At 66.4% G+C, this 230,686-nt stretch carries 186 protein-coding genes, 1 tRNA gene, 5 pseudogenes and 1 riboswitch (2 of these 193 cut by a window edge); of the genes and pseudogenes, 83 read left to right on the forward strand and 109 right to left on the reverse strand.

What is annotated here, in order from left to right:
* Nucleotides 1-921, reverse strand: partial view of a helix-turn-helix domain-containing protein gene (locus HWY45_RS02265; RefSeq protein WP_059566213.1) — the 5' portion only. It extends 27 nt beyond the left edge of the window; 921 of the gene's 948 nt are visible here — the first part of the coding sequence; the start codon lies at nt 919-921; the stop codon falls past the left edge of the window.
* Nucleotides 922-1,661: 740 nt separating this feature from the next.
* Here HWY45_RS02265 and HWY45_RS02270 point away from each other — a divergent pair.
* Both HWY45_RS02270 and HWY45_RS02275 read left to right on the forward strand, forming a co-directional pair.
* The gene (locus HWY45_RS02270; protein ID WP_059884392.1) at nt 1,662-2,618 is read left to right on the forward strand and encodes a LysR family transcriptional regulator; all 957 of its coding nucleotides are present in this window, start codon (nt 1,662-1,664) and stop codon (nt 2,616-2,618) included.
* A 64-nt stretch (nt 2,619-2,682) separates the two neighbouring features.
* Entirely contained in the window at nt 2,683-3,084 is a 402-nt protein-coding gene (locus tag HWY45_RS02275; protein ID WP_059810558.1) for an OsmC family protein, read from the forward strand.
* A gap of 58 nt (nt 3,085-3,142) precedes the next feature.
* On the opposite strand, the gene HWY45_RS02280 is transcribed toward HWY45_RS02275, so the two are convergent.
* Entirely contained in the window at nt 3,143-4,024 is an 882-nt protein-coding gene (locus HWY45_RS02280) for a Dyp-type peroxidase (RefSeq protein ID WP_059566216.1), read from the reverse strand.
* A 511-nt stretch (nt 4,025-4,535) separates the two neighbouring features.
* Between HWY45_RS02280 and HWY45_RS02285 the strand changes: the two genes are divergently transcribed.
* Nucleotides 4,536-6,398 (forward strand): ABC transporter ATP-binding protein, encoded by a 1,863-nt coding sequence (locus HWY45_RS02285; RefSeq protein ID WP_059884393.1) that lies wholly within the window; start codon nt 4,536-4,538, stop codon nt 6,396-6,398.
* Between the two features lie 42 nt (nt 6,399-6,440).
* On the opposite strand, the gene HWY45_RS02290 is transcribed toward HWY45_RS02285, so the two are convergent.
* The 11 genes from HWY45_RS02290 to HWY45_RS02340 form a co-directional block, all read right to left on the reverse strand.
* The gene (locus HWY45_RS02290; protein ID WP_059884394.1) at nt 6,441-7,679 is read right to left on the reverse strand and encodes a voltage-gated chloride channel family protein; all 1,239 of its coding nucleotides are present in this window, start codon (nt 7,677-7,679) and stop codon (nt 6,441-6,443) included.
* Nucleotides 7,680-7,764: 85 nt separating this feature from the next.
* A riboswitch (Fluoride riboswitch) is annotated at nt 7,765-7,869 on the reverse strand.
* Between the two features lie 42 nt (nt 7,870-7,911).
* Entirely contained in the window at nt 7,912-8,928 is a 1,017-nt protein-coding gene (cheB, locus tag HWY45_RS02295) for a chemotaxis response regulator protein-glutamate methylesterase (RefSeq protein ID WP_059810561.1), read from the reverse strand.
* Entirely contained in the window at nt 8,925-11,219 is a 2,295-nt protein-coding gene (locus HWY45_RS02300) for a hybrid sensor histidine kinase/response regulator (RefSeq protein ID WP_059884395.1), read from the reverse strand. The genes cheB and HWY45_RS02300 overlap by 4 nt, the downstream gene beginning before the upstream one ends.
* A complete protein-coding gene (locus tag HWY45_RS02305) occupies nt 11,216-11,914 on the reverse strand; it encodes a chemotaxis protein CheW (RefSeq protein ID WP_059884396.1) in 699 nt (232 codons plus the stop codon). The genes HWY45_RS02300 and HWY45_RS02305 overlap by 4 nt, the downstream gene beginning before the upstream one ends.
* The gene (locus tag HWY45_RS02310) at nt 11,911-13,335 is read right to left on the reverse strand and encodes a CheR family methyltransferase (protein ID WP_059884397.1); all 1,425 of its coding nucleotides are present in this window, start codon (nt 13,333-13,335) and stop codon (nt 11,911-11,913) included. The genes HWY45_RS02305 and HWY45_RS02310 overlap by 4 nt, the downstream gene beginning before the upstream one ends.
* On the reverse strand, nt 13,332-13,847 hold the full coding sequence (locus HWY45_RS02315) for a chemotaxis protein CheW (protein ID WP_059810565.1): 516 nt from the start codon (nt 13,845-13,847) through the stop codon (nt 13,332-13,334). Before HWY45_RS02315 ends, HWY45_RS02310 begins: the two co-directional genes overlap by 4 nt.
* A complete protein-coding gene (locus tag HWY45_RS02320) occupies nt 13,844-15,520 on the reverse strand; it encodes a methyl-accepting chemotaxis protein (protein WP_059810566.1) in 1,677 nt (558 codons plus the stop codon). The genes HWY45_RS02315 and HWY45_RS02320 overlap by 4 nt, the downstream gene beginning before the upstream one ends.
* Nucleotides 15,521-15,658: 138 nt before the next feature.
* Complete coding sequence (locus HWY45_RS02325; RefSeq protein WP_059884398.1) at nt 15,659-16,759, reverse strand: hybrid sensor histidine kinase/response regulator; 1,101 nt, start codon at nt 16,757-16,759, stop codon at nt 15,659-15,661.
* 394 nt (nt 16,760-17,153) lie between these two features.
* The gene (locus HWY45_RS02330; protein ID WP_059565181.1) at nt 17,154-18,737 is read right to left on the reverse strand and encodes a Na+/H+ antiporter; all 1,584 of its coding nucleotides are present in this window, start codon (nt 18,735-18,737) and stop codon (nt 17,154-17,156) included.
* 248 nt (nt 18,738-18,985) lie between these two features.
* On the reverse strand, nt 18,986-20,419 hold the full coding sequence (locus tag HWY45_RS02335) for an aldehyde dehydrogenase family protein (protein ID WP_059884399.1): 1,434 nt from the start codon (nt 20,417-20,419) through the stop codon (nt 18,986-18,988).
* Nucleotides 20,420-20,467: 48 nt separating this feature from the next.
* Nucleotides 20,468-22,108: an acetolactate synthase large subunit gene (locus HWY45_RS02340; protein WP_059565179.1), complete on the reverse strand. Its 1,641-nt coding sequence runs from the start codon at nt 22,106-22,108 to the stop codon at nt 20,468-20,470.
* Nucleotides 22,109-22,459: 351 nt separating this feature from the next.
* Here HWY45_RS02340 and HWY45_RS02345 point away from each other — a divergent pair, with 351 nt between their 5' ends.
* Nucleotides 22,460-22,798 (forward strand): type II toxin-antitoxin system RelE/ParE family toxin, encoded by a 339-nt coding sequence (locus HWY45_RS02345; protein WP_059884400.1) that lies wholly within the window; start codon nt 22,460-22,462, stop codon nt 22,796-22,798.
* A gap of 3 nt (nt 22,799-22,801) precedes the next feature.
* Nucleotides 22,802-23,101 carry an addiction module antidote protein gene (locus HWY45_RS02350; protein WP_059565177.1) on the forward strand — a complete coding sequence of 100 codons (300 nt, stop codon included), beginning with the start codon at nt 22,802-22,804 and terminating at the stop codon, nt 23,099-23,101.
* A 46-nt stretch (nt 23,102-23,147) separates the two neighbouring features.
* Here HWY45_RS02350 and HWY45_RS02355 read toward each other — a convergent pair whose 3' ends face one another.
* The 5 genes from HWY45_RS02355 to andAc all read right to left on the reverse strand — a co-directional run bounded on the left by HWY45_RS02355 (nt 23,148) and on the right by andAc (nt 27,833).
* Nucleotides 23,148-24,434, reverse strand: coding sequence for a DUF445 domain-containing protein (locus tag HWY45_RS02355; RefSeq protein ID WP_059884401.1), 1,287 nt, complete (start codon nt 24,432-24,434; stop codon nt 23,148-23,150).
* 82 nt (nt 24,435-24,516) lie between these two features.
* Complete coding sequence (gene andAa / locus HWY45_RS02360) at nt 24,517-25,737, reverse strand: anthranilate 1,2-dioxygenase system ferredoxin--NAD(+) reductase (RefSeq protein WP_059884402.1); 1,221 nt, start codon at nt 25,735-25,737, stop codon at nt 24,517-24,519.
* Nucleotides 25,727-26,053 carry an anthranilate 1,2-dioxygenase ferredoxin subunit AndAb gene (andAb, locus tag HWY45_RS02365; RefSeq protein WP_048022186.1) on the reverse strand — a complete coding sequence of 109 codons (327 nt, stop codon included), beginning with the start codon at nt 26,051-26,053 and terminating at the stop codon, nt 25,727-25,729. Before andAb ends, andAa begins: the two co-directional genes overlap by 11 nt.
* 17 nt (nt 26,054-26,070) lie before the next feature.
* Entirely contained in the window at nt 26,071-26,547 is a 477-nt protein-coding gene (gene andAd / locus HWY45_RS02370) for an anthranilate 1,2-dioxygenase small subunit AndAd (RefSeq protein ID WP_059810572.1), read from the reverse strand.
* A gap of 14 nt (nt 26,548-26,561) precedes the next feature.
* On the reverse strand, nt 26,562-27,833 hold the full coding sequence (andAc, locus tag HWY45_RS02375) for an anthranilate 1,2-dioxygenase large subunit AndAc (RefSeq protein ID WP_059565173.1): 1,272 nt from the start codon (nt 27,831-27,833) through the stop codon (nt 26,562-26,564).
* A gap of 213 nt (nt 27,834-28,046) precedes the next feature.
* Between andAc and andR the strand changes: the two genes are divergently transcribed.
* The gene (andR, locus tag HWY45_RS02380; protein WP_059810607.1) at nt 28,047-29,006 is read left to right on the forward strand and encodes an anthranilate 1,2-dioxygenase regulatory protein AndR; all 960 of its coding nucleotides are present in this window, start codon (nt 28,047-28,049) and stop codon (nt 29,004-29,006) included.
* 128 nt (nt 29,007-29,134) lie between these two features.
* Here the strand turns inward: andR and HWY45_RS02385 are convergent, their stop codons facing one another.
* Complete coding sequence (locus HWY45_RS02385) at nt 29,135-30,025, reverse strand: LysR family transcriptional regulator (protein ID WP_059810573.1); 891 nt, start codon at nt 30,023-30,025, stop codon at nt 29,135-29,137.
* Nucleotides 30,026-30,116: 91 nt separating this feature from the next.
* Here HWY45_RS02385 and HWY45_RS02390 point away from each other — a divergent pair, with 91 nt between their 5' ends.
* The 3 genes from HWY45_RS02390 to catC are packed head-to-tail and all read left to right on the forward strand — an operon-like array spanning nt 30,117 to nt 32,516.
* Nucleotides 30,117-31,250 carry a muconate/chloromuconate family cycloisomerase gene (locus tag HWY45_RS02390; protein WP_059565171.1) on the forward strand — a complete coding sequence of 378 codons (1,134 nt, stop codon included), beginning with the start codon at nt 30,117-30,119 and terminating at the stop codon, nt 31,248-31,250.
* A 32-nt stretch (nt 31,251-31,282) separates the two neighbouring features.
* Nucleotides 31,283-32,185, forward strand: coding sequence for a catechol 1,2-dioxygenase (catA, locus tag HWY45_RS02395; protein ID WP_059565170.1), 903 nt, complete (start codon nt 31,283-31,285; stop codon nt 32,183-32,185).
* A gap of 40 nt (nt 32,186-32,225) precedes the next feature.
* The gene (gene catC / locus HWY45_RS02400; RefSeq protein ID WP_059565169.1) at nt 32,226-32,516 is read left to right on the forward strand and encodes a muconolactone Delta-isomerase; all 291 of its coding nucleotides are present in this window, start codon (nt 32,226-32,228) and stop codon (nt 32,514-32,516) included.
* 66 nt (nt 32,517-32,582) lie between these two features.
* Here catC and tssJ read toward each other — a convergent pair whose 3' ends face one another.
* The 14 genes from tssJ to tssB form a co-directional block, all read right to left on the reverse strand.
* Nucleotides 32,583-33,116: a type VI secretion system lipoprotein TssJ gene (gene tssJ / locus HWY45_RS02405; protein WP_059884403.1), complete on the reverse strand. Its 534-nt coding sequence runs from the start codon at nt 33,114-33,116 to the stop codon at nt 32,583-32,585.
* Between the two features lie 14 nt (nt 33,117-33,130).
* Nucleotides 33,131-34,258, reverse strand: a complete 1,128-nt coding sequence (tssG, locus tag HWY45_RS02410) for a type VI secretion system baseplate subunit TssG (protein ID WP_059884404.1) — start codon at nt 34,256-34,258, stop codon at nt 33,131-33,133.
* Entirely contained in the window at nt 34,222-36,036 is a 1,815-nt protein-coding gene (gene tssF, locus HWY45_RS02415) for a type VI secretion system baseplate subunit TssF (RefSeq protein ID WP_059884405.1), read from the reverse strand. Before tssF ends, tssG begins: the two co-directional genes overlap by 37 nt.
* 9 nt (nt 36,037-36,045) lie before the next feature.
* On the reverse strand, nt 36,046-37,629 hold the full coding sequence (gene tssA, locus HWY45_RS02420; protein ID WP_059884406.1) for a type VI secretion system protein TssA: 1,584 nt from the start codon (nt 37,627-37,629) through the stop codon (nt 36,046-36,048).
* A gap of 8 nt (nt 37,630-37,637) precedes the next feature.
* Nucleotides 37,638-41,375: an ImcF-related family protein gene (locus HWY45_RS02425; RefSeq protein ID WP_059884407.1), complete on the reverse strand. Its 3,738-nt coding sequence runs from the start codon at nt 41,373-41,375 to the stop codon at nt 37,638-37,640.
* Entirely contained in the window at nt 41,372-42,610 is a 1,239-nt protein-coding gene (locus HWY45_RS02430) for a hypothetical protein (protein ID WP_059884408.1), read from the reverse strand. Before HWY45_RS02430 ends, HWY45_RS02425 begins: the two co-directional genes overlap by 4 nt.
* A gap of 3 nt (nt 42,611-42,613) precedes the next feature.
* A complete protein-coding gene (locus HWY45_RS02435) occupies nt 42,614-42,871 on the reverse strand; it encodes a PAAR domain-containing protein (RefSeq protein WP_059884409.1) in 258 nt (85 codons plus the stop codon).
* Between the two features lie 958 nt (nt 42,872-43,829).
* Entirely contained in the window at nt 43,830-44,312 is a 483-nt protein-coding gene (locus tag HWY45_RS02440; protein WP_150998584.1) for a hypothetical protein, read from the reverse strand.
* Nucleotides 44,313-44,655: 343 nt separating this feature from the next.
* Nucleotides 44,656-45,303 (reverse strand): hypothetical protein, encoded by a 648-nt coding sequence (locus HWY45_RS02445; RefSeq protein WP_150998587.1) that lies wholly within the window; start codon nt 45,301-45,303, stop codon nt 44,656-44,658.
* Between the two features lie 631 nt (nt 45,304-45,934).
* Complete coding sequence (locus tag HWY45_RS02450; protein WP_150998590.1) at nt 45,935-46,573, reverse strand: hypothetical protein; 639 nt, start codon at nt 46,571-46,573, stop codon at nt 45,935-45,937.
* Nucleotides 46,557-49,229: a glycoside hydrolase family 19 protein gene (locus HWY45_RS02455; RefSeq protein WP_230946913.1), complete on the reverse strand. Its 2,673-nt coding sequence runs from the start codon at nt 49,227-49,229 to the stop codon at nt 46,557-46,559. The genes HWY45_RS02450 and HWY45_RS02455 overlap by 17 nt, the downstream gene beginning before the upstream one ends.
* 9 nt (nt 49,230-49,238) lie before the next feature.
* Nucleotides 49,239-51,578 carry a type VI secretion system Vgr family protein gene (locus HWY45_RS02460; RefSeq protein ID WP_059884410.1) on the reverse strand — a complete coding sequence of 780 codons (2,340 nt, stop codon included), beginning with the start codon at nt 51,576-51,578 and terminating at the stop codon, nt 49,239-49,241.
* An 81-nt stretch (nt 51,579-51,659) separates the two neighbouring features.
* Nucleotides 51,660-53,210 (reverse strand): type VI secretion system contractile sheath large subunit, encoded by a 1,551-nt coding sequence (gene tssC, locus HWY45_RS02465; protein WP_059884411.1) that lies wholly within the window; start codon nt 53,208-53,210, stop codon nt 51,660-51,662.
* Nucleotides 53,211-53,283: 73 nt separating this feature from the next.
* Complete coding sequence (gene tssB / locus HWY45_RS02470; protein WP_059563262.1) at nt 53,284-53,796, reverse strand: type VI secretion system contractile sheath small subunit; 513 nt, start codon at nt 53,794-53,796, stop codon at nt 53,284-53,286.
* Nucleotides 53,797-54,382: 586 nt separating this feature from the next.
* On the opposite strand from tssB, the gene tssK reads away from it, so the two are divergent.
* The 6 genes from tssK to tssE all read left to right on the forward strand — a co-directional run bounded on the left by tssK (nt 54,383) and on the right by tssE (nt 62,153).
* Nucleotides 54,383-55,735: a type VI secretion system baseplate subunit TssK gene (gene tssK, locus HWY45_RS02475; RefSeq protein WP_059884412.1), complete on the forward strand. Its 1,353-nt coding sequence runs from the start codon at nt 54,383-54,385 to the stop codon at nt 55,733-55,735.
* The gene (locus HWY45_RS02480; RefSeq protein ID WP_059884413.1) at nt 55,732-56,487 is read left to right on the forward strand and encodes a DotU family type IV/VI secretion system protein; all 756 of its coding nucleotides are present in this window, start codon (nt 55,732-55,734) and stop codon (nt 56,485-56,487) included. The genes tssK and HWY45_RS02480 overlap by 4 nt, the downstream gene beginning before the upstream one ends.
* An 8-nt stretch (nt 56,488-56,495) precedes the next feature.
* The gene (locus HWY45_RS02485) at nt 56,496-58,262 is read left to right on the forward strand and encodes an OmpA family protein (RefSeq protein WP_059884414.1); all 1,767 of its coding nucleotides are present in this window, start codon (nt 56,496-56,498) and stop codon (nt 58,260-58,262) included.
* Nucleotides 58,263-58,352: 90 nt separating this feature from the next.
* On the forward strand, nt 58,353-58,838 hold the full coding sequence (locus tag HWY45_RS02490) for an Hcp family type VI secretion system effector (RefSeq protein WP_006479553.1): 486 nt from the start codon (nt 58,353-58,355) through the stop codon (nt 58,836-58,838).
* 140 nt (nt 58,839-58,978) lie between these two features.
* Nucleotides 58,979-61,702 (forward strand): type VI secretion system ATPase TssH, encoded by a 2,724-nt coding sequence (tssH, locus tag HWY45_RS02495; protein ID WP_059884415.1) that lies wholly within the window; start codon nt 58,979-58,981, stop codon nt 61,700-61,702.
* Between the two features lie 25 nt (nt 61,703-61,727).
* Nucleotides 61,728-62,153 carry a type VI secretion system baseplate subunit TssE gene (gene tssE, locus HWY45_RS02500; protein ID WP_059884416.1) on the forward strand — a complete coding sequence of 142 codons (426 nt, stop codon included), beginning with the start codon at nt 61,728-61,730 and terminating at the stop codon, nt 62,151-62,153.
* A gap of 10 nt (nt 62,154-62,163) precedes the next feature.
* Here tssE and HWY45_RS02505 read toward each other — a convergent pair whose 3' ends face one another.
* On the reverse strand, nt 62,164-62,949 hold the full coding sequence (locus HWY45_RS02505; RefSeq protein WP_059884417.1) for an NAD(P)H-dependent oxidoreductase: 786 nt from the start codon (nt 62,947-62,949) through the stop codon (nt 62,164-62,166).
* Nucleotides 62,950-63,036: 87 nt separating this feature from the next.
* Between HWY45_RS02505 and HWY45_RS02510 the strand changes: the two genes are divergently transcribed.
* Together HWY45_RS02510 and HWY45_RS02515 are read left to right on the forward strand one after the other, a co-directional pair.
* Nucleotides 63,037-63,930 (forward strand): LysR family transcriptional regulator, encoded by an 894-nt coding sequence (locus tag HWY45_RS02510; protein WP_059810595.1) that lies wholly within the window; start codon nt 63,037-63,039, stop codon nt 63,928-63,930.
* 165 nt (nt 63,931-64,095) lie between these two features.
* Nucleotides 64,096-64,500, forward strand: a complete 405-nt coding sequence (locus tag HWY45_RS02515) for a DUF2471 family protein (RefSeq protein WP_059563270.1) — start codon at nt 64,096-64,098, stop codon at nt 64,498-64,500.
* Nucleotides 64,501-64,549: 49 nt separating this feature from the next.
* Here HWY45_RS02515 and HWY45_RS02520 read toward each other — a convergent pair whose 3' ends face one another.
* Nucleotides 64,550-66,583: an NADPH-dependent 2,4-dienoyl-CoA reductase gene (locus HWY45_RS02520; RefSeq protein WP_059884418.1), complete on the reverse strand. Its 2,034-nt coding sequence runs from the start codon at nt 66,581-66,583 to the stop codon at nt 64,550-64,552.
* A gap of 77 nt (nt 66,584-66,660) precedes the next feature.
* Here HWY45_RS02520 and HWY45_RS02525 point away from each other — a divergent pair, with 77 nt between their 5' ends.
* Nucleotides 66,661-67,731, forward strand: a complete 1,071-nt coding sequence (locus HWY45_RS02525; RefSeq protein ID WP_059884419.1) for an AraC family transcriptional regulator — start codon at nt 66,661-66,663, stop codon at nt 67,729-67,731.
* A 33-nt stretch (nt 67,732-67,764) separates the two neighbouring features.
* Here HWY45_RS02525 and HWY45_RS02530 read toward each other — a convergent pair whose 3' ends face one another.
* Nucleotides 67,765-68,193, reverse strand: coding sequence for a MarR family winged helix-turn-helix transcriptional regulator (locus HWY45_RS02530; protein ID WP_059884420.1), 429 nt, complete (start codon nt 68,191-68,193; stop codon nt 67,765-67,767).
* A 140-nt stretch (nt 68,194-68,333) separates the two neighbouring features.
* On the opposite strand from HWY45_RS02530, the gene HWY45_RS02535 reads away from it, so the two are divergent.
* From HWY45_RS02535 to HWY45_RS02555, 5 genes are all read left to right on the forward strand, one after another.
* Nucleotides 68,334-69,254, forward strand: a complete 921-nt coding sequence (locus HWY45_RS02535; protein WP_059563274.1) for a LysR family transcriptional regulator — start codon at nt 68,334-68,336, stop codon at nt 69,252-69,254.
* 86 nt (nt 69,255-69,340) lie between these two features.
* A complete protein-coding gene (locus tag HWY45_RS02540; protein ID WP_059884421.1) occupies nt 69,341-69,772 on the forward strand; it encodes a MarR family winged helix-turn-helix transcriptional regulator in 432 nt (143 codons plus the stop codon).
* Nucleotides 69,773-69,836: 64 nt separating this feature from the next.
* On the forward strand, nt 69,837-70,928 hold the full coding sequence (locus tag HWY45_RS02545) for an HlyD family secretion protein (RefSeq protein ID WP_059884422.1): 1,092 nt from the start codon (nt 69,837-69,839) through the stop codon (nt 70,926-70,928).
* A 19-nt stretch (nt 70,929-70,947) separates the two neighbouring features.
* The gene (locus HWY45_RS02550) at nt 70,948-72,522 is read left to right on the forward strand and encodes a DHA2 family efflux MFS transporter permease subunit (protein ID WP_059563277.1); all 1,575 of its coding nucleotides are present in this window, start codon (nt 70,948-70,950) and stop codon (nt 72,520-72,522) included.
* Between the two features lie 10 nt (nt 72,523-72,532).
* Nucleotides 72,533-73,969, forward strand: a complete 1,437-nt coding sequence (locus tag HWY45_RS02555; RefSeq protein WP_059884520.1) for an efflux transporter outer membrane subunit — start codon at nt 72,533-72,535, stop codon at nt 73,967-73,969.
* A gap of 858 nt (nt 73,970-74,827) precedes the next feature.
* Here HWY45_RS02555 and HWY45_RS02560 read toward each other — a convergent pair.
* Entirely contained in the window at nt 74,828-76,075 is a 1,248-nt protein-coding gene (locus HWY45_RS02560; protein WP_059563278.1) for a dicarboxylate/amino acid:cation symporter, read from the reverse strand.
* The gene (locus HWY45_RS02565; RefSeq protein ID WP_059563279.1) at nt 76,068-76,721 is read right to left on the reverse strand and encodes a GntR family transcriptional regulator; all 654 of its coding nucleotides are present in this window, start codon (nt 76,719-76,721) and stop codon (nt 76,068-76,070) included. Before HWY45_RS02565 ends, HWY45_RS02560 begins: the two co-directional genes overlap by 8 nt.
* Before the next feature lie 225 nt (nt 76,722-76,946).
* Between HWY45_RS02565 and HWY45_RS02570 the strand changes: the two genes are divergently transcribed.
* Nucleotides 76,947-77,336, forward strand: a complete 390-nt coding sequence (locus HWY45_RS02570; protein WP_081063026.1) for a GNAT family N-acetyltransferase — start codon at nt 76,947-76,949, stop codon at nt 77,334-77,336.
* 18 nt (nt 77,337-77,354) lie between these two features.
* Here the strand turns inward: HWY45_RS02570 and yfcF are convergent, their stop codons facing one another.
* The 4 genes from yfcF to HWY45_RS02590 form a co-directional block, all read right to left on the reverse strand.
* Nucleotides 77,355-77,987 carry a glutathione transferase gene (yfcF, locus tag HWY45_RS02575; protein WP_081069881.1) on the reverse strand — a complete coding sequence of 211 codons (633 nt, stop codon included), beginning with the start codon at nt 77,985-77,987 and terminating at the stop codon, nt 77,355-77,357.
* Between the two features lie 81 nt (nt 77,988-78,068).
* Nucleotides 78,069-78,500: a TIGR02594 family protein gene (locus tag HWY45_RS02580; RefSeq protein WP_081063024.1), complete on the reverse strand. Its 432-nt coding sequence runs from the start codon at nt 78,498-78,500 to the stop codon at nt 78,069-78,071.
* A 397-nt stretch (nt 78,501-78,897) separates the two neighbouring features.
* Nucleotides 78,898-79,119: a SymE family type I addiction module toxin gene (locus tag HWY45_RS02585; protein WP_063895660.1), complete on the reverse strand. Its 222-nt coding sequence runs from the start codon at nt 79,117-79,119 to the stop codon at nt 78,898-78,900.
* 875 nt (nt 79,120-79,994) lie between these two features.
* Complete coding sequence (locus tag HWY45_RS02590) at nt 79,995-80,918, reverse strand: recombination-associated protein RdgC (protein WP_059884424.1); 924 nt, start codon at nt 80,916-80,918, stop codon at nt 79,995-79,997.
* A gap of 202 nt (nt 80,919-81,120) precedes the next feature.
* Here HWY45_RS02590 and HWY45_RS02595 point away from each other — a divergent pair, with 202 nt between their 5' ends.
* Nucleotides 81,121-81,657: an ATP-binding protein gene (locus HWY45_RS02595; protein ID WP_155631922.1), complete on the forward strand. Its 537-nt coding sequence runs from the start codon at nt 81,121-81,123 to the stop codon at nt 81,655-81,657.
* 47 nt (nt 81,658-81,704) lie between these two features.
* Here the strand turns inward: HWY45_RS02595 and HWY45_RS02600 are convergent, their stop codons facing one another.
* Entirely contained in the window at nt 81,705-82,091 is a 387-nt protein-coding gene (locus tag HWY45_RS02600) for a hypothetical protein (protein ID WP_081069882.1), read from the reverse strand.
* A 225-nt stretch (nt 82,092-82,316) separates the two neighbouring features.
* A complete protein-coding gene (locus HWY45_RS02605) occupies nt 82,317-82,565 on the reverse strand; it encodes a hypothetical protein (RefSeq protein WP_059563283.1) in 249 nt (82 codons plus the stop codon).
* A 275-nt stretch (nt 82,566-82,840) separates the two neighbouring features.
* On the opposite strand from HWY45_RS02605, the gene fusA reads away from it, so the two are divergent.
* Nucleotides 82,841-84,889 (forward strand): elongation factor G, encoded by a 2,049-nt coding sequence (gene fusA, locus HWY45_RS02610; protein ID WP_059884425.1) that lies wholly within the window; start codon nt 82,841-82,843, stop codon nt 84,887-84,889.
* Nucleotides 84,890-84,951: 62 nt separating this feature from the next.
* Here fusA and HWY45_RS02615 read toward each other — a convergent pair whose 3' ends face one another.
* The 3 genes from HWY45_RS02615 to HWY45_RS02625 all read right to left on the reverse strand — a co-directional run bounded on the left by HWY45_RS02615 (nt 84,952) and on the right by HWY45_RS02625 (nt 91,617).
* Nucleotides 84,952-86,838: an SAM-dependent methyltransferase gene (locus tag HWY45_RS02615; protein WP_059884426.1), complete on the reverse strand. Its 1,887-nt coding sequence runs from the start codon at nt 86,836-86,838 to the stop codon at nt 84,952-84,954.
* A gap of 86 nt (nt 86,839-86,924) precedes the next feature.
* Nucleotides 86,925-90,383: an adenylate/guanylate cyclase domain-containing protein gene (locus HWY45_RS02620; protein ID WP_059884427.1), complete on the reverse strand. Its 3,459-nt coding sequence runs from the start codon at nt 90,381-90,383 to the stop codon at nt 86,925-86,927.
* An 85-nt stretch (nt 90,384-90,468) separates the two neighbouring features.
* Entirely contained in the window at nt 90,469-91,617 is a 1,149-nt protein-coding gene (locus tag HWY45_RS02625; protein ID WP_059884428.1) for a branched-chain amino acid ABC transporter substrate-binding protein, read from the reverse strand.
* Nucleotides 91,618-92,012: 395 nt separating this feature from the next.
* On the opposite strand from HWY45_RS02625, the gene HWY45_RS02630 reads away from it, so the two are divergent.
* The 3 genes and pseudogenes from HWY45_RS02630 (at nt 92,013) to HWY45_RS02640 (ending at nt 93,380) form a co-directional block, all read left to right on the forward strand.
* Nucleotides 92,013-92,789 (forward strand): crotonase/enoyl-CoA hydratase family protein, encoded by a 777-nt coding sequence (locus HWY45_RS02630; RefSeq protein WP_059884429.1) that lies wholly within the window; start codon nt 92,013-92,015, stop codon nt 92,787-92,789.
* 80 nt (nt 92,790-92,869) lie between these two features.
* A pseudogene (locus HWY45_RS02635) lies at nt 92,870-93,125 on the forward strand (lyase); the annotation flags it as partial.
* A gap of 72 nt (nt 93,126-93,197) precedes the next feature.
* Nucleotides 93,198-93,380 (forward strand): glycine zipper 2TM domain-containing protein, encoded by a 183-nt coding sequence (locus tag HWY45_RS02640; RefSeq protein WP_059563289.1) that lies wholly within the window; start codon nt 93,198-93,200, stop codon nt 93,378-93,380.
* A 13-nt stretch (nt 93,381-93,393) separates the two neighbouring features.
* On the opposite strand, the gene HWY45_RS02645 is transcribed toward HWY45_RS02640, so the two are convergent.
* Nucleotides 93,394-93,735 carry a hypothetical protein gene (locus HWY45_RS02645; RefSeq protein ID WP_059884431.1) on the reverse strand — a complete coding sequence of 114 codons (342 nt, stop codon included), beginning with the start codon at nt 93,733-93,735 and terminating at the stop codon, nt 93,394-93,396.
* Between the two features lie 3 nt (nt 93,736-93,738).
* A complete protein-coding gene (locus HWY45_RS02650; protein WP_081069887.1) occupies nt 93,739-94,518 on the reverse strand; it encodes an alpha/beta hydrolase in 780 nt (259 codons plus the stop codon).
* A 170-nt stretch (nt 94,519-94,688) separates the two neighbouring features.
* Between HWY45_RS02650 and HWY45_RS02655 the strand changes: the two genes are divergently transcribed.
* Nucleotides 94,689-95,057 carry a DUF2784 domain-containing protein gene (locus tag HWY45_RS02655; RefSeq protein WP_059884524.1) on the forward strand — a complete coding sequence of 123 codons (369 nt, stop codon included), beginning with the start codon at nt 94,689-94,691 and terminating at the stop codon, nt 95,055-95,057.
* 125 nt (nt 95,058-95,182) lie between these two features.
* On the opposite strand, the gene HWY45_RS02660 is transcribed toward HWY45_RS02655, so the two are convergent.
* On the reverse strand, nt 95,183-96,028 hold the full coding sequence (locus HWY45_RS02660; protein WP_059563291.1) for a GNAT family N-acetyltransferase: 846 nt from the start codon (nt 96,026-96,028) through the stop codon (nt 95,183-95,185).
* Nucleotides 96,029-96,643: 615 nt separating this feature from the next.
* Between HWY45_RS02660 and HWY45_RS02665 the strand changes: the two genes are divergently transcribed.
* The 4 genes from HWY45_RS02665 to HWY45_RS02675 all read left to right on the forward strand — a co-directional run bounded on the left by HWY45_RS02665 (nt 96,644) and on the right by HWY45_RS02675 (nt 98,517).
* Nucleotides 96,644-96,847, forward strand: a complete 204-nt coding sequence (locus HWY45_RS02665; protein ID WP_059563292.1) for a cold-shock protein — start codon at nt 96,644-96,646, stop codon at nt 96,845-96,847.
* A 281-nt stretch (nt 96,848-97,128) separates the two neighbouring features.
* A complete protein-coding gene (locus HWY45_RS02670) occupies nt 97,129-97,353 on the forward strand; it encodes a hypothetical protein (RefSeq protein WP_059563293.1) in 225 nt (74 codons plus the stop codon).
* Between the two features lie 463 nt (nt 97,354-97,816).
* A complete protein-coding gene (locus HWY45_RS37110) occupies nt 97,817-97,945 on the forward strand; it encodes a hypothetical protein (RefSeq protein WP_260429518.1) in 129 nt (42 codons plus the stop codon).
* Entirely contained in the window at nt 97,942-98,517 is a 576-nt protein-coding gene (locus HWY45_RS02675) for a class I SAM-dependent methyltransferase (protein WP_059884432.1), read from the forward strand. The genes HWY45_RS37110 and HWY45_RS02675 overlap by 4 nt, the downstream gene beginning before the upstream one ends.
* A 17-nt stretch (nt 98,518-98,534) precedes the next feature.
* On the opposite strand, the gene HWY45_RS02680 is transcribed toward HWY45_RS02675, so the two are convergent.
* The 5 genes from HWY45_RS02680 to HWY45_RS02700 form a co-directional block, all read right to left on the reverse strand.
* A complete protein-coding gene (locus HWY45_RS02680) occupies nt 98,535-99,260 on the reverse strand; it encodes an Nmad2 family putative nucleotide modification protein (protein WP_150998596.1) in 726 nt (241 codons plus the stop codon).
* Complete coding sequence (locus HWY45_RS02685; RefSeq protein ID WP_059884434.1) at nt 99,257-100,141, reverse strand: Nmad3 family putative nucleotide modification protein; 885 nt, start codon at nt 100,139-100,141, stop codon at nt 99,257-99,259. Before HWY45_RS02685 ends, HWY45_RS02680 begins: the two co-directional genes overlap by 4 nt.
* A gap of 31 nt (nt 100,142-100,172) precedes the next feature.
* A complete protein-coding gene (locus tag HWY45_RS02690; RefSeq protein WP_059563296.1) occupies nt 100,173-100,847 on the reverse strand; it encodes an OmpA/MotB family protein in 675 nt (224 codons plus the stop codon).
* Between the two features lie 31 nt (nt 100,848-100,878).
* On the reverse strand, nt 100,879-101,643 hold the full coding sequence (locus HWY45_RS02695) for a flagellar motor protein (RefSeq protein WP_059802732.1): 765 nt from the start codon (nt 101,641-101,643) through the stop codon (nt 100,879-100,881).
* A gap of 71 nt (nt 101,644-101,714) precedes the next feature.
* Entirely contained in the window at nt 101,715-102,956 is a 1,242-nt protein-coding gene (locus tag HWY45_RS02700) for a Crp/Fnr family transcriptional regulator (RefSeq protein ID WP_059884435.1), read from the reverse strand.
* A gap of 675 nt (nt 102,957-103,631) precedes the next feature.
* Between HWY45_RS02700 and HWY45_RS02705 the strand changes: the two genes are divergently transcribed.
* Nucleotides 103,632-106,442 (forward strand): patatin-like phospholipase family protein, encoded by a 2,811-nt coding sequence (locus HWY45_RS02705; RefSeq protein WP_081069883.1) that lies wholly within the window; start codon nt 103,632-103,634, stop codon nt 106,440-106,442.
* A gap of 70 nt (nt 106,443-106,512) precedes the next feature.
* Here HWY45_RS02705 and HWY45_RS02710 read toward each other — a convergent pair whose 3' ends face one another.
* The 4 genes from HWY45_RS02710 to HWY45_RS02725 form a co-directional block, all read right to left on the reverse strand.
* A complete protein-coding gene (locus HWY45_RS02710) occupies nt 106,513-106,941 on the reverse strand; it encodes a lytic transglycosylase domain-containing protein (RefSeq protein ID WP_414143358.1) in 429 nt (142 codons plus the stop codon).
* An 89-nt stretch (nt 106,942-107,030) separates the two neighbouring features.
* Nucleotides 107,031-107,417, reverse strand: a complete 387-nt coding sequence (locus HWY45_RS02715; protein ID WP_059802748.1) for a hypothetical protein — start codon at nt 107,415-107,417, stop codon at nt 107,031-107,033.
* A 14-nt stretch (nt 107,418-107,431) separates the two neighbouring features.
* Nucleotides 107,432-107,809 (reverse strand): hypothetical protein, encoded by a 378-nt coding sequence (locus tag HWY45_RS02720; protein ID WP_059563298.1) that lies wholly within the window; start codon nt 107,807-107,809, stop codon nt 107,432-107,434.
* Nucleotides 107,810-108,044: 235 nt separating this feature from the next.
* Nucleotides 108,045-108,704, reverse strand: coding sequence for a glutathione S-transferase family protein (locus HWY45_RS02725; protein ID WP_059563299.1), 660 nt, complete (start codon nt 108,702-108,704; stop codon nt 108,045-108,047).
* 274 nt (nt 108,705-108,978) lie between these two features.
* On the opposite strand from HWY45_RS02725, the gene HWY45_RS02730 reads away from it, so the two are divergent.
* Nucleotides 108,979-110,325: a polyhydroxyalkanoate depolymerase gene (locus HWY45_RS02730; protein ID WP_059884437.1), complete on the forward strand. Its 1,347-nt coding sequence runs from the start codon at nt 108,979-108,981 to the stop codon at nt 110,323-110,325.
* Nucleotides 110,326-110,698: 373 nt separating this feature from the next.
* Here HWY45_RS02730 and HWY45_RS02735 read toward each other — a convergent pair whose 3' ends face one another.
* The 15 genes from HWY45_RS02735 to HWY45_RS36695 all read right to left on the reverse strand — a co-directional run bounded on the left by HWY45_RS02735 (nt 110,699) and on the right by HWY45_RS36695 (nt 128,226).
* Nucleotides 110,699-111,052 carry a copper-binding protein gene (locus tag HWY45_RS02735; RefSeq protein WP_059884438.1) on the reverse strand — a complete coding sequence of 118 codons (354 nt, stop codon included), beginning with the start codon at nt 111,050-111,052 and terminating at the stop codon, nt 110,699-110,701.
* On the reverse strand, nt 111,049-114,255 hold the full coding sequence (locus tag HWY45_RS02740) for an efflux RND transporter permease subunit (protein ID WP_059884439.1): 3,207 nt from the start codon (nt 114,253-114,255) through the stop codon (nt 111,049-111,051). Before HWY45_RS02740 ends, HWY45_RS02735 begins: the two co-directional genes overlap by 4 nt.
* Complete coding sequence (locus HWY45_RS02745) at nt 114,252-115,775, reverse strand: efflux RND transporter periplasmic adaptor subunit (protein WP_059884527.1); 1,524 nt, start codon at nt 115,773-115,775, stop codon at nt 114,252-114,254. The genes HWY45_RS02740 and HWY45_RS02745 overlap by 4 nt, the downstream gene beginning before the upstream one ends.
* An 11-nt stretch (nt 115,776-115,786) precedes the next feature.
* Nucleotides 115,787-117,079 (reverse strand): TolC family protein, encoded by a 1,293-nt coding sequence (locus tag HWY45_RS02750; protein ID WP_059884440.1) that lies wholly within the window; start codon nt 117,077-117,079, stop codon nt 115,787-115,789.
* Between the two features lie 92 nt (nt 117,080-117,171).
* Nucleotides 117,172-117,546 (reverse strand): hypothetical protein, encoded by a 375-nt coding sequence (locus tag HWY45_RS02755; protein WP_059884441.1) that lies wholly within the window; start codon nt 117,544-117,546, stop codon nt 117,172-117,174.
* Between the two features lie 57 nt (nt 117,547-117,603).
* Nucleotides 117,604-118,371: an ABC transporter ATP-binding protein gene (locus tag HWY45_RS02760; protein WP_059884442.1), complete on the reverse strand. Its 768-nt coding sequence runs from the start codon at nt 118,369-118,371 to the stop codon at nt 117,604-117,606.
* Between the two features lie 39 nt (nt 118,372-118,410).
* Nucleotides 118,411-119,124 (reverse strand): ABC transporter permease, encoded by a 714-nt coding sequence (locus HWY45_RS02765; protein ID WP_059563303.1) that lies wholly within the window; start codon nt 119,122-119,124, stop codon nt 118,411-118,413.
* Nucleotides 119,121-119,810: an ABC transporter permease gene (locus tag HWY45_RS02770; protein WP_059884443.1), complete on the reverse strand. Its 690-nt coding sequence runs from the start codon at nt 119,808-119,810 to the stop codon at nt 119,121-119,123. The genes HWY45_RS02765 and HWY45_RS02770 overlap by 4 nt, the downstream gene beginning before the upstream one ends.
* A 67-nt stretch (nt 119,811-119,877) precedes the next feature.
* Nucleotides 119,878-120,651, reverse strand: coding sequence for an ABC transporter substrate-binding protein (locus tag HWY45_RS02775; protein WP_059884444.1), 774 nt, complete (start codon nt 120,649-120,651; stop codon nt 119,878-119,880).
* 310 nt (nt 120,652-120,961) lie between these two features.
* The gene (locus tag HWY45_RS02780; RefSeq protein ID WP_059884445.1) at nt 120,962-121,696 is read right to left on the reverse strand and encodes a response regulator; all 735 of its coding nucleotides are present in this window, start codon (nt 121,694-121,696) and stop codon (nt 120,962-120,964) included.
* Nucleotides 121,693-123,357, reverse strand: a complete 1,665-nt coding sequence (locus HWY45_RS02785; RefSeq protein WP_230946912.1) for a DUF4118 domain-containing protein — start codon at nt 123,355-123,357, stop codon at nt 121,693-121,695. The genes HWY45_RS02780 and HWY45_RS02785 overlap by 4 nt, the downstream gene beginning before the upstream one ends.
* Before the next feature lie 94 nt (nt 123,358-123,451).
* Entirely contained in the window at nt 123,452-125,476 is a 2,025-nt protein-coding gene (kdpB, locus tag HWY45_RS02790) for a potassium-transporting ATPase subunit KdpB (RefSeq protein ID WP_059884529.1), read from the reverse strand.
* Between the two features lie 82 nt (nt 125,477-125,558).
* Nucleotides 125,559-126,257 (reverse strand): potassium-transporting ATPase subunit KdpC, encoded by a 699-nt coding sequence (gene kdpC / locus HWY45_RS02795; protein WP_081063202.1) that lies wholly within the window; start codon nt 126,255-126,257, stop codon nt 125,559-125,561.
* A 10-nt stretch (nt 126,258-126,267) separates the two neighbouring features.
* A complete protein-coding gene (kdpA, locus tag HWY45_RS02800) occupies nt 126,268-127,971 on the reverse strand; it encodes a potassium-transporting ATPase subunit KdpA (RefSeq protein WP_059884447.1) in 1,704 nt (567 codons plus the stop codon).
* A 12-nt stretch (nt 127,972-127,983) separates the two neighbouring features.
* Nucleotides 127,984-128,226 carry a hypothetical protein gene (locus HWY45_RS36695; protein ID WP_230942371.1) on the reverse strand — a complete coding sequence of 81 codons (243 nt, stop codon included), beginning with the start codon at nt 128,224-128,226 and terminating at the stop codon, nt 127,984-127,986.
* Nucleotides 128,227-128,501: 275 nt separating this feature from the next.
* Here HWY45_RS36695 and HWY45_RS02810 point away from each other — a divergent pair.
* Nucleotides 128,502-129,626 (forward strand): annotated as a pseudogene (locus HWY45_RS02810) (porin).
* A gap of 169 nt (nt 129,627-129,795) precedes the next feature.
* Nucleotides 129,796-130,491: a histidine utilization repressor gene (hutC, locus tag HWY45_RS02815; RefSeq protein ID WP_059807408.1), complete on the forward strand. Its 696-nt coding sequence runs from the start codon at nt 129,796-129,798 to the stop codon at nt 130,489-130,491.
* Here the strand turns inward: hutC and HWY45_RS02820 are convergent.
* Nucleotides 130,475-131,722, reverse strand: a complete 1,248-nt coding sequence (locus HWY45_RS02820; protein ID WP_059807405.1) for a glycosyltransferase — start codon at nt 131,720-131,722, stop codon at nt 130,475-130,477. The genes hutC and HWY45_RS02820 overlap by 17 nt on opposite strands.
* Before the next feature lie 95 nt (nt 131,723-131,817).
* Between HWY45_RS02820 and HWY45_RS02825 the strand changes: the two genes are divergently transcribed.
* Both HWY45_RS02825 and HWY45_RS02830 read left to right on the forward strand, forming a co-directional pair.
* Entirely contained in the window at nt 131,818-132,462 is a 645-nt protein-coding gene (locus HWY45_RS02825; protein WP_059884448.1) for a TetR/AcrR family transcriptional regulator, read from the forward strand.
* Between the two features lie 185 nt (nt 132,463-132,647).
* Nucleotides 132,648-132,995, forward strand: coding sequence for a hypothetical protein (locus HWY45_RS02830; RefSeq protein ID WP_059563313.1), 348 nt, complete (start codon nt 132,648-132,650; stop codon nt 132,993-132,995).
* A 59-nt stretch (nt 132,996-133,054) separates the two neighbouring features.
* Here HWY45_RS02830 and HWY45_RS02835 read toward each other — a convergent pair whose 3' ends face one another.
* From HWY45_RS02835 to HWY45_RS02845, 3 genes are all read right to left on the reverse strand, one after another.
* Complete coding sequence (locus HWY45_RS02835; protein ID WP_059884449.1) at nt 133,055-134,023, reverse strand: WD40/YVTN/BNR-like repeat-containing protein; 969 nt, start codon at nt 134,021-134,023, stop codon at nt 133,055-133,057.
* The gene (locus tag HWY45_RS02840) at nt 134,020-134,820 is read right to left on the reverse strand and encodes an alpha/beta fold hydrolase (protein ID WP_059884450.1); all 801 of its coding nucleotides are present in this window, start codon (nt 134,818-134,820) and stop codon (nt 134,020-134,022) included. The genes HWY45_RS02835 and HWY45_RS02840 overlap by 4 nt, the downstream gene beginning before the upstream one ends.
* A gap of 161 nt (nt 134,821-134,981) precedes the next feature.
* Nucleotides 134,982-135,899, reverse strand: coding sequence for a LysR family transcriptional regulator (locus HWY45_RS02845; protein ID WP_059563316.1), 918 nt, complete (start codon nt 135,897-135,899; stop codon nt 134,982-134,984).
* Between the two features lie 200 nt (nt 135,900-136,099).
* On the opposite strand from HWY45_RS02845, the gene catA (HWY45_RS02850) reads away from it, so the two are divergent.
* The 5 genes from catA (HWY45_RS02850) (at nt 136,100) to HWY45_RS02870 (ending at nt 140,804) form a co-directional block, all read left to right on the forward strand.
* The gene (catA, locus tag HWY45_RS02850) at nt 136,100-137,020 is read left to right on the forward strand and encodes a catechol 1,2-dioxygenase (RefSeq protein ID WP_059884451.1); all 921 of its coding nucleotides are present in this window, start codon (nt 136,100-136,102) and stop codon (nt 137,018-137,020) included.
* Between the two features lie 107 nt (nt 137,021-137,127).
* Nucleotides 137,128-138,495, forward strand: a complete 1,368-nt coding sequence (gene benA / locus HWY45_RS02855; protein ID WP_059884452.1) for a benzoate 1,2-dioxygenase large subunit — start codon at nt 137,128-137,130, stop codon at nt 138,493-138,495.
* A complete protein-coding gene (benB, locus tag HWY45_RS02860; RefSeq protein WP_059563319.1) occupies nt 138,492-138,983 on the forward strand; it encodes a benzoate 1,2-dioxygenase small subunit in 492 nt (163 codons plus the stop codon). Before benA ends, benB begins: the two co-directional genes overlap by 4 nt.
* Nucleotides 138,984-138,996: 13 nt before the next feature.
* The gene (gene benC, locus HWY45_RS02865) at nt 138,997-140,016 is read left to right on the forward strand and encodes a benzoate 1,2-dioxygenase electron transfer component BenC (RefSeq protein WP_059884453.1); all 1,020 of its coding nucleotides are present in this window, start codon (nt 138,997-138,999) and stop codon (nt 140,014-140,016) included.
* The gene (locus HWY45_RS02870; protein ID WP_059807385.1) at nt 140,013-140,804 is read left to right on the forward strand and encodes a 1,6-dihydroxycyclohexa-2,4-diene-1-carboxylate dehydrogenase; all 792 of its coding nucleotides are present in this window, start codon (nt 140,013-140,015) and stop codon (nt 140,802-140,804) included. The genes benC and HWY45_RS02870 overlap by 4 nt, the downstream gene beginning before the upstream one ends.
* Before the next feature lie 33 nt (nt 140,805-140,837).
* Here the strand turns inward: HWY45_RS02870 and HWY45_RS02875 are convergent, their stop codons facing one another.
* From HWY45_RS02875 to HWY45_RS02885, 3 genes are all read right to left on the reverse strand, one after another.
* The gene (locus HWY45_RS02875) at nt 140,838-141,314 is read right to left on the reverse strand and encodes a DUF2846 domain-containing protein (protein ID WP_059563322.1); all 477 of its coding nucleotides are present in this window, start codon (nt 141,312-141,314) and stop codon (nt 140,838-140,840) included.
* Entirely contained in the window at nt 141,311-141,712 is a 402-nt protein-coding gene (locus HWY45_RS02880; protein WP_230946911.1) for a hypothetical protein, read from the reverse strand. The genes HWY45_RS02875 and HWY45_RS02880 overlap by 4 nt, the downstream gene beginning before the upstream one ends.
* A 98-nt stretch (nt 141,713-141,810) precedes the next feature.
* On the reverse strand, nt 141,811-142,056 hold the full coding sequence (locus HWY45_RS02885; RefSeq protein ID WP_059563372.1) for a DUF3717 domain-containing protein: 246 nt from the start codon (nt 142,054-142,056) through the stop codon (nt 141,811-141,813).
* Nucleotides 142,057-142,386: 330 nt separating this feature from the next.
* Here HWY45_RS02885 and HWY45_RS02890 point away from each other — a divergent pair, with 330 nt between their 5' ends.
* Nucleotides 142,387-142,680 carry a hypothetical protein gene (locus tag HWY45_RS02890; protein ID WP_059807381.1) on the forward strand — a complete coding sequence of 98 codons (294 nt, stop codon included), beginning with the start codon at nt 142,387-142,389 and terminating at the stop codon, nt 142,678-142,680.
* 89 nt (nt 142,681-142,769) lie between these two features.
* Here the strand turns inward: HWY45_RS02890 and HWY45_RS02895 are convergent, their stop codons facing one another.
* Nucleotides 142,770-144,314 (reverse strand): amino acid permease, encoded by a 1,545-nt coding sequence (locus HWY45_RS02895; protein WP_059884454.1) that lies wholly within the window; start codon nt 144,312-144,314, stop codon nt 142,770-142,772.
* A gap of 542 nt (nt 144,315-144,856) precedes the next feature.
* Between HWY45_RS02895 and HWY45_RS02900 the strand changes: the two genes are divergently transcribed.
* The 3 genes from HWY45_RS02900 to argG all read left to right on the forward strand — a co-directional run bounded on the left by HWY45_RS02900 (nt 144,857) and on the right by argG (nt 149,208).
* Nucleotides 144,857-146,392 (forward strand): sensor domain-containing diguanylate cyclase, encoded by a 1,536-nt coding sequence (locus tag HWY45_RS02900; protein ID WP_059807378.1) that lies wholly within the window; start codon nt 144,857-144,859, stop codon nt 146,390-146,392.
* A 129-nt stretch (nt 146,393-146,521) separates the two neighbouring features.
* A complete protein-coding gene (locus tag HWY45_RS02905) occupies nt 146,522-147,592 on the forward strand; it encodes an FUSC family protein (protein ID WP_059563326.1) in 1,071 nt (356 codons plus the stop codon).
* Nucleotides 147,593-147,873: 281 nt separating this feature from the next.
* The gene (gene argG / locus HWY45_RS02910; RefSeq protein WP_059884455.1) at nt 147,874-149,208 is read left to right on the forward strand and encodes an argininosuccinate synthase; all 1,335 of its coding nucleotides are present in this window, start codon (nt 147,874-147,876) and stop codon (nt 149,206-149,208) included.
* A gap of 120 nt (nt 149,209-149,328) precedes the next feature.
* Here argG and HWY45_RS02915 read toward each other — a convergent pair whose 3' ends face one another.
* The 6 genes from HWY45_RS02915 to HWY45_RS02945 form a co-directional block, all read right to left on the reverse strand.
* Complete coding sequence (locus HWY45_RS02915; protein WP_230946910.1) at nt 149,329-150,240, reverse strand: hypothetical protein; 912 nt, start codon at nt 150,238-150,240, stop codon at nt 149,329-149,331.
* Between the two features lie 838 nt (nt 150,241-151,078).
* Nucleotides 151,079-151,426, reverse strand: coding sequence for a hypothetical protein (locus tag HWY45_RS02925; RefSeq protein ID WP_059884457.1), 348 nt, complete (start codon nt 151,424-151,426; stop codon nt 151,079-151,081).
* Nucleotides 151,423-166,599: a two-partner secretion domain-containing protein gene (locus tag HWY45_RS02930; RefSeq protein WP_230946909.1), complete on the reverse strand. Its 15,177-nt coding sequence runs from the start codon at nt 166,597-166,599 to the stop codon at nt 151,423-151,425. Before HWY45_RS02930 ends, HWY45_RS02925 begins: the two co-directional genes overlap by 4 nt.
* A gap of 138 nt (nt 166,600-166,737) precedes the next feature.
* Nucleotides 166,738-167,670: a peptidylprolyl isomerase gene (locus tag HWY45_RS02935; RefSeq protein WP_059884535.1), complete on the reverse strand. Its 933-nt coding sequence runs from the start codon at nt 167,668-167,670 to the stop codon at nt 166,738-166,740.
* 11 nt (nt 167,671-167,681) lie between these two features.
* Nucleotides 167,682-169,466 (reverse strand): ShlB/FhaC/HecB family hemolysin secretion/activation protein, encoded by a 1,785-nt coding sequence (locus tag HWY45_RS02940; protein WP_059884537.1) that lies wholly within the window; start codon nt 169,464-169,466, stop codon nt 167,682-167,684.
* Between the two features lie 8 nt (nt 169,467-169,474).
* Entirely contained in the window at nt 169,475-171,631 is a 2,157-nt protein-coding gene (locus HWY45_RS02945) for a filamentous hemagglutinin N-terminal domain-containing protein (RefSeq protein WP_059884458.1), read from the reverse strand.
* A gap of 214 nt (nt 171,632-171,845) precedes the next feature.
* Between HWY45_RS02945 and HWY45_RS02950 the strand changes: the two genes are divergently transcribed.
* The 4 genes from HWY45_RS02950 (at nt 171,846) to rpsU (ending at nt 173,396) form a co-directional block, all read left to right on the forward strand.
* Nucleotides 171,846-172,352, forward strand: a complete 507-nt coding sequence (locus HWY45_RS02950) for a nucleoside/nucleotide kinase family protein (RefSeq protein ID WP_059884459.1) — start codon at nt 171,846-171,848, stop codon at nt 172,350-172,352.
* A gap of 273 nt (nt 172,353-172,625) precedes the next feature.
* Nucleotides 172,626-172,901, forward strand: coding sequence for a hypothetical protein (locus tag HWY45_RS02955; RefSeq protein WP_059563375.1), 276 nt, complete (start codon nt 172,626-172,628; stop codon nt 172,899-172,901).
* A 49-nt stretch (nt 172,902-172,950) separates the two neighbouring features.
* A complete protein-coding gene (locus HWY45_RS02960) occupies nt 172,951-173,187 on the forward strand; it encodes a hypothetical protein (RefSeq protein ID WP_059563333.1) in 237 nt (78 codons plus the stop codon).
* Nucleotides 173,184-173,396, forward strand: coding sequence for a 30S ribosomal protein S21 (gene rpsU, locus HWY45_RS02965; protein ID WP_059563334.1), 213 nt, complete (start codon nt 173,184-173,186; stop codon nt 173,394-173,396). Before HWY45_RS02960 ends, rpsU begins: the two co-directional genes overlap by 4 nt.
* A 68-nt stretch (nt 173,397-173,464) precedes the next feature.
* Here the strand turns inward: rpsU and HWY45_RS02970 are convergent, their stop codons facing one another.
* Entirely contained in the window at nt 173,465-174,775 is a 1,311-nt protein-coding gene (locus tag HWY45_RS02970) for an MFS transporter (protein ID WP_059807353.1), read from the reverse strand.
* Nucleotides 174,776-174,901: 126 nt separating this feature from the next.
* A complete protein-coding gene (locus tag HWY45_RS02975; RefSeq protein WP_059884460.1) occupies nt 174,902-175,984 on the reverse strand; it encodes a tartrate dehydrogenase in 1,083 nt (360 codons plus the stop codon).
* Nucleotides 175,985-176,093: 109 nt separating this feature from the next.
* On the opposite strand from HWY45_RS02975, the gene HWY45_RS02980 reads away from it, so the two are divergent.
* The 4 genes from HWY45_RS02980 (at nt 176,094) to HWY45_RS02995 (ending at nt 179,890) form a co-directional block, all read left to right on the forward strand.
* On the forward strand, nt 176,094-177,014 hold the full coding sequence (locus tag HWY45_RS02980) for a LysR substrate-binding domain-containing protein (RefSeq protein WP_059563337.1): 921 nt from the start codon (nt 176,094-176,096) through the stop codon (nt 177,012-177,014).
* Nucleotides 177,015-177,097: 83 nt separating this feature from the next.
* The gene (locus tag HWY45_RS02985; RefSeq protein ID WP_059884461.1) at nt 177,098-177,724 is read left to right on the forward strand and encodes a LysE family translocator; all 627 of its coding nucleotides are present in this window, start codon (nt 177,098-177,100) and stop codon (nt 177,722-177,724) included.
* Entirely contained in the window at nt 177,721-178,470 is a 750-nt protein-coding gene (locus HWY45_RS02990) for a class I SAM-dependent methyltransferase (protein ID WP_059884462.1), read from the forward strand. Before HWY45_RS02985 ends, HWY45_RS02990 begins: the two co-directional genes overlap by 4 nt.
* A gap of 196 nt (nt 178,471-178,666) precedes the next feature.
* Entirely contained in the window at nt 178,667-179,890 is a 1,224-nt protein-coding gene (locus HWY45_RS02995) for an IscS subfamily cysteine desulfurase (protein WP_059884463.1), read from the forward strand.
* A gap of 74 nt (nt 179,891-179,964) precedes the next feature.
* Here HWY45_RS02995 and HWY45_RS37280 read toward each other — a convergent pair.
* Nucleotides 179,965-180,084 (reverse strand): annotated as a pseudogene (locus HWY45_RS37280) (MarR family transcriptional regulator); the annotation flags it as partial.
* Nucleotides 180,085-180,093: 9 nt separating this feature from the next.
* Between HWY45_RS37280 and HWY45_RS03000 the strand changes: the two are divergent.
* A complete protein-coding gene (locus tag HWY45_RS03000) occupies nt 180,094-180,684 on the forward strand; it encodes a nuclear transport factor 2 family protein (protein ID WP_150998599.1) in 591 nt (196 codons plus the stop codon).
* A gap of 13 nt (nt 180,685-180,697) precedes the next feature.
* Here HWY45_RS03000 and rtcR read toward each other — a convergent pair whose 3' ends face one another.
* Nucleotides 180,698-182,308, reverse strand: coding sequence for an RNA repair transcriptional activator RtcR (gene rtcR / locus HWY45_RS03005; RefSeq protein WP_059884464.1), 1,611 nt, complete (start codon nt 182,306-182,308; stop codon nt 180,698-180,700).
* 342 nt (nt 182,309-182,650) lie between these two features.
* On the opposite strand from rtcR, the gene HWY45_RS03010 reads away from it, so the two are divergent.
* The 4 genes and pseudogenes from HWY45_RS03010 to HWY45_RS03025 all read left to right on the forward strand — a co-directional run bounded on the left by HWY45_RS03010 (nt 182,651) and on the right by HWY45_RS03025 (nt 186,725).
* Nucleotides 182,651-182,723 (forward strand) — tRNA-OTHER (locus HWY45_RS03010).
* A gap of 867 nt (nt 182,724-183,590) precedes the next feature.
* Nucleotides 183,591-184,577: pseudogene (locus HWY45_RS03015) on the forward strand (slipin family protein); the annotation flags it as partial.
* A gap of 57 nt (nt 184,578-184,634) precedes the next feature.
* Nucleotides 184,635-185,858 (forward strand): RtcB family protein, encoded by a 1,224-nt coding sequence (locus HWY45_RS03020; RefSeq protein WP_059884543.1) that lies wholly within the window; start codon nt 184,635-184,637, stop codon nt 185,856-185,858.
* 51 nt (nt 185,859-185,909) lie between these two features.
* Nucleotides 185,910-186,725, forward strand: coding sequence for a nucleotidyltransferase domain-containing protein (locus tag HWY45_RS03025; RefSeq protein WP_059884465.1), 816 nt, complete (start codon nt 185,910-185,912; stop codon nt 186,723-186,725).
* Nucleotides 186,726-187,000: 275 nt separating this feature from the next.
* Here HWY45_RS03025 and HWY45_RS36700 read toward each other — a convergent pair.
* Both HWY45_RS36700 and HWY45_RS03030 read right to left on the reverse strand, forming a co-directional pair.
* Nucleotides 187,001-187,093, reverse strand: a pseudogene (locus HWY45_RS36700) (ATP-dependent protease); the annotation flags it as partial.
* 26 nt (nt 187,094-187,119) lie between these two features.
* Nucleotides 187,120-188,151: an AraC family transcriptional regulator gene (locus tag HWY45_RS03030; RefSeq protein WP_059884466.1), complete on the reverse strand. Its 1,032-nt coding sequence runs from the start codon at nt 188,149-188,151 to the stop codon at nt 187,120-187,122.
* A 179-nt stretch (nt 188,152-188,330) separates the two neighbouring features.
* Between HWY45_RS03030 and fabF the strand changes: the two genes are divergently transcribed.
* Nucleotides 188,331-189,599 (forward strand): beta-ketoacyl-ACP synthase II, encoded by a 1,269-nt coding sequence (fabF, locus tag HWY45_RS03035; protein ID WP_059884467.1) that lies wholly within the window; start codon nt 188,331-188,333, stop codon nt 189,597-189,599.
* Between the two features lie 472 nt (nt 189,600-190,071).
* Nucleotides 190,072-191,574, forward strand: coding sequence for an XAC2610-related protein (locus tag HWY45_RS03040; protein ID WP_230946908.1), 1,503 nt, complete (start codon nt 190,072-190,074; stop codon nt 191,572-191,574).
* A 27-nt stretch (nt 191,575-191,601) separates the two neighbouring features.
* Here the strand turns inward: HWY45_RS03040 and HWY45_RS03045 are convergent, their stop codons facing one another.
* Entirely contained in the window at nt 191,602-192,270 is a 669-nt protein-coding gene (locus HWY45_RS03045; protein ID WP_059884469.1) for an O-methyltransferase, read from the reverse strand.
* 156 nt (nt 192,271-192,426) lie between these two features.
* Between HWY45_RS03045 and HWY45_RS03050 the strand changes: the two genes are divergently transcribed.
* Nucleotides 192,427-193,719, forward strand: coding sequence for an O-acetylhomoserine aminocarboxypropyltransferase/cysteine synthase family protein (locus HWY45_RS03050; protein WP_059884470.1), 1,293 nt, complete (start codon nt 192,427-192,429; stop codon nt 193,717-193,719).
* Nucleotides 193,720-193,770: 51 nt separating this feature from the next.
* On the opposite strand, the gene HWY45_RS03055 is transcribed toward HWY45_RS03050, so the two are convergent.
* From HWY45_RS03055 to HWY45_RS03080, 6 genes are all read right to left on the reverse strand, one after another.
* Nucleotides 193,771-194,973 carry a phosphotransferase enzyme family protein gene (locus tag HWY45_RS03055; RefSeq protein WP_059884545.1) on the reverse strand — a complete coding sequence of 401 codons (1,203 nt, stop codon included), beginning with the start codon at nt 194,971-194,973 and terminating at the stop codon, nt 193,771-193,773.
* A 24-nt stretch (nt 194,974-194,997) separates the two neighbouring features.
* Nucleotides 194,998-195,633 carry a nicotinamide riboside transporter PnuC gene (gene pnuC, locus HWY45_RS03060; RefSeq protein ID WP_059563350.1) on the reverse strand — a complete coding sequence of 212 codons (636 nt, stop codon included), beginning with the start codon at nt 195,631-195,633 and terminating at the stop codon, nt 194,998-195,000.
* A gap of 33 nt (nt 195,634-195,666) precedes the next feature.
* Nucleotides 195,667-197,901 carry a TonB-dependent siderophore receptor gene (locus tag HWY45_RS03065; protein ID WP_059884471.1) on the reverse strand — a complete coding sequence of 745 codons (2,235 nt, stop codon included), beginning with the start codon at nt 197,899-197,901 and terminating at the stop codon, nt 195,667-195,669.
* A 423-nt stretch (nt 197,902-198,324) separates the two neighbouring features.
* Nucleotides 198,325-198,528 (reverse strand): DUF2970 domain-containing protein, encoded by a 204-nt coding sequence (locus HWY45_RS03070; protein WP_059563352.1) that lies wholly within the window; start codon nt 198,526-198,528, stop codon nt 198,325-198,327.
* A 182-nt stretch (nt 198,529-198,710) separates the two neighbouring features.
* Nucleotides 198,711-200,771: a pyridoxamine 5'-phosphate oxidase family protein gene (locus HWY45_RS03075; protein ID WP_059884472.1), complete on the reverse strand. Its 2,061-nt coding sequence runs from the start codon at nt 200,769-200,771 to the stop codon at nt 198,711-198,713.
* Between the two features lie 33 nt (nt 200,772-200,804).
* A complete protein-coding gene (locus HWY45_RS03080; RefSeq protein ID WP_059884473.1) occupies nt 200,805-201,449 on the reverse strand; it encodes a glutathione S-transferase family protein in 645 nt (214 codons plus the stop codon).
* Nucleotides 201,450-201,574: 125 nt separating this feature from the next.
* Here HWY45_RS03080 and HWY45_RS03085 point away from each other — a divergent pair, with 125 nt between their 5' ends.
* The 12 genes from HWY45_RS03085 to HWY45_RS03140 all read left to right on the forward strand — a co-directional run bounded on the left by HWY45_RS03085 (nt 201,575) and on the right by HWY45_RS03140 (nt 214,183).
* Complete coding sequence (locus tag HWY45_RS03085) at nt 201,575-202,525, forward strand: LysR family transcriptional regulator (protein WP_059884474.1); 951 nt, start codon at nt 201,575-201,577, stop codon at nt 202,523-202,525.
* 348 nt (nt 202,526-202,873) lie between these two features.
* A complete protein-coding gene (locus tag HWY45_RS03090; RefSeq protein WP_081069885.1) occupies nt 202,874-204,568 on the forward strand; it encodes a 5-guanidino-2-oxopentanoate decarboxylase in 1,695 nt (564 codons plus the stop codon).
* Entirely contained in the window at nt 204,544-206,037 is a 1,494-nt protein-coding gene (locus HWY45_RS03095) for an aldehyde dehydrogenase family protein (RefSeq protein ID WP_330996086.1), read from the forward strand. The genes HWY45_RS03090 and HWY45_RS03095 overlap by 25 nt, the downstream gene beginning before the upstream one ends.
* Nucleotides 206,038-206,199: 162 nt before the next feature.
* Entirely contained in the window at nt 206,200-207,297 is a 1,098-nt protein-coding gene (locus HWY45_RS03100) for an ABC transporter substrate-binding protein (protein ID WP_059884476.1), read from the forward strand.
* 4 nt (nt 207,298-207,301) lie between these two features.
* A complete protein-coding gene (locus HWY45_RS03105; protein WP_059884477.1) occupies nt 207,302-208,222 on the forward strand; it encodes an ABC transporter permease in 921 nt (306 codons plus the stop codon).
* On the forward strand, nt 208,219-209,061 hold the full coding sequence (locus HWY45_RS03110) for an ABC transporter permease (protein WP_059884478.1): 843 nt from the start codon (nt 208,219-208,221) through the stop codon (nt 209,059-209,061). Before HWY45_RS03105 ends, HWY45_RS03110 begins: the two co-directional genes overlap by 4 nt.
* A gap of 39 nt (nt 209,062-209,100) precedes the next feature.
* Nucleotides 209,101-210,171: an ABC transporter ATP-binding protein gene (locus tag HWY45_RS03115; RefSeq protein WP_059884479.1), complete on the forward strand. Its 1,071-nt coding sequence runs from the start codon at nt 209,101-209,103 to the stop codon at nt 210,169-210,171.
* A 40-nt stretch (nt 210,172-210,211) separates the two neighbouring features.
* Nucleotides 210,212-211,036, forward strand: coding sequence for a transporter substrate-binding domain-containing protein (locus HWY45_RS03120; RefSeq protein ID WP_059563361.1), 825 nt, complete (start codon nt 210,212-210,214; stop codon nt 211,034-211,036).
* A 43-nt stretch (nt 211,037-211,079) separates the two neighbouring features.
* Entirely contained in the window at nt 211,080-211,844 is a 765-nt protein-coding gene (locus HWY45_RS03125; RefSeq protein ID WP_059884480.1) for an amino acid ABC transporter permease, read from the forward strand.
* Nucleotides 211,841-212,497 (forward strand): amino acid ABC transporter permease, encoded by a 657-nt coding sequence (locus tag HWY45_RS03130; RefSeq protein ID WP_059884481.1) that lies wholly within the window; start codon nt 211,841-211,843, stop codon nt 212,495-212,497. The genes HWY45_RS03125 and HWY45_RS03130 overlap by 4 nt, the downstream gene beginning before the upstream one ends.
* 40 nt (nt 212,498-212,537) lie before the next feature.
* Nucleotides 212,538-213,263: an amino acid ABC transporter ATP-binding protein gene (locus tag HWY45_RS03135; RefSeq protein WP_059963574.1), complete on the forward strand. Its 726-nt coding sequence runs from the start codon at nt 212,538-212,540 to the stop codon at nt 213,261-213,263.
* Nucleotides 213,264-213,286: 23 nt separating this feature from the next.
* Nucleotides 213,287-214,183, forward strand: coding sequence for a LysR substrate-binding domain-containing protein (locus HWY45_RS03140; RefSeq protein ID WP_059886461.1), 897 nt, complete (start codon nt 213,287-213,289; stop codon nt 214,181-214,183).
* A 13-nt stretch (nt 214,184-214,196) separates the two neighbouring features.
* Here HWY45_RS03140 and HWY45_RS03145 read toward each other — a convergent pair whose 3' ends face one another.
* Nucleotides 214,197-214,853 (reverse strand): TetR/AcrR family transcriptional regulator, encoded by a 657-nt coding sequence (locus HWY45_RS03145; RefSeq protein ID WP_059803636.1) that lies wholly within the window; start codon nt 214,851-214,853, stop codon nt 214,197-214,199.
* Between the two features lie 89 nt (nt 214,854-214,942).
* On the opposite strand from HWY45_RS03145, the gene HWY45_RS03150 reads away from it, so the two are divergent.
* Genes HWY45_RS03150 through HWY45_RS03160 form a run of 3 tightly spaced genes read left to right on the forward strand, consistent with a single transcriptional unit; the run spans nt 214,943 to nt 218,431 of the window.
* Entirely contained in the window at nt 214,943-215,839 is an 897-nt protein-coding gene (locus HWY45_RS03150) for an SDR family NAD(P)-dependent oxidoreductase (RefSeq protein WP_059803635.1), read from the forward strand.
* Complete coding sequence (locus tag HWY45_RS03155; RefSeq protein ID WP_059886439.1) at nt 215,836-217,437, forward strand: flavin-containing monooxygenase; 1,602 nt, start codon at nt 215,836-215,838, stop codon at nt 217,435-217,437. Before HWY45_RS03150 ends, HWY45_RS03155 begins: the two co-directional genes overlap by 4 nt.
* Nucleotides 217,438-217,444: 7 nt before the next feature.
* Complete coding sequence (locus HWY45_RS03160; protein WP_059886437.1) at nt 217,445-218,431, forward strand: alpha/beta fold hydrolase; 987 nt, start codon at nt 217,445-217,447, stop codon at nt 218,429-218,431.
* A 42-nt stretch (nt 218,432-218,473) separates the two neighbouring features.
* Here the strand turns inward: HWY45_RS03160 and HWY45_RS03165 are convergent, their stop codons facing one another.
* A complete protein-coding gene (locus tag HWY45_RS03165; RefSeq protein ID WP_059886436.1) occupies nt 218,474-218,872 on the reverse strand; it encodes a carboxymuconolactone decarboxylase family protein in 399 nt (132 codons plus the stop codon).
* Nucleotides 218,873-219,251: 379 nt separating this feature from the next.
* Complete coding sequence (locus HWY45_RS36705) at nt 219,252-219,932, reverse strand: hypothetical protein (RefSeq protein WP_244110938.1); 681 nt, start codon at nt 219,930-219,932, stop codon at nt 219,252-219,254.
* On the opposite strand from HWY45_RS36705, the gene HWY45_RS03170 reads away from it, so the two are divergent.
* From HWY45_RS03170 to HWY45_RS03180, 3 genes are all read left to right on the forward strand, one after another.
* Entirely contained in the window at nt 219,814-221,211 is a 1,398-nt protein-coding gene (locus HWY45_RS03170) for a collagen-like triple helix repeat-containing protein (protein WP_060328721.1), read from the forward strand. The two genes, HWY45_RS36705 and HWY45_RS03170, sit on opposite strands and share 119 nt — an antisense overlap.
* A 103-nt stretch (nt 221,212-221,314) precedes the next feature.
* Entirely contained in the window at nt 221,315-222,598 is a 1,284-nt protein-coding gene (locus HWY45_RS03175) for an isoprenylcysteine carboxylmethyltransferase family protein (RefSeq protein WP_059886435.1), read from the forward strand.
* 466 nt (nt 222,599-223,064) lie between these two features.
* A complete protein-coding gene (locus HWY45_RS03180) occupies nt 223,065-223,718 on the forward strand; it encodes a hypothetical protein (RefSeq protein ID WP_059886433.1) in 654 nt (217 codons plus the stop codon).
* 641 nt (nt 223,719-224,359) lie between these two features.
* Here the strand turns inward: HWY45_RS03180 and HWY45_RS03185 are convergent.
* From HWY45_RS03185 to HWY45_RS03205, 5 genes are all read right to left on the reverse strand, one after another.
* Nucleotides 224,360-224,956, reverse strand: a complete 597-nt coding sequence (locus HWY45_RS03185) for a hypothetical protein (RefSeq protein ID WP_150999340.1) — start codon at nt 224,954-224,956, stop codon at nt 224,360-224,362.
* Nucleotides 224,953-229,152, reverse strand: a complete 4,200-nt coding sequence (locus HWY45_RS03190) for an RHS repeat-associated core domain-containing protein (RefSeq protein ID WP_230946907.1) — start codon at nt 229,150-229,152, stop codon at nt 224,953-224,955. Before HWY45_RS03190 ends, HWY45_RS03185 begins: the two co-directional genes overlap by 4 nt.
* A 15-nt stretch (nt 229,153-229,167) precedes the next feature.
* A complete protein-coding gene (locus HWY45_RS03195; protein ID WP_059886432.1) occupies nt 229,168-229,674 on the reverse strand; it encodes a DUF1795 domain-containing protein in 507 nt (168 codons plus the stop codon).
* Between the two features lie 86 nt (nt 229,675-229,760).
* Entirely contained in the window at nt 229,761-230,207 is a 447-nt protein-coding gene (locus HWY45_RS03200) for a hypothetical protein (RefSeq protein ID WP_059886457.1), read from the reverse strand.
* 88 nt (nt 230,208-230,295) lie between these two features.
* On the reverse strand, nt 230,296-230,686 hold the 3' portion of the coding sequence (locus HWY45_RS03205) for a type VI secretion system Vgr family protein (protein WP_059886430.1). It continues 2,435 nt past the right edge of the window; 391 of the gene's 2,826 nt are visible here — the last part of the coding sequence; its start codon lies off the right edge, out of view; the stop codon is at nt 230,296-230,298.

Raw genomic sequence — 230,686 nt, forward strand, 5'->3', positions numbered from 1 at the left:
CATCTGCGGCGCACACGCCAGTTCGACGCCGACTTTCGAAATCCGGTTGCGCTCGCGCGCGCGGAATTCGGTGGGCGACATCGCCAGGCGCTGGCGAAACAGTTTCGCCAGGCGCTCGCCGCTGCCCAGGCCGATGCGGCGTGCCACCTTGTCGGCCGGCAGGCTGGTATGGACGAGCATGTGACATGCGCGCTCGAGGCGCACGTGCAGGACGAATTCGGTCGGCGTCACGCCCACCTCCTTCTTGAAGCGCCGCAGGAAATTGCGTTCGCTCATCGCCACCGCCTGCGCGGCGCTCGCGATCGAGATCCGGCTGGTGCTCTGCGCGCGCAGTTGCTGCATCGACGTGCGGATCGACGGGGTGGCGCTCAGCTCCCGGATCGCCCACATCGACTGGACGAAGCGCTCGTCGATCGGCCGCGCCACCAGGCGCGCGATGTCGTCCGCGGCGACCTCGCCGAGATCGTGCCGGAACATCTCGTGGGCCGCGGCCAGCACGTCGACGGTCTCGTTCGGCGAGCCGGCGTCCCTCGCCGCCGACACGAGGCTCGCGACGACCGGGCCCGATGCCGCGTCATCGCGCGCGGCCGACCATTTCGACGCCGCGATCGCGGTGAACTTCATCCCGTCGGCCACCCATCGGGCGCGCGCATGCACATCACGCAGCCGCCGCAGCAGCGTTTCGTTCCATGCAACGAGCGCGTGCTCGCCGTGCAGATGGAAGAACGCATAGCCGCGCTGGCCGTGCTCGTCGTCCAGCGCATCGGTCGCGATCTGCACGCCCGATGACGACTGGAGCAGCCCGCCGTTCGCCGATACGAATCGCAGCTGATAGGGCCCGCAGACGGTCTGCAGGCGATTGGCGAGATTGAACGCCTCGACCAGACGCGTGGCCTCGGCTAACGAAAATCCCGCACTCAAAAAGATGACAACTACGCGTTGATCATTTGCACCCACTTGCCAAGCCCCCAACTTTCTCTCTGCCTGCTTCTCTCTCAAACGCGCTTTTTAATTTTCAAGACTTGCGCGCGACAGTACTTTTCTAAAGCGTTCGCATCATATCTTCTGGGCTACGATTTTTGACAGTACTGTCTGAGCGCGACAGGGTTATGGCGGATTAGAACAAGCCCGCCGATTGCCCCGATTTCCCTATTGGCATCGGGATCGGCGATAAAATCCTCTATTTGACCGCCGATTAATATCCATCTAAACGAATGCGCGTCGCTCACCTGATCAAAGCGGTCCGGACGACCGTTCGATTTAACGATATCAACATTTCTTAAATCAATTTCAGTGGAATGCTTCTGTCGATTTAAAGCGACACATCCCTAGAAAATCTGACAGGGTGAGCAATCGCAAACGTTGTCGTGCCGAAAATGCCGGATATTTGCCCGCACGCCTGCGGATTGTCGGAACGCGACAGGGCCGCGGCATATCTCGCGGGTCAACGCGCCCGATATACTCGCTGCGCGCGATCGCCCGCGCCGGGATCGCATACGGATGTCACGGCAATGTGGCCTGTGCTTCGACTCCCGCCTCGTGATGTCGAAGCCATTCCGCCGACCGGCCACCGGTCGGTTTTTTTTGCTTCATCGCCACGCGCCGGGCCGCGATGCGCATCATTTAGAATCGTCGCCCACGCCCCCTCACTGCCGCGCCCCGTGCCCGCCGATCACCGCCTCGATCTCAACCTGTTCCGCGTCCTCGACGCCATCTACGTGCATGGCGGCATCAGCGCCGCCGCCCGCGCGCTGCACCTCACGCAACCCGCGGTCACGCATGCGCTCAACCGGCTGCGCGCCCATTTCGACGATCCGCTGTTCATCCGCCAGGGCAACCGCGTCGTGCCGACCGAGCGCACCCGTTCGGTGATCGCGGACGTGCAGCGCCACCTGAACGGCCTGCAGGGCGCGGCGCGCGCGCAGGCGGCGTTCGACCCGGCGACGCTCGACCTGAGCGTCACCATCGGCTGCCGCGACGTGCTCGAATCGATTGCACTGCCGGCGCTCGTCGCCGCGCTCGCGCACGAGGCGCCGGGCCTGCGGCTCGTCAGCCGGCGCGTGCCGATCCAGGAAATCGTCCGCGGGCTCGAATCGGGCGCGCTCGATCTCGTGATCGAGCGGCGCGTGCAGGCGGGCCCGCGCATCGCGAGCGAATACCTGCTCGACGAATCGCTGGTCGTCGCGATGCGGCGCCATCATCCGCTCGCGAGCCAGCCGCTGCGGCGCCACGACTATTTCGCGGCGCGGCACGTCGCGGTGTCGTCGCTCGGCGAGCCCCAGTCGCTCGACGCGCTGCTCGGCAACGACGGCCGCTTCCGCCAGATCCAGCTCGTCTGCCAGCATTACTTCGCCGCGTGCCAGGTTGCGGCAGCGGGCGACCTGCTGCTCACGCTGCCGCGCTCGTACGCGCTGCGGATGACGGGCCTGGTGCCGCTCGCGATCCGGCCGCTGCCGCTGCGGCTGAAGCCGTTTCCGATCCTCGCGTACTGGCACGAATCGCGCGCGACGGACCACGCGCACCGCTGGTTCCGCGAACGCCTGACCGCGCTCGTGCGCGGCTGTGTGCCGGATGCGGCGGATGCGGCGGATGCGCAAGACGGCACGCCGGCTGCCTGAACGGGTATGCTGGCGGCTCCGGCCGCCGCGCGGCCGTGCCTTTTCCCGCTACCGGAGCTCCGCCATGCCGCTGATTCACGCCACCGCCATCCTCGAAGCCGATGCGCCCGACTATGTCGTCAACCTGCAGGCGGGCGCGCATGCACTGACCGGCGACGAAGCGGAGCGCGAAGGCGGCGGGAACCGCGGGCCGGCGCCGTACGCGTTCGTGCTGGCCGGGCTCGCGCAATGCACGGCGGCGACGCTGCGCATGTACATGCAGCGCAAGGCGTGGCCGGCCGCGCGGATCGACGTGCGCACCGAGCTGCACGCCGACCGCGACGGGCTGCAGTACGTGCGCCGCGTCGTGACGGTCGACGGCCCGCTCGACGACGCGCAGCGGCAGCGTCTCGCCGAAATCAGCGAAAAGACGCCGGTCACGCTGTTCATCAAGCGCGGCACGCGCATCGAGACGACGCTGCGCTGATAAAAAAAGCGGGCCGCGCATCGCGCACGGCCCGCCCGTCACCCTTGCCGCGCGGCGCTTACAGGCCGAGCGCGGACAAATCCAGCTTGCCGCCCTTCATCGGCGGGCACCAGAAATACGCGCCCGTCAACGGCCGCGTGAAGCGGAACAGGCCGTCGACGATCCCGTCGTCGGCGCCGCTCATCCGGCGCATCTGCACGTCGAACGCGCGGAACGAATGGCCGAACGCGACGAAGTACAGGCCCGCGCGACGCGCATCCGACCACGGCGCCGAACGGCGCAGCATGAACGCTTCCGGCTCGAAGCTCTCCTGCGCGGTGCGCTTCACGTGCGCGAATTCCGGCGCGTCGTCGAGTTCCTCGTTGTCCGACTTGCGGCGCCCGACGATGTTGTCCATGTCGTCCGACGGGATGCTTTCCATCCGGTCGAAGTCGTGCAGCCATTGCTGGACCGCGACGAAGCTCGCGCCGTCGAGCCCCGCGCCCTGCCCCGACACGATCGCCGCCGCCACCGCGTCGTCGCCGGTCGGGTTCTCGGTGCCGTCCTCGTAGCCGGACAGGTCGCGATCGTTCGAATAGCGGAACGCGTCGACCGCGTCCTGCAGCGCGAACGCGGGCGCGAGCAGCCGCTCGATCGCCCGCGCGCGCAGCGTGATCTCGCCGCGATCGTCGGAGCGCAGCCAGACCCACACGTCGGCCGGCGTCGCCGGCAGCGTCCGGTCCTGCACCGCGAAGGCCGGGAACGTGGTCAGGCCGGCGATCGGGCGCCCGAGGTGCGCCGCGAGCGAATGGCCGAAGCCGACGACGGCGTCGCGCCCGTCGACGGCCTCGCGCAGCGCGGCGAGCGCCGCCGCGACGTTGGCTTGGTTGGAAATCGTGAAAGTGAGGTATCGGGCCGCCGCATCGATCGGAGCCAGAATGCCTTGCTGAACGTCGCTCATCGTTTCCCCAGGAATGTGTCGTGAATCTGCGTTTGGCCGCTTGGGCCGGCGCGCCGGGCCGCCGTCGGGCCGCCGCATCGGGCGCGCAGCCATGCAGTTTAATCGATGCGCGCGCACCCGCCGGGCGGCGCGGCGCACGCCGGATCGCTTCGAAGATTGAAACCGGGGCCGCGCCGCTGATTTAAAACGTCTCGGCGCGGCAACGCGATTCATCAGAACATTGCAGCCGATTGAATTCTGCTGATAGAATCCATTTACGTCTTTTTGACGCCTTTTCAATCATTCACTTCAGGGAGGTGCTGATGTTCCGAATGCAGTCCGCCTTCCCGAACGTGGTCCCACGGCACAGCTGATCCAGCCTGCCGTCCGCGCCGGCGCCTGACGGCCCGCGCACGTTCCCGACAGCCCGCTTGTTTCGCCCCGCGTCGCGCACGCGGCGGCCGGCTGTTGCGTTTTCGATGTTTTCCCTGACCCGGAAAGTCCCGTCGCGCGATGCGCCGGGCAACGACCCATGACCAGAAAAACCACCCAACAGGGCGACCATGCGTTCCAGGCCGTCTTCGGCTTCACCCTCCACTACTGGCGGCGGCAGCCGGCGCGCGTCGCCGCCGTCGCGGCGTTCTCGCTGCTCGCCGCGCTCGCGGACGTGCTCACGCCGCTGTTCGCCGGCCGCCTCGTCGACGCGCTCGCGCTCGGCGTCACCAACCGGGCGGCCGCGTGGCACGCGGCGCTGTCGGCGTTCGGCGTGCTCGCCGCGCTCGGCATCGGCGCGACGCTGCTGCGCCAGGGCGTCTACGTGAACATCATCGCGCTCACGCTGAAGATGATGGGCGAGATCGCGACCGCGTCGTTCCAGCGCGTGCAGCGCTTCTCGACCGACTGGCACGCGAACAACTTCGCCGGCTCGACGGTGCGCAAGATCACGCGCGGGATCTGGGCACTCGACCTGCTGAACGACACGCTGCTGATCGCGCTGCTGCCGTCGCTGACGATCCTGGTCGGCGCGACCGTGCTGCTCGGCTCGCACTGGCCGTTGATGGGGCTCGTCGTCGGCCTCGGCTCGCTGCTGTACATCGCGGTGACGGTCGCGATGTCGCTCGGCTTCGTCGCGCCCGCCGCGCGCCTCGGCAACCTGTGGGATACGCGCATGGGCGGCTCGCTCGCGGATGCGGTGAGCTGCAACGCGGTCGTCAAGGCGTTCGGCGCGGAAGTGCGCGAGGAGGCGCGGCTGTCGCGCGTGATCGGCAAGTGGCAGAAGCGCACCCGGCGCTCGTGGCTGCGCGGCACCTTCAACGGCGGCCTGCAGGGCGCGATGCTCGTCGCGATCCAGGCGGCGATGATCGGCGTCGCGCTGAAGCTGTGGGCGAGCGGCGAAGCGAGCGTCGGCGACATCGCGTTCGCGCTGACGATGTTCTTCATGCTGCAGGGCTACCTGCGCGACGTCGGCTTTCACATCCGCAACCTGCAGCGCTCGGTGAACGACATGGAAGAACTCGTCGCGCTCGAGCGCCATCCGCTCGGCATCGACGACAAGCCGGACGCGCAGCCGATCCGCATCACGCAAGGCGAGATCCGCTTCGAGCACGTGATGTTCCGCTACGGCAACCATCCGGTCGCGCTGTACGACGACTTCTCGATGCGCATCGCGCCCGGCGAACGGGTGGGCCTGGTCGGCCACTCGGGCTCCGGCAAGACGACGTTCATCAAGCTGATCCAGCGCCTGTACGACGTCTCGGGCGGCCGCATCACGATCGACGGCCAGGACATCGCGCAGGCGCGCCAGGATTCGCTGCGCGGCCAGATCGCGATCGTCCAGCAGGAGCCGGTGCTGTTCCACCGCACGCTCGCGGAGAACATCGCGTATGCGCGCCCGGGCGCGAGCCGCGCCGACATCGAGCGCGCCGCGCGGCTGGCGAGCGCGCACGACTTCATCGCGGCGCTGCCGGACGGCTATGACACGCTGGTCGGCGAGCGCGGGATCAAGCTGTCGGGCGGCGAGCGCCAGCGTGTCGCGATCGCGCGCGCGTTCCTCGCGGATGCGCCGATCCTGATCCTCGACGAAGCGACGTCGAGCCTCGACAGCGAAAGCGAGGTGCTGATCCAGCAGGCGATGGAACGGCTGATGGAAGGCCGCACGACGCTCGTCGTCGCGCACCGGCTGTCGACCGTGCGCGCGCTCGACCGGCTGCTGGTGCTCGATCGCGGCAAGGTGATCGAGGAAGGCAGCCACGACGCGCTGATCCGGATCGACGGCGGCGTGTACCGGCGCCTGTTCGAGCGGCAGGCGCTGGAGCTCGCGAAGGGGCTCGCGGACGGCCCGTGCCGCGACACGCTCGACGGCGCGAAGCCGCTCGGGCAGCCCGCCGAGGCCTGACGGCCGGCCCGCGCGCGGCGCCGGGGCGGCGGGCACGGCCCGTCAGTCCCCGGCCCGCTGCGGGGCCTTTTCGACCGCGACGCGCTGCGCGCGATAAATTCCCGCGTGCCCCGAAAACAGATACGCAACCACGCACGCGACCATCGCATACACGCCGATATCCGCGCCGAACAGCTCGATCGCCATGATCGTCGACGCGATCGGCGTGTTGGCCGCGCCTGCGAACACCGCGACGAAGCCGAGCCCCGCGAGCACCGGCACCGGCAACGCGAGCACCTGGCCCAGCGCATTGCCGAGCGTCGCGCCGATATAGAACAGCGGCGTCACTTCCCCGCCCTTGAAGCCCGACGCGAGCGTGACGACGGTGAACGCGAACTTGCCCGCGAAATCGTACAGCGGCAGCGGGCCGCGAAACGCCGCCTCGATCGTCGGGATGCCGAGGCCGAGATACTGCGGCACGTTCAGCACGGTGGCAGCCACCGCGACGAGCACGCCGCCCAGCACCGGCTGCAGCGGCGCATAGCGCACGACGCGCCGGAACCACGCGGTCAGCGCGTGCGTCGCCTGCGCGAACAGCCGCCCCACCACGCCGAACGCGATGCCCGCGACGACCGTCGCCGCCAGCCCCGTCGCCGACACGGCAGGCACGAACGGAATCGCATAGGCCGTGTGATGCACGCCCCACGCGCGGCACACGACGTCCGCGACGATCGCCGACGCGACGCAGGCGAGCAGCGCGTCGTAGCGCACGCGCCCGATCGCGAGCACCTCGAGCCCGAACACCGCGCCGGCGAGCGGCGTGCCGAACACCGACGCGAAGCCGGCCGCGATCCCGCCCATCAGCAGCACGCGCCGGTGCTCGCGGTCCAGCCGGAACGCATGCGTGACGCGATCGGCGAGCGCGCCGCCCATCTGCACGGCCGTGCCCTCGCGCCCGGCCGAGCCGCCGAACAGGTGCGTGACGACGGTCGCGACGAGCACGAGCGGCGCCATCCGCTTCGGCACGAGCGCCTTCGGGTCGTGGATCTCGTCGATCAGCAGGTTGTTGCCGCGTGCGACCGACTGGCCGAAGCGATGGTAGATCCAGCCGGTCGCGAAACCGGCGGCCGGCAGCCCCCACAGCAGCCACGGATGCGCGACGCGGGTGCCGGTGGCCCAATCGAGCGCGATCAGGAACAGCGCGGACGCCGATCCGGCCAGCGCGCCGAGCAGCGCCGAGAGCGCGAGCCAGCGGCACACGTAGCGCACGGTCGCGAGGAAGTCGGCAGAAGTGTTGAACATCGGGTGATTTCCAGGTTCGACGGAACATCAAACCCGGGCGGCAGGAGGATACCGCGTGGACGGCCTGCGACCTCCTGAAACCCAGGAACACGCAGGCATCATCAGCCGGTCGACCGGCGGTTGAGGGCTTGTGCCGGCTCGTTGCGAGCGGGCCCGGGCCCCGGGGAGGCATGCCATCTCCGAAGCGCGCATTCTACGCGACGGCCGGCGCCGCGCGCAACGTGCCGCGCGCTCAGCGCCGCGGCGGGCACGTCACGCGCGCGACCAGCTGCGGCGCGATCTGCTCGAGCGGCAGGATCGCGCTCGCCGCGCCGATCGCGGCGGCCGCCTTCGGCATCCCGTAGACGGCGCTCGTCGCCGCGTCCTGCGCGATCGTGTAGCAGCCCTTCGCGCGCATCGCCTTCAGGCCGAGCGCGCCGTCGCGCCCCATGCCCGTCAGCAGCACGCCGATCGCGTCGCCCTGCCAGCCGTCGACGACGCTGTTGAAGAACACGTCGACCGACGGCCGGTAGGGCGTGTCGGCCGGATGCCGCGTATAGGCGAGCACGCCGCGCGGCGTCAGGATCAGGTGATCGTTGGTCGCCGCGAGCAGCACCTCGCCGCGGCGCGGCACGGCGCCCGGCCGCGCGACGCACACCGGCAACCGCGTATGGCCGTCGAGCCATTTCGCCATGCCGAGCGCGAACGCCTGGTCGACGTGCTGGACGATCACGATCGCCGCCGGGAAATCCGCCGGCAGCGCGCGCAGCAGCGCGGTGAGCGCGGTCGGCCCACCCGCCGACGCGCCGATCGCCACCAGCGCCGGCTGGCCGCGCACCGGCGCCGGCTTGGGCGGCGCGAAGGCCGGCGGGCGGCTTTCGAGCAGCCGGCCGATCTGGTCGATCTTCGCGAGCAGCGGCTGCGCCGCGTCGCCGCCCAGGCCGAGCGCCAGCGTCGGCGTATCGACCGCGTCGAGCGCGCCCGCGCCCATCGCCTCGTAGACCGACGACGTGCTCGCGCTGACGGACGCGGTCACGACCAGGATCGCGCACGGCGCGCGCGCCATGATGCGGCGCGTCGCGGCCACGCCGTCGAGCTTCGGCATCACCAGGTCCATCAGCACGATGTCGGGCGGCTGCGCGACGCAGAAATCCACGGCCTCGTCGCCGTCGGTGGCGACCCACAGCACGCGATGATCGGGCCGCAGCGCGAGCACGCGGCGCAGCGCCTCGACCGCGAGCGGCATATCGTTGACGATGCCGATGTTCATCCGCGGGCGTCCCCGATCAGGTCGCGCACCGCATCGAGCAGCGCCTCGTCGTGGAAGCTGCCCTTCGCGAGGTAATAGTCGGCGCCGGCATCGAGCCCGCGGCGGCGATCCTCGTCGCGGTCCTTGTACGACACGATCATCACCGGCACGCGCTTGAGCTGCGGATCGCTCTTGATCAGCGTGACGAGCTCGATGCCGTCCATGCGCGGCATGTCGACGTCGGTGACCACGAGGTCGAACGCTTCGCTGCGCACCGCGTTCCAGCCGTCCATCCCGTCCACCGCGATCGTCACGTCGTAGCCGCGCTTTTCCAGCAGCTTGCGTTCGAGCTCGCGCACCGTCAGCGAATCGTCGACCACCAGCACGCGCCGGCGGCGCTCCGCGAGCGCATGCTGCGGGTCGCGCACCAGGTTCGCGAGCTGCCCGCCGCGCACGAGCTTGTCGACCGAGCGGATCATGTCCTCGACGTCGACGATCAGCACCGGGTCGCCGTTCTCCAGCAGCGCGCCCGCCGCGATGTTCTGGATCTTGTGCAGCCGGCCGTCGAGCGGCTGCACCACGAGCATCCGCTCGCCGAGGAAGCGGTCGACCGCGACGCCGTACAGCTCCGGCTCGCCGCCGACCACGATCACCGCGGCGTGCGCACGCGACACGTCGGGCTCGCCCGCGTCGAGCAGCTGATGCGCAGCGACGAGCCCGACGCGCCGGCCGTCGAACGGGAAATGCGGCTGCCCTTCGAGCACGTCGATCTCGGCGCGGTCGAGCTCGAGCGTGCGGCGCACGTGCGCGAGCGGGAACGCGTACGGCTCGCCGCCGACCTCGACCAGCAGGCTGCGGATCACCGACAGCGTGAGCGGCAGCTGCAGCACGAAGCGCATGCCCGCGCCCGGCTCGTTGAAGATCCGCACCGCGCCGCGCACGCCGCGCACCATCTCCTGCACCGCATCGAGGCCGACGCCCCGGCCCGACACGTCGGTCACCGCGTCGCGCATCGAGAAGCCGGGCAGCAGCAGGAATTCGAGCAGCTCCTGGTCGGACAGCCGCGCGGCCGTCTCGTCGTCGGTCAGGCGCTGGCGCACCACCGTCGCGCGCAGCGCATCGAAGTCGGCGCCCGGCCCGTCGTCGCTGACGCTGACGAGCAGCGACCCGGCGCTGTGGCGCGCCTCGAGCGTCACGCTCGCGGCGGCCGGCTTGCCGCGCGCGCGCCGCACGTCGGGCGGCTCGACGCCGTGGTCGATCGCGTTGCGCAGCAGATGGCCGAGCGGCGCGTCGAGCAGGTCGAGGATGTCGCGGTCGACCTGGGTCGCCTCGCCGACGATCGAGAACCGCACCTGCTTGCCGAGCGAGCGCGCGAGATCGCGGACGACGCGCGGGTAGGCGCGCGTCGCGTCGCCGAACGGCCGCATCCGGCACTGCAGCGCCTCGTCGTACAGCTGCCCGGCGAGATGCGTGCTGCGCCGCTCGAAGCGGTCGAGCTCGTCCATCCGTTCCGCGAACGCGCGCTGCAGGTCGTTGAGCATGTGCCGCACTTCGTTCAGCGACGCGAGCGCGCCCGTGTCGAGCGTGTCGGTGAAGCGCTCGACCAGCCCGTCGAGCGAACGCGCGGCGTCGCGCTGCGCGCGCTTCACGCGCAGCATCGATTCGGCGAACGGCTTGAGCCAGCGCGATTCGACCAGCGATTCGCCGGACAGGCTCAGCAGGCGGTCCAGGCTGTCCGCGCGCACCCGGCGCATCGCGCCCGCGCCGCGCGCGGGCTGCGCCGGCTCGGCAGCGGCAGCGGCAGCGGCAGCGGCGCCCGGCGCGAGCATCGCGTCATCCGCTTGCGCCACGTCGCGCGCAGACGGCTCGGGATCGGCCGGCGCAGGCGCCAACGTTTGCGCCACCGCCTGCACCGCGCCCGGATCGCCCGCGCCTGCCAGCGCCGCGACGAACGCATCGATCTCGGCCGGCGACACCGGCTGCGCGTGCGGATCGGCGACCCGCACGAGCAGATCGACGCCGGCCAGCAGCGCATCGACGTGCGCGGCCGTCAGCGCCGCCGTGCCGCGCTGCACGGCGACGAAACATTCCTCCATCCACCCGGCGATGTCGACGCCTTGCGGCACGCCGACGATGCGCGCCGCGCCCTTCAGCGAGTGCGCGGCGCGCATGCAGGCCTCGAGCGCCGCGGCGTCGGGGGCGCCGGATTCGAGCGCGAGCAGCCGCTCGGACAGCGCGTGGGTCTGCGTGCGCGTCTCCTCGCGATACAGTTCGAGCAGCGACAGGCGGCTCAGGTCATCGTCCACGCTCATCGCATGCTCCGCGTCACGGCATCGAACAGGCGGTCGTCGTCGAGCAGGCCGATCGACTTGCCGCGCCACGCCAGCACGCCGCGCGACAGGCCGGCGCTCGCGCGCCCGACCGTCGCGGGCACCGGCACCCACTCCGACGCGCCGAAGCGCAGCACGCCCTCAACTTCGTCGACCGGGAACACGACCGGCTCGCCCTGATGCGCGGCGACCAGCAACCGCGTGAAGCCGCCGCCCGCGCCATCGCCCGCCGTGCCGATGCCGAGCAGCGCGCCGAGCGAGATCGCAATGCGCAGCGTGCCGCGGATATTGACGACGCCGCGCACGGCCGGATGGCGACGGTGCGGCAGCGAATGGATCGGGCGCGTATCGGCGATCTCGTGCAGCACGCCGATCGGCAGCGCGAGCCATTCGTCGCCGACGCGGAACGCGAGCGCCGCCTGCCGCGTGTCGACGCAGGCCTCGCCGCGCGCATGCGCCGCGTCGCGCGCGCCCATGCGGCGCGCGGCGTCGGCCAGCTCGGCGCCGTCGAGCGGCCGCTCGAGCAGCTTCGCCGCGTGACGCGCGTAGACCGGGCAATTCAGGCAGCGCTGATAGTCGTTCAGCCGCTCGCAAGTCCGGTCGCCCCGCGTGCCGATCCGGTTCCAGCAATCGTCGACATCGATCGTCAGGTCGGTGGGGTCTGCGACGTCGCTCATCTTGTCCTCGTGTCATGCAGGCGTGTGTGCTGCGCGACGCCCGCGTCGAATTCTCCCGCCGTGCGCCGCGCGCGCTCGAGCAGCCATTGCGCGCGGGCGCCGTCGCCGCCCGCGTCGAGCAGCGTCGCGAGATGCGTCAGCGCCTCGTGGTGCGTCGGCCGCAGGTACAGCGCCTTGCGGTAGAAGTCGCTCGCTTCCGCGGTTCGCCCCCGCGCATCGGCGATCAGCCCGTGCAGGCAGTACGCGTCCGCATGCGGCCCGGCCTGCGCGATGAATCGTTCGAGCGCGCGCTCGGCTTCGTCGAACGCGCCCGCGTTCGCGAGCGCCTGCGCGTGTTCGAGCGTCGGCGCGGCGGCGCCGGAGGCGTCCGGGCCGGCCTCCGCCATGCCCGCTTCCGCATGGCGCGACGGCGCGGCGGCGGGCGCGATCGGCCGCGCGGTGTCGGCGAACCACGCGGGCGTCGCCCGCGGCGCCGCGACGCGCGCGGCAGCATACCGGTCGGACCGCCAGCGCGGCACCGACGGCGCCGGCGGCACGGCCGGCAGCGCCGCCGCGAGCCCGTCGGCCAGCCGTTCGGCGGCGCTTGCGCGCTGGAATGCGAACGCGAGCGGAATCCGCGCGGAACGCAGCCCGTGCCGCATCGCGACGCCGGTCTCCGCCGGGCCGACGAACAGCATCCCGTCGTCCGCCAGGCTGCGTTCCAGCGAGCGGATCACGCGATCCTGCGCGTCGCGGTCGAAGTAGATCAGCACGTTGCGGCAGAACACGAAGTCGTAGCGCGCGCCCGGGTCGCCAAGCGGCTCGATCAGGTTCGCGCGCCGGAACTGCACGCACGCGCGCACGCGATCGTCGAGCAGCCAGCCGTCCGCCGCCTGCGTGAAATGCCGCGAGCGAAACCCCGTCGCGGCGCCCCGGAACGCGTTGCGCCCGTAGCGGCCGAGCCGCGCATGGTCGAGCGCCTTGTCGCTCAGGTCGATCGCGTCGATCGTGAAATGCGCGGGATCGAGCCCCGCGTCGAGCAGCGCCATCGCCGCCGAGAACGGCTCCTCGCCGCTCGAGCACGGCGCGCTCAGCACCCGCACGACGTGCGCGGGCCGCGCGGCGCGCCGCTCGACCGCGAGCCGCGCCAGCGTCGCGAACGCCTCGCGGTCGCGGAAGAACCAGGTTTCCGGCACGACGAACAGCTCGATCAGCGCGCGCCGTTCGTCGGCGCTCGCGTTCAGGTGCTGCCAGTACGCGTCGAGCGCGTCCGCGGACACCGGCGCGCGGGCGACCGGCGCCATCCGTTCGCCCTGCGCCGCCCGCACCGCGTGAATGCGTTCGGTCAGCGCGCGCATCAGGAAATCGTTGCCGAGCGAAGCGGGATCGATGCCGGTTTCGCGCAGCAGCCACGTACGAAAACGCCACTCGGGATGACTCATGCCGGCGCTCCCTCGTGGGCGGACGGTTCGTCGAACAGATGCAGCCCCGCGACCGCGTCGATCATGTCGCGCACCGACACCTGCTGCACGATGCCGTCCGGCGTGTTGGCGACCGGGCCGAGCCAGCGCGTGCGCGGCGTCGCGACGCCGGTCGCGCGAAACGCGGCGCGGTCGATCCGCATCGTCTGCGTCGCGCGCTCGACGATCAGCCCGAACACGCGCTCGCGTGCGGCCGCGTCGTCCGGGCGATGCCGGACCATCACGAGCCGCGTCGAGCGCAGCGCGTGCGCGGGCCGGCCGAGCGCGAGCATCGGCACGTCGATCACCGGCACCGGCACGCCGTCGCGCATCAGCAGCCCGGCGACCCACGGCGGCGCGCCGGGCACCGCCTTCGCGGCCGCGAGCGGCAGCACCGCATCGATCGTGGCCGCGTCGAGCGCATAGCGTTCGCCGTCCAGCTCGAACAGCAGGAACAGCGCGTGCGCGCCGTGCTGGGCGTCCGCGCGAATCACGCGTCGACCTTGAAGCGCGACACGCTGGTGCGCAGCTGGTTCGCGACGAGCGTCAGGTCGTCGATCGCCTGCGACGACTGGCGCAGCGATTCGGCCGTCTGCTGCGCGGCCTCAGACAATTGCGACAGCGCCTGCGTGATCTGTTCCGCGCCGGTCGCCTGCGTCTGCATCCCTTCGTTGACCATCTGGAAGCGCGGCGCGAGCGTCTGCACCTCGGCGATGATCTGCGACAGCTGGCCGCCCACCTGCTGCACGTCGCGCATCCCGCGGCGCACTTCCTCCGAGAACTTGTCCATGCCCATCACGCCGGCCGACACGGCCGACTGGATCTCCTTCACCGTCTGCTCGATGTCGTAGGTCGCCACGGCGGTCTGGTCGGCGAGCCGGCGGATCTCGGTCGCGACCACCGCGAAGCCGCGGCCGTATTCACCGGCCTTCTCGGCCTCGATCGCCGCGTTCAGCGACAGCAGGTTGGTCTGGTCGGCCACCTTGGTGATCGTCGCGACGACCTGGTTGATGTTGAGCGCCTTTTCGTTGAGGATCGCGAGCTTCGCGTTCACCGAGCCGGCCGCGTCCATCACGCTGCGCATCGTCTCGCCCATCCGCGTGAGCCCGCTCTGGCTCACGCCGGCGAGCGTCGCCGACTGCTCGGCCACGCCCGCCACCTCGTTCATCGTGCGCAGCAGGTCGCGCGACGTCGCGAAGATCTCGCGGGACGTCGCGCCGATTTCGGTGGTCGTCGCCGCCGTTTCGTTCGCGGTGGCCTGCTGCTCGCGCGACGTTGCCGCGATCTCGGCGACCGACGTCGTCACCTGCAGCGACGACTGCTGCGCGCGCGCGACGAGCTCGGTCAGCTCGTCGGCCATCCGGTTGAAGCCTGTCTCGAGCGTGCCGAATTCGTCGCGCCGGTTCAGCGCGAGGCGCTGCGTCAGGTTGCCGGTGCGCATCACGTCGTGCACGTCGACGAGCCGTGCCATCGGCACCGTGATCGCGCGGAACAGCGCATAGCCGAGCCCGAGCGCGGCCAGCAGCACGATGGTCAGCGCAACCGCCACCACGATCTCGGTGCCCTGCACGGATTCGCGGATCAGCTTCGCGGACTGGTCCGCGAACGCGCGGTTCTCCTGCACCAGCGAGTTCGCGTTGCGCACCACCTCCGTCCACAGCGGCCGCACGTTCGCATACGCGGCGACCGCTTCGGCGTGCGACCCGTGGCTCTTCTGCACGGCGTCGTTGAGCAGCGGCAGATAGCGGTCGTACGCGGCGCGGAACGTCGTGAAGCGCGCGCGGTCGTCTTCGCGGAACGTCGAGTTCTGGTAGTCGACCGACAGCTTGTCGATGTCCTTCACCACGTCGGCGATCCGCGCGAGCTCGCGGCGTGCCGCTTCCGGGTCCGTCTCGACGAAGGTCGCCTGCTGCAGCAGCATGAACGATTCGTTGACCGACGCGCGCAGCGACGACGCGAGATACACGCCCGGCAGCGAGTCGCGCTCGATGCTGACGGCCTCGGCGTCGATCGCGCGCAGGCGTTCGTACGACAGCCCGGCCGTCAGCAGCATCAGCACGAACAGCACGCCGAAGCTGAGCAGGATGCGGTTGCCGAGCGTCAGCCGGGCGGCGCCGATCGTCGGATGCAAGCTTTCATTGGTCGCGCGGGGCGTCACGGTGGCCATGTTCGTTATGGACTTTCAGAGTCTGCGTTGAAAAAAGGTTCGCGCCGGCCGGCGCCCGCGGGTGGCGGTGCGACGGGGACGCATGGGATACCGGCGTTGCCGCCGGGTGCCGCCCGCCCTGCCGGGCGATGCGCGGCGTCAGCGTTCGGGCTGGGCGGGCTGGGCCGGCAGCCGCAGCGCGACCATGAAGCCGCGTTCGGTATCGCGCATCAGGATCTGGCCGCGATGCCGCGCCGCCGTCGCGCGCACGAACGCCAGCCCGAGGCCGAAGCCGCCGCGCGCCGCGCCGTGCGCGGGCTCGAGCCGGACGAACGATTCCGTCGCCGTCGCGCGCTGCGTCTGCGCGATTCCGCCGCCGGCGTCCTCGACGCCGATCAGCCACGCGCCGTCCTCGCCCGCCAGCGTGCAGTGCACGTCGGCGCCGGCCGGGCCGTACTTCAGCGCGTTGTCGATCAGGTTGGCGACCGCGCGCGTCAGCATCATCCGGTCGCCCATCGTCACGCACTCGGCCGCCGGCACCTGCGCGACCACCCGGCTGCCGAACCCGGCCGCTTTTTCCCACAGCTGGTCGACCGCGTCGAGCACGATCTCGTTGAGGCTCACGACCTCGTGCGCGCGGCGCTCCGACTGCGCGCGGGTCAGGTGGATGAAGCCGTCGGCGAGCGCGAGCGCGCGCCGCGCGTGGCCCGCGATCCGCGCCATGATCGGCGGCATGTCGCCGTGCTCGGCGCGGTAGACGTCCAGCAGCGCGAGGATCGACGTCTGCGGCGAACGCATGTCGTGCGACAGGAAATCGAGCGCTTCGTCGCGCTGGCGGGACATCAGGTAGGAATTCGAATGGTAGCGAATGCGCGCCGTCAGCTCCATCGCATCGGGCAGCTTGACGAGATAGTCGTTCGCGCCGGCGACGAACGCCTCGCGCTTGACGACCGGCTCCTCCTTCGCGGACAGCACGATGATCGGCACGCGCGCGGTGGCCGCGTCCGCGCGCCACGCGCGCACGAGATCGAGGCCGTCGATGTCCGGCATCACGAGATCCTGGAGGATCACCGTCGGCTTCACGTCGCGCGCGACGACCATCGCCTGCTGCGCGTCGGTGCAAACATGCAGATCGATGTCATGTTCGCTGCGCAGCGCGCGGCGGATCACTTCGCCGACGAACGCCTGATCGTCGACGAGCAGGACCGATAAGCCGGATTCAAAACAGTCCGGCGTATTTTCATCGATCGATTCTTTCATAAACACTGTTTCAAAAGCGGAGTCTCCACTCGATTATTTCGCGAGAGTTGTTTATCCGATTTAAACGCTATCTCATATTTACAGAAGATCGATCCCCCTGTAATCGCCGAACCGGCTTGCCGGCGCTGCCGCACGGGGTTTCGGAAATCGACTTTTCCCATTGACGCGCGTGCGCATTGAGCGGCTTCTCTCAATAAAGATAGGCAGCCGATTCTAAATGAAATTGGAGAAAAGCATCCATCTCTGCCCCATTTAGTTTTGCCAAATAAGCAAATTGATCCGGGGTGCGATAAATCCGATCATTGCCGGGGCGCGAAAGCGCGCATGCCGGTGCAACATGCGCGCGAATGTTTGCATGCGCTGCAAACAGCGGGGCGAGGCGCCCGGACGCCGCTCATCCGCGCGCGTGGTGCGCGGACACTTCCTGCAGGTCGAGATCGCGTTCGAGCGCATGCAGCATCTCGTCGTGGATGCAGCCCGAACGATGCAGGCGCAACAGCTCCGCGCGGCCGGCCGCGATCGCGGCCAGCACGACGTCGTAGTGCGCGGCGCGCGCGCTGTCCGGAAACGCGGGCTCGTCCTGCAGGCGCGCGGTCAGCTCCGCGCGGTACGTGTACTGCTCGAGCAGGCGCGGATGGATCACGACGCCGTTCTCGTCGCGCACGAGCGGCTGGATCGCCGCGAGCTGCGCCGCCTCGACGCGCGCCCACGCCTGCGGCTCGCTCAGATGATGCGCGGCGTGCCCGTGCTGCTGCGGCAGGCGCAGCAGCCGGATCAGCGGGCCGATCGTCGTGCCCTGCAGCAGCACGGTGACGAGAATCACCGCGAATGCGGCCACCAGGATCAGGTCGCGGCCCGGCATCGTGTCGGGCAGCGACAGCGCGACCGCGAGCGTGACGACGCCGCGCATCCCGGCCCAGCTCATCACCGTCGCGGCCTTCCAGTCCGGCCGGCACGCGCTGCGCGTGAACCAGCGGGTCGGCCATTTCAGCACCTCGACCGCGTAGATCCACAGGAAGCGCGACACGACCACCGCGGCCAGCACCGCGAGCACGGCCGGCATCATCGTGCCGAGCACCTGCTCGAAGCCGCCGAGCCGGTGCACCACGCCGCGCAGCGAGAGCCCGATCAGCACGAACACGAGCGCCTCGAGCAGGAACACGATCACCTGCCAGAACGCGGTGGCGCGCGTGCGCACCGCCGCCGAGAACACTTCGTGCTGGTGCCAGCCGAAGATCATCCCGGCCGTCACCGTCGCGATCACGCCCGACACCTCCAGCATTTCGCCGGCGATGTACGCGATCCACCCGGCGAGCACCGCGACGGTCACCACGAGGTAGTCGTCGTCGAGCTTCTTCAGGAACCACACGACGAGCCGGCCGACGATGAAACCGACCACGACGCCGCCGAGCCCGAGCTCCGCGAAACGCAGCACCGCGTGCTGAAGGCTGAACGCGCCGGTCAGCGCGGCGGCCACCGCGAAGCGGAACAGCACGAGGCCCGCCGCGTCGTTCAGCAGGCTTTCGCCTTCGAGCAGCACCATCAGCCGGCGCGGCAGCGCGACGCGTTCGAGCACGGCCTTCGCCGCGACCGCGTCGGGCGGCGACACGATCGCGCCGAGCGTGAAGCACGCGGCCCACGGCAGCGACGGCACGGCCCAGTGCACGGCCAGCCCGACCGCGAGCGTCGTGAACACCACCGCGCCGATCGCGAGCAGCAGGATGCCGCCGACGTTGCGCTTGAACTCCTCCCACACGGAGAAATACGCGCCGTCCATCAGCAGCGGCGGCAGGAACACCACCAGCACCAGGTCGGGGTCGAGGTTGATCGGCGGCAGGCCGGGAATGAACGCGATGCCGACGCCGCCGACCAGCAGCGCGGCGGCGGGCGGCAGCCGCAACCGCTTCGCGATGCATTCGAGCGCGACGATCGCGAGGAAAGACAGCAGGACCAGCTTGAATGCCGATACGGGAGACATGAACCGACCTCGTGAAGAATGAATCCGCGGGCGTCCCGGAGTCGTACCCCGGTCGGCCGTTTGGCGCGATTACATCACGATGCCGCGCCCGCAGTCGAGGGCGTTCGGCACGCCGGCGCGCGGCGGACGCGCGCTGCCCGTTGCCGCACATGCATCCTCCGCGCGGCCCCTGCCGACGTGAAAACGGCACGCGGGCCGGCCCGATCGCCCGCCCGCGTGCCGTCGCGGCACGGCCGCGCTGCCGCGCGCTACCTGCGCCGCACGATCATCAGGCGCAGCTCGGTCATGTCCTCGATCGCATAGCGGATGCCCTCGCGGCCGAGGCCCGAATCCTTCACGCCGCCGTACGGCATGTTGTCGACGCGGAACGACGGCACGTCGTTGATCACGACGCCGCCGACCTCGAGCTCGTCCCACGCGCGCTGCGCATGCGCGAGCGAATCGGTGAACACGCCGGCCTGCAGGCCGAAATCGCTGTCGTTCACGCGTGCAAGTGCATCGTCGAAGCGGTCGAACTTCTCCAGGATCGCCACCGGGCCGAACGCCTCCTTGCGGTACAGGTCCTGCTCATGGCCGACGTTTTCCAGCAGCGTCGCCTCGAACATCGCGCCGTCGACCTTGCCGCCCGCGACGATCTTCGCGCCGGCCGCCACGGCCGCGTCCATCCAGCCCGCGAGCCGGCGCGATTCGGATTCGGAGATCATCGGGCCGACGAACGTCGCCGGATCCTTCGGGTCGCCCATCTTCAGCGAGCCGGTCTTCGCGATCAGCTTCTCGCGCAGCGCGTCGTACAGATCGGCGTGCACGAGGATCCGCTGCACGCCGATGCAGCTCTGCCCCGACTGGTAATACGCGCCGAACGCGAGCCGCTCGACCACGTAGTCGAGCCGCTCGCGCTGGTCCGCATCGACGATCGCGGCCGCGTTGCCGCCGAGCTCCAGCACGACCTTCTTCTTGCCGGCCTTCTCCTTCAGCGCCCAGCCGACCGCCGGCGAGCCCGTGAACGACAGCAGCTTGAAGCGCTCGTCCGTCGTGAACAGGTCCGCGCCGTCGCGATGCGCGGGCAGCACCGAGAACGCGCCCTTCGGCAGGTCGGTTTCGGCGAGCACCTCGCCGATGATCAGCGCGCCGATCGGCGTGCGGCTCGCGGGCTTCAGCACGAACGGGCAGCCGGCCGCGAGCGCCGGCGCGACCTTGTGCGCGGCGAGGTTCAGCGGGAAATTGAACGGCGAGATGAACGAGCACGGGCCGATCGGCACGCGCTTCGTGTAGCCCGTGTAGCCCTGCGCGCGCGCGGAGATCTCGAGGTTGATCACTTCGCCGTCGATGCGCACCGATTCCTCGGACGCGACGCGGAACGTGTCGATCAGCCGCGTCACCTCGCCCTTCGAATCGTTGATCGGCTTGCCGGCCTCGATGCACAGCGCCTCTGCCAGCTCGTCGAAGCGCTCGCGAAACCGTGCGACGCAGTGGTCGAGCACCGCCTGGCGCCTGAAGGCGGGCAGCTCGCGCATCGGCTTGGCGGCCTCCACCGCCGCGGCGATCGCCGCGTCGATCGCCTTCGCATCGGCCAGCGCGACGCGCGTCGCGACCGCGCCGCTGTACTTGTCGGTCACTTCGAGATCGGTGTTCGCGTAGACGGCTTCGTTGGCCAGGTAGTACGGATAGGTGTCCTTCAGCATGGAGCGTCTCCTTCCGGAAAACGGTGAAAACGGGGAATAGCGGCGAAGTCAGAGCTGCGCCGACAGGCGCTTGATCTCGCGGTTCAGCACGCGCTCGTTGTCGGAGTAGTCGATCGGCACGTCGATCACGTGCACGCCCGGCGCCGCGAAGCACTCGCGCAACAGCGGCTCGAGATCGTCGGCCGACTCGACCCGGTGGCCGTGCGCGCCGTAGCTCTGCGCATACGACACGAAATCCGGGTTCTGCAGCGTCATCGCGAAATCGGGGAAATTCATGTTCTCCTGCTTCCAGCGGATCATCCCGAACGCGTCGTCGCGCAGGATCATCACGACGATGTCGAGCTTCAGCCGCACCGCCGTCTCGAGCTCCTGCGAGTTCATCATGAAGCCGCCGTCGCCGCACACGGCGATCACCTTGCGCTGCGGATGCACGATCTTCGTCGCGATCGCCGACGGCAGCCCCGCGCCCATCGACGCGAGCGCGTTGTCGAGCAGCAGCGAGTTCGGCTCGTGTGCGCGCCAGTAACGTGCGAACCAGATCTTGTACATCCCGTTGTCGAGACAGACGATCCCGTCGGCCGGCAGCGCGCGGTACAGGTCGTTGACGATGCGCACCGGATACATCGGGAAGCGCGGGTCGCTCTGCCCCTTCTGCAGGTGCGCGTCGAAATGCTCCTTGATCATCGTGAAGCGCGCGAAATCCCAGTGCGGCTGCGGCGCGAGCGCCTCCTTCATCTGCCATACCGCGTTCGCGATGTCGCCCACCACCTCGATCTGCGGGAAATAGACGGGGTCGACCTGCGCGCCGAGGAAGTTCACGTGGATCACGGTCTTGTCGTCCGCGCGCATGAAGAACGGCGGCTTCTCGATCACGTCGTGGCCGACGTTGATGATGCAGTCCGCATGCTCGATCGCGCGGTGCACGAAGTCGCCGTCGGACAGCGTCGCATTGCCGAGCCACAGCGGGTGCGTTTCGTCGATCACGCCCTTGCCCATCTGCGTCGTGAAGAACGGGATGCCCGTCTTGTCGACGAATTCGAGCAGCATCTTGCAGGTGGTCTTGCGATTGCCGCCCGCGCCGATCATCAAGAGCGGATGGCGCGCGGCCTGGATCGCGTCGACCGCGTGCGCGACCGCCTTCTCCTCGGCCACGGGCCGCCGGCTGTAGCTGCGCGGAATCGGCTTGCCGTCGCCCTCCTCGTGCGCGATGTCCTCCGGCAGCTCGAGGTGCGCGGCGCCCGGGCGCTCTTCTTCCGCGCGCCGGAACGCCTCGCGCACGGCCGACGGGATGTTGCCGATCGACACGATCTGCCGCGTGAATTTCGTGAGCGGCTGCATCATGTCGACGACGTCGACGATCTGGAAGTGGCCCTGCTTGCTGGACTTGATCGGCTTCTGCCCGGTGATCATCAGCATCGGCATCCCGCCGAGCTGCGCATACGCGGCCGCCGTCACGAAGTTGGTCGCGCCCGGGCCGAGCGTCGCCAGGCAGACGCCCGTGCGGCCCGTCAGGCGCCCGTAGGTGGCGGCCATGAAACCGGCCGCCTGCTCGTGCCGGGTCAGCACGAGCTTGATCCGCGACCGCCGCAGCGATTCGAGCAGATCGAGGTTTTCCTCGCCGGGAATGCCGAACACATACTCGACGCCTTCGGCTTCCAGCGCCTTCACGAACAGATCCGATGCTTTCATGGGGGACTCTCGGTTAATGCCGCCTGCCCGGCCTACGGGCGCGCGGCGTTCAGGACGCGCGCCGGCCTACGGCGCGCGGACGCTTTACCTATCAGACTCTGACCACACTGCACATGCCCGCCGCGCGATGCGCGGCGGTGCCTCCGGAGCCCGGAGGACGAACGGATCCGCCGGCGCGCAACGCGTGCGCGCGGGCGGCAAAGACGTTTTTGATTGTAGACGGATTCGGGAAATGCCGACTTCGGTCGGCGGTGGCCTCGAAGGGGTCGACCGAATGGCCATTTGACCGAGGAATGGAGCAGGCGGCCTTATCGTGGAGGTACCGGAAACAGCATCCGAAATATGTGAACCATGGTTGACACACCTCAATCGATACCCTACTGTGCCCCTACGTTCAGCATCCGGACCACCGACGTCTTCGACGCGTGGTTTGCCGGCCTGTCGGACCGTATCGCGAAACGCCGCATCCAGGCGCGCATCGACCGCCTCGCGACGGGCAATCCGGGCGACTGGAAATCCGCCGGCTCGCCGGTCGTCGAAATGCGTGTCGACCATGGCCCCGGCTATCGCATCGATTACGTCCGGCGGGGAACGATATGGGTGATCCTGCTGTGCGGCGGCGACAAGTCGACGCAACAGGCGGACATACGCGCCGCGCACGCGATGCTCGCGCATCTCGCTATGGAGTGATCGATGGACAAGATCAAGACCCGGCCATGGGATTCGGCCGAACACCTGAAGACCGAAGACGACATGGCCGAATACTTCGACGCCTGTCTGCAGGAGGCCGGCGACGATCCGGCCTTCATCGCGCACGCGCTCGGCGTGATCGCGCGTGCGCGCGGCATGTCGCAGGTCGCGCGCGACGCGGGCCTGTCGCGCGAAGGCCTGTACAAGGCACTGTCGCATGACGGTAACCCGAGCTTCGGCACGATCCTGAAGGTGATCAAGGCGCTCGGCCTGCAACTGCACGGCGCGAAAGCGCAAGCCTGATTCCGGCGCGCGCGACGTCGCGCCTCTTCTCGGCGGTCCGGCCGCCTCAATGCAGCCAGCCCCCCGCCAGGCGCGGCGCGAGCGACACGAGATACAACCCGAGCCCGATCAGCCCGCCGACCAGCGTGCCGTTGATGCGGATGTACTGCAGATCCTTGCCGATGTTGAGTTCGATCTGCCGCGACATCTCGCGCGCGTCCCAGTTGCGCACCGTGTCGCGGATGTGACGCATCAGGAAATCCGCGAAGTCCGGCGCCATCTCGTGCACGGCCTTCTCCACATGCTCGTTCAGCGACGCGCGCAGCGCGGGGCTTTCCGAAAGCCGCGCGCCGAGCCAGCCGCCGAGCGTCGCGGCCTGCCGGTGCAGCGCCGAATCGGCGCGCGCGAGATCGGCCTTCAGCCACGCGCGCAGTTGATCCCACAAATCGCGCAGATACGCATTGAACGCGTCGCCGTCGCGGATGTAGCGCCGGATTTCCTCGCCCTTCTCGATGAATGCGGGGTCGTGCTTCAGGCGTTCGGTCAGCGCCGCGACCGTGCGGTCGAACCGCTGCCGCAGCTCGTGTTCGGGGTCGGCCGCCACGCCTTCGAGCACGCGGCTCACCGCGCTCGCGAGCAGCTGCGCGCCGTGCTCGCCGAGCCACTGGGTCGGCAGCAGCTTCTCGACCTTCGGATACTGCGTCTTCAGCCATTCGACGATGAAGCCCGCGATCACCTCGCGGTTCTCCTCCTTGCCGAGCACGTCGACCACCTGCGCGATCGCGTCGTCGAGCAGCGCCTGGTGGCGGCCGTCCTTGGTCAGCGTGTCGAGAATCGCGCCGGCCGATTGCGACAGGTCGATACGGTCGATCATCGCGCGGAACGCATCGTGGACGAACGACTGGATCCGCGCGTCGTCGGTCATGTCGAGCGCGAAGCCGATCAGCTTCGTCGCGTAGCCGCCGAGCGCCTCGGTGTTCGCGGGCTCGCCGAGCCACGCGCCGAGCTTGCTTGCCGGATCGTGCTGGCGGATCTGCGCGGCGAGCGCGTCGGGGCCGAGGAATTTCTCGCGGACGAACACCGCGAGGTTGTCGGCGATCTTGTCCTTGTTCTGCGGGATGATCTCGGTGTGGCGCGACACGAACGGGATCGGCACGCGGCGGAACAGCGCGACCACCGCGAACCAGTCGGCGAGCGCGCCGACCATCGCGGCCTCGGCCACCGCCTTGATCCCGTCGACCCACACGCCGCGCGGCAGGAAGATCGTCGTCACGAATACCGCGACGGCAACGAGCAGCAGCGACAGCGCGCGGCGCTTGCTGCGGTTCAGTTCAAGGGCTTTGTCTGGCGTCATGGGCAACCGGCGAATCGGCGATGCCGCTAATATCCCCGATTTCGCCGCGCCCGACAAACGCGCGGACATGCCGCGCGCCGCTTCAGAGCAACGTTTTCAGGTTCACCGACGGATCGGCGAGCCGTTGCGGATCGGGCACGGCCCCCGCCGCGATCATCCGGCGGCACGCGCCGATGTCGCGCCCCGCGTTCACCGCGGCCGCCGCGACGAGCCTGCCGTCTTCGCCGAGCCCGAATACCGTGAACGCCCCGTTCGAAGGCTCGCCGCGCACGACCGTGGCTCGCTCGCCGCCGAACAGCCCGAGCATCTGCAGGTTGCAGTCGTATTGATCCGACCACAGCCACGGCAGCTCGGCGTACGTCTCGTCCGCGCCGAGCGCGTTGGCCGCCGCGACGGCCGGCTGGTTCTCCGCGACCTGCCACGACTCGATCCGCACGTGGCGGCCGAGCAGCGGATTGAAGTGCATCGTCACCTCGCCCGCCGCGAAGATCGCCGAATCGTTTGTGCGGCAGCCTGAATCGACACGCACGCCGTTGTCGACCTCCAGCCCCGCGGCCTGCGCAAGCTCGACGTTCGGCACGACGCCGATCCCGACCACCACGACGTCGGCCGCCACGTCGCCGCGATCGGTCTCGATCACCGCGCCGCCGCACGCGCCGCGCCGGATCGCGCGCGGCAGCGTCGACAGTTGAAACGCGACGCCGCGCCCGTCGTGCATCCGTTGCGCAAACGCGCCGACCACTTCAGGCAATGCGCGCTGCAACAGGCCCGCGGCCGGATCGATCACCGTCACCGAACAGCCGAGCTGACGCGCGGCCGCCGCGACTTCCAGACCGATGAACCCGCCGCCGAGCACCGCGACATGCTTGCCCGGCGCCAGCGCCGCGCGCAGCGCGCGTGCATCGGCAACCGTGCGCACGTAATGCAGCGCCACGCCCGCGTCGACCGGCCCGCCGAACGTGCGGACCCGCGAACCGGTCGCGAGCACGAGCCGCCGATACGGCAGCGTCGCGCCGTCGTCGAGCCGCACGCGGTGCGCATCGCGCTCGATCGCGTCGACCCGCGTGCCGAGCCGCAGGTCGATGCGCTGCGCGTCGTACCACGCGGCATCGCGCACGAACGCGCGCTGCGCGCCGTCGTCGTGCAGCAGCGCGTCCTTCGACAGCGCGGGCCGGTCGTACGGCAGCTCGCGTTCCGCGCCGATCATCACGATGCGCGCGTCGGCGTCGCGCGCGCGCAGCGCCTCGGCGGCCCGCCGCGCCGCGTGCCCGGCGCCGACGATCACGATGGGATCAGCCGACATTGACTTCCACCTGCCCGTCGACGATGCGGATCGGATAGGTCCGCACCGGTTCCGTGATCGGCGCGCATTTCGGCGCGCCGGTGCGGATGTCGATCAGCCCCTGGTGCAGCGGGCATTCGACGCAGCCGTCCTCCACGTAGCCTTCGGACAGCCGCGCATGGCCGTGCGTGCAGAGGTCGTGCATCGCGAACAATTCGTCGCCGATGCGGAACACCGCGACCGGTTTCTGGCCCGCGACGCGCGCCGCCGGTTCGTCTTCGGAGAATTCGTCAAATGCGCCGAGCGGATGCCACTCGGCCAGCGTTGCTTCGGTCATGTCGATTCCTTGCTTCGTCAGATCGGGGTGGCGAGCAGCGTCTGCACGCGCGACGTGTCGTAGATCACGCGCTTCGTCTTGTAGCGCAGCCCGTCGGGCGTGCGCACCACCGTGTCGTAGTACTTGCCGGCCTGGTAGACGTTCGATTCGCCGTTGCTGCGCGTCTGCACGACCACGTAGTTGCTCTCGGTGTCGATCTCGCCGTCGCGCTCCGCGACGATCGTCAGGCCCGACGTCATGTGCCGGTACGTGTGCTCCTCGAAGATGTTCGCGTGCCGCAGCGACACCACGCGGTCGCGCAGCATCCGCTGGTTCGTGCAATGAACGATCCCGACCGGCAGCCCGAGGTCGGCGTTCTCCTTCGGCACGATCTCGTACGTGCAATCCTCGGTGAACATCTCCGGCCACTGTTCGAGCCGATCGTTGTCGAGGTGGCCGATGTAACGGTTCTGCAACATGGTCACCTCGAACCACGTCTTCATGTCTTCCATCATGTCTCGCTCCCGATTCAATAGCCCATCAGCTTCTGGTAGCCGACCCAGAACTTGCGGATCAGGCTTTCGGTGATCACCGTGTCCTGCTGGTCCGGATTGCCGCGCGACATCTCGATCACCGACGTCGCGTCGCCGTCGCGCACCGTGCCGCGCTGCACGAGCTCGGTCGCCTCGGTGTCCTCCATCGAGATGTAGCCGGCCGGCCCGACGAGGTTCGCCTGCTTGATGCGCAGCGCGCGCAACTCCGGCGTGTCGTCCGCATAGCCGAAGAAATGGAAGATCAGCTCGAAGTTGTCTGGCCCCTTCGGCAGGATCTGCCGCGCGACCAGCGTGTTGTGGATCTGCTGGATCACGAGCTGCGGGAAGATCGGCTGGATGTGGTTCGTGCAGTCCTCGTCGTATTCGGACACGAGGTCGAGGATCGATTCGTCTTCCAGATGGAAGCCCTCGTCGAACGAGCGGATGTTCTGCTGCTTGTACGCGGCCGACGTGTCGTCGTTCGTCTTCGTCACCGTGATGATGCTGTGCAGGCCGTGGTTCGCATCCGGAATCGAGCGCGCCTTCATGCCGACGCGGAAGATGTTGAAGGTCGTATGGAACAGGTGCAGCATGCTCGCGTGATACGGATCCTTCACGTTCTCCAGGTACAGCTTCCAGTTCGACTTCGAATACTGGCGCGTGCAGCCGAGATACTCCACCGGCTTGTGGAAGACCCGGTCGATCCACGGGCGCATCTGCTCGCCGAGATACTCGGGCAGCGGCGCGACTGCGTCGCTGAAGGTCGCGAACACGAGGCCGCGATAGCTGTCGACGCGCAGCTTGCGCAGCCCGTGCTGCTTCGGATCGAAATCCGCGGGCATCCCGGTCATCCCCTTCTGGCCGCGCCGGAACGGCACGCCGAGCAGGTTGCCGGTGTTGTCGAAGCTCCACTGGTGATACACGCAGGTGTGCGAGCTCGCGTTGCCGCGCGACTTGCGGCACACCTGCGCGCCGCGGTGCGCACAGCGATTCACCCACGCGGCGAGCGTGCCGTCGTCGGCGCGCGTGACGACCACGGGCGTATCGCCGACGAACGTGCTCTTGAAGTCGCCCGGGTTCGGGATCTCCGCCTCCAGCGCGACGAAATTCCACGTCGGGCCGCGATAGATGCGTTCCTGCTCGCGCTCGTAGACGGCGCGCGAGCTGAACACCTTGTACGGCACGCGCGAGCCGTCGTCGTGCGGAAACTTCACGTCGGACGCGTCGTCGCGCGCCGCAAACAGGACGGGTGATTCGGTCTGCTCCATGTCGGACTCCTTGTCGATCCGGTTTCGTTGATCTGATGGAGTCCATTTTTGAAACGCTAATATTCGGCGTCTATCCGGAAACTGCGATTGCGGCGGCGCAATATCCACTTCCGGCAGCTTTCTGCGCTAGGATGGCGACACTCGTCGCGCCTCTGCGCCATCTCGGCCCCTTCGTCCGACCCGTGCACGCGCCCACAAGCGAGACTCATGCCCATGTCCCCAACGTCGTTCGAGCCGCTCGCGCTGCGCGCCCACCGGCTGTTCGAATCCCGCGATCTCGACGAGACGCGCGAGCGGATTTCGCGCGTCATGCAGCCGCACGCGCTGCTGCCGAGCGGCCGCGTGCACGGCGCGTCGCACATGGATTTCGTGCGCCTCGGCGGGCTCGGGATCGGCACCATCGCGTTCGGCGACGCGATGCGCGTGCAGGTCGACGCGGTCGACGGCTACTACCTGCTGATGTTCTGCCTGTCCGGGCAGGCCGAGGTCCGCGCGATGGGCCGGCAGGTCGGCGTCGACGGCCAGACCGGCGTGCTGTGCGCGCCCGGCGAACCGTTCGACGCGCTGCTGTCGGCCGATTGCGAGCAGTTCGTGCTGCGCATCGACGCGGCCACCGTCAACACGCTCACCGGCGATCCGCGCGCAACGCTCGACCCGGTGCTGCGCGTGAGCGACGCGGCACTCGCCGCGTGGCGCCAACAGCTGATGCTGGTCGCGCGCTCGACGGAACTGCTCGATCGCGCGAACGCGAACCCGCGCGTCGCGTCGCAACTCGAACATCTGCTGGTCGACCTGCTGATCGAAGGCCATCCGCCGTCGGCCGTGCCCGTGGCGCGCCACGACCCCGCGCCGGGCTTCGTGCGGCGCGCGCAGGAATTCGTCGCCGCGCACTACGCGCAGCCGCTGCAGCTCGCCGACATCGTGCAGGCGGCCGGCGTGCCGGAGCGCACGCTGCGCGACGCGTTCCTGCATTTCCGCGGGATGAGCCCCATGCAGTACCTGCGCCACACGCGGCTCGAACACGCGCGCGAGTTGCTGTACGGCGCGGGCAGCGCCCGGCGCATCGCGGACATCGCGCTCGATTGCGGGTTTACGCATCTGGGCCGCTTCGCGATTGCGTATCGGGAGAAATTCGGCGAATCGCCTTCGGAGACGCTCGACGGCAAGCGATGAGATCGTGCGGGGCGCCGCATACCGCGCGCCCTGCCGATCACGTCGCGCTGGCCCCGCCTCATTCGTGCGGGCACGCGAGGCTTGACCGTTAGTTGCACCTTATCGCGCTACGTATCGGCCGGCCGCGCTTACGCCGGCGGCGCGAACATTGCGCGGGCGATCTCGCAGAATGCCGCCGTCGCGGGGCTTTCGTCGTGCAGGCGGCGGCTCATGATGATCGGCGACGTCGCGGCCGGCTCCGGCAGGCGGCGATACACGACGCCCTTCACCCGCACGCCCTCGACGCTTTCCGGCACCAGCGACACGCCGACCTTCGCGGCCACCAGCCCGAGCGCCGTCTGCAGCTCGCGCACCTCGTGCACGGCGGCCGGCGCGAGCCCGCCGTCGCGCAGCGCGGACAGCTGCTGATCCGCGAAGCTCGGCCGCGGCGTGCTCGGATAGACGATCAACGTCTCGTGCGCGACGTCGGCAAGCGCGAGCGGGCGGGCCGGATCGGCCAGCGGATGCCCGACCGGCAGCGCGGCGATCAGCTTCTCCTCGACGAGCGCCTCGCGCACGAGCTGGTCGTCGTCGAAGCGCAGGCGGCCGAACCCGACGTCGATCCGCCCCCCTTTCAGCGCGCCGAGCTGCTCGAGCGTGAACATTTCGATCAGCGACAGCTCGACGTCCGGCTGCGCCTCGCGGAACGCGCGGATCACGTCCGGCAGCGCGCCGTACAGCGTCGACGGCACGAAACCGATCACGATCCGCGCCGACATCTGCGCGAGCCGCCGCGTCAGCGGCCCCAGTTCGTCGGCTTGGTCGACGAGGCGCTTCGCCTGCGCGTAGAACACGCGGCCGGCCTCGGTCAGCTTCAGCGGCCGGGCGCCGCGCTCGAACAGCGGCATGCCGATTTCGTCCTCGATCGCCTGCAGCTGGCGGCTGAGCGGCGGCTGCGTCATGTGCAGGCGCTCGGCCGCCCGCGTGATGTTCATTTCCTCGGCAACGGCCATGAAATACCGAAGCTGGCGCAATTCCATTGCATACCTCGAAAGTATGGAAGTAGTCGGAAAGAGTGTTGGACGCGTCCGGGCGGATGTTCCTAACATGTGCACCAACAGGAGGAATCGCATGATAGCAACTGCCGCCACCATCGAGCGCGTCGAGACGCTGCTCGTCGACGTGCCGACGATCCGCCCGCACAAGCTGTCGGTCGCCACGATGAATTGCCAGACCCTTGTGCTGGTTCGGGTTCGATGCTCGGACGGTATCGAAGGCGTCGGCGAAGGAACGACCATCGGCGGCCTCGCGTACGGCGAGGAGAGCCCGGAGAGCATCAAGGTCAACATCGACACCTATTTCGCGCCGCTGCTGCAAGGCATGGACGCCACCCGCCCGGGCGCCGCGATGGCACGCGTGCGCAAGCTGTTCCAGGGCAACCGCTTCGCGAAGTGCGCGCTCGAGACCGCGCTGTTCGACGCGCAGGCGCGCCGCCTCGGCGTGCCGCTGTCCGAGCTGTTCGGCGGCCGCGCGACCGACGCTGTGGACGTCTTGTGGACGCTCGCGAGCGGCGACACGCAGCGCGACATCGCGGAAGCCGAGGCGATGCTAGACGCGCGCCGCCATCGCGCGTTCAAGCTGAAGATCGGCTCGAACGCGGTGGCCGACGACGTCGCGCACGTCGTCGCGATCAAGCGCGCGCTCGGCGAGCGCGGCGACGTGCGGGTCGACGTGAACCAGGCGTGGAGCGAGAGCGAGGCGATCTGGGCCGGCCCGCGCCTCGCGGAAGCGGGCGTGAGCCTCGTCGAGCAGCCGATCGCCGCGACGAACCGCGCGGGCCTGAAGCGCCTCACGCAGCTCGCGCAGATTCCGATCATGGCTGACGAGGCGCTGCACGGCCCGGTCGACGCGTTTGCGCTCGCACAGGACCGCGCGGCCGACGTGTTCGCGGTGAAGATCGCGCAGTCGGGCGGCCTGCAGGGCGCGGCGAGCGTCGCGGCGATCGCGGCGGCGGCCGGCGTCGACCTGTACGGCGGCACGATGCTCGAAGGCGCGGCCGGCACGATGGCGTCCGCGCAGCTGTTCAGCACGTTCGGTTCGCTGAAATGGGGCACCGAGCTGTTCGGCCCGCTGCTGCTGACGGAGGAAATCCTCGTCGAGCCGCTGCGTTACCAGGATTTCAAGCTGCATCTGCCGGCCACGCCCGGCCTCGGCATTACCTTCGACTGGGCCCGCATCGAACGGATGCGACGCGACGCCCGCTGATCCCCACACGACACCCGATACAGGAGACACGCATGAACAAGGACGCCATCGACGCGCTGCTGAAGACCTTCGACGATGCCGCGGAGAAGCCCGGCAACCCGCGCGTGCGCGCGATCGTCAACCGGATCGTGAAGGACCTGTGCTACACGATCGAGGATTTCGACGTGCAGCCGAGCGAATTCTGGACCGCGCTGAACTACCTGAACGAAGCCGGCAAGGAGTTCGGCCTGATCGCCGCGGGCCTCGGCCTCGAGCGCTTCCTCGACGTGCGGATGGACGAGGCCGAAGCGAAGGCCGGCATCCACGGCGGCACGCCGCGCACGATCGAAGGGCCGCTGTACGTGGCGGGTGCGCCGGAATCGGTCGGCCATGCGCGCCTCGACGACGGCACCGATCCGGGCCAGACGCTCATCATGCGAGGCCAGGTGCTGGGCGACGACGGCGCACCGCTCGCGAACGCGCTCGTCGAAGTGTGGCACGCGAACCATCTCGGCAACTATTCGTACTTCGATCAATCGCAGCCGGCGTTCAACCTGCGCCGCTCGATCCGCACCGACGCCGAAGGCCGCTACAGCTTCCGCAGCGTGCTGCCGGTCGGCTACAGCGTGCCGCCGGGCAGCAAGACCGAGCAGTTGCTCGACCAGCTCGGCCGTCACGGCCATCGTCCCGCGCACATTCACTTCTTCGTTTCCGCGGACGGTTATCGTAAGCTGACGACGCAGATCAACATCGAAGGCGATCCGCATATCTGGGACGACTTCGCATTCGCGACGCGTGAAGGGCTGATTCCGAAGATCAAGCAGGCCGAGGGCGCGGAAGGCAAGCCGTATGGCGTCGACGGGCAGTTCGCGCTGATCGATTTCGATTTCACGCTGGTCAAGGATCGCGCGAACGTTCCGGAAAGCGAAGTCGACCGCGCACGTGCGCAGGCCTGAACGGCTTCATACGACGAACCGATCACGCAAGGAGCAAGTGATGCTGTTTCATGTGGAAATGACTGTTCATCTGCCGACGGACATGGATCCGGTCAAGGCGGCAACGCTGAAGGCGGAAGAGAAGGCAATGTGCCAGCGCCTGATGAACGACGGTGTCTGGCGGCATCTGTGGCGGATCGCGGGGCAGTATGCGAACGTCAGCATCTTCGATGTCGAGAGCGTGCAGCAACTGCATGATCTGGTGAGCCAGTTGCCGCTGTTTCCGTATATGACGCTGGAAGTGCGGGCGCTGTGCCGGCATCCGTCGTCGGTGCGGGAGGATGATCGGTAAGTGAGCGGAACGTCAGCAGCGGCCGTCCAGCAGCCGCACTTTGTAGCCGGAGGCTGCGGCGCCCGCTCAACGGGCGCCCTTCAATCCCGGCACATCGCCGCTCGACAGCACCTCGTTCTCGACCAATTCCAGCCGAAGCGGTTTGTCTGCATCCAGCCTTTTCTTTTCAATCACACGCTTCCACACGTCATCACGCGTGGGGCTGCGATAGAACGCAACGATCGCGACATATTTCGTCTCCGGTTGCATCGGCTGGGCCAGGCTCGCCGAAGCGCCTGGGTTCACGACCGTCGAGATATCCGCCAGCAGATCCTGCGCAAGCACGGTTCTGTCGTTTTTGAGCAGATCGTCATACGACGTCCCGTCGAACATCTTGCGATCCTTCAGTTGATAGACGCGTACGGCAACGGAAGTCGCCCGCCCTGCGTCGTCCGGATTCAATGCGGCGCGAGCCGCAAGATCGACGTTCAGCACCTTCACCTGCTTGAAGAACACGGCGCGATAAGCGCTCGCCGTCGTATCCGAAACGGATTGCCACGCGCCGCAGGCAGACAGCAGCATGACGGCTGAGATGGATGAAACAGCGAAACGGATAGTCATGTGTGTTCCCCTGGTCAGGCATGTTGAGTCAGATGTGGATTCGGTACGGATACAGGAAATGCCCGATAGATCCCAAGCGCAATATTGATCAGACGCTCTTCATCGGCGGGCAACACGGTGGTCCAGCCGAGGCGTGGCGCCGAGCCGTCATGCGTCGGGCCGATTACTGGCAATGGCGCATGTCGCGAAGACACCTCCATCCGCAGATGCACGTCGGCCTTGACACCTACATAGAGCTGCATGAAGGCCATCAGCTCGCGATGCAGCAATGCACCCGGCAACAGGCCCCGGGCCTGTTGCGCATCTGCGGGCTGCAGCGTCACGCGAACCGCCCGGCTCCGGTATGTCATCCGTTTGCCCAGCACGTAGCCGCCGCCTAGCCCCTTGCGCTCGCCATCCTCCTTCGCCGCCACGATGCTGGCGACTGACTCGAGCGGTCGTTGCCGCCCCGTCGACGTCACGACCGGCCAGAACTCGTCGACCCGAACGCCGACGCGCGGAACAGCCAGCGCCACCACGCCTGCCAACCCTTCCGGCGTACGGGTCCGCTGGATCAATAGCCCAAGCAGCGCCAGCATCCGCGAATCAGGCAGACCGGCCCGCATCGGCTTGTCGCCCCAACCGAACCCGGCCAGAGACAGCAGGCAGCGCGAGTGCGCATCGGTACCGCCTGACCGGAAGCTCTCGGGGTAGCGGTACTTCTTCCACACGCGGTACAGCAGTGTGACGAACCGATGATTGAATTGATCGAGAAACGCTTCGACGGCCTCGTGCCCTTCCTCGCGCTGCACGATCTCGTCGATCATGTGCGACGGCATCGCCGCGTCGACACCGTACAGCCCCATGAAGGTCGTGCGCACGGTCGGCCGAGCATCGGGCCATTCGTCGTCGAATTCGACCGACGCAACCTCGCTTGCCGGAAAGCCCAGGCGCGGCCGCGGCCGGAAGCGCACTGGTTCGCGCTCGACGGTGTTCTGCGTGCCGAACACCGGCCGATCGGACACGCGAACCTCGAGCAGCCGGCATAGCTGCATGAAGTTCATGCGCGGCGCACGCGCCAGCAGCGACGCCACCAGCGGATCGAGATGCGACAGTTCGAGCGGCCTCACAGCGGATCCCGCTGCGCCTTGCTGCGCGGCCATTCGATCCGTGCCTGCGTCGGCAGAATGACGACCGCGAACTTCGTGAACAGGTTGATTTCGGCGTACAGCGCGAAAAAGCGATGCAGCAGTTCGCCGAACAGCATCACGTCGCCCTCGCCCGCGAACGCATGACTGTCGAGCGTGACCTCGATCAGCACGCCCCGCTCGACCGAGCCGCCCGACACTTCTTCGATCAGTGCCTGCGATACCCGAAGCAATCCGGCGAGACGCCGACGGTTCAGCTCATCATTCGTCCAGTCATAGAGCGCCAACGCGCCACGCAGCACTTCCGCGTTCATCATCGACAGGAAATTCGGCGCCAGGTGCGACAACACACGCCACTGGAAACGGTCTTCCGTCGGCGGATACAGCGGCAGTGTCGGCGAGACGAGATTGCGCACGCCGGCGACGTTCTGCGTGCTGACCGCAATTTCATCGAGACTCGCCTCGCGCAATCCCTTGCGCGGCAACATCCCGTTGGTGCCCGTCACGCGCAGCGACAGGCTTTCCTCTGGCAGCGTATCCATGGATTCCCACGCGTGACCACCGAGGACCACCCACGTTTCGTGCAGTCCGGACACGCCCGGCCGCACGCGCGTATGGAAATAGCGCTCCGGCGCTTCGTGCCGCAACATGCCGCCGCGATGCCGGAACGCCGCGAACGGCACGTATTCATACCGCTCGGCCGTGTCGTGGTCGAACGTTGCGATCGCGTCGACAGAGTAGGTTTCGACATGCTCGCCCTGATGACCGGCCGGCACCACGCGATACTCGGTTTCGTGATGATCGATCTCGATCGGTTCGGCATCCAGTTCGAACAGGTTGATCACGGGGCTGCAGAACAGCCGCACGTTCTCCGCACTGAAACGTTGATCGGATGGCCAGGCCTGCTTCAGCACGATCTCCAGTTCGAAGCGGGTCGAGCTTTCTGGCAATTTCGTGATGTCCAGACCGCACAGGTCGACGAACAGGAATTTCTCGCGGAACGTGAAGTACTCGAGCAGCAGCTGATAACCCGAGAATGCGGCATCGGCCTTCGGCCACAACCGCTCTTCGGTCGAGAAGCCGGCCGGTTCGATCGCGACGCCGGCAAGCGGCACCGCTTCACCATCGCGGACTTCCGGAATGCGCCAGTGGATCGCGTCGACCTGCCGCGTGAGCGCGAGGTGCATGGCGAACGCAGTCGGCAGATCCGCGCTCAGGTGCACGCGCAGCCGCGACAGGTCCGTTTCCTTGCGAAGTGCCGATCCTTCAAGCGCGAAACCGAGCCGGATGACCGAGCGGCCGTCGTGGCGCACGGTCGGCCCGGCATGGGTGATCACGATCGGTTGCAATGCGACGGCTTGCGTGGTTCGGTACTGGCACTGGATCGCCCGCGGCGTCGTGCCTTCGGCGCTCGTCGGAGATGGCACGTTGATCGGCGTCGAACGTATGGGCACACCGGCCGGCACTATTTCGGTCTTCTGCAGTTTTTCCGCGGGCGGAATCAGCTCGACGATCGACAGCGACGGAATCATTCGAAGATAGTGCGGCCACAAAAGGCTCACGAGGCCCTCTGTGAGCTCCGGCAGTTCGTCGTCGAGCTTCTGCCGGAGTCGGCCAGTCAGGAACGCAAAACCTTCGAATAGCCGCTCCACGTAGGGATCGCGATCGCCGACGCGGTCGAGATTGAGCAAGCGCGCCCGGTCGGGGTGTGCTTTCGCGAATTCCTTGCCGGACTCGCGCAAATAGCGCATTTCCGCTTCGTAGTAGCGCAGGATGGGATCGTTGTGTTCCATGGGATACCGTTACGAAAGAGTCAGCGCGCGTGCCGGATCGAGCACGGTCATTTCCGCCTGCAATTCACCGATGCGGCGTGCAAGCGCCGGTTTGTCGGCGTCCTTTCGGTTGATCGTTGCTTTCAACGCCCGGACAAGCTGGTGCTTGACCTCGAACACCAGCGCCGGCTCCCAGCGCATCAGCGGCAGCGATCGGGATGCCCCATCGAGCTCGGCAAGCAGCGCGAGCGCCGTATCCGGACGGTCGGCATGGTCGGCGAGGCGCGCCATCACGAGCCGTTGCAGATAGAGATGACGATCGGTCCTCATGCCCGGCAGCACTTCAAGCCACCCGAAAGCAGCCTCGATGCCATCGCGCGCAGCCAGCTCGCGCGCCTGCGCCTCGATTTCCGGCCAATCGCAGGCTGCATCGCCTTCGCCGCCGGCCGATACCGGCAGAGGCGCAACGGCCTCGCCGGCTTCCAGGTCTCGCACGACAGCATGCCGCGCGATCCATTCGAGCGTTGTATCGTCGGCGAACGGCGTGCCGTCATTGAATGCCAGCCGCTCGATACCCGGCAACCGTTCGAGGAACAGCGCGAAATCCGCGCGCAGCAGCTCGCGCCATGTGTTGTACGGCGCGCCGACGTGGTCGAGCGCGATGTGCTGGAAGTACTGCAGGTCGAACCAGAGGTGATTCACGCCCTCCATGAATGCGCCTTCGACGCGTTCGAGCAGTTCATGCCACTGCTTCTGCAGCACGAGTCGCTTCATCTGCTGGCGCAGCTCGCTACGCGGCGGCACCAGACGCGTACGGGACGCGACATCCGCCGGCGGAACCTCGTGCAGCGTGTCCCAGCGGATGCTGCGCACGAGTCGAACCGAGGGCAGATAGCCGTTCTCCTGATCGCGTAACCACACCGCCATCCTGCGCGCCTGATCGAGCAGGTCGCGTGTGGACGCGATTGTGCTCGACGAAACGTGGTGCGGTGTTGCAGTAGACGACGTCAGCGGCTCGGAAGCCGTGTTGCGTGAGGATTCGTCGTTGTGCTCGAACCGTGAGACGAGTGGCTGCAGGTTCGGGCGCGCAGCTTCAGGCCAGGCTGCCGTGCCGGCCGACAGCACATCAAGCGCGGCGAGCGCCCGCTCGAGATCGGCCGGCGCGAATGCCCCGCGGCTGTCGAGCAGATCGAGCATGCGCGCCGTCGCCAGCATCTCGATCGCGCCCTTCTTCGCTTCAGCACGCACGGGCAGTACGGCCTCGCCGAATCGGTCGACGAGCGCGGCCGCCAGTTCGAGTGCATCCGCGAAGCCGGCCGGACCATCCTGCCGCAGCCGGGCGAATGCAAAGTAGCCGGCCAGTCGCAGATCCTTTCCGGTTTCCTTCATCAGTTGCTCGCAGGATCGGACGATCAGTCCGTCATCGATGCCGGAGAGCTTTTGCGTTTCATCCCGCAGCTCGAAGAACGCGTCCTCGTAGCCGGGGTCGCGACCGACGCCGGAGTCGCCCGCGAGTGGTTGCAGCCACGCATCCCACGCGTCGAACCGTGGTTGTCCGAGCGAATCATCGCGATTCCCGCCAACGAGCGTTTTAACGAAATTTGCAAGCGTCATGGGAAGCCTCAATAGACGAATACGTCGCCAGACAACCGCAACGCGTGTCCGAACGGCGTGGACAAGGGCTCTGCCGACGCAGATATTGTCGTCATCGCTGAAGTTGCTCTTGGCTGCGCCTTCATGAATGACGGAGCATCCGCAGCAATACCGCGCACGGTTGGTTGATCGGTTGTCTTTGCCGCGGCAGCCGACCGCACGTTGTCCGATACCGCCAGTCCGTCAGGAAGGCCCGACGGCAACGGCACCGCTGCATGTTGTGCCGACGCGATCGCCGATGGCGGCAGCGGCGGCGGATTGATCGCCGATACCTTGGGACCACCGTTTGCCGCAGCCGTCACGAACACCTGCGCAGGCAGCGCAAAGTTGCGCAACTGGAGCACGTCGAGAGGGCCGCCCCCCGCTTCGCTGCGCAGTTGGACCTTGAGTGGAATCCCCTGACTCGTGTCCGGCGTCCAGGTCAGCAGATAGCGGGCGTTATCCTGCTGCGACACCTTCGCGCGCTCCAGCAGCCGGATCAGTCCGAACCGGCCCTGCGAATCGAGCGCGGTACGCAGGCCACCTTGCTCCGTCCGCCACTCGATATGCGACAAGTTTTCGAGCGACTGGCCCGGCCACTCGAACGGCACCCACGCCTGCTTCTGGTTGAAATAGTGCAGTTCGCGTCCGGACAGCACGAATTTCATGTCGGTGACGCCCGGTGTCTGCACGGCCTGCAACTCGTAACGCACGCGCGCGTCGCCGGCCGGGAACAGCACGGTCGAGATGCGCGTAAGCTTGTTCAGTCCATTCAGGAAGGCCGGATCGATCGTCAGCGCGCCTTGGTTGGCGCCCTGCGCGACGACCCATCGATCGCCTTGCCGTTCGATGACGCCGGCGAGCTGGGTCGTCACGAATTGCGTGATCACGCCATTGTCAGGCTGCATGAAGCGCGCCATTTCGGGCAGCGATGCGTCGTTGTCGGAGTCAGCAAACGGATACCGGCCGGCGAACGTCCTGTTCCAGTCGGCCGCGATCGCGGTGCGCCAGATTTCGTTCAGGCTCGATGCGGCCGGTCGCACGACAACCTGCCAAGCTTGATCGAACGGCGCGCGGAACAACTCGCCGAAGCCCGACCATTGCTCGCCGAGGCTCGCGGCCAGGCGGCTCGCATAGTCACGGCTGTCGGCGATATCGGACGTCTTGCCCTGCAGCACCGACTGTGCGGCCAGTCGCGCCATCGCATCCGGATCGGCATTGGAGACGATCTGCGACGCCTTGAGACGCATGGCTGTGACCCGCTCGAGGTAGCGTGCGAGACTCAGGTCGCCTGTCGCGGCGAACTGCGCAGCGGCCTTGCCGGTGGCAGGCATGCTGGAAGCCACGTCGCTGCCGATCAAGCGCAGGATTGGGCCGAAGGCGGCCGCCAGCGGCACAAGCTGCCGCTGAGCCTGCTTCGACGGATCCTTCTCGTCGGCGCCGACGAGCTGTTGCGCCTTGCTGATCAGGGTGTCCGACAAAGACTGCGCGGTGGTGCCCGTTCCGGCCTGGTAAGCGATCACGTTCATCAGCGCGACAAGCGGAGAGCGTTGAGAGTCGCCCAGCAGCGTCAACTGATCGGCCGTGGCCGATAGCGTGGGCGCCTGTTGCCAGCGCAAGCTATTGAGGAACTGCGCCCAGGCTCGCGCGTAATCGTCGAAGTAGCGTTGACGAAGTTCAGCCTTTAGCGTCGACGGCGCCTGATTGCCGGTTTTCGCATCTGACAGCACCCAGTCGGCGGCCACGCTGTGCTGTCCGCTCGCTTCATCGATCGCCTTCGAGATCCGTTCGTCCCATGCTGCGCGCGTGAAAACACCCGGAACGGTCACCGTCGTTGTGAACAGGCCTCGGCTGGTCGTATCGCCCAGCAGGGTGGCGAGCGACACGGGCGGATACTTCGGCGTCGCTTCGTCGAGGATTTGCTGGTAAACCGCGTCGGTCGAGTTCTGGATGCCGCGCACACCGATGACCGTCTGGCGCGTTGATGCAACGAGTCCGAGATCCGGGGTAATTGCGGGCAACTTACCTTGGGCCAGATGGTTTGCGAAGAATGCGATCGTGTGCTGGCGAAGGTCGTCCCAAGCGCCTGACGACAAAGGTGAGTTGGTCGAACGCGCAGGCGTGGCCGTCGCCGCGAACTGCGGCATCAGGAAGGCGGCCACGGCGCGCTCGGGCTTCGCGAGCATCATGTAGGCCTTGAGCGTGTCGTAGGCGGCCTGTACCTGCGCGTTGCCGCCACTGGCGATTTCGGCGTCCGACAGCGACGCGAGCTGATGCAGGCGTTGTTCGAGCTTTTCGCGGATTGGCGTAATGAGGATGCGTTTCGCGGCTATGGCATAGCCAGGCCATAGCGCGTCGAGCAGAGCGTCATCGCGGTTCAGGCCGAAACGTGACGCCCACGGTGCGCCGTCGCGCCGGTGGATTTCCAGCGTGTCGATCTGCCGGTCGAGGCCGTCGAGCGCTTGCATCGCTTGCGTGCGGTCCTGCACGGCGAATAGTGTTGCGACCGTGTCAGCCGCGCTTTCGATCGTTCCGCGGTTCACGAATCCAGACAGCATCGTGCCGGCCATCCAGCAGCCGATCAGGGCGGTGGTTGCCCATGCGGCCGTGGTCGACAGTGAAAAGCCAATGCGGCGCCCGTGAACCTTGCGGCTGTGCTCGGCGACGGTTTGCCAGATCGTGCGGTGTTGAGGGGCGAGAGGCGTATCGTCGTCGCTCGTCTCGCCGGACGAAGGCGGCGCCAATTCCCGCTCCTTGAACAAAGGGGCGAACAGGAGACCGTGGACCGCGTGTTTCCAGATGCGGGACTGGGTGGTTTGCAGCACGAGATCCGAAAGCGCGCCGCGGAGATTCGCAATATGCTGCGACAGTTCGGCGGGATAGCGGTCACGAGCATTGTTGACGAGGCGTACGACGCCCGCGTCGGCGAGGTTGCCAGAGAGCGCTTGCAGCGACTTGTCGATGTCGTCTGCGTTCACCTGCACGTTCGACCAGGTGAAACCGGTGGCTTCGTCCGCACCCGAGGATTCGCCGCCGAAATCCGTCACATTGAGCAGATAGGCAGGCGCAGCCCAACGCAGCGCGCGCGCGTGACGGGCGAGCCTTTCCGCGAGACCGTCGGAATCAAACGATGGTTTGCCCGAACTACGATTGCGCGTCACTGCTACGATCGCGTCGATCGGGCGGCGGCGGCGCAGACGCCGGATCTGATCGAGCCATTCCGTATCGAGTGTGCTGCTCGTTTGCTTCGCATGCAGGAGAACCGCGTCGCCGGTAATCGCGTAGCCGGCGTCGGCGAGGCCGGGCGCCAGACGTTTGACGAGCGGTTCGTCGCTGGCGATCAGCACCCATCGCTCGCGATAGCGCCAGCGCCAGCCATGGCGATCACGCAGGACGTTGCGCAGCGCCGTGGCGTGATCAACCTGTCCCGCCGGTTCATCCAGATTGGACGCGGCGCGCTTGCCGGCATCGTAACTGGCAAACCAACGGGAAGCTCTCAGCGAGGCAATCCAAAGCAGCACGAGCTCGAAGTGCTTCACCAGCAAGAGCACTACCAGCAAGGCCGAAAACAGGGAAAGCTCGATGATGATCCGGGTGTCGCGAGACCACTCGTAACGAGGCCCCTCCACCCATACCGCGATACCGAGTGCAAGGAAGACGATGACGGCCGCGACGCCAATGAAGAGGCCGGCCGGTCTAGTCTTGTTGTCGTTCTTGTTGTCGTTCATGTCTGTTTTCTGCACACGAGGGCGATCAGTTCGTTACCTTCGCCACACAGGACTATTTGCGGGTCGCCCGTTGCCCGGGCACTTTCTGCGGCAAGGGCCACAGCCAACCACGGCCCAGTGCCCGAACAGTCGCCCACTGACGTTTCGAGCGCGATCCATCGCGTCTCGTCAGGAAATGAAGCAACTTGCCGAACTGTGCTCACGCTGTCACTGGTCAAGCCATGCGCCCACACCGTGCGCAGACGGTCGCACGAGGATTGTCCCCAACGAGCGGCAAGCTCGATCGTCCGGGCAGCAGCATCGAGCGTGCCTTTGGCAGGACGATGCAGCCGTAGCCCACCGGGCATGGCCGGTGATGTAAGGCGCGGGCTCCCAACGAGCAGGGCGACACCCGCCTCTGCAACGCCATCAGACAGGACGGCGCTGATTGCATCCCGAAGCTCAACGGCGACTAGCAGGTGGACCGTATCGACGTCTCGATTGTCGAGCCACGCGTCCGTTCGAAAGAGCGGAATCGTGTGCTCACCCGGCACGACGTTCGCCTTCAACACCGGCACTCGTTGAGCAAGCACGTCCCGTAGCCGGGTCTCGACAGCCTCGGATTTCAGCCTCGACCGATGATGAAGCTCGACCTGAAGCGTCGTTCGCGGCGGAAGAGTATTGAGCTGCGGCAGGAGACGGTCGATCAAGCGTTCGAGCAGCCACGTATACACGGCATGATGGCGGGCATGTTCGGCGAGTTCGTTACCCGGATGAAAGCGCATCTCGGGGATGTCGAGCCAACGCGCATTGACTTCGCTATCCGCGACTGCGCCGCTCGGCCGCAGTCTGGCCAGTTCGGTTCCTTTCAGTATTCCTTCGAGCGAGTTTTCCGAATCATTCGCAGCGAAGCACCAGGCATGGCCCAAAATCGCCAGCGGTCTGCTCGCCATTGCATGACACGCCTGCTCTGCCTCGTCGCTGACGCAGTTAGTCGCAATCGCCTGATTACGACGCGCATAGCCATAACCGAGCCAGGAGCACAGCAGAAGTGTCCATGCCATGAACGGGTAACCTGCGACGCAGAGCCAGAACCACAGGGCGTTCGTCGGGTGCCCCGTTGGCCAGAGCATGATCGTCAGACCTGCCCCCGCGCCCGTTACGAGTACCAGCAGGACCGTCCAGACGATCATCGACACCTGAGGCGGTGGCGGCACCTCCACCCGAGGCGGCACGCGATTGAAATCGACAGGCATCGCTTACCGAACCTGTGCTCCGCTGGACGAGGCAATGAGGACCGCCCCACACCGTGTGTGATCGCCGTCGCAAGAGAGCGGCGTGGTGCCATCCTTCATCCTGTCGCTGCCTTCGACGATCTCGTTGTCGCCGTGGATCGGACACGAGACCTTGTCGCCGACGCGTGCGGCCCGGCGACCCTTTGCCTTGATGCGATCCGAGCCGGTCAGGATCTTGCCGCCGTGGCTTGTTGCGTCGCCTTCATATGCGAGATTTTTCATTGCTTGTCTACGTTAAAGGGGTTTGTTGCATCAAGTTTCTACCAAGCGTCTTGAATGCACCTTCGTCGTCACTTGAACGTAAAAAGGTTTAGTTAAAGAGCCGACGCCAAATACTTGAACAATTAATCAGGAAAATCACCAAGATCTATTTCTTCCAAAGGCAGGCTCTAGCAACTGACGATTTCTCTGGAATTTCATATAGATATGCCTTCTTTGAAATCACGGCATGCCCCCCCAGACACCCGACTCAACCGGCGCTACGTGGATAGATGTGCCACTCTAGTCGCTAGTCAGGATCTTCTTCAGCTTGGCGGCATTTTCGGTGTCTCCATCCCTCTGTAATTTGACAAGTATTTTCGAATAAGCACTTCTGTTACCTGCACTTGGTGGATCGCACGCAAGCAGATTGTCAAATGTGGCACCTTCCGCCAGATATAATAGGATTGGTGGATGTGAAGTTTGGTATCCGATTTTTGCGTTTCGATGAATAAGCGGCATAGATGTCGGCTGCATTAGGTGGATTATCGAAAATCGGCTCAATGTTGTCGGACCACTGGTGAGGCGGGCGCCACTCTCCACCACATACTGCATCTTGCGCCACATGCACAACGCAACCGTCCTTCATACGTACGAAGGCACACAGATACTCGGAATGCACCGACACACCGCTGGAATCAGTGAGATCTCCTTCTGCAGAAAAATTCACGATCGAGTACTGTTTGTCCGGAGACAGACTGTTCGTGCCGGTGCCGTAAAATCTCAATCCGCCATCGAAAGGGGGAAACATCGTGCCATCTGGCCGCTTAAAGCGAAGCGATCGATAGTTGTTGTGTCCGCGATTGGTATACTCTAAAACGCTTGATTCCCCCGACACACTTATCTGGGCCTGAACGCAGGCAGACAGTACTGCCAGGAGAAAAAATATGGATCTATGAATCATTTTCAGCCCTACAACATCTTAGCGCGCATCAATTGATCGATACTTTTCCCTAGCAATTTCTTGATAGGCTCTTTCGCGTATCGACGCATTGTTATTGCACGAAATATTGGAGATCTTTTTTTCCCCTCTGTACACTACAATGCCAGCGGAAAACGTTGACCCCTCGTCAGATCTAATCGTCTTATCATACAAATAATACGTGTAGCCCAACCGAGAAAATCCTATATGGGCCTCCCCACCGCCCGCATATGGGATATTGGAAAAATAGAATACCTTCTTTATTCTTTTGCTATCAGAAATCTGCAAACCTATCTTTCCGCCATTCCCATTGCGATAGGTCAAAGTCCCACTTTCCGTCGATTGACAAAGTGACGCGATGGTTTTTTCGAGTTCGCAATTGAAGATTACCACCTCTTTTTCAGTGCACATTCCTTCGGCGTGCGCTGCCACCATCGGTGCAAGGCTAAGAATTGCAACTGCGACTGCTCGATAAACATTCATAACTACTCCGCCAAAATACCCAAGAGAGGCGCGACTTTACTATAGCGACCACGTCGATCGTCATACTCATTTTGACCGCCGCTTACAATCTGTGCTACATCAGAAACACGCCCCTTCCGAATGACAAATCACCAGGAAAAGATCGACCTCTTGCAAATGCAGATGTGGACACTAGCGCCGCCAATATAAGCGCGAACCAAAATAGCGATTTGACCTTCACCCTCCAAATCTCCACATCAAGGCAATCTTTTAAGCTACGTCGAATCGTTGGCAGTTAGAAGAGCACTCCACTCTTTACGATCAGCGATCGGATACCCTCTGATAATGTCGTACACAAAAAATACTAATTCATCCTCCTTACTTTCTCCTCAACATCAAGCGCACTGCACATCAACCACATCTCTATGGGCTTTGCGCCTCCGGAGTAATTAATTTTGCACCATCCAGCCGTAACCTCTCCAACCATCGCCCGATCCCCTTCGATCAAGTATTTTCTCGTCCTTCCTCTAATACTAGATTCATCAAATAGATAAGTTTTTGACCTCACCCTGACAGAAATACTGTTAAAACTATTCATCAACAAAGCAAAAGGGGAATCTATCGCCTGCCGAACATCCTTTCTCGACTGGTAAGGGTATTTCCAAACTATCTTCCGCCCATTCGATAACCACCCGTAACCGACCCCAAACCAATCGGTAGAACGCCCGTCCTGACGCAAGATATTTCCAATGGGTTCAAAAACAGAAACCGAGTAAAATTTACCTGACGAATTTGGCTCAACGAGAGAATTTCTCACCTCGAACGAATGGATTACAAAGACTTTTTCGTGGCGATCGCGGCCAACCATCAATGAAAAGGCATCCATGATTTCACCCGGCGTATCATCATAAAGCAGCCCTCGCCCTTCCGCTTTCACCGGAACACTTCCATCCGCAACATAATACAAAGAAATTCCATCAAGACCGATCGGCACTCCGGTCTTATCATCCAATATCGATTCCCGAATGAAGCAAACCGTTCCACTCTTTGTATTCAATGGCGGATGACTTTGCCCACCTTGAAGATCAGCACACGTACTCTTCGCACATACGGAGCCACTTATAGAGATGATCACTACAAGAAACCAACTCTTAATCACCACCCCAATCACAACCAACACTCATTCATTTGAATTTTCAAAACCAATGGTCGACAATCAAAATTTCTTCATCAAGAACCCGATCCGGGATTCACCCCCGAGCTTACTCGATACCATCTCATCGCAACACTTTCTATAAAACAAGGCACCCCAATCCTTAAAGTCATTACTCCAATATGCATCAACAAGATTTTGAACTGCTCTTGAATGCAAACTCCCCGGCACAGCGCCACCTTCATAATATCCAGTTACAATTTACCCACTACCATTAGCAGCAGCAGTGTCAGAAAAACCAATCAATACAGCGATAGATCAAATCGCCACAATATATAAAAAAACTCACGATGTTTTATATTTTGAAATTGATCAGCATCTTCCACCCATTTTCCACAAACGGCCTGACCGACTTCTTGGCAGGAAGGCCATACCAGCCCTGACCCCCGGGGTTTCCATTTTTTTATTTCCTCCAACTCCATGTGAGACCCTATGGCTCGGAATGCCAATTACGAATCGCATCCAACAGATATTTCAGACGCCTCTTCTCTTGGATCGACACTTCATGCACGGCGTGGTCGACATCATCATTCTTGAATGGTCCATCATTAGTTTCGACAATTAATTTATCGAAACGAAGAGTTAAATATACCGGAGCGTAACAGTATGCACCCTCATCCATTGGCCTCTTATCAAGCAAAACGAAGTCACTTTCCTTCATTCTCTTAATCTCCACAGACTCACAAAGAGTACGCAACTGAAATTTATCTTTAATTTCAATATTCGGCCCCACCGCGAGGGCACCTTTTTTAAAAAATCGACCAAAGTACAATTTTCCAAAAAAGCCAGTTTTCGCATCAATCACCCATACCACGCTGTCTTCCGATGTATCTCCACTTCTACACTGAATCAGATACCGCTCCCCGCCCTTGCTCCACAGCGCTGAAAAATCAGATGAATTGCACAGCCCTCGCCACCGAGACCATGGTGCGCCTAAATTGACTACACACTCGTTCTGACTATCACAATTGCCCGACAAATTCGCTGAACCACCCATGTATTTTGCGAGCGCGAAATGCGACCATGTCGCAACTAATGCGAAGAATAGCCATTTATATGCCGCATACATAGGCTGACGCATCCTTTGAGATCAGGTGGAAATTTGAATTTGCACGACTGCTCGTGCGACCGTATGCAGAATACGTATATGTATTCTGCTGAAGAATGCCGATGCGCCGGCTAAAGCAATCAGCAACCCAAGCCCGGGCAGCTGTCTTGGCTCGCTCTTCGACGGCAATCTTTATCAATGCTCCCTGTGAATCCGGGTGATCTTCAGAAACTCTCTTCTGGATCTGCTGCGCCGCTTTCTTAAGGCTACCCTGTTGTACAGCGAGGTCGAAGAAAGCGCAGTATGTAGCCAATTCGACCTTGGCTATCAGGTCAGGAGAGATTGTGCGAAGGAACTGTACACATTGCATCACTCCCGAATGATAGCCTCTGGTCGCTTCGTCAATCTGTATTTGCTGAAAGGTCTGAACCTCACCCAATTTTTTGAATGGCCTTTTCCATGATGGGTTGTGGGCTTGCTGATTAAGCGCCCAATCAACTAGCGTCTGTTGATCCCCTCCAGAAATCGCATATTCCAATACCCTATAATTCGAACTTTCGTCGAAAGCCTCTTGAAATGTGGTCAGATCTGCGCTTCTCATGCGTTCAAGCAAAGGGCCAAGCGTACCTTGCCCCGCAGCCCATTGAATTACTCCAAAGGACATTCCCTGTCCATCCCCGTTGTCTGCGACTGCCCCGAAGTCCATAGCGGTGGCTCCTTCGAAACCGGACGTAATGGTTAAGGCCAACTCCTTCGCCTTCTGAAGCGGAATACACAAAATTTGTAAAAAATTTGATACCACGCCGATAGGATCGAAATGAAAAACCTCCGGCCCCGGAAAACCCGGCACACCAGCCTTCACCTCATCCCACCACGCCAGCATCTCGATCCGCTTCCGCTCTTCCCCATGCTGCGGGTTTGGCTCCGTTTTCTTTTCCAGTTCGACGATCAATTGATTCCATTTCGACGGATTCGCCCACTCGCTCTCGTGCTTCACAATCAGGCGTGAGGCAGCCTGCATGAGCCAGGGATAGCCTCCTCGCTCAGTCTGCGACAACGTGCATAATTCAACAGCCGCCTGCGCGCCATCACCTGTCGTGAACAGGGCGTCATACACTTTGAGCATCAACGGGCTGAGATTCGAACGCGCAGCAAGGTCAGCAATATCAGCGCCCCTCGCATAATCCCCCCACTTCTGGGTTGTCGCAAAGATCGTATGTGCCGGATCATGGTCATCCGCCAGGCACTCGAAGTCGATCCACTTCTGCGCGAATTCTCGCGTCACCCGCCCCCCAGCGAAGTTGAAATCGCACACCCAGCCGTCGATCAGTTGACCTTGTGCATTCACGCCGTCGACGTGCCACCAGCTCACCGGGTATCCCGGATCGGGATTGGGGCGCGGCTCGGGAATCCGCCGATTCGGGTCACGCGCCAGTTCGGCGAGCGAATACACCTGAACGGCGTCCGTCTTTCTCGACTGTGGGTCAGTACCCGGAACGAACTCATTATTCTGGGTGCGTTGATACAGCACCGTGCCCGGCGCGACCCGCAGGATCGTCGACTCGGATGGCAGGCCCAGTGCCGCCCAGTCCTCCTTGTGCGGACCGTGTTGACCGACCCATTCGCGCCCCTGCTCGATAAACGACTCGATGCCGTCGTCGCAAAACACCTCGATATGCGCCATCCGGGTTCCGGACGTGCGTTGGTCCAGCGAGTCATAGCGGCCGAGGTGGCCGATCAAGTCGCCGGACTTGATCGGGATACCGCCTCCATCTCCTTGCGAGTTGCTCGGGAAGAGCGTCTGGTCCGTCGTTACGATTACCCCGTCGAACATCGAGTCCGGGAAGACCTCCTCGACCATCGGCCCGCCGTTTTCTTGCCCCAGATAAACCCAACGGCCGACGTCGGAGGACGGATCTACGTATCCGCCGGTTACAGGCGGGTACATCGAAGCGCCGAGCAGGTCCGTAACCTCGCCCCATTCCCGTCCGCGTACTTTTTTCCTCTTGCCGATTCGGATGCTCGCACCCTGCGGCAGGATGCCGATGGGCGCACCATTGGGAGTCTTGCGGACCCTCAGCCCCTGCTGCGACGGATCGGGGATCTGCCCGTTGCGACCCGGTGAGGGCTTATCCTGCGCATGCTGCGTTACGCGCCATTCCCGAGACCAGTACGACGGCTTCTTCCGCTGCGGGAAGTTCGCGTAGTCCTCCCAGGACATCAGGTGCATGTATAGGCTGTAGAAGGTCAGCTTCGTGCCTCGCGGGAACTCCATCGTGTGCCGCACCAGCGCGAAGCCCGTGCTATACGGCGCCTGAATCGGTGATCCGCCATCGGTCGCAGCGATCTCGCTAATCGGGTATGTCTTGTTGGCGCGAAACGCAATCACCACGCCGTCGGCGATGCAGCGCAGTCCAGCTTCGAGATCCAGCGACTGCCCCGCGCCGGCTTCCGTGACATGGATTCCGCCGTGCCACATTCCCTTTCGGCTGACGAGATATGAGCCCGAAGGCTCGCGTTTGGCCAGCAACCGGTAAATCTCGTGCTCGTCGGTGAACTGCGCGGAGGCCTCGGACTGGCCCTGCCTCTTTCGAAGGAACGGAAACGCGAAAGGCAGTGGCTTCAGCTTGGCCAGGGCCGGCGCAGGCGCTTGCCGCGAAGAAGGTTGGCTTGTCATGGTTGAGCTCTATTCAGAGAATCCGAAGGTCACTGCGCCCTTCACGTCGTCGAGCGGCGCCTTGGACCATGTCGGGAATTTGAAGCTGCCGCCGTCCGGATCGTCGACTTTCAGATTGCCCTTGAACTCGATTTCTCCGGCGGGACTGCCGAGAACGATCTTGCCGCCCGAGAGCTTGATGTAGGCGCCGGCCCCGTCGCCGATCGTGACGCCTTTGCGGCCCGTGATAATTACTTCGCTATCGGAAGAACTGACTGTCATGTTCTGCATTGACATCAGTTCCATCACGTCGGATTGCGCCTGGACTTGAACCTTACCCTTCGCGGCGAATATCCGGATCCCAAGTCGCGCCGCAAAAAACGAAATCGCGTCGCCGGCCGCGACCGCGATGCGCTTCATGACACCGATGTCGAGTCCATCGCCAGCCGTAATGAACATCTGTCTGCGGGCGGCAAACTGCATCTGCTGGCCACTCGCGAACCCGACGCCATCGGGCGCAGTCGCGACGATAACGGGCTTCTGGAGCCGCTTGAGCTTTTGCTGGATCAGCGCCCGCTGTTGATCGATGTCAGCCTGAAGCGCGTTCGCAGCCTTCGCCGAGTCATTGAGTGCATGCAGGATTTGTTCAGCCTGCTCGAGCGTCATGTCGGCATCCTGCATGGCGAGTTGCTGGCCCGCGGCACCTGGTTGTCCTTCGGCGGTGACCAGTACCCCCTTTGCTCCCCGAACAGCCGCCGGCCCGTCTGTGCGCAATTCCGCGCCGTGCCCGCGCTCCTTGCGATCGCCGTCGACCATGTGCCCGAGATTGAGCTCGCTGACTTGATGCGGCGTAGTCAGGTGAATATGCTCGACACCCTCCTTGTCTTCCATCCGCATTTCGTTCTGCCCAGCAGTGCGGATGAGATTGCGAGTGTGATTGAGGTTGTTGACGAGATCGGGATGCGAGCTGTCGTGCATGGCCCCGATGATCACCGGTCGATTCGGATCACCCCCCGTATGGATAAGCGCTACCTCCGCGCCGTCGATCAGCGGGAAGTGGTGACCGTAGTTGTCGCCGCTATACGGTTTCGCGAACCGCACCGGCCTGCTGGTGCCGCCGGGACTCCACTCGTCCAGGTCGAACGGCAGCTTGATCACATACCAGCCCTGTTCGGTCAGATACGCATACTTGTAATCGCCGGGCGACGTGATCCGCGCCGGCAAAATGCCATCGATCGCCGGACGCCGAATCGACGCCATCTGCGTGCGCCACACGCGATCGGATGGAATCCCCTCGAACGAAACCCAATATGAATCGCTACGCCCGCCCTTCGACTCCACCGACGTAATGAAAATCCCATGCTTCGCGTCGGCCGGCTTCGGCTCGACCCGCATCACCTCCCCGGCTTCGAGCCAGAACGGGTTGCCGGTGCCTTTGTACGTTATCTGGCTCGCCAAATGCGCCTCATGCCTCAAACGTGCAACACGCCCGCCCTCTTCCGGCGTCTCGTAATGCTCACCCCATCGGTAATCGACAGCGTTGGTCGTCTTGTCGTCGCGGGCAGCGTTTTCCTCGACCAGTAGCGAAACACCTGCCTGCCGATGGTTATAGTCATGCAGCCGCACCGACTCCGGCACACGCTGCGTTTCCCGCCGAAGTGTCTTGATCGCATCCGCCCCAACACTCTCGAGCCCCGAATCACGGCGATGCGGAACCGCGCGCTGCTTGCGCGCATAGGCATCCAGATCATCACCGAACACGACCACCGCGCGATCCTTCTTCTGCTCCCAGCGAAACCAGATCCCCTCTTCCGCGCAAATGCGCCGGATGAACGCAAACGTCGTCTCGTGATACTGCGTCACGTACTCGCGCCGCTTGTACTCCCCGCGCAACTGAAACACGAAGTCGACGCCCGCGCGGTAGCCGAAGTGCCTCAGCGTATCGGTAACGATCTCCTCAACTGACTGCTTCTGAAACAACCGGCTGGTCACACCGCGATCGAGATCCACCAGCGTCGGCTCCAGCACAACCCGATAGCGCGTCTCGTCAGCCGACGTTTCGAACTCGTCGAACTTCGTGATGATTCCGTGAACCGTATACGCGGGCGGCTTCTTGCTGAACTGCGCCGCGTTCGCCCCGAACATCTTCCTCAGATAGTCCATGTTCGGATCAATCGGATCGGCGATGAATTTAGCCGGCCGCCCAAGCACCTGATCCATCGGAATGCCGGCCACCGGGCTTGTGAATTCGATCTCGTACCTGTACAGCTGGCTGACCTGATCGAGCCCGGTAAAACTCAGGATCGAGAACGGCGCCGGGTGGGGCGCCAGTTTCAATTCATAAGCCTGCGACGGCAATATCATCGACATGAAATCCTCTCTGGTGCGCGAGCGCAATGTACCGCCGGGGCGACCATCGTCGCCCCGGCGGCTCATGCGGGAAACCGCAAATCAGCTCTTCGCCTTCGGCATCTGCGAAACGAGCGACAGCCCGATATCCATCCCTTCCACCTGGAAGTGCGGCACGATGAACAGCTTGATGCGGAAGAAGCCCGGGTTGTCCTCGATGTCCTCGACGGTCACCTTGGCCTCGCGCAGCGGATGCGACGCCTGCAACTCGTCGCCCGGATCCTTCATCTCGGTCACGAGCCCCTTGATCCAGTTGTTCAGCTCGAGCTCGAGCAGACGACGGTCCTTGGTCGTGCCGATGTTTTCCCGCTGAATCAGCTTCAGGTAGTGCGCGATGCGCGACAGCAGGAAGATGTACGGCAGGCGCGCGTTGATGCGGCTGTTCGCAGTCGCTTCCTTGGTCTCGTACAGCGCAGGCTTCTGCGACGAGTTCGCCGAGAAGAAGCATGCGAAGTCGTGGTTCTTGTAGAACGACAGCGGGATGAAGCCCAGATTCGCGAACTCGAACTCGCGCGTTTCCGGGATCAGGACTTCGGTCGGGATCTTCGGCTGATAGCCGGTGCCGAGGTCATACAGGTGAACCGGCAGGTCCTCGACCTTGCCGCCCGCCTGCGGCCCGCGAATCTGCACGCACCAGCCGTTGCTCACGAAGCTGCGCACCATGTTCGCCGCGAATGCGAACGACGCATTCATCCACAAGTACTTGTCGTGATCGGGGCCCTTGACGGCTTCCTCGTAGTTGAACGCCCGCACCGGCGCCGTGTCCTTGCCGTAAGGCAGGCGGCCGAGCACGCGCGGCATCGTCAGGCCCACGTAACGCGCATCGTCGGTATCGCGGAAGCTCTTCCACTTGATGTACTCGGCGCGATCGAAGTAATTGCCGATGTCCTGAATCGCGGCGACCTCTTCCATCGACTGCTTGCCGAAGAACGCCGGGCCCACCGAGCCGATGAACGGCATGTGTGCGGCAGCGGCGACCTTCGAGACATTGCGCAGCAGCGCCACATCCATCGGCGAGTTGTTGAATTCAAAATCGCTGATCATCGCGCTGATCGGCTGACCGCCCGGCGTGTCGTACTCCTCGATGTACGTCAGGCGGTACAACCCGCTCTGGATCAGCTCCGGCGTGTCCTCGAAGTCGCGCTGCAGCGCATCCTTCGACACATCCAGCACCTCGATCTTCGCGTTCTTGCGGAAATCGGTGCGGCTTACCAGCATCTTCAGGCCGCGCCAACGCGCTTCGAGCGTTTGGAACTCCGGCGTGTGCATCACGGCGTCGAGCTGGCGGCCGATCTGCCGGTCGATCTGGCCGATATGGAAGTCGAGCAACGACTTGTCGAGCCGGTCGACCGGCTGGCTTGCGCCGGCGACGAGCTCGAGGAATGCGCCCATCCCGCGCGCGATCCGCTCGTCGGCGGAAACCTCCGACAGCATGTCGTTGTCGCGGAACGCCTCGAGCGGACGCGCCTCGCTGACGGGCTTCAGGTTGATCTTGCTGCACAGCGATGCATACACGCTGTCGATGTCCCCGTGCGGGGGGTCGAGCACGACGGTCTCGGTCGCGCCGGTCTGTTGCGTTTCAGTGGATTTCATCTCGTGTCCTGTCTGCGATCGAATCGCAACCTGTTTTCGGAATGCGGTGAAGGCGCGCTTGGCCCGGCTCCGCTCACGCATGCCCTTCCGGCTGAGTCGCCGCGGTGGCGATCTGCGACAACTCGCCGCGCAGCTTGTCGGACAGTCGCTTGTCCTTCAGCACCTTCTCGAACTCGCGGCGGAACGTGCCGTTGTCGAGCAGGTTCGATTTCAGGTCGCGCAGCAGGTTGCGCATCGCCAGCAGCGCCTGCAGCTCGGGAATCTGGCGGGCGACCTGCTCCGGCTCGAAGTCCTTGATCGAGCGGAACGACAGGTTGACGGGCAACTCGGAGCCGTCCGCCGCCAGTGTGTTGTCCGCTGCGATCTTCAGGCCCGGCGCATAGTCGGCAAGTACCGCGTCGAAGTTGTTCTTGTCGATATTGACCTTCTTCCGCTCGGCCAGCGGCGCTTGTTCGCGGCCGGCGCTGAAGTCGCCTGCGACGAGCAGCTTCAGGGGCAGCTCGACTTTCTTCTGCGCACCGCCGGTGTGCAGGTCCAACGTGATCGAAACCCGGCTCTTCGGGATCTCGCGCTGAAAGCTATCCAATTCGTTCTCCTTATCTACGGATGCTGCTTGAAGATGCCGCAATGCGCATCTACGGTCATGGACGCACTTTCGTCCGCTCAGCCCGTGTCAACCCCGGCACCGACATTTGCGAACGACTGAATCGGAAATTCGAAATCTTCATTCCAGATTCACGGGGCAGAAAAATACCACGCCGAATCCTGAACGGTAAACCACAAAGCACAAGAAACCAATTCCATTCGAACACAACCCGCAAAAATTCCACAAATATAAGACAAATCCTATTTAACTATTTTCACAATACCCAACCTTTTTCCAAAAATTCATCCCACACGTCAATCAACGGATCGAAGAAAGCACGCAATCCGTTGATACACAAAGACATTTCCACCACAATTCGCAGCCGCACAATCTTGAAAAGGCCGATATTTTTGAGAAAACCATTGCCAACAACCCAGCATCGAATATCTCAAAATCCCCACTCCCATTTATCCCAAAATAATCCCCCTCGAATTAACCACAATTCATCAATCTCGGTGTATACGAAACACGAAATCGGCGTATAGAATCAGCGCCTCATAATTTCCAAATTTCAATAGACCACACCATGCGGATCGAAAAACCGCTCTGGCATGAAGGGCTGATCCTGACGCAGCAGCATTTCCAGCAACAGGAACGCTGGGCCTCGTTCGCGTTGCGCCAGTTCGCGAATTCCGTCGTTTCGTCGCCGTGGGGAACGCTTGGCGTCGATATCGACGAAGAGGCGCTCGCGTCCGCGCGCCTGAAACTGACCCGGCTCCAATTGCGCCTGCCGGACGGCACGCCGATCGACACGACTGTCGCAGACGCGTTGCCGAACGCGCGCGATCTGACTCGGGGAATCCCGCTCGACGCGCAAAGCATCGAGGTGCTCGCGGCGCTGGCTCTGCCAGACGCGAATGGCGGCAACTGCCGCTTCGACGAGATCACGCTTGCCCGGCCAAAGCGCACGTATCGCGAATTCGTCAAGGTGGTCGATCTCAATGGCACCGGTGAGACCGAAATCGCGGCGGAACGTCATGCCGTGCGGCTGCTCTTCGATTTCGAGCCGCATGACGACGATACGGTGTGCGCGATAGCGCGACTCACGCGCGCGACGAACGGTCAGTTCCAGATCGATCGCAGCTTCGTGCCGCCCTGCCTGACATTGTCCGGACATGCGCTTCACGTCGAGCGAATCAATCGTCTCGCCGATATCCTGGGTGCCAGGAGCGCCGCGCTCGGTGCGCGCCGCAGCGAGCGAATCGAACAGGTGGCCGAGTACGGCGTCGCGGATGTCCAGCTTTTCTGGCTTCTGCATTGCATTCACAACGCGTGGCCGCAGCTCCGCTACCTCGCGTCGCATCCGAGTCAGCCGACCGACCGCCTGTACGAGGTGCTGGCTCAACTCGCGGGTGCGCTGATGACGTTCTCGACAAACGCCCAGCTCACCGACATTCCACCCTATGACCACGCACGCGCCGACGACGTGTTCGCCCGGCTCGAATCGCTGATTCGTGGCCTGCTCGATGCCATCATTCCGTCGCGTGTCGTCTCGATCGGACTGACGCACACGAGCCCGACGACATGGTCGGGCCAGTTTCTCGACGCGCGCCTCGCCGAGGGCACGTCGGACTGGTATCTGTCCGTCAATGCCGCGCTGCCCGCATTCGAGCTCGTCGAGCAGTTTCCGCGCCTGTGCAAGATCGGCGCACCCGACGACGTCGAGCACATCGTCAATTCCGCGGTTGCGGGCATTCCGCTCAAGGCCGTTCAGCGTGTGCCGGGCGCTATCCCCGTGCGGCTCGACAACCACTATTTCGCGCTCGATCCGGCCGATGCCGCGCTCGCGAGAATGCTCGTCGCACGTGCCTGCCAGATCTACCTGCCCGCGTCGATCCCCGACGCGTCGATCGAACTCTATGCGGTGCTGCGCTCATGACACCCTTCTTTTCCAAGCGTCGTGAAGCGGCACTGCTCGATCAAGAACCGGGCGCCGGCCGCGCAACGGGCACGTCGATTCGCGCGGAGTTGCGCGACACGGCCCTGCTCGTCACGCAACTGTCAAACGCCGGTCAAGTCGAGAATATCGGCGAAACGCGCCAGCGCTGCATCCAGCTCGTCGCGCAATTCTCTACACGGCTGGATGCGCTGGGCATCGCCCCGGACGTGCGCGACGATGCCGTGATCGCCCAGTGCGGCCTGATCGACGAGACGGTCTTGCGGTACCTGCCCCCCGCCGATCGCGCGCAGTGGGAACCGAGACCGCTGCAGGTCGAACGGTACGGCATTCACGACGCGGGCGACCGCGTATACGAGCGGATCGAATACCGGATGCGCGAACCCGCACCGAATGTCGAGCTGCTGGAATGCTACGCGGCCATCCTCGGCATCGGATTTCGCGGGCGCTATGCATCGCCGTCAGGCGTATCGTCAGCGTCGCATGACGGTGAAGCGAAACGCCAGGCATTGATTGCGGCGCTCGCCACGCTGATCGATCGGCTGCGGCCCGCTACGCCTCGGCCTTTCATGACCGATCGATCCACTACGCGATTGAGCGACCGGTTGAAGCGCCTCTCGCCATGGGCAATCGCGGGCCTCGCATGCGGAGCCGCCGCACTCGTATGGCTCGTCTGGCAGCAGATCCTCGATGCGCAACTGGCGCATCTCGTTCAGCAAGCAAAACGGCTGTGAGTTCCGATATGCATTCCCTGTCCGGCTCAGCGCGACCGGAGTCGAAGGCAGCGCGTGCGACGCTGTCGGGCCTTGGCTATCCGCTGCGCGCCGTTCTGGCGCTGGCCGCCGCGCTTGCATTGGCTGTCACATGGGCGATCCTGCCCGTCGAGCGCGGCACGGCGTGGGGTTTGACTGCCGTCATCGTTGCCGCCGCATTGCTGGTTGGTTGGCGGCACACGCGCAGGCTGGCGCTCATACACGAGCAGCATGCGCATGTGCTCGCCCAGCTTGGCGCCGCAACGGTCGACCTCCCGGTCGGCCTCAGGACCACGATGCCGGTCGCACTGGTCGTCGGCGACGGCCTGGCGGAACTCTTCGATCGTGAGGAGACCATCACACGCTTCGTGCATGTCGGCGACGGCGCCATCTGGTTGCGGGTGGATCGCCCGCAAGACCTGCCGCGCCTCGCCGTCGCGATCCGCCAATGGCGCGATGAGCATCCGCCCGATTGCGTCGTGCTGTCGGTCGCTCCGGCGGCGCATGCGAACGACGACGCCTTGGCACAAGCGCTGCGCGTCATCCGTCAGGCGGCGGCCGACGCGTCGAAGGCGCTGGGGACGAGTTTGCCCGGCTACATCGCGATCTATCAACGGCTGACCGACGAGCCGGCGACGAACTACACATCGATCGGCATTACGACGGCTCAGTGGTACGGCACGTCAGCCGCGTCCCCCATCGTCGACGCGGGCCGTTTCGACGCCGCAATCGAGGCCGCCGATGCAGAAGTGGTCCACGCCGGTGGCGACCGCGCGACGGCCGTGCGTGCGGCCGGTCTAGCCGCAATCGTCGGCTGGACACGGCGCAACGTGTTCGACGTGCTTGCCGACCGGCGGCAACCGGCGTCGGCATGGCGCCTGTGCGGCGCGGGCTGGATCGACTGCGGCCCCGCAACCGGCCCCGGCAAGCCTTGGGAGCGCGATATCCGGGCGCGCGTCGCCATCGTGCCGCGCCCCCTTCCCGGTTCGACGGCGCCATGGCCGCTGCCCCAATCGCTGATCGAAGGTGCACCGCGTCGTGTCCGGATGTCTCCCCGGATCGCCGCCCTCGGGCACACGCTTGCGCTCGTCGCGTGCGCAACGGCTGCCGCCACGTGGGGCGCGGCGAAGAACAATGAAGCACTGATGGCCCGCATCGGCGAACACCTCGTCCGTTACGACACGATTCCCGCGGCTCACGACGCAGCGAAGCGCGATGCGCTGCGCGCACTGGTCTCGGATCGCGATCAACTGGACCGCTACGCGCGTACCGGCGTGCCGCTCCGGCTGTCCTTCGGCATGTATCACGGCCAGCACCTGCTTTCACCGCTCAACGGAGTGATCGCATCCTATGAGCCGCCTGCACCGCCACCGGCCGTCGTCACGCTGGACAGCATGTCGCTGTTCGACAGCGGCAACGCGGCGCTGAAGCCAGGCTCGACGCGGGCCATGGTCGGCGCACTCGAACTGATCAAGGCGCATCCGGGCAAACGGATTCTCGTCGCCGGGCATACCGACGTCGTCGGCAAGCCTGATCGCAACCTGACACTCTCGATCGATCGCGCGGCCGCCGTGCGCGACTGGCTCGTCGACGCATCCGGCATCCCGCCGACCCAGTTCGCGATCCAGGGCTACGGCGATACGCGCCCCGTCGCAGACAACGCAACACCCGATGGCCGCGCAAGGAACCGCCGCGTGGAAATCACGCTGGTGCCCGACGCATCGGCGGAAACGCGTTCGGAAGATCTTGCGAGGTAACAGCGTAGTTTGGTCCCGGGGCGACAGCCTCGGGTTTGGCAATACCGGAATGCGGTTCCGGCGATTCGTAGTACGAAGAAGGAGAAAAAAATGGCAATTCCGGCCTATATGTGGCTCAAGGACGACGGCGGCGCGGACATCAAGGGTTCGGTGACCGTTCAGGATCGTGAAGGCAGCGTGGAGCTCGTCGCTTTCGATCACGGCGTCCACATCCCGACGGACGGCAACACGGGCAAACTGACCGGCACGCGCGTCCACAAGCCGATTACGCTGACGAAGGAGACGGACGCATCGACGCCGTACCTGTACAAGGCGGTGACGAGCGGCCAGACGCTCAAGTCGGTCGAAATCAAGTGGTACAAGATCGACGACGCCGGCAAGGAAAAAGAGTACTTCAACACGAAGCTCGACAACGTGAAGATCGTGGCCGTGAAGCCGAAGATGCTCGACATCAAGAACCCCGACTACGAGAAGCACAACCATCTCGAGGACGTCGAACTGCGCTACGAGACGATCACGTGGTCGTACAAGGACGGCAACATCATCCACAAGGACACGTGGAACGAGCGTTCCTGATGCCCTGACCGGCAGGCGGAATCCGGTCGCCTTCGCGCGGCCGGCTTCCGCTTCGCCGGCCGACACGCGCGGCTCGGCCCTGCGCTTCAACCACGCGCCGCCGGACGCCCGCATTTCCCCTTCTTTTTTCCGCTACTGTCATGACGCTGCGCGACGACCGAACGCCGTCCCTCCGGGACGCCACTCACCTCCTTCGCCGACTCAATGCGCATTGCACGCGTGCGCTCGAAGCCGCCGCGAGCCTCTGCCAGACTCGGCTTGCGGACGAAATCGCGGTCGAGCACTGGGTGCTGAAGCTGATCGAGGCCGACGACGGCGACATTCCCGCGCTCTTGCGTCACTATGAGCTGGATATCGACGGCGTGTGGGATGCACTGATGCAGGTGATCGACCGCATGCCGCGCACGCTGCGCGGCATGCCGGCGCTGTCGCGGCAACTGGCCACCGTCATCGAGGACGCGTGGGCATACGCATCGTCCGACGATCCGGACGGCATGATCCGCTCCGGCCATCTGCTGCAGGCCATCGTCGATGCGCCTCATGTGTTGCGCACGCAGCGCGCCTGGCCGCTGCTGTCGGTCTCGAGCGCACAGATCCGGCGCGTGCTGCCGCGGCTGGGCCGGCGGTCGTGCGAAAACGAGACCGAGGACATCGCGCCGGAGCAGAGCAGCGAATCGGCTACTAATTCGGCTGACTCCGCACCGGCGCCCGGCGCCGCCGTTACGTCGCCGGCAACGCGCGTCTCTGCCAGCACTGCCGACGGAGAAGCACTCGCGCGTTTCGCGCTCGACCTGACGGACAAGGGCCGGCGGGGCGAGATCGATCCCGTCTTTGGCCGCGACCGGGAAATCCGGCAGATGGTCGACGTCCTGGCGCGCCGCCGCAAGAACAATCCGATCCTCGTCGGCGAGCCGGGTGTCGGCAAGACGGCGCTCGTCGAGGGGCTGGCGTTGCGCGTGATCGAAGGCAGTGTCCCGGCAACGATTCGCGACACACGCATCCTGACGCTGGATCTCGGCTTGTTGCAGGCCGGCGCGGGCGTCAAGGGCGAGTTCGAGCAACGGCTCAAGAACGTGATCGACGAGGTGCGCGCATCCGCGACGCCGATCCTGCTGTTCATCGACGAGGCACATACGCTGATCGGCGCAGGCAACGCGGCCGGCGGCGCCGACGCGGCAAACCTCCTCAAGCCGGCGCTCGCGCGGGGCGAACTGCGTACGATCGCGGCGACGACCTGGGCCGAGTACAAGGAATATTTCGAACGGGACGCCGCCCTCGAACGGCGCTTCCAGCTGATCAAGGTCGACGAGCCGGACGACGATACGGCGTGCCTGATGTTGCGCGGGCTCGCGAGCCGCTATGCGCGGTATCACGACGTGCACATCCGCGACGAAGCGATCATCGCGGCCGTCAGGCTGTCGCGCCGCTACATTCCCGCCCGGCAATTGCCCGACAAGGCCGTCGACCTGATCGATACGGCTGCGGCGCGCGTGCGGATGGCGGTCGACGTGCCACCGCCGGAACTGCAACAGGTCCGCGCGACGCTGGCGGCGCTCGAACTGGAACGTGCCGCACTCGATGCGGACATCCGCGCCGGGATCGCCGATGTCACCGAACGGCGTGCCTCGATCGATGCCGAGCACGATCACGCGTGCAGCAACCATGATGCCCTGCTCGGTCAGTACCTGCGCGAACGCGAGTTGATCGGCGCGTTGCGCGACATCCGCCGTGCAGATGACACTGCTGCGACCGACCTGGCATCGATTTCCGCGACCCTGGACGCACTATCGTCGATTCAAGGCAAAGCGCCGATGATCTTCCCCGACGTTGACGCACAGGCTATCGCGCACGTCGTCGCCGAATGGACCGGCGTGCCGGTCGGCAACCTCGTCGAAGACGAACTGAGAAGGCTGCTCGCGCTCGAAGCGGCACTGGCGGCGCGGGTGGTCGCGCAGGACGACGCGATCGCCGCGCTGGCGGAGAGCCTGCGCACGGCGAAAGCCGGCCTGAAAAGCGAACACGCGCCGCTCGGCGTGTTTCTGCTTGCCGGCCCGTCCGGGGTCGGCAAGACCGAAACCGCGCTCGCGCTGGCCGACCTGCTGTTCGGCGGCGAAGCCGCGCTGACGACGATCAACATGTCCGAGTACCAGGAAGCCCATACCGTCTCGCAACTCAAGGGCTCGCCGCCTGGTTACGTCGGCTACGGTCAGGGGGGCATCCTGACTGAAGCCGTACGTCAGCGCCCGTACAGCGTGATCCTGCTCGACGAAGTCGAAAAGGCGCATCGCGACGTGCTCGACCTGTTCTATCAGGTGTTCGATCGCGGCATGATGCGTGACGGCGAAGGGCGAGAAATCGATTTCCGCAACTGCGTGATCGTGATGACGTCCAACCTCGGCAGCGCGCAGATCGACGACGCGACTGCGGACGATCCCGCGATCATGCAAGCTGCACTGCGTGAAGCCATTCATCCGCAACTGGTTGAGCATTTCCAGCCCGCGCTGCTCGCGCGCTTCCAGACGCTGGTTTATCGGCCGCTCGATGCGGTGGCGCTTGCATCGATTGTCCGTATCAAGCTTGCCAAGGTTGCCGAGCGCCTGCATCGGCAACACGCCGTAACGCTGAACTGTGCGGACGACCTGATCGATTCGATCGCGCAGCACTGCGTTTCTCGCGATTCGGGTGCGCGCAGCGTCGATGCGTTCCTGAATCAGCGCGTGCTGCCCGTTGTTTCCCGCGAATTGCTGGTGCGGATGGCGACAGGCGCCACACCATCCATCATTGCACTGTCGACCGGAACGGAGGGCGCGTTGACGATCGACTTCGTCGACCGCGAAGCATCATCGGTCGACCAAGCAAATTGATCGACGCAGGAGCGACAACGAAACAATGACCGCCGGCCCCTCCCTCTACGACATGCTGCTCGGCCAGATCGGCGGCGAGCCGATCGACGCCCACGACGACAGGACGCTCGAATGCCTGAGCATTCAACAGAACGTGCGGCGCATCCTGAATACGCGCGCAGGCGCGCTCAAGCATCTGCCCGACTATGGTCTGCCCGACCTCACCAACATCTACAAGGCACTCCCGGCGTCGGCGCACGTCCTCAAGCAGCAGATGGAAGCGACGCTCCTGAAATACGAGCCCCGCATCCGGTCGATCGACGTCGAGATCACCGACAACCACGACCCGGGAATACTGGTCAGCTTCGAAATGACCTGCCACCTGAAAAACGCGGGCCTCGTCCGGTTCGGCACGTACTTCGAGCCGCCCGGACGCCTGCGAGTCGAACGGCGCATCCGCAGCCGTCATTGATCGGGCCTCGTCAGCCCGCCTCCACCACATGCGCCGCGAACCCTGCCTGTTCCGGCGCAATCTCCGCCTTCAACGTCAACGCCGGAATCTCGTAATCGCCCGCATTCTGCCGCCGGAACGGAATCGGCTGCGTCTCCCACAGGCTATCGAGACGCTCGCCGAGCGCATCGCGCGTTTCCTCGAAGCGCGCGTCGCTCATCTTCCCCGCCCGGTAGATCACGAACGGCGGCAGCACATCGAAGCCCGGATAAAACAGCACCCCATGCTGGATCGGAAACAACACGGCGTCGATCGCCCCGTTGATACCGCGCGGGCTGTAGTGCGATTCCCACCCGCCCGTCGTGACGAGCACCATCGCGCGCTTGCCCGCGAGCGTGCCTTCGCCGTACCGGTCGCCCCAGTGCGTATCCGAGTGTTCGCCCACGCCATACGCAAAGCCATACGCATACACACGCTCGACCCAGCCCTTCATGATCGCCGGCATCGTGAACCACCACAGCGGAAACTGCAGGATCACCGCGTCGGCCCACTGCAGCTTCGCCTGTTCACGCGCGATGTCGTCGCGCTGCGTGCCCTGCTCGAACGCGCGCTTCGAATCGAGCGACGGATCGAAACGCGCACCCGGCTGATGGTCGGTCACATCGTTCGCATCCAGCGCCGCCTTCCAGTTCATCGCATACAAGTCCGTCACCTGCACGGCATGGCCGGCCGCCTCGAGGCGCTGCACGGCGAAATCCCGCAGCGCGCCGTTCAGCGATCGCGGTTCGGGATGGGCATAGACGATAAGAACATTCATGACAGGGCACTCCGTTACGTGAATGCAAGCAGGATGCCGCGCCCGAAGGTATATTGGAAATGAATTTCTGATATTCCAGGTATAGCCATGAATAATCTCAGACGACTGGACCTGAACCTGCTCGTCACGCTCGACGTGCTGCTGTCCGAGCACAACGTCACGCGCGCCGCCGAGAAGCTGAACATGTCGCAGCCGTCCGTCAGCGTGCAGTTGCAGAAGCTGCGGGACGTGTTCGGCGATCCGCTGCTGCTGCCCGGGCCGCGCGGCATGCGGCCGACCGCGCGCGCCGAGGCGCTGCGCGAGCCGCTGCGGGAAGCGCTCGAAGCGGTCGAGCGCGCGGTGCTGCCGGCGACGCCGTTCGATCCGGGCACCGCCACCCATTCGTGGCGCCTCGCCGCGACCGACTATGCCGAGTCGACGATCGTGCTGCCGACCTTGAACACGCTGCGCGCCACGGCGCCCGGCACGCGGCTCGCGGTGGTCGAACTCGCGCCGCCGCGCATCGTGAAGCAGGCCGAGCTCGGCGAGATCGATCTCGCGTTCCACACGACCGACTGTTCGCCGGACGGCATGCGCCGCCGCGCGCTGTTCACGGAGCGCTACGTGCTCGTCGGCCGAGCCGGCCATCCGAAGCTGAAACGGCGCCCGACGCTCGCGCAGTTCTGCGCGCTGGAATACGTGATCGTGTCGCCGGAAGGCGGCGGATTCTTTGCGGTGACGGACGACGCGCTCGCGAAACTCGGGCTCACGCGGCGGGTCGCGCTCTCCGTCCCGCACTTCCTGTTCGCGATCTCGGCCGTCGCGCACACCGATCTCGTCGCGATGCTGCCCGAGCGCCTCGTGCGCGACGCGCCCGCGCTGCGAATCGTCGAAGCACCGGTCGAGGTGCCCGGCTACGAGATGTCGATGCTCTGGCACGAACGCTCGCATCGCGACCCGGCGCACCGCTGGTTGCGCGACACGATCGCCGCGTCGGTGTGAGCGGCGCGCGGCCGGCCGCCGCGACGCACATAAAAATTTCCGCTCGGCACGCATCCGGGGCTTGAAAGCGCTCGAATCACTGTATATATTTACAGTGCTTTTGTGCAATTTGACCCGATTTCCGTCACCCGATGACGGACGGATTTTTGTGAGGCGACCACGACCATGTTCCAGTCATCCGCATTCGATCCCGAGCAGCCTGGTTTCAACCCCGTCCATTTCGAGCGCGCCGCGCAGCGGGCGGTCGTCGACCTGCAGCGCGTCGTCGGCGGGCCGGCGCAACGCGCGCTCGGCCTGCGCCGGCGCACGCACCCGGCCGCGGTGCGCACGCTGAGCTGGCAGGCGCTGCTCGACGTCGAGGAACTGGCGTTCTCGAATGCCGGATTCCTGAACCGGAACGACCCGACGGTGATCGATGCATTCATCCGGCTGCGCGACAGCCGCCTGCTGGCGGCGGATGTCGACGAGCCGGTCGACTGGCGGCGCGACGACGACGACCTGCCGGCCGTGTATCTGATCGTGCGGGCGATGCTGGAAGCGGAAGCGGCGGAGCAGGCCGAAGCCGCGTGAGCGGCGCCGGGGGCGGTGGCGTCGCCATGCCTGCGTCACGCGGCTCGCGTCACAGCCGCGCCGCGAGTCGCGCCCCCTGGTCGATCGCGCGCTTCGCGTCGAGTTCGGCCGCGAGCTCCGCGCCGCCGATCAGGTGCACCGTCCGCCCCGCCGCCTGCAGCGGCTCGACCAGCGCGCGCTGCGGCTCCTGGCCGGCGCACAGCACGATCGTGTCGACCTCGATCAGCGCCGGATCGGCACGCTTCTCGCCGTATGACACGTGCAGCCCGCGCGCGTCGATCCGCTCGTAGTTCACGCCGCCGATCATCGTCACCTGCTTCATCTTCAGCGTCGCGCGGTGAATCCAGCCGGTGGTCTTGCCAAGCCCCTTGCCGAGCGGCGCGGCCTTGCGCTGCAGCAGCGTCACCTCGCGGGCCGGCGGCGTCGCCTGCGCGCGCGTCACGCCGCCGCGCGTCGCGGCCGGGTCGGTCACGCCCCATTCGGCTTTCCATTCGTCGAGATCGAGCGCAGGCGACACGCCGTCCTGCACCAGGAACTCCGCGACGTCGAAGCCGATCCCGCCCGCGCCGATCACCGCAACCCGCTTGCCCACCGGCCGGTTGCCGGCCAGCACGTCGATGTAGCTGAGCACGTTCGGCCCGTCCTGCCCCGGAATCTTCGGGTCGCGCGGCGACACGCCGGTCGCGAGCACGATCTCGTCGTAGCCGCCCGCGATCAGGTCGCTCGCGTCGACGCGCCGGTTCAGGTGCAGCGACACGCCCGTCAATTCGATCTGGCGGCGGAAATACCGCAGCGCTTCGTGGAATTCCTCCTTGCCCGGAATCCGCTTCGCCATGTTGAACTGCCCGCCGATGTCCGCCGCCGCGTCGAACAGGTCGACCCGATGGCCGCGCTGCGCGAGCACCGTCGAGCACGCGAGCCCGGCCGGCCCCGCGCCGACCACCGCGATGCGTTTCGCCTTCGGCGCGGCCACGTACTTCAGCTCGGTTTCGTGGCACGCACGCGGGTTCAACAGGCACGACGCGATCCGGTTCTTGAACGCATGGTCGAGACATGCCTGGTTGCAGCCGATGCAGGTATTGATCTCGTCCGCGCGGCCCTGCGCGGCCTTGATCACGAACTCGGCATCGGCCAGCAGCGGGCGCGCCATCGACACCATGTCGGCGCAGCCGTCCGCGAGGATCTGCTCGGCCACCTCCGGCCGATTGATCCGGTTGGTCGTCACGAGCGGAATGCCGACCTCGCCCTTCATCTTCTTCGTCACCCACGCGAACGCGCCGCGCGGCACCGATGTCGCGATCGTCGGCACGCGCGCCTCGTGCCAGCCGATCCCGGTGTTGATGATGGTCGCGCCCGCGCGCTCGACGGCCTTCGCAAGCTGCACGACCTCGTTCCAGTCGCTGCCGTCCGGGATCAGGTCGAGCATCGACAGCCGGTAGATCAGGATGAAGTCGCGGCCCACCGCCTCGCGCGTGCGCTCGATGATCTCGATCGGCAGGCGGATGCGGTTCTCGTACGCGCCGCCCCATTGGTCGGTGCGCTTGTTGGTGTGCAGCGAGATGAACTGGTTGATCAGGTAGCCCTCGGAACCCATGATCTCGACGCCGTCGTAGCCCGCGTCGCGCGCGAGCTGCGCGCAGCGGACGAACGCGCGGATCTGCCGCTCGACGCCGCGTGCGCTCAGCTCATGCGGCGTGAACGGCGAGATCGGCGACTTGATCTTCGACGGCGCGACCGCGAACGGGTGATAGCCGTAGCGGCCCGTATGCAGGATCTGCAGCGCGATCTTGCCTTCCTCGGCGTGCACGGCGTCGGTGATCACGCGGTGCCGGCGCGCGGCCGCCGACGTCATCAGCGTGCCGCCGAACGGCTTGGTCCAGCCGGCCACGTTCGGCGCGAAGCCACCCGTCACCATCAGGCCGACGCCGCCGCGCGCGCGTTCGGCGAAATAGTCGGCGAGCCGCGGCAGCGTCTTGCGGCTGTCCTCGAGGCCCGTGTGCATCGAGCCCATCAGCACGCGGTTCTTCAGCGTCGTGAAACCGAGGTCGAGCGGGGCAAGCAGGTGGGGAAACGGGGTCGTCATGATGGCGTGGCCGGAAAAGCGGTGAGCGTCATCGTAGGGCGCACGCCACGTTGAACGTGAGGGGGCAAACAGCCATAATGCTTGTCATTTCCGGCCAAAAACACATGACTTCCCCACTCGCCAAGGACCGCCTCGGGCTGCGCCGGCCGACGATTCCGGTCGCCTATCCGCGCCTGCTGCTGCAGGTGCTCGGCGCACGCGTCGTCGACCTCGCCGCGGTGCGCGCGGGCACCGGCCTGCGCGACGCGGTGCTGGCCGAGCCGGACGCGCGCGTCGCGCCGTCGCAATGGGGGCGGCTCGTACTCAATGCGATCGAGATCGGCGGCGACGAAGGCATCGGCCTCGCGTTCGGGCTCCAGCTCAAGCCGACCATGCACGGCTTTCTGGGTTACGCGACGCTGACCGCGCGGGACATCCGCGAATCGCTGCAGGTGACGATCCGCTACTTCCGGATGCGTAACCGTCAATATCGTCTGACCTATGCCGAGGACGAAAACGGCGCGACGCTCGAACTGCACGGCGTGCAGGCGAGCCCCGTGCTGCAGCATCACGTGATGTTCGAATTCGTGCTGACCGGGCTCGCGCAGAACATCGCGCAGTTGTCGGGGCGCGCCGCGCCGGACATCGCGCTGCGGTTCGCGTGGCCGGAGCCCGCCTACTTCGCCGGCTACCGCGCGCAGTTGCCGCCCGTGCGCTTCGGCTGCGCGGCCAACGCGCTGTGGATCGCGCGCGACGTGCTCGACTGGCCGCTGCCGCTCGCCGACGAAGTCGCGCACCGGCAGGCGCTCGTGCAGGTCGAGCGCGAATATGCGCAGGTCAGGCAGGAGGAAGGCGATCTAGTCGAACGGGTGCGGGCGGAACTCGCGCGCGCGGCGGGCGGCTATCCGGGGCCGGAGATGCTCGCGCAGCAGTTGCTCGTGTCGACGCGCACACTGAGGCGGCGGCTCGAGGAAGCCGGCGCCAGCTACCGGCAGCTGCTGGACGAAGCGCGTTACCGGGATGCAAAGCAGCTGCTCGCGGCGTCGGATCTCGACCTGAAGACGATCGCCGAGCGCCTGCAGTTCACCGATCCGGCAAACTTCACGCGCGCGTTCCGGCGCTGGGCCGGACAGACGCCGAGCGCGTATCGCGAGGCGGCCGCCGCGTAGCGGAATCGGTAAGCGCCGGCCTGCCCCGCCGCGCTACCGCTTCCCCGTCATGCTGAACAGCTCGTCGCGCAGCGCCTTCGCGCGCCCTTCGCCGAATTGCGCCTCGAACTCGTCCTGCGCGGCCTTCCATGCGCGCTTCGCGTGGCCGAACGTGCGCACGCCCTGCTTCGTCAGGTTCAGCACATGCGCGCGCGCGTCCTGCTCGGAGACACCCGCTGCGACGAGCCCGTCGCGCTGCAGCGGCTTCAGCCCGCGCAGCAGCGTCGTGCGGTCCATCACCAGCATGTCGGCGAGCTCGCTCATCAGCACGTCGGGCTTGAGCGACAGGATCGCCAGGATCGAGAACTGCGCCGACGTGAGGCCGACCGGGCCCAGATGTCGCTCGTAGATTTGCGTGACGTAGCGCGTCGCCTGACGCAGCGCGAGGCAGTTGCACGCACCGGCAATTTGAATGTCGTCCATGCTCGGCAATTTATAAGTGCATATGCATAAAGTCAAAGTATACTCCGCCGTATCGGCCGGCGGCGGCCGGGCTGAGCCGCAAGAATCCGGGGCCGGACCACGGCGACGCGGCCCCGCGTTCGAACCCGAGGACACGCAACATGGACTACATCGACAAGCTGCGGATTTTCCGGTCGGTGGTGGAACAGCGCAGCTTCACCCGCGCCGCCGACATCCACGGTCTCGCGCGGCCCGTCGTGTCACGCGCGGTCGCCGAGCTGGAAGCGCGCTTCGGCAGCCGCCTGCTGCACCGGACCACGCGGCAGGTGTCGCTGACCGAGACGGCCGAGCGCATCTACGAGCGCTGCGCGGCCGTGCTCGACGAACTCGACGCGCTGGAAGCGGAAGCCGCCACGCACACGCGCGAGCCGGACGGCCTGCTGCGGCTCGTCGCGCACACGACCGCCACGCTGAACCGCCTCGTGCCGCTGATCGCCGGCTTCAAGGCCGCGTATCCGAAGGTGCGCCTCGACGTCACGCTGACCGAGCGCCCCGTCGACCTGGTCGGTGAAGGCTACGACATCGGCATCGTCGTGCCCTACATGCTGACAAGCGAGACGACCGTCGTGCGGCTGATCGAACGGATTCCGGTCGTGATCGTCGCAACGCCGGAATATCTCGTCACCCACCCGCGCCCGACCACGCCGGCCGACCTCGCCGATCACCTGTTCGTGTCGTTGTCGCCGTCGCTGCGGCGCACGGCGCTGGTGTTCCGCGTCGACGGCGATACGCTGAGCGTGCCGTACCGGTTCGACGTGTCGTCCAACAGCCCTGTGTTCAACCGCGAGATGGTGCTGCGCCACTTCGGCATCGGCGCGGTGCCGCGCGGGATCGTCGAGAAGGAGCTCGCGTCGGGCGCGCTCGTGCAGTTGCTCGCGGACGCCGATCTCGTCGACGCATTCGTCGACATCAAGCTCGCCTATGCGAACCGCGCACTGTTGCCGGCGAAGGTGAAGGCGTTCATCGACTACACGGCGGCCTACGGCAAGACGCCGGAGCCCGTCGCGCAAACGGCCGGCTGACAGCCGACCGATTGGTACAGCCACAACACCAATCTGATCCCGCCCCGCACATCGATTCACGCCGCCGCACTCACTAACATGTGCACATGCACAAGTACACGCTCACCGATGACGACTGTTTCGCGGTCCGGCAGGCCGCCCGCCGGATCTCGCAATTCTACGAGCGTTACCTGTCGCACGCGGGCGTCACCGCATCGCAGTACAGCATCCTCGCGCTGCTGCGCGAGCGCCCGGGCCTGACGATGGCGGCGCTGTCGGCCGTGCTGGTGATCGAGCGCACCGCGCTGCTGCGCGCGCTCAAGCCGCTCGTCGGCGCGGCGCTCGTCGCGAGCTACCGCGAAGGCGAGCGGCGGCGGCAGACGTTCGCGCTGACCGGCGCAGGCGAAGCGAAGATCGCGCAGGCGCACGCGCACTGGCTCGAAGCGCAGGAGGCGTTCGAACGGCGCTTCGGGCCCGCGCAGGCGGCCCTGCTCAGAGACGAACTGTTCCGGATCACGCACAACATCCCGGAACGCTGACCCCATCCCCCGATCGGCGCGCCACGTCGGTCGTTTCAAACAGTGCATATACATAGGTGATTCGATGGATACGACGCAGACTCCTGTTACCCGCGACGCGGCACCTGCCGACACTGTCGCGCAGCAACGCCGGCGCGTGCCGTGGATGAAGGTCGCGGTGCTGGCCGTGATCGCGGTGGTCGTGTCGGCGGCGCTCTACTGGACTTTCGTGCTGCGCTTCGAGCAAAGCACCGACGATGCGTACGTGGGCGGCAACGTCACGGTGCTCGCGCCGAAGGTCAACGGCTTCGTCGACCAGATCCTCGTGACCGACAACCAGCGCGTGAAGGCCGGCGACGTGCTGGTGCAGCTCGATGCGCGCGACTACGACGCGAAGCTCGCGCAGGCGACGGCCGACGTCGACGGCGCGCGCGCCGCGGTGACCGAGCTCGAAGCGAAGCAGCAGCTGCAGCACGCGGTGATCGGCCAGCAGACCGCGGAAAAAAGCGCGTCGGCGGCGGAGCTGACCCGCGCCGCGTCCGACAAGTCGCGCTACCGCGAACTCGTGAAATCCGACGCGGTGTCGAACCAGATCGTCGAACGCGCGGATGCCGACTATTCGAAGGCGAGCGCCGCGGTCGATCGCAGCGACGCCGCGCTGCTCGCCGCGAAACGTCAGCTCGACGTGCTCGGCGCGCAGCTCGCCGATGCCCGCGCGCGCGTCAACACCGCGCTCGCCGCGCAGCGGGTGGCGGCGCTCAACGTCGAATACACGACGATCCGCTCGCCGGTCGACGGCTACGTCGGCAACCGCACCGGCCGGGTCGGGATGCTCGCGAGCGTCGGCGTGCCGCTGCTCACGATCGTCCCCGCGTCGGGCCTGTGGATCGACGCGAACTTCAAGGAAGACCAGCTCAAGCACATGCGCGCGGGCGACCGCGTCGACGTGCAGCTCGACGCGTCGAGCGTGCGCCTGCACGGCAGCGTCGACAGCGTCGCGCCCGCGACCGGCGCGACCTTCAGCGTGCTGCCGCCGGAGAACGCGACCGGCAACTTCACGAAGATCGTGCAGCGCGTGCCGGTGCGCGTGCATCTCGACCCGCAGCCGGGCAGCGAGAACGTGCTGCGCCCGGGCCTGTCCGCGGTCGTGACCGTGCACACCGATCACGCGAACTGAGCCTCACGCGGAGCCCATCATGACCACAGGTTTTATCGGCGACCCGGCGTCGCAACCGATCAAGCAGCGCGTGATCGCGTTCGCGCTGATGTGCGTCGGCTTCTTCATGGCGACGCTCGACATCCAGATCGTCGCGTCTTCGCTGCGCGACATCGGCGGCGGCTTGTCTGCCAGCCAGGACGAACTGTCGTGGGTGCAGACGGCCTACCTGATCCCCGAGATCCTCGTGATCCCGATGTCGGGCTGGCTGTCGAAGGTGCTGTCGACGCGCTGGCTGTTCGTCGCGTCCGCGGTCGGCTTCACGATCACCAGCATGCTGTGCGGCCTCGCGTGGGACATCAACTCGATGATCCTGTTTCGCGGGCTGCAGGGCGCGCTCGGTGCGGCGATGATCCCCACCGTGTTCACCACCGCGTTCGTGCTGTTTCCCGGCAAGCAGCGGCTCATCGCGTCGACCACGATCGGCGCGCTCGCGTCGCTCGCGCCGACGATCGGGCCGGTGATCGGCGGCTGGATCACCGACCAGTGGTCGTGGCACTGGCTGTTCTACCTGAACCTCGTGCCCGGCATCGCCGTCGCCGCGCTGGTGCCGCGCTACGTGCACATCGACGTGCCCGACCTGAGCCTGCTCAAGCGCGGCGACTACGTCGGCATCGGGCTGATGTCCGGTTTCCTCGGCTGCCTCGAATACGTGCTCGAGGAAGGCCCGCGCAAGAACTGGTTCGGCGATCACGCGATCGTGTTCTGCACGTGGATCTCCGCGATCTGCGGCTTCCTGTTCATCGTGCACGCGCTGACCGCGAAGGATCCGATCGTCGACCTGCGCGCGCTCGCCGTGCGCAACTTCGGGATCGGCAGCCTGCTGTCGTTCGTGACCGGCATCGGCAGCTTCGTGACGGTGTTCCTGACGCCGCTGTTTCTCGCGCAGGTGCGCGGCTTCAATGCACTGCAGATCGGCATCGCGCTGCTGTCGATGGGTGTGGTCCAGTTGCTCGCGCTCGGCGCGTATGCGTTCGCGGCGCGCTTCGTCAGCATGCGGGTGCTGCTGGTGTTCGGGCTGATCTGCTTCGGCCTCGGCATCTACCTGTACACGCCGCTCACGCACGACTGGGGCTGGCGCGAACTGCTGCTGCCGCAGGCGCTGCGCGGCATCGGCCAGCAGTTCAGCGTGCCGCCGATCGTGACGATGGCGCTCGGCTCGCTGCCGCAGTCGCGCCTGAAATCCGCGAGCGGCCTGTTCAACCTGATGCGCAACCTCGGCGGCGCGATCGGCATCGCGGTAAGCGCGACGATGCTCAACGACCGGCTGAACTTCCATTACCTGCGCCTGAACGAGCACGTGACGGCCGGCCAGCCGCAGATCGCGGCGCTGCTCGACCAGCAGGCCGCGCACTGGACGGCGGTGGCCGGCAATACGCTGAACACCGCGCAGGCAAGCCTCGCGAACCTGCACCGGCTCGTCTATCGCGAAGCGCTCACGTTGACCTACGCGGATGCGTTCTACGCGCTCGCGATGTGTTTCGTCGTGGCGCTGGTCGCGGTGTTGTTTTCCAAACCCATTTCGTTGAGCGCGCCGCCGCCGGACGCGCACTGAGGTGATCACCATGAAGAAGCTTCTCGTCGCCCTCGCCGTCAGCGCGCTCGCCGCCGGCTGCGCGGTGCAGCCCGCGCAGCATCCCGCGCTGCACGAATCGGTCGAATCGCTCGCGCCGCACGCGTGGGACACGGACGTGCCGCGCGCCGACGTCGACGCCGCTGCGTGGTGGGCGCAGTTCCACGATCCCGCGCTCGATCAGCTGATCGCCACCGTGCTCGACGGCAATCTCGACCTGCAGGCGGCCACCGAACGTGTGAAGCAGGCGCAGGCGCTGACCGTGCAGAAGCGCGCGGTGCTGCTGCCCGAGCTCGACGCAACCGCGCATGCGTCCGCCGCGCGCCAGAACATACCGCCGCCGCTCGGCTACGTGAAGCAGGCCGGCGCGGGGCTCGTGCTCAGCTGGTCGCCCGACGTGTTCGGCGGCGAACGGCTCGACCTGCTCGCGGCGCAGGCCGAACTCGTCGGGCAGAAGCATGCGGAAGACGCGATGCGGCTCGCGCTGGCCGCCGACACGGCATCCGCGTATGTCGACCTGCGCTGGGCGCAGCAGGAACTGCGGATCCTGCAGGACAACGCAACGATCCGGCAGCGCGCGCTCGACCTGACGCGCAAGCGGCAGGCGTTCGGGCTGTCGACGGAACTCGACGTCACGCGCGCGCAGAACCAGCTCGATGCGCTCGAAGCGCGCATTCCGCCGACGCAGGCGCAGATCGCGCACCAGCTCAACCTGATCGCGGTGTATTCGGGGCGCACACCGGAATCGGTCGACCGTCTCGTGCTCGCGCAGGCCGGCGACATTCCCGCGCCGCCCGGCGGCACGCCGCGCACGCTGCCGTCGCAGGCGCTGCTGCGCCGCCCCGACGTGCTGGCCGCGTATGCGCGCGTCGAGCAGCGCGCGGCGCAGGTCGGCGTCGCGAAGGCGGAGCGCTATCCGAAGTTCTCGCTGAACCTCACGGACGGTATCCTCGCCGCGTCCTACCTCGGCCTGCCGACGCTCACCGACAACCTGTTCAGCGCCGCGCTGAGCGCGACGAGCCCGATCTTCAACGCAGGACGCATCACCGCCGACATCGCGCAGAGCGAAAGCCGGATGCGCGAATCGGAGCTCGGCCTGCGGCAGACGATGCTGCAGGCGCTGCGCGAAGTGGAGGACGCGCGCGCGAACCTCGTCGGCACGACGGCGGCGACGCAGCGCCTCGACAGCGCGCTCGCCGCGTCGGACAAGGCGCTCGGTCTCGCGAACAAGCTCTACAAGGGCGGTGCGACGGATTTCCTCGACGTGCTGTCGGCGCAGGAGGTGTACCTGCGCGATTCGGATGCGCTCAACCAGGTGCGCCGCGAGCATGCGCTGTCGGCGGTGGCGCTGTACCGGTCGCTGGGTGGCGGGTGGAGCCGGCATGACGCGGCCGATGGCGGGAACGCAGACGCCGTGGCGGCGAATTGATGGACGATGTGGATCGCGTGCGCGTTCGACGAGCGCGCCGCCGTCACGCAAGTTCGTGTCGGCGACGCGCCGCGACCGTGATCGCGCGCGTCGCGCCGCGCGTGGGCTACCCGAGGTCGACCGGCGGATCGTCGGCGTCGCGTGCGTCCGGCTCCGGACGCACACGCCGCGACTTGCGCGCTTGCGCCGGCATGCCGGCGCGTGGCTTGGCCCCGTCGAGCGGCGCGCTTGCGGCCGGGCTGGCCGGCAGCGGCGCCACCGCGCTCGATGGGATCGGTATAAAAGACGCGCGCTGCGCCCGAGGAGACGAAGCGCGCGGTGAAGCCACCTGACGAATCCGAGGCGCTAACAACCATGTATACGCCGTCAGGCGGGACACGGGACCGGAAGTCCGTGCCGAGTGAGAACCGATTGAGCTTTCGAAAGACGGGTGCCGCGCAGTGGATCCGGCATGCAGACGCGCGGCGAGCGCCCACCCGCGCATGCGCGTCGACACGGTGTGCACGATCCGGGCGCCCACGCAAACGTTCGCATCGGCATCAAAACCGACGATGCGCGCGGGTCGAATGATTGGCGGCAGTCGACAGGCCATCGCCGGACCACTGCATGTCCGACGCAGCCGATGTTGCCGTAGAATACGGGCAGCCATGGACGGTCTCTCAAAAGCTTCCGATGGTCAGGCCGGTGCCGGTGCTCGCAACACCGCCATCGGCCGATTCATTTCCGGCCGCCGCCTGCGCTCGCAACACACGCGACGGCCGTCTGTCCTTCTTCAGGATCCTTCCTCGTTCAAGCGTCCGGTGCCGATGCGAAGCGCCATACGCTGGCGCTTCTTCGCACGACACCGACGCCCGAACGTCATGCATGCTGCTGGTTCGACTGCGGGATCCCTGCGTCGTCCTGCGCGTATTCCGGGCCCGCGAGCTTGACCGCGACTGCCGCGGCCGTGGTGCTCGCATACACGTTCAGCGCCGTGCGGCCCATGTCGAAGAACGCGTCGACGCCGAGGATCAGCAGCACGGCATCCGCGGGCAGGCCGATCGACGTGAGCACCACGGTGATCGCGACGATCGCGCCGGACGGCACGTTGGCCGCGCCGTCGATCGTGACGATCGTGAGGATCGCCACCGTCAGCACGATCGGCCAGGTCCACACGATGTGATACGCGTCGCCGAGGTAGCCGACCGCGAGCGCCGTATAGAGCACCGCGCCGTCGCGATTGAAGATGTACGCGAGCGGCAGGATGGTCGACGCGACGCCGCGCGGCACGCCCATCTCGGTCAGCTTCTTCAGGTGCAGCGGAAACGTGATCTCGGACGAACGCGTCGTGAACGCAAGGATCAGCGGCTCGCGCACCTTGCGCAGCACCGCGAGCGGCGACTGGCCCGACACCTTGATGATCGTCGTCAGGATCACCGCGAGGATCGCCATGCCGAGATACGCGACACCGAGCAGCTTGAGCAGCGGATGCAGCGCCGCGAAGCCCTTGGTCGCGAACAGCAGCGCGAGCGCCGAGAAGATCGCCAGCGGCGACCACGCGATCACCCATTCGACCAGCTTGAACAGCGCGGCCAGCAACGCCTCGAAAACTGCGATCGCAGGTTCAGCGCGATCCGGAACCGCAGACAGTGCGGACCCGAGCAGCAGGCCGAACACCAGCACCGGCAACGAGTTGCCCGCCGCGAGCGCCGCGACGATGTTGCTCGGGATCAGGTCGACCACGAACTGCATCCAGTCGATCGACGACGCGAGGTGCTGCGGCATCGAGCCCGTCTGCGCCATGCTCGCGCCGAGGCCCGGACGGAACGCGAAGTTGAGCAGCAGCCCGAGCGCCGCCGCCAGCGCGGTCATCACGACGAAGAACGCGATGCTCAGGCCCGCGACGGAGCCGAGCCGGCCGCGCTGCTGCCGCGCGCGATAGACGCCGAGCGTCACCGACAGGAAGATCAGCGGCATCACGACCATCTTGATCGCATGCCCGAAAATGGCCGTGACAAAGCCGAGTTTCGCGCCCACGTCCGGCAGCCAGATACCGCATGCGCCGCCCAGCACGAGGCCGGTAAACATCTGAATCGGAAGCGAGATTTTCGAGGGAGTCTTATTCATGTTGTGCCCGTATTAATCTGATTCGCGCGGGTGTGCCGTCGACGATGTGATTCCACATATGCTGTCGAGCGAGTTCGCAATCCTTTTCGACGATCGCGTGATAAATCCGCAAATGCTCGATCGTGCCGCGGCGCACCGTCTCGGCGTCGCCCCGCGGCAATTCATTCAGCGCGAGGGTCTGTACCCGCAGTAATTCGTAGGCCGTCGAGATTCGCGGATTCCTCGCCGCGAGGAACAGTTCCTGGTGAAACACCCAGCCGATGCGCTGCTCGACCATGATGTCGCCCGTGTCCGCCTCGAGCAGCCGCTTCATCCTGTCCGCGGCCTCGCTGAGGCCGTCGGTCGCGCCGCCCCGCGCCGCGAGATAGGCTGCCGTACTCTCCAACGCCAGCCGCATTTCGAAGATTTCACGCAGATCGTCGTTGGTCGGCGACGTGACGAACGTGCCGCTCTTGCCCACGACGGTGACGAGCCCCTCGGCCTCCAGGAGGTGCAGCGCGCTGCGCACCGGCATCTGCCCGAAACCCAGCTCGCCGGCAAGGCCCCGATGAGAAATCTTTTGTCCAGGCGTGAGTCTCCCGTCAAAGATTCGCGCGCGAATCTCCTCGTAAGCACTCTCGGCGTTGGTCAATGTTTTCCCCGTCATCTGCGATCACAGTTAAATGACTTGTTCGAAATGAAATCTGCGACTTCCGAAGATTATCTTCAAGCTTAAATTTCGACAACTGTAATTTGTGCTGGTGCTGTAAATTTCGTGTCTGCACTAAAACCAGTTCCAGAAATAATTGGAAAAACCATGACCCAAAATGGCGTGTTGTTTACGATTTCAGCGATACAGGCGGAACAGACGTATCCGCTTCGGGCCGAGGTTTTGCTCAAGAGAGACGAGGATGCATGCACGCTGCCGGGCGATCATGCGCCGACGACCATCCATCTGGCCGTCCAGGATCGCGAGCGCATCGTCGCGATCGCGTCGCTGTGCGAGGATCGCCCGGAAGGCAGTGCGCCCGGGCTGCGCGCGTGGCGCCTGCGCGGGATGGCCGTGCATGCGTCCGCGCGGGGGCTCGGCTTCGGCCGCCTCCTCGTGCATTTGTGCCTGCGTCATGCGCAGGCGCGCGATGCTGAGCTGGTGTGGTGTACCGCGCGCGAATCCGCGCACGGTTTCTACGAGAAGCTGGGCTTCGCGGCCGACCCGCAGACGCTCACGATGTCCAGCCGGCCGGACCTCAATTTCTATCTGATGCGGCACAGCTTCGCTTGAGGCCGTGACGCGAACGCGTCACAGCGGCGGGCGCGCCAGCTTCACCCAGCGCTGCACCGACGGCCGTTCCCACTGCGCGCGCGCATAGTCCGCGAGACGCGTCGGCACCGGGTCGTCGTTCAACACGAGACGGTTCAGCATCACCGCGAGATCGACATCCGCGATGCACCAGTCGCCGAACAGGTTCGCCGCGCCCGGTGCGAGCAGCGCGTCGGCTGCCGCGAACAGCTTCTTTGCCGCCGCCTGCGCGAGGCCCGACAGCGGTTCGCGCGACGGCCCGTAGAACACCACCTCGGTCGAGCGTTCGGCGCGGATCGGCATCAGGTCGCTGCGCAGCCACGCCTGCACCTGCCGTGCCCGCGCGCGCTGTTGGCGGTCGGTGGGATACAGGCGCGCGCCGGGGAACGTCTCGTCGAGATACTCGGTGATCGCCGACGATTCCGACAGCGCAAACCCGTCGTGGACGAGCGTCGGCACGCGTTGCGTCAGCGACGTCGCCGCGTAGTCCGGCGCGAAATGCGCGCGGTTGCCGAGGTCGACGGTGACGAGTTCGAACGGCAGCGACTTTTCTTGAAGCGCGACGTAGACGGACATCGCGTAGGGGCTTGTGTACTGCGCGTCCGCGTAAAGGCGGAGGTTCCCGGTTGGCACTGCACTCTCCTCGTTGATGATGGGCGAGCAGCAGTGTAGCAACGCGTGCGGCGGCGCGTGAGCGGGTACGGCGCGGGTGTGTCAGGCCGGCCAACGGTAGCCGAGCACGGTGTCGAGCGGGTACGCGAGCTCGCGCACTTCTTCGAGTTGATTGCCGCCCCACAGGTAGACGTGCTCGTCATCGTGACGGAGATAGAAGCCGACGTGCCCTTTCCAGCTCGCCGGATCGTCGCGCGTGAGCACGGCGATGCAGCCGTAAACCGGCCGCTCGAGCGCCCTGCCCCATTCGAGCCACGAACGCGCGAGCGCGGAACCCGTGCCGCGGAAACCCGCATGCGCCATGCACCAGTTCATGAAAGACGAACACCACGAAATCTTGTCGTCGTAGCCGACGAGGTTCGTGTGGTTGTTGTATTCGACGATGCGGGGGTTTGTGTCGCCTGTGGGGAAGCGGCGTACGCCGCGTTCGCTCAGCGCGACGGGCATCCAGGCTGGGTGGTGGTCGACGGTCATTTGCGGGACTTCGGGACGGCGGGTGGCGGTGGTGGGATAGTCGCTGATTCGTGTGGGGATGTCGAGGGGGCGAGGCGGTGGGGCTACGGTCGCTGTTGCGCTATGGGTTGTACTGGCGCGGCGTGGCGGGATGACGGTGCACATGCTCAACATAATGCGCGTGATTGTTTCGCGAAACGTGACTCGTTGCACGCCGTTGCATCGTGCAACGACTAAATCAGAACCATGCGGATACTTAAATCGCGCGCTTTGGGGCCTCATTGAAATCAGCTTGTGCGCACGATTTCTGATACCTCCGCGTAACGAGGTGCAATTGCCCCACACGCGTCGAACTGGACGCGGCCGCAGCGGAGAACCTTGCACGCTAAGGGCCGCGAACCTCGCGGCCCCACGCCGCTTACATCGCCGTGATGATCAGCCTGCCCGGCTCGATCGTGATCCGCGCTCGTCGGCCCGGTACAAAACCAGCGTCGTTGATGATCCACATGCCGGCGATCTTGAAATACGGGAGAGTCGTCGACGGCCTGGACCCCATGTTTTTCGGGCGGCCCCAGAGTTCCTGCATCGTCACGAAACGTTCCGTGATCGGTGGGCGTGAATTATGATTCGGCTTAGCCATGGTCAACTCCTCTATAGTTGGCTGCGGTTAGCGGGTCGTGAGTGTTGGTAGCACTTGCGGCCCGCGCTCGTTTACGGCGGTGATTTGGTGGTGGGTGGTCCTCCTTTGTTAGTGGCTTGGTTCGTACGACAGATCAATGGAAGAACGTGGATTGCGCCGCATCTGTCACTCACGCGCGCCAGGGATTCGCGATCGCCATCGACTCAACATGACTTATTAGACCAGCGTTGATCGCCTGATGATCGAGGTTCGGGCAAACGTTAGCCAATGGGTATAGGGAACACGATCCAGTCAGCCGCCCGCAGGACACAGCGCGTACCGGCAACGGATCGGCAATTTTGAACGAACAGAGATCTCGTTCATGTCGGACTCAATCAGGCCATGACGATTCGAAACAATCCCGCTATAGGATCGCAGCCATTCAGCCTGCAGCAAAAAACGTCATCGATCTACATTTCGACGTCGTGCACCGCTCGACCGAGTGCAAGAAATCACACTCAATATCCCGTACGACCTATTTTGGTGTGCAAATCTTAGCTCGCCATGCGCAATGCTTGGTGTCGTGGAAGTTCAAAGCCAGCATCGTACGGCGCGAAGATTGGGATCAATGATCCCAGTCGTTCGGCCGGTGGCACCGGCTGATTCCAGCCAACCCCGAGCGAACATGCTCGGCAACTACCTCGGCCGAGTTGCTGCCCCTGAGAGGTCGGCTCGGATGACCGGACCACTTTGCGGATTCAACCCGTCGATGCAACGAATTGATGAAAGCGCCCAGCCGCGCCCCGCCTCCAGGGCAGCGACGGTCTTCCTCGAAATGTCGCGTCAGCGCGAAGCCTCGCTGTCGCGGGGCGATGATCCTTGACAGCCGACGGGGTTCAGGCTGCTGCCGCCTGATGAATCGAGTCGCGCCGCTCGCCACCCAGGATATCGACAAGATCGGCAAACATCCGCCCCAATTCACCCGTCATCAGAGCGACATCCGAGTCGAAGCGTTCATCGTCGTTCTGCGCGGTGGGATCCGTCGCCTCCTTGATGACGTCGAGCGGCGTGACACGCTTGATCGTCAGCGACGGTGTCAGCACAAAGGAGATTCGATCATCCCAGGTCATCGCGAGGCGCATGCATTGTTTGCCGGCCTCGATGTGCCGGCGCATGTCGTTCGCTTCCAGTGCGTGGCCGACGTATCGCACCGTGGCACCGCCTTCGCCGCTCGAGCGCAACTCGGCGTCCTGGTCCACGGTGAATCCGCCCGGCGCCTCGCCGGACAGCAGCCAATCCGTCATCGCGGCGACCGGCGAAAGCGCTACCTGAACGCTGGCGAGCGGCAATTGAGGGATCGATTTGACGAGCAGGCCGCGAACGTCGTCGGCAAGCGCCTGTGCAGCCGCATCGATGACGAGCCAGCCGTTCGCCGTATCGATCCACACGCGGGTATCGCGGCGAATCGTGAACGCGCGCGGCAGCAGTTCGTCGGTAACCTGCTCCTTGAGTTCGCGCAGCTGTTTTCGCCCCACCTTGAAGCCCTGCTGCTCCTCGACTTCAAGCGCCCGGGCCTTGGTCACTTGATTGACGACCGACGCCGGGAGCAGCTTCTTTTCGGCACGAAACACCAGCAGCATTTGCCGGTTGATCGAATACACAAGCGCGCCGTCGTCACGCGGCGACGCCCATCCGAAACGCTGCATCTCGACGCTGGTGCCCGGCTGAAACGCGTAGGGCGCCAGCCATTCTTCCATCTGATCGGGGGTAACGGCCCAAGGTGCCGGAAGACGATGAAGCTGAAGATTCTTGAACCACATAGGAGGACGGGCAAAGCGCGTCATTCTATATGACGGCGACGTTTCCCGGCCATCAGCAGCCAGTCGACTCGACACGCAGGATCGATGACAATCGACTGCGTCTCGCAGCCCCGAGAGAACAAGGGACCATGATGAAATCTTTTGGCTTTCTCAGCGGCTTTCGCCGGCGGATGTCTGCGCACCCTTGCTAGCCGTATCCGTTGTGGAATTTAGCTATAGCCCGAATCTGACGATTACCCTTGAACTTGATGGTGCGGAAGGAAGGCTCGCCGATACCGGCCGAGGAATGCGGTTGACTCCAGACGTGGGCGATACGCTCTCACACGCAGAGCGAGCACTGACCAGCTTCTATCCATGTACGCCTTTCAGTTCGGAACTTGACGGAATACTTCGGAAATTGGTCTGGGGCGATCATGGTTCACCAGGTCCTTCGGTCGCCAACGTCGCCTGTCGGGCGTTCAAGTTCACCAGCATGAGGGACGGCGAGATCTGGTCGCAGAGTTACGTTCGCGGGAAACCGTCGGGGCCGGCCGAAATGCTCGGACAGACGGATATGAACGGCACTGTCATTGAGTTTCAAACCGCCGGGCCGATCGATCAGGTCATCGTGGCGACGCTGGTTGAAACACTGCGTTTTCGAGTACCAGGACTTTCGTTAGTTTTCAAACGTGACGCTGGGGGCGGTGAACGGCCAGCTTCGGTCAGTCGAATTCAAGCTTCGAATCGACGACAGTACTGAGGTGCAGAAGCCGGCCAACTCGCCTCCCGGCTGCTGCATTCTGTTGCTTAAAGGCCCGGCGGTGGTCGCCAATGAACAAATGGTGGGTACGGGACACCGTTGAAGAAGGCCAGAAATACTTCGGCAACTTGGTCGGCCATGAACCATTCATCTGCGCGCATCGGAATGTTGCCCGCCCGGAAGACCAAGACGGTGCCATCGGGGCGCACGGGTGACGGTTTGTCGTGGAATGCCCTCCACCGCTGCGCATCAAATTCGTAACGCTCGATCATGCAACTAGCACCGCCGCCCGCTACCTGCACGTAGTTACCACGAGCGTCAGTCAACGATGCATAAGAAGATTCGCCATAGCTTCGCAGCGATTGCAGTGATCGGGTGATCTGTCGTGGAGTTGGCGAGATGATTTCCGCTTTCCCTTCGATCTCGAATTTCATTTGCTGATTCGCTCCGATTCATCCAACCAGACGTGAATCCTACCAGCGCCAAAGCCTGATGCTGAATGGCCGTTAGCGGCAAACCTGATTGACCGCTCAGGGTTGCGGATTCAACCCGTCGATGCAACACACTTGAAGCTGCATAGCAGCCAAGACCGTTGCCCCTTTCTTACCTGAAAGCCCACACCGATCCCCACCACGGCCGGCCCGCAATCCGATCCCCCCTCACCCAAACGCCCCCCGCGTCAAATCCCTATCGAACTCCACCGTCCAAGCCGTGCCATGCCCGACCCGATACCCTTTCTCCTTGAGCGTCGAGCAGCGAATAACTGTGACGTACCCAACCAGCGGATAGACCTCGTCAACAACCTCCGGCGCTACCGTCTCCTGGATCGTGAAGTCCGACTCGACCAAGTTATGCCGATGCAACACGGCGACAAAATCCGCCCTTTCGTCTGGAGCAATGATGGACATTTCGCGTTCCTCCCTACCGCACGATTGACGCTTTCAAGCTAGCACACGCGCATCGACGCTGCGGCGCGAAAATATGCACCATCCGGCCCGAAGTGCAGCGGCGTTGGCACCCAAGCCCCAACACTCAGCCAACATCCCCAAAAATCCCGCACCGCAGCGACCCGCTCCCCAAATCCCACCCTCCAGCCAGCCCCTCCCCCTCGCTCTCCATAATTGGCACACCACCCAAATTTCGCCAATAATTCCCCCACACCCACTCCTGGACGATGGCGGCCATGGACTACCCTCCCGAAGCCATCCGCACGATCGCACTGGTCGGGCACGCCGGATGCGGCAAGACCTCGCTTGCCGAAGCACTGCTGCACCAGGGCGGCGCGCTGCACGCGCCCGGCAGCGTCGCCAAGGGCACCGCCCTGTGCGATTTCGACCCACTGGAACGCAAATACCACCACTCGCTCAGCTCCGCCGTCGCCCAGTTCGATTTCCAGGACACCCGCATCTGCCTGCTCGACACCCCCGGCTACCCCGACTTCGCCGGCCTGTCGATCAGCGCGCTGCCCGCCGTCGAAACGGCGGCGATCGTGATTAACGCCCGCACCGGCATCGAAATGACCACCCGCCGGATGATGACGTTCGCGCAGCAACGCAAGCTCTGCCGGATGATCATCGTGAACGGCATCGACGGCGAAAAAGTCGACCTCCCCGCGCTGCTCGCCGAGATCCAGGAGATGTTCGGCAAGACCTGCCTGCCGATCAACCTGCCCGCGAGGGGCAACAGCGACGTTGTCGACTGCTTCTTCAACCCGTCCGGCGAATCCGATTTCCACTCGGTGGAAGCCGCGCACAACGCGCTGATCGATCAGGTGATCGAACTGGATCCCGAGTTGATGGAGCTGTATCTGGAACAGGGCGAAGCGGTCCGCCCCGAACAACTGCACGCGCCGTTCGAACGCGCGTTGCGCGAAGGGCATCTGGTGCCCGTCTGCTTCACGTCGGCCGCCACCGGCGCGGGCATCGCCCAGCTGCTCGACGTGTTCGTGCGGCTGCTGCCGAACGTCACCGAAGGCAACCCGCCGCTGTTCTATCGCGAAGTCGACGGCAAGGTGGAAACCGTGCACGCGCAGCCCGTCGCCGACAAGCACGTACTCGCGCACGTATTCAAGATCGTGATGGACCCGTACATCGGCAAGATGGCGGTATTTCGCATCCATCAGGGCACGGTCACGCGCGACAGCCAGCTCTATATCGGCAACGGTCGCCAGCCGTTCAAGGTCGCGCGCCTGCTGATGCTGCAGGGCAAGGAACACACGGACGTGCTGCGCGCGGGCCCCGGCAACATCTGCGCGGTCACGAAAGCCGACGACATCAGTTTCGACGACGTGCTGCACGACGCCCCCGAAGACGGCAACGTCCACCTCACGTCGCTCGATTTCCCCACGCCGATCTACGGCCTCGCAATCGAGCCGGCGCGGCGCGGCAACGAACAGCGCTTGTGGGAAGTGCTGCAGAAGCTCGCGGCCGAAGATCCGTGCCTCGTGATCGGCCACCCCGTCGGCACCAACGAGACGGTCGTGCGCGGGCTCGGCGAACTGCATCTGCGCTTCATGCTGGAGCGGCTCACCGACCAGTACAAGCTCGACGTCGTCACGCGGCCGCCGACGATCGCGTGGCGCGAAACCATCGGCGGCAAGGCGGAAGGCCACTATCGCCACAAGAAGCAGACCGGCGGCGCCGGCCAGTTCGGCGAAGTCATGCTGCGCGTGGAACCGCTGCCGCGCGGCGACGGGTTCGAGTTCGTCGACGCGGTCAAGGGCGGCGCGATTCCCACGCAGTTCATTCCCGCGGTGGAGAAAGGCATCCAGCAGGTGATCGACAGCGGGCCGCTTGCGGGCTTCCCGATGCAGGACGTGCGCGTGACCGTGTACGACGGCAAGAGCCATCCGGTCGACTCGAAGGAAGTGGCGTTCGTCACGGCCGGGCGCAAAGCCTTCATCGACGCGGTGTTGAAAGCCCAGCCGATGGTGCTCGAACCGATCGTCGACATCGAAGTGATGACGCCGGAAACGGCGATGGGCGACATCATCGGCGATCTCTCGTCGCGGCGCGGGCAAGTGCACGGCACACGCACGGTGGGCGGCCACGCGATGGTCGTCGCGGGCAAGGTGCCGCTCGCCGAACTCAACGACTACCAGTCGCGCCTGAATGCGATCGCGGGCGGGCACGGCAATTACAGCATTCAGTTGAGCCACTACGATCCGGTTCCGCCGGCCCAGCAGGCGCGGCTGGCGGCGCAGCACAAGGCGCATGCGGAAAGCGTGGATTGAGCGAGTCGAGCGGGCCGGCTTCGCGCCATTGCGCCGAAGCCGGAACCCAGCTCCACGGCCGTTCAGACAATGGCGTGCATCAATCTGGACGAGCCTCCCATCCTGAAACCATCCTTGCGCTCCGCCAGGTAACGATCATTCAGGCTTTCCGGGCTGACGTTGTTCGCCTCGCCAAATCCCAGCAAGCGAATGGTGTCGGCCAGCGACGCCGGATCGAAATACGTTTTCCACGGCTCCCCGCCTTCCGCCACTTTCGCGCGCACCAGTTCCATCCCCAGTCGCTCCATGGGCGCGAGCAATGACGGCGTGACGACATAGTCGAACACGACGGCGCTGCCGGCCGCACACGATGCGATGAACCGCAAGGTATTCAGGATCGCGTCGTCCTCGAGATACATCGACACGCCGAGCCATGAGAAAAATGCCGGCTCGTCCTGCCTGAATCCAGCTTCAGATAACGCGTGCGCCAGGGTGTCGTGTTCGAAGTCGATGGGTACGTACGTCAGCGATGCCGGAATTTCGATGCCGGCGGCACTCAGGCACGCGCGCTTCCATTGCTGCGTCGCGGGGAGATCGACCTCGAAGATTCTCGCGGATTGAGGGTCCTCGCGATAGGCATACGTGTCCAGCCCGGCGCCCAGGATGACGTATTGGCGAACGCCACGCTGCGCGGCCTTGTGCCATTCGTCTTCGGCAAATCGGCTGCGCACTACAAGGGACAACCTCAGTGCTTTGGATAACGGATCATCGTAATGATCCGGGTTGCCGAGAACGGCCGCCTCGTTCGTGCCGCCCAGTATCTTCAGCGCATGCCGGTCTTCCAGGACCAGCGGGCTATCGAGCAACTGATGCACGGCGCGCAACGTCGCGACGCGCTGCGCGCTTGGCTTGGGGCCTACATTGTCTGATGCTCGTTTGGCCGCATTCAAGGCCAGGATCGCCTTTTGAATAAACAGGATCAGCGGCATATCCAGGCCCACGCCGATCATCAGATCCGGTTCGGCCGCGAGCACGCGATGCACCTTGCTTTCGAGTGCGCGATCCTCGCCGCAGTACGATTCACGAAAGAGGTCATGCCATCGACGGGCCAATGTCTGAACTGCCGGATCGGCGACATTCGCACCCGCTTCCATCTGTGTTCGCACGTCCGCGATCAACCCTGGCCAATCGTCCACATGGGCGATCATGCGCCGCCGAACTTCCTCGAATTCGACGGGCGACAGATGCTTCGCAAAGAGGCGTGCCCGGGCGTTGGCAACCGATAGCGAAATCCATCGATGCATGTCCGGCGTGAAACCGATGATCTCCTGCGCTCTCGGTTCCTGTTCCTGCATGGTCTTCAATCGGGATGCCAGTGGGGCGTTATCCCCTGTCGCATCCTTCATGTACTGGATCCAGCGCCACGCCAGCGCTTGCGCGTCCGGATCTTCCGGCAGCAACCCCGTGTCGACCGAACGCCTCATCTCGGCCATCAATTCGATTCGGCGCGTGTCCAGGTGCGCACCCAATTGCTGTTGTTGCGCGTGCAAATGATCGAGGTCTTCACGTGTGAGATGTTTTTCGTACATCGTCATCATTTCCAATAGGTTGAGCCAGTCCGCCGTCCCAGCCTCGCTGCCACGGGTGAGCTTGTCGGCCAGATGCTGAAGGCCATCGCGCAGCGTCTGCGCACGCCGGGCCTGTTCGTCCAGCACGCTGATCTGTCGGTGAATGATTTCGACGGGGGCGATTCCCGAATCGTCCAGATACACCTTGATGTCCGACAGCGCGCAGCCGAAATGCTTGAGCGCCTGGATCCGGTGAAGGCGAATCACGTCTTCATGGCTATATCGCCGGGAGCCGCCCTCTGCGCGGGCGGAAGGAGACAACAGCCCAATGGCGTCATAGTGATGCAGCGCCCGAACGGTCAGGCCCGCCCGCTTTGCGAGCGCTCCGATTTTCAATGACATCGCAACTCCTCCGCTTGAACGCACAATAAATCATGACGTAACGTCAGGTTCAAGCAGAAAAGCATGGATGGATTACTCGACAGGTACTAAGGCTGATCGGATGCAAGCGTCTCGAGCAACGCCTTCGCCTCACGCAGGTCGGCGGTGTCGAAACCCTCCGTAAACCAGCCATAGATCTCGGACAACGCCTGCCTGGCCTCGGCGACGCGCCCCACATGCCGCCACAGCCGCGCGAGACTCGTCACGGCGCGCAATTCCAGCGACCTGGCACCTTGGGCACGCGCCACCTCGATCGCCCTTTGCAAGCAGGCTTCGGCTGCGTCGATCGAAACGGAAACGTCATCGTTCGACTCATCGATCAGCATGACGCCCTTCAGCCGATGCAACTCGGCTTCGAAGCAACGCTCCCCTGCTTTGTCCAGAATCGCCATCGCTTCGTCGAGCAGCCGCATGCCCGTATCCCGATCACCCGCACGCCGATGGCAATCGGCCAGCAGCGCGAGAAAGTACGAGCGCTGATCCTCGCCGCCCGCGGCTCTATCAGCGGCAAGGCCTTCGCTCATCTGCGCAATCCCTTCTGCAAGATGGTCCCGTTCGGTCAGCGCCCAGCCCCCGAAAAACGTACCCCACGCGAGCCAGTACGGCAAGCCGTGCTCAGTCGACAGCGTCACGACGGCTTCCGCGTGTTCGCGGGCCAGCGACGATTCGCGCCGAAGCTGATGCAGCTCGGACGCATACGCAAGCGTAAACGCCAGCGTCGGGCCATACGCAAGCTTCTGCGCAAGCGCCAACGCCTCCATGCTTCGCTTGAGCGCCTGGTCGGGGTAGCCCTGCAACCACAACGTCAGCGTCAGGAAATTCAGCGCGCGGATGCCGGGGTCCACGCCATGCGCGAAGACGTGCGCCTGATGCTGCTCCGGGTCGTAGATCGCCAACGCCTGTTCCTGATGCGTACGCGCGGCGTCGAGGTTCCCCTGCAGGAACAGGCACGCGCCGAGCGCGCCATACGACTCCATCAGCAAGCCCGGATCCTTCGCACGCGTCGCCACGTCGAGCATCTGCTTGCCGAGGTCGCGCGCGGTCGCGTATTCGGCGCGCGTCAGGTAGTGGATCCGCAACCCCAACTGCGCGGCGAAGCGCTGCGACGTCTCGCCGGTCTGCTCGCACAGCGTCAGCGCGCGGCTGTAGGTGGCGGCCACCTCCGGCGCGCCATAGCCGCGCACGTCCATCAACGCGGGCCCGAGCGACAGCAGCAGCGCCAGTTCCTGATGCGCGCGCGCCGGCGTGTCGGGCAACTGCTTCAGCAGCTCGAGCGCCGTGCCGAGGTGCTGCATCGCGTCCAGGTGTGCGGCGTGGCGGAGCGCCTGTTGCGCGGCCTGGTGCAGATACTCGACGGCCTTCGGAAGATTGCCGCTCAGGCTGTAGTGATGCGCAAGTTCGCTGCAGTAATCCGCGATGCGGGTCGGGAACAGCGCCTCGATCGCCTGCGCGGTGCGCTCGTGCAACGCGCTGCGCCGATGCGTCAGCAGCGAATGGCCGGCCACTTCCTGCGTCAGCGCGTGCTTGAACGAATACTCGACCTCCGGAAACGCCGGCCGCTCGTAGATGAATTCCGCGGCTTCCAGATGCGCGAGCAGCCGACGCAGATCGTCGTCGGTGTGCGCGGGTTCGCCGCCGCAGATGCGCCGGATCAGGCTGTACGGAAACTCCTTGCCGATCACCGCGAGCGTCTGCAGCAGTTCCTTCTCAGCGACCGGAAGCCGATCGATACGCGCGGCCAGCACGCCCTGCACGGTGGTCGGGATATGCAGCGCAGCGGGCGTGCGCCCGACCCGGTAGCGGCCCGGATCGCCGAGCAGCGATTGCTCCTCGGCCAGGGTCTGCACGACCTCCTCCATGAAGAACGGGTTGCCCTCGGTCTTCTCGAGGATCAGCCGCTTGAGCGGCATCAGCGACGGATCGTCGCCGAGCAGCGCCGCGAGCAGGCCCTGTGCTTCCGCCGGGCCGAGCGGTTCGAGACGAAGCTGGAGGCCATGCCCTGCGCGCGTCCACACGGGCCGATACTCGGGCCGGTAGTTCACGAGCAGCAGGATTCGGGTAGTCGGCACGCGCTCGCTCAGGTGCGCGAGGAACGCTTCCGTCTCGCGATCGAGCCATTGCAGGTCTTCGAACAGCAGCTCGACCGGCTGGTCGCGGCTCTCGCGCGCCAGAAGCTGGATGATCGCGTCGAAGGTCCGCTCGCGACGAATCCGCGGGTCCATCTCCGACAGCGCCGAACCGGGTTCGCCGATGCCGAGCAGGTACAGCAGGTAAGGCACGAGATCCTCGAAGCCGCGTTCGAGCGTCAGCACCTTGCCCATGACTTTCTCGCGGCAGCGCCGCTCGTCGTCCTGCGCGGTGATCTGGAAGTAGTTCTTCAGCAGCTCGATCAGCGGCAGGTAGGCGAACGCCTTGCCGTGCGACACCGAAAACGTCTCCAGCAGCAGGCAGCCGCGCCGCGAACGTTCCTTGAATTCATGGAACAGCCGCGACTTCCCGACGCCGGCCTCCCCGCGCACGCCGACGATCCGCCCATGCCCCGCCCTGACCTGCTCCAGCGCATCCTGCAGGTGCTCCAGCTCGGCATCGCGGCCGACGAAGCGGGCGAGGCCGCGATGCGCGGCGAGTTGCAGCCGCGTGCGCAGCGCGCCGAGGCCCAGCACTTCGTACACCGACAGCGGGTCCGGAATGCCTTTGAGCTGCGTCGCGCCGAGCGCCTTGAACTCGAAATAGCCTTCGGCCAGCTTGTGCGTCGAATCGCTGACGAGAATCGACGACGGCGCCGCAATGCCTTCCATGCGCGACGCGATGTGGATCGTGTGGCCGACCGGATCGTAGTCGGTATGCAGGTCGTCGGTACGGATTGAGCGCACGACCACTTCGCCCGTATGCACGCCGACGCGAATCTGCAGCGGAATGCCTTTCTCCAGACGGATGCGATCGCCGTGACGCCGCATCGCCTGCTGCATCCGCAACGCCGCGAACAGCGCACGCTGCGGATGATCCTCATGGGCGATCGGCGCGCCGAACAGCGCGAGGATGCCGTCGCCGAGCGACTTCGCGACGTAGCCTTCGTAGTAGTGGACCGCCTCCATCATCAGCGCGACGACGGGCTCGATCAGACGATGTGCCTCCTCCGGATCGAGGTCGTGGATCAACGCGGTGGAACCCGCCATGTCCGCGAACAACGCGGTGACGGTCTTGCGTTCGCCGGCAGTTTCGCCGCGCGCTTCCATCGCCGCCTGTTCGGCGCGAATGCGTACGGCGAGATGGTGCGGCGTGTAGTGGATCGGTGCGAGAGAAAGCTCGGTGGCCGGCTTCGGGCTCGGTGGCGGCGGTGTGCCGGAGGCCGTATCGGCAAGCGGTGCGCCGCACGCGTTGCAGAAGCGCGCGGCGGGGCTCGCGTCGTGCCCGCAATGCGGACAGGTGCGCGACATCGGGGAGCCACACGCTTCGCAAAATCTGGCCCCGACGAGGTTGTCGAATCCGCAGTTTGCGCAGTGCATGCCACCCTTCCCCTGCCGAGCGTCGGCATCCGGTCATTATGCGCCGTGTCCGCGTGCCGAAAAACCCGCCCCGACCGCCCACGCGTCATTCGGTGCCGATCGTCGTCACCGGCGCCCAGCGCCCGCCTTTCACCTGATAAAGGGTCGACGTCGGGTGCTCGAGATCGCCATTCGCGTCGAACGCGATCTGCCCCGTGATGCCTTCGTAGCGCGTCGCGCGCAGCGCCGGCAGGAACTCGGCCGGCTTCGCGGAATTCGCCTGCCGCATCGCGTGAATCACGACCCGCACGCAGTCGTACGAGAACGGCGAATAGGTGAGCATCTCCACGCCGAAGCGCTTCCTGAACTTCTGCGCGAACGCCTTGCCTTGCGGCAGCGTATCGATCGGCCGCCCGTATTCCCACGCCATCGCGCCTTCGGCCGCTGGGCCGGCCACGTTGAGGAAGATGCTATCCGCGATGCCGCCGCTGCCGACGAACTGCACCCGCATGCCAAGCTGCTTCATCCGCTTGACGAGGAGCGCCGCCTGGTTGTCCAGGCCGCCGAAGTACAGCAGGTCCGCGTTCGCCGCCTTGATGTTGGTGAGCTGCGCATTGAATTCGACGGCCTTGTCGTTCGTGTATTCGGCTGCGACGATCCGCCCGCCCGCGGCAATGACGGCCTTCTTGAATTCCTCCACGGCGCCCTGGCCGAACGCGGTGCGGTCGTCCATCACCGCGATGCGCCGCGCCTTCATCACGGTGACCGCATAGGTGCCGGCATTGCCGGAGTTCTGCGCGTCGGTCGCGATGATGCGAAAGACCGTCTTCAGCCCCTGACGCGTGATCGCCGGATTGGTTGCCGCCGGATCGATCAGCGGAATGCCGGCCTTCGCGAAGATCGGCGCGGACGGCAGCGCGACCCCCGAGTTGTAGTAGCCGACCACGGCCACGACTCCGTCGTCGACCAGCTTCTGCGCGACCTGCACGCCGATGCGCGGGTCGCCCTGGTCATCCACCGTATCGAGCTCGAAGCGGACATCCTGGCCGCCGAGCTTGATGTGCTGCGCATTCGCCTCTTCGACCGCGAGCCGGACACCGTTCTCGAGATCCTTGCCGTTCGACGCGCTGATGCCGGTGAGCGGGCTCGATGCGCCGATCCTGACGACCTGCTGGCCGTGCGACGGCACGCCGGCCAGCGACAGCGCGACGGCGCTCAGGCCGATCGCGAGAAACTTTCGAGCAGGGGTACGCATGGTCTCGATCCCGATGATCAGGCGCGTCGCACCGGTGTCGTTGACAACCGGTTTCCGGGCGCATCAGTGATGCCTCGATCCGAAGCACGTCACTACACTCCATCGAACGATTTCGCCGCGTGTCCCGCAGCCGGTGTTTACCCGCACCGGCATTCCTCGACACCGTGGCGATTCCAAACCCGACGGCCTGCCCCAAGCGATCGGCTTCAACGTGCCGGTGTCAGGAGGAAACGCTCGGCCGCACCTCCGGTCGAACACGCCAGCCCGACCGGTGAGATCGCACCTCGTCCCCGCCGTTGCGTCACAATGAAGCCCGGCATGCGTATCGCTCGATGTTTGCCGGCGTGTCGCGCTCGTGTCGCACACGCACATGCCGGCTTTCCAAGGGGGAAACGATGGACGACGTGATTTACGCGACGGATGGCGCAGTCTGCACGATCACTCTCAACCGGCCTGAACGGCGCAACGCCGTCGACAGCCCCACCGCGTTGCGGCTCCGCGAAGCATTCGATCGCTTCGAGGCCGATGCCGCGCTCGCGGTCGCGATCCTCACGGGCGCCGGAGGCAACTTCTGCGCCGGCGCCGACCTGAAGGCCGTCGGCGATCCGGCATTGCGCAACAGCGTCGACCCGACAGGCGAAGGCCCGGGCCCGATGGGGCCAAGCCGCATGGCATTGTCGAAGCCGCTGATCGCGGCGGTCGCCGGCCATGCGGTCGCGGGCGGGCTCGAACTCGCGCTGCTGGCCGATCTCCGCATCGCGGAAGAAGATGCCGTATTCGGCGTGTTCTGCCGGCGCTGGGGTATACCGCTGATCGACGGCGGCACGGTGAGGCTGCCGCGCGTCGTCGGCATGGGACACGCGATGGACATGATCCTGACCGGCCGCCCCGTGGGCGCGCAGGAAGCCAAAGGCATGGGGCTCGTCAATGCCATCGCGCCGAACGGCGAAGCGCTCGCGCATGCGACGCGCATCGCCCGACAGATCGCCGCGTTTCCCCGTCAATGCATGCTCGCGGACCGACGCTCGGCATACGAGCAATGGGACCTGCCGCTCGCGGAAGCGCTGCGCCGGGAAGGCGCGAATGGCGCGCCGGTCGTGTTTGCCGAGGGGGTCGCCGGTGCCGCGCGCTTCAGCGCGGGGGAAGGACGTCACGGGAGGTTTTCCGATTGAGGTGTTGCCGTAGCATGGCGTCCGTGCATTCATTCGGAAGCCGTATCAAATCCGACGATGATGCCATCTGTTCCGGGCCTCTGCCCGGCCGTGATCCGCATGCCTACGCGATCGTCGTCGACGAGCGCGACATCGTCTGGCTCAGCGAATGGAGCGCCAACGCGCTCGCGCGTTTCGACCCGCGATCCGGCAAGTTCGACGTGCTCGCGCTGCCGCGTGCGCATGCGAACGTGCGCCAGATGATGGCGCCGGCCGGGGGAAGTCTGGTTGTCCGAATCGGGCACGGATCATCTGCTGCGCTATCGGTATCGGGTCGGATCCGCTAACACACAGTGACAAACGCGTCGGACACTTTTTGAACGTCACTCGTCAAACAGGCATGTTCCAACCATCGGTAGGAGTGCCCTGATGAAAAGGATGTTGCAAGTTTTGCTCTGCAGTCTTTCCCTGTTGACGCTCGCCGCGTGCGGCACGGTGCTCGGCGCGACCGCAGGCGGTGTCGCCGGCCACGAACTCTCGCACGGCAGCACGGCGGGCACGATCGGCGGCGCCGCGGCCGGCGGCCTGATCGGCCACGCGATCGGCGATTGACGGCCGACGGCGATCACCCTCCGGTCAGCTTCCGGAGAATCGCCTGCAGCATGCGTTCGTGCTGATCCAGCGCCTCGTCGAGCGTACGCGCCGCGTAGCTCTGGATGTCCGGCGCTTCCGCGCCGGCGATGCGTGTCACGAACAGCCAGGCATCGCCGGTTTTCGCATCGGATATGCCGCGAAAGCGCGTCGTGATCGTCACGCCCGATTCGTCGAGTACGGTGCGCCGGAAGACGAGTTCGTTCTCGGACATCCAGCGCGACCACGCGCCCTGGTCGAAGACTTCGACGGGCGTGTCCTTCGCGTCGAGGATGTAGAAGCGTCGCGGCTTCGCGGTGATGGGGCGAGGGTTCATATTTCAATGGGTGGGCGCGAGCAGGAAGCCGATCGCGTGACGCCACCATGCTTCGTCTACCACGCTGATCCAGTCGTTGTGCTCGGCGGACTTCATGACCGTCAGCCGCTTGGGATCGGCGAGCGCGTCGTAGAGTGCTTCGCCGAAGCGTGCAGGAACGATGCTGTCGCGCTCGGCGACTGCCACCACGACAGGACGGCCGAACGACGCGAGATGCGCGGCGCTGTCGTAGCGGTCGCGCAGCAGCCATTTCACCGGCAGCCACGGGTAATGGTGGGTGGCGACGTGCTCGAGGGAATCCCATGGCGTGATGAGTAGCAGGCCGGTGATCTTGTCGCGCTCGTGCGCGCCTGCTGCTGCGGCGACGCCTGCGCCGAGCGATTCGCCGATGAGCAAGAGCGGTGCGCCATATTGGCGATACGCGGTTGCGATCGTCCGTTGTGCGTCGGCGACCAGGCTCGCTTCGCTCGGCGTGCCATCGCGCGGGCCATAGCCCGGGTACTCGGCGAGGATGACGCGCAGCCCGATTCGAGCAAGTGCTGCGGCGTAGTACGCGCGGTGGCCGGCATGGCCGGCGTTGCCGTGGAAAACGATCACCGTGCCGCGAGCGGACTCGGGCGGCTCGGCAAGCAGACCGCGAAAATCTTCCGGCGATGGCCACACACGAAGCTCGCTGGATACGATGTCGTCGATCGCGGCTTTCTCGGGGAAATAAATGAGGCGGTCCTGCACGACAGCCACTCCTGTGAATGCGACCAGACACGCGATGGCGACACGCAGCATGATCGCGGCAGCCGTGCTTCGATCGGTCATCGGCGTATTCGTCATCCGCTCCAGACTTTTCCGATACGCTGTTCGTGAGGTTTCATCCATCACGTATCGACAATCAAGCATACGCCAACTGATCGGGCGGCGATCGATGTGTGGCTTCCTTGAATCTCGCCAAGGACATCATGATCTGGCTGGCCAATACGGTTCTCGTGCTGCACGCATTGCTCGTGCTGTTCATCGTGGGCGGGTTGTGCGCGATCTGGGTCGGGGCCGCGTTCAAACTTGGCTGGGTGCGCAATCGCCTGTTCCGGATCGTGCATCTCGGAGCCATCGGCATCGTCGCAGCGCTCGCCGCGCTCGATGTACCGTGCCCGCTCACCGTTCTGGAGGACTGGCTGCGTATTGGCGCATCAGGCCCGCAAGGCTTCGTGCAGCGCTGGGTCGGTAACCTGATGTACTACGATCTGCCGGGGTGGGTGTTTGCTGTTGTGTATGTGGCGTTTCTGACGGTTGTGGCGGTGACCTGGCGGTGCGTTCCGCCGCGAAGGTGACGGGGTGTGCAGGCGGTTATTCGGGCGGAGTGGACGATCTGTCGTCGAACGGACGGCAGGTCACGGCTGCGGATTCAACCCGTCGATGCAACGTATTGATGAAATCGCCCAGCCCATCCGCCCCATCACCCCAGTTCGAACGACGTCACGCCGAACACGCGATCGATCGCGATCGGGGGCGCGCCTTTCGTGTACATCCGCGCGGTTTCGAAGACGCTCGTCATGCCGTGTCGTTCCGCCAGCGCGACGGCCGCAGGATTCGTTTCCGGCACGTCGAGCACGATGACCTCGCCGGGCATGCTCGCCGCCAGCGCGCGAAACAGCCCGGTGGCGACGCTTGCGTCATCCGCGAAGAGCGGGCCGATCTTGCAGCCCGCCTTGCAGCGGCGCACCACACCATATCCGGCGACACGGCCGGCATCGAACGTAGCGAGCGCAACGGCATCCGGCTGCGCGATCCAGACGGAGACGAAACGCTCGCGCGCCGCGGGAAAACACTGGTGATCGTAGGCAAGCAACTGCTCGAACGGCACATCGGCCGCTGCCGCGACATGCGCGCACCCGATGCCGTCCACGCGCCCCTGATAGCGGATGTTGCGGTACGCGAGGCGGAACCCGGACTTCCTGTAGTTCGCTTGCTGGGCGACGACACCGTCGAGACCGACGTTGCGGTCTCCAAGATAACGCATGCCGTGCTGCCAGATTCGCATGCCGAAGCCTTTGCCACGAAACCCGGGTTTCACGATGTAGAGACCGATGAAGCCAAAGCGTTCGTCATAAGCGATGGCGGCGAGGCACGCGACCGGCTCGCCGCGCCAAACGCCCACGAAGAAACCGGCCGGATCCGCTTCTCTGAAGCAGTACGGGTCATGTCGGCCGGGGTTCCACCCTTCTGCAGCCGCCCATTCGACCGACATGGCCACCTCGCCGGCCGACATGGTGCGCACGATAAAGTCTCCGCCTTGATCCATGGTTCGCCTCAGTCGCGGCACTAGAGATTGCCGCCTCGTGTTACGGCGGATGCATCGGGGATGCGCCTGCAAGCGGGCACCGGCCAACCGACAGAACAGGCCGTGCAATCATGCCTCAAGCGAAGGCTGCCGATCGAGTCATCATAATCCCAAGGGCCGGTGCCAGAGTGGAGCGGTCATCACGGCTGCTCCGGTCCGTGCGGCACCGCAATTGCCGTGTATCGGCGAACGGCTGGCTCCGTAAAGCTGCCCCGGGACGGGGTCACTCTGTTAGCTGTCCTCGCATGTGTGCACGGGCGACCGGCTTCCACAGGTCGTTCAGCGCCACGACCGCTCAAGGCTCTGCCTAACCTGCGCGCCATGCCAGGCAAGGCGCGCAGCCACGCATGGCCGAATCGCTTCATCCTCGAAACCGACCGTCTGGTGAAACAGTTACAAGATAACGATTGACGCCGACACGCCCCGGCGGTTAGTGTGTCACCCGAAGTTCAAGAAGTTCGATTGCTGTTCATCAATTGCTCGCCTCTCAGCGGTATTCGTTGTCCTCTCCCTCCTTGACGCTTCACGCGCTCTTCAACAGAGCAAATTTCCTATTTTTTTCATCAAGGATTCTTCATGGATACCGGTACCGTCAAGTGGTTCAACGACAGCAAAGGCTTTGGCTTCATCACCCCGGACAAGGGCGGCGACGACCTGTTCGCGCACTTCTCCGAAATCAGGGCCGACGGCTTCAAGACGCTGGCTGAAAATCAGAAGGTGAGCTTCGAAACGAAGCAAGGCCCGAAGGGTCTGCAAGCGGCCAACATCACGCCGCTGTAACGTTTGAAGGGCCCGGCCGTCCCGCGACGGAGGCCGGGTTGCAGCGACACCCTCGCGGAGCGTTGTCTCCCAAAGTTGGCGCGATCGCTCTTAGCTGCATCCGTTCATTCAGCAGCTTGCCAAGCGCCACACGCCTCGTTGCGTTTCACTCTCCCCCTGGCTGCAGCGCCCCTTTTTTTCGCTTTCCGACTGCTTCGGATTCGGCTCGCAATGGCTTTGAATCGGCGCACCCGTGCACGTTTCGCACGGCGCGCGCGCACTCGTACATCATTAAAATTAAAATGCAAAACAAACAAATTCATCAATACAACGGCTATGCCGTCCAACCCTCGGCGCATCGTTTGCCCGACGGTAGTTATTCATCCAACCTGCTGCTCGAACGCACCGGCAGCACGTGCGCCGAAGGCCGCTACCGGTTCTATTCGCTCGATTACTTCACGAGCGAAGAGCAGGCGCTGCAGCACTCGTCACGCTGGGCACGCAACTGGGTCGACACGCGCGGTTAACGGCGACACCCCGGTGCGAGACAACCAACGCATCTGAAGCCCCCGGGCGTGCGCAACCCAGCGCGCCCGAACATCGCGCGCGATCGACTCGTCAACTTCCGAATCGATCGCGCGCTCAGTTCGAACTTCCGGATTTTCCCTTTCTCCGTCATCGGCAAGCGACGCTATCTCGGCAGCCGCAAGCGGCCCTTGAGCCGAACTCGGGTCAAAACACACAAATATCCGTTCCGCGCTGTCGCCCACCTCGCCGATCTCCCGGCATCTCCCCGCATTGCCCTGAATCGAGTCCGGGCGCACTATCCCAGCACGTCCGGGATATCGATCGACTTGCTAACGCGGCGCTTGCGCCAAAGTGCAGATGATTGCCCCCTCCACGGAAGCCTTCACCTGCTCTTAAGTCTTCGTTTCCTACAATCCGTTCTGTCGCCATCGCAGCTCGACCTGTTCATCTCCGAGGATTTCGATGAAAAAGACGATCATTGCGCTCACGCTTGCCAGTCCGGTTCTTTCGGCACGCGCTCGATACGAGGATCCGGGTGCCCAACCCGCGATGGTCCGTGTGACGGCACGACAGATCAAGGGGGCTCAATGATCTGGCCAAACGCCTTCCGCATCCCTGCGCTGTTCCTGCGCGAGTGGCTCGGCCGCCCCGCCACTGTCGGCGCGCTCTGCCCGAGTTCACCCCAACTCGCCAGCCGATTGGCCAGCGCGGTCCCGGCCGGCGACGGACTGGTGATCGAGCTCGGCGGTGGAACGGGAGCGGTGACCCAAGCACTGCTTGACCAGGGCGTCGCGCGGGAGCGCCTCATCGTGATCGAGCGCTCTCCCGCTTTCGTGCGACATTTGCGGGTCCGTTTTCCCGGCGTCGCGATCGTGGAAGGTGACGCGACACGGCTCGCGAAGCTGTTGCCGCACGATGCGCAAATCGACGCCATCGTTTCATGCCTGCCGCTGCGCTCGCTGCCGCAGCGCGACGTGATCGCGATCGTCGATCAATGTCACCAGTTGCTATCCGGGCATGGCGTGATGATCCAGTTCACCTACGACCTCCGGCCGCCGGGACGCCATGCGATCGGACACGCTGGCCTCGTGACCGCGGGGACGTCCGTCGTCTGGGCGAATATCCCGCCTGCGCGGATCGTGGTTGCCTGCAGGCGCCCGTGACCCTCCGCGTTGCCCGCTCAGCAGCTTCGCTTGCTGCCGCGCGGTCGTGCCACGCGACGCGTGCATCGCGACACCACGGTACAAGCAGGATCCTCGTCCGCGCCCCCATCGAGCCACACTGGTTCCGGATCGATTGCGGTCAGATAGCGATCCGCTGCGATGGGTGTCCGGTCACGGGGCTTGCCAAGCAAACCACTCCCTTCAAGCGACAACAGCCATTCAGCGAAGGCCTGTATGCGCCCGGTATCGTGGATATAGCGTATGCCGTGCCGATCGTGAATGAGCCAGGGAAACTTGTCGGCAAAACCCTGAAGTTCCGGCATCGCATTGTCCGCGCCGAAATACCAGAAGCTATCCGCGTGCTCGGCCAGATACACCGGGCGGCCACGATCCTGTCGAAAGGACGCTTCGCTGTTGTGCTCGGCAGACGGCAGGCGCGCCCAGCGGCCGTCCTCGCGAAAGTACATGTTGTCCCCATACTGCCGCTCAACGCTACCGCCCGGCTCGGGATGCTTGTCCGGGAAGCTTCGGAAATACTCGTCCATGCCGAGCACCTTCGTCAGCCGCATCGCATACACGAGGCGATGTCCCGTCGCCTTGCACGAGTGCCCGACGATCCAGTCCCCCGGCTTCAGTTTGGCGTTCATGTGATTCGGCGTACACAGCGCCAGTGAACACACGCCGAAATAGGGATTCGGCGCAAGTCCCGAGTCGCTTGTCATGACGTACTTGAGCAGCTTCATGCATGCCTCCTTATCAGCCCCGCCATCCACGGCTCGAGCTCCGGATAAAGCGCGCCGTCGATGACGAACTCCTGCCCCTTGGCAACCGATCGGAGCATGACCCCGTCCTCCCGAATCGCCCATCGGTTCGCATTCTCGTGGTAGCTCACCGGCTCGCGCCCATCGGGCGCGAACCAGCGCGGCAATAGCCAGATGCTGCGCGGCTGCCCGGGGCACGTCAGTTGCAGTTCGGAGTGCATCAACGGAAATCGGCCGCCGCCCGCGGCCTTCGTTTGCGTATACGCCGATCGCTCGCGCGCGACATAGAGCGCATTGCGCGGATCGGTGTACCGGTCCGGCGCGACGACATGCGGATGCGCGGCGATCCATGGATGCCGCCGCAGCGCGTCGTCGCGCTGCGTCACGATCGGCCAGACCTCATCGATTTCCAGCCATCCGAACAGCACGTGCAGATCAGGCGCACGCGGCACGAAGCGCCATGTGCCGCCGACGTACTCGGTCAGCCGGAACCAGCCGAAAAACAGGAACACATCGCCCGCCGCAACACCGCGCCGGCGCAGATGGCTTTGCGCGGCACCCGTCTGCCCGAGCGCCGGGCGCCAGTTCGCGAGGTTGACGCCGCGCCTGCCGCCCAGATCCGGATCGAAATGGACACGCCGTTGCGGCCCATGCTTGCCGGCCGACACGTCCGATATCAACCGATCGAGCGTTGCATCCGCGAAATCCAGATCCGCCAGCGTGCCGTCGTCGTGCTCGCTCGGAATCGGCAACGAGACGAGACGGCCATCCGGCAATATCGGGCTGGGCATGCCGCCGAACTGCGAATCGAATCCTTTGCGGGACAACACGACTTTCATCGACGCCCCCTGCCCGTCCTTCATCACCGCATTTCAGCGCGGAATTCCCTGCACATCAATACTGCACGAGTATCGTCACCCGCCGATTCGCCGCCCGCGCCGCGGCATCGTCGCCGACCACCAGCGGCAGGTTGTCCGCCCTGCCGATCGCGGCCAGCCGATGCGACTCGACACCCCGCTCGACCAGATATCGCACGACCGCCCCCGCCCGCGCCGACGACAGCTCCCAGTTCGATTCGTATTTCGCCGTCGCGATCGGCACGCTATCCGTATGCCCTTCGACGAGGATATTGCTCGCCGGATGCGCCTTCAACACGCCCGCGATGCGCGCCAGCACATCGGACGCATCCGGCAGCAACCGCGCATCCCCGACATTGAACAGGATCTTCGCGTTGATGCCGATCTCCACGCCATGCGCGGCGTTCACGACCGTCACCTGCCCCTGCTCCTTCAGCGATTTCAGCAGCGACGCCCACGCCTGCGCGGCCTGCTCCTGTGCGGCGCCCGCCTTCCCTTTCCCCGCCGCCTGCTGCGACAGCGTCTGATATCGCACATCGAGCGCGTTGTACTTCGCGAGCTGCAACACGTACAGCGCGAGAAACAGCACCATCAGCGTGGTGACGAGATCCGCATAGGAAATCAGCCAGCGGCCGGACTGCGCGCCGTCGCCGTCGTCGTCGTGTTCGGCGGCATCCCTCGCCGGTCGCCTGCTGCCAGATTGCGCGTGCATAGCCTGGAACCCGTGTTCGTTATCCGCGGCGTCACGCCAGCGATTCGGCCGCGCGGCCGCGCACGTCGCCGGTCAGGCGCGTCTCGATCGTATGCGGCGACTCCTTGCGCGAGATCGCGAGCAAGCCGTCGAGATACAGCTTGCGAAACCGCAATTCGCTCTCCAGCTGCGCGCGCAGCTTCCCGTACAGCGGCAGGAACACGAGGTTCGCCAGCGCGAGCCCGTACAGCGTCGCGACGAACGCAAGCGCGATCCCCGGCCCGAGCTGCGCGGGTTCGAGAATATGGCTCGTCACCTGGATCAGCCCCATCACCGACCCGAGGATGCCGAACGTCGGCGCATAGCCGCCCGCCTGTTGCCACACGCGCGCGGCCGCCATGTGGCTGCGCTCGTACGCATCGAGCTCGCGCTGCAGCGCATCCTCCAGCACGGCCGTCGACACGCCGTTCGCCAGCAGTTCCAGCCCGCGCCGTGCAAACGGATGAATGCCGCTGACGTCCATCGATTCGAACGCCAGCAAGCCGTTCAGCTTCGCGCGATCGCCCCATTCGAGCAGGTCGGACAGGCTCTGCCGGTCGACCTGCCGCGCCTGCACGAACGCGAGCCGCAGCTGCTTCACCGCATCGAAGAACCGCGCCCACGTGTTCTGGATCATCACCGCGCCGAGCGTGCCGCCCAGCACGATCACCAGCGCCTCGAACTGGAACAGCGTCGAGAAATGTCCCCCTTCGAGCGAAAAGCCGAACACGATGGCCGCGCCACCGAATACCACGCCGAACAGCGTCAACAGATCCATGTCTCTCTCCGGCCAGCTGCGCGCGTTCGGCAGCCGGCATCGTCGTCAGTGCGTCGTCGCGACGCTTGCGCTCAAGCCGCGGAATCCGGCACCGGCACGGCCGCCGCGGCCGGCGCCTTCAGCGCGCGCACCGCGTCCAGCAAACGCTGCTCGATATCGCCGACTTCCACCGGGTCGAGCTTGAGATCGCGGCGCGTGACCCACGACACCTCGTTGCGCCGCGTCTCGGTCATCACCGAGAACAGCCGGTCGACCACCGACAGGTCGTCCGTGCTCGCGATCAGCTTCGCGAGGTCGTACGTATCGAACGCGCTGACGACCTCGAACAGCGTGCGCTGGTCGACCCACGCCAGATCCTCGAGCGCGGCGATCTCGCCGCGCCGCACGTTGCGCCGCGAGAAGTACGCGACGCCCTTCTGCTCGACGTAGCTGAGCACCTTCGACTTGCGGAACGCGAACACGTCCTCCGCGATCTCGCCATGCGACAGCTTGCTGAGCAGCAGCTTCTTCTCGACGCCGATCAGCGATTCCAGATCGGCAAGCTCGATCAGCTCGAGTTCGCTGTTGATCGACAGGTCGAGCTCGTGATCCGCGACCTGCTGCGCGCGATCGGTGATGCGCGCGGCGTCGAACGTGACGACCTGGCGCGCATCGGCGGACGCCGCGTAGTCGCTCGACGCGCCGCCGAGCTGCTCGCCCTGCGCGGCCTCGATCGTGACGAGATTGAGCTTCTCCATGCGGCGCAGCATCGCCATCACGTGCGGACGCGAATGGCCGGCGATCGCGCGGCACTTCTTGATGACGTCGGCGAGCGGCACCGCCGCCTGCTCGGCCTGCATCTGCATCGGCCGGCGCGCCCATGCGTCGTCGCCGCCGCGCCGCTCGCCGCCGGCCATCAGCGCGAGCACGTGTGCATAGGAGAGCACGCCCGGCAGGAAATCGGCATGCGTGTAGGTGGCGAGCAGATCGTCCTTGCGCTTCACGCGGCGCACGAGGGTTCGCACGATGTGGCGCAGCAGCGCCGACACGCGCTCGATTTCCTCGTCGAGCATGCTCGCCGGCACGACCGTGAGCTGGCAGAAGCTGAGCGCCTTCGCGGTGTGGCCGCGCGGCTCGGAGGCGAGCAGCGCCGACTCGCCGAAAAACTCCCCGCGGCCGAGGGTCGCGACGACGACTTTCTTGTCGTCGCAGCGGGTCGACAGTTCGACCTTGCCGTCCGCGATCAGATAGATGACCGCCTCTCCCCCGAACCCTTCCGAATAGATGACTTCGCCGGGTGCCGCTGTGCGCGACCACGACTGTTGACGATTCACGATGTTCCCCCTGCAGCGCTGACTTACTTGTTCGACTGCGCCGCACGTTTCGGACGTGGGTCGACAGTCGTTCCCCGTGCTTCCGTTTACGACATCGGAAGCGGACTTCTTTAATCCCATGCTGTTGATCGGCATCGCGATCGATTCAACCGGGAAAACACGAGCAATCGCGATTGAAACATCACGTCAGCGATATGTAAGCATATTACCGACCGCCCCCGGTTTCTCGCGCAAACGTTTAATTTAACCAAAAAATTCCCGACCACTGGTGCTCATGCCCATTTTCCGCAACCAAATTAATCACATAAATAAAACTACGTCCAAGTCTCGCCTGACGGCGCGTCCGCGCATGTAATCATGCATTGAGGGATGATCTCCCGGACGAGACACTTTTCCAGTGAATTTCACAAGACGACAAATAGCATACGCAAGGAGACGATAAATAGCGGATAGGGTTAACCTTGCTAGCCGGCACAAGGCTGGCTTCCTATATTTTTTATTCATAAAATGTCGACTCGGCCATTTACAGAAAAAGATCAATTAATTATTTGATCAACATCATGTGCCGACAGCGACGAAAAGCAAAACGTCCCGGCATGGCGATATCGCGCAACTTTCGCTGAACTGGGATCCCATTGGTATTGCGCTCGCACTGGGGAGATCGTGATGCCTCGCATGCTTTATCGACCCTTCGTTGCCCGCACGACGCGGTGCAACGCCATCTTCCATGCCGCGCGGCCGCAAGGCTGCGCAAACGGCCCCGCATGGGCGTTGCCGATTCGTTACTCCGATCGCGAACTGGAGCAGGCGGAACGTCATCGCAAAGCGGTTGGCCTCGATCCGGCACACGTGATTACGGCGATACCGGGACTGGCGATATCCGGCGGCGGCATACGTAGCGCGATATTCGCGCTGGGTGTGATGCAGGCGATGGCGGAGAGGGACGTACTCAAGCATTTCAGTTACTTGTCGACGGTGTCGGGCGGCAGTTACATAGGCGCTTTTTACGGCAGTCTGTTCGTTCCCGACGGATTGCGGATCGGAAACCAACAGATACGACCGCAGCGTTTTCAGACCGCTGCCGAAAAGGCGGCGAAAAAGCTTCGCACCGGTGAACCCGCCAGCGGCAAAGATGCCATCACGCCGATCGCGTATCTCCGGGACAACTGCAACTACCTCACTCCGAATGGCTTGCACGACATCCTTCAAGCGATCGTATTCTCCACGCGCAACTGGTTTGCGATCCAGTACGTCGTGGGCGTGTCGTTGCTGACGATCCTGCTCTGGCTCAACCTGTCCATTGCGTCGTTGATGTCGCTCGCGCCAGCGGCATATCGTGCAATTCAGTGCGATACGCGATGGATCGTCGCATCGGTGCCGTTGGCTTCCGTCGTCTGTATCGTGATTCTGATCATGTCGCCGCTCAGCCGCGCGTATTGGCTGACCCAGAACCTCGCGCAGAAGACAAGTCGCCTGGGCAAATCCTTGCCGTTCGCGTCGTTGCTGCTCGTGATGGCGCTCGCGATGATCGCGATACGTTCGGGTCTTGGCGATTCGCCGCTCACGAATTCGAACGTGCTGTCTGCGTTCTGGAAGCCGCCATACCTGATTGCGGGGGGATCGCTCGTGCTGGTGACAGGCATGCTCGGCGTTGTCTATCTGGTCGGTGCATGGCTCTATGTCAGTCGGAAACGTGGCTCGGGCAAGTCCTGGTTTCCGGGCTCCATGACATCGAAGTCGTCGCCATCCGACAGCCGTCCCTTCGTCGACCGACTGCGCAACGCGCTGAGCAATGCCTATACGACGCCGATTCGCCTAACTTGCGGCGTGACGTTCTTGACCGGCGCCTTTCAAATGGCAATATGGCTGGCCGCCCTTGCGGCGATCGATGCGTTGGGATCCTTTTTGTTTTCGAAGATCCTCGCTTTGGAGACCCAACACGGCGCGCAGGCCGCCGCGCTGACGTCCGGCGGCTCGCTGGCGGTGCTCGCCGGGCTGGGCGGCAGCATCTGGGCCATCACCAAATTCGTGATGTCGGAAGGCAAGGGCATTGCGGAAGGTCTCATGAAGTTGCCAAGGCTCGTGCTGGCCACAATCGGCGCCGGACTCGCGGCCCTCCTGACCTTGACGTTCTGGTCAGTCGTCGCGCATGCGGTGACGGCAAAGCTCGGGATATTTGCTTGCTCGATGTCGGGATTGCTGCATTGCGACGCGACGACCGGCTACTTCATCGGCGACCTGCCGAAGCTTCTGGTCGTTTGCCTCATCCTGCTGTCGCTTGCATTGATCGACGGCCTGTGCGTCCAGTTTCTCAATCTCTCGACGTATCAGCGGCTCTACAGCATGCGCCTGACGCGCGCCTTTCTCGGTGCGACGAACAACGTCCGCCTCGATCACGCCAGCCATCGCGATGTCACCTCGCTCGTGCGCGGAGACAGCATCACGCTGGGCGAGTATTACCATCGGTACATGTGCGCACCGGTGCACCTGATCAACGCGACGATCAACAAGACCATCGACTGGGATTCGTCGCTCGTTCAGCGCGGCGCCCGCGGCCTCTCGTTCTGCGTGGGCCCCGCTGGCATGACCGTTGGCGCGAAGCTCGGTGTACTCCAATGCAAATGGGAATATGCGAACGACATCTCGACGCCCGCCACGCACATTCGCGGCAACGCCAGCACACGCGACATCTGGCTCGAGTCGCTGACGTTGGGCGACTGGGTGGCCATTTCGGGCGCGGCCGTCAGTACGGGGCTCGGCAAGATCACGCACCCCGGTTATTCACTTCTGCTTGGCGTGACCAACATCCGGCTGGGGTATTGGTGGGATACGTACTCGACACCGTTCTCGCTCGGCGCCGAAAGTTACGAGCGCGTGCGCGTGCCGATTCCGGCGCAGGAGGTGCCGCGCCGGCTCTTCACGGAAAAATTCTTCGGCACGCAGTTCTGTCTGAAGAGCGAACTGCTCGGCGAGTTCGACGGGCCGCGAGCAAGGCGCTGGTACCTGACCGACGGCGGTCATTTCGAAAATACCGGCGCCTACGAACTCCTGCGCCGTCAGCTCAAATTCATTGTCGTGCTCGACAACGGCAGCGATCCCACCTGTCAGTTCACGGACGTCGGCGCGCTGATCCATCAGGCGCGCGTCGACTTCGGCATCGAGATTTCAGAAACCGCGACACACATTTCGTCGCCGAACGGCATCTCGATCGATGCTCGATTCGTCGCGATGTCGTTCGACGCGTTCAAGCGTCAGAGTAGCTGCATGGCGGTCCTGCTCGCCGTGAAATATCCGAAAAGCGGCACGGGACAACTGCTCGTGATCAAGCCTCGGATCACACCGTTGACGCCATACGATGCGCGTTGCTATGCCTTCATTCACACGAGCTTTCCCAATGAATCCACGGCCGACCAGTTCTTCAACGAAGTGCAGTGGGAATCTTATCGGGCACTTGGCGAGGCGCAGGCCCGCGCGCTATTCACTTGACCCGCGCGAACGGCGCTCCTTCGCGCCATGACGAACGAGGCGACGTCGCCGCACGTCGCCCTTCCGCCGCTCACTCGCGCACGCCCCACGACACGAGCACCGCGTGGATGTTGCGTGCGTATTCGTCCCGCAGGTGCGGCGTTTCCGAGTGATACGCGCCGATCGCCTGCCACGTGTTTCCGTAGCGGACCATCTTGCGTTTCAGCATCCACGCGGCGACGTAGATGTTCACGCACGCATCGCGCAGCGCGCCCGGCGGCACGCCGTAGCGGCGCAGCTCGCCGAAGTGCACCGAGTTGATCTGGGCCTGGCCGACGTCGATGCTGCCGTCCGCGTTGCGATGCACGGCGCCGGGGTTGCCCTTCGATTCGTACCACGCGATCGCCCGCAGGATCTGCGGGTTGACGCCCTGGTAGCCGGCCGCGTGCTCGAAGCACGCGTCGTCGGGTTTGGCGTCGGCCGCATGCGCGGGCGTCACGACGGCCGCGGCGAGCAGCATTGCGAACAACACCCATTCCATCCAGCCGAACCGCATCGACGCCGCCAGGACGTTCATCATCGCATGCCCCTTGATTCGATCGAGCCGCTTCATTGAGACATCGCCAGCGCGGCCGCGCCATTCCCGGCCGGGCGGCGTTCACGTGCACTCTTGTCGAGCGCCTCGTCGAGCTTCTTGTCGACGGCGGCCAGCGCCGCGCGCGACGCGTCGGTCACGACCATGCGCACCTGGAATTCCGCCGGCGCTTTCTTCGCAGGCGGCGCATGGCGGAGCTTCTTCCCGTGGCGCACGCCGGCGGCCGGCGCGGGCACGTCGTCGTCGCCGCCCGCGCCCGGCGGCAGCGACGCAAACGGCGGCAGCGGCGGAAACACCTGGTTGGACGCAGCCGCCATGGACGGCGCGCCGTCGGCCGGCTGAGCCGCGAAGGCCGCGCCGCATGCGAGAAAGGCCGAACAGAAGATCGACAGTCGTAGCATCGCGAGATCTCCCATCACTGCGTCGGGCCGAGCTGAACGCTGTACGGCTTGCAGCTGCCGGCCGCGACGTTCTCGACGCGCACCGACGCGACGCGCTGCGACGGCATGCCGCGCCGGATCGACTGGTTCAGGTAGCCGAAATCCTGCGGCAGCGCGGCCACGCGAATCGTCATCGGTTGCGATTGTCTGGCCGCCAGCGCGCCGACTTTCGCGAGCACGGCGGTTAGTTGGGGATCGCGCGCACCGAGCGCATCGGCGGGGATGACGAAATCGACGAGCGCCGTCGACGCGGACGATGCGTCGTTGCGCGCATTCACGTCCGGGCGGCCGCTTTGAAGTTGGGCGCAGCCGGTCAGCGCGGCTGCGACAAGAAAGATGACAAACGGCTTCACTGTTTCACTCCCGGTCACTGGATCTGCTTTATCGGCACAGCACTCGCGGGATTTACCCCTTTCGCGTGCGAGGGCCGCTGTGACGGGAGCGTGCGTGGCGTGTTCGATTCCTCCGATTTAAGCGCATCCTGAGCAGACGCCATTCATTCGATATTTGAACGCGACGTTGCACCCATGAAACATGATCGATGCGACATGCATGGCGTGCTTGCATCCGCTGCCTGCATGCGTTCGCTCAGAACTCCATGTCGAGTTCGTCGATATCCTCCTGCTCCGCCTTCGCCGCGTCGATCCACTCCGCGACGAACGGTTGCGCGAGCACGCGCATGCAGTACTCGGCGATATCGGGTTCGAGCTTCACGTCGTAGGTCAGGAAGCGCATGACGACCGGCGCATACATCGCGTCGGCCACGCCGATCTCGCCGAACAGCCAGGGCCCGCCATATTGCGCGAGGCATTCGCGCCAGATCGTCACGATCCGCTCGATGTCGTGCTGCGCGCGCGACCAGATGCGGAAGTTCGGGAAGTGCGCGCGCAGGTTCATCGGCAGCGCGGAACGCAGCGCGCTGAAGCCCGAATGCATCTCGCCGCAGATCGAGCGGCAATGGGCGCGCGCGTGCCGCGCCTGCGGCAGCAGCCGCGCGTCGGGCCGGATCTCGTTCAGGTACTCCGCGATCGCCAGCGTGTCCCATACCTTGCTGCCCTCGTGCGTGAGGCACGGCACGAGAATCGACGGCGACAGCAGCAGCAGCTCGGCGCGCGACGCGGCGTCGATCGGCACCATCACCGTGTCGAACGGCAGGCCGCTCAGCTTCGCGAGCAGCCAGCCGCGCATCGACCACGACGAGTAGTTCCGGCTGCTGATCGTCAGCGTGGTTTCGTCTGCGGAATTCATATCGCCCCCTGAGGTTGCCTGTCGTGCACGTGCACCGAAAACGTCCACCGCACCGCACGCGCCGCACCATTGCTGTGCGGTGCATGCGCCGGCCCGGCGCAGCGCCGCCGCGCGTTGCACCGCTGAAACGTATTGCGTCGCACCGCACGCGGCTGTCCGCGGGCAGGCTGCTGCACACGCCGTCTCGCCCCGTGCAGCGTGCAACGCGCGTGCCAGCCGCCAACTGGCACACGGCTTGCCTCGCTCAACGCACCGCGAGGCGAGGCGCGAACTCATGAATTTGCTTGCGTACCCGTTTTATCAGTGGATGGCCGAATGCACGCGCCCGGCGCGTGCGTGGGCTTCGTGCACGCGCCTGTCGATGTCGATGTGGCCGCCCGCGGCGTCCACGCCGCCGGGCCGCATGCTCGATGCGTTGTGCGAACTGCTCGAATGCTGCGCGTTCTCGCATCGCCGCCCGCCGTTCGGCATCGACGCGGTCGTCGTGGACGGCGATACGGTGCCGGTGGTCGAGCACGCGGCGGCCGGCACGCCGTTCGGCACGCTGCTGCACTTTCGCAAGACGAAGCCGGTCGCGCGGCAGCCGCGCGTGCTGATCGTCGCGCCGATGTCCGGGCATTTCGCGACGCTGCTGCGCGGCACGGTGCGCACGATGCTCGCCGAGCACGACGTCTACATCACCGACTGGCACAACCCGCGCGACATTCCGCTGCGGGCCGGGCGCTTCGGTTTCGACGAATACGTCGAGCACGTGATCGACTTCATCCGCCATATCGGCCCCGATGCGCATGTGCTGGCGATCTGCCAGCCGACCGTCGCCGCGCTCGCGGCGGTCGCGCTGATGGCCGCCGGCGGCGATCCGGCCCAGCCCGCGAGCCTGACGTTGATGGCGGGCCCGATCGATTGCCGCGTCAATCCGACCAAGGTCAACATGCTCGCGACGAGCCACTCGATCGACTGGTTCGCGCGGCATTTGATCAGCGTCGTGCCGCCGGGTTTTCCGGGCGCGCAGCGGCGCGTGTATCCGGGCTTCGTGCAGGTGGGCGCGTTCATGTCGATGAATCCGGAGCGGCATGCGTCGTCGTTTTCCGACCTGTATTACGAGCGCGCGAAGGGCGACCCCGCGAAAGCCGATGCGCTGCGGCACTTCTACGACGAATACTTCGCGACGGCCGATCTCACCGCGGAGTTCTATCTGGAAACCGTCGAGAAGGTGTTCCAGCAGTACGCGCTCGCGCGCGGCGAACTGACGGTGAGCGGGCGGCTCGTCGAGCCGGCCGCGATTCATCGCACGGCGCTGCTGACGGTCGAGGGGGAGAAGGACGATATCTGCGCGGTCGGCCAGACCGTTGCCGCGCAGGAGCTGTGTTCGGGGCTGCCGTCGTATCTGAAGACGCATCATGTGCAGACGGGCGTCGGGCACTATGGGGTGTTCAACGGCAATCGCTGGGAAACGCAGATCTATCCGCTCGTACGCGCGACGATCCACGACAACGAGCCATACGATCGTACGGTGGATGCGAAAGGCAATGCCGTGGGCACGCAGTTTGTGACGCTGCGAGCGCTGCTCGATGCGCGAGCGGCGGGCGGAACGGAGACGACGGGGGCGATGTCGACTTGATGGCGCGCAGCGCGCCGGCCGACGAGACCGATCAAGTCCGGCATATTGTCGATCACGTATCGAACGCCCCCGGTCGGCGACCGATATAGGCCGATTGGAGAAGTGCCGCTTCGATGCCAGACCGCGCATCATGCGATGGGTGCCAATCCACCGTTTGATGTCCATCCGTGGAAAACAAACGGCTGGATGGCCCGGAAAAGCAAAAGGCCGCACGAGGCGGCCTTTCATTTCTTTGGCGTCCGGGCACTTGAGGTCTGTCGCATGAGCGAGAGCGCAACAAGTGTTTGATCCCAGCGCGAACTCGGCGAGTATAGGGTGAGGGACGGTTTGAAACAAGCATGCAGGCGCACCCCGCGCGCCTGCCATCACCGCCTCACCCCGCGCGCTTCTCCAGCCTCACGATCGTCATCGTGCCGCCCACTTCCTCGACGCGCACCCTGACCTTGTCGCCTTCCTTCACCTGCCGGACCATCGCCGCGTCCTTCGCCTTGAACGCCATCGTCATCGCGGGCATGCCGACGTTGTCGAGCGCGCCGTGTTTCAGCGTGATCATGCCGGTCGCGGGATCGACCTTGCGCACTTCGGCGTCGGTCAGCGCATGCGCCGGCGCCGCTTTCATCGCGGACGGCTTCGACGACATGTCCATGTCGGCCATGTCATTGCCGGCGAATGCCGGCGCTGCCAGCACGCAAGCCAACGCGACGGATACCACGATCAGTTTCTTCATTGAGTTTCTCCAGTAGGTTGAACCGGCACCTGCGTGCCGGCGGGAACTGCATCGGTAAAACGGACGGCGTCGGCATGCACCGCACGACGTCGCTGCAACAGGAACCACGCGGCAGGGATCACGAACATCGACAGCAGCGGCGCCGTCACCATCCCGCCGACCATCGGCGCCGCGATGCGCTGCATCACCTCCGAGCCGGCGCCGTGCCCGACCATGATCGGCACGAGGCCGGCCAGCACGACGGCAACCGTCATCGCCTTCGGCCGCACGCGCAGCACCGCGCCTTCGCGGATCGCGTCGAGCAGCAGCGCCTCGGTGAGCGGTTCGCCGCTCGCGAGCCGCCGATCGAGCGCGCCCTTCAGGTACAGCAGCATCACGACGCCGAATTCGGCCGCCACGCCGGCAAGCGCGATGAAGCCGACCGACGTCGCGACGGACACCGCATGGCCCAGCAGCCAGATCAGCCAGAAACCGCCGACCAGTGCGAACGGCACCGTCGACATCAGCAGCAGCGCGTCCGCGGCCGAGCCGAAGGTCAGGAACAGCAGCACGAAGATCACGGCGAGCGTCGCGGGAATCACCGTTCGCAGCTTGGCCTCCGCCCGCTCCAGGTACTCGAACTGCCCCGACCACGCGATCGCATAACCGGGCGGCAGGCGGACCTCCCGCGCCACGGCCCGCTGCATCGCGTCGACCGCCGAGCGCAGGTCGGTGTTGCGGATATCGACGTACACGTAACCGGACAGCCGGGCGTTCTCGCTGCGAATCATCGGCGGGCCGTCGGCGATCGTCACGTTCGCGACGTCGCCGAGCCGGAGCTGCGCGCCGCGCTCGGTGACGATCGGCAGCGCACGCAGCTTCTCGAGCGAGTCGCGTATCTCGCGCGGATAGCGCAGGTTGATCGGAAAGCGTTCGCGGCCGGCGATCACCTCGCCGACGTTCTCGCCGCCGATCGCCGACGACACCACCGACTGGATGTCCGCAACCGCGAGCCCGTATCGCGCCGCGGCGAGCCGGTCGATGTCGACGTCGATGTAGCGGCCGCCGTTCAGCCGCTCCGCGAGCGCCGAGGTCACGCCCGGCACGCGCTTCACGGCCGCCTCGACCTGCGTCGCGATGCGGTCGATCTGCGTCAGGTCCGGCCCGGAAATCTTGACCCCGACCGGCGTCTTGATCCCCGTCGACAGCATGTCGAGCCGGTTGCGGATCGGCGGCACCCACACGCTCGAGAGCCCCGGCACCTTCACCGTGCGATCGAGTTCGTCGATCAGCCTCTCGGGCGTCATGCCCGGCCGCCATCGATCGCGCGGCTTGAAGCGAATGGTCGTCTCGAACATCTCGAGCGGCGCGGGATCGGTCGCCGTATCGGCCCGCCCCGACTTGCCGAACACGGTCGCGACTTCGGGCACCGTCTGGATGAGGCGATCGGTCTGCTGCAGCAGCTCGCTCGCCTTCGCCGCCGAGATGCCGGGCAGCGCGGTCGGCATGTACAGCAGGTCGCCTTCGTCGAGCGGCGGCATGAATTCACCGCCGAGACGCGCAATCGGCACCGCAGTCAGCACCAGTGCGACGACGGCGACGCCGATGGCGAACCACGGCCGGCGCAACGTCGCGTCGAGCAACGGACGATACAGCCGGATCAGCACGCGGTTGATCGGATTGGCGTGCTCGTGTGGAATCCGGCCGCGGATCAGGTAGCCCATCAGCACCGGCACCAGCGTGACCGACAACCCGGCCGCCGCCGCGATCGTGTAGGTCTTCGTGAACGCGAGCGGCGAGAACAGCTTGCCTTCCTGCCCTTCCAGCGAGAACACCGGAATGAACGACAGCGTGATGATCAGCAGCGAGAAGAACAACGCCGGCCCCACCTCGGCGGCCGACGTCGCGATCAGTTCCCAGCGCTGCGGGGCGGTCATCCGTGTGTCGGGAAACCGATGCGCGAACGCTTCCAGGTGCTTGTGCGCGTTCTCGATCATCACGATCGCCGCATCGATCATCGCGCCGATCGCGATCGCGATGCCACCGAGCGACATCAGGTTCGCGTTCACGCCCTGATAGCGCATCACGATGAACGCGGCGAGCACGCCGAGCGGCAACGACAGGATCGCGACGAACGCGCTGCGCAGGTGAAACAGGAACACCGCGCAGACGAGCCCGACGATGACGAACTCCTCGACGAGCTTGTCCTTCAGGTTGCCCACCGCGCGCTCGATCAGCTGCGAGCGATCGTAGGTCGTGACGACCTCGACGCCGGGCGGCAGCGACCGTTCGAGATCGGCCAGCTTCGCCTTCACCGCGTCGATGGTGGTCAGCGCGTTCTTGCCCGAGCGCATCACGATCACGCCGCCCGCGACTTCGCCCTGGCCGTTCAGCTCCGCGATGCCGCGCCGCATCTCCGGCCCGATCTGCACCCGCGCGACATCGCCGAGCAGCACCGGCGTGCCGGCGTCGTTCGTGCGCAGCACGACGTGGCGGAAATCGTCGAGCGAGCGCAGATAGCCGGACGAACGCACCATGTACTCCGACTCGGCGAGCTCGACGACCGAGCCGCCGGACGCCTGGTTCGCCTTGCCGAGCGCATCGGCCACCGCGGCCTGTGTGATGCCGTATGCGCGCAGCCGGTCCGGGTCGAGCACGACCTGGTACTGGCGCACCATGCCGCCGAGGCTCGCGACCTCGGCGACGTCGGGCACCGCCTTCAGCTCGAACTTCAGGAACCCGTCGTTCAGCGCGCGCAGCTGGCCGAGATCGTGTTGGCCCGTGCGGTCGACGAGCGCGTACTCGTAGACCCAGCCAACCCCGGTCGCATCGGGCCCGAGCGACACCGTCGCGCCCTGCGGCAGCCGGCTCTGCACCTGGTTCAGATATTCGAGCACGCGCGAGCGCGCCCAGTACGGGTCGGTGCGGTCGTCGAACAGCACGTAGACGAACGCATCGCCGAACGACGAATACGCGCGGACGGTCTTTGCGCCGGGCACGCCGAGCAAAGTCGTCGTCAGCGGGTAGGTCACCTGATCCTCGATCACCTGCGGCGCCTTGCCCGGATACGACGCCTTGATGATCACCTGGGTATCCGACAGGTCCGGCAACGCATCGAGCGGCGTTTGCTTCAGCGAATGGATGCCCCATGCCGTCACCAGCAGCGTCGCGAGCAGCACGAGGAAGCGGTTGCGAATCGACCAGCGAATGACGCGCGCGATCATTGGGCGCCTCCGCTCGGTTCGACCTTCGTCAGCTGGTAGCCGTCGTCCGTTTGCTTGAAGACGAAGTGAACCGTCTGTCCTGACTTCGCGTCCGGGAAAGCGTTGGGTGCCGGCTTGTTGAACGTCATCGTCATCGCGCCCCAACCGAGTGCCGGAACCGGTTGATGCGAGAACGTGATGTCCGCGGCGGTCACTTTCTCGACCTTGCCGGTGGTTTCGTAGGTCTGCGAAGCGGATGCGGATGCCGTCTCGGTTGCGCTCGCCCTCATGCCGCCTGCCAGCCTCGGCAGCACCGACTTCAGGCTCGCTTCGGAATCGATCAGGAACTGGCCCGACGCGACGACGGTGTCACCGTCGTTCAGCCCGCTCAGCACTTCGGTTTCGCTGCCGACGTCGTTGCCGACCGTCACCGATGCCGGCTGCAGGCGGCCGTCGCCGTTCTTCACGATGACGACCGAGCGCCTGCCGGTCGTGATGACCGCCTCGGACGGCACGAGCAGCCGCGACACGGCGTGTTGCCCATCGACACGCACGCGCATCAGCATGCCGGGCGTCAGCTTGAGCGCGGCGTTGTCGATCTCCAGACGCGCCTGAAGCGTGCGGCTCGTGGTGCTGATACCCGGCAGCATCTCGCGGATTCGCCCGATGAAATGCTGCGTCGGGTCGCCCGAGAACGTCGCGTCGACCGTCATGCCGGGTTTCGCGTTCAGCGCGAGCGCTTCCGGAATCTCGACGATGAGCCAGAGCGTCGACAGGCCCGAGATTTTCGCGAGCGTCTGCCCGGGCGCGACCATCGCGCCATTCCGGACGTTCAGTTCGCTGACGACGCCCGCTTCCGGCGCCGTCAGCACGATGTGCGTTTGCGCGTTGCCGGTGCGGTCCAGCGCAGCGATCATGCCGTCGGGGATCGACAGTGCGCGCATCCGCGCGCGCGATGCGTCGAGCAGGCCACTGTCCATGCCGCCACGCTTGAGCGCGAGGTACTCCTCCTGCGGCGCGAGCCATTCCGGAACGAACAGCGACGCGATCGGCGCGCCCTTCGCGACGCGTTGCATCGGTGCGCTTGCATACAGCCGGTCGATATAGCCGGTCACGCGCGACTGTACGACGTCGGCACGCGACTCGTCGAACTGCGTGGTGCCGACGGCATCGAATCCGCTCGCCGTGTCCCGCCGGCGCACGGTCGCATAGCGAATGCCGAGGTTCTGCTGAAGACCCGGGTCGATCTTGATGCCGGAGGCGCCGCCGCCGTCATCCGCATAGACGGGCTCCAGTTGCATGTTCATGAAAGGCGACTTGCCCGGCTTGTCGAAATGCTGGTTCGGCACCATCGGGTCGTGCCAGTACAGCACCTTGCGCCCCGTCTTCGGATCGACGTTGTCGCCGGGCATGGCGGTGGCGTTCGGTGTCGTCGTCGCATTCGAAGACGCGTGGCGAATGCCCACGGCATAGCCCGCGCCGAGCAGCGCCGCGCCGGCGAATACCGTCAGGACGACGCGCGCCAGTGGTTGCTTGATCATCGTGTTCTCCTTCACTGGACGGCGGCCATCGTCGACGGCACGACCTGGTATTCGAGCTGGGCCCATGTCTGCGACACGTCGCGCCGGAGGTCGAGCACCTGCTGCTGCGCCTCCAGTTGCGCGCGCCGCGCGGCGAAGGTATCTGCGAGCGAGCCGGTGCCGGCCCGGTAGGCGGCGTTCGCGAGCTGCACGCGCTGCTCGGCGGCCGGCAGCAGCGTCGTGCTCAGCTGCGCGATGCGCTCGCGGCCGCTCGCGAGCGTCGCGGCCTGCGTGCGGATGTCGGCCTGAACCTGCCGCAGCGTGTCCTCGTACAGCAGGCGCGCGCGGGTCGCGAGTTCGGTTTTCTCGGCGACGTCGCGGTTCTGGCGGTTCTTGCGATCGAGCGGCAACGGGATCGTGACGCCCACCGACACCATGTTCGAATACGCGCCGCCCCGCTGCTGGTACGCGATCTCCCACGTCCAGTTCGGGCGGCGCTCGCTGTCGGCCACCGCGGCATCGGCTTCGGCCACCGCGATATCGTCCGCGGCGGCCGCGAGCGTCGGCTGCGCCGCCCGCAGTTCGTCCGGCGGCAGCGACGGCACATAGGATTCGGGCGCGGGCGGTTCGCCGGCCACGTCGGCGACGGGCACGGCCGTCCATCGCGAAAGGCCGATCAGCGCGGTCCGGTAGGTCTGCTGCGCTTTCAGCAGCTGGTCCTGCGCCTGCGCGAGCATGGCCCGCGCCTGCACCACGTCGGCGGCGCCGGCCCGCGCGCCGCGATACGACGCCTGCGTGGCGGCGAACTCGTGCGTCATGTGATCGAGCAGCGCCTGCTGCAATGCGAGCGCCTTCTTCGCATAGACGGCGTTCAGCCACGCCGATGCGGTTTGCTGGCGCACGGTCGCGAGCTGCACCAGATAGCCGGCGCGCTCGCGGCCGACCCGTTCGCCGGCGAGCGCTGAACGCAATCGCCGCTTGTCGCCCGACACCCATTCCTGCTCGATGCCGATACGGCGCATCGTCATGAAATCCTGGCCGACGGTGAAGCGCTGCGGGCCGTTGACCGGCAGGTTGTCGATGCCCGCCTTGAGCATTGGGTCGGGCAAGCGGCCGGCCTTGACGGCCGCTTCGGAGCTGGCGCGCACGGAAGCCTGGGCGGCCTCCATCGACGCGGAACGGTCGGTCGCGGACTGCAATGCCGCGTCGAGCGTGAAAGGCGCGGGCTCGGCATGTGCGACGCCCGCGACAAGGAGCGCCGCGCACAGCGTGCGCGCGCGCCAACGGGCACGCCGGCGCAGCGGCGTGCCAGACATGATTGGCATGATCTAACCCCAACGGCGAAATCCCAAAGGGATTCCACGTCCTGGCATAGGACGAACCTCACCGCGAGCGCGGTGAACCTGTCAGATTGGGATCAGCAGAGACGCGGAGGTCGCCACAACCCGTTCGGGTCGCGGTTCGGCAGAGACTGGGTGTAGTGGAACACGACCGGGCCGGCGAACGTGGCCGGGCGGCTGATGTCGGCCCGAGGGGCCGGATGGTAGAGGCTGCCGAACTGGCATTGGGCCGTCGCCTTGCAGAGCGTGCCCTTGGCTTTCGCCTTGTCAGGCGACGTCGATATCGACTTCATCGACTCGCAGCCGGGCATGTCGACGGACATCGCCGCGTCGCCCGCCCCGGACATCGAATGCTGCATCGGACATTCTCCGGTCAAGCCGCTCGCAGCCAGCCCGCTGATGGGCAGCACCGCGCAAAGCAGCAGGAGGATGAAGGTCCGGAGGAGTTTCATGGCGCGGATTATAGCGCGGCGGGGAACAACGACGCATCCGCCGCGCGACCGCCTGCGTTATTTCAACCGCCCCGACAAAAACTGCCCCAACCGCTCGCTCTTCGGGTTGACGAGAATCTCCTGCGGATGCCCCTGCTCCTCGATCCGCCCCTGATGCAGGAAGATCACGTGATTCGACACGTTGCGCGCAAACCCCATCTCGTGCGTGACGACGACCATCGTGCGGCCTTCCTCGGCGAGCTTCTGCATCACCTTCAGCACCTCGCCGACGAGCTCGGGGTCGAGCGCCGACGTCGGCTCGTCGAACAGCATCACTTCCGGCTCCATCGCCAGCGCCCGCGCGATCGCGACGCGCTGCTGCTGCCCGCCCGACAGGTGCGATGGATACATCCCCTCGACCCGCGCCGGCAGCCCGACCTTCTCGAGGTACTTGCGCGCACGCGACACGGCTTCGTCCTTGCCGAGCCCGAGCACCGCCATCGGCGCCTCGATCACGTTCTCCAGCACCGTCATGTGCGCCCACAGGTTGAAGTGCTGGAACACCATCGCGAGCTTCGTGCGCATGCGCTGCAACTGCTTCTGGTCGGCCACGCGCAGCGCGCCGTGCTTGTCGCGCGTGGTCTGGATCGCCTCGCTGCCGATCGTGATCTGCCCCGAGCACGGCTGCTCGAGAAAATTGATGCAGCGCAGGAACGTGCTCTTGCCCGAGCCGCTCGACCCGATGATGCTGATCACGTCGCCGGCCTTCGCCTGCATCGAGACGCCCTTCAGCACTTCGTTGTCGCCGAACTTCTTGTGCAGGTCCTCGACGATGAGCTTGTACATGCTTGTGTTTCCTTACGAATGCGCGAATGCGTGAATGCGTTAATGACCGCGGGGCGACAGGAATGCGAGCCAGCGCGCCTCGAGCTTGCGGAACGCCCAGATGAGCGCAAAGACGACCACCGCGTACATCACCGCCGCGATCCCGTATGCCTGGAACGACATGTACGTGGCCGAGTTCACGTCGCGCGTGACCTTCAGGATGTCGGGCACGGTCGCGGTGAACGCGAGCGTGGTCGCGTGCAGCATCAGGATCACTTCGTTGCTGTAGCTCGGCAGCGAGCGGCGCAGCGCGGACGGCAGGATGATCCGCGTATACAGCTTGAAACGCGACATCCCGTACGCGAGCCCGGCCTCGACCTCGCCCGCCGCGGTCGACTTGATCGCGCCCGCGAAAATCTCCGTCGCATACGCGCACTCGTTCAGCGTGAACGCGAGCAGCGTGCAGTTCATCGCATCGCGGAAGAAGCTGTCGAGCAGCACGTGATCGTGCACGACCTGCAGGCTGTAGATGCCCGTGTAGCACATCAGCAGCTGCACGTAGAGCGGCGTGCCGCGAAACACGTACGTGTATAACCACACGGCCCCCGACACCCAGCGATTGCTCGACGCGCGCGCGATCGCGAGCGGCACCGCGAGCACGAAACCGAGCGCGATCGACACGACCAGCAGCCACAGCGTGATCGCAAGCCCGCTGAAGCGGTAGCCGTCGGTGTAGAGGTAGCTTTGCCAGTACTGGCTGAGGATCTCGATCACAGTGCAAGCCTCCGGACGCCGACCGAATAACGCTTCTCGAGGTGGTGCAGCACGACGTTCGACACCGTCGTGATCGCGAGGTAGATCGCACCCGCCGCAAGCGTGAAGAAAAAGAAGTTCAGCGTGCTCTTGCCCGCATCCTGCGACGCCTTCACGACGTCCGCCAGGCCGATGATCGACACCAGCGCGGTGGCCTTCACGAGCACCTGCCAGTTGTTGCCGATGCCCGGCAGCGCGAAACGCATCATCTGCGGGAACAGGATGCGGTGGAACACGCGCCATCCGCTCATCCCGTATGCGAAGCCCGCTTCGAGCTGGCCGCGCGGCACCGACAGGAACGCGCCGCGGAACGTCTCGGTGAAATACGCGCCGTAGATGAAGCCGAGCGTCACGACGCCGGCCGCGAACGGGTCGATGTCGATCTGGTCCCAGCCGAGCACGTCGGTCACGTCGTTCAGCAGGATCTGCATCCCGTAGAACAGCAGCAGCATCAGCACGAGGTCGGGCACCGCGCGAATCAGCGTCGTATAGAACGTGCCGACCGATGCGAGCACACGGTTCGCCGACAGCTTCGCGGCCGCGCCGGCGAGCCCCAGCACGAGCGACGCGGCCAGCGACAGCACCGCGAGCTTCACGGTCTCGACCGTGCCGGCCCACAGCAGCGGGCCAAATCCATGGAAAAACATGTGAGCGTCTCCACTCCAGAAAGGCGTGCGGCGCGCCGCGGCCTGAGCCGGGCGCGCCGCCATGCGATTAGCCGCCGTAGACGTCGAACGTGAAGTACTTCTTCTCGATCTTCTTGTAGGTGCCGTCCTTCAGCATGTCGGCGATCGCCTGGTTGATCTTCGCCTTCAGGTCGGCGTCTTCCTTGCGCAGGCCGATGCCGGCGCCGTTGCCGAGCGTCTTCGGATCGTCGATGTCGCCGCCGGCGAACTGGAAGCCCGCGCCGCGCGGCGTCTTCAGGAAGCCGACGTCGGCCTGCACCGCGTCCTGCAGCGCGGCATCGAGGCGGCCCGACACGAGATCCGCATACACGCCGTCCTGGTTCTGGTAAGGCACGACCTGCACGCCCTTCGGCGCCCAGTAGGCCTTCGCGTAAGTCTCCTGGATCGTGCCCTGCTCGACGCCCACCGACTTGCCCTTCAGCGCGTCGGCCGTCGGCAGCACCGTCGTGCCCTTCTTCGCGACGAGGCGCGTCGGCGTGTTGAACAGCTTGTCGGAGAACGCGATCTGTTCCGCGCGCTGCGCCGTCATCGACATCGACGACAGCACGCCGTCGAACTTCTTCGCCTTCAGCGCCGGGATCATCCCGTCGAAGTCGTTCTCGATCCACACGCACTTCGCCTTCAGGCGCGCGCAGATTTCATTGCCGAGGTCGACGTCGAAGCCGGCCACCTTGCCGTCGACGCCCTTCGATTCGAACGGCGGATAGCTGGCGTCGACGCCGAAGCGGATCGTCGACCAATCCTTGGCGTGGGCACCGACCGCGATGCAGGCAAGGGCAATACTGAGCGCGAGTTTCTTCATGGCGTTCCTGTGATGTCGGGAAGACGACGGGCACCCGCCCGCCCAACCTGCGCGCCATCCAATCGGCCGCCTAAGTTGTACATACAACTTTGCCGTTTTTTCGCTTCCGTCAGCAATCCGTGTTTATCTCTAATTGTCGGGAGATTGTTTTTCGCGGACGAAAATTCCTTGAATTTCAATTACATATGGATGACATCGAGCTAAACGCGCACGAGCCGGCGCGAGGCCGCCGCGCCGATGGTGATAGATCGCTTGTCTAGACCGGGGACGACGCCAGCACGCCGACGCCAGCACGCCCTCACATCAGCCCTCAGCCCTCCCCCTCCCCGCGCTTCGCGCCGACGGCCTCGAGCCCGACCAGCCGGTAGCCGAACTGCAGCTCGGTCAGCAGGTGCCGCGGCGCGGCCGGCACCTGTTCGAGCTTCTGCCGCAGGTTCGTCATGTAGACCCGCACGTAGTGCGCGCGGTCCGCATCGTGGATGCCCCAAACCTCGGCCAGCAGTTGCCGCGCGGCGATCACGCCGCCGCGCCCGCGAATCAGCGCGGCAAGCAGGCGGAACTCGAGCCGGGTCAGGTGCACGGGCTGGCCGGCGCGCACCACCTCGTGCTTGCCGAGATCGACCACCACGTCGCCGAAGCGCACGATCGACGACGACTGCCCGTCCTCGTCCGACACGAACGCCGCGCGGCGCAGCTGCGCCCGCGCGCGTGCGAGCAGCTCGGGCACGCCGAACGGCTTCGCCAGGTAGTCGTCCGCGCCCGCGTCGAGCGCCGCGACCTTCTCCACTTCCTGCTGCCGCGCGGACAGCACGATGACGGGCACCGTCGACCATTCGCGCAGCTCGCGGATGAACGCCTTGCCGTCGTCGTCGGGCAGCCCGAGGTCGACGATCACGAGATCGGGCTTGCTGCTCGACGCATACATGCGCGCCTCGCGGGCCGTCGACGCCTCGCACGTATCCATCCCTTCCTGCTCCAGCGCCATCCGCACGAACCGCCGGATGTCGGCTTCATCTTCTACGACCAGCACGCGTGAACGGATCATGAATGACTCTCGTGTTCGATATCGGGCGGCGCGCCCAACGGCAGACGGATCTCGAATCGCGCGCCGTGCGGTTCGAGCGGCATCGCGCGGATCGAGCCGCCGTGCGCATTGACGATGCTGCGGCACAGCGCGAGCCCGAGCCCGACGCCGGCAATCGACGACACCTGCCGCTCGCGCTCGAACGGCGCGAACAGCGGCTCGGGGTCGCGCACGACGAAGCCCGGCCCGTCGTCCTCGACGAACACGTAGATCGTCTCGCCGAACACGCGCGCGCGCACCGACACGGATGCGTCGGCGCCCGCGTATTTCGCGGCGTTGTCGAGCAGGTTCATCAGCACGCGCTCGATCAGCAGCGCGTCGACGTCGATCAGCGGCAGGTCGGCGGGCAGGTCCGCCTTCACGTCGCGGCCGGCCAGCGCGTGCGCGGAATGCGCGAGCGCGCTGCCGACGATCTCGTCGAGCATGTGCCACTCGCGGTTCAGCCGCACGCCTTCGCTCTGCATGCGCGCGAGATCGAGCAGGTTCACGACGAGCAGGTGCAGCGCCTCGGCCTGGTCGCGAATCGAGCGGGCCAGCCCGGCCGGCTGCCCGGGCGCGAGCCGCTCCGGCCGCTCGAGCGTTTCCGCGAGGCCTCGGATCGCGGTCAACGGCGTCTTCAGGTCGTGCGACACCGCGGACAGCAGCGCGTTGCGCAGCCGCTCGCCTTCCATGCGCACCAGCGTGCGCTGCGCGACCTCGACGTAATGCACGCGCTCCAGCGCCATCGCGATCGACGAGCACAGCGCGGCCAGCAGGCGCCGGTCGTCCGGGTCGGTCGGCAGCGGCTGCGCGCCCGCGTGCAGCGCGAGCACGCCGCGCACCCGCATCGGCGCCTTCAGCGGCATGTACTGCGCCACCGCATCGCCAAGCGCCTGCGTGCAGCGGCCGGCCGGCTGCGCATGCTCGTAGGCCCAGCGGGCCGCCACCGGATCGACGAAGCGGGCGTCGTGCGCGGCCGGCATCCGGTCGTCCGCATCGGGCAGCACGAGCGCGACGTGCACGCCGAGCAGCGGCCCGATCGTGCCGGTGCAGATCGACGCGATCTGCTCGGTCTCGATCGCCGCCGACAGGTCGCGCGCGACCCGCGCGAGCGCCGCCGAGCGCTTTTCGTTCGCGCGCGCGGCGCACGCCTCCGCGCGCAGCCGCGCCGCGAGCTGGCCGACCGCCAGCGCCACCGCGAGCATCAGCGCGAACGTAAACACGTACTGCGTATCGGACACCGCGAACGACCAGCGCGGCTCGACGAAGAAGAAGTCGAAGCAGCCGACGCACACGAATGCCGCCCACGCGCCGGCCGCGCGGCCGAAGCGCAGCGCGACGAGCACGACCGTCAGCAGGAACAGCATCACCACGTTCGACAGGTCGAACACGCGCAGCAGCGCGTTCGCCGCGAGCGTCGCGAGCCCGCAGACCAGCGTCGCCCACGCGAGCGGCGCGACATACGGCGACGCCCGCCGGCGCACGTGCGCGGGCGGGCCGCTGCCGGGCTCGGCCCCGGCGATCCGCGCGACGACGCCCGCGCAGGCGCTCAAAAACCGCGCTAACGGACGCCTGGGACTGCGGCCCTTGCGGGCCGTATCGGGTTCGGCGACCGCGTTCAGGTCGTCCCCATGTCGATGCATCGCGTTCTCGTTCAATCGCCCTCCCGGCAAGTCGGATGCGGTGCGGCCACGCGCGCGCCGATTCGGGCGCGACGCGTGGCCGGATGCGCATCGGTCAGACGAACGGCGTCAGCAGCATGTCGATCAGCTTGATGCCGATGAACGGCGCGACGACGCCGCCCACGCCGTAGATCAGCAGGTTGCGCCACAGCAGCTTCTCGGCGGGCTCGGCGCGGTACTTGACGCCCTTCAGCGCGAGCGGGATCAGCGCGACGATGATCAGCGCGTTGAAGATCACCGCCGACAGGATCGCCGACGTCGGGCTGTGCAGCCCCATCACGTTCAGCGCGCCGAGCGCCGGATAGGTCGCGACGAACGCCGCCGGAATGATCGCGAAGTACTTCGCGAGATCGTTCGCAACGCTGAACGTCGTGAGCGCGCCGCGCGTCATGATCATCTGCTTGCCGACCTCGACCACCTGCATCAGCTTGGTCGGGCTGCTGTCGAGGTCGACCATGTTGGCCGCCTCCTTCGCCGCCTGCGTGCCGCTGTGCATCGCCACCGCCACGTCGGCCTGCGCGAGCGCCGGCGCGTCGTTGGTGCCGTCGCCCGTCATCGCGACGAGGTGGCCCTTCGCCTGGTGCTCGCGGATCAGGCGCAGCTTGTCTTCCGGCGTCGCTTCCGCGAGGAAGTCGTCGACGCCCGCCTCCGCCGCGATCGCGGCCGCGGTGAGCCGGTTGTCGCCGGTGATCATCACGGTCTTCACGCCGACCTTGCGCAGCTCGGCGAAGCGCGCCTTGATCCCGTGCTTGACGATGTCCTTCAGCTCGATCGTGCCGAGCACCTTGCCGCCGTCGGCCACCACGAGCGGCGTGCCGCCGCGGCGCGCGATGTCGTTGACGGCCGCGTCGACGTCGCCCGGGAACACGCCGCCGAGCCTATCGACGTGCGCACGGATCGCGGACGCCGCGCCCTTGCGCACCTGGCGCGCGCCGATGTCGATCCCGCTCATCCGGGTGCGCGCGCTGAACGGCACGGTGACGTGCCCGTCGAGGTCCGGCAGCGGCGACACGGCGCGCTGCTTCGCGAGCGCGACGATCGAGCGGCCTTCCGGCGTCTCGTCCGCGAGCGACGACAGCAGCGCGGCCTGTGCGAGCGTGCGCTCGTCGACGCCCGGCGCGGGCCGGAACTGCACGGCCTCGCGGTTGCCGAGCGTGATCGTGCCGGTCTTGTCGAGCAGCAGCACGTCGACGTCGCCGGCCGCCTCGATCGCGCGGCCCGAGGTTGCCAGCACGTTCGCGCGCATCATGCGGCTCATGCCCGCGATGCCGATCGCCGACAGCAGCGCGCCGATCGTCGTCGGGATCAGGCACACCAGCAGCGCGATCAGCACGGTGAGGCTCACGGCCGAGCCCGCGCCGTTGAGCAGCACGCTGAAGGTCGAGAACGGCAACAGCGTCACGCACACCAGCAGGAAGATGATCGTCAGCGCGACCAGCAGGATCGACAGCGCGATTTCGTTCGGCGTCTTGCCGCGCTTCGCGCCCTCGACCATCGCGATCATCCGGTCGAGGAACGCCTCGCCGGGGTTCGCGGTGATGCGCACGACGATCCAGTCGGACAGCACGCGCGTGCCGCCCGTGACCGACGAGAAATCGCCGCCCGACTCGCGGATCACCGGCGCGGATTCGCCGGTGATCGCCGATTCGTCGACCGACGCGACGCCGTCGATCACCTCGCCGTCGGCCGGAATCGTGTCGCCGGCCTCGACGAGCACGACGCTGCCGGCGGCCAGCTCGTCGCTCGGCACGCGATGGGTCGTGCTGCCGTAGCGCTTCGGCTCGTCGAGCACTTTCGCAACCACGCGCTTGCGCGACGAGCGCAGCGCCTCGGCCTGCGCCTTGCCGCGCCCTTCGGCCAGCGCCTCGGCCGCGTTCGCGAACAGCACCGTGAACCACAGCCAGCACGCCACCGCGAAGATGAAGCCGGCCGGCGCGTCGCCGTTGCCCGCGAGCGCCTGCAGCCACAGCACCGTCGTGACGATGCTGCCGAGGTAGACCACGAACATCACCGGGTTCTTCCACTGCACCTGCGGCGCGAGCTTGCGGAACGCGTCGCGCAGCACCGCGGTCCAGCGCATCGGCGGCACGTCGCCGATCGGCGCGGCCGCGGGGTTGATCGAAGTTTCGATAGGGGACATGAAACGACTCCTTTGCGTTCTCTCAGCGCGCGCCGGCCGCTTGACCCAGCGAGCGGTCGAGCGCCATGTTCAGTTCGAGCACGCGGATGCGGGGCTCGCCGAGCACCGCGAGCTGGCGCGGCGTGGCCACCTGCCCGACCAGCGCCATCACCTGTTCGACGCTCACGCCGCGCGCCTGCGCGACGCGCGCCGCCTGCAGCCGCGCGTTCGCGAGCGAGATGTCCGGATCGAGCCCGGACGCGGATGCGGTCACCGCGTCGACCGGCACCGGCGCGCCGTCCGCGAGCCCGTTCTGCTGGCGGTACGCTTGCGTGCGTGCCGTGACGTCCGCCAGCAGCTTCTTGCTGGTGGCGCCCTGGTTGCTCGCGCCGCTGCCGGCCGCGTTGTACGGCTGGTCGACGGTCTTGGCCGGATCGGCGGGATCGGTGCCGACCGTCGCGCTCGGCCTCGGATGGAAATACTCGGGCCGCGTGAAGTTCTGCCCGATCACCGCGGAGCCGACCGTCACGCCGTCGCGCACGACCAGGCTGCCGCGCGCCTGCGACGGGAACAGCAGGTTCGCGGCGCCGGTGGTGAGCAGCGGGTACGCGAGGCCGGTGACGAGCATGAACAGCACCGACGAGGCGATCACGGGCCTGACGAGGCCGCGCGTCGCGTCGGCGAGCGACGATCCGGGTGCCGGTGCGGCGGCGGGCGCCGCGTGGCGATTGCTTTGAGCCATGTGGGTTTCCTCAGAACAGTTGGCCGCTCGTCATCATCAGATGCTCGACGATCGGGCCGAGCGCGAGCGCGGGCAGGAACGTGAGGCCGCCGACGACGAGGATCACGAAGATCAGCAGGCCGGCGAACAGGCCCGTCGACGTCGACAGCGTGCCGGCGCTCTCGGGAATGCTTTTCTTGGCGGCGAGGCAGCCGGCGACGGCCAGCATCGGCAGCAGCGTCAGGTAGCGGCCGACCAGCATCGCCAGGCCGATCGTCGTGTTGAAGAACGGCGTGTTCGCGTTCAGGCCCGCGAACGCGGAGCCGTTGTTGGCGGTGCCCGACGTGTATGCGTACAGCACCTCGCTGAAGCCGTGCGGCCCGAGGTTCGCGAGGCTGTCCGGCGTCGCGCGCATCAGCGCGGCCAGCGCGGTGAAGCCGAGAATGCTGAACGGGTGCGCGAGCACCGCGAGCATCACCAGCTTCATTTCGCGGGCCTCGATCTTCTTGCCGAGGAATTCCGGCGTGCGGCCGATCATCATGCCGACCAGGAACACCGTCAGGATCGCGAACGTGAACAGGTTGATCAGCCCGACGCCGTCGCCGCCGAACACGTTGTTCAGCATCATCTGCGCGAGCGGCACGAGCCCGCCGAGCGGCGTCAGCGAATCGTGCATCGCGTTGACCGAGCCCGTGGTGGCGGCCGTCGTGACGGTCGCGAACAGGCTCGTCTGCGCGATGCCGAAGCGCATCTCCTTGCCTTCCAGGTTGCCGCCCGGCTGCTCCGCGCTCCATTGCTGGTCGACGCCGAGCCCCGCGAGCAGCGGATTGCCGTGCTGCTCGGCCTGATAGATCACCGCGAGGAAGCCGACGAACATCACGACGAACGCGGCGAGGATCACCCAGCCCTGGCGGCGCCGGCCGATCATCGTGCCGAGCGCATAGGTCAGCGCCGACGGAATCAGCAGCATGCTCAGCATGTGCAGCGTGTTGGTGAGCGGCGTCGGGTTCTCGAACGGATGCGCCGCGTTCATGCTGAAGAACCCGCCGCCGTTGGTGCCGATGTGCTTGATCGATTCGAGGCTCGCCACCGGCCCCGTGACGATCTGCTGTCGCGCGCCTTCGAGCGTGGTGGCCCACGCGTCGGACGCGAGCGTCTGCGGCATGCCCTGCCACACGTAGACGAGCGCCATCACGAAGCAGATCGGCAGCAGCACGCGGTAGGTCACGCGCGTGAAGTCCACCCAGTAGTTGCCGATGTCGGCCGCGCTCTTGCGGCTCAGGCCGCGGATGAAGCCACCGGCCGCCGCGACGCCGGTTGCCGCGCTCACCGTCATCAGGAACGTGATGACCGCCATCTGCGAGAAGTTCGACAGGCTGCTTTCGCCGGCATACGCCTGCCAGTTGGTGTTCGTGATGAACGACGCCGCCGTGTTGAACGCGAGATCGGGGCTTTGCGCGGCGCGATGCAGCGCGTCGAACGGCAGCGCGTCCTGCACGCGCAGCAGCAGGTAGCCGAGCGCCATCATGCCCGCGTTGCTGAGCAGCAGCACCATCCCGTAACGCTTCCACGACATCGTCTCGCCGGGATCGACGCCGAGCAGGCCGTACGTGCGGCGCTCCACCCACGCATGGCGCGGGCTCGTGAACGCGTGCGCGAGCCATTTGCCGACCACCGGCACCAGCGCCAGCATGATCGCCAGGACGATCGCGAATTGAATGAAATTATTGAACATGTCGACGCTCGCTCAAATCCTGTCCAGACCGTTGATGAAACCGGCCGTCAACGCGAAGAACGCCAGCGTGACCAGTATGAAAACCAGATCGCTCATAGATTCACCGATATTTTCCTGTTCCTGTCGAATCGCGCGAATCAATACCGCTCGGGCCTGATCAACGCATGGAAGAGATAGATGAAGAGCACGGCCGATAGGGCTCCGGAAATCCACAACATCGCTTTCCCCTGTTTTTGTTTGATGTGCGCGGGTCATCCGCGGCACCGTCACACCCCACGCTCCACGGGAGAATGGGAAGCGCCAGTGTAGGAATCCGCGTATCAAAGCGGTGTTCAATTTCAGGGCGTGGAGTAAAAAACCCGTAAAAAACGCATTCGACGCAATTCTCGCCTTTATGTGATTTTTTCAAACGCGCCGACAGTCTATACACCGTCTCTTCACCGCAATTCCTAGAATCGCCGCCAGGTTCAGGACGGGATCTCCGTCATTCGTCGTTCCCCGTCGCAACGGGTCTTTCCAGGAAGTCGAAAATGAAAAAAGAAGTCGTCGGCGCGCTGTCCCTCGCCATGATCAGCGTGGCCGCCCACGCGCAAAGCAGCGTCACGCTCTACGGCATGCTGGACGCCGGCATCGCCTATACGAACAACCAGTCGGGCAAGAGCACCTGGCAGCAGGGCAGCGGGCTGCTGTCGAACACCGTGTTCGGCCTGAACGGCGCGGAGGATCTGGGCGGCGGCCTGCATGCGCTGTTCCGGCTCGAGAGCGGGTTCAACCTGAACAACGGCACGCAGTCGTACCGCAACACGATGTTCGGCCGCCGCGCATACGTCGGGCTGCAGAGCGACCGCTACGGCACGCTGACGCTCGGCCGGCAATACGACTCCGTCGTCGACATGCTCGGCCCGCTCGCGATGTCGAACAACGGCGACGGCAACAATCTCGCCGCGCACCCGTTCGACAACGACAACGTCGACGATTCGTTCTACATCGACAACGCGGTGAAGTACACGAGCCCGACGATCGCCGGCGTGCAGTTCAGCGGCCTGTACGGCTTCAGCAACCAGCCCGGCTTCTCGAGCAACCGCGCGTACAGCGCGGGCGTATCGTACGCGAACGGCCCCGTCAGCCTCGGCGCGGCCTACCTGCAGCTCAATCGCGGCGGCACGACGCTCGCCGGCGCGCTGTCCAGCAACGACGCGCCGAACTTCCCCGCCGCGCGCCAGCGCGTGGTGGGCGCCGGCGGCAGCTACGCGTTCGACCGGCTGACGGTGGGCGCGCTGTGGACCCATTCGATGTTCGACGAAACGGCCGCGTCGTCGCTGCCGGGCGCGCTGAATTCGCTGCGCTTCGACAACTACTAGGTCAACGCCCGCTACGCGCTGAACCCGGCGGTATCGTTCGCCGGCGCGTATACGTTCACCAACGGCCGCTACGACGACGCCACCGGCACCCACCGCCCGAAGTGGCACCAGGTCACGCTGATGGCCGACTACGCGCTGAGCAAGCGCACCGACGTGTACGTGGAAGGCGTGTACCAGCACCAGTTCGGCGTGCCGTCGGGCGCGACGCTCGGCTTCGCGAACATCAACGGCGTGGCGGCGTCGTCGACGAATACGCAGGTGGTCGGCACCGTCGGCATGCGGCACCGGTTCTGACCGGCGGGCGGGCGCCTCTGTGCAATCCCGCATGGACGCGCGCCGCCCGACAAGGGATCATCCAGGAATTCGCGCCGGTGCCGCCGGGAAACCGGTACACTCGGCGCCGGGCGCGCGCCGGGCCGGCATTCGGTGGCGGGCGGCGGCCGTCTCTGGAATTGCGATCCCCATGACCACACCGATCTATCAGGAAATCAAGGATTTCATCCTCGCGCGCATTCACGCCGGCGAATGGGCGGAAGGCGACCAGGTGCCGTCGGAGAACGAGCTCGCGCGCGAATTCAACGTCGCGCGGATGACCGTCAACCGCGCGCTGCGCGAGCTGACCGCCGAGCAGGTGCTGACGCGCACGCGCGGATCGGGCACGTTCGTCGCGTCGCCGAAGTACGAATCGACGCTCGTCGCGATCCGCAGCATTTCCGACGAAGTCGCCGCGCGCGGCCACGGCTATCGTGCGCAGGTGCTGCTGGTCGGCGCGAGCGTCGCCGATGCGAAGCTCGCCGACGAGATGCAGCTCGACGCGGGCAGCCCGATCTTCCATTCGCGCGTGCTGCACTTCGAGAACGACACCCCCGTGCAGCTCGAGGAACGCTGGGTCAATCCGGCCTGCGCGCCCGAATACGCGCTGCAGGACTTCACCGCGACCACGCCGAACCAGTACCTGATGCGCGTCGCGCCGCTGCAGCGCGTCGAATACCGGATCGAGGCCGCGATGCCCGACGCCGAAACGCGCAGCCTGCTGACGATGGACGAACGCGAGCCGTGCCTGATGCTGCACCGGCGCACATGGTCGCAAGGCGCGGTCGCGTCGACCGTCAACCTGTGGCACCCGGGCAGCCGGTATCGCTTTACCGGGCATTTCTGACGCGGGCGCCCCAGCGCTCGAGCGCGGCCACCGCGCGCCGCAACCCCTCCTCCCGTGCCATGCGCGCGCCCAGTTCCGCGGCGCGCGCCCGCGTGTCGGCGCGTTCCGCGAACGCGATGCCGCGCGCGAGTTCGGCGGCCTGCATCCGCCGGCCCGCGACCGGCGCGCCGGCCACGCCGAGCCGCCGCAGCCGGTGCGCCCAGAAGAACTGGTCGCCCGCGAACGGCACGACGACCGACGGCACGCCCGCGCGCGCCGCCGAGTGCGTGGTGCCGGATCCGCCGTGATGAATCGCCATCGACGTGCGCGGCAGCAGCCAGCGATGCGGCGTGTCGCCGACGACGAACACATTGCCCGGCAGCGTGCGCGCGTCGATCCCGCTCCATCCCGGATAGAACAGCGCACGGCGGCCGTCGAGCGCCTTTGCCAGCGCATCGGCCAATGCCGGCCGGTCAAACCCCGCCATGCTGCCGAAGCCGACATAGATCGGCGGCGCGCCGGCATCGAGAAACGCGGCGAGCTCGGGCGGCGGCGTCCACGCCGGATCGTCGACGCTCCATTGGCCGCACGCGCATGCGTGGTCCGGCCAGTCGGCGGGGCCGGACAATAGCGCCGGCGACACGCCGTACAGCATCGGATGCTCGGTCCACACGCGCTTGCGCGGCGGCAACCCGCAGACGCTCGCGCGCGCCGCATTGGTCGCGCGGCGGAACGCATGCCACAGCAGCGCATTCACGAACCGGTGGCTCGCGCGGTTCAGCCAGCGCGGCAGCTTGCCGGGCGGCAGGAACGGCGACGCGAACTCCGCCGTCGGCGTGATCGGGATGAGGCCCGCGCCGATCGCCGGAATGCCGCGATACTCGGCCACCGACAGGCCGACGAACGCCGCGAGCCCCGATGCGACGATCGCGTCGCAGCCGGCCGACGCGTCGGCGACTTCGCGCATCCACGCGGCCGTGTTCGCATTCGCGATTGCGGCGAGCGCCTTCGACGTGTCGTTGAAGCCGCCCCGCCCGTTCACCGCATCCGACAACGCCTCGCCCGGCGCGAGCGCGCGGCGGATGTCGCCCGACAGCGCGGCCGACGGCACGCCGAGCGCGGCGGCCGAGCCGAGCGTCGCGGCGTCGGCCAGCAGCCGCACGTCGTGGCCGGCGTCGATCAGCGCGCGGCCGAGCGCCGCAAGCGGGCGCGCATCGCCTTCGGTGCCGTAGGTGACGATGACGAGCTTCATGCTGAACTCCGTGAACGCAGTACGATGGAATGGCATCACAAAAATGCACGTCGTATACTAATGCAACTCGTACACTTTCTGTAAAGACCTTCGCCATGGAACCCACCCTCGACGATCCGGGCCGCCGCGCGCGCAAGCGCATCCAGATGCTGTCCCATCTCGCCGAAACCGCCGCGCGCCTGTTCGACGCGCACGGCTACGACACGGTTACGATGGAGCAGATCGCCGCGGAAGCGGACGTCGCGAAGCGCACGCTGTACAACCATTTCCCGACCAAGGAAGCCGTGCTCGCGCACTGGCTCGAAGGCGAACTGGCACGCGATCTCGCGCATCTGCAACGCGACGTCGCGCGTCGCAAGACGTTCGCGTCGCGCATCGCGTGCGTGCTCGACGCATCGGCCGCGTGGTGCGAGCAGCATCCGGTCTACCTGCTCGCGTATCTGAAGCACCGCTTCCTGACCATCGACGCGGCGGAACCGGAAGGCGGCGGCGCGCACGGCAGCGACATCGCGCTCGTGTGGCAGCAGCTCATCGCCGCGGGGCAACAGTCGGGAGAACTGAACCCGTCGTTGCCCGCCGATCAGCTCGCGACATGGTTCCATCACCTGTATCTCGGGGCGATGCTGCGCTGGCTGAACGCGCCGGGGCTGTCGCTGAAGCGGGAGTTTCAGGCGGTCACGAGGTTTTTCGTCGAAGGGGCGGAGGTGAAAGCGCCGTCGAAAGGCGCGCGGCGCGCATAAGTGACGTGATATCGCAGCCGATGTACGGCAATCGTAAGCCGGCGTCGCCATTGCGATACACCGCTCATGCCAAATCCGCCGCGCGGCAGTATGCTGGTGGCGTACGGCTGCGCACTGTGCACCGGGCAAACCCTCGGATGCGCACGTCGCCGCGATCGCAACCCCGTTTGCAAGGAGGATTCGTGATGGCCACCACGCATCATTTCCACTTCGAACTACGGCACGCCGGCGCGCCTACCTATTTCATCAGCTACCTGTTTCCCGCCGCGCTGTTCGTCTACGAACTGCTGCGCGTCGGCCAGTGGATCCGCGATCACGGGATGCACTTCGCCGGCTTCAAGGGGATGGGCTACGAGTATCTGCTGATGCTGCTGTTCGTCGGCGCGCAGATCGTCGTCGAAGCGGTCTTCCTGCTCGGCGCGGCGATGCGCAAGGATCGCGACTTCGAGCATCGGCTGCCGAACGTGATGCTCGGCATCGGCTGTTCGATCGCGCTGCTGGCGGTCGATCTCGCGATTCAGCTCGCGTTCTGACCGCCGCCGGATCGGGCGCTCAGGCGCCCGGGCGGTGCGGGAATACGCCGGCGTGCGCGTCAGCGCGCGTTGGGCGCGTTCGCCACCGGTTTGCCGCGCGCACGCATTTGCCCTTCCAGCCAGTATGGTGGAACGCGCGACATCAGCTTGCTTTGCCAAGTGAGCGGCGTCCACGTCTTGCCGCCATCCTCCGAATACACGATCTCGGGGTAGTCCTCGTTCGTCATGTCCGCATGATTGGCGGCGAGCCACACATGCCGCGGGTCGGCCACGTACGCACTGACCGTCTGCGAAATGCGGTCGGGCAGCTTGGTCGTGGCCCATGTGATGCCGTCGTCGGACCGAATCAGCGTTCCCTCGGTCGCGCCCGTGATCCACCAGCGTCCGTCCGGTGTCCATCCCAGTTCGACGAGAAAATCCGGATTACCGAGATCGGTTGACGTGACCGCGCAGGTATCGGGCGCAATGCGGACGGTGAGGTACCGGGTATCGCCAGCGTCCGAGCCGCTCAGCGTCACCAGGCCCACCAGCGGCCCGTCCGCATCCACGAAGCGGATCGCGCCGTGCAGGAACGCGCTGGCACGCTCGTCCGCCGAATCGAGGCCCAGCTTCCTGACGTCGACTTCGCATACGTGCGCGCCGCGCCGGATCTTCACCGCATGACGGGCGTCGTCGGCCGACACGGTGTAGCGGGAACCGAGGACGATCGCGTGCCGGTCCGGGTCGGTTTTTACCATGCGGCCGCTGACGCTATCGATGACCTTGTTGCCGACGTAGAAGCGCCCTTGCGTGTCGGCGTTGACCGGCGGCCAATAGAAGCCTGCCGTATCGGTTACGGCAACGCGCCGGCCGTCGGCCAGTTCGAACCGCAGGTATTTGGAATACTTCTGGAAAACCGTGAGGCGGCCGATCTCCAGCTTGTGCAACGGATTGCCCGCATCGTCGGCGCATGCCGCGCGTCCGCATGCGAGCAACGCTGCGGCAACGATCGTCCGGGTCCATTGGGCATAGCGCATCGAATCGCTCACACCCCGTGCCGCACCAGAAAATCCTTCACCGCATCGAGCACGACGCCTGTCTGCTCGCGATGCGGCACGTGCCCGCACGCCTTCAGCATCACGACCGACGACGGCCCCGCGACGCGCGACGCGATGCGGTCCGGATGCGCGGACGAGCCGTACTCGTCCTGCGCGCCATGAATCGCGAGCGTCGGGCAGCGCACCTGCGGCAGCACGTCGTCGAGGCTCCAGTCGCGAAACGCCGGCGACAGCCACGTATCGACCCACGCGCGCAGCACCCATTCCGCCTTGTCGCCGTGATAGCGCGCGAGCCGCTCGAGCTGGCCCGGCTCCGCGAACTGGCGCCCGGCCTCGCGAATGCCGTCCAGCGTGCGCGCCTCGACGAAGGCCTGCGCGGCCACCGTGACAAGCGCGCGGCACCGGGCGGGATACGCGGCGGCCGCCCCCACCGCCATCCCGCCGCCGACGCTGTGGCCGAACGCGACGAACGACGCGATGCCGAGCTGCTCGCGCAGCGCGTGAAACGCATGGTCGGCCTCGTCGCGCACGAACGTCGGCGACAGTTGCCCCGGATGCGGATCGGACTCGCCGAAGCCGAGCCGGTCGTAGGCGATCACGTCACGGCGCGTCGCCTGCGCGAGCTGTTCCGGAAAGTCGCGCCACAGCGCGACGCTGCCGAGCGAATCGTGCAGCAGCACGATCGGGCACGCGGCGGCGGCGGGCGCAGGTACGCCGCGCCAGCGTTTCGCAAAGAGACGCCCGTGCGGCGTCGCGATCCAGGTCTCCTCGGTCACGATATCGGTCATGTCGGTGTGTCGGATGTTTGAATGCGGCCGGACGCATGCGGTCCGGCAAGTTGGCGGCCATGTTGGCGCGGCGACGGGCAACCCGTCAAGCATGCACGCCGCCGCTGCCCCGCGCCTGGCGCGGTCACGGCATCGGCAATCACGTCGTCGTCGCGCCGCCTTCACTCCTGCTGCGGCGGCAGGTAATCCATCTTCGCTTCGTCGTAGAGCCGATAGATCAGCGCCTGCATCGCGCGGATGTCCTCCGATTCGTCGAGCATCCGCATGCTCATGATGATCGGCGACACGAGGTTCGGATCGTCGAGCGGCTTGTAGCTGACGTCGTCGCGCTTCAGCCCGTACACGCTTTGCGGCACGACCGACACGCCCTCGCCCATCGCGACGAGGCCGAGCGCGATCTGCAGCTCGCGCGTCTCGTAGATGCGCCGCGGCTTCAGCGCGCGGTCGTGGAACGCGGCCAGCACCTGGTCCGCGTAGCTCGGCCGCGGCGCCTTCGGGAAGATGATCAGCGTGTCGTTGACGAGGTCGTGCAGCGACAGCACCTGCTTCGCGCCGTCGAGCGGATGGCCGAGCGGCAGCGCGACGATCATCCGCTCCTCGCGCAGCACGACGCGCCGCACGCTCGGATCCTCGTGGCGGATGCGGCCGAACCCGACATCGATCCGCCCCTCCTTCAGCGCCTTGATCTGGTCCATCGTCGACATCTCGTGCAAGCTCAGCTCGACTGCCGGGCATTCGTCGCGATAGCGCCGGATGATCTTCGGCAGCATCCCGTACAGCGTCGAGCCGACGAAGCCGATCGACATGCTGCGTTCGATCTTGCCGATCCGCTTCGTCATCGATTCCAGCTCGGCCGTCTGCGCGAGCAGCTGCACCGCGTGCGAATAGAAGAAGCGCCCCGCGTCGGTCAGCCTCAGCGGCCGCGTGTTGCGCTCGAACAGCATCACGCCGAGCGTCTCCTCGAGCTGCTGGATCTGGCGGCTCAGCGGCGGCTGCGCGATGTGCAGCCGCTCCGCCGCGCGCGTGAAATTCCGCTCGTCGGCCACCGCGACGAAGTAACGAAGGTGCCGCAACTCCATTTCTATACCCCTGAGATATGGAACTGATACTAAATCAGTGTTGGACGGCGCATTTCACGCGCAACTATCCTTCAACTGCCTGCTCGGAACCCCACAACTATACCTCCAGGGCATCAACGCCCCAACGGTCCGAACGGTGCAGGTCAGAGGAAATACGCGCATCCCGCCGGAGCGCGGCCCATCAGAGCCAGGAGAAGACAATGACCCACAGTGACATCGAAGCCCTCGTCGAAGGGTTCATCGTCGGCGCGGCGCGCGGCGAAGCCGACTCGCGCGTCCGGCAGGTGGTCGTGCGGCTGACCGCCGACCTGTTCAAGGCGATCGAGGATCTCGACCTGACCCCGTCCGAGGTGTGGAAAGGCATCGAATACCTGTCGGAAGCCGGCGCGACGCAGGAGCTCGGCCTGCTCGCCGCGGGCCTCGGCCTCGAGCGCTTCCTCGACATCCGCATGGACGAAGCCGAAGCGAAGGCCGGCCTGACCGGCGGCACGCCGCGCACGATCGAAGGCCCGCTGTACGTGGCCGGCGCGCCGGCGAGCATCGGCTTCGCGCGCCTCGACGACGGCTCGGACGAAGCGGACGGCGACCTGCTGTTCATGCAGGGCACCGTGTACGGCGACGACGGCGTGCCGCTCGCGGGCGCGAAGGTCGAGGTCTGGCACGCGAACCTGCGGGGCAACTACTCGTTCTTCGACAAGACGCAAAGCGCGTTCAACCTGCGCCGCACGATCGTCACCGACGCGCACGGCCGCTACCAGTTCCGCAGCATCGTGCCGGTCGGCTACGGCTGCCCGCCGGACGGCACCACGCAGCGCCTGCTCGACAAGCTCGGCCGCCACGGCCGCCGCCCCGCGCACATCCACTTCTTCGTGTCCGCGCCGGGCCACCGCAAGCTGACCACGCAGATCAACATCGACGGCGACGCGTACCTGTGGGACGACTTCGCGTTCGCGAGCCGCGAAGGCCTCGTGCCCGCGATCGAGCGCGTGAGCGCACCCGCGGCGCTCGACGGCCACGGCGTCGACCGGCCGTTCGCGTCGATCGATTTCGACTTCCGGCTGCACGGCGTGCATGCCGCGGCGCCCGCGGCCGAAGTGGCGCGCACCCGCGCCGCCGCCTGAGCCGATTCACCGGTGCGCGCCACGCCGCGCGCGCATCGCCCCATCGCTTTGCATCGCGCCGGAACCAGCACCGCAACGCTGGCGCCGGCCGACACTGGAGACACCCGATGATCCCGATCTATCCGGACCGCACGCCCGCCGTGCGCTCGCTCGACGATTTCCTCGTCGAGGACAAGACGAGCGGCGACTATCGCCTGCATCGCAGCGCGTTCACCGACGAAGCGCTGTTCGAGCTGGAGATGAAGCACATCTTCGAAGGCAACTGGATCTACCTCGCGCACGAGAGCCAGATTCCGAACGTTAACGATTACTACACGACGGTCATGGGCCGCCAGCCGGTGTTCATCGCGCGCAACCGCCAGGGCGAGCTGAACGCGTTCGTCAACGCGTGCACGCATCGCGGCGCGATGCTGTGCCGCCACAAGCGCGGCAACAAGGCGACCTACACGTGCCCGTTCCACGGCTGGACCTTCAACAACAGCGGCAAGCTGCTGAAGGTGAAGGACCCGGAAGGCGCCGGCTACCCCGAGTGCTTCAACAAGGAAGGCTCGCACGACCTGAAGAAGGTCGCGCGCTTCGAAAGCTATCGCGGCTTCCTGTTCGGCAGCCTGAACCCCGACGTGCCGCCGTTGAAGGAACACCTCGGCGAAGCGGCGCGGATCATCGACATGATCGTCGATCAGTCATCCGAAGGGCTCGAAGTGCTGCGCGGCGCGTCGACCTATACGTACGAAGGCAACTGGAAGCTGACCGCCGAGAACGGCGCAGACGGCTACCACGTGTCGGCCGTGCACTGGAACTACGCGGCGACCACGAACCACCGCAAGGAGCAGAACGCGCGCGAGGACAAGATCCGCGCGATGGACGCCGGCAGCTGGGGCCGCCAGGGCGGCGGCTTCTACGCATTCGAGCGCGGGCACATGCTGCTGTGGACGCGCTGGTCGAACCCGGAGGACCGCCCGAACTTCAGCCGCCGCGACGAATTCGCCGCGCGCTGCGGCAGCGAGAGCGCCGACTGGATGATCCAGAACTCGCGGAACCTGTGCCTGTATCCGAACGTGTACCTGATGGACCAGTTCGGCTCGCAGATCCGCGTGCTGCGCCCGCTGTCGGTGAACCGCACCGAAGTGACGATCTACTGCATCGCGCCGAAGGGCGAGGAAGCCGACGCCCGCGCGCGCCGCATCCGCCAGTACGAGGATTTCTTCAACGTGAGCGGGATGGCGACGCCCGACGATCTCGAGGAATTCCGCGCATGCCAGCAGGGCTACGCGGGCATCGCGGTTGCGTGGAACGACATGTGCCGCGGCTCGACGCACTGGATCGACGGCCCGGACGACGCCGCGCGCAAGATCGGCCTGAACCCGGTGATGAGCGGCGTGAAGACCGAAGACGAAGGGCTCTACACGGTGCAGCACCGCTACTGGGCCGAGACGATGAAAAAGGCCATCGACGCCGAACGGAGCCCCGCATGAACACGATTTCGATCGCCGACGTCCAGGCGTTCCTGTACCGCGAAAGCCGCCTGCTCGACGACGAGCAGTGGGACGACTGGCTCGCCTGCTACCACCCCGACGCGCAGTTCTGGATGCCGTCGTGGGACGACGACGACACGCTCGTCACCGATCCGCAGCGCGAGATCTCGCTGATCTTCTACCCGAACCGGCAAGGCCTCGAGGATCGCGTGTTCCGCATCAAGACCGAGCGCTCGAGCGCGACGATGCCCGATACGCGCACCTGCCACAACATCGCGAACGTCGAGCTGGAGAAGCACGAGGGCGGCGTCTGCACGGTGCGCTTCAACTGGCACACGCTGAGCTTCCGCTACAAGACCGTGTCGACCTATTTCGGCATGTCGCGCTACGTGATCGATTTCAACGGCGACGCGCCGCAGATCCTGAACAAGTATGTCGTGCTGAAGAACGACTACATCAATCAGGTCATCGACGTCTATCACATCTGATTTCGAGACGATCATGGAACACACCATCGCACTGCAATTCGAAGACGGCGTGACCCGCTTCATCTCGTGCCGCGACGGCGAGAAGCTGTCCGACGCGGCCTATCGCCAGCAGATCAACATCCCGCTCGACTGCCGCGACGGCGCCTGCGGCACCTGCCGCTGCCAGTGCGAGTCGGGCGACTACGAGCTGCCCGAATCGAGCTACATCGAGGATGCGCTCACCGCCGACGAAGCCGCCCAGGGCATGGTGCTGGCCTGCCAGACCCGCCCGCGCGGCGACTGCGTGATCCGCGTGCCGGCCTCGTCGAGCGCGTGCAAGACCGGCGCCGCGCGCCATGAAGGCACGCTCGCGGCGGTCGAGAAACTGTCGGACTCGACGCTGCACTTCGCGATCGACCTCGACACGCCCGAGCAGCTCGGCTTCCTCGCCGGGCAATACGTGAACGTCGAGATTCCCGGCACGACGTCGTCGCGCTCGTATTCGTTCAGCTCGCAGCCGGGCACGCCGCGCGTGTCGTTCATCGTGCGCAACGTGCCGGGCGGCCGGATGAGCGGCTATCTCGCGCAGGACGCCGCGCCCGGCCAGCGGATCGCGTTCTCCGGCCCGCACGGCAGCTTCTACCTGCGCGACGCGGCGCGGCCCGCGCTGTTCCTCGCGGGCGGCACCGGCATCGCGCCGTTCCTGTCGATGCTCGACGTGTGCGCGGCGCGCGCGAACGGCCAGCCGGTGCACATGGTGTACGGCGTGACGAACGACGCCGATCTCGTCGCGCTCGACCAGCTCGACGACGTCACGCGCCGCCTGCCCGGCTTCGAATACCGCACCTGCGTCGCCGATGCGGGCAGCGCGCATCCGCGCAAGGGCTACGTGACCGCGCACGTCGATCCGGCCTGGCTGAACGACGGCGACGTCGACATCTACCTGTGCGGCCCGGTGCCGATGGTCGATGCGGTGCAGGCGTGGCTGCGCGAATGCGGCGTGACGCCGGCCAACCTGTATTTCGAAAAATTCTCGTCGAGCAACGCGGCATGAACACACCCCATCCGAACCGCTTCGCGGACAAGGTCGTCGTCGTCACCGGCGCGGGACAAGGCATCGGCCGCGGCGTCGCGCTGCGCGCCGCGCGGGAAGGCGCGACGCTCGTGCTCGTCGATCGCGCGCCGACCGTGCGCGACGTCGCTGCCGACATCGAGAAGGAAGGCGGCCGCGCGATCGCGGTGCTCGCCGATCTCGAAACCGCCGACGGCGCCGCGCAGATGGCGCAGGCCGCGCTCGGCACGTTCGGCCGCATCGACGTGCTGGTCAACAACGTCGGCGGCACAATCTGGGCGAAGCCGTTCGACGCGTACGAGCCGCAGCAGATCGAGGCCGAGATCCGCCGCTCGCTGTTCCCGACGCTGTGGTGCTGCCACGCGGTGCTGCCGGGGATGATCGAGCGCAAGCGCGGCGCGATCGTCAACGTGTCGTCGATCGCGACGCGCAGCATCCACCGGATTCCATACGCGGCCGCGAAAGGCGGCGTCAACGCGCTGACCGCAAGCCTCGCGTTCGAGCAGGCGCATCACGGAATTCGCGTGAATGCGGTGGCGACCGGCGGCACCGACGCGCCGCCGCGCATCGTGCCGCGCAACGCCGAGCCGCCAAGCGTGCAGGAAACGCACTGGTATCAGGCGATCGTCGACCAGACCATCGCGTCGAGCCCGATGCACCGCTACGGGACGATCGACGAGCAGGTCGGCGCGATCCTGTTCCTCGCGTCGGACGAGGCGTCGTACATCACCGGGTCGGTGCTGCCGGTGGGGGGTGGGGATCAGGGGTGACGCCGGCTGCGCGCGGCGTCGATCAGTGCGGCGTTACTTCTGCCGGTTCCACTTCTGCTGGTCGGCCGGCGTGTTGTCGACCGAGTACTTGAGTTCGCGGATCCGGCCCATCCCCACCGCCTCGTCTTCCAGCGACGGCACGACGCGGTACACGAGCACGCCCATCGTCGCGTAGGTCCGCACGTATTTCGTCTCGCCCGCGTCGAGCTTGAACGTCACGGCCTCTTCCGTTTCGGTCGTGGTCGTCACCTTGTAGTTGCCGGGCAGCTTGTCGACGTAGAAGAAGCTGCCGAGCTGCGAGCGGCCGACGGCTTCGTCGTTCAGCTTGATCTGCGGCTGGATCGCCGCGCCGAACAACATGTTCGTGCGGTAGAAGTAGATGCGGCCGTGATCGGCCGCCAGCGGCGGGATCGACTTGGCCATCTCGCTGTATTGCGGCCCCGACGCGCAACCGCTCGCGAGCAACGTTACACCGGCGGCGAACAGCCATGCACGGCACTTTCCGATCATCGGACATCTCCCAGTTGAAGTGACACAGGCGGGTCCAGCGGAGAAAAATGCGCTACGCCGGGCAAGTAGAAGCCAACGAGCCGGTTGTCGTCGAGCACCAGATACGCTTCGTGCTCTTGCCGGCCGACGATGGCAAAGACCGTGTTAACGGCGCGGAACACCCGGCCTTGAGGCAAGGTTCCGACGAATCGCCACTGCGTACCGGCCGCGATCCGGCGATCGAAGCCGGTCGACAGGTGGATGATCGCCTCCTGCTGCACGACCCGATTCGGCAACCCGGTTGCCGGCGCAACCAGGTGCGCGTCCTCGGCCACGATCGCCGGCGCGCATCCCGCCAGCGCGGCGAACATGAGAGCGGCCCCGCACCATGCAGCCGCTCGCTGTTTCATCGATTCCATAGAGACCCTCCATCGCGATCCCCATGTTGTCGACAGAATCGGCCCGGGCTTGAGCGGCGGCAACGGCGTCGGGCGGCCGGGCCGACCGGACCGTCCTGTTACCCCTCCGTCGCGAACAGCGCGTCGCGCTGATCGGTGTTCAACGTGTCGAGCGGCACGCTCGCCTGCTGGTAGCAGATCATCGCGCCATAGAGTTCGGCAAGGCAGTTGCTGCCGGCGTCGAGCGCATAGCCGTCCTCGCCGTCCGGAGCCGGCGGATACACTTCGCGCCACGCATTGATTGCCGCTTCGATTCGCACGATGGAGACGGTCTCGGCCGTCCGCTCGGCAGGTGATGCGCTCATGAATTCCTCTTGGTTGCGCGCCCCGCGCGCCATGCCGGCCCCGACGGAGCGATTGAAACACCGGGCGGCGGCCGATCCGCGGCCCGGCAGGGTCGGGAAATATAACCGGCTTTGACCGCATGCAGGCCGGTGCCGATAAAAAAATCACGCGGGCCGGCCGCGCGATCGGGCCGAACGGCCCATGACGAATGCCGCATTTCACCGCACGACGGCCGCGCTTAACCTGATTCCCAGCCGCCCATCGCCAATCGGCGCGGCGTTCCCCGCCGTCGGCGCGTGCGTCGCGTCGCGCCACGACGGCATCACCGACATTCTTTCGAGGAGGGCGACATGCCCCAGTTCAACATCGCCGCGGAAGGTACGCTTGCGTTCGATTTCGGTCAGCATTCCCCGGTCACGATCACCAATCCCGGCCCGGACGACGTAGACGTCCACGTCGACTACAACCGCGGCACCGCGAACGCACCGCAGTGGTCGAGCGCGCTCACCGGCGCGTCCGGCATTCCGAATCCGAAGCGGCTGCGCGCCAACCAGGCCTTCGTCGTCGCACGCGCCGACCTGGAAAGCGAGCATGTGCGCATCGGCGTGCACGGCAACCGGAATGGGGTCGTCGGCCGCTACTGACGCGCCGTCATCCGCCACGCGAAAAAAAACGGGAAGCCCGCAGGCTTCCCGTTTCGTCCGGAGCGCGGCGGCGTCATGCGCCGCATCGTTCATGCCGCCGTTTCCGGCGTCGACACCGTCTGCACCTTCACGCGCTGCGAATCCCGGCTCGCGTCCACCCACGGCGCGATTTCCATGTCCTCGTAGCGCACGAAGCGGCTCTTTTTCGCGAGCCGGTAGCCGCCCCACACCATGAGGAACAGCGGAATGCCGACGTAGGTCGCGAGCACGCCGACCCAGTCGATCCGGTTCGCGAGGAACGCCTGATAATCCTGGCCGAGCGCGATCACGATACACAGCACGAACGCGAACAGCGGGCCGAACGGAAACCACTTCGATTCGTACGGCAGCTGGTCGAGCGAATAGCCCTGCGCGACGTAGCCCTTGCGGAACCGGTAATGGCTCACCGCGATGCCGAGCCATGCGATGAAGCCCGTCATGCCCGACGTGTTCAGCAGCCACATGTAGACCGTCTTGTCGCCGTAGAGCGAGGTGAGGAAGCACAGCGCGCCGACCGCCGTCGTCGCATACAGCGCGTTGCGCGGCACGCCGCCCGGCGACAGCTTCGCGAACAGCTTCGGCGCGCGGCCTTCGGTCGCGAGGTTGTACAGCATCCGCGTGGACGCATACATGCCCGAGTTGCCGGCCGACAGCACCGCGGTCAGGATCACCGCGTTCATCACGCCGGCCGCGAACGCGAGGCCCGCGTGACGGAACACCAGCGTGAACGGGCTCACGCCGATATCGGTCACGTCGCTTTTCAGCAGGTTCGGGTCGGTATAGGGAATCAGCACGCCGATCACGAAGATTGCCAGCACGTAGAACAGCAGGATCCGCCAGAACACCTGGCGCACCGCGCGCGGGATCGTCGTGCGCGGGTTTTCCGATTCGCCGGCCGCGACGCCGATCAGCTCGGTGCCCTGGAACGAGAAGCCCGCGATCATCGCGACGCCCATCATCGCCGGCAGGCCGCCCGCGAACGGCGCGTCGCCGATCGTCAGGTTGCTCCAGCCGTTGTGCGGCGCCCCCTTCAGAATGCCGAAGATCATCAGCAGGCCGACGCCGATGAACGCGACCACGGTGACGACCTTGATCAGCGCGAACCAGTATTCCGCCTCGCCAAAACCGCGCACGGTGAGCGCGTTGAGCGCGAAGATCAGCGCGAGGAACGCCGCGCTCCACCAGACGCCCGGCACATCCGGGAACCAGTAATGCATCACGAGCTGCGCGGCGACCAGTTCGACCGCGATCGTCACCGCCCAGTTGTACCAGTAGTTCCAGCCGAGCGCGAAGCCGAAGCCTTCGTCGACGTACTTCGCGCCGTAGGTCGCGAACGAGCCCGACACCGGCATGAACGCCGCCATCTCGCCGAGGCTCGTCATCAGGAAGTAGACCATCAGGCCGATCAGCATGTACGCGACCATCGCGCCGCCGGGGCCGGCCTGCGAGATCGACGCGCCGGACGCGACGAACAGGCCGGTGCCGATCGAGCCGCCGATCGCGATCATCGTCAGGTGGCGCGCTTTCAGCGCACGGTGGAGCTTGGGAGGGTTCTCGGGCGAACCGGGTCGGTCGGGATTCGGAAGTGCGGACATAAAACGGACGAACGTTGAGCGGGCCGACGGCCGGCAGGGCCGGCGCCCGTGCGAAACCGGGGCACGATGCGCTCCGCGGCCTGCAGCGATGCAGCGCCCCGGGCATGTCGCGCGCCGGGCGCCTGCGGCGAAGCGCGGATTCTACCTGATTCGTCCACCGCGCAGCCTTGGCGGAATCAAGGGGTTGGGCGCGGCCGGCTGGGTGCGGCCGGCTGGGTCAGGCGTGTCCACAGGCGCGCCTGCGTCGGACGCCCACCGGCCGGCTGGTCCGGAACCGTCAAAATACCGATTAGCCTGAAAACCGGCCCGCCAGATTGACGATAATCGGACAAAATGCAGAAACTACCGTGTCGATTCAAATCGGGGCGCGCTACTGCCGATCACGGTCATGCACTGTAATCGGGTCGGATTCGCGTCAAACCATGAACCGCGTTTGGCAATATGGTCAGTTCGTTGAAGTTCGCGAGATAATATGGAATATCTCGAAATAATCGTGCGGGATCGTCCAATGCGCGCATCTTCCGCCCCTTAATCCCATCAGGATGATCCCCTTCCCGCCGCTGCAAGCGTTGCGCCGCCCTGTTGCTGCGACAGTCGCACGGATCCTGTCGCCCAACGGCATCATCGTTTCCGGCTTCGCGCTGCTGCTGTTCAGCTGGAGTTTGTGCGTATCGGTGCTGGCCGAAGCGCGCCAGGACGCCTATCGCCACGCAATCGACAATGCCCGCAACCTGATGCTGCTCATCGAGCGCGACGTCGCGCGGAATATCGAGCTGTACGATTTGTCGCTGCAGAACGTCGTCGACGGCGTCACCGATCCGGCCTTGATGGCGCTGCCGCCGGCGCTGCGGCACCGGATGCTGTTCGACCGCGCGGCCACCGGCCGCTATCTCGGCTCGATTTTCGTGATGGACCCGCAGGGCGACATCATCATCGATTCCCGCTCGATGCCCGCGCGGCGCGGCAATTTCGCCGACCGCGACTATTTCATCGCGCAGCGCGACAAGCTCAGCCACGGGCTGTTCATCAGCAAGCCGTACGCGTCCCGGCTGCGCAACGGCGCGCTGACGATCGCGCTGAGCCGCCGGATCGACCGGCCGGACGGCTCGTTCGGCGGCATCGTCGTCGGCACATTAAGCATCGACTACTTCCGCGCGCTGCTCGACGGCATCGCGGTCGGCAAGCGCGGCACCGCGTCGATCGTCGAGGACAACGGCGCGCTCGTGTGCCGGCTGCCGTACGACCCGGCCATGGTCGGCCGCGACCTGAGCAAGGCGCCGCTGTTCGCCCAGGCGCTCGCGCAGCGCGAAGGCGTGCTGAACGGCAGCGCGTCGATCGACGGCGTGCGGCGCTATTTCGTTTACCGGCACATGAGCGGCCTGCCGCTGATCGTCAACGTCGCGCCGGCCGAGGAGGACGTGTATGCGCCGTGGCGCGACCGCGCGATCTGGATCGTGGTGCTGATGATGGCCTTCACGGTCATCATCGCGACCGGCTCGGTGCTGCTGTCGCGCGAGCTGCGGCGCCGGCAGGTGGCCGAAGCGAAGCTGGTGCGCCTCGCGCACACCGATGCGCTGACCGGCCTCGACAACCGCGGCACGTTCGACGCCGTGCTCGCGCAGGAAGCCCAGCGCGCAAGCCGCAGCGGCCGGGCGCTGTCCGTGCTGTTCGTCGACGTCGACCACTTCAAGTCCTTCAACGACTTCTACGGCCACCAGGCGGGCGACGACGTGCTGCGCCAGGTCGCGCAGTGCGCGTTGCGCGTCTTGCGCCGCCCGGGCGACCATGTCGCGCGCTACGGCGGCGAGGAATTCGTGGTCACGCTGCCCGACACCGACGCGCGCGGCGCGGCGACCGTCGCGGAGGCGCTGCGGCGCGCGATCGCCGAGCTCGACATCGAGCACGTGATGAGCCCGTACGGGCACGTCACCGTCAGCATCGGCACCGCGACCACCGGCGGCCACCGCGCGATGAGCGCCGCGACGCTGCTCAAGCTCGCGGACGAGGCGCTCTATCACGCGAAATCCGGCGGCCGCAACCGCGTGTGGGACACGGCGCTGAGCCGCACGGAAGCGTGACGGGGCGGCATTCGGCCCTTGGCGTGGACAGTCCGCGCCCGTTCCGCTAGCGTTACGTCTGATCGCAGCCGCGACGCGACGCCGGCCGGGCCGCCCGCCGGCGCGTTTCCTCGTCACCCGCTTTCCGCCATGACCGCCCTGCTCCACACCCGGCTGCCGACCCTCGTCCGTAGCGCGCTCCGCCCGCTGCTCGACCCCTACCGCCGTTACCGGCACGCGAAGCTGATCCACGCGGCGCGCGTGTCGCTCGCGATCCTGATGTCGATCGGCCTGTCGACCGGGCTGCGGATTCCGCACGGCGAGTGGTCGACGATTACCGTGCTGATCGTCGTCGGCGGCCTGCAGCATCACGGCAACATCCGCAAGAAAGCGGCCGAGCGCGCGCTCGGCACGTCGATCGGCGCGCTCGCCGGGCTGCTGCTGATCCTGCTGCACTCGGTCGTCCACGCGCCGCTCGCGATCTACGCGGTGATGGCGGTCGCGTGCGGCGTCTGCGCGTATCACGCGATCGGCAAGGCCGGCTATATCGCGCTGCTGTCGGCGATCACGATGGTGATCGTCGCCGGGCACGGCGACAACGAGATCGTCGACGGCCTGTGGCGCGCGGTGAACGTGCTGGTCGGCATCGTGATCGCGCTGTCGTTCTCGTTCGCGCTGCCGCTCTATGCAACCTATTCGTGGCGCTACAAGCTCGCCGACGCGCTGCGCGCGTGCGCCGCCGTGCACGCGCGGATCGCCGGCGACCGGCAGGTCAGCGACGAGGCGCACCTGAAGGACATGGCCGCACTGAGCGCGCTGCTCGTGCAGCTGCGCTCGCTGATGCCGTCCGTGTCGAAGGAGTGCGAGATCTCGATGGCGCAGCTCGAGGCGATCCAGCGCGGCCTGCGCCTGTGCATCGGCTATCTCGAGATCCTGTCGAGCGCGCTGCCGGCCCGCGACGACACGGCCGCGCGCGACTATATGCGCGTCGCGATGAAGGCGACCAACCGGAACATCCGCGACGTGCTGGTCGGCGCGAGCCGCGCGCTGAAGTTCGGCACGCCGAGCCGGCTCGGCGCGACCCGGCGGCGGCAGGATGCGCAGGTCGACGCGCCGCCGCCGCAGTTGTCCGGGTACGTGTCGATTTCGGCGAAGCTGGCCGCCGAGGTCGACCAGTTGCGGGAACGGCTGCTGGATACGGCGCGGGCGTGGAATATCTGAGTGCCGACCACGGCGGCCGTGCGTGGCCGAGAATGCACCTGCGTGGTGCATTCCTGCCGGTTCGCGCGGGCGCGCGGGCTGTCCGCCATCGATCCGGCCCCTGAGCCGGGCCCGGGCCGCGACGCGCTTCCGGTGCCGCCGGGCGGGTGCTCCGGCCCGCTGCGACAGGCCCGGCGGGGCCGCCGGCCCGAAATCAACCCTTGCCCCAAGTTCCCGGACAGTCGATACTCGCATATTCCGCGAAATACGATCCAACCGGACTTCAATCCTCGGTAATTCCTATGAGCACGATTCTCGAAAGCCTCCCGACCGGCCAGAAGGTCGGTATCGCCTTCTCCGGCGGCCTGGACACCAGCGCCGCGCTGCACTGGATGAAACTCAAGGGCGCCGTCCCGTACGCATACACGGCGAACCTCGGCCAGCCCGACGAAGACGATTACGACGCGATCCCGAAACGTGCGATCGAATACGGCGCGGCCGGCGCCCGCCTGATCGACTGCCGCGCGCAACTCGTGGCCGAGGGCATCGCGGCGCTGCAATCCGGCGCGTTCCACATCTCGACCGCCGGCATCACGTACTTCAACACGACGCCGATCGGCCGCGCCGTGACGGGCACGATGCTCGTCGCCGCGATGAAGGAAGACGGCGTCAACATCTGGGGCGACGGCAGCACGTACAAGGGCAACGACATCGAGCGCTTCTACCGCTACGGCCTGCTCGTGAACCCGGACCTGAAGATCTACAAGCCGTGGCTCGACCAGACGTTCATCGACGAGCTCGGCGGCCGCGCGGAAATGTCGGAGTTCATGAACCAGGCTGGCTTCGCGTACAAGATGTCGGCGGAGAAGGCGTATTCGACCGACTCGAACCTGCTCGGCGCGACGCACGAGGCGAAGGATCTGGAAAGCCTCGAAAGCGGCATCAAGATCGTGAACCCGATCATGGGCGTCGCGTTCTGGCGCGATGACGTGAAGGTCGCGGCGGAAGAAGTGACGGTTCGTTTCGAAGCAGGCCAGCCGGTCGCGCTGAACGGCGTCGAGTTCAAGGATCAGGTCGAGCTGCTGCTCGAGGCGAACCGCATCGGCGGCCGTCACGGGCTCGGGATGAGCGACCAGATCGAAAACCGGATCATCGAGGCGAAGAGCCGCGGCATCTATGAAGCCCCGGGCCTCGCGCTGCTGTACATCGCGTACGAGCGTCTCGTCACCGGCATCCACAACGAAGACACGATCGAGCAGTACCGCGAGAACGGGCGTCGTCTCGGCCGTCTGCTGTATCAAGGCCGCTGGTTCGACCCGCAAGCGATCATGCTGCGTGAAACGGCGCAGCGCTGGGTCGCGCGCGCGGTGACCGGCGAGGTGAAGATCGAGCTGCGTCGCGGCAATGACTACTCGATTCTCAGCACCAAGTCGCCGAATCTGACGTATCAGCCGGAACGCCTGTCGATGGAGAAGGTTGCGTCGACGTTCTCGCCGCGCGATCGGATCGGGCAGCTGACGATGCGCAACCTCGACATCACGGATACGCGCGACAAGCTGCGCGTTTATACGCAGGTCGGGCTGTTGACGCCGGGTGAGGCTTCGGCGCTGCCGCAGATCAAGGACGAAAGCAAGTAAGTCTTCTTTTCTTGCGGCCGGACGGGGAAAGCCGTTCGGCCGCATGTCGAACTCCTCCCCGCCCGTTTCCGGGCAAGGCACGCGGCCTGTCAAAGCGCCGCGTGCGATTCGATCCGACGTTTATTGCTTGATGACCTGGCCGTATGCGACGAAGCTGTAATCGGCCGCGCGCAGCACATACAGGATGGATCGTTGGAAACCGTTGGTCCCGCGGATCGGCACGAACATGATGGCCGCACTCCCCGACAGCGGAACGCCTGCCGGCACCTGGCAGCCCGTCGACGACGATGCCGTCAAGGTCATGTCGTACATGTTCTGATTCGAGCCGGGCGTGGCGAGCGTCAACGTGCCGCTCATGTTGCAACCGCTCAGCGTGCCGCTCACCGTGCCACCCGATCCGATCGTGAACGACGCGTTCGTCGTCGCCCACGTGCCCACGACGCTATCCTGCGTGACGCTCAGGGCATTTGCCGCGTTGTAGGTCCACGTGAAGTTCGACGCGGTACCGCCTTCGCTCATGGTTCCGGACAGTGTTTGCTTCGCGCTGTACGCCCCGGATCCGGAGTCGATTCTCGTGGTGAATCCGGTCCTGGCGTTGAAGTTGATTCCCGAATTCAGGGACCATGTCGCGCCATTCACCGTCAGATTCGTGAAATCGTCGGACATCACGAACGATCCCAACGTATTCATCGTGGTCAGGTTGTTGTGCGGATCGACGAGGGCAATGGTCGTGTAGCCGAGGGTGCCGGAGGCTGTCCAGATTCCGATTGGAGTGGTGGCCGTCGCGGCCGTCGATCCGGTCTGCGGGGTCGTCAGGCTGGGTAGCGCTTCGCCGACCGTTACGGGTTGCGACGAAGCGACCGGAGCGCTGGCAGCAACAGGCGTAGACGCGACGACGGGCGCACTGGCCGCATTCGCCGCGCCGCCGGAGTTTGCCGGCGTGCCGCCACCATCGCCACCGCCACCACATCCCGCGACGACGAACATCGAGATCACACCAGCCGCCAACAAACCAAGAGAACTCTTCTTCAATTCAACCCCCGAGTTACGATGCATCTTTGGTAATTAAAATTTGAATTTCTGTGTATTGCGTTTTTTCAATAAAAATCGCGTCATGCTTTGCCTTTTTACGTACCTCCCCTAAAACCTCTCGATCGAAAATTTCAGTGCAATCGAAGATGCGCGCGTGATCGCCTCAAAGAGGCGTCTGATGTAACGTCAGTCAACGGACTGGCTGAACGCCATGGCAAAATCGACGCCTCACCGTTGACGGTGATGCCCTTCGGATTCGCCAGGATGAAGTTGACGCGCGGCCCCGCGACCGAGGGCTCGCCCTCGGTCAGACTCGGATCGTATTAGTTACCTGATTGACGATCGTGCGCGGCACGTTGAGATCGCCGGCAACGCACGGCGGGAAGCTTGCGACGGCAAGCACATGCAGACGACGCGCAGTCGGCCAATGCCTGCGCGCCAGATCGGAAAACGACGGGCCATTTGATGGTCATCCACGCGGCTGTTCGGCCCGCGCGGTCCTCGGTTGTTGGTTATGTGGTTGCTTCGGTATTTATTTATTACTTTCTGTTACGAAGTAACGGCACCGGATTCGAGTTCTTTAGGGTGATGTTTGGATGAATTTTCTTTCAAAATTCATTTATATAATTACTTATTCCTTTCATTTTGAGTGACCGCCACATGGCCGCTCGTTGCTCGTTATTGATGGATAGGTCGCCCCTATTTCAGGTTCGCGCCTCTTGCCCGCCCTCAGCTCAAAAGCTGCCCCTCTACACGCCACGAACTCCTGCGATCCAGTGATCCTCGTCGTGCCGCAATCTATTGACGAGCAAGACAAAGGTCTGCAATGGGAGCGCACTTACTCCGTTCTTAGCAACCACCAACGACAGGTGATCTCCGGCGCCAGAATTACAACGGCCTCAGAACTCACGCCTCGCACGTCGAAGACAGCCCGGATCCCAGATCCAGTCTCGTCACGGTACATTTCGATCAGCTTGACTCGCTCGCTCGCGAAGTTCATCACTTCGCGACCGTTACATAGAAGCCGAACCTGGAATGATTCCGAGACGGCGCTGAATGAGATCTCGGCCTCCGTGTCGCCAAGCGGCGACCGCACACGATAGAGGCAGAGCGCAAGGCCAGGATCTTCTTCGGCCGGTTCAATGCCAAAATTCTCCAAAAACACCTGCTTCCCTGGGAAATTCATTTCGGCTTCACCGTATAAAATGGAATCATAGTACTAAGGCGTCGTGCTCCATTGTTGAGAATTTGGAACGTGCTCTCAAATCTTGCCGATTGACCCGACGGCCCTATGAACAGCGAGTCCCTGACTTCAAATTTACCGTATTCAGTAGTAAATGTTCGCGCAATATTGCCCGTGGTATTGACAACATTTTCGAGATGCTCAGTAAGTACTTCGCGGCCGGCCGGCGTATCAGATAGGCCCAGGCGCTTCATCTCCAACGCCAGTTGCTCGGATCGCGCAGTGTTATGGGTACTACTGGTCACTCTCCCGAAGAGATAGTCGAACTTCCCAGCCGCAACTTCGAGGCCGCCATTCTTGACGGTGGCAGCACCTGGGAACTGAGCACTATAGACATTGGCAAGATCCACGTCTCCCGCAGCGACAACTGAACTCGAGGCGGAATTACGCACCTCGCCGGCAGCCCCCCTGCTCGCAGTGGCCGCTGCGCCTGATCGACCCAGCAACGCGGCAACGCCTGCGGTTCCCACCAGAGACACGAGCATCCCGAAATCGGGATCGTCATATGGAAGCATGCCATCCTTCAGGAATGGCACATAGTCCGGCAGACCCGGCACCGTACCACTCAGGAGGTTCGGGATAACCTCCACGCCCCCGAGGACGGTATTCCATGCCGCACGCGCAGCATCCGTGGCGGCGCTCTTCAGCGTCCCGCAATCGTGCCCCTTTGCACACGTGTTGTTTGCGGTCTCGTTCTGCGCTGCGTTTACCGCCCCCTCGATATTCTGGCCCAACAATCCGGCTGCCGCACCGCCTAACAAGGACGTGGCAGCCACGATGGCCGCCAATTGCGCTTGATTGTCAATGCCCTGCCCCTCAGTTACGGCCCTCGCAATCCTGTCCGCAGTCATTGCGGACATGAACCCTCCAATCGCTCCACTAGCGCACCCATTACCGTCAACCGACGATGCTGCGCAACCCAACCCTGCATGCGCCAACGCGTACAACGGGCTGCTCGTGCTCATCCACCACGACGACGATGGCCGGCTGAACGCATCACCAATCCCGTTTGCGCCGACAGCCGCCGCTTGCTGCGCGGCGCTGTTCAACAGTGCGTTGCCGAAGCTACCGCCTTGGAAGAGCGTCTGTACCGACGCACCGATCACTGCCTGCCCACCAATGTTCTGCGCGGTTGCACCAATGTTCGACAGCGTCGTGGCGGACGACGCCTGTGTCACGCCCCCCCCCCAACTCGTGATCCCGGTCGAGCCCAGCAAGCCCTGCGTCAAGCCCGCAGTCAGACCGCTGATGGCCGCGCTTTCGAACGTCTGCTTCAGATCGAGATTGCCGGTCGAAATCACCTGCGACACCGCACCGGCTGCCAACGTCGTCGTCGCTGCAGCCAAACCGGTCGCCGCGGCACTGCCGATCACCGCCAGCGTTGGGCTGATAGCGGCCAATGCGATCGGATCAATCAGGCCATTGAACACTCCGAACATCTCCGGCCCCATGTAGACCGACAACGCGATCGCTGCCACCATGCCGATCAGTTGCCCTATTCCGAAGCTGCCCCCCTCCTTGACGAAATCGCTATGGAGGTTGTCGCTGAGGGTGGTCTGCGTGAATCCAGTGCCGAGCTTTGCGTGAATATCGGCAAGCAACGCCTGTGTGCGGTCCGCATTGACGCTGCCGTCTGCACCCAGCACCTGCAGCGCCCCACCGATCTGGTTGAGCGCCTGCACATTCAGGTCCATGTTCGCCGCGCTCATGAACCCGCCCGGCTGCACCATCGTCCCGGTCGTATTCAGATAGCCGTGATCGACCTTCTGCCAGATCTCCCCGACGTTGACCTGGTTCGCCTGGTTCGTCAGCGTCTGCGTATCGACGCTCAGCGTCCCCGACGCCGTGATGCTCCCTGTATTGAGGATGCTGCCATTGCCGTCCTGATTGAACTTCAGCGTGACGTCGCGGCCGGAGATGTTGCCGCCGGCCGACATCGCGGCAGTGTCCTGTGGCAGATACACCTGCGGCATCAGCGCAGTGATCGTCGGGCACGTCGCCGGCCCGGTCGCGTGACACATCGGGTCCGGCACCGTCTGCTCGACGTACCACAGCATCGGCTTGTCCAACGTATTGATCTGCTCCTGCGTCAACGCCGCGCCGAGCTGCAAACTCCGCGATTTCGAATAATCGATCGCGTTCTGATACAGGTACGCCTTCTCCTGCTCCGTCACCGACACGTTGTTCTTGCTGTCGTACGTCAGCCCATCGACGAAGCTCGCCTTGCCCGTCTGCTGGAGCGCCGCCTGCTGCAACAGCAGATCCTCTTCCTGCGGATTGAAATAGAACAGCGTCGACGACGGCTGAAGGCTCGGCGGCAGATTGTTCAACAGATCCTGCGCACTCAACTGTGCGGCACCCGAACCACCCAGCGACTCATTGAAGTACGACGCCTTGCCGGCCACCGGCGTCGGCAGCGTACCTGTGCCGACCGTACGCGGAATCGACAGGCTCAACCCCGGCAATGTCACCGGGCTCAGCGTGATCACGCGCTGCGGTGCACTCACGCGCGGTGTATAGGTATTCGCCGTCGTGATGCCGTTGATCAGCTTCTGCCCCGTCAACGACACCGACGTACCAAGCACGTTGCCGACGTTCTGGATCTGCCCATTCGACGAGATCGACAGGTTCGGCGCCTGGATCGTCGCCGCGATGTTGCCGACCGGCGTCGGCGGATCGATCGCGCCGCCCGTGCTCGTATACGCACTGCCGTACAGCGCCTTGCACTGCTCCGGCGTACCGCATGCCCAGATATCGTGACGCTTGTCGCTGCTGAACATGCCCGTTTCCTGCACCCAGTGCGAGTGCCAGTAGGCATTCAGGACCTGCGCCTCGTTGACCACCGGACCGGCGACGGCGATCGTCGCGTTGTTGCCGGACGCAATCAGGCTGCCGATGTTGGTCAGGCTACCCGCGTTGACCTGCAGGTTGTTGCCCGCGCTGATCACCGACGGGCTGCCCGTCTGCTGATCGACGTAGCCTTCGCAGTAGCTTTCCTTGTAGCCACCCGCCGTCATACAGCCCGAGTACTGCTCCTTGGTGCCATAGTTCTCATGCACCGGAATCGGCGGCGGCAGGTTGTTCGTGATCGCGCCCGACACGTTCAGCGTGATGTTGTTGCCCGCCACGATGTTGCCCGACGTGTTGTTCAGGCTCTGCGCAGGCTTGGTCGAACTCGCGGTCGAGCCGACGCCGCCGATCACGATATCGTGACCCGCGAGCAGATTGCCGTACGTGTTGTTGATCTGGCCGGCCGCGATGACCAGGTCATGCCCCGCGTAGATCGTTGCGTCGTTCTGGTTGTAACTGAACGTCGTCGTGGTCGGATTGTTGCCGCGCGGCTGCCCCGCGTTACCGCACGCCGAATTCGGCACCCCGGACGCACAGCCGACCTGATTCGAGAAATTCTGCTGGTTTCCGCCCTGGTTCACCACCTGGGTACCGGCTGCCATCACGATGTTGTGCCCCGCGTAGATGACACCAGCGTTGGTCAGCGTACCCGGAGCGGTAATGGACATGTCGTTGCCTGCCGCCAGCAGGCCGAGCGCGCCAGCGTAGGCCAGGGTAGACGTAACGGAATGCGAAGCATTCGGATCGATGTCGAAGCGAATCGTCGGCCCAATAGGTCCGACAAAGCTGTACGGGAACATCGTCGAGCCGCCATTCACCGCGTCCAATGTACCCGTGAACCACGGTGCGTAATTGGTCATCCCGTCCGGACTTTGGGGCGCATTTGCAAGCGTCGCCTTGAGTCGGGAAAGGAACGCGCCGAGCTCACCCTGATCAACCCACTCGCGTACCGTCGAGGCCACCGTCGTATCGACGGCGCCATTCTCCAAGGACCCGACATTGAGCGAAAGATTGCCTCCGGCCGAGACCTGCCCGCTTCTGTTCGAGAGCGAATTCGCACGTATCGAGACATCGCGTCCTGCGGAGATGACGCCCGCCTGGCCAAGCTTGACCGTCGTGGTCTCCTGGTAGACGGTCGGCAATGCGAACGTGGCCGACGACGCCAGTGGCGAGGACCCGGCCCGATGGTTCACATCGAGTACCCACGACGTCGGGATCTCGTTGTTTGTACCATCGCCACTGGAGTAGGCGCCGAACCCTTGACCGATGATCGTGAACGCCCCGCCGGCACCCGCGACCGGGCCGGAGGTCGCGGCATTTCCGGTCGGCGACAACATGTCGCCGAGCGTGCCGGCTGTGGACGTGTATAGCTGTGAACCGGGCCCATATTCATTCCCGGTCGCCGTCTGCTTATGGCCAATGACCGTCGACCAAAGAAACGACGAATCGTCGACCCGCACTGGGCCCGAATCCGTCACCCCGCTGGAGGGCGTACGATCGTTGACGACGGCGCCCGCGTTGATCGTGACGTTGTTTCCAGCGAAGACCGACCCGCCAGTGTTCCACAACGTGCCACCCAGATTGAAGTTGACATCCCCCCTCGACTGCGTCGTCGCCCCCTGATTGTCGTAATTCCAGCCGTTGACGTTGAGAACATTCCCCGCCTCGACCGTCCCACGATTCGTCGTATTACCGTTCAGCGTCAACGCATTGTCGGCATGCATCACCGCGCCGGCCGCGTTGTTCAGCGTGCCGTTGAACGTCACATCGCGGCCGCTAACCTGCCCGTGGTTCTCGAACGTTCCGCCGCCGGACGACAGCGTCAGCGCCGCGGTGCCGGTCATCGTGCCGTAGTTCGCGATGCCGTTCACGCCGGTCAGCGCCACGCTCTGCCCGCCGTAGTTCCAGGTGCCGCCAATGTTCACATAGCCGGCGGTGACCGACAGGTTCCCGCCCTGGCTGATCGTCCCCTGCAGCGGATCGAACGTCATGTTGGTGACGTTGATGCCCATGTTCCGTTGCGCGAGCAACTGTCCGTCCGCGTTGTTGAACGCACCATTCCCGCCGTTGACCGTCAGCGACACATCACCGGTCGCCCCCGTCCCGACACTCGGATTCCCCGCAAAGATGACCCCGTTCTGGTTGTTCAGCGAACCCGTATTGATGCTGAGCGCATCCACCGCCATCAGCGACCCGCCGACGTTCGTCAGCCCGCCGCCCACGGTCACGTTGGTCGTCGTGCCGTTCACCAGCCCCGCATTCGTGAAGTTCGACGCGTTGATCGTCGTCGAGCCGATCGACGCGAGCGACGCCCCCGCCGCGTTCGTCAGGTTCGGCGCGGACACATTGAGCGACCCGGCCAGCACATGCGCCGCGTTATTCAACCCATTCTGCGACGTCAGCGCCGCATTGCCGACCACGTTCACCGCATGCCCGCCGGCCAGCGTGAGCTGATTCGACGCCTGCGCGTTCAGCCCGCCGCCGACGGTCACGTTGCCGAGCGTGACGTTCGCACCGCTCACCTTCAGGTCCTGCGACGCCACGATCGACGCGTTGCCCGCATCCGCCGTCCCTTGCGCAGAAACGGTCACGCTCTTCGAACCGGCGACCGTCCCGTTGAGCGTCACGTTACTGCCCGACACCCCCAGCTGACCGGCCACGACGCTCGAGCCGCCGAGCGTGAGGTTCTGGCCGGCATGCAGCGTCGCATCGCCGTTCGACGACACGCCCGCGAGCGTGACGTTGCCGTTGACACCGTTGACGTTCACCGTGCCCATCGACGACACCGCGCCCGACACCTGCGCGTTGTTCGCCGCCTGGATCTGCACGTTCCCGCCGGACTGCAGCGCGCCGTTGACGGCGACGCTGCCCGTCTGCGACGTCGCGGTCACACCGCCGACCGCGGTCGTCGCGCCGAGCGACATGTCGCCGTTCGACGTCGCCGTGAATTTCCCGGCGCTCTGGATCTCGCCGAGCGTCACGCCTGCGCCGGACGTGACGCCGATATCCTTGCCGAACGTCAGCGCACTGCCGCCCGTGATCGCGCCGCCCGCATTCAGGTTGGCCGCACCGAGGCCGAACAGTCCGCCACCGAGCGTCATCGCACCACCGGACGTCAACGTCGTATCGCCGTTGGCGAGCCCGCCCGTCAGCAGCGCCAGCGTGCCGCCGGCACGCGCCCCGAAATTGCCGACGGCCACGAAGTCGCCGCCCACGGTGAGATTGCCGCTCGTCGCCGTCAACGACGTATCGGCGTTCGAACGAATCGCACCCATGATGCCGAGGTTCCGTCCCGCACCGACCGTCAGGCTTGCGCCACTGCCGACGCTGCCGGCGATCGCCACGTCGTGCGCGGCAGCGATCGTCGTCGCCGTGCCGGACGCGAGTCCGCCGTTCACGATCACGTCGCCGGCACCGTTGTGTCCCTGCGCGCGCAAGTCGATCGCACCGCCCGCCTGCGCGCTGCCGATCGCCAGGTCGTTGCCTGCCGTCATCGCCAGATCGCCGTCGGTCGTGACGCCGCCTTTCACGGCGATGCCGTTCACCGCGCTGACCGTCGCCTGCTTGCCGAACGCGATCGACGCCGCGTCGATCGAACCGCCCGCCGTCAGCTTGCCGGCCTGCTGCGCGGCGATGCTGCCGGTCAGCGTCATGTCGCCGCCAGACGCGAGCGTCGCATTGCCGCCCGACACGGTTTGCCCCGACACCGTGATCGCCTGGCCAGCCGTCACGTTCAGGTTGCCGCGCGCGGTCACGTTCGCCGCGGCGGCGTTTCCGTTCGACGCGGTGATAGTCAGGTCGCCCGCCGTGTTCACGTCGCCAAGCGTGACGTTGCGCGCGGCCGTGATGCCCGTCATCGCCCCCGCGTTGATCGCGTGACTCACGCTGACGTCGCGCGCCGCCTGCAACGAGAACACCCCCAGCGCGGTGCCTGCGCCGCCGAGCGTCACATCACCGCCGCCCGCCAGGCCGTTCGCGACGACCGACAGATCGCCCGACACGGCCTGCACGCTGCCGAGGCCGGCATTGTTGCCGCCCGTCACCGACACGCTCGCGCCCTGCAGCGCCCCCGACAACGCAACGTCGTGCGACGCGACGAGCGTCGCGGCCTGCCCGAATGCCAGCGATCCGGCGCCGGCGATATCCCGTGCGGCCGTCAGCGTGCCGCCGGCCTGCCCGGCCACGCTGCCGCCGATGCCGATATCGCGGCCGGCCTGAACCGTCGTCATGCCGGTCGCGGCGATCGTGCCATCAAGTCGCGCATCGACGCCGGCGCGCACGTCGAGCACGCCGCCCGACGTCGTCGTGCCGTTCAATCGCACGCTGCCGCCCGACGCAGCCACCTTCATGTCGCCAGCGGACTGCGACGTGCCGCTGACGACGACGTCGTTGCCCGCGCTCAGCGCTTGCGCCGCGCCGTTCGCGAGCGTCCCCGTCACCTGCACGTCATGTGCGGCGGTCACGGTCGCCGCGCCGGCCACCTGCGCGGTGCCGCGTACCACGGCATCGCCGCCACCCGCGTTGCCGAGCGCCTTCAAGTCGAACGTGGTCGACGACACGACATCGTTGACGGACGCATCGTTGCCGCCCTGCAACTGCACGCTCCTGGCCTGAACGAGTCCGCCCGACACGGCGTTGCGCTGCGCGGCGGCATCGAACCCGCCATTCAGGAACGACTGCGTCCCGGCGCCGACGATGTCGCGCCCCGCGCGCAGCGTGCCGTTCGCGTCGCCGATCAGCAGCCCACTGCCGGTGTTCAGATCGCGCGCAGCGGTAAGCGTCATGTCGCCGACCGCACTCGTCGTCGGGCCGAGCAACAGATCGCGCCCGGTCGTCACGTCGAGCGTCGCGCCGCTATTGATCCCGCCGGTTGCGGCCAGATCGCCGGCATGCGCGGCAATCGTCATCGCGCCGCCCGACTGGACCGCGCCCCCGATCACCGCGTGGCGGCCCGCGTCGATGCCGACCGTGGTCGCCCCCTGCAGCTTGCCCGGCACCGACACGTCCTGCGCCGCGACCGCGTCGATACGCCCACCGGCGGCAGCCGTGCCGTTGATCGTCAGGTTGCCCGGCCCGGTGTCCGTGCGCGTGCCGTTCGCGCGCAACGACAACGACTCGTCCGCCTGCACGTTCGTCACGCTGGCATTGCCGGCCGCCGTGACCGCCACCGTATGCCCCTGCACCATCCCGCCCTGCACGACGTCGCGGCCCGCATCGAGCGTCGCCGCCTGCGCGAAGGCGATCGTGCCCGCGCCGGTCAGATCCCGGCCGGCGCCGAGCGTGCCGGCCCCGTGGCCCTCGAGCTTGCCGCTCACGTCGATATCGTTGGCCGCGCCGACATGCGCGTCGCCGATGGCCAGCACGGCGCCAGCGATGCGGGCGTTTGCGCCGGCCGTCGCATCGAACGCGCCGCCGCTCGTCAGCGCGCCATCGATCGCGATGTCGCGGCCGGCTTTGAGCGTGGTATTCAGCGCCGAAGCCGTCGTGCCGCCGAGCACGATATCCGTGCCCGCGCTCACCGCGAGCGCGCCGTTCGTCGCGATCGAGCCCGTCGACGCGACATGCCCGCCGCGCGCATCGAACGTCGCATTGCCGATCGCCTGCAATACCCCGCCGTGATCGATGTCGCCGCCCGCGCGGAGCATCACGTCCGCATTGCCGGTCACCGCGCCAGTGGTCCGCAGGTTGCCGACCGCCGCGAGCGTCATCAGCGCGCCCGCGGTCACGTCGTGCAGCGTCGCGTTGCCGCCCGCGGTCACGTCGACCTTGTCGCCACGCAGCGACCCCGAGAGCAGCGTGTCGCCGCCCGACTGCAACGCCGCCGCGCCGCCGAACGACAGCGCCCCTGCCCCGCCGATCGCGCCGCCGGCCGTCAGCGTGCCGCGCCCCTGCGCGATCACCGTGCCGTCCGCGCGCAGATCCCGACCGGCGTTGGCCGTGAGATCGCCGAGCGCCGTCGTGCGCCCCTGGCCGAGATCGATCGTGCCCGCCGCGCCGGCCGACAGGTTGCCGCCCGATTGCAGCGTGCCGGTGCTCGTCAGCGAGCCCGCGGCATTGCGCAGCGTCATGTCGCCCGACGACACCAGCGCGCCGCCGACCGTCGTATTGCCGCCGCCGATGACGTCGAGCGGCCCCGCCGCCTGCAGCGTGCCGTTGACCGTGATGTCGCCGTCCGAGCGCAGCGTGCCCGCCCCTGCCGCATTGACGATGCCGCGCAGCGTCGTCGGGCCGCCGCTCGTCATGTCGAGCGTGCGGCCGGCATTGACGGTGCCGTCGACGGCGAGACCACGCGCTGCGCTCAAGGTGGCATCGGTGGCAGCGTCGAGCTTGCCGCCAACCGACAGCGCGCCATTGCTCGTCGCCACCAGCGGCCCGCTCGCGTGCAGCGTGCCGTTCACGTTCAGATCCGCCGCGGAGTGCAGGGTCGCGTCGGCAAGTGCGTTGACGGCCCCGTTGATCGCCAGGTTGCCGCCACTCGCGGCATTCAGCGATCCGGCCGTCTGCAACGCGCCGTTGACCGTCAGGTCGCCGGCGGCGTTCAGCGTGCCGCCCGCGAGCGAGTTGACCGTGCCGTCGATCGTCAGCGCGCCGCCCTTGGCGTTGACGGTGAGCGCCGCGTTCGATTGCACGTCCTTCAGCGCGACCGCGCGCACGGCGCTCAGCGACACCGCCTGCCCCTGCAGTGCGCCAGTGACCGCGAGGTCGTTGCCGGCCTTGGCAGTGACGTCCTTCGCGAAGACGGTGCTGCCGCCGATCGCGATATCGTTGCCTGCGTTCAGGACCGCGTCGCCCTTGCCGACAACCGATCCGCCGAGCGTCAGGTCGTGCCCGGCCGTCAACGACGCGTCGCCGCCGACGCTCGTCTTGCCGGTCAGCGAGACGTCCTTGGCCGCCGTCAGCACGGCATTGCGTTCGGCCGCGAGCGTGCCCTGCGACGTCACACTGCCGGCGGCAGCGGCGAGCGTCATGTCGCCGGCCGCCTGGACTTGACCGGCGTTGCCAACCGCCACGTCGCGCGCGACGTTGACGTCGAGCGTCGCACCGCCCGCGAGCATGCCCGTTACCTGGACGTCGCGCCCGGCCTGCACGGTCGTCGGCGCATGCGTCGCGCTTGTACCGTCGCCGCCGCCGGCGAGCGCGCCGCGCACAACCACGTCGCGGCCCGCGATCACGGTGGTTCGGCCGATTGCGGCGGCCGTGCCGTTGAACGTCGCGTCACCGTTTCGCGCGGTGACGGACAGCGCCCCGCCCGCCTGGACATCGGCCACGCCGGCGTTGTTGCCCGCGCTGATCCGCAGGTCGTTCTCCAGCACGTTCAGGCCCTGCGTCGCGGATACGTCGCGGGCCGCAGTCAACGACATGCCGCGCGCCGCGCCCACGGTTCCGTTCAGCAGGATGTCGGTGCCCGCCTGCATCGTGATCGCGCCGTTGCCGGCGATCGGCGCGCTGGTTGAGATACTGCCGCCTGTCGCGGTCAGTGCGATGTCGCCGACCGCCTGCATCGCGCCGCTGATGCCAAGATTCCCGCCGGCTTGCAGCGTTGCCGTCGAGCCGGCCACCACGTTGCCCGTCGTCGCGAGATCCTGCGTGGCCGACAGCGACATCGTCGCGGCCGCCGTCACGTCGTGCAGCGACGCCGATCCGCCCGCCTGCGTCTGCACCGTGTCGCCGCGCAGCGAGCCAGTCAAACGCATGTCGCCGCCCGATTGCAGCGTCGCCGCCTGACCGAACGCGATCGCCGCCGTGCCGCCCAGCGCACCACCCGCACTCAGCGCGCCGTTGCGTTGGCCGATCACCGTGCCGTTCGCGGTCAGGTCGCCGCCTGCGCGTACCGTCAGGTCGCGTTGCGCGGTCGTCTGCTGCTTGCCGAGATCGACAGCTTGTGCGGCGTCGATCAGCAGATCACGGCCCGCCTGGATCGTGCCGGTGCTCGTCAGCGAACCCGCTGCGTTCGTCAGCGTCACGTCGCCCGTCGACAGCACCGTGCCACCGATCGACGTGTTCGCGCCGCTCGTCAGCGTCAGCGGGCCAGCGCTCTGCAGCAGCCCGTTCACGGTTGCTGCGCCGCTCGACGTGACGATCGCATCAGACAGCGCGCTGACGGTGCCGCCGATCCCGAGAGTGCCGCCGCTCGTCAGATCGAGACGGCCCGCGCTTTGGAGCGTGCCGGTTATGGTCGCGTCGCTGCCCGAGTCGAGCAGTGCGGTCGACAACGACGTGACCGTGCCGTCGACCGTCAGCGTCCCGTTTTGCGCGTTCGCCTGCAACGCGCCCGACGATTGCACGTCATGCAGCGTCATCGACTGGACACTGCCCAGCGTCACGTTCGTGCCGGCGAGCGAACCTGTCATCGACAGATTTCGTCCCGCCTGTGCCTGAACGTCCTTCAGGAATCCTGTACTACCATCCAGAGCGATGTCGCGCCCAGCGTCGATGCGTGCACCGCCGCGGCCTGCAAGCGTTCCGCCCACCGTCACGTCGCGGCCCGCCTTCACGGCGGCATCACCGGTGAACAGGGTCGCGCCGGTCAGCGCGACGTCCTGCGCCGCGTTCGCCGTCAGTGCGCCTGCGCCGTTCAACGTGCCGGCCGACCTGATGCTGCCGGTCGTCGTCGTGATCGCGAGATCGCCGATGGCCCGGACGGCGCCGCTACCGCTGACGCCGACGTCCCGCTGCGCCGAGAGCGCCACCTGCGTGGCGCCGGTGAGCGAGCCATTCACGACGATATCGCGCGCCGCCTGCACGTTCGTGCCGCCCGCGACGATCGCGTTGCCGTTGAGCGTCACGTCGCCGCCCCCCGCCGTGCCGTTCGACTTCACGTCGAGCAAGCTGCCCGCTTGCAGATCGCCGATCGTCGCGTTGTTGCCTGCATGGACGTGCAGATCCTGGTCGGTCCGCAATGCGCCCGTCGTCGCAATATCGCGACCGGCGGTCAACGTCAGCGTCTGCGACGACTGAATCGTGCCGCTGACGGCAACGTCGCGTCCGGCGCTCAGCGTCGTCGTCGCGTTTCCGATCACGCTGCCGGTCGTCGCAAGGTCCTGCGTCGCGGAGAGCGACATCGCCGACACGGACTGAACGTCGTGCAGCGACGCCGATCCGCCCGCCTGCGTCTGCACCGTGTCGCCGCGCAATGAACCCGTCAGGCGCGTGTCGCCGCCCGACTGCAACGTCGCCGACTGACCGAATGCGATCGCCGCCGCGCCGCCCAGTGTGCCTCCAGCGTTCAGCGTGCCGTTGCGCTGGCCGATCACCGTGCCGTTTGCGGTCAGGTCGCCGCCGGCGTGCACGGTCAGGTCGCGTTGCGCGGTCGTCTGCTGCTTGCCGAGATCGACGGCTTGTGCGGCGTCGATCAGCAGATCGCGGCCCGCCTGAATCATGCCGGTGCTCGTCAGCGCGCCCGCCGCGTTCGTCAGCGTTGCATCGCCCGTCGACAGCACCGTGCCGCCGATCGACGTGTTCGCACCGCTCGTCAGCTTCAACGGGCCCGCGCTCTGCAGCAGGCCGTTGACCGTCGCGCCGCCGCTCGACGCGAGCACCGCATCGGCCAGCGCGTTCACGGTGCCGCCGATCGACAGGTCCGCGCCGCTTGCAATATCGAGTGCGCCGGTCGCCTGCAGCGTGCCGTCCACGCTGAACCGGTTTCCGGCGCGGAACGTTCCTGTCGACAGTGCATTGACCTGCCCCGCGATAGCGAGGCCACCGCCGCTTGTGACGTCGAGGCGGCTCGTGCTTTGCAGCTTGCCCGTCACCGCCGTATCGCCGCCCGATTTGAGCTGGGTGGTCGACAACGACGTGACCGTGCCGTCGATGGTCAACGCCCCGTTTTGTGCGTTCGCCTGCAAGGCCGACGACGACTGCACGTCGTGCAGCGTCATCGACTGGCCGCTGCCCAGCATTACGTTCGTCGCGGCAAGCGAACCCGTCATCGACAGGTTACGGCCCGCCTGCGCCTGCACGTCCTTCACGAAACCCGTGCTGCCGCCGAGCGCGATGTCGCGCCCTGCGTCGATCCGCGCGCCGCCGTGCCCGGACAGCGTGCCGCCCACCGTCACGTCGCGCCCCGCGTTCAGCGTCGTGTCCGCGATCACGCCCGTCGTGCCGAGCAGCGCGACGTCCTGCGCGCCCTGCACCGACAGGTTCGATGCGCTCGTCAACGTGCCGTTCGACGTCACGCTGCCGGTGCGCGCCGTCAGCGCGAGGTCGCCCGTCGACTGGACGGTGCCATGTGCGCCGACCGTCACGTCGCGCTGCGCGTCGAGCGCGAGCGTCGAGCCGCCCGTCAACGTGCCGTTCACCGTGATGTCGCGCGCCGATGCGACGCGCGTCGCGCCGGCCACCTGCGTATTGCCGTTGAACGCCAGATCGCCGCCGCCGGCCGTGCCTTGCGCGCTCACGTCGATCGCGCCGCCCGCATGGATGTCGGCGACGCTCGCGCTGTTCCCCGCGTGCACGCTCAGGTCGCCGTTCGCCTGTAGTACGCCGCTGGTGGCGACGTCGTGTCCGGCGCTGAGGGACAAGCGTCCGCCGCTCGCGACGCGATCGGTCGAGGTGATGTCGCCGCCCTGCGCGGTGAGCGTCATATCGCCCGTCGCGCTCACGGGGCCCGTGAGGCCGATGCTGCGCTGCGCGGTTAGGTCGATCGTCTGGCTGTCGAGGTGGTTGTTCACCTGTACGTCGCGCGAGGCGCGCAGCGTCGTGCCGCCTGTTGCGAGCACGGCGCCGTTCAAGGTGGCATCACCACCCAGTGCGGCAGCGGCCAGCGTGCCGCCTGTCTGGACGTCACCCAGCACGACGTTCGCCCCGCCCGTAATCGCGATGTCGCTGTTCGCCTGCGCGTTCGCGACGTTCACGTTCCCGCCCGCCGACACCGCCAGCTTGCCGCCCGACTGGATCGCCCCGGCCGACGTCACGTCGCCGTTCGCGTTGATCGCGTAGCCGCCCACGCCGACATGCGTGCCCGTCATCGACACGTTGCCCGCGCTCTGCACCGTCGCCTGGTGCTGCGCCGCCGTGCCCGCAATCGATACGTCGCCGTTCGACGACAGCAGCAGATCGCCCGCATTCGCGGCGAGCTGCGCATCGGTGCGCACGCCCATCCCCGCTGCGGTGCTGATCACCTGGATCTGCCCCGCCGTCATCGCACCGAACGCGGTCGCGTCGATCGCGAGCGAGCGATTCGCGCCGCCGTTCGCTGCGTTGATCGCCGCGGCCGAATTGATCGCGCCGTTAGACGCCGTGCCGTAGGTCGTGCCGGTTCCATCCGAGGTGGACGGTGTCACGAACTGCCGACCCGCGATCGTATTGATCCGCATCCCCGCATACAGCGGTGCATTGATCCCGATCGTCTCGCCGATCAGGTCGATCGTGCCGACCGTGCCTTCGATCCCCGCACCGGGGCCGTTCACGCCCGCGTTGCCCTCGATCTGCAGATGGCCGCCCGTCACGTTGTAGCCGATCGCCTTTGCGTTCGCGTAATCGGTCGGTGCACCGCCGACGCCGCTCAGGAACTGCGGCGCCCCCGTCGACAGCGTGACGCCGATCGTATTCGTAAAGCCCGTGCCGCGCGTCGTGATCCCGTTCGGGTTCGCGATGATCACCGTCGCCGGCGCGCCGAACACTTCGAGCGGGCCGTTCAGCAAGCTCGCGTATCCGCTGCCCGTCGACGTGACCTGGTTCACGATCACGCTCGCGGCCCGCCCGTTCAGGTTCGGGTTCGCCTGCACGTCCCCGCCCGTCAGCGACGTGCCCGACATCAGGCTGTTGTTCAGGATCAGCCCGACCGGGTCGATGTTGAAGCGCTGGTACTGGTTCAGCGAGATGCCCGCCGCGTTCGGCGCGGTGATGTTGACCACCGGCACGCCGCCGCCGGCGCCCGTCGATTGCGTGATCGCGGGCTGGAAGGTGATGGGGGCCGTGGGGTCGGTAATGGGTGCGGCAGCGGCGAGTTGCATCGACAGGCGCACGCGCAGCGATGCGATGTCGAGCAGTTGCTGCCATGTGTCGTCGTCCAGGCGGCGGTTGCCGGCACCGAGCATGCCGGCCGCATCGCGGCTCTGTTCGACCGTCACGGTAATCGGGCCGATGAACATCGTCGTCGCAACCAGCGCGCACATCACGCGTTGCCACCAGCTGTACTCGCGCAATGCAAAAGCGTTGACGCGGAAGAAACGCGACATCAACGCTTCCGCACGCTCGCGCGCGCCGACGCGCGCCGCTGCCGCGGCAGCCAGTTGCTGCAAGACCTTACGCTTGGACGTGTTCATTTCTTGTTCGATTCGTGATCGGTTCTTTTCCGTGCGTTGCATGCCACCGGCCGGCCCGGCCGTGGCGGGACGCGATGCCGGGTTTCCCCGCCCGGGATCGCGTCGACGGTTGGCCGGGTCTACGCCCGGCGTGGCCGCTTACTGCTGGATGCGCGCGTTGCGGATCAAATCCGCCACCACCTGCGCGGTCGCCTTCTCGAGCGCGACCTGTTCGAGCTGCTGACGCAGCGTGTCCCTCGCCTGGTCGAACGCCGGCACCTGCGTCGGCCGCTTGTCGTCGACGCGCACGATCCAGTACGCATCGCCGACCTGCACCGGTTCGCGCGTGAGACCGCCTTGCGGCAGCTTCACGAGCGCCTCGGCGAGCGGCTGCGGCCAGTTCTGCGTATTGCCGGCGGTGATCGGCGTCTTGAACGAAATCCAGTTCAGCGCGCCGCCCTGCGCGGCAGCCGGCCCCTTGCTGAATTCCTGCGCGAGCTTGCCGAAGTCCTCGCCCTTCTTCAGGCGCGAAATGACCTGCTTCGCGGTGTCCGCATCGTTCACCGCGATCACGCTCGGCTTGTATTCGTTCTCGCCGAGCGTCGCGACGATCGCGTCGTAGCGCGCCTTCACGTCGGCGTCGGCCACCGGTGCCGGCCGGACCTGGTCGCGCAGGTATGCCTGCGTCATCGCGAGCGCCTTCGCCTGCTCGACCGCGGCGACGACCTGCGGCTTCGTGTCGTAGTGCTGCTTGAGCGCGGCCTGGCGGAACAGCTCGCGCGCGATCAGCTGGTTCTTCAGCGCATCGCGCAGCGCGGGCGTGTCGGGCGCTTTCCCCGCGCGCACGGCGTCGTCGATCTGCGCCTTCGTGATCGGCACGCCGTTCACGCTCGCCACCGCATCGGCGGGCAACGGCGCGGAAGCGGCGAGCGCCGCGTCGGCGGCCTTGCGGGCGGTCTTGTTCGCCGCGTGCGCATGCGGCGCGGCCACGCCGCAGAGCGCGGCGACGACGAGCCCGAGGCCCATGTGGCGCACGTGCGCGGCGAGGTTCGATCGGGCTGCGACGACACGACGGTTCGACAGGCGATGCATGAGGTTCTCCTTCAATCGGTCCAGTTGAGTGTGGCCAGCAATACGCTGGCTTTCCTGCCGAGGGCTGCCGGCTGCGCGAGCGCCTGCCCGAGCAGCACCTCGGCCGATACGGTGCCGCTCTTCAGGCGCCATTGCGCGCGCGTGCCGACGCCCGCGCCGACGAGCGTCGGCCAGCCGCCCTGCGCATTCAGGTGCGCCTTGCCGCCGTCGAGAAACACGTACGGTTCGATGCGCGCGTCCCGCCACGCGGGCACGTTCTGCCACGCGGCCTCGTTGCGCATGAACACGCCGCTGTCGCCGGCGATCCCCCCTTCGGTGAATCCGCGCACGGAGCTCATCCCGCCGAGGAAGATCTGCGCGTTGCCGAACATCGCCACGCGGCTGTACTGGCCGCGCAGCGTGCCGCGATAGGTCCATGCGGCGCCCGCCAGCGTGCCGAGCGACATCTGCAGCGTCGCGGTGGCGTCGAGCTTGGTGAACTGGCTGTGCGCGTCGTCGATGCCGATGTCGGACGCATCGTGACTCGCCGACAGCCACGGCAGCCCCTGCGACACGCCGACGTCCCAGGTCGCCGCGGCGCCCTGGCCGCGCGCGACGAAGCGCGCCAGCCCGTTCAGCCCGACGCGCAAGATCGTGAGGTTCTGCGGCGACAGCGGCAGGCCGTTCACGTCGCGTTCGGTGCGCAGCTTGTTGAGCGTCACGTCGACGCTCAGGCGCCCGCGCGGCGAGCGCACGAGCACGCTGTTCCAGCCGAGCATCTGGCTGAACGTGCGGCCTTCGAGCAGCGCGACGTCGCCGATCGCCTGCTGGTATTCGGACATCGACACCGTGTAGCTGAACGTCTGGTAGCCATACGGCACCGCCGCCGAGAACACGACCGCGTTCGTATCGGTCGTGCCGACATAGCTGAACGACAGCGATTCCTGCAGGCCGATCACGTTGTCGGCTTCGACGCCCGCGCGGTAGCGCGTCTTGCCCGTCTGCGAACTGCCATAGTTGTCGACGCCGAAGTCGTAATGCAGGCGATCGCCGCTGCGGTTGGAGATCGCAACGATCGAATCGCCCGGCGCTTCGCCCGGCAGGATCTGGATCTCGGCCTGGTTGCGGCGCAGCCGGTTGATCTGGTCGACGCCCTGCTCGAGATCGGGCAGGCGCAGCAGGTCGCCCGGGCCGCTCGCGAACGCCCATGCGGTGCCGGCCTCGGTGAGCAGGCCGCCGCCGCGCACCTCGTACCACTTCTCGTTCGGGTCGCGCGGGCGCAGCGGCTTGCCGTTCAGCGTCAGCGCGGCCACGCGGCCGGGCACGAGGTTGATCTTCAGCGTGCCGGACGCGAGGTTCTGCGGCCCGAGGTAGGCGCGCGTCGTGATGTAGCCGCGCACGATGAACGCTTCCGTCAGCCGGCGCAGCAGCAGGTTGATGCGGTTGCGCCCGAGCTGCCTGCCGATGAACGGCGCGGCGATGCGATCGAGTTCGGGCTGGCCGAGGATCGTGTCGCCGGTGAATTCGACATGGTCGATCCGGAACGTCGGCGCGACATCGGGCAGCGTCTCGACGTCGGCATCGGCCGGCAGGTTCGGCATCGCCGGCTGCTCGGGCACGGCGATCTGTGCGGGCGGCTGCGCGATCTCGTCGTTGCGTTGCCGGTCTCGCTGCTCCTGCAGCAGCCGCTGCGCCGGATCCTGTTCGGCGCGCGGCACGGCGATGCCCGGCGGAATCCCGCCCGCGAGCTGCGCATGCGCGTGCAGCGACGCCGCGCCTGCCGTCAGCAGGAGCGCGCGGGCCAGCGCGAGCGGCACGCGGGCCGTCACAGGCCGAACCAAGACACGAGCCCCAGATGATTGCCGTTGCCGATCGTCATCGGTTCGCGACGCGGCGGACGAATCGTCACCACGCCGCCCGCCGCCGACACGCCGCCGGGCGCGTTGAACGCGCCGCCCTCGATGTCGGCCTCGCCGGTCAGCCGCACCTTGCCGGACCCGCCGGTGAAGATGCCGCCCGTATCGGCCGCGTAGATCGCCGCCCAGCGATTGCCGAACCACGCCTTCAGGTCGTGGTCGCGGTTGATCGCGGTGTAACCCGCCACGCCCTGCGCGAGCGTCTTCGGCGCGTCGAGCGTCAGGTTGCCGAGCGCGAGCACCGTCCCGCCCGTATTAGTGATCTGCGTGCCGGCCTTCAGCGTGATGTCGGTGTTGGCCTCGATCACGCCACCGAACGCCCGCACGTTCGACGACGCGCTCGCACGGCAGAACACGAAGCACGTGCGCCGGTACGACGCCTGCCCCGTGAAGACGGCCTGCGTCAGCAGCCGGTCGCGCGCGGCGATGTCGATCGCGCCGCCGTTCGACAGGATCGAGCCGCCGATGTTGGTCACGTTCGTGGCGCGGATCGTCACGTTGCCCGCATCCGCGGTGATGTACGCGAGCTTCGACGCATCCGCGAGCGCGCCGTAATCGACGGTGAAGCCGTCGCTGCGATGCTGCAGGAACAGGAAGCGCCCGCCGCGCTCCGAGAATCCGACCACCGCGCCGTTCTGCTCGCCGGTGCTGTGATCGACGACGTTGTTCACGTCGCCGCCGGCGACGACGGACACGTTCCGGTTCGACAGGATCCGCGCATTCTGGTTGACGATGTCCGCGCCCGCGGTCAGCGACACGTCGCCCTGCACGCCGAACAGGATGCCGAGCGCCGTCTGCGGCAGCGACTGGTTCAGGATGCGGCCGGCCGCGTTCAGCGTCACCGCGCCGGCCGAATCGGCATCCGCGGCGATCGCGGCCTGGCCCTGCACGAGCGAGCCGACGTTCGCGATGTCCGCGCTGCTCTTCAGTACGACGCCGCTCTGCGACGACGCGATGGTCGAGCGCGCCTGCGCTGCGTCGGGCGCGAGCGCGATCCCGGCGCCGTTCAGCTTCACGCCGCCGGACGCGAGCAGGCTGCTGCCGGCGAACGTGATCGCGCCGGCCGACGCGACGTTCGCGCTGCCGTTGTCGACCTTGATTTGCGTCTCCGACAGCGCGATGCCGCCCTGCGCGGTCACGCTGAAGTCGCGCGCGACGTCGATCTTCGTGTTCGACAGCTCGACGCTGCCGTTCGACGTCAGCGTGAAATCGCCGAGCGATGCGTTCAGCGGGCCGGCGCTGCGCACGCCGGGGCCGCGGTCCGTGACGATCAGCTGCACGCGCCCGCTCGTCAGGCTGCCGGCGGCCGTGATGTCGATCGCATACGACGATGCCGTGTCGGGGTTCATCGTCGCTTTGCGAGAAAGCCAGTCGTTCGCGTTGTCGTCCGGCGATAGCCCGGTGTTCAGCTCGACACTGCTGCGGCCGGCGAGCAGTCGCACGCCGGCTGTCGGCGACGAGAACGTGTTGTGCACCGGCCCGTCGATGCGAATGTTCTTCGCGATCAGGTCGAGCCCGATCAGCGCGCCCGCGAGGCCGCCGGGGCCGACGACGATCGTGCCGGTCGCGGTGTCGAGCAGCACGTTGCGCTGGTACAGCCCGGGTGCGATCTGCAGGTCGTGGAAACTCACGTTGCCGGTGGACAGCGCGACGTGCCCGGTATTGACGAACGACCCGCCGTTGACCGTGATGCCGTTCGGATTGGCGAGCACGACGTTCGCGCGCGCCCCCGCAACGTCGATCTGGCCTTCGATCAGGCTCGGGTTCGTGCTCGTCACCTGGTTGACGATCGTGCGCGCATTGATGCCGACGTTGTTCAGCGTCGCGCCGGCCGTCGTCACGTTGAACGACGAATAGGTGTTGCTCGACACGCCGCCCACGGCCGGCGCCAGATCGACGAGCTGCCGGCCGTTCGGCCCGATCGACACATGCGTGGACGTGCCGCCGTCCGGCACGATGCCGGCGGCCGACGCTGCGCGCGGCAGCGCACCTGCCGCGGCCAGGCAAAAAAAGATCACGCGCAGGCCCCCGGTGCCCGCGCGCCGTATCGAATCTCGGCGTGCCATTCTTGGTCATCCGCACGGCTTGGCCAGCCGTGCGGTCCTCGGTTGTTTGGTCGTGTGGTTTTCTGTCTGTATTGCTTTTTAAGCTTCTGCTGAACGCTAACGGCAGCTGCCGGGCTTTCTTTAGAGAGACGGAGGGAAAAATTTCCTTTCCCAACCCTTACGGTTAAAATTACCGCCCCATCACACCCGCCTTCAGCCCATTCCGCGCGCGACCATGCCCCCACTCACCGTCATCCACCTCAACGGCCCGATCAACAGCGGCAAATCGGCGATCGGCGCCGCGCTCGCGCGCACGCTGCCCGACGCACGCTTCATCGACGGCGACGATCACGACGCGCCCGAAGACGCCCCGTTCGACGTGCAATGGGCGATCGCGCTGGAGCGCCTCGTTCGCTGCATCGCCGACGAGCGCAAACGTTTTCTGGTCGTTGCCTATCCGATCGGCGAGACGGAATACGAGCGGCTGCGCGCGGCATGCAATGCGCGTTCGGCGCGCCTGTTCATCGTGACGCTGGCGCCGCCGGAAGCGGTCGCGCGGTCCGACCGTGGCGAGCGCGTGCTGACGGATTGGGAGCGGGAAAGAATCGCGCAGATGTATCGCGAAGGCTATGCATCGCGGGATTTCAGCGATTGTCTCGTCGATACGTCGCGGTTGCCGGTGGACGCATGTGCGGCGGAGATCGCACGTTTCGTGGAATCGCATTTGCGTGCCACCGGTTGAAGCGGCCTGCGTCCGGGGGGCCGCATCGCCTGCGCCCGCGTGCTCGACAAAATGAGCGGTGGACTTCCGCCGATATGCGGGTATGATGGGCCGTATCAGCGTGGCTGCTTCTCCTCCCGCCTGCCCACCTGACTGCTCGTCGCATGGCACTCGCTAGCCACGCGCCACGCCCTCCTACTTCATTCCCCCGGCCTTATCGATCTCCCCCGCGACTGGCGTGCGCAGGAAAGATTGTCTTCGCGCGGCGATCCCGTGGATCGCGAGGAGTTCGTCATGAGCATGCATGCATATCGCGGGTTCGAGATCTACCCGCTGATCTACCCCCATTCCCCGACCACGCTGGCGGCCGGGCACGATTACGACGACGGCTTCGACGCCGCGGTGAAAATCTGCCTTCGCGGCACGGATTCCACGCTGACGCGCAGCCTGACGTTCCGCGTGGCGGATGCCGCCCCATTCTCCTGCTCAGGCGCCGCGCGCAGGGCATCGATCCGCTATGCGGAGAATCTCATCGACACGAACGACGGCGAACGCTGGACCCTTGCGTGACACGTCGCAATCCGCACTGCGCCAGGGCCATGAACGAGGTAACCAGAATATGACCGTCGACGAAATTCTTGCGTTGATCCAGCGCCACGAAGTCAAGCACGTCGCTGCCTCCCTCTCGGACGAGATCGCTCGCCAACAACCCGAGTTCCAGATCTTCGCGGCTGTTCGCGCGCTGCTTCTCGATACGGGTTGCGCCGAATTCGAAGCCATTACGAAGGCCGAAGCGGTGATGGAAAAGCTTCGTTATCCATCCCATCCATCCAACCTCCAACCGAATCACGCATGACGACAATTCTTCCCAAGCTCAACGAACCACTCGAAGTCACGCTGCGACGATTTCGCCGGGAGATCGAAAGAACCGGCCTGATCAAGGAACTGCGCAGCCGCACCAGCTATGAAAAGCCGACGGCCGAGCGCAAGCGAAAGAAGGCCAGCGCCGTGGCCAGACAACGCAAACTGACGAAGCGCCTGCTGCCGCCGCGCAAGATGTACTAAGCGCGGCGACGGAACATCGGCACCCGGCGGGTCGCGACGATGCGCTCACGGCGATCGCCGCAATCCGTTCAATGATGGTGCCGCACCCCCGACACGATCGCCTGCTGCGACGCCTTCCGGCTCAGCAGCAGCGTGACCACCGCCGACACCGCGAGCGTCCCCGCGACCACGTACAGCCCGGCCGCATAGCCGCCCGTCACGTTCTTCAGCCAGCCGATCGCGAACGGCCCGACGAACCCGCCGAGGTTGCCGATCGAATTGATCATCGCGATCCCGGCGGCGGCGCCGGCGCCCGACAGGAACATGCTCGGCATCGCCCACAGCGGCGCCTTCGCCGCGCTGATGCCGATGTTGACGACCACCAGCGCCAGCACCGTCAGCAGCGCGGTGCTCGCCTGCCCCGCGAACACGAAGCCCACGCAGGCCAGCACGCACGGAATCACGACGTGCCACGTGCGCTCGTCCGTGCGGTCCGAATGCCGCGCCCACAGGATCATCGCAGCGACGGCCGCGATGCTCGGAATGCCGGTGAGCAGGCCCGTCTGCAGCGCGCTGAAGCCGAACTGCTTGACCATCAGCGGCGCCCACAGCCCGAGCGTATACAGCCCCGCCGACGTGCCGAAGTAAATCAGCGCGAGCGCGAGCACGCGCGGGTCGCGCAGCGCCTGCCATGCGCCGGCCGTATGCCCCGCGTGCGTGTGGCGCGCGTCGGCTTCGGCCTTCAGCTTCGCGATCAGCCAGTCGCGCTCGTCCGGCGCGAGCCACGCCGCCTGCGACGGCGCATCGGTCATCCGCTTCAGCACCACGAAGCCGAGCACGATCGCCGGCAGCGCCTCGATGATGTACAGCATCTGCCAGTCCGCGAGCCCGAACATCGGCGGCAACTGCATGATCGCGCCCGACAGCGGCGAGCCGATCGCGGTCGAGATCGGCGCGGCCGCCATGAACCACGCGGCGGCCACCGCGCGCTGCTTCGCCGGAAACCACAGGCTCAGGTACAGGATGATGCCGGGAAAAAAGCCCGCCTCGGCCACGCCGAGCAGGAAGCGCAGCACGTAGAAGCTGGTCGGGCCCGCCGCGAACGCGGACACGGCCGACACGAGGCCCCACGTGATCATCACGCGCGCGATCCAGATGCGCGCGCCGACGCGGTGCAGGATCAGGTTGGACGGCACCTCGAACAGGAAGTAGCCGATGAAGAACAGCCCGCCGCCGAACCCGAACGCGGTCGGCGACAGGCCGATCGCCTTGTTCATCGTCATCGCGGCGAAACCGACGTTGACCCGGTCGAGGAAGCTGATGAAATAAAGCAGCATCACGAACGGAATGATGCGCCACATCAGCTTGCGGGCGACGCGGGATTCCAGGTTGGCTTGCATATGTCTCCTCCTTCGAGGTCGAGCCGTGCTCTGTAGGGTGAAGCCGTTCGGCGCCCGCCGATGGCGCAGGCGCCGCTGCCCGGCTCGCGTCGCATGCGCGAGTCGCGGGCGGAAGATCGCCGGCGCTTACGCCGCGACCTCGACTTTCTCGATGCGTTCGCAGACGGCCGCCGTCACCTGCGCGGTGGTCGCACGGCCGCCGAGATCGCCGGTGTGCAGCAGCGGATCGGCGGTCACGGCTTCGATCGCGTGCATCACGCGCGCGGCGCTGTCCGCTTCGCCGAGATGCTCGAGCAGCATCACGACCGACCAGAACGTGCCGATCGGATTCGCGAGCCCCTTGCCCATGATGTCGAACGCTGAGCCGTGGATCGGCTCGAACATCGACGGATAGCGGCGCTCGGGATCGATGTTGCCGGTCGGCGCGATGCCGAGGCTGCCCGCGAGCGCGGCGGCGAGATCGCTCAGGATGTCCGCGTGCAGGTTGGTCGCGACGATCGTGTCGAGCGTCGCCGGGCGGTTGACCATCCGCGCGGTGGCCGCGTCGACGAGTTCCTTGTCCCATGCCACGTCGGGAAATTCCTGCGCGACCTGCTTCGCGATCTCGTCCCACATCACCATCGCGTGGCGCTGCGCATTGCTCTTCGTGATCACCGTCAGCAGCTTGCGCGGCCGCGATTGCGCGAGCCGGAACGCGAAGCGCATGATGCGTTCGACGCCCGCGCGCGTGAGGATCGACACGTCGGTCGCGGCCTCGATCGGGTGCCCCTGGTGCACGCGGCCGCCGACGCCCGAATACTCGCCTTCCGAGTTCTCGCGCACGATCACCCAGTTCAGGTCTTCCGGCTTGCAGCGCTTCAGCGGCGCGTCGATGCCGGGCAGGATGCGCGTCGGGCGCACGTTCGCGTACTGGTCGAGCCCCTGGCAGATCTTCAGGCGCAGGCCCCACAGCGTCACGTGGTCGGGCACGTCGGGGTCGCCCGCCGAGCCGAACAGGATCGCGTCCTTGCCGCGCAGCGCGTCCAGCCCGTCGGCGGGCATCATCACGCCGTGCGCGCGGTAATAGTCTGCACCCCAATCGAAATTCTCGAACTCGAACGCGAAGCGCCGGCTGCCGCGCGCGAGCGCCTCCAGCACCTGCTTGCCGGCCGGCACCACCTCCTTGCCGATGCCGTCGCCGGGAATCGTTGCGATACGGTACGTCTTCATTGTCTCCGTCCTCTGTTGATCGTGATCGTGAACGCACTGTACTCAACTTGAAGCGCAGCAACCGGTGCTACACTCAAAGCATCTTTAACTTTAATTCACAAGTGACGCGATGGCGGACGCCGTCCAGCCGGCCGATCTCGGCTTCTTTTCCACGCTTGCCGCGTCGGGCAGCCTGAGCGCCGCCGCGCGCGAGCTCGGCCTTACGGCGGCGGCCGTCAGCAAGCGGCTCACGCTGATGGAGCAACGCGCGGGCGTCACGCTCGTGAACCGCACGACGCGGCGGATGATGCTGACGCCCGAAGGCGAGGTTTACCTGGAATACGCGCGCCGGATCCTCGACCAGATGGACGAACTCGGTGAACTGCTCGGCAGCGCGAAGCAAAACCCGAAGGGGCTGCTGCGCGTGAACGCAACGCTTGGCTTCGGGCGCAGCCATGTCGGGCCGGCGATCTCGCGCTTCGTCGCGCGCTATCCGGCAGTCGCGGTGCAATTGCAGTTGTCGGTGATGCCGCCGCCGCTCACCGACGACGCATTCGACGTCTGCATCCGTTTCGGCGAGCCGCCCGACACGCGCGTGGTCGCGCGGCGGCTCGCGCCGAACCGCCGGCTGCTGTGCGCGGCGCCCGCGTACCTCGCGAAGCACGGCGTGCCCGCCACGCCGCACGATCTCGCGAAACACAACTGCATCGGCATCCGCCAGGGCGACGAAAGCTATGGCGTGTGGCGGCTGACGAGCGGCCGCGGCGCGGCGCGCAAGACCGACGCGGTGCGGATCAACGGCAACCTGACCACCAACGACGGCGAGATCGCCGTCAAATGGGCGCTGGACGGGCACGGCATCCTGATGCGCGCCGAATGGGACATCAACGAATATCTGGCCGACGGCCGCCTCGTCGTCGTGCTGCCCGATCACGAGACGCCGAGCGCGGACATCTACGCGGTGTACGCGCAGCGCCACCAGATGTCCGCGCGGATTCGTGCGTTCGTCGAGTTCCTGGCGGCGGAGCTGGGGCGCTCGCAGAAGGCCTAATTGCCGGCACCGCCGGCAACGCGGCGGCGAACGGACTACAATGCCCCGATCCCTCGCCCCGTCGCATTGCCACCGGAGCCGCCATGTTCGACCTCACCACGCTGACCACCTTCGTCGCCGTCGTGCTCGGCCTGTTCCTGATTCCCGGCCCGGCCGTGCTGCTCGTGCTGAGCCGCACCGTGCAGGCCGGGCGCAAGACCGGCATCCTGACCGGCCTCGGCGTCGCGAGCGGCGATTTCGTCCATACGCTGTTCGCGGCCGTCGGACTGTCCGCGCTGCTGATGACGTCGGCACTTGCGTTCAACGTCGTCAAGCTGGCCGGCGCCGCGTACCTGATCTACCTCGGCGTGCGCGCGCTGCTCGAGAAGCCCTCCGATCCGTCGCTGCCGAAGATGTCGCCCGTCACGCCGCTCAACGCGTATCTGCAGGCGATCCCCGCCGAAGTGCTGAACCCGAAGACCGCGCTGTTCTTCCTCGCGTTCATGCCGCAGTTCGTGCACCCGGAGCGCGGCTCGACGTTCGTGCAGTTCGCGGTGCTCGGGCTGATCTTCGTCGCGCTCAGCTCGCTCTACACGACGCTGATCGCGTGCTCGGTCCGCCCGCTCGGCCGGCTCGTGAAGCGGCTCACGTGGCTCACGCGCTGGCAGGGCAAGATCATCGGCACGATCTTCATCTCGCTCGGGCTGAAGGTCGCCGCGCAGCAGCGATGAGGTCGACCGGCGACACGCTCTACACCGATTCGCGCCTCGTCGCGATCTACGACCTGCTGAACGCGGGCGATCACGACTTCGCGTTCTACGCGTCGCGCATCGGCGCGGCGCGCCAGCGCATCCTCGATCTCGGCTGCGGCACCGGCACGTTCGCGCGGCGGCTCGCGGCCGCGGGCCATCAGGTGGTCGCGATCGATCCCGCGCACGCCATGCTCGACTATGCGCGCCGCCAGCCCGGCGCGGACGCCGTGCAGTGGCTCGGCGGCGACAGCACGCATGCGGCGGCGCTGCCGCCGTTCGATGCCGTCGTGATGACGGGGCATGCGTTCCAGTGCCTGCTGACCGACGACGCCATCGACGCCACGTTACGCGACGTGCGCGGCGCGCTGACCGAGCACGGCCGCTTCCTGTTCGAAACGCGCAATCCGAAGATCGAACCGTGGCGCACGTGGACGCCCGAACGCACCGCGCGCACCGTGCACTCGCCCGTGTCCGGCGCGGTGGACGTGCATCACGATGCGTGCCGCGCCGAGGGGCAGATCGTCTCATTCGACACGCACTATCGCTTCGCGCGCGACGGCGCGCTGCTGAAAAATGCGAGCCGGCTGCGCTTCATTGCGCAGTCCGCATTGCACGAGCGGCTCCGCGCAGCCGGGTTCGCCGACATCGACTGGTTCGGCGACTGGCGCGGCGCGCCGTTCGACGCCGCATCCAGCGTGGAGATCATCGCGATCTGCCGCGCGTGACGCACGCGCGCTTGTCGTCACATGGTTCTCCCCCTCTCGCAAACATCAGTCCCGGGTTCAAAGCGCTGTTTGAAAGCGCCCCTACTCGCGGGATGGATGTTGCGCGCGCGGGTGAAGGCTGCACTTACACTTCGGCTTCCGCATCCCGGTGCCTGCCGCCCGACGCGCACGGCACCGCCACAAGGAGCCACGCCCCATGCATGACAAGCAGACGAAGCGTCCGATCTACATGGACTACAGCGCGACGACGCCGGTCGATCCACGCGTGGTCGACAAGATGGTGCCGTTCCTGCACGAGCAGTTCGGCAACCCCGCGTCGCGCAGCCACAGCTACGGCTGGGAGACGGAGCAGGCGGTCGAGGAAGCGCGCGCGCACGTTGCCGCGCTGATCGGCGCCGATCCGCGCGAGATCGTGTGGACGTCGGGCGCGACCGAAGGCGACAACCTCGCGATCAAGGGCGCGGCGAACTTCTACAAGGGCCGGGGCAAGCACATCATCACGGTGAAGACCGAGCACAAGGCCGTGCTCGACACCTGCCGCGACCTCGAGCGGCAAGGCTTCGACGTGACGTATCTGGACGTGCAGGAAAACGGCCTGGTCGATCTCGACGTGTTCAAGGCCGCGCTGCGCGCGGACACGATCCTCGTGTCGGTGATGTTCGCGAACAACGAGATCGGCGTCGTGCAGCCGGTCGCCGAGATCGGCGCGCTGTGCCGCGCACGCGGCATCGTGTTTCATTGCGACGCGGTGCAGGCGATCGGCAAGATCCCGGTCGACGTGAATGCGCTGAATGCGGACCTGCTGACGATGACCGCGCACAAGGTCTACGGCCCGAAAGGCATCGGCGCGCTGTACGTGCGGCGCAAGCCGCGCGTGCGCATCGAGGCGCAGATGCACGGCGGCGGCCACGAGCGCGGCATGCGTTCGGGCACGCTGCCGACGCATCAGATCGTCGGGATGGGCGAAGCGTTCCGGCTCGCGAAGCGGGAAATGATGGAGGAGAGCCGCCGGGTCCGCGTGCTGCGCGACCGGCTGCTGGCCGGCCTGTCGGAACTCGACGAGGCATACGTGAACGGCGACATGGCGCAGCGCATTCCGCACAACCTGAACATCAGCTTCAACTTCGTCGAAGGCGAATCGCTGATCATGGGGATCAAGGGCGTGGCGGTGTCGTCAGGCTCCGCATGCACGTCGGCGTCGCTGGAGCCGTCGTACGTGCTGCGTGCGCTCGGCCGCAACGACGAACTCGCGCACAGCTCGATCCGCTTCACGCTCGGCCGCTTCACGACCGAGGCGGAAGTCGACGACGTGATTGCGCAGGTGCGCGACACCGTCGTCAGGCTGCGCGAGCTGAGCCCGCTGTGGGACATGCATCTCGATGGCGTCGACATGAACGCGATCGAGTGGGCGGCGCACTGAACGCGTACGTCAGCTTTTTTCTGAAGGGCGATCATGAGCGCGAGATCGAGCGTCGCGCGGTCGCCGTTGGCGATGGTTTCGATCGTGACGAACGCGCCGCTCAGGTGCAGGTGATCCGCGAGGCGGCTGACAGTGATGACGTCGTCGCGGGACAGATGCGCGACCGACACGAGCAGCGAGTACTGGATGCCGGAGGAATGCCCATGTTTTCATCGCCCGATCGGGCCACCGTCCGCGCGCTGCTCGAAGGCTATCTGCGCGCCAAGGACCTGAACCGCCCCGAACTCATCGCGGCCTGCTTCGCCGCCGACGCCGAACTGAGCTTCTCGCTCGCCAGCAACGACATCGATTTTCCGGCGCGCGTCGACGGCGCGCCGGCGATCGCGAAAACGCTCGTCGGCGATTTCGGCGCGCGTTTCGAGCGGTGCCGCACCTATTACGTGTGCGTCGAACCGCACGTGAATGGCGACGGCGCGTGCGAGATGCCGTGGCTCGTCGTGATGCGGCAGAAGGACAGCGGCGCGCTGCGGATCGGCAACGGCACGTATCGCTGGCAGTTCGCGCGCGAACACGACGGCGCGGAGCGGATCGCGCGGCTGCACATTCACATCGTGCGGATGGATACGATCGACGATCCGCGCGCCGACAGGCTCGATGCGCTGCACGGTGCGCTCGGCTATCCGTGGCTGCCGCCGCACGCGCTGGCGCGCGGGCTGGGCGAAGTCGCCGCCGCCCATCTGGGCTGGACCTTCGTGCAGCCGTTCCTGCAACCCGCAATGCACGCGGGCGCCTGACGCACGCCGCCGCTCAGCGCAGCGCGTCGAGCGCCTGTCGGACCCCGTCCCAATCCAGCCCGAACCGCGCGAGATACTTGCGCAGCCGGTCCGCGTCGTTCGGCTGCTTCTTGCTCTGCCGCGACACCGCGAACAGCGTGCGCCCGGCCTCTGACAGGCTCGCCGCCACACGACATACGGCGAGCACACGCTCGAGCTGCACGCGGTCGAACAGGTCGAGTTCCGCCGCGCGCGCGCCGAACACCGCGTCGACGAGATCGTCGGCGCTATCCGTCGCCGACCACGTTTGCGTCAACCGTTCGACCTCCTGATCGGCGATGGCCTCGGTGATACGCCCCGCATCGGCGAGCGTCGCCATCCGCGTGACCGACGCCGACAGCTCGCGGAAGTTGCCGGCCCACGCCGCTCGCGGCGACGCCGCGAATGCGAGATAGCGCCGCTTCGCCTCGACGTTGAAGCGCACCTGCTCGCCCTGCTCGCGGCCGAAGCGGTCGAGCTCGAAATCGAGGTTCGGCTCGATGTCCTCGCGGCGCGCCGCGAGGCCCGGCAATTCATAGGTCCACAGGTTGATCCGCGCGTACAGGTCTTCGCGGAACGTGCCGGCCGCCACCATCTGCCGCAGGTCGCGGTGCGTGCCCGCGATCAGCTCGAAATCGCTCGCCGTCTCGACGTCCGCGCCGACCGGCAGGAAGCGCTTCTCCTCGATCGCCTTCAGCAGCATCGCCTGCTCGTCGAGCCCCAGTTCGCCGATCTCGTCGAGAAACAGCAGGCCGCCGTCCGCCGCGCGCAGCAGCCCCGCGCGCGCATTCTGCGCGCCGGTGAACGCGCCTTTCACGTGGCCGAACAGCGTGGACATCGCCGCGTCGCCGCGCAGCGTCGCGCAGTTGATCTCGATGAACGGCCCGGCGAGCCGATGCCGGCCGCGCTTCAGCTCGTACACCCGCTTCGCGAGGAACGACTTGCCCGCGCCGGTCGGCCCGACCAGCAGCATCGGCGCGCGCGAGCGCACGGCCACGCGTTCGAGCTGCTCGATCAGCGCGTTGAAGCGCGCATTCCGGGTCGCGATGCCGGCCTTCAGGAACGACACCGTCTCGTCGCGTTCGCGCGTGAAGCGCTGCGCGATCCGGTTGTAGCGCGACAGGTCGAGATCGATCACCGACACCGTGCCGGGCCCGCTCGGCCCCTCGTCGGTCCGCTCCGGCGGCCCGGTCTGCACGAGCCGCGCGGGCAGGTAGCGCGCCTCGGCGAGCAGGAACCAGCAGATCTGCGCGACGTGCGTGCCGGTCGTGATGTGGATCAGGTAATCCTCGCGATCGAGATCGAACGGATACGCGCGCGCATAGTCGTGCAGCGTCGCGTAGACCTCCTCGAAATCCCACGGGTCGTGGATCGTGATGGGCGTGAGCCGCACGTCGGTGTGCGGCGACACGCGCGCGAGATCGTCCTTCAAGCGGTTCGCGAGGCGTGCGTGGCTCGGCGGATGCAGCAGTTCGAGCCGGTCGATCGGCTGATCCGGCTGCTGGCACAGCGAGACCGTCGGCCGCCACTTTTGCCAGCGGCGGTGTGCGCGGCCGCCCTGGTCGAGCACGGTGCCGAGAAAACCGATTACGACGGTCTTGCGCATGTTTATCCAGATTTATAAATGACGATCGGATCGTATCAGATTTTCCTGATCCCGCGATCGACGGCGAACCGGCCCGATCCTGCCCACCAAAAAAATTTCCCTTTTCAATTCAATACGTTGCCAAGCACATTCGATCGACATCCGCCCTGCTGGCACGCTCCTCGCTATATAAAAAGCGCCGGATGTCCCGCTGGCCCGCGAGCCGGGGTTCACAAGCCCTGCTGGTGCGCCGCCGCCGAACCTTGACCGGTTCGTCGCGGTCGCGCATGCCGCCATGGACGGACGAAGGCAAACGGGCGCGCTGGATGCGTGAGCCTGGGTTCGAATCCCGGGGCGCCCACCTGTTCGGTAGCTCATTCGGGTAGAGCAGTCGGTGAAAACCGATGTGTAGCGGGTTCAAATCCCGCTCGAACGCTGTCCGCGAGGACAGTCTCGTAGATGAAAAGCAGTACCCGCCGGCGCGGGCCGCAAGGCCCGCCGCGCGTCGGACCGGTCGCGGTTCCGCGCGAACGGCCGGGCGGCCCGACGGCCCGCGCGAACGCGCACGACGACGCCATGCAGCACGCGTCGCCGCGCGCACCAGTGCGGCGCCCGAAGCCCCGCCCGCCCGTTCGCGCCGCACCCCGATCCGTGCGATGCGCGTCCGCCGGCGGACCAAGAAGAAAAGGACAAGAATATGTGGAAGCGTCATGTTGTGAAAAAGAACGAACGCGCGCTGCTGATGAGCGAGGGCGATTTCGTGAAGGTGCTCGAACCGGGTGTGTTCAAGGCTTTCGATCCGTTCAATCGTCTGACGGTGCAGACCGCGCATCTCGACGCGCCGCTCGCCGACGAGGCGCTCGCCGATTACCTGCGCCACGATGCGCAGGACGTGCTCGCGCGCTATTTCATCGCGATGGATCTCGCGGACGACGAGGCAGGCCTGCGCTACGAGAACGACGTGCTCGTCGAGATCCTGCCGCCGGGCACGCGCCGGCTTTACTGGCGCGGCCAGCTCGAGCATCGTCTCGAACGCGTCGATCTTGCGCAGGGCGGCACGCTGCCGGCCGAGCTGGCGAAGCGCCTGACGCAGCCGGCGCTGCGCGCACGCGGCGTCGCGGGGCTTGCGGGCGTGCTGCTGGCCCAGGTGCCGGCCTACCATGTCGGCATGCTGAAGATCGACGGCAAGATCGAGCGCCTGCTGGACGCCGGCCTGTCCGCGTTCTGGCGCTTCAACCGCGACGTGGCCGTCGAGCTCGTCGACCTGCGCCAGCAGGCGCTCGAGGTCGGCGGGAAGGAAAGCCAGGCGCTCGCCGACTACCTGCGCCACGACGCGCAGGACGTGCTGGCGCGCGACTTCGTCGCGATGGATCTGGCCGACGACGAGACGGGCCTGCGCTACGAGGACGACGTGCTCGTCGAGATCGTGCCGCCGGGCACGCGCCGGCTGTACTGGCGCGGCCTGATCGAGCACCGCCTCGAGCGGATCGATCTCGCGCAGGGCGGCACGCTGCCGGCCGAACTGGCGAAGCGCCTGACGCAGCCGGCGCTGCGCGCGCGCGGCGTCGCGGGGCTCGAAGGCGTGCTGCTGGCCCAGGTGCCGGCCTACCATGTCGGCGTGCTGAAGATCGACGGCAAGATCGAGCGCTTGCTGGATGCCGGCCTGTCCGCATTCTGGCGCTTCAATCGCGACGTGACGGTCGAGCTCGTCGACCTGCGACTGCAGGCGCTCGAGGTCGGCGGGCAGGAAATCCTGACGCGCGACAAGGTCGCGCTGCGGCTGAACCTGTCGGCGACCTGGCGCTACGCGGACGTGCTGCGCGCATACGGGCAGTTGCAGAAGCCGGTCGAGCACCTGTATCGCGAGCTGCAGTTCGCGCTGCGCGCCGCCGTCGGCACGCGCACGCTGGACGAGCTGCTCGAGGACAAGCAGGCGATCGACGAGGTCGTGATGGCGCAGGTGCTCCCGCGGCTCGCCGATTCGGGGGTCGATGTGCGCAGCGTCGGCGTGAAGGATATCGTGCTGCCGGGCGACATGAAGACGATCCTCGCGCAGGTGGTCGAGGCCGAGAAGGCCGCGCAGGCGAACGTGATCCGCCGCCGCGAGGAAACCGCGGCGACCCGTTCGCTGCTGAACACCGCGAAGGTGATGGAAGAGAACCCGACCGCGCTGCGGCTCAAGGAGCTGGAAACGCTCGAGCGGATCGCGGAACGGATCGACCGCATCTCGGTGTTCGGCGGTCTCGACCAGGTGCTGAACGGGCTGGTCAACATCAAGGCCGCGCAATGAACGCGGCGGCGCGGCGCACGAGCGCCGCGCGATAGATAACGAATGCAGGTGAAGGCAATGAATGAACTGGATTATCAAGTGATGGAACTGGCGCACGGCAAGCCGGTGAAGATGTGGACCCAAGGCGTCGCCGTCGAGGAAGATGCGCGCGCGCAACTGCGCAACACCGCGCAGATGCCGTTCATCTTCAAGCACGTCGCCGTGATGCCGGACGTGCACCTCGGCAAGGGCTCGACGATCGGCAGCGTGATTCCGACGAAAGGCGCGATCATTCCGGCCGCGGTGGGCGTCGACATCGGCTGCGGGATGATGGCCGCGCGCACGACGCTCGCCGCGTCGGACCTGCCGGATTCGCTGGCCGGGCTGCGCAGCGCGATCGAACGCGCGGTGCCGCACGGCCGCGCGCCGGGCCGGCGCGATCCCGGCGCATGGGGCAACCGTGCGCCGCAGCAGGTCGACGAGATGTGGAAGGTGCTGGCGCCGGGGTTCCGCCGGATCGTCGACAAGTATCCGAAGCTGGAGAAGACCAACCACTACGTGCATCTCGGCACGCTCGGCACCGGCAACCACTTCATCGAAGTGTGCGTCGACGAGAACGACAGCGTGTGGTTCATGCTGCACAGCGGCTCGCGCGGCGTCGGCAACGCGATCGGCAGCCTGTTCATCGAACTCGCGCAGGCCGACATGCGGCAGCACATCGCGAACCTGCCGGATCGCAACCTCGCGTATTTCACCGAGGGCAGCCGGCACTTCGACGACTACGTCGAAGCGGTGGGCTGGGCGCAGGACTACGCGCGACGCAACCGCCAGGTGATGATGGACGCGGTGATCGAGGCGGCGCGCAGCGTGATCGGCAAGCCGTTCGGCATCGACGAGCACGCGGTGAACTGCCACCACAACTACGTGCAGCGGGAGCGCCACTTCGGCGAGGACGTGCTCGTGACCCGCAAGGGTGCGGTGTCCGCGCAGAAGGGGCAGCTCGGGATCATTCCGGGCTCGATGGGCGCGAAGAGCTTCATCGTGCGCGGGCTCGGCAATCCGGAGAGCTTCTGTTCGTGCAGCCACGGCGCGGGGCGCTCGATGAGCCGTACCGAGGCGAAACGCCGCTTCACGGTCGAGGACCAGGTGAAGGCGACGCAGGGCGTCGAATGCCGGAAGGACGCGGGCGTGGTCGACGAGATCCCGATGGCCTACAAGGACATCGACGCGGTGATGGCCGCGCAGCGCAGCCTCGTCGAGGTCGTGCATACGCTGCGGCAGGTGGTGTGCGTGAAGGGATAGCGCGGGGCGCGGCCGAAGGCCGGGCGGCCGCGCGCAATACGAGAGAACAAGATGAAACGAGAAGAAGACATGAAAACCGTGCGCAGCGCACATCCGGTCGACCCGGCCGTGCGCGAGCGCGTGCTCGCGGAACTCGACGATGTCGAACGACGCAACGACGTGAAGGTGCTGTTCGCGTGCGAATCGGGCAGCCGCGGCTGGGGGTTTGCATCGCCGGACAGCGACTACGACGTGCGCTTCGTCTACGTGCACCGACGCGACTGGTATCTGCGCGTCGAGCCGCAACGCGACGTGATCGAGCGGCCGCTCGACGACGAGCTCGATGTGAGCGGCTGGGAACTGTGCAAGGCGCTGCAACTGCTGCATCGCTCGAACCCGACGCTGCTCGAATGGCTCGATTCGCCGGTCGTGTATCGCGAGGACGCGCTGCTGGCGTTGCGGCTCAGAGCGCTCGCCAACGCGTTCTTTTCACCGATGCGCGGGCGGCATCATTACCTGTCGATGGCGAAGAAGAACTTTCGCGGGTATCTGCAAGGCGAGACGGTACGCTACAAGAAGTACCTGTATGTGCTGCGGCCGCTGCTCGCGGTGCGCTGGATCGACATGGGGCTCGGGATGCCGCCGATGCGGTTCGCGGATCTCGTGGCGGGCACCGTGCACGAACCGGCGGTGCTCGCGGAGCTCGATGCATTGCTCGAGCTGAAGATGCGGGCGGGCGAAGGGGAGTATGGGCCGCGGCGGCCCGCTATCCACACGCTCGTCGAGTCGATGCTCGCCGATGCCGAGCATGATCGCGAATACAAGCGGCCGTGGGGGGATGTCGCCATGCTCGATGCGTTCATGCTGGATGCGCTCGAAGGCCGGTGATGCGTGAGCGGCGCGATGCTTCAGGGCATCGCGCCGCTTTTTTGGTTCATCGCGGATTTCCGTCGAGGTCGCTTACCGACCCGTTGCTGCCGGTCGAGCGGTTGCACCAACGAGGTGCAGGCGTCAGCGCACAACGGTCACTTGTTCCGAAGATCCGAAAGCTTGTCCTCCTTTAGCGGATCGGTTGCAGCAACCGAGAGTCCGGCGTACCACGTGACCGACCTGCCTCTAGCCCCGCATCCAGCACGACTTGAGACCCCAATGGCAGGCAATGGTCAGAGATCTCCGCGCACTTCACCGGTTCCCAGCGCGCTCCGCTGCCGGTTGGCTTCCGCCCAAAGCGCATCGCTGTCGTCATTGCGCAGCATCGATGTCGAAACATATCAATTTCCCGTCACTCACCTTGACGGCTGCCCTTGCGATAGTCGGAAGGACTGCTGCCGGTCCAATGCTTGAATGCGCGGCAAAAGCCGGTGGCATCGGAAAAGCCGAGATCAAATGCCAGCACCGCCACGCTCGTATTTGAGTTTGTCAGCCGATGAACTGCAATATCCCGTCGCAGCCCGTCTTTCACCAGCTGGAAATGCGTGCCCTCCTCTGCAAACCGACGGTTGAGCGTGCGTACGGAGGTGTGCAATGCTTCTGCAAGATCCTGTATCGTCACCGCCCGCGCGATGTTCTGTTCAAGATATTCCCGCGTCTTGGCCACAATGGAGCCGTGATGAAATGCACTGAACGTCCAGTCTCCCGGAGCACGTTTCAGGAATGCCCATAGCTCGTGCTTCTCGCGTTTGAACGGTTCCGCGCAGTCCTGGTACAAGAAATAAATACTCGTCACCCGTGTATCGAAATGCACTGCGCCAGGGAACAGGAACGCGTAGTCGTCCACATGCCTCGGCCTCGCGAAACTGAACTCGACACGGTGCAGGATGATCTCCCTGCCGAGCAACCATGAGGCTATGCCATGAACCAGCTTCATCATCAACTCATGTCCGAGTGGCGTGACCTGCGTGCAGGACATCCTTTCCACCAGAGCTAATCGCACCAGATTGTTCTTCGTAGAAATCAGCAGCCGGTAGTCATCGAGCAGCAGATTCCAGAAGCGCACAAATCGATTGAACGCGACCAGCACGGTAGGCGCGTCCAGCAAGCTGAGCATGAGGTACTTTAACGTGCCGCCCCGGATTGGCCTGGACCAAAGTCCCAGCATCTCGTCATCGAGTCTCGCCGCAACCGCCCGGTACAACGCGACATATTGCTCGCGTGTCATTCGTGCATCAGGCTGATCGAGCAGGGACCGGGGGATGGCGGCGCTTGCGAGTGCCTTCGCCGCCACGTCTTCTCCGTGACGGGTGCGAATGACGCGCAGCATCCCGTGCAAGAAGTGAGCGGAAAGCGTGAGCGGGCTTTGGCGGGACAGGTTCATGGTCCGCGCATTATGGCGCACTTCGCATATCGATTGGCGCGATGCGCCAATTTTTTGCTTCCAGTCTACCTATACTGCACGCGAGTTCCGGAATTCCTCAAGCCCCCTGTAATTGCCAGATGGCGCATTGTGCCAATAACTGGCTGCATTTCTTCGTCTATCGAAATAGGAGTTTTGGTTTGAATTCGAGACGCATTGTCGTGACCGGAATGGGTATCGTGTCGCCGTTGGGATGTGAGATTGAATCCGTATGGAGCCGTCTCTTGAAGGGTCATTCAGGCTTGGCCGGTTTGCCTGACGACATCACGGAAGGCATCGCAACAAAGGTCGGGGGCGTCGTGCCCATGTTGACGTCCGGCTGCCCGTGGGGATTCGATCCGGGCCTCGCAGTTGAACCCAAGGACCAGAAGAAGATGGACCGCTTCAGTCTGTTTGCGCTGAGCGCGGCGCAAGAGGCATTGAAGGACGCCGGATGGCAACCTGAGACTGAAGGCGCTCGTCAAAGGACGGCAACCATTGTGGCATCTGGCGTAGGCGGGTTCGGGGCGATCGTGGAAGCGGTCAGGATCACGGATAACCGCGGGCCGAGGCGCCTGTCTCCTTTCACCGTTCCCAGTTTCCTGGCCAATATGGCAGCTGGCCACATCTCCATCCGCCACGGCTTCAGTGGTCCCCTCGGCGCGCCGGTGACGGCCTGTGCCGCGAGCGCACAGGCCATCGGCGACGCTGCGCGCCTCATTCGTGCCGGTGAAGCCGATATTGCGGTGTGTGGCGGAGCCGAGGCCTGCATCGATCGCGTCAGCCTGGGGTCATTCGCCGCTGCGAGAACCATGTCCACGGGCTTTAATGACCGTCCAACGCAGGCATCCCGCCCGTTCGATGCTGGACGAGATGGCTTTGTCATGGGAGAAGGTGCCGGCATGCTCGTTATCGAAGACCTTGAGCACGCATTGCGGCGCGGCGCCACTCCGATTGCAGAAGTGCTCGGTTATGGCACCAGCGCCGACGCACACCATATGACGTCGCCGCCCGAAGACGGCGCCGGCGGAAAGCGAGCGATGGAACTGGCAATCCGGCAGGCGAATCTCGAACCCGGGCTGATCGGGCATTTGAACGCCCATGCGACGTCCACGCCGGTCGGCGACATCAGTGAACTGGCTGCCATCAAGGCGATATTCGGGACGGGTCGAGGTCCGGCCGTATCAGCCACCAAGTCCTCGACGGGACACTTGCTCGGGGCGGCGGGCGGTGTGGAGGCGATTTTCACCGTGCTTGCTCTGCGCGATCAGCTTGCGCCGCCCACGCTGAACTTGACAGAGCCCGATTCGGCCGCGGAAGGCATCGACATTGTCAGCGGTACGGCCCGCAAGATATCGACGGAATATGCGATCTCCAATGGCTTTGGTTTTGGGGGCGTCAATGCCAGCTTGGTATTCGGCCGACTTTGATCGTGGCTGCGAGCTAAAGGAAGAGCTCGATCGCAGGCCATGGCGCCATTGGCCGATTCAGAATAGGTATATCGCCTGACCGTACACGCTCGCCGATGAAATCTGATGCCACTTGGTCTCATTTCCAATCAAGGGCAATGCGAAGTAAGTTGATGATTTTTCCGGAGGCCAATGTCTGCGCGAGCCTGCTATGTTGGAAGACTCGGCTGCGAGGAGAAGAGATCAGCCTGGCGCAAGGGAGTCCTCTTATCCTTGACGATGCTCGAACGGCGTGGTGGGTAAACGTTGGCTATCTCCGATCACGTTGCGAGCGTTACCGTCGGGAGATGGTCCGTTGTCTGGGCGAGAGCCGACGCCCGAATGCCCGTCTGAGAGTTCGATCGGGCGGCCGTTCATGGCCGATCGCCGATGCTCTCCCCCCCACGTTCGCCGGTAATCCACAACGAACTTTTTTGGTCGCAGTACGTCTCCCGTGCACCTCGGCGGCCTGTTCACCTCGGCGCCACAACGCTCGCCGAAGGCCGCAGTTCGACCGACACCAATACGGGCATCCCCTCGTACACCTGACACGCAACGCGCGCTGACGTTACATTGCGGATCGCCAGTCCAATGGCAAACTGCCCGCTTCACCGACCGCGCAAACAACAACATCGAGAGAAATCGCTACATGCACCACCCGGCATCCGACCAATCGCCGCCAAGATCGGCATCTTTCCGCCTCAACCGCTGGCGCACCATCCTGTCCCGCGCCATCGCGGCCACGTGCGCCCTCACCGGCCTGCATGCGGCCGCGGCGGCCTCCGCAACGCCGCAACCCGCCGACACCGTCGAACTTCCGTTCTGGATCCGCGAGTGGTCCGGCACGGTCGGCACGAAGCGCGTCGAGGTGGCGTTGACGCGCACCGGCGACGCCGTGTCCGGCACGTACTGCTATCTGCCGTGCACGCTCGACAAGCGCAATCGCCTGACGCTCGAAGGCAAATTCGACGCGCGGCGCGCCCAGCTGGCCGAGCGCGACATCGGCGCACGTTCGAATCCCGATCGCGCCACCGGCAGCTGGGACATGAGCGCGCTCGATGAAACAGCTGCCGGCACCTGGCACTCTCCCGACGGCAAGCGAATGCTTCCTGTCGCGCTATCTCAAACGCGTACCGGCAAGCCGTTTCCATACGAGATCCGGCTCGTCGCGCACGGCGTGCCCAGCGACGGCCGCTGTAGCGATTCCGCAAGCGTCTCGGCCATCCGCCTGTACGACAAGGGCCGGCTCGTGCAAACGCTGGCGACTGCTTCCGTCGGCCCATGCGGCCTGTTCACGCCGGAGATCGTCGACGCGAATTTCGATGGCTGGCCCGACCTGATGCTTGCGCAGTCGTTGGGCGCCAGCCCGAACATTCCGTACCAGACCTGGCTCTTCGATCCGAAGACGCGGCGCTTCGTCGACGCGCCGCCGAAGCTGCAGGACATCACGTCGCCGGGCTACGACCCGGTGCACCGGATCATCTGGACGAGCTGGCGGGCGAGCTGCTGCGACCACGGCGTCACGACCTACCGGTGGCAAGGCAACGACGTGACGGAGATCGACACGCAAAGCAGCCATATCCTGCCCGTTCTCGACGGCGATACGCGCCGCTACTGCTACGTCATTCCCGAGTACGGCGACGGCTACATCGACTATCCGCAACGCATCGAACAGACCGCCACCGGGTTGAAGTCGACGATCCGCGATCTCAAGGGATGCGACATCGGCGAACCATCCTTTCTGGCGCGCACGCATGTCGATATCTGGAAGCCCGGTGCGGCGGGCCATGCACCCACGATCGTGCGCACCGAGGCAGTCAAGTGGAAGCGCACACAGACCGCTGGCGGGCCGCGCTTCTGTCCCGAAGTGCCCTTCTACGACCGTGGGCGGATTCGCCGGATCGTGCTGCGTGACGACCAGGAACAATGCAGCGAGACGGACCCGGGGCGACCATGACCGGTGGGCGCGCCCGACGCCCGCTCACTACTCCCCGACGATCGAAATCGCGAACCCGTCCCACCCTTTCAGCCCGACGGTCTGCACGGCCGTCGTCGTGAGGCGCGGTTGCGCCGCGGTGAACCTGAACCCTTCGCGCACGCCGGCGACGTCCGGATCGTGGTTGTCCGGATCCGCCACGCGCCCCTGCCGCACGACGTTGTCGACGACGATCACCGTGCCCGGGCGCGACAGCTTCAGCGCCGCGTCCAGATACACCGCGTTGTTTTCCTTGTCCGCGTCGATGAAGATGAAGTCGAACGGCTCCGCGCCCGCTTCGACGAGCTGCGCGAGACTGTCCTTCGCGCTGCCGACGACGACCGACACGACCTCCGCGAACCCGGCGCGCGCGATGTTCTGCGTCGCGACCTTCGCGTGCTCGGGGTTCAGCTCCAGCGTCACGAGCCTTCCGCCCGGCGGCAGCGCACGCGCGAGCCAGATCGTGCTGTAGCCGCCAAGCGTGCCGACTTCGAGAATCCGCCGCGCGCCGCGAATCGTCGCGAGCAGCTGCAGCAGCTTGCCCTGGTTCGGCGCGACGTTGATCGCCGGCAGCCCGGCCGCGTCGCTTGCGGCCAGCGCGGCATCGAGCGCGTCGTCCGACGGCACGAGCGTCGCGGAGAAATACGCGTCCATCTGCGTCCACAGATCCTGATTCATCGCGCACCTTCCTTTCGTCTGAGGAAAAAGGCATTCTATGCCGCGCGCGCCGACACGCAACGAATATGCAACGAACCAATCGTTCTAAGGTCCGCACCCGGCCGCTCCTATAATCGGCCGGACCTCGAACCATCACAACAACAGACGGAGCACACCATGACCGAACGGGCCTCTTCCTGGCGCCTCGAAACCATCGCCGTGCACGGCGGCTATCGCCCGGACCCGACCACGCGCGCGGCCGCGGTGCCGATCTACCAGACCGTCGCCTACGCGTTCGACGACACGCAGCACGGCGCCGACCTGTTCGACCTGAAGGTGCAGGGCAACATCTACACGCGGATCATGAACCCGACGACGGACGTGCTCGAGCAGCGCATCGCCGCGCTCGAGGGCGGCGTCGGCGCGCTGGCGCTCGCGTCGGGCCAGTCGGCCGTCACCAACGCGATCCTGACGATCGCCGAAGCCGGCGACAACATCGTGTCGGCGAGCACGCTGTACGGCGGCACCTACAACCTGCTCGCGCACACGCTGCCGCAATACGGGATCACGACGCGCTTCGCCGATCCGCGCGAGCCGGCGTCGTTCGCGCCGCTGATCGACGCGCGCACGAAGGCGATCTTCGCGGAATCGGTCGGCAATCCGCTCGGCAACGTAACCGACATCGCGGCGCTCGCCGACATCGCGCATCGGCACGGCATCCCGCTGATCGTCGACAACACCGTGCCGTCGCCATACCTGCTGCGACCGTTCGAGCACGGCGCGGACATCGTCGTGCATTCGCTGACGAAGTATCTCGGCGGGCACGGCACGAGCCTCGGCGGCGCGATCGTCGATTCCGGCAAGTTCCCGTGGGCCGAGCATGCGGATCGCTTCAAGCGGCTCAACGAACCGGACGTCAGCTATCACGGCGTCGTCTACACCGAAGCATTCGGCCCGGCCGCGTATATCGGCCGCGCGCGCGTGGTGCCGCTGCGCAACATGGGCGCGGCGATCTCGCCGTTCAACGCGTTCCAGATCCTGCAGGGCATCGAGACGCTCGCGCTGCGCGTCGAGCGCATCAGCGACAACGCGCTGAAGATCGCGCAGCACCTCGCGCGTCACGAGCAGGTCGAGTGGGTGAATTACGCGGGGCTGCCCGATCATCCGGATCATGCGCTGGTCGCGCGCTACCTGTCCGGCCGCGCGCCGGGGATCCTGACCTTCGGCGTGCGCGGCGGCCGCGCGGCCGGCGCGAAGTTCCAGGATGCGCTGAAGCTGTTCACGCGGCTCGTCAACATCGGCGACACGAAATCGCTCGCGACGCATCCGGCGTCGACCACGCATCGGCAGCTGTCGCCGGCGGAACTCGCGAAGGCGGGCGTGAAGGAAGAAACCGTGCGGCTGTCGATCGGGATCGAGCATATCGACGACCTGATCGCGGATCTCGGCCAGGCGCTCGCGCAGCTTTGACGACGCAGGCGTGCGCCGGCGGCGGGCAGCGCGCCGCCGCTCGCGCGCGGCTTATGCCCGCGCGTTGCGCGCCCGCCGGCGATTCGCCAGCCACGCGAGCAACTGCCGCCCGTCCTGCTCGCCGAACCAGCGCGCATGCCCGATCAGGTAGCCGTCGTACGCGACATCGACCGTCTCCGGCGAGCCGACGATGCCGTCGAAATACGCGACCTCCGACAACGCGAACTCGGTGTGCACGATCGGCAGCAGCGCCACCAATGCCGCGTACGCGTCATCGCTGAGCGGCGTGATCGATTCGTAACCGTCGAGCAGCGCATCGATCTGCGCGTACTCGATCCGGCGCGCATCCGCCGGCGCCATCCAGTCGATTGCATTGCGCTCGATCGCGACCGCGATGTCGTACACCGCGCAGGTGCGGTCCGACAGCCCGAAATCGAGCACCGTGCGCACCTGCGCGCCGGGCTCGCCATGGCTCCACAGCAGATTCGACGCATGCCAGTCGCCATGCGTCCACAGCGGCGGCAGCGCGGGCAGCAGCGGTGCGAAGCGCGCGTGGTACGGGCCGATCGCGGCCGCGATGTCGTCGCGCCAGTTGCGCGCGGCCAGCGCGCGCGCCAGCAGCGGCTGCGCGTCGACCCAGCGTTCGAGCGCGCCGGGCAGATCGTCCGACGACAGCACCCTGAAGCTCGACAGCAGCAGCCGCACCGGCCGCGCCGGCGCGTCGAATCCGGCCGCCGCGCGATGCAGCCGCGCGAGCGCGCCGCCGGCCTCGTATGCATGCGACACATGCATGAACGGCTTCCACGACATCACGCCGCGATACGCGTCGACGCCCGGCGCGACCGCATGCACTTCGTAGGTCCAGTCGCCGAGCGTCACGGCCGTCGCGCCGTCGCGGTCCGCCAGGATGTCGGGCACCGGAATGCCGTGCCCGCGCAGGTGCGCGATGAACCGATGCTCTTCCTCGAGGCCCGCGACGTCGCGGATCCGCACGTGGTGGCGTTTCACGAACAGCGCGCGGCCGCTGGAGGTATGCACCAGCACCGCCGCCGAAAACGGCCGCGGGCTGTGCCACGCGAGCCGCGCCGGCGCGCCGGCGCCGTCGATCCGCGCGAGGATCGCGGCGGCCTCGTCGCGCGTGATCAGCGGCCAGTCGCGTTCGGCCTGCTCGCCGTCGACGCCGAACTGCGGCGGCGCGACCGCGTCGGCCGCGGCATGGGCCGCCAGCGCGGTCGGCTCGGTCGGATTGGACATCGGCGACATTCCTCCGGAAACGAATCAGAGCCCGCGTTCGCGCGGCGCGAGCACCGCGGCGCCCGCCGCCGCCCGAACCGCCGCGGCCGCGTTGCGCCAGTCGCGCCAGCCGACGACGGCAAGCCCGATGAACAGCGCATACAGCCCCGCGGTGAGGTACAGCTCCTTGACGATGAACATCCCGACGTAGACCACGTTGACGACGATCCAAAGGCCCCACGACGCGATGTAGCGGCGCGCGGTCCAGTACTGCGCGACGAGGCTGAACGCCGTCAGCGACGCGTCGACGAACGGCAGCGCGGCATCGGTCCAGCGCGCCATGATGCCGCCGAGCAGCGCGCTGCCCACCACCGCCGCGAGCAGGTCCGGCAACACCTTCGTCGCGGTGACGCCGCTGACCGGCACCACCGCGCCGTGCGCTGCGTGATCGCCGGCCACCGCGCCGTCGCGCTGCGCGAGCCAGCGCCGCCAGCCATACACCTGCAGCACCGCGAATGCGCCCTGCAGCAGCATGTCCGAATACAGCTTCGCGTCGAAGAAGATCCAGCCGTACAGCGCGACCGACGCGAGCCCCACGGGCCAGCACAGCATGCGCCGCTTCGCGGTCAGCCAGATCGCGAGCGCGCTGACGATCACGCCGGCGATTTCAAGGGTGGACATCGTTCGTACTCTCCAGTGTAGTCGGCGCGGCACTCAGAAATCGACCGTCAACGACATGCGCGCGGTGCGCGGCGCGCCGGCGAACAGGTACGCGTCGCCCTGCTGCTCGCCCGCGTCGCGCCAGTAGAACTTGTTGAACAGGTTGTCGACCGACACGCGCAGCACGGTGCGGTGCCCGTCGATCTTCGTCGCATAGCGCGCGCCGAGGTTGAACACGAACCACGACGGCACCCGCGCGGAGCCCTCCTCGTTCGCGTTGCGGCTCGCGCTGTAGTCGACGCCGCCGAGCACGTCGAGCCCCGCGACGCCCGGCACGGCATAGTCCGCATACAGCGACGCGCGCAGTGCCGGCACGTTGATGACCTGATGCCCCTCGTAGGCCGGCGAGCCCGAATCGTACGCCCGCGCGCGAATCGCCGCGACGGACGCGGTCAGCGACAGCCGCCGCGTGAGCTGCCCCGCCGCGCCGAGCTCGATCCCCTGGTGCCGCTGCGTGCCGCGCTGCACGAACGTGTAGCTGCTGTTCGACGCGTCGGGCTGCGCGAACTGGAACGGCTTGCTGATCGAGAACACGGCGGCCGTGAGGCTCAAGCGATCGAGCCAGTCGTACTTCGCGCCGACTTCGACCTGATGCGATTCGACCGGCGGCAGGAACGCGTACGCGTTGCTCGCGCGCACCGGCGCCTGATCACCGAGCGACAGCGCCTTGCTGTACGACGCATAGAGCGACAGCGCGCTCACCGGCTTGTAGACCAGCGCAACCTGCGGCAGGAACACGGAGCGGTCGGTGCGGGTCTGCGGGCCGTCGAGGCTGCTCCAGCTCCGCTGCCGCAGCAGCACTTCCTTGCCGCCCGCGAGCACTTGCCAGTGATCGCCGATGCTGACCCGGTCGACGCCGAACACCGCGTACTGCCACGCGTCGAGCCGCGGATACGACGGCCCCGCGACGTTCGAGGACGGCGCGAACGTGGTGTCCGGGCCGTAGATGTTCTCGCTGCCGACATAGTCGTACACGGCGTCGGCCATGTGCACCACGCGCCGCTGCACGCTCGTGCCGACGGTCAGCTCGTGGCGCAGCGGCCCGGTCGCGAACTTGCCGGTCGCCACCGCGCGCACGTCGTCGTTGCGGCGGTATTCGCCCGGGCTGCGGAAATCGTACACGTCGTAATCGCCGTTCGCGCCGAAGAAGAACGGCGACGTGTTGCCGGCCGCGCAGCTCGCCGCGTACGAACACCCGTACGCGAACGCGCTGTTGTCGTCGATCATCGTGCGGCTGCGGCCCGCGGCGACATAGGCTTTCCAGTCGTCGTTGAACTGGTAGTCGAAGCGCGCGTTGAGATTCAGCGCATCGGTCGTCAGCGGTTTCGCCCACGGCTGCGTGCCGAGCGCCTTCGACGTCGTCTTGACCGACGGCACGACGGTGCCGCCGAGCAACTGGTAGCCGGGCGCGGAACGCTGGATCCACTGCTGGAACTCGGCATTGAGCTGCAGGCTCGCGCGCGGGCTGATGTCCCAGTCCGCGGCGATCGACCCGAACGTGCGGCGGCCGTTTGCCCCGTCGACGTACGAGTGCATGTTCTCCTTCGCCGCGTTGATCCGGATGCCGAACTGGTTGTCGACGCCGAAGCGCCGGCCGAGATCCACCGCGGCCGACGTCGAGCCGCGGCTGTCGACGCCCGTGGTCACGCTCGCGACGTTCGCTGAGCGCTTGGTCACGAAGTTGATCACGCCGCCCGGCGCGACGACGCCGCTGTCGATGCCCGCCAGCCCCTTCAGGATCTCGACGCGCTCCTTGTTCTCGAGCGGCACGTTCTGCTCGCCCGACACGGTCAGGCCGTCGATCCGGATCGCGCTGGCGAGGTCGACCGGGAAGCCGCGGATCGCAAACCCTTCGAAATAGCCGACCGGCGCGTATGCGTTGTTGACCGACGCATCGTTCTTCACCACGTCGCTGAGCCGCTTCGTCTGCTGGTCGTCCATCTGCGCGCGGGTCACGACGCTGACCGACGCGGGCGTGTCGTGCAGCGGCGCGTCGTCGTACCCGGCAACCGAGGCCGTGCGCGCGCGCAGCGCAGTGCCGCGCGCACCGCTCACCGTGATGGCCGGCAGCGTGGCGGCGCCGGCCGGCGCGTCCGCATTCGAGGCCGCGCCCGGCACGTCGCCGGTGGCCGCGCCCGCCTGCACGGCGAAAAGCGTCATGCCGAGCCCCATGCCGACGCACGCGCGCCGCCGCCGTGCGGGCGACGCAGTTGTTCTGTTCACTTTCATCTTTCCGGATCTGAAACTCGCCGCTCAATCTGTCGAAGCCGCCTGCCGATGCGCGCCGGCCGGCGACGAGGCCATGGGCCTGCCGATCGGTCCGGAATACGCATCAGGGGAAGTCGGATCGGTGCCGCGCCGGGCGGCACGCGGGCGCGCGTCGCCGGTTCGTCGCATGCGCGACGGGCATCCGCCGGCATGTCGCGCGGCGGGCGGCGGCAGCGCCGTGGCCCGATCGCGACGCCCGGGCGCGCAACGCGTTGCGGCGCGCATTTTACCCCGTGCGGGGGTGGCGGCCGGGGAATCGGGCCGGAGCGGGAAAAGGAGGGGGAACGGCGGGAGGGGTTGGCGGAGTCGATTGCGTGGCGCGGTGGCCGGGCGGCGCGACCGCCGGTTCCGGGCGCGCGTGGCGCCCCGGGGACGGTGGCGCGCTCAGAAACCCTGCATCGTCGACGTCGGCTCGGCGACCAGATGCACGACGCCGTAGATCACCGCCCCGACGAGCACGGCGAGAATGATGGCCACGAACGGCAGCATCGTGAAGTTGACGTTCGCGAGATCCTTCGCGTGCGCCTTGCTGTTGCGCACGCCGAAGAAACTCCACAGGACCAGGCGGATCATGCCGAGCAGTTTCATGGTTTTGCTCCTTTCTACGTATCGGTTGACGTGATGGTCGATCCGATCGGCACGTGAAAAAAGAAGCAGTTGCGAACGCTTTTCGGGCAGCACATCGCGTGCCGCCCGTCGACGCCTGAATCCGCGGGTTCGGGCGCGTTCGGCCACGCCGCGCGGCACCGCGGCATGGTGCCGCAGGCGGGTCAGAGATCGAGCACCAGCGGCTCTTCGGCGCCGGCAGCCGGGTGTGCGACGCAGAGCAATGCACAGCCCGGCTCGACAGGGGCATCCGGCGCGTGCACGTAATCGACCTGCCCGGACAGCACGCGCGTCGCGCACGTGCCGCATGCGCCCGAGCGGCATTCGAACGGTGCCGCGATGCCGTGCGTTTCTGCCAGCTCGAGCAACGTACCGCTGCCGGGCGCCCATGCGGCTTCGCGCCCCGCACGGCGAAACGCGACCTGTTTGACGTCGCCGGTCGCCACACCGGCCGCGCGGGCCGGCCGGCGCGTCACGCTCGACGGCCCGAACGCCTCGAAGCGGATGCGTTCGTCCGCCACGTTGAGCGCGCGCAAGCCTTCATACAAATCGCGCATGAATGTGGACGGCCCGCACAGGTAGAAGTCGTAGTCGTCGAACGGCAGGATGCGCTTCAGTTGCGCGACATCGAGTCGGCCCGGCTGCGCGATCCCGCTCTGATCGTCACCCGGCCGGCTGTCGAACCAGTGCAGCGACAAGCGCGCATCGGCGGCGGCCCGGCGCATCAGTTCCGCCGCGAACGGCCGGTCGGCCGCCGTGCGCGCGCCATGCACGAAATACACGCGCCGCGCCGGGTGGTCGCCGGCCAGCGCCTGGCCGAGCATCGCGATCATCGGCGTGATGCCGATGCCGGCCGAGATCAGCACGGCCGGGCGCGGGCTCGCCGCGTCGAACGTGAACAGGCCGCGCGGCGCTTGCGCGTCGACGGTCGCGCCGATCCGCGCATGGTGTTGCAGCCATGCCGACACCACGCCCTCGCGCTTGACGGTGATCCGGTAGCGGCGGCCATCGGGCGCGGCGGACAGCGTGTAGCTGCGCATCGCCGGCGTATCGCGCCCCGGAATCGCGACGCGGATCGGCATGTGCTGTCCGGCTTCGTACGACGGCAATGCGCCGCCGTCTGCCGCTTCGAAGTGGAACGAGCGGATCGCGTGCGCTTCGTCGACGATGCCGGTGACGCGCAGCGGCCGCCATGCCTGTCCTGCTACGGTCGATGCCGGCACAGGCGACGAAGCCGCATCCCCCGCACCGCCCTGCCCCACGCGCGCCGCGAACTGCGGCGCCCATTCGACCGGCGACCAGCGCAACGGCAGCGCCGCCGGGCTGCGCCGCACTTCCTGCACGCGATACCGCACGACCCGCTGCGCGCCGTCGAACGACGCGACGAGCGGCCCGTCCCAGACGATCTCGGCCAGCGCGGCGACATACACCAGATCGCCGCGCTCGAAATCGATGAACAGCAGCCCCGCGCGCGGATCGTGATGCAGGTTGCCGAGCGTATTGAACAGGCGGTTGCCGCTGAAGTCCGGCGTGGTCAGCGTCGCATCGTCGACGCGCACGAAGCCCGGCATCCCGCCGCGATGCGACACGTCCACGCCGCGCGCCGCGCCCGCATCCGCCGACGTGTTCGCGCTCGCGACGAAGAACGTATCCGCGCGCGACATCAGCGCACGTTCGGCGTCGCTCAGGCGGGCCGACCGTTCGATCGCATGCGGCGCGCCAGCCGCGCGCGGCGCGACCGTCGGCACGCGCCCCTGGATGTACTTCGCGCAGTTGCCGAAACTCTGCTCGACGGCGATCGTCAGCGCATTGCCGTCGACGGCCTGCACGACGCCGTTGACGCGATTGCGCCGCCGCGTGTCGAACTCGATGCCGAGCCCGCCGAGCGGCGCGCCGGGCCGCCACGTATCGGCGAGCGGATCGCCGGGCGGCGTGTCGCCCGCGATCCGCAGCGTGCGCGCGTCGGGCGAGCGCACGAAGCCCGGCGCGCCGACGCGCAGCGTCGCCCACGGCTGGCCGCTCGCATCCACGCCGCCGAGCACGAACAGCGGCAATTGCGCGAAGAACGTGCGGTGCTGGTCGGGCATGAAGCGCCGGATGCCGCGCTGGCCGACGGCGGCCGCCGCATCGGCGACGCCCGCCTGCCGCTGCACGGCGAGCTCGCCCGCATGAAACGGCGAAACGTCCAGCTCCCAGCCCGGTATCACGGCAGTCGGCGCGGTCATCGCTTGCACTCCTGAGGAAATTGACCCGGCGCGCTACGCGGCCAGCAAGCCGGCGCGAGTCGCGGGCATCGCGACGAAGCCGGGCAGCGCCTCCACGCGCGCCAGCCATGCGCGCAGGTGCGGATACGGGTCGAGCGACACGCCGCCTTCCGGCGCATGCGCGATGTACGAATACGCGGCGACGTCGCCAATGGTCGGGCGCGTGCCGGCCACGAACGGCTTGTGCGCCAGCTCGGCGTCGATCGCGTCGAACAGCCTGAGCGCGGTGCGCTTCGCCGCATCGTGATCGAGCGGCGCGCCGAATACGGTGACGAGCCGCGCCGCGGCCGGGCCCGATGCGATCGGCCCCGCCGCGAGCGACAGCCAGCGCTGCACGGCCGCCGCGCCGGCCGGATCGTCGGGCAGCCAGTGCGCGTCGCCGTAGCGCTTCGCGAGATAGACGAGGATCGCGTTCGAATCGCACAGCACGGTGCCGCCGTCGTCGATCACCGGCACCTGCCCGAACGGATTCAGCGCGAGGAACGCCGGCTGGCGCTGCTCGCCGCCGCGCAGGTCGACGTCGATGGTTTCGAACGGCACGTCGAGCAGCGACAGGAACAGGCGCACGCGATGCGCGTGGCCGGACAGCGGAAACGACCACACGCGGATCGGCGCGGACGGCTTGTCGGCAGCAGGCATTGAAACACTCCAGAAACGGGCGCCGCCGGGAATCGGCGACGCACGGCCCAGCGTAACGCGCGCCGTGCGTCGCCAGAAGACGGATAATCGTGGAAACATCTTCCTCTTTGACAGGACAATCGACGATGGCGGATCTGCGCGACGTGAACCTGAACCGGCTCGCGGTTTTCGTGGCGGTGGTCGAAGCGGGCTCGCTGACGGCCGCGGCGGAACGGCTCGGCCTCGCGAAGACGGTGGTCAGCACGCACATGCAGCGGCTCGAATCGGAAGTCGGCGCGAACCTGCTGGTGCGCACCACGCGGCGGCTGGCCGTGACCGACGCGGGGCGCGCGTTCTACGACGCGTGCCGCGACATCGTGCGCGCGGCGGAAAGCGCGCTCGACGCGGTGTCGTCGGAAACGGGGCCGCTGCGCGGCACGCTGCGCGTGAGCGCGCCGATCGACTACGGCGCGCAAGTGGTCGCGCCGGCGATCGTCGCATTGCGCGACGCGCATCCGGCGCTCGACGTCGAGCTCATCGCGAACGACCGGCTCGTCGACCTCGTCGCGGACAACATCGACGTTGCGATCCGCATCGGCCGGCTCGCGGATTCGAACTACCGCGCGGTGCGGCTGGGCGACTACGAGAAATGGCCGGTCGCGAGCCCGGCGTTCGTCGCGCGCTGGGGGCTGCCGCGCGACCCGGCGGCGCTGGCCGCGCTGCCGTTCGTGATGCTGTCGACGCTGCCGCGCCCGCAGACGCTCGAGCTGGAGAATGCGCGCGGCGGCAAGGCGTCGGTGCGCTGCACCGCGCACGTCGTGTCGAACACCGCGACCGCGTGCCGCGCGATCGCGCTGGCGGGCGGCGGCTTCGGGCTGCTGACCGATTTCTCGATCGCGGACGACGTCGCCGCGGGCCGGCTCGTGCGCCTGCTGCCCGCGTGGCGCTCGCCGCCGGCGGGGATTCACGCGGTGTTCCCGTCGACGCGGCTGCCGTCACCGAAGGTGCACGCGTTGATCGATGCGATGCGGGAGAAGATCGGCGAAGCGCCGGCGCGGGGGGCGCGGGCATCGAAAACGAAGCGCGCGGCCGGCTGAATCGCGCCGTGCGCGGCCGACATTCGATCGGCGCGCAGCAGCACGCGCATGCGAATGAATTTTCGGTTTGCTTGCGCTGAAACGAAGCATCGCGATATCGAGCGTCGCGTCGTTTTCCTCACATCAATCGAGGCGCCCGCCTCCCAGGCCGCGCACCGGCATCCACTTGCGCTTACCCGGCCGACCGCTTCCCCGCCCCTTCACGCCCCACCCCCACCATGCGCAAAGCTCATGCGCACCATGAGAACTAATCGATTGTTGGCGGCCCGGATCGACGACGACAATCGGCTCCATGCCCCTCCGTTGCGCGTGGGGCGCTTCCCACTCCTAACCGGCACGTCACGACCCATGAACCATCCGGAACCGCTTGTCCGCGTCGCCGAGGCCCGCGCGGCCACGGCCGAACCGCCCAAGGCCCGCCACCGCACCTGTGGCGAAGCCCTCGTCGGCCTGCTCGAACGCCACGGCGTCGAATGTGTGTTCGGCATTCCCGGCGTGCATACCGTCGAGCTCTACCGCGGCCTCGCCGCGTCGTCGATCCGCCACGTCACGCCGCGCCACGAACAGGGCGCCGGCTTCATGGCCGACGGCTATGCGCGCGTCACGGGCCGGCCCGGCGTCTGCTTCATCATCACGGGGCCCGGCATGACCAACATCGCGACCGCGATGGCGCAGGCCTACGCGGATTCGATTCCGATGCTGGTGATCTCGAGCGTCAACGCGCGACGCGAGCTCGGCAGCGGCGACGGCCGCCTCCACGAGCTGCCGTCGCAGCGCGACGTCTTCGCGGGGCTCACGGCGTTCTCGCACACGCTGCTCGACGCGGCCGACCTGCCGCAAGTCCTCGCGCGCGCGTTCGCGGTGTTCGAGAGCGCGCGCCCGCGGCCGGTGCACATCGAGATTCCGCTCGACGTGATCGTCATGCCGGCGCACGACATGCAGGCCATCCCGGCCGCACGGCCCGCGAAACCCGCGCCGGACGCGCATGCGCTCGCGACGGCCGCCGAGCTGCTCGCGCACGCGCGCCGGCCGCTGATCCTCGCGGGCGGCGGCGCGGTACACGCGGCGGCCGAGTTGAGCGAACTCGCCGAGCGCCTGCACGCGCCGGTCGCGCTGACGATCAACGCGAAGGGTTTGCTGCCGGCCGGCCATCCGCTGCTGATCGGCTCGACGCAGTCGCTGCCGGCCACGCGCGCGATGATCCGCGACGCCGACGTGGTGCTCGCCGTCGGCACCGAGCTCGGCGAAACGGATTACGACGTCGCGTTCGACGGCGGCTTCGCGATCGACGGCCGCCTGATCCGCATCGACATCGACGCGCAACAGCTGATGCGCAACCTGCGCGCGGACCTCGCGATCGCCGCGGACGCCCGGCTGGCGCTCGGCGCGTTGTCGACACGGCTGCACGAGCTGCCGGCGCCCGCGCCCGAGGCCGGCTGGGGCGCCGCGCGCGTGGCGGCGGTGCGCGCCGCGGTCGCCGCCGGCTACGACGGCCCGGCGCGCGCGCAGGCGCGGCTGATCGACACGATCGTCGCGGCACTCCCCGGCGCGATCGTCGCGGGCGATTCGACGAGCCCCGTCTACGTGGGCAACTTCACGCACGATGCGCCGGCGCCGCGCAGCTGGTTCAATTCGTCGACCGGCTACGGCACGCTCGGCTACGGGCTGCCCGCCGCGATCGGCGCGAAGCTCGCGGCGCCCGCGCGCCCCGTCGTCTGCCTGATCGGCGACGGCGGCCTGCAGTTCACGCTGCCGGAACTCGCGAGCGCGGTCGAGGCGGGCCTGCCGGTGATCGTGATCGTGTGGAACAACCGCGGCTACGGCGAGATCCGCAAATACATGGTGGCGCGCGACATCACGCCGGTCGGCGTCGATCCGTACACGCCGGATTTCCTCGCGCTCGCGCGCGGCTTCGGCTGCGCCGCGCACGCTGCCGCGACGCCCGACGCGCTGGCGCGCGAGCTGCACGACGCAGCGGCGCGCACGATCCCGACCGTGATCGAAATCGACGAAGCCGCATGGTTCGAGCAGGTGCAGCGATGAATCCGGCCGCCGATCTCCGATTCGATCCGCCGCTGCACACGCAACTGTTCATCGACGGCGCGTGGCGCCGCAGTGTCGGCGGCACCACGCTGCCCGTCATCGATCCGTCGAGCGAAACGGTCATCGCCGACGTCGACGCAGGCGGCGAGGTCGATGTCGAACGCGCGGTGCAGGCCGCTTCCCGCGCGTTCCCCGGCTGGAAACGCACGACCGGCGCCGCGCGCGCCGCGCTGCTGCGCGCGATCGCGCGCGGCGTCGACGCGCAGCGCACGCGCCTCGCGACGCTGCAGTCGCTGAACAACGGCAAGCCGTTCGCCGAGGCGCAGCTCGATGTCGGCGACGTGATCGCCACCTTCGACTACTACGCGGGCCTGGCCGAGCAGCTCGACACGGACGGCGAAACCGCCGTCGCGCTGCCGGGCCCCGAGCATCGCGCATGGATCCGCCGCGAGCCGGCCGGCGTCGCGGCGCTGATCGTGCCGTGGAATTTCCCGATGGTGACGACCGCATGGAAGCTCGCGCCCGCGCTCGCGGCCGGCTGCACCGTCGTGCTGAAGCCGTCCGAGGTCACGCCGCTGCCCGAGCTCGCGCTCGCGGCGATCGCGGCCGAAGCGGGCCTGCCGGCGGGCGTGCTGAACGTCGTGACCGGCACCGGCGCCGAAGTCGGCGCGCGGCTGTGCGCGCATCCGCTCGTCGCGAAAGTGTCGTTCACCGGCAGCACCGCCGTCGGCGCCCAGGTGATGAAGACTGCCGCCGACACGATCAAGGGCGTCGGGCTCGAACTCGGCGGCAAGTCGTCGATCCTCGTGCTCGACGACGCGGATCTCGAACTCGCCGTCGACCTGGTGGCCGGCGGCGGCCTGTTCAATGCCGGGCAGATGTGTTCGGCCACGTCGCGCGTGCTCGTCGCCGCCCCGCTCGCCGGCGCGCTGATTGCGCGCGTTGCGCAACGGATCGACGCGACCGTCGTCGGCCCGCCGTTCGCCCCCGGCGTACAGATGGGGCCGCTCACGAACCGCGCGCAGTACGAACGCGTGAAGCGCTACATCGCGCAAGGCAAGGCCGGCGGCGCACGCCTGGTCACGGGCGGCGACACGCCGGACGGCCCCGGCTACTTCATCCGGCCGGCCCTGTTCTCCGACGTGCCGGCCGACAGTGCGCTATGGCGCGAGGAGATCTTCGGCCCGGTGCTGTGCGTGCGCGCATTCGACACCGACGACGATGCGATCGCCGCCGCCAACGACACGGAATACGGGCTCGTCGCGACGGTCGTCACGCGCGACACGGCGCGCGGCAAGCGGGCCGCCGACGCGCTCGAAGCCGGCGTCGTGTGGATCAACACGCCGCAGATCATCTATCCGCAAACCTCATGGGGCGGCTACAAGCGCAGCAGCGTCGGGCGCGAGCTCGGCCCGTTCGGGCTGGCCGCATTCCAGGAAGTGAAGCAGGTGATGATGCCGGCCTGCTGAGGCCGGCCGCCGGGCCACCGGTGCATGAGTTTATGTCATGCCGCGCATGCAGAGATTTCGTTTGTTGCGGAAATTTGACCTCCCTACAGTGCATTCACCCCTCCGCACCGCCGATCGGCGAGCGGCATCGAACCACCCGGCATCGTTCATCAGGAGACGGCCATGCAACACTTCAAGGCGGGAAGACGGCAGGTGATCAAAACGCTCGGCACGGCGCTCGCCGCATCCGCCCTTCCGATGCCGTTCATCAGGACTGCGAATGCCCAGGAGCGCAGCTTCGCGGGCAAGACGCTGCGCCTGCTGACGTGGTCCGACGATACCGGCGCGGCCGCGCTGCGCAACATCGCTGAGACCTTCAGCAAGAAGACCGGCGCACGCGTGATCGCCGATCGCGCGGACGGCACGTCGGGGATGGTCGCGAAGGTCAAGGCCGCGGGCGAGCGGCCGACCTACGACGTGATCACGCTGGCCGGGGTCGGCGCGGCCGGCCTCGCCGACGCGGGCCTGCTCGCGAAGCCCGACCTCGACCGGCTGCCGAACCTGAAGGACGTCGCGCCGCAGTACCGCACGGGCGCGAACGGCTTCGGCATCGGCTACCTGCTGTGGTCGGACGGCCTGATCTACAACACGTCCACCGTGAAGACCGCGCCGTCGAGCTACGAGGCGCTGTGGGATCCGAAATATGCGGGCCGCCTGTTCCTGCCGCCGCCCGAGTGGGCGGAAGCCGTCGATCTCGCGATCATCGCCGCGAAGCTCGCGGGCGGCTCGCAGCAGAACATCGAGCCGGGCTTCAGGAAGCTCGCGCAGCTCAAGGACCGCGTGATGACGCTCGGCGAAAACCCGAACCAGGTGGCCGACCTGTTCCGCACCGGCTCGCTCGACATCGGCGGCCTCTACTCGCCCGCGTTCCTGCCGGCCCAGATCCGCAAGCCGGAGTACCGGATGGGCATCACGTACGGGATGAAGGAAGGTTTTGCGACGCAACTGATGTTCACGGTGATTCCGAAGGCGCATCCGGGCGATCTCGACCTGATCCACGCGTTCATCAATCATTCGCTCGACGCGGGCGTGCAAGGCCGGATGGCGGCCGACGTGCTGAACGGCCCGGTCAACGCGAAGGCCGTGATTCCCGCCGAGAGCCGCGCGTTCGTGCCGTCGCCGCAGCAGATCGCCGAGAAGGCCGTGCTGCACGACGACAAGGCGCTCGCCGTCGTCCAGCCGGCCTGGATCAAGCGCTATACCGACCTGTTCTCGGCCTGACGCCATGTCCTCGCTTCCCTCCCGCGATGCGGGCGCCCTCGCCGCCGGCGGCGGCGCCGGCCCCGCCGGCGCGCCCGCACTGCCCGGCGTGCCGCCGTGGCTGCTGCTCGCGCCGATCCTCGCGTTTCTCGCCGTGCTCGTCGCCGCGTCGCTCGCGGTGCTGCGGATGAGCGTCGGCGTATCCGGCAACGAATGGCGCGCGTTCACGCTGCAGAACTACGCGGATCTCGCCGATGCGTATTTCCTGAAATCGCTGTGGCTGACGCTGCGGCTCGCATTCACGAGCATGGTCTGCGCGGTGCTGCTGGCGATCCCCGTCGCGCTCGCGATGGCGCGCGCCGAATCGCGGCTCGCGCGCCGCCTGCTGCTCGCCGGCGTGCTGCTGCCGCTGCTCGTCAACCTGCTGCTGCAAGGCTATGGCTGGCTGATCATGCTCGGCCCGGCCGGCCTGCTCAATCACGCGCTGCTCGCGGCCGGCGTGATCGGGCGGCCGCTGCAGCTGCTGTACCGCGAACAGGGCGTGCTGCTCGGCCTGATCCAGACCGCGTTCCCGCTCGCCGTGCTGCCGCTGTCGAGCGCGCTGCGCGCGGTGTCGCGCAGCTACGACGAGGCGGCCGCGACGCTCGGCGCGTCGCGCTGGCAAACGCTGCGCCACGTGACGCTGCCGCTCGCGATGCCGGGGCTCGTGTCGGGCGCGCTGCTCGTGTTCGCGTACAACGCGAGCGCGTTCGCGGTGCCGCTGCTGCTCGGCGGCCGGCGCGTGCCGATGCTGGCGGTGCTCGTCCACGACCAGGTGGCGCCGCTCCTGAACTGGCCGGCCGCGTCGGCGTCGGGCGTCGTGCTGATGGCGGCGACCCTCGTCGTGATGGCCGTCTCGCAGCGCCTCGCGCGCAACCTGCAACGCATCGACGAGGTGACCCGATGAATGCCCTGCCGCTGCACGCGCCGATGCCCGGCCGCCTGGGACGCGCGACGAGCCTGTGCGCGACGATCGTGCTGTTTCTCGCCGCGCTGCCGATCCTGACGATGGTGACGATGTCGTTCGGCACGTCCGACACCCTCGAATTTCCGCCGCGCCAGTTCGGCCTGCACTGGTATCGCGCCGCGTGGCAGACCTTCGTGTCGAACGACGCGGGCGGCTCGCTGTCGATGGGCGCCGCGCTGACGACCAGCCTCGTCGTCGCGCTCGCGACGATGCTGATCGCAACCGCCGTATCGGTGCCCGCGGCCTACGCGCTGTCGCGCTACCGGTTCCGCGGCAAGGCGCTCGTCGAGCAGCTCGTCGCGCTGCCGATCGTCTATCCGCTGGTGATGCTGGGCCTCGCGCTGCTGCTCGTGTTCAACCTGCTGCCGGTGGAGCTCGGCACGCTGCGGCTCGTCGTCGCGCACGTGATCCTCACGCTGCCGTTCACCGTGAAGAACTGCGCGGCGTCCGTCGCGTCGATCGGCCCCGAGTTCGAGGAAGCCGCGTGCCTGATGGGCGCAAGCCCGGGCCGCGCGCTCGTCGACGTCGTGCTGCCGCTGATGCGGCCGGGCATCCTCGCCGGCATGCTGTTCGCGTTCATCGTGTCGTTCAACGAATTCACGGTGACGTTCTTCCTGTACAGCATCGACACGATGACGCTGCCCGTGTGGCTCTACAGCCGCACCGTGTCGTCGCTCGACCCGACCGTGTTCTGCTTCGCGGTGTTCACGGTCGCGATCGACTTCGCGCTGATCTGGCTGCTCGAAAAACTCGTCGGCGACAAGGGCATCGCGCTCTGAGCGCGCGCCGCCCCGCCCTCGCCCGTGCAAGGAACCCTCATGACCCAGCTCATCCTCCAGAACGTGACGAAACGCTTCCAGCACACGCATGCGGTCGACCACGTCGACCTGTCGGTGCCGGACGGCAAGCTCGTCTGTTTTCTCGGCCCGTCGGGCTGCGGCAAGACCACGCTGATGCGGATCATCGCCGGCCTCGAGAGGCCGACCTCCGGCACCATCACGTTCGCCGGCCGCGACGTCACGCACGTGCCGGCCAACCGGCGCGACTTCGGGATGGTGTTCCAGTCGCTCGCGCTGTTTCCGCACATGAGCGTCGCGCAGAACATCGCGTACCCGCTGCGGCTGCGCAAGACGGCCAAGGCCGCGCAGGCCCGGCGCGTGGCCGAGCTGCTCGAGCTGATCCAGCTGCCGCACATGGCCGATCGGCTCGTCACGCAGCTGTCGGGCGGACAGCGCCAGCGTGTCGCGATCGCGCGCGCGATCGCATCGTCGCCGCGCCTGCTGCTGCTCGACGAGCCGCTGTCCGCGCTCGACGCGAAGCTGCGCGAGGCGATGCAGGTCGAGATCCGGCTGCTCCAGCAGCGGCTCGGCATCACGACCATCATGGTCACGCACGACCAGCGCGAGGCGATGACGATGGCCGACGAGATCGTCGTGATGGAGAAAGGCCGCATCCAGCAGGTCGGCCGCCCGCTCGACATCTATCGCGATCCCGTCAACGAATTCGTCGCCGATTTCATCGGCCTCGGCAACATCCTGCCGGTTGCCTGCGACGGCGACGACGCGATCGTCCTGCCGGGCGGGCAGCGGCTCGCCATCCGGCCCGGGTCGCCCGCGCGCCGTGCGGCGCATGACGTGCGCCTGCTGATCCGCCCCGAGGACGTCTGCGTGCGCCCGACGTCGTCGCCCGCCGCGCCGAATGCGCTCGCCGGCACGATCACGTTCGTCCGCGACGTCGGCGCGTCGATCGAGGCGACGATCGATTGCCGGGGCTTCACGCTGACGGCCGCGACGACGCCGCGCGAGACGCCCGACCTGCACGTCGGCATGCCCGTGTTCGCCGAACTGCCCGCGCACGCGTGCAAGCTGATCGCCGCACGCGGCGCCTGACGCCCCTTCTTTCCCCCAGCGCAGCAACAAGGACCTCACCATGAACGCATCGACCCAAGCCGCCCGCCTCGTGCGGCGCCTCATCGCCCGTACCGCGCTCGTCGCCGCCTGCACCGGCGCGGCGAGCCTTGCCGCCTTCGCGCCGCCCGCGCACGCCGACGCGCTCGACACGATCGCGAAATCCGGCGTCGTGCGCATCGGCGTGTTCGAGGACTACCCGCCGTTCGGCTCGATCGGCCCCGACATGAAGCCGCAGGGCTACGACATCGACATGGCGAACCTGATCGGCAAGGCGCTCAACGCGAAGGTCGAACTCGTGCAGGTGACCGGCGACAACCGGATGGCCTACCTCGCCGACCGCAAGACCGACATGCTGCTGTCGGTCGGCCAGACGCCGGAGCGCGCGAAGGTGATCGATTTCTCGAACGCGTACGCGCCGTACTATCTCGCGGTGTTCGGCCCGAAAACGCTCGCCGTGAAGGGCACCGCCGATCTCGCCGGCAAATCGGTCGCGGTCGCGCGCGGCACGCTCGAGGATCTGAGCGTGAGCAAGGTCGCGCCGCCGTCCGCGACGATCAAGCGCTTCGACGATCCGAACGGCGCGATTGCCGCCTTCCTGTCGGGGCAGGCGCAGTTGCTCGTCGTCGGCAACGACGTGGGCGCGACGATCATCGCGCGCCACCCGTCGATCGATCCGGAGCAGAAGTTCTCGCTGTTCAGCTCGCCCGATCACGTCGGCCTGAACAAGAACGAGCCGCGCCTGATGCAGAAGGTCAACGACGCGATCGCCGGCGCGAAGAAGAACGGCACGCTCAACGCGCTGGCGCAGAAGTGGCTGCACGCGGCACTGCCGGCGGACCTGTGATGCGCGCCGCGCCCGCCCCGCACGCCCGACGAGAGGCACTGCGATGAGTTACGTGTTCGATTTCAGCGATTTCGGCCTGTATGCGGGCATGCTCGCGCGCGGAATCGGCGTGACGCTCGGCCTCACCGCGGCCTCCACCGTGCTCGGCGCGCTGGTCGGCACGGCCGGCGCATGGGCCGCGCTCGCCGGCCCGCGGTGGGCGCGCGCGCTCGTCGCGGCCTACGTCGAGCTGATCCGCAATACGCCGTTCCTGGTGCAGCTGTTCTTCATCTTCTTCGGCCTGCCCGGCATCGGCGTGCACATCGACGAAGGACAGGCGGCCGTGCTGGCGATGACGGTCAACCTCGGTGCATACGCGGTGGAGATCCTGCGCGCGGGCATCGAATCGGTGCCGCGCGGCCAGACCCAGGCCGCGATGGCGCTCGGGCTGCACGGGCGGCAGGTGTTCGGCCACGTCGTGCTGCCGCAGGCGCTCGCGAACGTCTACCCCGCGCTGCTCGGGCAGGTGCTGATCGTGATGCTCGGCTCGGCCGTCGTCTCGCAGATCTCGGTGCCCGACCTGACCTACGCGGCGAACTTCATCCAGTCGCGCAATTTCCGCGCGTTCGAGATCTACATCGTCGTGACGGTGATCTACCTGCTGCTGTCGATCGCATTGCGCGTGCTGCTCAATCGCGCCGGCCGCCGGCTGTTCGCGGGCCGCACGCCGCACGGCGCGGCCGCCGCGCCGCCGCGCACGCGCCTCGCCCGCTTCACGTGGCGCGCCCGCGCCCCCGAAACCGCGCTGCCGACGGAGCGTGCCCGATGATCGAATTCACCACCTGGGATATCGCATGGAACCTGCTGCTCGCCGCGCGCTGGACCGTGCTGCTGTCGCTGGTCACATTCGTGGGCGGCAGCCTCGCCGGGTTCGCGCTGCTCGCGATGCGCGTGTCGCCGGCGCCGGCGCTGCGCCGCTTCGTGAACCTGTATGTCGAGCTGTTCCAGGGCACGCCGCTGCTGATGCAGCTGTTCCTCGGCTTCTTCGGGCTGCCGCTCGTCGGCATCGACGTGACCCCGTGGGTCGCCGCGTCGGTCACGCTGACGCTGCATGCGAGCGCGTATCTCGCCGATATCTGGCGCGGCTGCGTCGACGCGGTGCCGCGCGGCCAGTGGAGCGCGGCGGCGAGCCTCGGCATGACGTGGACGCAGCAGCTGCGCTACGTGATCTGGCCGCAGGCATGGAAGATCGCGCTGCCGCCGACCGTCGGTTTTCTCGTGCAGGCCGTGAAAAGCACCGCGCTCACGTCGATCATCGGGCTCACCGAGCTGACCAAGACCGGCAACATCATCACCAATGCGGTGTTCAAGCCGTTTCCGATCTACGCGATGGTCGCGCTGCTCTACTTCGCGATGTGCTTCCCGCTGACCTGGTATGCGCGCATGCTCGAACGCCGCTATCGCGTCGCGCGGCCGCGCTGACCCGGCGCCGCGTGCGCCTCATTACGATGCAGGTTCAGACATGATTTCCATCAGCAACGTTTCGAAGTGGTATGGCCCGTTCCAGGTCCTCGCCGATTGCACGACCGAGGTGAAGAAGGGCGAGGTGGTGGTGGTGTGCGGGCCGTCGGGCTCGGGCAAGTCGACGCTGATCAAGACCGTGAACGGCCTCGAGCCGTTCCAGCAGGGCGAGATCCTCGTCAACGGCCAGTCGGTGGGCGACAGGAAGACGAACCTGTCGAAGCTGCGTTCGAAGGTCGGCATGGTGTTCCAGCACTTCGAGCTGTTCCCGCACCTGTCGATCACCGAGAACCTGACGCTCGCGCAGATCAAGGTGCTCGGCCGCGGCAAGGACGAGGCGAACGAGAAGGGGCTGAAGCTGCTCGATCGCGTCGGCCTGAAGGCGCACGCGCACAAGTATCCGGGCCAGTTGTCGGGCGGCCAGCAGCAGCGGGTCGCGATCGCGCGCGCGCTGTCGATGGATCCGATCGCGATGCTGTTCGACGAGCCGACCTCGGCGCTCGATCCGGAGATGATCAACGAAGTGCTCGACGTGATGGTCGAACTCGCGCAGGAAGGGATGACGATGATGGTCGTTACGCACGAGATGGGCTTCGCGAAGAAGGTCGCGCATCGCGTGATCTTCATGGACAAGGGCGCGATCGTCGAGGACGACCGCAAGGAAGCGTTCTTCGCGAACCCGAAGTCGGATCGCGCGAAAGACTTCCTCGCGAAGATCCTGCACTGAGCGGGCGCGCCGGACCCACCATGATGAGACGCCTGCCTTCCCTCAACGCGCTGCAGATCTTCGACATCGTCGCCCGACACGGCAGCTTCACGCGCGCCGCCGAGGTGCTGTGCCTGACGCAGGGCGCCGTGAGCCGGCAGATCCTCGCGCTCGAGGGGTTCTATCAGTTTCCGCTGTTCAAGCGCACGCCGAAGGGCCTGACGCTGACGGCGGAAGGCGAACTGCTGCTGCCGACCGTGCGCGAGAGCTTCGCGCGCATCGAGGAAGTGTCGATGCGCCTGTCGCGCCGGCGCACCGAACTCGCGCTGAAGGTGCCGACGTGCGTGATGCAGTGGATGCTGCCGCGGATCATGCGGTTCCAGGCCGAGCATCCCGAACTCCAGGTGCAGATCACGACGACGTGGGAGCATCACGTCGATTTCCGCATGGAGCCGTTCGACGCCGCGGTGATCTACGCGGCCGGCGCCGGCCCCGACACGCATGCGATCCCGCTGTTCGACGAGCAGCTCACGCCCGTGTGCGCGCCGGGCCTGCTGGCGCGGCAGCCGCTCGCGGGCCTCGACGACCTCGCCGGCCAGACGCTGCTGCATCCGACCCGCGATCATCGGGACTGGAAACGGTGGCTCGAACACGCCGGCGCGCCGCACGTCGACGCGACGCGCGGGCTGAGCTTCGACACGCTCGACCTCGCGACGCACGCGGCGATCGACGGCTACGGCATCGCGATCGGCGACCGGACGCTCGTCGACGAGAACGTCGCATCGAACCGGCTCGTGATGCCGTTCGACGTGTCGATGCCGACCGGGATGGGCTACTACTTCGTCTATCCGGCCGGCGTCGAGCAGCACCAGAAGCTCCTGCTGTTCGGCGCGTGGATCACGGACGAACGCGAGCGCTCGATGGGCAATGCGGCGCGTTGAGGCGGGCGCGCCGCTACCCCGCCTCCCTCAACGTCCCCATCAACACCTTCCGGCAGCTCGCGATCACCTGCGCCTCCGGATCGCGATAGTCGGTCAGCAGCCACGCCGCGCCGACGTTCGTCATCGCGCCGACCAGCGCGATTCCGATCAGCCGCTGCTCGGCGCGCGCCGCGGCCGTGGCCGCCTCGCCCGGCGCGCCGATCGCCATGATCAGCTTGCCGAAGTCGACGAGCACGCGCTGGTAGGTCGCGTCGGTGTCCAGGCTCACGCCCATCACCTCGAGCAGCAGCACGCGCGCCGCATGGCGGTCGCGCAGGAACCCGAAGAACGCCGCGAGCCCCGCGTCGATGCGCGCGCCGAGCTCGCCGCCGCGCGCGGCGACCGCCTGCGCGACCGCGTCGCGCAACTGCTCCGCGTGATGCAGGTAGGTGCGGCGCAGCAAATCCTCGGTGCTGTCGAACGCCGCATAGAAATAGCGGTCGTTCAGCTTCGCTTCCTGGCAGATCGACCGCACGGTCGCCTTCCGGAAACCGACCGTGCCGAACACGCGCGTCGCCGCGCGGATCAGCGCGTCGCGCCGCTCCGCCGCGCGTACCTCGGGCGCCACGCCGCCGTACGACCGGCCCCGTTTATCCGTTTCGAGTGCTTTCTCCATTCCGCTATTTGACATCAGGACACCCGAAAACTAAAGTGGTGACGACCAACACCACAATTAGACGCGCCGCCGCGCAGCGCCAGCGGACACAGGAGGAACGACGCATGAAGGGGTTTTCCGGCAAGGTCGCCGCGATCACCGGCGCCGGCTCGGGCATGGGCCGCAGCCTCGCGGTCGAGCTCGCGAAGCGCGGCTGCGAGGTCGCGCTCGCCGACGTCAACGAGGCCGGGCTCGCCGGCACGGCGGCCGCCTGCACACGCTACGGCGTGCGCGTGAGCTCGCAGCGGCTCGACGTCGCCGACCGCGACGCGGTGTTCGCATGGGCCGCGTTCGTGCGCGCGTCGCACGGCAAGGTCAACCTGATCTTCAACAACGCGGGCGTGTCGCTCGCGGCGAGCGCCGAGACCGCGCGCATCGAGGATCTCGAGTGGATCGTCGGCATCAACTTCTGGGGCGTCGTGCACGGCACGCAGGCGTTCCTGCCGCACCTGCGCGCGTCCGGCGACGGCCACGTGGTCAACACGTCGAGCCTGTTCGGGCTGATCGCGATGCCCACCCAAAGCGCGTACAACGCGACCAAGTTCGCGGTGCGCGGCTTCACCGAGGCGCTGCGGATGGAGCTCGAACTCGACGGCGCGCCCGTCAGCGCGACCTGCGTGCATCCGGGCGGCGTCGCGACGAACATCGTCGACGCGTCGCGCGTCGACACCAGCATCCATGCGCTGACCGGCCAGGATGAAGCCACGCACCGCCGCCAGGCGAACCGCCTGATCAACGCGACGACGGCCGACGCCGCCGCGCGGCAGATCCTCGCCGGCGTCGAGCGCAACGCGCGCCGCGTGCTGGTGGGCGCCGACGCGCGCCGCCTCGACCGGCTCGCGCGCCTGCTGGGCGCCGCCTACCAGACGCTGATGCTGCGCCACGTGCGCCGCGCCCGCGCCCGCAACCTCGAGCGCGCACCCGGCGCACTCCCGACCACGCCGACCAAGGACCTCGCATGACCCCGACGACGACCGACCGGCGCGCCGCGCCGCCCGCCTTCGACCGCCCCGCGCCCGCCGGCGGCGCGCACCGCGACGCGACCGACCTCGACGTGCTGATCGTCGGCGCGGGCCTGTCCGGCATCGGCGCGGCCTATCACCTGCAGCAGCGCTGCCCGTTCGCGAGCGTCGCGATCCTCGAAGCCCGCGACGCGATCGGCGGCACCTGGGACCTGTTTCGCTATCCGGGCGTCCGTTCGGATTCCGACATGTTCACGCTCGGCTACAGCTTCCGGCCGTGGCACAGCGACAAGGCAATCTCGGACGGCCAGACGATCCTCGACTACATCCGCGACACCGCGCGCGCGTACGGCATCGACCGGTCGATCCGCTACGGCCACAAGGTGGTCGGCGCGGACTGGGATTCGAACCGCGCACGCTGGACGGTGCGCGTCGAGCGCACCGCCGGCGAGACGGCCGAAACGGCCGAGACGCTGGTGCTGACCTGCCGCTTCCTGTACATGTGCAGCGGCTACTACGACTACGACGCGGGCTACCTGCCCGACTGGCCCGGCATGGACGCGTTCACCGGCGATCTCGTGCATCCGCAGCGCTGGCCGAAGGACCTGTCGTATGCGGACCGGCGCGTGGTCGTGATCGGCAGCGGCGCGACCGCGGTGACGCTGGTGCCGTCGATGGCCGGCGAAGCGCGGCACGTGACGATGCTGCAGCGCTCGCCCACCTACATCGTGTCGCTGCCCGCGCGCGACAAGATCGCGAACGCGCTGCGCCGCGTGCTGCCGTCGCGGCTCGCACACCGGCTCGTGCGCATGAAGAACGTGCTGCTGACGATGTACCTGTACAACGTCTCGCGCCGCAAGCCCGACCGGACGAAGCAGTTCATCATCCGCGCGGCCGGCAAGCAGCTCGGCCCCGGCTTCGACGTCGCGAAGCACCTGACGCCACGCTACCAGCCGTGGGACCAGCGCCTGTGCCTCGTGCCGAACGGCGACCTGTTCAAGGCGATCCGCTCGGGCCGCGCGTCGATCGTCACCGACGAGATCGCGCGCTTCACGCCCACCGGCCTGCTGCTGAAAAGCGGCCAGCGGCTCGAGGCGGACGTGATCGTCACCGCGACCGGGCTGAAGGTGAAGATGCTCGGCGGCGCGCAGATCACCGTCGACGGCCGCGCGGTCGACCTGTCGGAAACGGTGTCGTATAAAGGAATGATGTACAGCGACGTGCCGAACCTGGCGTCGTCGTTCGGCTACACGAACGCGTCCTGGACGCTGAAGGCCGAGCTGATCTCGCGCTACGTGTGCCGCCTGCTCAACCACATGCGCGCGCACGACTACGACACCTGCGTGCCGCGCCTCGCGCCGGGCGATCTCGGCAACGTGCCGGCGGTGAACCTCAGCTCGGGCTACATCCAGCGCGCGGCCGGCATCCTGCCGAAACAGGGGGAGAAGAAGCCGTGGAAGTTCCACCAGAACTACGTGCTCGACCTCGCGTCGCTGAAGTTCAGCGCGCTCGCCGATTCGGCGATGCGCTTCGAACGCCGCGCGCAGCCCGGCGCGGCGGCCGCGCCCGTCCCGCAACCCGCATTCGAAACCCGGTGAGGCCGACATGAGCCCTACGCTCCATCTTATCCAGCAGGCGCTGATCGCCGTCGTGGCCGTGTGCGCGGCGCTCGCGGTGTTGACCTGGTACATCGCGCGCCGCGTGACGCGCGCGTTCCGGCCCGAAGGCCGCTTCGTCGACGTCAACGGCGACCGCATCCATTACGTCGAGTACGGCAGCGGCCCGCCGATCGTGTTCGTGCACGGTCTCGCGGGGCAGTTGCGCAATTTCGCGTACCTGCCGCTGCAGCGGCTCGCGGAACGGCATCGCGTGATCCTGATCGACCGGCCGGGCGCCGGGCATTCGATCCGCGGCGCGCGCTCGCAGGCGAACATCTTCGCGCAGGCGCGCATGGTCGCCGGCTTCATCGACGCGCTGCAGCTCGACAAGCCGGTGCTCGTCGGGCACTCGCTCGGCGGCGCGATCTCGCTCGCGGTCGGCCTCAACCATCCGCAGCACGTGAGCCGCCTCGCGCTGATCGCGCCGCTCACGCACCAGGAAGCCGCGCCGCCGGCGCCGTTCCGCCCGCTGCTGATTCCGTCGCGGCTCGTGCGCCGCTTCGTGTCGTGGACGTTCGCGATTCCGCTGACGATCCTCACCGGCCGCAAGGCGGTCGACGCGGTGTTCGCGCCGGAGGCGGTGCCGAAGGATTTCCCGGTGAAGGGCGGCGGGCTGCTCGGGCTGCGGCCGAGCAGTTTCTATGCAACGGCGTCGGACCTGATCGCGGTGCCCGAGGACATGCCCGCGCTGGAGCGCCGCTACGCGGAACTCGCGCTGCCGGTGGACGTGCTGTACGGCCGCGGCGACCGCATCCTGAACTGGCGCAGCCACGGCGAGGCGCTTGCGCAGAAGTCGCCGCGCGTGCGGCTGCGGGTGGTCGAGGGCGGCCACATGCTGCCGGTGACGATTCCGGGCCCGACCGCGCAATGGCTGGCCGAAGTGGCGGCGGAACCGGTTGCCGCGGATGCGCCGGCGGCACAGGCCGGGCGCTGACGTCTCGCCCCGGCGCGGCGGCCGGCCACGGCGCCGCCGCGCTCAGCCTTCGTCGTCGGGCAGCGTCAGGCCGAGCTCCGCCAGCACCTCGCGCGCGTTGCGGAACGCCTCGACCGCCGCCGGCGCGCCCGCGTACAGCGCGCTGTGCAGCAGCACCTCGCGAATCTCGACGAGGCTCGCGCCATTGTTGAGCGCGCCGCGCACATGGCCCTTCAGTTCGTTGCCGCGGCCGAGCGCGGCCAGCATCGCGCACGTGCAAAGGCTGCGCGTCTTCAGGTCGATCCCGCCGCGCTGCCAGGTGCTGCCCCATGCGTGCTCGTTCAGCCAGTCCTGCAGCGGCCGCGAGAATCCGTCGAGATCGCGCATCGCCCGTTCGACGAACGCCTCGCCCATCACGTCGATGCGGCGCGCCTTGCCCTGCTCCCTGTCGTGTTCGCTCATGTCCCTGTCCTGTCGGTTCGATTGCCGCCACGGGGCCGGCCCGCGCGTTCACGTGATGTTCGCGGCGCGCGGGCGATTCGTCAAAGACGCGGGACTCGGTCCGGCCGGCGCGGCATGCTCGCCAGTAAGGTTGTGAACGCGCGCACGGGGCGGCGCGCCGGCGCTACGTAACGTTTTCCGTGCGCGTTACGGGCCTGACGGGAACATCTCGCCGTATATCGTGCCGTCGTCGAGCAAAAACACAATTACTCAGAACAAAACGCAGCGAACGTCGCACATTCTGCAACGCTAAATGGCGACGCTCCGCGCCGGCGCGGGTGGCGCGGAAATTGCAGTTCTGGCCCGGACAAACATCAATTGTCGAGGCCAATATGCAGAATTACTTCACAAAAACGACGCTCTCACTCGCCATCACGTCACTGCTCGCGCTGTACGGCTGCAGTTCGGTCGACGGACCGTCCACGCCGAGCACGCTCAAGCCGACGACGTCGGGGACATCGGGGGCATCAGGCACATCGGGGTCGTCGGGGAGTTCGGGGAGTTCGGGGAGTTCGGGGAGTTCGGGGAGTTCGGGGAGTTCGGGGAGTTCGGGGAGTTCGGGGAATTCGGGGTCGTCGGGGTCGTCGGGGTCGTCCGGTACGTCTTCGGGTACCTCGTCGGGCACGTCCTCCGGTACTTCTTCGGGTACCTCGTCGGGCACGTCCTCCGGTACTTCTTCGGGTACCTCGTCGGGTACGTCCTCCGGTACTTCTTCGGGTACCTCGTCGGGCACGTCCTCCGGTACGTCTTCGGGTACTTCGTCCGGCGCGTCCTCGGGTACTTCGTCCGGTACGTCTTCAGGTACCTCGTCCGGTACGTCTTCCGGTACTTCCTCGGGCACTTCGTCGGGCACGTCTTCCGGTACTTCCTCGGGCACCTCCGGCGCCACCCCGCTCGGCAACATCCTCCAGCAGACCGGCAACCTCGTCACGTCGCTCGGCACGACGGTCGCGAACGGCGGCGCACAAGTCGGCGGCGTATCCAGCAACCCGGCGGCCACCAGCGTCGGCAATGCGGTCACGAGCCTCGGCAACGGCGTCCAGTCGCTCGGCAACGGCATCGCGGCCGGCCTCGGCTCGATCGGCGTGTCGGCCAACCCGCTCGGCCCGACGGTCACGTCGACCACCGGCCTGCTGAGCGGCACCGGGGCCGCCGTCAACAACCTCGGCAACGCGGTGACGAGCCTCGGCAGCGGCCCGCTGTCGCCGCTCGCACCGGTGACGACGACCGCCGGTAGCCTCGTGAACACGGTCGGCAGCGTGATCAACACCGCCGCGTCCGGCCTGAACACGACGCTGAACACCACGCCGATCCAGCAGCTCGAGACGCAGGCCGGCAGCCTGATCAACCCGATCACGAACACGCTGACCGGCGGCGTGCAGACGCCCGGCACGACGCAGAACGCCGGCTCGGCCACCGGCCTCGGCACGCCGGTCGGCAACCTGCTGACCACGGTCGGCAACGGCCTCGGCACCGCCGGCTCGCAGATCGGCGGCGCAACCGGCAATCCGGCCGGCGCCGATCTCGGCAGCGTCGTGACGCAGCTCGGCAACACGGTCACGAGCGTCGGCGGCCTGCTCGGCGGCACGACCGGCAGTTCCAGCAGCGGTTCCGGCGGCACCAGCGGGACCAGCGGCAGCACCAGCGGCGGCCCGCTCGCACCGGTCACGAACCTGCTCGGCTCGCTCGGTTCGATCGGCGGCAGCAGCAGCGGCTCGGGCGGAACGAGCGGCACCAGCAGCAGCGGCAGCGGCCCGCTCGCCCCCGTCACGAACCTGCTCGGTTCGCTCGGTTCGATCGGCAGCAGCAGCGGCTCGGGCGGAACGAGCGGCACCAGCAGCAGCGGCAGCGGCCCGCTCGCCCCCGTCACGAACCTGCTCGGCTCGCTCGGCGGCGCAACGGGCGGCACCAGCGGCACCGGTGCAGGCGCAGGCGGCCTGCTCACGCCCGTGACGAACCTCGTCAATTCGCTGACGCCGCTCGGCGCGAGCCTTACCGGCACGGTCACGACACCGGGCGGCAGCACGACGGGCACCCTCGGCGGCGCATTGACGAGCGGCCCGGTCGGCACGCTCGCCGGCGCGCTGACGTCGCCGCTCGGCACCACGGGCGCAGCCGTCACGGGCAGCCCGAGCGGCGTGACCGGCGGCACGGTGACGACGCCGGGCAGCAGCGGCGGCGGCACCGTCACGAGCGGCCTGACCGGCAGCTCGAGCGGCGGCACGGCAGGGGCGGCCAACCTGCTCGCGCCGGTGACGAACCTGGTCGGCGGCCTGCTCGGCGGCACCGTCAAGAAGTAATCGACCCGCAGCGCAAGGCGGCCGGGCACACAACAACTCCACGCCCGGCCGCCCGCCGGCGCCGCCGCCACGGCGACGCCGGCCTCATCCATACGAGGATCACATGAACTCGACGCTCGAAGGCATCGCAGCCGTCCAAGACCGGCCGCCCCGCTCGGCCACCCCGTTCCGCGCCGGCCTGCTCGGCATCGCGGCCGGCCTGTTCGCGCTGTGGATCACGCGCGACCAGCCCGCGCTCGACGGCGCCACGCGCGCGGTGATCGCGAGCCTCGCGATCATCGGCACGATCGCGCTGCACGAACTCCTCATCTCGCGCGTCTACCTGCGCCCGAGCGCCGGGCTGTCGCGACAGGCCGTGCGGCCGCTCGGCATCGCCCGCGTCGCGGTGCGGCTCGGCGCGCTCGCGTCGGTCTACGCGGGCATCGGCATGCTGTACTGGCTGCTGCCCGAGTATCACGGCGCGTTCTACCAGCCGTTCTGGTCGCTGCTGCGCTCGCTCGCGCCGTACGTGATCGCCGCCGCGCCGTTCTACTTCGCGTGGATGGATCGCCATCAGCGCGAAACCGACGACGCATACCTGCTGTGGGGGCGTTTCCTGTTCCGCGGCGAACGGCCCGCGAGCTGGCAGCCGGTGCGCGAGATGCTCGCCGGATGGATGGTGAAGGCGTTCTTCCTGCCGCTGATGACGGTCTACCTGTCGAAGGACGCCGATCACCTGAGCGCGTCGCTCGCGAACGCAATGCACGCGCCGATGTCGCTCGCGCTGTTCGTGTTCATGTACGACCTGTCGTTCACGATGGACCTGATGTTCGGCACCGTCGGCTACCTGTGCACGTTCCGCCTCCTCGACAGCCACGTGCGCACCGTCGAGCCGACCACGCTCGGCTGGCTCGCCGCGCTGATCTGCTATCAACCGTTCTGGTCGCTGATCTCGAGCAACTACATCCGCTACGAAGGCTCGCTGTTCTGGGACAACTGGCTGCTCTCCGCGCCGGTGATCCGCGTAATCTGGGGCGCGACGATCATCGCGCTGCTGCTGTGCTACGCGCTGTCGACGATCTCGTTCGGCCTGCGCTTCTCGAACCTGACCAACCGCGGGATCATCACGTCCGGCCCGTACCGCTTCACGAAGCATCCGGCGTACATCACGAAGAACCTGTCGTACTGGATGGTCTCGGTGCCGTTCGTCGAGCCGCTCGGCTGGCAGATCGCGCTCGCGCATTGCTCGGCGCTCGCCGCAGTGAACCTGATCTACTACCTGCGCGCGAAAACCGAGGAGCGCCACCTGATGCGCGACCCGGACTATCGCGCGTATGCCGCGTGGATCGCCGAGCACGGGTTGTTCGCACGGGTGCGGCGGGTGTTCGGGCAGCCGCGGGCGGCCTGATGGGTCGCCAGTTATCTCTAAATTATCCAAACTTGCGGCCTATTGTCGCGAAACGAAGCGAATTGACGCCTTTCCCGCCCGATCGGATTGCCGACTCGGCCGCAACCGCGTATGGTGCGTTCCGTCCGCAAGCGCGGCGGCTCGCCGGGCCACCTGACGCCAGCCCCGCCACGGACACCCGACCGTCGTCCACGACGACGGCCGCGCGGGCTTCGGCCCGCCGTTCACCGTCTCCGCGACGCCGCCCGTCGGCGCCGCGCATTCATGAGGGAAGAGGCGTGATACACAAAGTCCTGATCCTGATCGCTCTCTGCATCGCGGGCCTCGCCGCGATCGCCGCCGGTTTCCAGCACATCCCCAGCTGATTGGCGGCCCCGGCTCGCGCGTCGAGCCACGGGGCCGCGTTCTCCATTTCCCCTCGCCATGACCCATTCATTCGACTCGCCCGACACGGCCTTCCTTTGCCATGCGTATCGACGTACAGCACTGCCAGCACACCATCGACGATGAACTCGACACGCTCCACGCGCGTCTCCATCAACCGGGCCACCGCCTGTACGGCCTGCCCGCCGTCACGCTCGGCGCGTCCGGGCTGATCGTCCGCCACCGCGAGGCGGACGGCGAATACTTTCTTTACGTCGAGGATCCGGCGGCCCGGCAGCTCGCCGGGTACACGGTGTTCAACCGGCTGCCCGAAATCCCTCGCCGCGCGGATCGCTACCTGCGCGCGCCGCATTCCAAGTTTCGTATCGCGTACCAAAGGCGCGGCCTCGCGAGCACGCTCTACCGCTGGGGGCTCGACGCGGGCCTGTGCCTGATCAGCGGTGCGCGGCAATCGCACGGCGCGGCGCGGTTGTGGACGATGCTGGCGCACGATTATCTGCACGGGTTCGTCGATGTCGAAGGGCGGGCGCTGCGGTATCTGGGCGAGTGCGTGCCCGATGACGTGCACGGTGCGCTGCATACGCGGCGTCTGTTGCTCGGCACCGGGTGGACGGTGGCGGACTTCGCGGCCGTGGCGGGGATGAGCGATGCGCCTGCGCCGGCCGAGGATCGGGATGCGCACGCGCGCAAGCGCTGGCCGGCGTGGCCCGTGGATGACGCGCGTGAATCGATATGACCCTGCGTGTACCGGCTTTGGGCGCACACGTATCACTTCACCCCGCCGGCAAAAACGCGGAAAGTTTCGGACAGGCGCCGTTTATCGAAACTTAACTTATATCCATATTTGCCTGAAAATCACTTATAGGGCTGCTCTAACTCCACTCTCAACGGAAATCACCCTTCCCACATTCAAAAAGTGACGCCCCTCGCTCCCAAGCAAACCCATAAGCCGATCTGATGCATTACCGAACCGGCAAGTAGCCGGCAAACAGCATGTCAGGCTTACCCGATACTTTTCGATCCAGCCTGACACGGTGCACTGCATACGCGCCGCCTACTGCCGGGAAGCGGGTGAACAGTGGAAGATTTCGCCGCGGCGACATGGAGGACAGCCAGGACAACGCCAGCGTGCGATTGAAATCGCCTATATGAACACATGCTGGCCGGCCTTGCCGGAGGGAGAAATGCAATCGGGATCGAAACGGGACGTACGGGCGGATGGTCGTTGATGTGTCACGCCAACGGCGTTGTCACAATCCCGGGAGAAGAATGAAATGCAAGGCCGCCATCCCGGCTCGCCTGTCACGGCACATCAATTCGAACCCACCGGAAAAATCTTCAATTTGGCCATCAGCATGATCAAATACCGGATTTTCCTCACAGTATCTCCACACTCTGGACCAGAACATCCTTCAGCTTCACCCCTTCAACTTCCTTATAGATATCCTCGTCGATCAAAATCCCCAAGCCGGTACAAGAAATTGGCGCATCGGGGCATTCCGATTCCAGCAAAAACCATGGCGCCCTCTCACGCCTTGACTCAAAACCACATTCATTGCAAACAACAAGCCGCTCATTTTCAGGGAAAGGAACACCTTTGAAAATACTTGGCTTTTTCCCTCTCAACGTTACATATCCATACTTTCCTGAAAACGACTTATAGGGCTGCTCGAACTCCACCCCACCCTCAACGGAAATCACCCTTCCCACATTCAAAAAGCGACGCCCCTCGCTCCCAAGCAAACCTATAAGCCGATCTGACGCAATACCCGGAACCGGCAAGTAGCCGGCAAACAGCATGTCGGGCTTACCCGATATTTTTCGATCCAGCCTGACATCAATCTCACGATCAAATATCTTTAACCTACGACAACTCCCGCAAAAAATTTCAGCATTGCGATTCAGCCAGTCCTGATCGAAATCATATCGATCCATTCCAGAATAATAAAGGTGATATAACTCTCGCTTCCTCATGGGTAAACCTTGAAATTTCCGTTAACAATATTTTCCCACACCGCACTCGTCAAATTCGTACCATGCGTGGCATCAACCGAACGAGCCGCATCAAGCACCGCATCCAATGCTTCCTTTTGCATTCCCGGCGTGTTGGCCATTTCAACCGCCCAATCTGCGGCTCCCCCTCCTCGACCTCCGCCTCGCATCCCGAACAAATCCATAAGACGCTTGTTCAAGGCTCCATGAAAGTCGACGTGCGGATCTTTCGCGAGAGCGATGAGGTTTTGCTTTTCGTTACCACCCAGGAACTTGGGAATAGGATGGTGTTTTTGGGATGCACCGCAAAACCACCCGACCGGATCGGACCACCGCACTGAATTGGGCGCATACGAGTAAAGATTCTCGCCCCCCAGCACCCCAATCGGATCCTGATTGACGAACCGCCCCACGTCCGGATCGTAAAACCGGAACGTGTTGTAATGCAGCCCGGTACTGTCGTCCGCATACTGCCCCGCATACCTCAGCGGCTGCTCGGTGCGCGGCGCCACCAGTTCCCGATCGCCTGCCTCGACCTTCCCCCACGCCGCATACCGCCCGGCCCACGCAACCTGTCCCGCCTCGTCCGTCACCTCCAGCGGCGCCCCCACCAGATCCGTATGGAAGTGGTAAATCCGCGCCGCATGCCTCGCCTGCTCGATCGCGACCGCCGCCACCGCATCCGCGATCACCGCGTCGACGCGCGCAACCGGCGAATACGGCGCATTCGGGCTATACGCATAGCTGCTGACGCCCGTCTCGCGAATCTCCTGCGCGAGCCGCAGCCCCTCCCACACGAAGCGCTTGCGCGCCTTGCGGAGTTCGACGCCCCGGACATCGAAATACGTCTCGCTCTTCGCCGTCCGCCTTCCGAGCGGGTCGTACTCGAACCGCGCCTCGACCGCGCCACGCGCATCTTCCGTGCGGACGGCGATCAACCGGTCCTGCCCGTCGTAGCTGAAGCGCTGCGTCCGGTTCGGCCCCTGCTGCTTCGTCGCCAGGTTGCCGAACGCGTCATAGGCGAACCGCAAGTCCTGCCACATCCGCAGCCGGTTGCCTTCCACATAGCCGCGGCTGAGGCGTTGCCGGTCATCCAGCAGGTTGCCGGCCGCGTCCCACGCAAATTCCTCGAGATGCCGGTCCGCCGCGCGGTACTGACGCACCAGTTGCCCCGCCGCATCGTAGCCATACTGCGTGCTGCCCCGCAGGCTATCGTGCATCTCCGTCAGTTCGCCGGCCGCGTCGTAGCCGTAGTTGCGCCACAACTGCCCGCGCATCCGCCCGGTCGTTTCCGGCGACATGCCCGCCGCCTGCCACAGCTTGCGCCCCAGCAAGTCATAACCCGACCGTTCCATCAGGCGCCCTTGCGTCCGCGAGATCTCGCGATGCAGGTCGTCCCGTTCGAAATCGCTGACCACCTGGTCGCCGCAGCGAATCTGATGCACGTGCCCGGAACCGTAGCGCAGCATCTGCAGCGTCTGCGCATGCGGCAGCGACAGCGTCGACACGTTGTCCAGCTCGTCGAGCCCATACCCGACCGCGCCGTTCACGCCATGCTCGGCAATCAGCCGGCCGCCCTTGTCGTATTCGAACCGGACCACATCCGGCCCGATGCCGAGCGCCGCACCCGCGTCCGTCGGCGCCCGCTCGACCGCCAGCAGCCGGTCTCCCGCATCGCGCTCATAGCGGGTCACGTCGGTCGGCGTGTGCTGCGCCGTCAGGTTCCCCATCGGATCGCGCTCGAAGCGGATCACCCGCACCGGGCCTGCGTCGCGACGATTCGCCGGGTCGGCCGCGCCGACGATCGTCAATTCCCGCAGCCCGCCCGCGTCGTCGTACGCGAAGCGCCGCGTCACGCCGTCCGGCCGCGTTTCGGACGCGAGTCGCCCGCCCGCGTCATGAGCGAACGCATAGCGGGCATGCTCGTTCAGCAACTCGAACAGGCGCCCTTCCGCATCGTAGCGATACTGCAACCTGCGCCCGGCCGGGTCGATCGCTTCGCACAACTGGCCACGCGCATTGCGACGCCACTGCCGGATGCGTCCGCCCGGCCCGACCTGCCGCACGAGGAGCCCCGCCGCATCGTATTCGAAGGATTCCTCGCTGCCGTCGGGATAGGCGATACGCACCGGCTCGCCGGTCGGGCGCATCGCATACGCGACGCGCTGCCCCAGTGCGTTGACCGTCTCGACCGGCAATCCGAATGCATCGAATGCGTAACGCGTCGTCTTCCCCGAGCAATCCGTATATGCAATCAACTGGCCCAGCCGGTTCCACGCCAGCACCTTCCGCCCGCCGCGCGCATCGACATGCGCGTCGGGCTGCGACGTCAGTCCGTCGGGATACGTGTACCGGTTGGTCCGGCCGAGCGGATCGCGGCCGAGCACGAGACGCCCCTGGCGATCGTATTCCGCCTGCCAGACGCCGCCGTCCGGCGCGGTGACTTCCACCGGCCGCAGGCTGTTGCCGTCATACCGCGTGCGCGTCGTGCGCCCGAGCGGATCGGTCTCGGCGACGATGCGTCCCGCTTCGTCATATTCCAGCGTCACCTTGCGTTCGCCCGGCAGCAGGAACGCGGTCGGCATCCCGGCATCGTCGTATTCGACCCGGTACTGCGCGCCATCCAGGTCCGTGCATTCGACGATCTGGAAGCGCGCGTCGTAACGCCAGCGCGCCGAGCGTCCGTCGGCATGGCGAACCCGGCTCTCGCGCGCGTCGAGGTCGTATTCGAAGGTCCAGCGCTCGCCCTCGCTGGTCTGGGTCGCGACGACCCGCGGCTGCCCGCCGATCGTCGCCCACGTGTAGCTCGACACGAAGCCGAGCGCATTCGCGTGGCTCGTCATCAAGCCGTCGGCATACGTGAAACGCCGCACGACGGCGCCGTTGGCGTCTGTCACCGACGCCATCTGCCCGTGGTCGTCGTAGCCATAGGCCACCGCGAGACGGCGTTCGTCGCCATGCACGAGCGTGATCGTCCCGAGCCGCCCGTGGACGGCCTCGTAGTCGAGCACCGCCTGAATGCCGCCGCAGGTGAGGATCTCGCGCACGCGCCCCTGACTGTCGCGCTCGAACTGCATCCACTGCCCGGCCTGATCCTCGATGCGGCGCACCCATGCGATCCGGTCCGTATCGGGATCGAGCCGCCCGAAATCGCAGTATGTTTCGCCGACGTCGTGCAGCACATAACGGCCATCGGGCGTGCAGGTGAGGTAACGCTGCTCGCTGTCGCTGAACGACGACTGCCCGCTGCGAACCAGCGGAAACCCGCTTTCGCGCCCTTGCGCGTCCGTGTACCAGAGCCGCCCGTCGCGCGCCTGCAGCCGCAGGTCCCACGGCAGCACCCAGCCGCGGCCGAGCGTCCCGACCTGGTCGAGGTGGCTCGAGTAGAAGCGCTTGATCGGGACCGGCAGCGGGCTCGGAATCACGTAATCGGTTTCCGCGTCGGCCAGCAGGACCTTGCGCCCCGTCGTCACGTCGACCGGGTTGCCGAACAGGCCGCCGATCGCGCGGTTGATCGCGGGCCCGGCCACGTAGCGGCTGACGACTTCGCCGAGCACGAAGCCGCCGATGAACTTCGCGGCGCACGGCAGCACCGCGCGCGACAGTCCGCCCGCGGCCTTGACGAGCCCCGCGAGCCCGCCGACGAGCCCCGCCAGCGCGAAGGCCCAATCGACCGCGGTGCGCAGCCACGGCGGCACCTCGTCGTCCACCGGCAGGTAGGTCTGCGTGCCGCCGTGAACGAACGTGTCGTGCGAGCCGTCGCCGATCGCCGCGCCGCACGTGATCTTGTCATCCTTGCGCGCGGCGGGCCGCCCGTTGATGAAGACGTTGGTCGAGCCCTGCGCGACGAGCGGCACCGGATTGTGCTTGTCGCACATGACGCCGCTCAGCGTCGCATACGCGGCGGGCCGGCCGTTGATGAAGACGTTCGGCGAGCCCGACACGATCGCGCCGGACGTCGACGTGAACATCTTGCCGATCGCCTCCCCCAGGGACAGGATCCCGCTGGCGCCGACGCCGGCCGCGAGGCCCGCCAGCAGCGCGACGCCGAAGCCGCACGTGAAGGTCGCGAACGCGACGGCGGCGATCAGCGCAATGCCGATCACGGCGCCGATCAGGAACCCCGTCAGCGCGCTCGTATGCTCGATCGGATCGGTAACGCGTGCGGCCTCGAACATGATGTGCTGCCCTCGTCAGGCCGGCCTGGGTTCGCCGGTCTCGCCGGTCTCGCCGGTCTCGCCGGTCTCGCCGGTCTCGTCCGCCGGCCGGTAGTCGTCAAGCCAGCCGCGCCATAGCGCGTCCATCTCGTCGTTGAAGGTGCGCGTGCCCGAGGCCGTGAAGATCAGCACGCGCCCGGGCGCCACGATGAAAGCCGCCTGCCGCTGGTACACGAGCCGTGCGCCGTTGCGGTAGCTCGCGTCGATGCGTTCGCCGGCGAGCGCCCGGTCGTCCGGGCCGAGCCGTTCGGCCTGCCGTGCGATCAGCTTGTGCCCCTGCAGGCGCGACTTGAGCAGCGCGAGCTGCCGGTCGACATACGGCGCGAGCGTCTCGCCGTCCTTCAGCCAGTCGCGCGCGACGCTCAGGTTCGGCTGGTTCGCCGGATCGGCCGGCACGAACACGTTGGTGGTGCGGTCCTCGAAGCCGGCGGGCAGCGTGATGCTGCCTTCGTGAATCCGGATGCGGTTGTCTGGATCGGTCATGCGGGTCATCGGACGAATCTTGAGGAATGGATCGGTGTTGCCGGCAGGCGCATCGGATCATTGGTACGGAAACGCCCTCGCCCGGCTTACTCCCCCTGCTTGGGCTTGAACGCCACGGACGCGAGACAGCCTGGATTGCGCTCCGTGAAACTGAACGACAATTGCCCCCACGGCAGGCGCGCAGAATGCGTCGTGGCCTCGTCGAGCGAGCGCCCGCGCGGCACGTCGGTGATCTCGAGCCCGCCGTAGTGCCCGCGCACCGCATCCAGTCCGACACACGGGCCGCCGAGACGCAGCACCATGAAACCGGGGTGCGCGCCCTGGCGCTTGATGCGCAGGTCCACGTTCTCGATGACCACGCCGTCCGTCAGCTTGACGGGCGTGCCCTTGAAGAACTGGAACACGTCGCTGCCTTCGTCGTCGGTCTCGCTCAGGCGCGTCGACAGCGTGTTTTCGATCCCGGACTTCGAGAACGGGACTTGCCGTGCCAGCGCGTCGATCGCTTGCCACAGCGTCATCTTCGGTTGCGTCATGTGTGAATCCTGTACGTTTTTTCCATCGGCCTGGCCGCATCCGGCCAGCCAGGCCGCGACGCCGAGCGTCATCAGAACCCGTCGCAAGTTACTTCTTGGGCGGGAAATTCTTGTCATACCAGCCTCCGTAATACTCCGCATAGGGTTGTTTCGTGGTTGACGTGATTTCCCCCTTGCCGAATTGCGCGCCGATCGCACGTCTCGCCGCGTCGGCGTTGCCGTCCTTCAGGAACTGGTCGTAGGCCTTGTTGTACGCCGCGTGATTGGCGCTGTTGCCGGCAATGCCGATGTCCTGGCCGCCGTTGGCGAGGATTTCGCGTTGCGCCTTGATGTTGTTCAGCGTCGCCGCGCCCTCGTCCGCCAGTGTGCCATCGACGTACGCGGCTTTCGACGAATAGTCGGGCTTGAACGGATAGGTCGCGTGCCCGGCCTCGTGCGCGAGCGCCTGGGTCGTTGCCGCCGTGTTGCCCTTGAGGTTG

Source organism: Burkholderia stagnalis, from assembly GCF_902830275.1.
Lineage (GTDB): Bacteria > Pseudomonadota > Gammaproteobacteria > Burkholderiales > Burkholderiaceae > Burkholderia > Burkholderia stagnalis.

Coding starts and splice junctions, on each gene's coding strand:
- HWY45_RS02275 (WP_059810558.1), top strand. CDS start 2,683: ATGCCGCTGATTCACGCCACCGCCATCCTCGAAGCCGATGCGCCCGAC.
- HWY45_RS02280 (WP_059566216.1), bottom strand. CDS start 4,024: ATGAGCGACGTTCAGCAAGGCATTCTGGCTCCGATCGATGCGGCGGCC.
- HWY45_RS02285 (WP_059884393.1), top strand. CDS start 4,536: ATGACCAGAAAAACCACCCAACAGGGCGACCATGCGTTCCAGGCCGTC.
- HWY45_RS02290 (WP_059884394.1), bottom strand. CDS start 7,679: ATGTTCAACACTTCTGCCGACTTCCTCGCGACCGTGCGCTACGTGTGC.
- cheB (WP_059810561.1), bottom strand. CDS start 8,928: ATGAACATCGGCATCGTCAACGATATGCCGCTCGCGGTCGAGGCGCTG.
- HWY45_RS02300 (WP_059884395.1), bottom strand. CDS start 11,219: ATGAGCGTGGACGATGACCTGAGCCGCCTGTCGCTGCTCGAACTGTAT.
- HWY45_RS02305 (WP_059884396.1), bottom strand. CDS start 11,914: ATGAGCGACGTCGCAGACCCCACCGACCTGACGATCGATGTCGACGAT.
- HWY45_RS02310 (WP_059884397.1), bottom strand. CDS start 13,335: ATGAGTCATCCCGAGTGGCGTTTTCGTACGTGGCTGCTGCGCGAAACC.
- HWY45_RS02320 (WP_059810566.1), bottom strand. CDS start 15,520: ATGGCCACCGTGACGCCCCGCGCGACCAATGAAAGCTTGCATCCGACG.
- HWY45_RS02325 (WP_059884398.1), bottom strand. CDS start 16,759: ATGAAAGAATCGATCGATGAAAATACGCCGGACTGTTTTGAATCCGGC.
- HWY45_RS02330 (WP_059565181.1), bottom strand. CDS start 18,737: ATGTCTCCCGTATCGGCATTCAAGCTGGTCCTGCTGTCTTTCCTCGCG.
- HWY45_RS02335 (WP_059884399.1), bottom strand. CDS start 20,419: ATGCTGAAGGACACCTATCCGTACTACCTGGCCAACGAAGCCGTCTAC.
- HWY45_RS02340 (WP_059565179.1), bottom strand. CDS start 22,108: ATGAAAGCATCGGATCTGTTCGTGAAGGCGCTGGAAGCCGAAGGCGTC.
- HWY45_RS02345 (WP_059884400.1), top strand. CDS start 22,460: ATGGTTGACACACCTCAATCGATACCCTACTGTGCCCCTACGTTCAGC.
- HWY45_RS02350 (WP_059565177.1), top strand. CDS start 22,802: ATGGACAAGATCAAGACCCGGCCATGGGATTCGGCCGAACACCTGAAG.
- HWY45_RS02355 (WP_059884401.1), bottom strand. CDS start 24,434: ATGACGCCAGACAAAGCCCTTGAACTGAACCGCAGCAAGCGCCGCGCG.
- andAa (WP_059884402.1), bottom strand. CDS start 25,737: ATGTCGGCTGATCCCATCGTGATCGTCGGCGCCGGGCACGCGGCGCGG.
- andAb (WP_048022186.1), bottom strand. CDS start 26,053: ATGACCGAAGCAACGCTGGCCGAGTGGCATCCGCTCGGCGCATTTGAC.
- andAd (WP_059810572.1), bottom strand. CDS start 26,547: ATGATGGAAGACATGAAGACGTGGTTCGAGGTGACCATGTTGCAGAAC.
- andAc (WP_059565173.1), bottom strand. CDS start 27,833: ATGGAGCAGACCGAATCACCCGTCCTGTTTGCGGCGCGCGACGACGCG.
- andR (WP_059810607.1), top strand. CDS start 28,047: ATGTCCCCAACGTCGTTCGAGCCGCTCGCGCTGCGCGCCCACCGGCTG.
- HWY45_RS02385 (WP_059810573.1), bottom strand. CDS start 30,025: ATGGAATTGCGCCAGCTTCGGTATTTCATGGCCGTTGCCGAGGAAATG.
- HWY45_RS02390 (WP_059565171.1), top strand. CDS start 30,117: ATGATAGCAACTGCCGCCACCATCGAGCGCGTCGAGACGCTGCTCGTC.
- catA (WP_059565170.1), top strand. CDS start 31,283: ATGAACAAGGACGCCATCGACGCGCTGCTGAAGACCTTCGACGATGCC.
- catC (WP_059565169.1), top strand. CDS start 32,226: ATGCTGTTTCATGTGGAAATGACTGTTCATCTGCCGACGGACATGGAT.
- tssJ (WP_059884403.1), bottom strand. CDS start 33,116: ATGACTATCCGTTTCGCTGTTTCATCCATCTCAGCCGTCATGCTGCTG.
- tssG (WP_059884404.1), bottom strand. CDS start 34,258: ATGGCCGCGCAGCAAGGCGCAGCGGGATCCGCTGTGAGGCCGCTCGAA.
- tssF (WP_059884405.1), bottom strand. CDS start 36,036: ATGGAACACAACGATCCCATCCTGCGCTACTACGAAGCGGAAATGCGC.
- tssA (WP_059884406.1), bottom strand. CDS start 37,629: ATGACGCTTGCAAATTTCGTTAAAACGCTCGTTGGCGGGAATCGCGAT.
- HWY45_RS02425 (WP_059884407.1), bottom strand. CDS start 41,375: ATGAACGACAACAAGAACGACAACAAGACTAGACCGGCCGGCCTCTTC.
- HWY45_RS02430 (WP_059884408.1), bottom strand. CDS start 42,610: ATGCCTGTCGATTTCAATCGCGTGCCGCCTCGGGTGGAGGTGCCGCCA.
- HWY45_RS02435 (WP_059884409.1), bottom strand. CDS start 42,871: ATGAAAAATCTCGCATATGAAGGCGACGCAACAAGCCACGGCGGCAAG.
- HWY45_RS02440 (WP_150998584.1), bottom strand. CDS start 44,312: ATGAATGTTTATCGAGCAGTCGCAGTTGCAATTCTTAGCCTTGCACCG.
- HWY45_RS02450 (WP_150998590.1), bottom strand. CDS start 46,573: ATGTATGCGGCATATAAATGGCTATTCTTCGCATTAGTTGCGACATGG.
- HWY45_RS02455 (WP_230946913.1), bottom strand. CDS start 49,229: ATGACAAGCCAACCTTCTTCGCGGCAAGCGCCTGCGCCGGCCCTGGCC.
- HWY45_RS02460 (WP_059884410.1), bottom strand. CDS start 51,578: ATGTCGATGATATTGCCGTCGCAGGCTTATGAATTGAAACTGGCGCCC.
- tssC (WP_059884411.1), bottom strand. CDS start 53,210: ATGAAATCCACTGAAACGCAACAGACCGGCGCGACCGAGACCGTCGTG.
- tssK (WP_059884412.1), top strand. CDS start 54,383: ATGCGGATCGAAAAACCGCTCTGGCATGAAGGGCTGATCCTGACGCAG.
- HWY45_RS02480 (WP_059884413.1), top strand. CDS start 55,732: ATGACACCCTTCTTTTCCAAGCGTCGTGAAGCGGCACTGCTCGATCAA.
- HWY45_RS02485 (WP_059884414.1), top strand. CDS start 56,496: ATGCATTCCCTGTCCGGCTCAGCGCGACCGGAGTCGAAGGCAGCGCGT.
- HWY45_RS02490 (WP_006479553.1), top strand. CDS start 58,353: ATGGCAATTCCGGCCTATATGTGGCTCAAGGACGACGGCGGCGCGGAC.
- tssH (WP_059884415.1), top strand. CDS start 58,979: ATGACGCTGCGCGACGACCGAACGCCGTCCCTCCGGGACGCCACTCAC.
- tssE (WP_059884416.1), top strand. CDS start 61,728: ATGACCGCCGGCCCCTCCCTCTACGACATGCTGCTCGGCCAGATCGGC.
- HWY45_RS02505 (WP_059884417.1), bottom strand. CDS start 62,949: ATGAATGTTCTTATCGTCTATGCCCATCCCGAACCGCGATCGCTGAAC.
- HWY45_RS02510 (WP_059810595.1), top strand. CDS start 63,037: ATGAATAATCTCAGACGACTGGACCTGAACCTGCTCGTCACGCTCGAC.
- HWY45_RS02515 (WP_059563270.1), top strand. CDS start 64,096: ATGTTCCAGTCATCCGCATTCGATCCCGAGCAGCCTGGTTTCAACCCC.
- HWY45_RS02520 (WP_059884418.1), bottom strand. CDS start 66,583: ATGACGACCCCGTTTCCCCACCTGCTTGCCCCGCTCGACCTCGGTTTC.
- HWY45_RS02525 (WP_059884419.1), top strand. CDS start 66,661: ATGCTTGTCATTTCCGGCCAAAAACACATGACTTCCCCACTCGCCAAG.
- HWY45_RS02530 (WP_059884420.1), bottom strand. CDS start 68,193: ATGGACGACATTCAAATTGCCGGTGCGTGCAACTGCCTCGCGCTGCGT.
- HWY45_RS02535 (WP_059563274.1), top strand. CDS start 68,334: ATGGACTACATCGACAAGCTGCGGATTTTCCGGTCGGTGGTGGAACAG.
- HWY45_RS02540 (WP_059884421.1), top strand. CDS start 69,341: ATGCACAAGTACACGCTCACCGATGACGACTGTTTCGCGGTCCGGCAG.
- HWY45_RS02545 (WP_059884422.1), top strand. CDS start 69,837: ATGGATACGACGCAGACTCCTGTTACCCGCGACGCGGCACCTGCCGAC.
- HWY45_RS02550 (WP_059563277.1), top strand. CDS start 70,948: ATGACCACAGGTTTTATCGGCGACCCGGCGTCGCAACCGATCAAGCAG.
- HWY45_RS02555 (WP_059884520.1), top strand. CDS start 72,533: ATGAAGAAGCTTCTCGTCGCCCTCGCCGTCAGCGCGCTCGCCGCCGGC.
- HWY45_RS02560 (WP_059563278.1), bottom strand. CDS start 76,075: ATGAATAAGACTCCCTCGAAAATCTCGCTTCCGATTCAGATGTTTACC.
- HWY45_RS02565 (WP_059563279.1), bottom strand. CDS start 76,721: ATGACGGGGAAAACATTGACCAACGCCGAGAGTGCTTACGAGGAGATT.
- HWY45_RS02580 (WP_081063024.1), bottom strand. CDS start 78,500: ATGACCGTCGACCACCACCCAGCCTGGATGCCCGTCGCGCTGAGCGAA.
- HWY45_RS02585 (WP_063895660.1), bottom strand. CDS start 79,119: ATGGCTAAGCCGAATCATAATTCACGCCCACCGATCACGGAACGTTTC.
- HWY45_RS02590 (WP_059884424.1), bottom strand. CDS start 80,918: ATGTGGTTCAAGAATCTTCAGCTTCATCGTCTTCCGGCACCTTGGGCC.
- HWY45_RS02600 (WP_081069882.1), bottom strand. CDS start 82,091: ATGAAATTCGAGATCGAAGGGAAAGCGGAAATCATCTCGCCAACTCCA.
- HWY45_RS02605 (WP_059563283.1), bottom strand. CDS start 82,565: ATGTCCATCATTGCTCCAGACGAAAGGGCGGATTTTGTCGCCGTGTTG.
- fusA (WP_059884425.1), top strand. CDS start 82,841: ATGGACTACCCTCCCGAAGCCATCCGCACGATCGCACTGGTCGGGCAC.
- HWY45_RS02615 (WP_059884426.1), bottom strand. CDS start 86,838: ATGTCATTGAAAATCGGAGCGCTCGCAAAGCGGGCGGGCCTGACCGTT.
- HWY45_RS02620 (WP_059884427.1), bottom strand. CDS start 90,383: ATGCACTGCGCAAACTGCGGATTCGACAACCTCGTCGGGGCCAGATTT.
- HWY45_RS02625 (WP_059884428.1), bottom strand. CDS start 91,617: ATGCGTACCCCTGCTCGAAAGTTTCTCGCGATCGGCCTGAGCGCCGTC.
- HWY45_RS02630 (WP_059884429.1), top strand. CDS start 92,013: ATGGACGACGTGATTTACGCGACGGATGGCGCAGTCTGCACGATCACT.
- HWY45_RS02640 (WP_059563289.1), top strand. CDS start 93,198: ATGAAAAGGATGTTGCAAGTTTTGCTCTGCAGTCTTTCCCTGTTGACG.
- HWY45_RS02645 (WP_059884431.1), bottom strand. CDS start 93,735: ATGAACCCTCGCCCCATCACCGCGAAGCCGCGACGCTTCTACATCCTC.
- HWY45_RS02650 (WP_081069887.1), bottom strand. CDS start 94,518: ATGCTGCGTGTCGCCATCGCGTGTCTGGTCGCATTCACAGGAGTGGCT.
- HWY45_RS02655 (WP_059884524.1), top strand. CDS start 94,689: ATGATCTGGCTGGCCAATACGGTTCTCGTGCTGCACGCATTGCTCGTG.
- HWY45_RS02660 (WP_059563291.1), bottom strand. CDS start 96,028: ATGGATCAAGGCGGAGACTTTATCGTGCGCACCATGTCGGCCGGCGAG.
- HWY45_RS02665 (WP_059563292.1), top strand. CDS start 96,644: ATGGATACCGGTACCGTCAAGTGGTTCAACGACAGCAAAGGCTTTGGC.
- HWY45_RS02670 (WP_059563293.1), top strand. CDS start 97,129: ATGCAAAACAAACAAATTCATCAATACAACGGCTATGCCGTCCAACCC.
- HWY45_RS37110 (WP_260429518.1), top strand. CDS start 97,817: ATGAAAAAGACGATCATTGCGCTCACGCTTGCCAGTCCGGTTCTTTCG.
- HWY45_RS02675 (WP_059884432.1), top strand. CDS start 97,942: ATGATCTGGCCAAACGCCTTCCGCATCCCTGCGCTGTTCCTGCGCGAG.
- HWY45_RS02680 (WP_150998596.1), bottom strand. CDS start 99,260: ATGAAGCTGCTCAAGTACGTCATGACAAGCGACTCGGGACTTGCGCCG.
- HWY45_RS02685 (WP_059884434.1), bottom strand. CDS start 100,141: ATGAAGGACGGGCAGGGGGCGTCGATGAAAGTCGTGTTGTCCCGCAAA.
- HWY45_RS02690 (WP_059563296.1), bottom strand. CDS start 100,847: ATGCACGCGCAATCTGGCAGCAGGCGACCGGCGAGGGATGCCGCCGAA.
- HWY45_RS02695 (WP_059802732.1), bottom strand. CDS start 101,643: ATGGATCTGTTGACGCTGTTCGGCGTGGTATTCGGTGGCGCGGCCATC.
- HWY45_RS02705 (WP_081069883.1), top strand. CDS start 103,632: ATGCTTTATCGACCCTTCGTTGCCCGCACGACGCGGTGCAACGCCATC.
- HWY45_RS02710 (WP_414143358.1), bottom strand. CDS start 106,941: ATGCTGCTCGCCGCGGCCGTCGTGACGCCCGCGCATGCGGCCGACGCC.
- HWY45_RS02715 (WP_059802748.1), bottom strand. CDS start 107,417: ATGCTACGACTGTCGATCTTCTGTTCGGCCTTTCTCGCATGCGGCGCG.
- HWY45_RS02725 (WP_059563299.1), bottom strand. CDS start 108,704: ATGAATTCCGCAGACGAAACCACGCTGACGATCAGCAGCCGGAACTAC.
- HWY45_RS02730 (WP_059884437.1), top strand. CDS start 108,979: ATGAATTTGCTTGCGTACCCGTTTTATCAGTGGATGGCCGAATGCACG.
- HWY45_RS02735 (WP_059884438.1), bottom strand. CDS start 111,052: ATGAAGAAACTGATCGTGGTATCCGTCGCGTTGGCTTGCGTGCTGGCA.
- HWY45_RS02740 (WP_059884439.1), bottom strand. CDS start 114,255: ATGATCGCGCGCGTCATTCGCTGGTCGATTCGCAACCGCTTCCTCGTG.
- HWY45_RS02745 (WP_059884527.1), bottom strand. CDS start 115,775: ATGATCAAGCAACCACTGGCGCGCGTCGTCCTGACGGTATTCGCCGGC.
- HWY45_RS02750 (WP_059884440.1), bottom strand. CDS start 117,079: ATGCCAATCATGTCTGGCACGCCGCTGCGCCGGCGTGCCCGTTGGCGC.
- HWY45_RS02755 (WP_059884441.1), bottom strand. CDS start 117,546: ATGAAACTCCTCCGGACCTTCATCCTCCTGCTGCTTTGCGCGGTGCTG.
- HWY45_RS02760 (WP_059884442.1), bottom strand. CDS start 118,371: ATGTACAAGCTCATCGTCGAGGACCTGCACAAGAAGTTCGGCGACAAC.
- HWY45_RS02770 (WP_059884443.1), bottom strand. CDS start 119,810: ATGTTTTTCCATGGATTTGGCCCGCTGCTGTGGGCCGGCACGGTCGAG.
- HWY45_RS02775 (WP_059884444.1), bottom strand. CDS start 120,651: ATGAAGAAACTCGCGCTCAGTATTGCCCTTGCCTGCATCGCGGTCGGT.
- HWY45_RS02780 (WP_059884445.1), bottom strand. CDS start 121,696: ATGATCCGTTCACGCGTGCTGGTCGTAGAAGATGAAGCCGACATCCGG.
- HWY45_RS02785 (WP_230946912.1), bottom strand. CDS start 123,357: ATGCATCGACATGGGGACGACCTGAACGCGGTCGCCGAACCCGATACG.
- kdpB (WP_059884529.1), bottom strand. CDS start 125,476: ATGCGCTGGACCGCGGTGCTGCGCGACGCGTTCCGCAAGCTCGCGCCG.
- kdpC (WP_081063202.1), bottom strand. CDS start 126,257: ATGGCTCAAAGCAATCGCCACGCGGCGCCCGCCGCCGCACCGGCACCC.
- kdpA (WP_059884447.1), bottom strand. CDS start 127,971: ATGTTCAATAATTTCATTCAATTCGCGATCGTCCTGGCGATCATGCTG.
- HWY45_RS36695 (WP_230942371.1), bottom strand. CDS start 128,226: ATGACCCGCGCACATCAAACAAAAACAGGGGAAAGCGATGTTGTGGAT.
- hutC (WP_059807408.1), top strand. CDS start 129,796: ATGACCACACCGATCTATCAGGAAATCAAGGATTTCATCCTCGCGCGC.
- HWY45_RS02820 (WP_059807405.1), bottom strand. CDS start 131,722: ATGAAGCTCGTCATCGTCACCTACGGCACCGAAGGCGATGCGCGCCCG.
- HWY45_RS02825 (WP_059884448.1), top strand. CDS start 131,818: ATGGAACCCACCCTCGACGATCCGGGCCGCCGCGCGCGCAAGCGCATC.
- HWY45_RS02830 (WP_059563313.1), top strand. CDS start 132,648: ATGGCCACCACGCATCATTTCCACTTCGAACTACGGCACGCCGGCGCG.
- HWY45_RS02840 (WP_059884450.1), bottom strand. CDS start 134,820: ATGACCGATATCGTGACCGAGGAGACCTGGATCGCGACGCCGCACGGG.
- HWY45_RS02845 (WP_059563316.1), bottom strand. CDS start 135,899: ATGGAGTTGCGGCACCTTCGTTACTTCGTCGCGGTGGCCGACGAGCGG.
- catA (WP_059884451.1), top strand. CDS start 136,100: ATGACCCACAGTGACATCGAAGCCCTCGTCGAAGGGTTCATCGTCGGC.
- benA (WP_059884452.1), top strand. CDS start 137,128: ATGATCCCGATCTATCCGGACCGCACGCCCGCCGTGCGCTCGCTCGAC.
- benB (WP_059563319.1), top strand. CDS start 138,492: ATGAACACGATTTCGATCGCCGACGTCCAGGCGTTCCTGTACCGCGAA.
- benC (WP_059884453.1), top strand. CDS start 138,997: ATGGAACACACCATCGCACTGCAATTCGAAGACGGCGTGACCCGCTTC.
- HWY45_RS02870 (WP_059807385.1), top strand. CDS start 140,013: ATGAACACACCCCATCCGAACCGCTTCGCGGACAAGGTCGTCGTCGTC.
- HWY45_RS02875 (WP_059563322.1), bottom strand. CDS start 141,314: ATGATCGGAAAGTGCCGTGCATGGCTGTTCGCCGCCGGTGTAACGTTG.
- HWY45_RS02880 (WP_230946911.1), bottom strand. CDS start 141,712: ATGGAATCGATGAAACAGCGAGCGGCTGCATGGTGCGGGGCCGCTCTC.
- HWY45_RS02885 (WP_059563372.1), bottom strand. CDS start 142,056: ATGAGCGCATCACCTGCCGAGCGGACGGCCGAGACCGTCTCCATCGTG.
- HWY45_RS02890 (WP_059807381.1), top strand. CDS start 142,387: ATGCCCCAGTTCAACATCGCCGCGGAAGGTACGCTTGCGTTCGATTTC.
- HWY45_RS02895 (WP_059884454.1), bottom strand. CDS start 144,314: ATGTCCGCACTTCCGAATCCCGACCGACCCGGTTCGCCCGAGAACCCT.
- HWY45_RS02900 (WP_059807378.1), top strand. CDS start 144,857: ATGATCCCCTTCCCGCCGCTGCAAGCGTTGCGCCGCCCTGTTGCTGCG.
- HWY45_RS02905 (WP_059563326.1), top strand. CDS start 146,522: ATGACCGCCCTGCTCCACACCCGGCTGCCGACCCTCGTCCGTAGCGCG.
- argG (WP_059884455.1), top strand. CDS start 147,874: ATGAGCACGATTCTCGAAAGCCTCCCGACCGGCCAGAAGGTCGGTATC.
- HWY45_RS02925 (WP_059884457.1), bottom strand. CDS start 151,426: ATGAATTTCCCAGGGAAGCAGGTGTTTTTGGAGAATTTTGGCATTGAA.
- HWY45_RS02930 (WP_230946909.1), bottom strand. CDS start 166,599: ATGAACACGTCCAAGCGTAAGGTCTTGCAGCAACTGGCTGCCGCGGCA.
- HWY45_RS02935 (WP_059884535.1), bottom strand. CDS start 167,670: ATGCATCGCCTGTCGAACCGTCGTGTCGTCGCAGCCCGATCGAACCTC.
- HWY45_RS02945 (WP_059884458.1), bottom strand. CDS start 171,631: ATGGCACGCCGAGATTCGATACGGCGCGCGGGCACCGGGGGCCTGCGC.
- HWY45_RS02950 (WP_059884459.1), top strand. CDS start 171,846: ATGCCCCCACTCACCGTCATCCACCTCAACGGCCCGATCAACAGCGGC.
- HWY45_RS02955 (WP_059563375.1), top strand. CDS start 172,626: ATGAGCATGCATGCATATCGCGGGTTCGAGATCTACCCGCTGATCTAC.
- HWY45_RS02960 (WP_059563333.1), top strand. CDS start 172,951: ATGACCGTCGACGAAATTCTTGCGTTGATCCAGCGCCACGAAGTCAAG.
- rpsU (WP_059563334.1), top strand. CDS start 173,184: ATGACGACAATTCTTCCCAAGCTCAACGAACCACTCGAAGTCACGCTG.
- HWY45_RS02970 (WP_059807353.1), bottom strand. CDS start 174,775: ATGCAAGCCAACCTGGAATCCCGCGTCGCCCGCAAGCTGATGTGGCGC.
- HWY45_RS02975 (WP_059884460.1), bottom strand. CDS start 175,984: ATGAAGACGTACCGTATCGCAACGATTCCCGGCGACGGCATCGGCAAG.
- HWY45_RS02980 (WP_059563337.1), top strand. CDS start 176,094: ATGGCGGACGCCGTCCAGCCGGCCGATCTCGGCTTCTTTTCCACGCTT.
- HWY45_RS02985 (WP_059884461.1), top strand. CDS start 177,098: ATGTTCGACCTCACCACGCTGACCACCTTCGTCGCCGTCGTGCTCGGC.
- HWY45_RS02990 (WP_059884462.1), top strand. CDS start 177,721: ATGAGGTCGACCGGCGACACGCTCTACACCGATTCGCGCCTCGTCGCG.
- HWY45_RS02995 (WP_059884463.1), top strand. CDS start 178,667: ATGCATGACAAGCAGACGAAGCGTCCGATCTACATGGACTACAGCGCG.
- HWY45_RS03000 (WP_150998599.1), top strand. CDS start 180,094: ATGTTTTCATCGCCCGATCGGGCCACCGTCCGCGCGCTGCTCGAAGGC.
- rtcR (WP_059884464.1), bottom strand. CDS start 182,308: ATGCGCAAGACCGTCGTAATCGGTTTTCTCGGCACCGTGCTCGACCAG.
- HWY45_RS03020 (WP_059884543.1), top strand. CDS start 184,635: ATGAATGAACTGGATTATCAAGTGATGGAACTGGCGCACGGCAAGCCG.
- HWY45_RS03025 (WP_059884465.1), top strand. CDS start 185,910: ATGAAACGAGAAGAAGACATGAAAACCGTGCGCAGCGCACATCCGGTC.
- HWY45_RS03030 (WP_059884466.1), bottom strand. CDS start 188,151: ATGAACCTGTCCCGCCAAAGCCCGCTCACGCTTTCCGCTCACTTCTTG.
- HWY45_RS03045 (WP_059884469.1), bottom strand. CDS start 192,270: ATGAATCAGGATCTGTGGACGCAGATGGACGCGTATTTCTCCGCGACG.
- HWY45_RS03050 (WP_059884470.1), top strand. CDS start 192,427: ATGACCGAACGGGCCTCTTCCTGGCGCCTCGAAACCATCGCCGTGCAC.
- HWY45_RS03055 (WP_059884545.1), bottom strand. CDS start 194,973: ATGTCCAATCCGACCGAGCCGACCGCGCTGGCGGCCCATGCCGCGGCC.
- pnuC (WP_059563350.1), bottom strand. CDS start 195,633: ATGTCCACCCTTGAAATCGCCGGCGTGATCGTCAGCGCGCTCGCGATC.
- HWY45_RS03065 (WP_059884471.1), bottom strand. CDS start 197,901: ATGAAAGTGAACAGAACAACTGCGTCGCCCGCACGGCGGCGGCGCGCG.
- HWY45_RS03070 (WP_059563352.1), bottom strand. CDS start 198,528: ATGAAACTGCTCGGCATGATCCGCCTGGTCCTGTGGAGTTTCTTCGGC.
- HWY45_RS03075 (WP_059884472.1), bottom strand. CDS start 200,771: ATGACCGCGCCGACTGCCGTGATACCGGGCTGGGAGCTGGACGTTTCG.
- HWY45_RS03080 (WP_059884473.1), bottom strand. CDS start 201,449: ATGCCTGCTGCCGACAAGCCGTCCGCGCCGATCCGCGTGTGGTCGTTT.
- HWY45_RS03085 (WP_059884474.1), top strand. CDS start 201,575: ATGGCGGATCTGCGCGACGTGAACCTGAACCGGCTCGCGGTTTTCGTG.
- HWY45_RS03090 (WP_081069885.1), top strand. CDS start 202,874: ATGAACCATCCGGAACCGCTTGTCCGCGTCGCCGAGGCCCGCGCGGCC.
- HWY45_RS03095 (WP_330996086.1), top strand. CDS start 204,544: ATGGTTCGAGCAGGTGCAGCGATGAATCCGGCCGCCGATCTCCGATTC.
- HWY45_RS03100 (WP_059884476.1), top strand. CDS start 206,200: ATGCAACACTTCAAGGCGGGAAGACGGCAGGTGATCAAAACGCTCGGC.
- HWY45_RS03105 (WP_059884477.1), top strand. CDS start 207,302: ATGTCCTCGCTTCCCTCCCGCGATGCGGGCGCCCTCGCCGCCGGCGGC.
- HWY45_RS03110 (WP_059884478.1), top strand. CDS start 208,219: ATGAATGCCCTGCCGCTGCACGCGCCGATGCCCGGCCGCCTGGGACGC.
- HWY45_RS03115 (WP_059884479.1), top strand. CDS start 209,101: ATGACCCAGCTCATCCTCCAGAACGTGACGAAACGCTTCCAGCACACG.
- HWY45_RS03120 (WP_059563361.1), top strand. CDS start 210,212: ATGAACGCATCGACCCAAGCCGCCCGCCTCGTGCGGCGCCTCATCGCC.
- HWY45_RS03125 (WP_059884480.1), top strand. CDS start 211,080: ATGAGTTACGTGTTCGATTTCAGCGATTTCGGCCTGTATGCGGGCATG.
- HWY45_RS03130 (WP_059884481.1), top strand. CDS start 211,841: ATGATCGAATTCACCACCTGGGATATCGCATGGAACCTGCTGCTCGCC.
- HWY45_RS03135 (WP_059963574.1), top strand. CDS start 212,538: ATGATTTCCATCAGCAACGTTTCGAAGTGGTATGGCCCGTTCCAGGTC.
- HWY45_RS03140 (WP_059886461.1), top strand. CDS start 213,287: ATGAGACGCCTGCCTTCCCTCAACGCGCTGCAGATCTTCGACATCGTC.
- HWY45_RS03145 (WP_059803636.1), bottom strand. CDS start 214,853: ATGTCAAATAGCGGAATGGAGAAAGCACTCGAAACGGATAAACGGGGC.
- HWY45_RS03150 (WP_059803635.1), top strand. CDS start 214,943: ATGAAGGGGTTTTCCGGCAAGGTCGCCGCGATCACCGGCGCCGGCTCG.
- HWY45_RS03155 (WP_059886439.1), top strand. CDS start 215,836: ATGACCCCGACGACGACCGACCGGCGCGCCGCGCCGCCCGCCTTCGAC.
- HWY45_RS03160 (WP_059886437.1), top strand. CDS start 217,445: ATGAGCCCTACGCTCCATCTTATCCAGCAGGCGCTGATCGCCGTCGTG.
- HWY45_RS03165 (WP_059886436.1), bottom strand. CDS start 218,872: ATGAGCGAACACGACAGGGAGCAGGGCAAGGCGCGCCGCATCGACGTG.
- HWY45_RS03175 (WP_059886435.1), top strand. CDS start 221,315: ATGAACTCGACGCTCGAAGGCATCGCAGCCGTCCAAGACCGGCCGCCC.
- HWY45_RS03180 (WP_059886433.1), top strand. CDS start 223,065: ATGCGTATCGACGTACAGCACTGCCAGCACACCATCGACGATGAACTC.
- HWY45_RS03185 (WP_150999340.1), bottom strand. CDS start 224,956: ATGAGGAAGCGAGAGTTATATCACCTTTATTATTCTGGAATGGATCGA.
- HWY45_RS03190 (WP_230946907.1), bottom strand. CDS start 229,152: ATGTTCGAGGCCGCACGCGTTACCGATCCGATCGAGCATACGAGCGCG.
- HWY45_RS03195 (WP_059886432.1), bottom strand. CDS start 229,674: ATGACCGATCCAGACAACCGCATCCGGATTCACGAAGGCAGCATCACG.
- HWY45_RS03200 (WP_059886457.1), bottom strand. CDS start 230,207: ATGACGCAACCGAAGATGACGCTGTGGCAAGCGATCGACGCGCTGGCA.